Source organism: Streptomyces sp. ISL-36 (assembly GCF_018614205.1).
In the GTDB taxonomy this organism is placed as follows: domain Bacteria; phylum Actinomycetota; class Actinomycetes; order Streptomycetales; family Streptomycetaceae; genus Streptomyces.
Window position 1 is genome coordinate 1 of sequence record NZ_JAGGOS010000068.1, and the last position, 164,432, is coordinate 164,432.

Genomic DNA, 164,432 nt, shown 5'->3' on the forward strand with positions numbered 1-164,432 from the left:
GCGCGGAGCCGGCCGGGGGAGCGGCCGGTCATGACGCCACCTCCGCGGCGCGCGACGCGTCGGCCGTGGCGGGGCGCACGTCCGGCGGACGGGCCGGGCCGAGGGGGCGGACGCCACGGTGGACGACATGGCCGCGCAGCCGGTGCCAGGCGGCGGCGGGAGGGATGACGGCGCTCGTCAGGAGCATGCGGGATATCTCCTCCCGGGTACGGGGTCCGGGGGCGACGCGTGCGACGGCGAACTCGGCGGTTCCCGTGAGCCACAGCGCGCCGCACACCGCAGCGGCCTTCCGTGACCCGAACGCGGCGCAGCCGAGGGCCGCGACGCCGGCCGCGGCCACGGCCAGATGGCGCGGGAAGCGGCCGCGGGGGGCGCCGGCCCGGTACCGCCAGTCCGGTCCGTGCAGCCGTGTCATCAGGACGTCGTCGGCGTTCCCGGCCTGCTGGCGTACGGAGATCCAGCGGTCGGCGGGCCGTACGGGATGGGTGGTCCGGCGGGTCCCCGCCGCGAGCGTCCAGCCCCCGCCCAGCAGCCGCAGGGCCAGGTCGGCGTCCTCCCGGTACGCGCGCCGGAAGCGTTCGTCGAACCCGCCGGAGGCGTCCAGCGCCGCTCGGCGGAAGGCCATGTCGGCGGTGATCCAGCGGGCGGTGGCCAGGCCCGCGGTGTTGCGCTCCCAGTCGGTGGGGCGGCGGTCCTCGGGAAGCGGTACGTCGATCCGGGCGGTGACGGCCGCCGTGGTGTCCGACGCCGAGGCGAGGTCTCGGGCGAGATCCTCGGCCCATGTGTCCGACGGCACCACGTCGTCGTCCAGGAAGACGATCCAGGGCACCGGGCCGGCCAGCGCCGTCCCGGTGTTCCGGGCCGCCGCCGGACCGCACGCCCGGCCCGGAACCACGGTGGTGAGGGGCCGGAGCGCCTCGGGGACGGCGAGGTCCGGCACCGACCCGTTGTCGCCGGGGCGGTCGTGCACGATCACCACGCGAGCCGGTTTCGGCCCTGCGGACGCGGCGAGAGCGGCGAGGCAGCGGTGGAGGCTGGGCCGGCCGAGGGTCGGCACCACCACCGCGTACGGGGGCGCCGCCCGGCCGGTGGCCGTCACCGGGACCACCCGTTGGCGCCGGAGCGGAAGGCCTCGCCGCGCCGGATCGCGTACGGGCCGATGGCCAGCAGGTCGACCGGCGAGGATCCGAAGCACTCCAGCGCGTCACGCGGGTCGTCCACCATCGGCCGTCCCGCCGTGTTCAGGCTGGTGTTGACGACGACCGGAAGACCGGTGCGGCGCTCGAACTCGTCGAGCATGCGCGCCACCAGCGGCTCCTGGGCCCGGTCCACGGTCTGGATCCGTGCCGTGCCGTCCACGTGCACGACGGCGGGGATGCGCTCCCGCCAGTCGGCCGCGACATCGTGCACGAAGAGCATGTACGGGCTGGGCAGCGGGCCGTCGAACATCTCGGCCGCGCGGTCGGCCAGCACCATCGGTGCGACCGGTCGGAACTGCTCGCGTCCCTTGACGTCGTTCAGCCGCTCCAGGTTGCCCGCGTGGCCCGGGTGGGCGAGCAGCGAGCGGTGCCCGAGCGCGCGCGGTCCGAACTCCGAACGCCCCTGGAACCAGGCCACGATGGCGTTGTCGGCCAGCGCCTCGGCGACGGTGGCGGCGATGTCGGGGGGCCGCTCGAAGGGGACGGCGGCGGTCTTGAGCCAGCCGCCGAGCTCCGCGTCCGACCACTCCCGGCCGAGGTCGGCCCCCCGCATCGGCTCCGGGGCGTCGCCCGCACCCGCCGACAGCAGCAGGGCCGCGCCCAGCGCCGTACCCGCGTCACCGGCCGCCGGCTGGACCCACACCCGCGCGAAGGGGCCCTCGCGCGCGATCCGCGAGTTGGCCACGCAGTTGAGCGCCACACCGCCGGCGAGCGTCAGTACCCGGTCGTGGGTGCGTCCGTGCAGCCAGCGCACCAGGTCCAGCATCGTCTCCTCCAGAACCGCCTGCGCGCTCGCCGCGACATCGGCGTGGTCCTGGGTCCACTGCTCGTCGGGGGCGCGGGGCGGGCACAGCTCGCCCCAGGGCACTCCGCTCGCGCGGAACCCGCCCTCGCCGGTCGGATGCACGTACCGGCGCAGCTCGGCCAGCATGCGGGGGGTGCCGTGCGAGGCGAGCGCCATCACCTTGAACTCGTCGGAGGAGCGCAGGAAGCCGAGATGCTCGGTGAGTTCCTCGTAGACCAGACCGAGCGACTCGGGCAGGTCCTGGGCGTACAGCGGCTCGATGCGGTCGCCGGTCCGCCGGGCGGCCAGGTGCGAGCTGCGCTCACCGCGGCCGTCGAGGACGAGCACCGAGGAGGTCTCGGCGTCGTGCGCGGCGAAGGCGCTCGACGCGGCGTGCGCCATGTGATGGCCCACGAAGCGGACGATTCCGGGGTCGAGCCCGGGGAGCGCGGTCCTCAGGAATCCGGGGGCCTCACGCGCGTACGTCTGGCGCAGATGGTCCCACGGATCGTACAGACCCATGGCGTCGGCCGGCAGCGCCTGGGCCGGGTCGTAGGAGTACGCGACCGCGTCGAGGTCCTGCGGCTCCAGTCCTGCCTGCTTCAGGCACCAGCGGGCCGCCTGCTCGGGCAGTTCCCAGGCCGAGAACGGCACGGGACGCTTGCCGTGCTTGCGTCGGGAGAAACGTTCCTCCTCCGTGGCGGCGACCGTCCGTCCGTCGACGACGAGGGCGGCGGCGGGGTCGTGGAAGAGTGCGTTGATTCCGAGAACTCGCATGGTGGTGAGGGCCTTTCCGCTGTCGGGCTACGGCTGCTGCCTCAACGGGGGAGGCGCGTGGCGGGGGACTCGGTGGCGCCCTGGCCGCGGAACCACGCGATGGTGCGGCGCAGCCCCTCCTCGGCCTGGACCGTCGGTTCCCACTGGAGCTTGTCGCGGGCCAGCGTGATGTCCGGGCAGCGGACGGCGGGATCGTCGGTGGGCCGCTCGATGAACCGGATCTCCGAACGGGAATCCGTGAGTTCGACGATCCAGCGAGCGAGGTCCAACATGGTGATCTCGGCCGGGTTGCCGAGGTTGACCGGGCCGCGCATCGTGTGGGCGGCCGTCGCGAGGATGCCCCGGACCGTGTCGTCCACGTAGCACAGCGACCGGGTCTGCCGCCCGTCACCGGTGACCGTCAGGGGCTCGCCGGCCAACGCCTGCCGGATGAAGGTCGGCACCGCGCGTCCGTCGTACCCCCTCATCCGGGGTCCGTACGTGTTGAAGAGCCGGACGATCGCCGTGTCGGTCCCGTGCGCCGACGCCTCGGCCGTGGTGAGCGCCTCGCCGAAACGTTTCGCCTCGTCGTAGACGCTGCGCGGCCCGACGGGGTTGACGTTGCCCCAGTACCGCTCGTTCTGCGGATGCTCCTGAGGGTCGCCGTACACCTCCGACGTGGAGGCGAGGACGAACCGCGCTCCCGAACGGTGCGCGACCGCCAAGGCGTTCCGCGTCCCCAGACTGCCGACCTCCAGGGTGTGCAGGGGAAGGCGCAGATAGTCGGCGGGGGACGCGGGCGACGCGAAGTGGAGGACGAGATCGGCCGGCCGGTCGATGTGGAAGGGCTCGGAGACGTTGGCCTCCAGCAGGGTGAACTCCGGGCGGTCGAGCAACGCGGATATGTTCTCCCGCCGCCCCGTGCTGAAGTCGTCGACACAGGTCACCGCCACGCCCTCGTCGAGCAGCGTGGCGCACAGATGCGAACCGACGAAGCCGGCACCGCCCGTGACGACGGCGTGCTCCCAACGGGGACTGGATGAAGTTGCCATGGTGAATTCCTCCATCGCAGAGGGAGGGGAGGCGAACCGCGGCCTGGAAAACGGCTGCAAGGCGGACAACGCCCCCGCGCGCCGAGGGAAGGCGCCGGCCGGGGGTGCTCGAGCGTCGTGCTCCATACTCCGTCGGGAGGACGGTGGTCGCCACGCGAACTGGTCCGACCAGGTGAACAGCGCCGAGCTGCCCGGCCGGAACCGCTGCCGCGTTTGCGTACGGGACCGCAGGGCACCGCCCAGGCAGCAGGGGCCGCCGCAACGGCGACGCCCTGGGGCCGCCGGAAGGAGTCGTCGTGAGTGGTCCGCAGAGTCGTGAGCAGCGGCGCAGCGACAAGGGCGCCGCCACACCGCAGGACAGCGCCGAGCTGAAGGCGCGGCAGCCGGGTCATCCTGGAAAGACCGAGCGGGGCAAGGCGCACGGTACGGACAAGGGCGGAAAGGGCGGCGGCCGAGGCGGCGGAACCCCACCGGCCCAGCGGCCCGACGAGCCCTGAGAAGTCCGGCCCCAGGTCAGGGGACGGCACCTGCGCGGGCTGTCCCCGCAGGTGCCGTCGACCTGCCGGGTACCGCCGGCCCGGCGGCCCGACGAGCCCTGAGAAGTCCGGCCCCCGGTCAGGTGACGGTACCTGCGCGGGCGTGTCCTCGCAGGTGCCGTCGACCTGCCGGGGGCAGTACCCGGCAGGTGCCGTCGCGACCGCCGCACGGGCGACCGGGCCGCCGGGCCGCCGTGAGCCCGCCGGGCCTGCGTCCGGGGCGCCACCGCCGGACGGGCGATCCCGACCGCGGGGCCGCGCGCCATGGCCCGGCGGTCATCGGACGGGGCCGCACGCACGCCCGACCGCTGAGCACGTCGCCGCGCCCTATCCGATGACCGCCGGACGCACGTAGAGCACGTCCCCGCGCCCTATCCGACGACCGCCGCGCGCACGCAGAGCACGTCCGGCAGGTGTTCGGCGAGGAGCTGCCAGCTGTCGCCGTCGTCCGCGCTCGCGTACACCTCGCCGTTGCGGTTTCCGAAGTAGACGCCCGCCGGGTCGGCGTCGTCCGTGCACAGGGCGTCCCGGAGCACCGTGCCGTAGTGGTCGTCGTCCGGCAGCCCGGCCGTGAGCGGCTCCCAGCTCTCCCCGGCATCGTTCGTACGGTAGACACGACAGCGCCGGCCCGCGGGAACCCGGTCGCTGTCGGCGTTGATGGGGAACACATAGGCCACATCCGCACGATGCGGATGCGCGGCGACGGCGAAGCCGAAGTCGGACGGCAGGCCGGACCCGATATCGGTCCACTTGGCCCCCGCGTCGTCGCTGCGGAACACCCCCCAGTGGTTCTGCAGGTACAGCCGGTCCAGGTCCCCCGCGTCCTGAGCGATCTTGTGCACGCACTGGCCGAACTCCGGGTTCGGGTCGGGCAGGAAGACCGCGGAGACGCCCCGGTTGGAGGGGGCCCAGCTCTTTCCGCCGTCCGTCGTGCGGAACACCCCGGCCGCCGACACCGCGACCGTCACCGCGTCCGGATCGCGCCGGTCGGTCACGATCGTGTGCACGGCCTCGCCGCCGCCTCCGGGCTGCCACCGGGACCGCGTGGGGTGCTCCCAGAGCGGGCGCACCAGCTCGAAGGACATGCCGCCGTCCTCGGACCTGAAGAGCGCGGCGGGCTCCGTCCCCGCGTAGACCACGTCGGGGGAGTGGGCGGGCGCCGGATGCAGCTGCCAGACCCGCTCCAGCGAAGCACCGGTGTCCTGCGGGAATCTGACGGCCGGCTTCGGCGGCTCGGTCCAGCTCGCGCCGAAGTCGTCGGAGTGGAACACCGAAGGACCCCAGTGGTCGCTGACCCCGCCGACGAGGAGGCGCGGTGTGGCGCGGCGCGTGTCGATGCCGATCGAGTACACGGCCTGCGCGTTGAAATGGGGGTCGTCGAACTCCCATCGGCCGCCGCGCCTGCGGCCGATGAACAGACCCTTGCGGGTGCCTACGGTCAGTACTACGTCGGGCATGGCCGACACCTCCAGGACGTCGTTGTCGCGGATAGCGGCCAGTCTGCACCCGACCACTGACAGTGGCCTCTGGAACGCGCTTCTCCCCAGGTCGGAGGCGTGTTCGGCGTCCGGCCCGGGGAGGCGGCGGGGGAGCGGGCGGGTCTCAGATCGCCCAGGCGTACTGGTCCGGGGCGTGGGTCTCGGCGCCCAGCTCCCGCGCGGCCCGGCGGGCCCAGGAGGCGTCGCGGAGCAGCTCGCGCCCCAGCAGGACGGCATCGGCCTCCCCGTTGGCGATGATCTTCTCGGCCTGCTCGCTCTCCGTGATCAGCCCGACCGCGGCGACGGGCAGCCCGGTCTCGGCCTTCACCCGGGCCGCGAAAGGCACCTGGTAGCCGGGGCCGACCGGGATACGGGCCGGACCGCCGTTGCCGCCGCTGGACACGTCGAGGAGGTCGACGCCGTGCTCCCGCAGCAGGCCCGCGAAGCGGACGGTCTCGTCGACGGTCCAGCCCTGCTCCTCCAGCCAGTCGGTGGCGGAGATCCGGAAGAAGACCGGCAGCTCCTCCGGCCACACCGCGCGCACCGCGTCGACCACTTCGAGGGCCAGACGGGTGCGGTTCTCGAACGAGCCGCCGTACGCGTCGGTGCGGCGGTTGCTGTGCGGCGAGAGGAACTCGCCGATGAGGTAGCCGTGGGCGCCGTGCACCTCGATGACCTCGAAGCCGGCCGAGAGGGCGCGGCGGGCGGCGTCGGCGAACTGCCCGACGATCGTCTCGATCGCCTCGGTCGTCAGCTCGGTCGGTACGGGGTGACCCTCGGCGAACGCGACGGGGCTCGGCCCGACGGGCTGCCAGCCGTGACCGCCGGGGGCGACCGGGCCGCGGCCTTCCCAGGGACGGTCGGTGGACGCCTTGCGGCCGGCGTGCCCGATCTGGATCCCGGGCACGGTGCCGTGCTCCTTGAGGAAGCCGGCGATACGCCGCAGCGCCTCGACCTGGGTGTCGTTCCAGAGACCGAGGTCGGCCGGGCTGATCCGGCCCTCGGGGGCGACGGCGGTCGCCTCGACGAGGATCAGGCCGGTTCCGCCGGTCGCGCGGGAGGCGTAGTGGGCGAAGTGCCAGTCGTTCGCGACGCCCGCGTTCGGGCCGAACACCTCTGCGGAGTACTGGCACATGGGGGCCATCCAGGCACGGTTCGGGATGGTCAGCGACCGCAGGGTGTAGGGCTCGAACAGGGCGACGCTCATGACGGACTCCGTTTCGGGGTGCCTCGAAGGGATGCTCGTACGATACCCATCGTAGTACGCCATCTGTCAAACTACGAGGATTCTCGTACAATGGGCGGGTACCCCTCGGACGAAGTGGAGCCACCACCGTGACGACCGCGACCAACCCTCGGGTCCTCGACCACCCCGCGCGGGAGGAGATCCACCTGGAGGGCGTGCTGCACGCCCTGTCGGACCCGGTGCGGCTGCGGATCGTCAGCGACATGGCGCGCGAGGGGACCGAGCTGAGCTGCTCCCACTTCGACCTGCCGGTGACCAAGTCGACGACCACGCACCACTTCCGGGTGCTCCGCGAGAGCGGGGTCATCCAGCAGATCTACCGGGGCACGGCCAAGCTCAACGCACTGCGCCGGGAGGACCTGGACGCCCTCTTCCCGGGCCTCCTCGACAGCGTCCTCGACGCGGCCGACGCCCAGGCTCGCCGCCAGGGCGCCCCGGACGCACCCTGAGCCCGGACACACCCTGAGCCCGGACACACCCTGAGCGGGCGTACCTGCTGGGCCTGCGTACGCCCTGAGCCGGGACACGTGCTGAGTCGGCGTACACCCTGAGGCCGGACCCGTACGCCGATCCCGCCCCCGTACCGCCCGCCAACCCTCGTCCTACGCCCCGCCCTCCCGTGCCGCCGCCCGCAGGCCCGCCCAGTCCGGGATCTTGACCTGGCCGCGCCCCAGGGAGTGCCCGAGTGCGGACTCCGCGCGCTCGATGGAGAGCCAGCCGGGCCAGGGGACCGGCTCCTGGCCGAGTTCGCGCAGGGCGTCGAGCGGGTCGGCCGCGACCGTCCGCACGGCCAGCTCCGCCGCGTCGGAGAGCAGGGAGGTCACCGTCTCCTTGGCGCAGGGGCGGTTGGTCCCGATGACGCCCGTCGGCCCGCGCTTGATCCAGCCGGCGACGTACTCGCCCACGGACGGCGCGCCGTCCCGCAGGACGCGGCCCGCCACGTTCGGGACCGTGCCGCTCGCCTCGTCGAAGGGCAGCCCTGGTAGCGCGACCCCCTTGTAGCCGACGGCCCGCAGGACGAGTTGGGCCTCGATCTCCTCGTACCGCCCCGTCCCCCGTACACCCCCCGCGCCGTCCGGCTCGGTCCGCTCGAAGCGGACCGCCGCCACCCGGCCGTCCTCGCCGAGGATCTCCACGGGACGCAGGAAGAACCTCAGCCGGATGACGCGCGCCGCGTCGGACCCGCTCGCGCCGCCCGCTTCGTCTCCGCCGCCCGTTCCGTTCCCGCCGCCCACGCCGTACGTCTCGTCCACGCCGTGCGTCTCGTCCGCGCCGTCCGCCGCCCAGCCCCGCACGACCTCCACATTGCGCCGGTTCACGGCCGGCAGCCCCGACGGGTCGGCGAACGACGGATCGAGGGCCAGATCGGCCGGCTCCACCCGCACGCGGGCGCCGGGGAGCCCGCCCAGTTCCCGCAGCTCCTTCGTCGTGAACTTGGCCTGCCCGGGGCCGCGCCGTCCCACCATGTGCACCGTGCGCACCCGGCTGGCCTCCAGCGCCGTGAGCGCGCCATGCGGCACGTCCGTCGGCCGCAGCTCGTCCGCGCCCCTGGCCAGGATGCGGGTGACGTCCACCGCCACGTTGCCGACCCCGATCACCACCGCGGAGCGGCCATCGAGGCCGAAGCCGTTGCCCGCGGCGTCGGGGTGCGCGCTGTACCAGGAGACGAAGTCCGTCGCCGAGAAGCTGCCGGCCAGGTCCTCGCCCGGCACCCCGAGCCGCCGGTCCCGGGCCGCACCCACGCAGTACACGACGGCGTGGTAGAGCTCCAGGAGCCGGGCCGGGGTCACTCCCCGCGCTCCGACCTCCACATTGCCGATGAACCCGATCCGCTCGTCCTCGAGGACCGCACGCAGATTCTGCTGCAGCGACTTGATCTTCTCGTGGTCCGGGGCGACGCCGTAGCGGACCAGGCCGTACGGGCAGGGCAGCCGGTCCAGGACGTCGACCCGCACTCCGGGCACGAGCGACTGCTGGACCAGCGACTGGGCGGTGTAGACCCCGCTGGGCCCGGAACCGACGACAGCGACACGAAGCACGGTCGTACTCCTTCCCGCCGCGGGGTGTTCCCGCCGGGCTTCCAGCATGGCACCGGAAGCCCTCCCGCGGGAGGCGCGCGACGCCCTACATCGACCGCATCCGGTTGATCTCCGCCGTCTGCTGGGCGATCACGTCGTTCGCCATCTCCTCCACCAGCACGTTGTTCCCCTGCCCCAGAACCTCGGCCGCCATGGTCACCGCTCCCTCGTGGTGCGTGATCATCAGCTTCAGGAACAGCGCGTCGAACGCCGCGCCCTTCGCCTTCGTCAGCTCGGCCAGCTGCTCCTCGGTCGCCATCCCCGGCATCGTGTGATGGTCGTGACCGCTCTGCTCGCGCGGGCCGCCGTTGCTTTTCAGCCAACCCTCCATCGCGCCGATCTCCGGCTGCTGCGCCGCGGCGATCCGCTCCGCCAGCTTCTTGACCTGCGTGGAGGCGGCCCGCTGCGGGGCGAGCGCGGTCATGGTGAGGGCCTGCCGGTGGTGCACGATCATCATCTGCGCATAGGTGAAGTCCGCCGCGTTGGGCTTGTCGTCGGGGAGCAGCCGGGACGCCTCCGCGGGCGATATCCTCCGCGCCGGTTCGCCCGGCTTGCCCGGCGCCACCACCGCGGGGCCCGTGGAGCCCTGGCTCCGCGGCGTGCCCCTGTCCGGTCCGGAGTCGCAGGCGGCCAGCGCCCACACGGCGGTGACGGCCAGCGCCGCGGCGACAGCTCCACGGATACGGCGGTTCAACAAAGCGACCTCCAGGGGTACTTCCGGGGCCCCGGACAGGGATCCGGGACATGGGCCGGGGACCGTTCCTAGCACGCTTCCACGGGGCGTTGATCAAAAACCTTCATTACGTCTGTGTTGCCATCTGTTGAGATGTGCACGCTAAGGACGATACTGCCGGGGTCCAATGACCGTTCAACTACGGACGGACACAAGGGAGGACGGAGTGACTTCGTTGCGAACCACGCGTACCCCGCGCGCACGGATCAGAGGTCTGGGTGTGGCTACCGCCGCCACCGGACTGCTGGTCGGTCTGCTCGCGGCCGGCCCCGCGGCCGCCACACCCGACCCGGGCGACGCCCCCGCGCAGGGCACGGTCTCCTCGGAACAGGCGGCCGACACCCGGTCCGCCATCCGGAGCGGCGAGATACCCGGCGTGGACGAGATCGTCCACAGCGACAACATCGAGCACCTGGTGAACATCCCCAAGGATGCGCTCCCGGGCACCAACTCCGACCTGGCCTTCCAGGGCAAGTACGCCTTCGCGGGCAACTACGACGGTTTCCGGATCTTCGACATCAGCGACCCGAAGGCCCCGAAGACGGTCGCCCAAGTGCTCTGCCCCGGATCCCAGAACGACATCTCCGTCTCCGGCAACCTGGTCTTCCTCTCCACCGACTCCTCCCGCAGCGACAACTCCTGTGCCAGCGTCAGCCAGCCGGCCACGGAGAAGTCCTCCTGGGAGGGCATGAAGATCTTCGACATCAGCGACATCACCAACCCGAAGTACGTCGCCGCCGTCGAGACCGCCTGCGGCTCCCACACCCACACGCTGGTGCCCGAGCGCAAGGACGTGTACATCTACGTCTCCTCGTACTCGCCCAACGCCGCGTTCCCGGACTGCCAGCCCCCGCACGACGGCATCTCGGTCATCAAGGTGCCCCGCAAGGCGCCCGAGAAGGCCGCGATCGTCAGCTTCCCCGTCCTCTTCCCGGGCGAGGGCCCGGACGGCGGCGGCAACCCCGGCGGTCCCACCAACCCGGGTGTCTCCAAGACCACCGGCTGCCACGACATCACCGTGCTGCCCTCCAAGGACCTCGCCGCCGGCGCCTGCATGGGTGACGGCATCATCTTCGACATCGAGGACCCGGCGAACCCGAAGGTCATCGACCGCGTCCAGGACAACGTCAACTTCGCGTTCTGGCACTCGGCGACCTTCAACCAGAAGGCCGACAAGGTCGTCTTCACCGACGAGCTCGGCGGCGGCTCCGGCGCGACCTGCAACGAGGCCGTCGGCCCCAACCGCGGCGCCGACGGCATCTACGACATCGTCGGCAAGGGCAAGAACCGCAAGCTGGTCTTCCGCAGCTACTTCAAGATCCCCCGCCACCAGGCGAACACCGAGAACTGCGTCGCCCACAACGGCTCGCTGATCCCGGTCAAGGGCAAGGACCTGATGGTCCAGGCCTGGTACCAGGGCGGCGTGTCGGTCTGGGACTTCACCGACTCCGCCAAGCCGAAGGAGATCGCGTACTTCGAGCGCGGTCCGCTCGGCACCGACCGCATCACCACGGGCGGTTCGTGGTCCGCGTACTACTACAACGGCTACATCTACTCCAACGACATCGCCAAGGGCTTCGACGTGCTGAAGCTCGACGACCGCCGCACCGACCCCGCGAAGCGGATCCGGATGGACGCGCTCAACGTCCAGACCCAGCCGGACTACTTCGAGGACTGACGCGGCTCACGCGGCTGACGCGGCTGACGCGGTAACGCCGACACCGTGAACGGCATGCCGTCGGGCGGACCTCCGCCCGGCGGCATGCCCTGCTCCCAGTCGAGTCCGTACCGGTGGAACAGCTCCGCCCGCAGCCGCGCCATGGGCATCGGCGCGCCCGGCAGCAGCACCGCCACCACCGCACCCATCAACAGCGCCCGCAGCAGCGGATAGTCCGCGTCCACATCGTCCGAGCCGTACCGCGTCACGGTGTCCCGCAGCAGGAAGGCGAGCCGCTGCTGCTCCGGACACTGCACGAACCCCTCGGCCTGCAGGATCCCGGCCATATGGGTCCGCATCAGCATGGGGCGGTCCACCGCCAGGCCCAGAATCGCGTCGATCGCCCGCGCCATCCGCTCCCGCCCGTCGCCCGTCCGCGGCTCGCGCTCCAGCGCCTCCTCCAGCGTGAGGTGCATCAGCCGGTGCACGGCCGACTGCAGAAGCTGCCGCTTCCCCGGGAAGTAGTACGAGATCAGACCACGTGCCGAGCCCGCCCGCTCGGCGATGTCGCCCAGCGTCGTCGCCTCGTAACCGCGCTCCGAGACCAGCTCGACCGTCGCCTCCAGCAACCGCTCGCGAGAACGTCGTCGAAGCTCTTCATTGACCGATGCGCTACGCGGGGACATGCTTGACTCCTGCGTTGACTGGCTCGCAGCCAATATACTCAGCGCATCCTGCTGGCGCGCCTTCGTGGCTGGTCAGCGGATTTGCCGTCTGTTCTGGGCGACGCGGGGGATCGTCCAGAACAGACGGCTTCAGTGCGTTTCCCCCATTTTCCTCCGATCGCCCCCCGAGGCGTCCCTCCGGTCGGCGCCCCGCCCGTAGGTCCGGTACGTGATGATCGCCACAGCCGCCCCGCACCAGCCCAGCAGCCAGCCGGCGACGACGTCCGAGGGCCAGTGCACCCCCAGATAGACCCGGGTCCACCCCACGCCCAGCACCGACACCACGGCCGCCACCGCGAGGACGCTCCAGCCCCGCCAGGTCTCCCGCCAGTGCAGGGCGAGCACCCAGAGCAGCAGCCCGCAGCTCAACGCCGCCGTCAGGGCGTGACCGGAGGGGAAGGCCGCGTACTGCGCCGAGTCGACCGGATCGGGCCAGACGGGCCGCCTGCGGCCGACGACAGCCTTCATCCCCTGCTGCACGGCCGCCGCCAGCAGGCTCGCTCCGACGAGCCACAGGGCGAGCCACCTCTCCCGGCGCCACCACAGCGCCACCACCGCGACGGTGATCAATGCCCGCATGGTCCATGGATCCCACACCCAATCGGTCAGGACCCGGTTGAGCCGGGTGAAGCCCGGCTCGGCGACGGCGCTGCGGTGCAGCGCGTCGGCGACCGTTCGGTCCAGGGAGAGCAGCGGATGCCAGCCGACGGCCACGAGGACGAGCAGCAGTACGGCCAGAGCACCGGAGACCACGGCGGAGGAGCGCATGCGTCGATCTTCCCCGACCCTCTCCCCGTCCCGCAGTCGCCCGCCGTTATCCGAGCGCCCGCAGCGCGGGGACGAACGCCACCAGGACCGGAGCCGCCGGCACCAGCGCCGCCGCCGCCGTCAACCGCAGCCGGCGCCCCGCCGTGAGCCGCGGAGCCGCCGCGAGCAGCCGGTCGACCCGCTGCGGAAGATCGGCGTCCGGCGCCTGACCGGGGCCGAACACCCCACGCTCCTCGTTGAGTTCGACCAGGGCGAGCGCGATCGTCAGCCGCCCGAAGCGGCGCGAGGCGACATCGTCGGCGGCGAGCTCCACGAGCCGGTGCATCTCCCCGCGGAAGGCCGCGAAGACCGGAACCCCCGGGAACCCGCCCGCGAGCGCCCCGGAGCAGTGCAGCAGCCAGTCGTGGCGGGCCCGGGCGTGTCCCTGCTCGTGGGCCAGTACGGCATCGAGCTGACGCCCTTTCAACCGGCGCAGGGCCGCCGTCGTGACCACCAGCCGCGGCGCGGCGCCCGGCAGCCACCAGGCGTCAGGCCGTTCGGCCTCCAGGACGACGAGGCGCTCGCTGTCGGGCAGCTCGCCCGGCAACAGCGGGGCGCGCACGAGGAGTTCGCCGCGGTGCTGCCGCCGGCGCGCTCGCGCCCGGCTGATCTCCCGGGTGAGCATGGCCGCGGTCCACAGCCCGCCGCAGGCGAGCACGACCGCCAGCGCCGCCGACCAGGGCCGGTGGGTCCCCAGTTCGTACGCCTCGATCACCCCGCGCGGCGCAGGCGCGAAGATCTGGCCCCGTACCACCTGCCAGGCCGCCGCCGCGCTGAACGTCATCGACAGCGCGAAGCTCAGCAGCACCGCCGCCACCACGCACTGCCACACCCAGAGCGCCACCACCGGCTCGCGCTCCGCCCAGTCGGACCGCGACAGCAGCCGCGGGGCCACGACGGCGGTCAGGACGCCGAGCGCGAGCAACGCGAGGGAGACCAACATGTGGCCAGCCTATGAGCGCGGGCTACTCGGGGGTATGGCCTCGCACGGCAAGTGACGTACGCCACGGTTTCGAGATCACTCCGTGCCGTGGGCGCCCCCGCCCCCCGCCCCCCGCCCCCGCGGCACGGCGTCACAGCGTCACGAGCATCGCCAGCATCGCGAGCGCCATGGACAGCCGGCAGACGAGGGCGAACTCGGGCCGCGAGGTCCACGCCGCCGGCAGCCCGCCCGCCGGGGCCGCGAGCGGGACGAGCCGTGCCCCCGACCTCAGTACGAACACGGCGTAGTACACGAGCAGCGCGCCCGTCACCAGCGGCGCGCCCCCCGCGACCCCGGCGCCGTGCCCCCCATACGCTCCGTGAACTCCGTGCCCTCCCTGCGCCGGGAACGCCATGACCACCGCCATGTAGACCATGGCCAAGGAGCCGACCAGATGGTGCAGATGGTGCCCGCCGCGCCCGGCCGCCGGCAGCACACGCAGCGCCGCCACGCCGAACACCGCCGCGTACACCGCCCAGCTCCAGTCCGGCGGGGTGAGCACGGCGGCGGGCAGCGCCATCGCCGCCATGCCGAAGCCCATCACGGCCTCGCTCCCCGCCGCCCTGCGCTCCTCGCCGGCGCAGCGACGTGTCCGCAGCAGGCAGTACGCCCCGCTCGCCCCGCACAGCGCCACCATCAACCACGCCGACAACGCCGGTCCGTGCACGGCACACCTCCCGTCGTCCCCTCCTCCGTCGATGCCCGGACAGGGCCGTGCGTACGGGAGCGCACAGGCGTACGCGGGGAGCACGCGACGGGGCGTTACGCTCGGGGTGATCGCCTCCACCGATCGTCAGCGTCCCGAGGGGAGAACCGAACACCATGGACACCGCCACGTCCCAGGACTCCGGCCGGATCAGCTACCGCGAGGCGGTCGAGGACGACGTCCCGGCGCTCGTCCCCCTCATCGAGTCGGCCTACCGGGGCGACTCCAGCAGGGCCGGCTGGACGACCGAGGCGGACATCCTCCAGGGGCAGCGCACCGACGCCGAGGGCGTGCGCGCGGTCATCACCACCCCGGGCAGCCGCATGATGGTCGTCGAGCGCGACGGCGAGATCGTCGCCTGCTGCCAGCTCGAACACCGGGGCGCCGCCGCCTACTTCGGCATGTTCGCGGTCCGTCCGGAGCACCAGGGCGGCGGCCTCGGCCGTCGCATCATCGCCGAGGCGGAGCGCCGTGTGCGGGAGATCTGGGACGCCCGGGAGATGCACATGACGGTGATCTCCGTGCGCGAGGAACTCATCGCCTGGTACGAGCGGCGCGGCTACCGCCGTACGGGGGAGATGAGCCCGTTCCCGTACGGCGACGAGCGCTTCGGCGTCCCGCAGCGGGACGATCTGCAGTTCGAGCTCCTGGTCAAGGAGCTGGTCTGACGCTCAGGCGGTGAAGCGGCCGGTGCGGCGGATCTCCGGATAGTCGGTCGTCGCGCCGTCCAGCTCCAGGGCCCGGGCGAGCCGCAGGTGGTCCTGGGTGTTCACCACCCAGCCGATCACCCGCAGTCCCTCCCGGTGGGCGTGCTCGACCGTCTCCAGCGTGAGGTGCTGGATGTTCAGGACGAGGGCGCCCGCTCCGACCGCCTTGGCCCGGTCCACGACGTCCGCGTCCCAGTCGTCGGCCACGAGCGCGGTGCGGACGCCGGGGACCAGCCGGGCGATCTCGGCGAGGGCCTCGTCGTGGAAGGACAGCACCTCGACGCGACCGGTCAGGTCGCGCCGGTTCATCACCTCGGCGAGCGCCTGGGCGGCCGCCACGTCCTTGATCTCGGCCTGGACCGGAGACCCGACCGCGTCCAGGACCTCCTCGAAGACCGGGACGCGCTCCCCTTCGCCGGCGTCCAGCTCACGCAGCTCGGCGAGGGTCAGCTCGGCGATCGCCCCGCTGCCGTCGGTCGTCCGGTCGACGTCGGGGTCGTGCATGACGACGAGGGCGCCGTCCTTGCTCAGGTGGAGATCCAGTTCGATGGCGCCCATGCCGGCCTGCTCGGCGCGGACGAAGGAGCGCAGGGTGTTCTCGGGCTCGACGCCCATGACTCCGCGATGACCGATGGTGAGGAAACTCAAGATCTTCTCGCTTCCGTCGATGTCCGGGCCCGGGTCCCTGAGGGCGCAGCCTAATGGCTTCGGCGCAAGAGGGAAGCGCACGCGCGCGCCTCGTCGGAACGTGCCGTTCCCCGGACGGCGGATCGCCCCCCGGCGCCTGGCGACCCTCAGGGCCGTGCGCCGGGCCCGGGCTCGCCGCCCTCCCCGGGCCGCCGGACCGGCTCGCCGTCCTTACCGTCCGTCCCGGGCCGATGGGCGGCCTCCCCGCCCCCGTCCGTCCCGGGCCGACGGGCCGGCTCCCCACCGTCCCCGGGCCCACGGCAGGGCCGCCCGTCCAGCAATGACCGGCGAGCGCGGGGCCACGGCGGTCCCGGGCCATGGCTTCCTCGCCCTGGCCGAGTACCTCGACGACGCCCGGCGCGCCCTCACCGGTGCTGCGGATGCGATCGCCTCAACCCTGCCCGACAGGAAAAACAGCGGTGACCATGGGGGTAGCGCAGGATAATTTTCTTCCGTCCCACTTGTGGGGAGGAACCGCGGATGGATACGGTGTCGTGACGCGAGGTTCTCCTGTGGAGGAAGAGGAATGACGGAAATTCTTGTGCAGGACGTGACCGGTGGGGGGATATCCACCGCTGCTCCGGTGACTCAGCACCCTGCCTGGCCCGAGCTCAAGAATGCCGTGGAGGAGATCCGTCCCTGGCAGAGCAAGGACGGGTCCATCGACTTCGAGGCCGAGGGCGCCCCCTCCCGCGCCCTGGTCGAGCTCACGGTCGACCGGATCGTGGCCGCGGTGGAGCAGCTCTCCCCGCTGCTCCCGCACGACGCCGCGTACCACCGCGCGCTCGTCGCCGACCTGCGCAAGTGGGTCGAGAGCGGGTTCGAGGTGCCGGACTTCCTGGACTCCCTGCTGGCCTTCCAGCCGGCCGCCGACCGCGTGGACGGGCTCCAGCACCTGGCGCTCTTCCCGATGTACACGCAGAACGGCAACCCGGACCGCAACCTCGAAGCCGTCGTGCTGCGCATGGTCTGGCCGGAGTGGCTCTCCGAGCTGGAGCGCACCCGCTACGACAACCCGCTGTTCTGCGGCATCACCTTCGAGGACTTCACCGCCGGGTACGACACCAACTCGGCCGTCCTCTTCCCCGAGACGATCGCCGTGCGCGAGGCCCCCGAGCGCTTCACCTGGGGCGGCATCTTCTGCGACCGCGAGGCCGCCCGCTTCCGCAAGGTCACCGAGGCCGCCATCGACATCCTCGGCATCGAGCTGCCCGACGACATCGCCGCCATGGTCGAGGACCAGAAGCGCTGCGAGTCCGCCTTCGTGCTCTGGGACATGGTCCACGACCGCACCCACAGCCACGGCGACCTGCCGTTCGACCCCTTCATGATCAAGCAGCGCCAGCCGTTCTGGATGTACGGCCTGGAGGAGCTGCGCTGTGACCTCACCGCCTTCAAGGAGGCCGTGAAGCTGGAGGCCGAGGGCAACGCCCACGGCCGTGACGTGCAGTACGCCGTCCTCTTCGACCGGATGTTCCGCTTCCCGGTCACCGGCGACCGCAACCGCAACTACGACGGTCTGGGCGGCCAGCTGCTCTTCGCGTACCTCCACCAGCACGACGTGGTGCGCTGGACGGACAACACGCTCAAGATCGACTGGCAGCGCGCCCCCGAGGTCACCAACCAGCTCTGCGGCGAGATCGAGAAGCTGTACCGCGAGGGCATCGACCGCCCCAAGCTGGTCCACTGGTTCAAGGCGTACGAACTCGTCTCCACCTACCTCGCCCCGCACCCCGGCTCGCGCTGGGCCAAGGGCCCCGACGCCCTGGACCTGACGCAGCCGCCCCGCAAGCTCGTCGACGACGTGCTTCCGGACGAATTTCCGCTCAGCATGTTCTATGAGGCCCTGTCCAAGAAGCTCAAGGGCGTGATCGCCGCGACCAAGGGCATCACCGCCGCGAACGCTTCCCGGACCGAGCAGGCTGCCGCGTGAACCCAGTTTCGGAGGAGGCGACGACCATGAACGGCAACGGGAACGGCGGTCAGCTGGAGGGTGCCGTCATCGCGGTCGCGGGAGCGGCCGGCCCGGCGGGCCGGGCGGCGCTCATGCGCCTGGCCGAGGCCGGCGCCGTCGTCGTCGCCTCGGACGCCGACCCCGCGCGCCTGGCCGAGGCGGTCGACGCCGCCCGGTACGCGCACGGCGGGGCCACGGTCGTCGGTGACACGGTCGACCTCTTCGACGTCGGGGCCGCACGCGAGTGGGCGGACAAGACGGAGAAGGAGTTCGGCCGGATCGACGGGCTCGTCCATCTCGTCGGCGGCTGGCGCGGCAGCGCCTCCTTCGCCGAGACGGACCTCGCCGACTGGGCCTTCCTCGAGAAGCTGCTGATCCGTACGGTCCAGTCGACCTCGCTCGCCTTCCACGAGCCGCTGATGCGCAGCGACCGCGGCCGATACATCCTCATCAGCGCGGCGGGCGCCTCCAAGCCGACCGCCGGCAACGCGGCCTACGCCGCGGCCAAGGCGGCGGCCGAGGCGTGGACCCTCGCGCTCGGTGACGACTTCCGCAAGCTGGGGGGCGAGGACGGTCCCAAGGCGGCGGCTGCCATCCTGGTGATCAAGGCACTGGTGCACGACGCCATGCGCGCCGAGCGCCCGAATGCGAAGTTCGCGGGCTTCACCGACGTCAAGGACCTGGCAGATGCCATCGCCGGCGTCTGGGACCGGCCCGCACAGGAAGTGAATGGACAGCGTCTGTGGCTGACCCCCAAGCCGTGACCCCGGCACTGCCCTCCAGGACCGACGCGCGTCGTCACCACGACCCGTCGGTCCGGGGCTTCGCCAGCGACAACTACGCCGGCGCCCACCCGGAGGTGCTCGCGGCGATCGCGCTCGCCAACGGCGGTCATCAGATCGCCTACGGCGAGGACGACTACACCGAGCACCTCCAGCGCATCATCCACAGCCACTTCGGCCCCGGCGCCGAGGCCTTCCCGGTCTTCAACGGCACGGGGGCGAACGTCACCGCCCTGCAGGCGCTGACCGACCGCTGGGGTGCGGTGATCTGCGCCGAGTCCGCGCACATCAACGTGGACGAGGGCGGTGCGCCCGAGCGTATGGGCGGCCTGAAGCTGCTCACCGTACCGACGCCGGACGGCAAGCTCACCCCGGAGCTCATCGACCGCCAGGCGTGGGGCTGGGAGGACGAGCACCGGGCCATGCCGCAGGTCGTCTCGATCACCCAGAACACCGAGCTGGGCACGGTCTACACCGTGGACGAGATCCGGGCCATCGTCGAGCACGCCCACTCCAAGGGCATGAAGGTCCACCTCGACGGAGCCCGGATAGCCAACGCCGCCGCCTCGCTGGACGTCCCGATGCGGGCGTTCACCAACGCGGTGGGCGTGGACGTCATCTCCTACGGCGGCACCAAGAACGGCATGCTGTTCGGCGAGGCCGTGGTCGTCCTCGACCCGGACGCGGTCAGCCACATGAAGCACCTGCGCAAGCTGTCCATGCAGCTCGCGTCCAAGATGCGTTTCGTGTCGGTGCAGCTGGAGGCGCTGCTCGCCAAGGACCTGTGGCTCCGCAACGCCCGGCACGCCAACGCGATGGCGCAGCGCCTCGCGGCGGGCGTGCGCGCGGTGGACGGGGTGGAGATCCTCTACCCCGTACAGGCCAACGCGGTCTTCGCGCGGCTGCCGCACGAGGTCAGCACACGCCTGCAGAAGCGCTTCCGCTTCTACTTCTGGGACGAGGCCGCCGGCGACGTGCGCTGGATGTGCTCCTTCGACACCACGGAGGACGACGTCGACGCGTTCCTCCAGGCGCTCAAGGAAGAGATGGCACGCTGACCAGTGCTTGCATAGCTATGCGGCCGACCGGAAATCGATTGACTCCGGTCGGCCGCATTTCTACGCTCATGGCCCATGGAACTGATCCAGAAGGAACCAGAACTCTCCGCCTACCTCGCAGCGGACGGTGTCATCGATCATGAGCACCCGCTCGTGCGAGAGACCGCGGCGCGGCTGCGCGCCGACCATCCTGACGCATACTCATACGCGAAGGCGGCCTTCGAGTTCGTACGGGACACCATTCCGCACTCCTTCGACACCGGCGACACCCGAGTCACCTGGCGGGCCTCCGACGTCCTCGCCCAGCGCACCGGCATCTGCTACGCGAAGTCGCACGCGCTGGCCGCGCTGCTGCGCGCCCGGTCCATCCCGGCCGCGCTCTGCTATCAGCGGCTCACCGACGACGACGGATCGAACCCGGCCGTCCACGGGTTGATCGCCCTCAGGCTGCCCGGGGCGTCGGAATGGGCGCGGCAGGACGCCCGCGGGAACCTGCCCGGCGTGGTCGACGCCCAGTTCTCGCTCGACGAGGAGCGGTTGGCCTGGCCCGTTCGACCGGAGTTCACTGAAGTGGATTATCCGGTGCTCTATAGTGAACCGCATCCGGCCGTCCTGAATGCCCTGCAGTCGGCGCAGAACCGGTCGGAACTCTCGCGGGCCCTCCCGACCGAACTCTGACGCAAGGACGACGATGCCCCTCACCCTGACGGTGTCCGACGAGGTGCGTGCCCTCGTGCCCGGCTTCACCCACCTGGCCATCGAGGCCCACGGCCTGGTCAACGGGCCCAGCGACGAGGCCAGTTCGGCCCTGCTCGACGACGCGACCCGACGCCTCGCCGAGCGGCTCGACGGACAGGCGCCGGACAAGGACCCGCACGTCGCCGCCTGGCGCGCGGCCTACTCCGCGTTCGGGGCCAAGCCCTCCCGCACCCGCAACTCGGCGGAGGCGCTGGCCAAGCGCGCCCTGGCGGACGGCGGACTGCCGCGGATCAACCGGCTCGTCGACGCCTACAACGCGATCAGCGTCGCCCATCTCATCCCGGTCGGCGGCGAGGACCTGGACAAGATCCAGGGCTCGATGAGGCTCGTCCGGGCCACCGGCGAGGAGTCGTTCGTGACCATGGTCGGTGGCGAGGAGACCGTCGAGCACCCCGAGCCGGGCGAGGTCATCTGGTGCGACGAGGCGGGCGTGACCTGCCGACGGTGGAACTGGCGCCAGGGTCCGCGCACCCGCATCGACGACGACACCGTCAACGCGATCTTCCTGCTGGAGTCGCTGACCCCCATGACCCGCGAGGAGCTCCTGGCGGCGGGCACGGAGCTCGCCGAGTCGCTGGAGAAGCTGAACCCCGGCGCCCGCGTCACCGTCGGCACCCCGGAGTGAGGTCGTGGGGCGCGGCGCGGCCGTGCCCCAGCCGGCCTCTATGGTCTCAGCCGGCCTCTGTGGTCTCAGTCAGCCACTGCGACGTCAGCCGGCTTCTGCGGTCTCAGCCGGCCTCTTTGACCTCGGCCGGAGTCGGCGCCGTACCTCCGAGGTGCGCGGGCACCCACCAGGTGTCGCTCGCGTCCTTGGGGCGTACGGGATAGGCGCGCTGGGCGGCCTCAAGCAGCTCCTGGACGCGCTCGCGCAGACGCCGGGTGATGGCGCCCGCGTACTGGTCGGCCGGGGCCTCCATCGGCTCGCCGACCCGGATCGTCACCGGGATGTGGCTGCGCTTGAAGTTCCGCGGCCGGCCCTTGGTCCACACGCGCTGTGTGCCCCAGAGCGCCATCGGGATGAGCGGCACACCGGCCTCCTGGGCGAGGCGCGCCGCACCCGACTTGAAGCTCTTCAGCGTGAACGACTGCGAGATGGTCGCCTCGGGGAAGACGCCGATGATCTCCCCGGCCTTCAGCGACTCCAGCGCGTGCTGGTAGGCGTGCTCGCCCTGGGAGCGGTCCACCGGGATGTGCTTCATGCCGCGCATCAGCGGGCCCGAGATCTTGTGCCGGAACACCGAGTCCTTGGCCATGAAGCGCACCAGACGCTTCTGCGGAAGCGCGGCCAGGCCTGTGAAGATGAAGTCCAGATAGCTGATGTGGTTGCTGACGAGCACCGCGCCGCCCGTCCGCGGGATGTGCTCCGAACCCTGGGTGTCGATCTTCAGGTCGAGCGCCTTGAACATGGTGCGTGCGGCGCCGATGACCGGCCGATAGACGAGTTCTGCCATCTGAGAGGGACCCCTTCTTCTGTGCCTGGGGAGGGTTCTCCCGGCGGAAGTTACGCAGCCGTAGGTTTTCGGCTTTGGGCAGATCGTGCCCCATGTGGGCCGTCGTGACCAGTCCTGACGGCTTCGTACGGGGAGATTCTCGTCACGCCCGGTGGTCGTGGCGGGAATCGAACGGTGCCGTGGGACGCTGCACGGGGCGGTAGGAGAGGACAGGGGCAGGACAGGGACAGCGGACATGGGTGGGCGGGCGGACATGGTGGGTGCCGGGGAGCTGGGCGCCCCGCTGGGGGAGCGGGCCACCCTGGTCCAGTTCTCGACCGCCTTCTGCCAGCCCTGCCGCGCCACGCGCCGGACGCTCGCCGAGGTCGCCGCCATGATCGAGGGCGTGGGACACGTCGAGATCGACGCGGAGGAGCGCCTGGATCTCGTGCGGAGGCTGGGCATCGCCCGTACCCCCACCGTCCTGGTCCTCGACCGCGCCGGGCGGATCGTCGTCCGGGCCGCGGGGCAGCCCCGCCGGGCGGATGTCATCGCGGCTCTCGGCCGGGCCGTCTGACGCGGTGACACATCTCCCACATCCCGGGACGCGCTTGACTGCACCGGCCAACGATCGTCAGGCTGGCCGGGTGCCCCAAGAACTCCTTCTCCACGGGCGGGCCCACGTCGACCTGGCCCGCAACGCGAGCGCGCGCTGTCCGGGTGTCTGAGAAGCCCCGCACCGCCCTCACGACGCCCCAGAAGGACAATTCCATGACGGTTTCGCCCGAGCTCCGTACCATCGACGCCCCGCGGCAGGCCTCTCCCGACCTCCTCCGCTCCGTCTTCCGGCAGCACGCCGCCGGGGTCGCGGTCATCACCGCCCACGGGGAGCGCCCCGTCGGTTTCACCGCCACCTCCCTCAACTCCGTCGCCGCCGAGCCTCCCCTGGTCTCCTTCGGTGTGGGCACCACCTCCTCCAGCTGGCCCGTGGTGGCCGAGGCCGAGCACATAGGCGTCCACATACTCGGCGAGCACCAGCGGGAGCTCGCCGCCACGTTCGCCCGCAGCGGGGCCGACCGGTTCGGTGCCCCGACGCGCTGGAGCGTGGGCCCCGAGGGGGTGCCGGTGCTCGACGGCGTCCTCGCCTGGCTGGTCTGCCGTGTGGTGGCCCGGGTCCCGGCCGGGGACCATCGGATCGTGATCGCCGAGGTCGTCGCCGGGGACCCCGCCGGCGCGGGCCGGCCGCTCCTCTACCACCAGGGTCGTTTCACCGCTCTGCGCGACTGAGGACCCGGCCCGACCGCCTCGGCAGGGCGTTGGCAAGGTCACACGCCTGAGCGCTTGCTTACTGGTAACGGATTGGGTGTACTGGCGAGTAATATCTCGGTCGGGGCGTTGGTGCCCCGACCGGAAACCCGCCCTTCAGGCGCCTATGCTGCGAGCAACAAGGCAGCCCAGTAATGACGATGCAGTAGGAGAGCCGGCGTGAGCTTGAGGATCGTTGTCTGTGTGAAGTACGTGCCCGACGCCACCGGCGACCGGCACTTCGCCGATGACCTGACCGTCGACCGCGACGACGTCGACGGCCTGCTGTCGGAGCTCGACGAGTACGCGGTCGAGCAGGCGCTGCAGATCGCCGAAGAGGCGGACGACGCCGAGGTCACCGTGCTCACGGTCGGCCCCGAGGACGCCAAGGACGCGCTGCGCAAGGCGCTGTCCATGGGTGCCGACAAGGCTGTCCACGTCGAGGACGACGACCTGCACGGCTCCGACGTCATGGGCACCTCGCTGGTGCTCGCCAAGGCGATCGAGAAGACCGGCTACGACGTCGTCATCGCGGGTATGGCCTCCACCGACGGCACCATGGGCGTGCTGCCGGCGATCCTGGCCGAGCGTCTGGGCGTCCCGCAGGTCACGCTGCTGTCCGAGGTGAAGATCGAGGACGGCGTCGTGAAGGGCCGCCGTGACGGCGACACCGCCTCGGAGCAGCTGGAGGCGTCGCTCCCGGCCGTCGTGTCGGTGACCGACCAGTCGGGCGAGGCGCGCTACCCGTCCTTCAAGGGCATCATGGCCGCCAAGAAGAAGCCGGTGGAGTCCCTGGACCTCTCCGACCTCGAGATCGAGGCCGACGAAGTGGGCCTGGAGGGTGCCTGGACCGCGGTCGACTCGGCGGCGGAGCGTCCGGCCCGCACGGCCGGCACGATCGTCAAGGACGAGGGCGAGGGCGGCAAGCAGCTCGCCGAGTTCCTCGCGAGCCAGAAGTTCATCTAGCTGCTGGGGGTCCGGGGGTCGCCCCCCGGGCCAACACAGTATCTAAGGGCTCGCGCGAGCCGCTGAAGTCCGCCCCCTCTTTCGTTCGCAGGAGATTGAAGTCCCATGGCTGAGATTCTCGTCTACGTCGACCACGTCGACGGAGCCGTCCGTAAGCCCACCCTGGAGCTGCTGACGCTGGCCCGCCGCCTCGGCGAGCCCGTCGCCGTCGCGCTCGGCAGCGGTGCGGCCGAGACCGCCCCGGCCCTGGCCGAGCACGGCGCCACCCGCGTGCTGACCGCCGACGCCCCCGAGTTCGCCGACTACCTCGTCGTACCGAAGGTCGACGCGCTCCAGGCCGCGTACGAGGCGGTGTCCGCCGGGGGCTCCCTGGCCGCCGTGCTCGTCCCGTCCTCCGCCGAGGGCAAGGAGATCGCGGCCCGCCTCGCGGTCCGCATCGGCTCCGGCATCATCACCGACGCCGTCGACCTGGAGGCCGGTGACGAGGGCCCGGTCGCGACGCAGTCCGCGTTCGCCGCCTCCTTCACCACCAAGTCCCGTGTCTCCAAGGGCACCCCGGTCATCACGGTCAAGCCGAACTCGGCCCCCGTCGAGGCCGCCCCGGCCGCCGGCGCCGTCGAGGCCCTCACGGTCTCCTTCGGCGAGCTGGCCACCGGCACCAAGGTCACCGCGCGCACCCCGCGCGAATCGACCGGCCGCCCGGAGCTGACCGAGGCCGCGATCGTCGTCTCCGGCGGCCGTGGCGTCAACGGCGCCGAGAACTTCGCGATCATCGAGGCGCTCGCCGACTCCCTCGGCGCGGCCGTCGGCGCCTCCCGCGCCGCCGTCGACGCCGGCTGGTACCCGCACTCCAACCAGGTCGGCCAGACCGGCAAGTCGGTCTCGCCGCAGCTGTACATCGCCTCCGGCATCTCCGGCGCGATCCAGCACCGCGCGGGCATGCAGACCTCGAAGACCATCGTCGCCATCAACAAGGACGCCGAGGCCCCGATCTTCGACCTCGTCGACTACGGCGTGGTCGGCGACCTCTTCGACGTCGTCCCGCAGCTGACCGAAGAGGTCAAGACCCGCAAGGGCTGACCTGCGCTTCTGTCGCGCCCGGGGCCGCACGGTGATCCTTCACCGCGCGGCCCCGGGCCGTTTCGGACAACCATTGACTCAGGTCCCGGCGGACTACTAACTTCGCTATACGGATTGTTGATTCCGTGAAGCGGAAAACAGGAGGATGTGGGATGGGTCAGCAGGAGAAGGTGTCGACGAGCCTCGCCGGAGCGGTCAGCGAGGGCATCAGCGCCTCCCTCGCAGCGGTGGACGCCGAGCTCGACCGGCGCTACCCGGGAGACCCGGGAACCCGTCAGCCCGTCCACACCGTCTACGTCCCCGGCAACGCCTTCGACGCCGGAACCATCCGCTCCTGGGGCGACCAGGCCCTCGCCGCCCTCGACGAGCACGCACCCGACGCCGCCTCCTTCGCCGCCGTCCTCGGCCTCCCCGACAGCCTCGCCGAGGACGTCCACGGCCGCGTCCGCGCCAAGCTGGAGCGCGAGCCCATCGAAGACCTGCGGGTCGACTTCGAGGACGGCTACGCGGGCGCCGACGAGGACCACGACGCCGCCCGCGCCGCCCGGCTGATCGCCGAGGCGTACAAGAACTCCACCGCCGCCCCCTACATGGGCATCCGGATGAAGTGCATGGAGTCCGCCGTACGCGACCGGGGCATCCGCACCACCGACATCTTCCTCACCGGCCTCATGGAGAACGGCGGCCTCCCCGACGGCCTCGTCCTCACCCTCCCCAAGGTCACCTACCCCGAGCAGGTCTCCGCCTTCGTCCGCCTGCTGGAGGCCTTCGAGAAGGCCCACGGCCTGGACGCCGGCCGCCTCGGCTTCGAGATCCAGATCGAGACCAGCCAGTCCATCCTCGCCGCCGACGGCACCGCCGCCGTCGCCCGCATGATCGACGCCGCCGAGGGCCGCGCCACCGGACTGCACTACGGCACCTTCGACTACAGCGCCTGCCTCGGCGTCTCCGCCGCCTACCAGGCCAGCGACCACCCGGCCGCCGACCACGCCAAGGCGATCATGCAGGTCGCCGCCGCCGGCACCGGCGTACGGGTCTCCGACGGCTCCACCAACGTCCTGCCCGTCGGCTCCACCGAGCACGTCCACGAGGCCTGGCGCCTCCACTACGGCCTCACCCGCCGCGCCCTCGCCCGCGCCTACTACCAGGGCTGGGACATGCACCCGGCCCACATCCCCACCCGTTACGCCGCCGTCTTCGCCTTCTACCGCGAGGGATTCGAGACCGCCGCGAAGCGCCTCTCCGCCTACGCCAACCACGCCGGCGGCGATGTCATGGACGAGCCCGCCACGGCCAAGGCGCTCAGCTCCTACCTGCTGCGCGGCATCGACTGCGGCGCCCTCGACACCGCCGAGGTCGACGCGCTCACCGGCATGACCCGCGCCGACCTGGCCCGCTTCGCGGCCCCGCGCCGCGGAGATCTGACGGCGACGGCGCAGTAACCGCACCGGAACCACCCGCGCGGAGGCCGTGACCGGGGCCCCGTACTCTGTACGCGTTCCACACAGCTCACAGAGAACGGGGCATCGGTGTCTTCGGGGGAGAACGAGCGGCTGGCCGGCCGCTACCGGGTCGTGCGCCGACTGGGCCGCGGCGGTATGGGCGTGGTCTGGCGGGCCGTCGACGAGGTCCTCGGTCGCGAGGTCGCCGTCAAGGAACTGCGGACCTACAACGACTCGTCGGGGCCGGAACTGGCCGATCTGCACCTGCGGATGCAGCGGGAGGCCAGAGCGGCGGCCCGCGTACGGCATCCCGGGGTCATCGCCGTCCACGACGTGACCGAGCATCAGGGCCGGCCCGTCATCGTCATGGAGCTCGTCGACGGGCCCTCGCTCGACGACGTGCTGAGCGAGCGCGGGGTCCTGGACCCGCGAGAGGCGGCGGCGATCGGAGCCGCGGTCCTGGAGGCGCTGGCCGCCGCACACGACGTCGGTGTGCTCCACCGGGACGTGAAGCCGGGCAACGTCCTGCTCGACAGGAGCGGGCGGGTCGTCCTCACCGACTTCGGCATCGCCGCCATGGACGACCCCGGCGACGGTTCCACCACCCGTCTGACCCGCAGCGGCGAGATCGTCGGCTCCCTGGACTACCTGGCGCCGGAGCGCGCCCAGGGCCAACAGCCCGGACCCGCCTCCGACGTCTGGGCGCTCGGCGCCACGCTGTACGCGGCCGTCGAGGGCTCCTCCCCCTTCCGGCGGACCTCGACGTGGTCGACGCTCAACGCCATCGTCGTGGAACCGCTGCCCGAGCCGCGCAGAGCCGGTGCGCTCGCCCCCGTACTCCAGCAACTGATGGACAAGGACCCGGCACGGCGCCCCGACGCCCGGTCGGCGGCCCGGCTGCTGACCGCCGTGGCCCAGGGCCAGGACGCCACGGCGACTGCGGCGACTCCGGCAACTGGGGTGATGGGCGCGACGCCGTACGCGGGCCCGGGACCCGTACCCGTACCAGTGCCGACCGAGCGCAACGCGATGCCGCACCAGCCGGAGGGGTTCGGCCCGGCGGGGTTCGGCCCGGCCTCCCTCCACCAGGGCGACGGATTCGGGCACGGGTCGCCGCAGGCTCCGCACCCCGTCGCCCCGCCCGCCGCCGCGATACCGGAGGCCGGCCGTTCGGGGGCGGGGAAGGCCTCCGAACGGAAGCGTTCCACGGCGCTGGTCGCCGCGGCGGTCGCCTCCGTGCTGCTCGTCGGCGGCGGAGTGACGTACGCCCTGGTGGAGCGGGACGGCGGCTCCGAGGAGAAGCAACTGGCAGGCGGCCAGGCGTCGCCGACCGCCGCCGAAAGCCCCGGCCGGGCGATCGACCCCGGCTCCGTCGGCTCGACGGCGTCCGCGAGCGCGTCCGCTTCGGCCACGCCGTCGAAGGACGGCACGACGAAGCCCGCCTCCCCGTCGCCCTCGGCGGCGACGAAGGCGCCGGTGCCGGGCTCGGGCAGCGGCGGGACGACGGCGGGTGGGGGCACCACCGGCGGTGGCACCACCGGCTCCACGACGAGCGGCGGCAGTGGCACGAGCGGGTCCTCGACCACGACGGGCGGCGCCGGATCGCCCACGCAGCCGGCGCCCGTCTGCCACCCCACGGGCGGTGGCACGTACGACTGCCAGGTGTGGCGCACGGAGAAGACGTACAGCCGTTCGGGCGCCCAGATGGGGATCCTCAACGCCGGCACCAACTACTTCTACTGCCAGGCCGATCTGGGCCGGCGGGAGACGTCCGGCGAGTGGACGAACGTCTGGTGGGCCAGGACGGACGACGACAGCGGCAACACCGACGTCTACTTCAGCGTCGTGTACATCAAGGGCGGCGACAACGACCAGCCGGTGCCGGGCCTGCCGGTCTGCTGAGCCGTTCGCCGGGGCGCGCACGCGGTCCCACTCGCTATGATGCGGCTCGGTTTTCCGGCCTGAGGGGGATACGTGTCGACTCGCATGGTGACCGCGCTTGCTGTGGGCTCACTGGTACTGGTGGCGGGATGTTCGGGCGGGGACGGTGACTCCAAGAGCGAACCGCCGCCCACCAGCGCGGAGTCGACACCGACCGCCTCACAGCCCAGGTACACCACGTTCGCCGACTTCCCGGGCAAGGACTTCGTGACGACCGAACCGGGGATGCGGCTCGGCGTGCGGGTGAAACCCGTGGACACCAGTTGGACACCCGAACTGGCAGGCAAGTCGGCTGACGCCGGGAAGCACTATGTCGCCGTCTATGTCGCGGTGACCGGGGAGCTCGCCGACCGCGGGGTCGAGGACGTCAAGCTCCAGTATCTTCGGCTGAAGTTCAAGTCGACGGAACGGCCGTGTGAGTTCGGGGAGAGCGGCTACTGCTACGGCGAGGCGTACCCCAGCAGCGAGATCGTCGAGCTCGACGACGTCCAGGAGGACGCGGGCGGCGATTGGCGCAGCTACAGCTGGCGCGAGTCCTTCCTCGGGCGCGACATCGAGCGAGGCGTGACCAAGATCGGCGTGGTCGGGTTCAGCCTGCCGGACACGGAGAAGGCGACGTCGTTCGAGCTGTGCGGCCCCACGAAGGAAGCCATGGTGGACACCGACGAATTCGCCTGCGTCCCGATCAAGGCTCCCGACCGGACCTAGTGTCACCCGCCAGTTCGAGATCTTCGCCAGCGGCGGTGATCAGGACCATGACGTGAGGTCGCGTCGTTGACGGACAAGACCTAGGCCGGCGGCGGGATCTCGCCGGAGCCGCGTGCGATCAGCCTCGTGCCCAGAACCACCCGGGACGGTGCCTCCTCGATGCCGTCAAGGCGGCGGAAGAGGCGTTCGGCCGCTGTGCGGCCGAGGGCCGCCGCGTCCTGGGCGATGACGGTGATGCCGAGGAGGTCGGCGAGCTCGATGTCGTCGAACCCGACCAGTGCCACCGGGTGTTCGCGGCCGGCCAGTGCCCGTACCGCCGTGACCGTCACCCGGTTGTTGCCCGCGAAGAGCGCCGTGACCGGCTCCGGCCCCGACACCATCGCCGTGACCGCGTCCCGTACCCGCTCCGGGTCCGTGGGGCCGAGCGAGAGCCAGGCGTCCTCGACCTCCAGGTCCGCGTCCTCCATCGCCGCCCGGTAGCCGCGCAGTCGCTCGGTCGCCGTGTGGATGCGGGGCTGGTCACCGATGAACCCGATCCGGCGGTGGCCGTGCGCGATCAGATGGGCCACCCCTGCGCGGGAGCCGCCGAAGCTGTCCGAGAGAACGGCATCGGCGTCGATCCGGCCCGCCGGGCGGTCCACGAAGACGGTGGCGACACCGGCCTTCATCTCCGGCTCCAGATAGCGGTGGTCGGTGCCCGCGGGGATCACGATGAGCCCGTCGACCCGGCGCGCGCACAGAGCGAGCGCCAACTCCTGCTCCCGGTCCGGGTCCTCCGCGCTGGATCCGTTGATGAGCAGCGCGCCGTGGGCCCGGGCGACCTCCTCGACCGCGCGGCTGAGCGGACCGTAGAACGGGTCGGCGAGGTCCTCCAGGACCAGACCGACCGAGGCGGTACGGCCCTTGCGCAGAACCCGGGCGCTGTCGTTGCGCCGGAAGCCGAGGGAGTCGATGGCCTCCTGCACCCGGCGCTCGGTGTCCGGCGTGACCCCCGCTTCGCCGTTGACGACGCGGGAGACCGTCTTCAGCCCGACGCCCGCCCGGGCGGCGACGTCCTTCATCGTGGGCCGATTGCCGTAGCGGTGCTCGGGGCGGCGGGCGGTCTCGGCCACAGTGCGCAGATCCTCTGTCTCGTCGGGACGGGCTCGTCGGATGCCGTCGTGATGTTGTCGAGCATAGGCCCTGGACAACGTTGTCAGAGGGGGAGAGACTGTAGGTCACACCGATCAACCGCCCTCGGCTGCCCTTCTGGAGATACCGCGCCCATGCATACGGACCTCGCCGCCGGCCCCGTCGTCGCCCTCGACATCGGCGGGACCAAGATCGCCGGCGCGCTGGTGGACGGGGCCGGTCGCCTTCTCGTACGGGCCCAACGGCCCACTCCCGCCCGGGAGGACGGGGAGACGGTGATGCGCGCGGTCGAGGAGGTGCTCGCGGAGCTGGCGGCCACCCCGCTGTGGGACGCGGCGCAGGCGGTGGGCATCGGCAGCGCGGGTCCCGTGGACGCCGCCGCGGGCACGGTCAGCCCCGTCAACGTCCCCGGCTGGCGCGGATTTCCGCTGGTCGAGCGGGTCGGCCGGGCCGTGGACGGCCGACCGGTCACCCTGGTCGGCGACGGCGTCGCCATGACGGCGGCCGAGCACTGGCAGGGCGCGGCCCGTGGCCACGACAACGCACTCTGCCTCGTCGTCTCGACGGGCGTGGGCGGTGGTCTGGTGCTCGGAGGGAAGGTGCACTCCGGCCCCACGGGGAACGCCGGTCACATCGGCCACATCAGCGTGGACCTGGACGGCGACCCATGCGCCTGCGGCGGGCGTGGCTGTGTCGAGCGGATCGCGAGTGGCCCCCACATCGCCCGCCGCGCCCTGGAGAACGGCTGGCGGCCCGGCCCCGAGGGCGACACCTCGGCCGCCGCGGTGGCCGCCGCGGCGGCGGCGGGGGACCCGATCGCGGTCGCCTCCTTCGAACGTGCCGCGCAGGCGCTGGCGGCCGGCATCGCGGCCACCGCGACCCTGGTCGAGATCGACATCGCGGTCGTGGGCGGGGGAGTGGCGGGCGCCGGAGAAGTCCTCTTCGCCCCGCTCCGCCGCAGCCTGCGCGCCTACGCCACGCTGTCGTTCGTCCGCGGCCTGGAGGTCGTCCCCGCCCTCACGGGCACGGACGCCGGACTCCTCGGCGCCGCGGCGGCCGCGTTCCCGAGCAGCCGCCCCGAAGCGACCCGCCTCGCGGGCTGAGATTCGGAGAGTGCCGTTCCGGTGCCTGCGGCCTGAGGCCTGCGCGGCCGGCTTCCGGCGAGGCGCGAGCATGCGGCCTGAGGCCTGCGCGGCCGGCTTCCGGCGTGCGGCGAGCATGCGGGCGGCCGCTCGGCACCGGCGGTCAGGCGCCGACGCTCTGGGGCGTCCTCTGCGAGACGATCACCAGGAACGTGTCGGACTCCAGGTCCATCACCACCTCCGCCTCGAGCCCCTCGTCCCGGCGCGCACTGGCGAACTCCTCGGCGGGCCAGCTGCCCCGCGGGCCTCCTGCGGGAAACCTCTCCAATACCGTGCGGATCATCCTCGTACCCCCTTGCCTCGCCGGTCCAACGACGGTCCGAAGCGCAGTGTTACGCACCGGGCCGCACGCGCGTTCGTTCCGTGAGGCGTCTCACATACCCCGTTTGTTCTGTCCGACGCGCGATGGGACCCCTCCGGTTCCCCCCGGGGGTTTCCGTGGCAGGGTGTTCCGGGCAAGCCACTGAGGGCTACCGAAGAGGGGGAATCGTGATCGTCTGGATCAACGGTGCGTTCGGCGCGGGGAAGTCCAGCACCGCGCGCGAGCTGGTCGATCTGATCCCGAACAGCACACTGTACGACCCCGAGCTCATCGGCGGCGCGATGAGTTGGCTGTTGCCGCAGAAGCGGCTCGCCGAGGTCAACGACTTCCAGGACCTGCCGATCTGGCGCCGCATGGTCGTGGACACCGCCGCCGCCCTGCTCGCCGAGGTCGGCGGGGTCCTCGTCGTCCCGATGACCCTGCTCCGCCAGGAGTACCGCGACGAGATCTTCGGCGGACTCGCCGCCCGGCGCATTCAGGTGCGGCACGTCCTGCTCGCCCCGGACGAAACGATCCTGCGCGAGCGGATACGAGGCCGGACACCCGACCACTCCGACCCCGAGGAACTCACCCGCGTCCGCCAGTGGTCCTACGACCACATCGAGCCCTACCTCACCGCCGTGCACGACTGGCTGGGCGCCGACGCCTACATGGTCGACACCTCCGCACTCACCACCGCCGAGACCGCCCGCACCGTCGCCGAGGCGGTCGCCTCCGGCACGGTCGCCCCCTGCGGCATCGTGCAGACCCCCGAACCCACCGGAGAGACCCTCGCGGCCGGAGTGCTGCTCTTCGACGAGCACGACCGCTTCCTGCTCGTCGATCCCACGTACAAGCCGGGCTGGGAGTTCCCCGGCGGCGTCGTCGAGCCCGGCGAACCGCCCGCCCGCGCCGGCATGCGCGAGGTCGCCGAGGAGATAGGGCTCCAACTCGACTCCGTACCCGGCCTGTTGCTCGTCGACTGGGAACGGCCCGAACCGCCCGGCTACGGCGGCCTCCGGCTCCTCTTCGACGGCGGCCGGCTGCCCGCCGCGGAGGCCGAGCGGCTCCTCCTGCCCGGCGCGGAACTGCGCGGCTGGCGCTTCGTCACCGAGGAGGAGGCCGCCGACCTGCTGCCGCCCGTTCGCTACCGCCGTCTCCGCTGGGCCCTGCGCGCCCGCGAACGCGGCACCGTACTGAACCTGGAGGCCGGGGTGCCGGTCGGCTGAGCCCAGGCCGCCCTACGGCGAGGTGCCCGTCGGCTGAGCCGGGGCCGGCCGGGCTACGAGGAGGTGCCGGTCGGCGGAGCCAGGGCCGGCCGGCCTACGACGATGCCGCAGCGAGTGCCTCCGCGGCGTGCTGTGTCACCGGCGCGCCGTGGCCGCAGCAGATCACCGAGGGCTTCAGCCCGGCCATGCGCCGCATCGAGGCCGTCGCGCGCTCGCGGTCCACATGGAAGACGCCGAGGGTCACGCCCTGCACGGAGGCGACCGTGTCGCCCGTGAACAGCACGCCGTGGCGCGGGAGATGGACCGTGATCGACCCAGCCGTGTGCCCGGGGGTGTGCACCACCATGGCCCCGTCGCCGAAGTCCAGCACGTCACCGTCCTCCAGCTCCCGGTCGACCCGGGTGGGCGGTGCCTCGGGGACGGTCAGGCCGTGCTCGTACAGCGGGATCTCCCAGTCCAGCAACACGGGCTCGGGGACCGGCGCTTCGCCCCGGATCACCGGCGCGTCGAGGCGGTGGGCCAGGATCTCCGCACCATGGCGGTCCGCCAACTCCTGGGCGGATCCCACATGGTCGCGGTGGCAGTGGGTGAGGACGATCCGGCGCAGGCGCGCGGGGTCCGAGCCCGCGGCCCGTAGCGCCGCCTCGATCTCCGGGGTCGAACCCACCCAGCCGGCGTCGACCAGGGTCGACTCGCCCTCGTCCTGCCAGAGATAGGCCTGGCCGATGGAGAAATCGAGCAGGTGCAGCCGCGGAGTGATCGGAATGAGGTCCATGCGGCGAACGTACGCGGGCACGCACGTCCGCCGCATCGGTCTACGCTCTGGGCGAGCTTCGCCGAACGCTTAACCCCCGCTGCCCCTGCCGACTTCGCTGACCCGGCGGACTCGGCTGACTCCGCTGCCCCTGTTGAGCCCGCGGACCGTGTTAACCCTGCTGACCCTGCTTCGAGCGGGCGTAGTTCACCAGGAAGTGCGCCTCGGCCACCGACAGCCGCTCCAGCTCCTCGGGCGAGACGGACTCGTTCACGGCGTGGATCTGCGCCTCCGGCTCGCTCAGCCCGATCAGCAGGATCTCCGCCTTCGGGTAGAGCGCGGCGAGCGTGTTGCACAGCGGGATCGAGCCGCCCATGCCTGAGGCCTGCATCTCCTCACCCGGGTAAGCGATCCGCATCGCCTCGGCCATCGAGGTGTACGCCGGGCTCGTCACGTCCGCGCTGAACGCCTGGCCCTGGCCGACCTGCTCGAAGCTCACCCGCGCGTGCCACGGCACCCGCTTCTGGATGTGCGCGTACAGCAGCTGGGTCGCCTCGGCGGCGTCCTGGCCCGGCGGCACCCGCAGGCTGATCTGCGCGCGGGCGGTCGACGGGATCGACGGGGTCGCGCCCGCGACCGGGTGGCAGTCGATGCCGATGACCGTGACGGCCGGACGGGCCCAGATGCGGTCCGCCACCGTGCCGTTGCCCGCCAGGCCCACTCCGTCGAGGACCTTGGCGTCCCTGCGGAAGTCCTCCTCCGGGTACTGCAGGCCGTCCCACACCGCGTCCGCCGGCAGGCCGTCGATGACGGTCGAGCCGTCCTCGGCCCGCAGCGTGTCCAGGACGCGGATCAGCGCGGCCAGCGCGTCCGGCGCGGCGCCGCCGAACTGGCCCGAGTGCAGGTTGCCTTCGAGGGTGTCGATGCGGACCCGGATCATCGTCATCCCGCGCAGGGTCGCGGTCACCGTCGGCAGGCCGACCCGGAAGTTGCCCGTGTCGCCGATCACGATCGCGTCGGCGGTCAGCAGCTCGGGGTGCGCCTCGGCGTACCGCTCCAGACCGCCCGTGCCCTGCTCCTCCGAGCCCTCCACGATCACCTTGACCGTGACGGGCACCCCGCCGTTCGCCTTGAGGGCGCGCAGCGCCAGCAGGTGCATGATGAAGCCGCCCTTGCAGTCGGCCGCACCCCGCCCGTACCAGCGGCCGTCGCGCTCGGTCAGCTCGAACGGCGGAGTGATCCACGCCGACTCGTCCAGCTTCGGCTGCACGTCGTAGTGGGCGTAGAGCAGAACGGTCGGGGCGCCGACGGGGCCGGGCAGCACGCCGTACACGGACTGCGAACCGTCCGGGGTGTCGAGCAGTGCCACGTCCTGGAAGTCCTCGGCGCGCAGCGCGTCCGCCACCCAGTTCGCGGCCCCCTCGCACTCGCTCCGGGGGGCCACCGCCTCGTCCGCCACCGACTCGAAGGCCACGAGTTCCGTGAGCTCCGCCTTGGCGCGGGGCATCAGCGCGGCGACGGTCTCGGCGATCGGATGGGCGGTCATGGGCACGCTCCTGGTGGGTGCGACGTTGTGACGTTGTCAGGACGACGCCGTATGTCGGTGGTACGGCGAACGCATTGTCGATCCTAAGGCTCCGGTCCTCGCGGGCCGCGCCGTAGGATGCCGCAAGGGCATGGACCATCGGTCGGATCAGGAGCAGAAGCACATCGTGAGCAGCGAGAACGCAGACGCCGAAGAGGTACGCGCGGGACTGTCGGAGGATGCCGCGACCGTCTGGGACGTGGTCGTGGTCGGGGCCGGCCCGGCGGGTGCGTCGGCGGCGTACGCGGCGGCTGTCGCCGGCCGTCGGGTGCTGCTCCTGGAGAAGGCCGAGCTCCCTCGGTACAAGACCTGCGGCGGCGGCATCATCGGGCCCTCGCGTGACGCGCTGCCGCCCGGTTTCGAACTGCCGCTGCAGGACCGGGTGCACGCCGTCACCTTCTCCATGAACGGCCGATTCGCCCGTACGCGCCGCTCGCGGCGGATGCTCTTCGGGCTCATCAACCGGCCCGAGTTCGACGCCGGCCTGGTCGAGCAGGCGCAGAAGGCGGGTGCCGTGCTCCGGACGGGCGTGACCGTCTCCCGGGTCGAGCAGCACGGACCGGCCGTGCCTGACCGGCGTACCGTCGCCGTGGTGCTCGCCGACGGCGAGACGGTGCTGGCGCGGGCGGTCGTCGGCGCCGACGGCAGCGCGGGCCGGATAGGAGCACATGTCGGGGTCAAGCTCGACCAGGTGGACCTCGGCCTGGAGGCGGAGATCCCGGTGCCGCGGTCGGTGGCCGAGGACTGGAAGGGGCGCGTCCTCATCGACTGGGGGCCGCTGCCGGGCAGCTACGGCTGGGTCTTTCCCAAGGGCGACACGCTCACCGTCGGCGTGATCTCGGCGCGCGGTGAGGGAGCGGCGACCAAGCGCTATCTGGAGGACTTCATCGCCCGCCTGGGGCTCGCGGGCTTCGAGCCCGCGATCTCGTCCGGTCATCTGACGCGCTGCCGGAGCGACGACTCGCCGCTGTCGCGGGGGCGGGTGCTGGTGTGCGGTGACGCGGCCGGTCTGCTGGAGCCGTGGACCCGCGAGGGCATCTCCTTCGCACTGCGTTCGGGTCGGCTCGCGGGGGAGTGGGCGGTACGGATCGCCGAGGCGAACGACGCCGTCGACGCGCGCCGCCAGGCGCTGAACTACGCCTTCGCCATCAAGGCGGGGCTCGGTGTGGAAATGGCGGTCGGGCGTCGCATGCTGGCGCTGTTCGAGCGTCGGCCGGGGCTGCTGCACGCGACGATCACCGGCCTGCGTCCGGCCTGGAACGCCTTCACGGACATCACCCGGGGCTCGACCTCGCTGGCCGGGCTCGTCCGCTCGAACGGGGTGGCGCGCCGGGCGCTGGACCTCCTCGACCGCCGAATGGAGTCGACCGGTGGGGCGGGGGTGCGGGGCGTGGCTGCGCGGCCGGAGGGCGGCGCGGACTCCCCCGTCTCCGGTTCTGAGCCCGGTTCTGAGCCCGGTTCCGAGTCTGGCCGCGAGGCCGGCTCCGTGACCGGTTCCGAGACGGGCTCGGAGGCGGGGTCCGAGACGGGCTCTGGGGCGGGGTCCGATACGGGCTCCGGGGCTCGTTCGGAGCGGGCTGGGGACTGAGCAGGGCGCCAGGGGCCGGGGGAGAGCCGCCCGGCCTGCCCCCGGCTCACGAGGTCGTCGTGATCCGGAAGACGGGGTGATCGGGAGCGGCCGCCAGGATCTCCGCGTCGGAGGACTTGGCGGTCACGCCCTGGAAGTACTGGTTGACCTCCCAGCCCCAGCGCTCCAGGTAGGTCCGCAGCACCCGCAGCTTCTCCTCGTCCGGGAGCTCCTGCGCGGTGAACGTGCGGACCTTCCGGCCGACGCGCAGCTCTCCGCCGCCGGCGGCGCGCATGTTGCGGACCCACTGGGAATGGCCGCGGGCGGAGACCAGGTACCGCACCCCGTCCAGCTCGTGCGGGTTCACCGGGATGCGCTGCATCCGGCCGCTCTTGCGGCCCCGGACGGAGAGCTCGGCCGAGCCGAGCAGGCTGATGCCGTGGCGGGCGAGCCAGCCGACGACGCCGTTGAAGCGGATCGCGAGGGGGCTGCCCTGGAGGTAGTACGGGGTGGACGCCATCGAAGCTCCTCCGAAGATTCGTGAGCGGCGCTCTCTTCTGTGAGCACTGCTCTCGCTTGAGACCAGTGTGCACGGATCGCCGCACCGAAGCAAGAGCGGTGCTCTCGATTTAGTGCGGTGCTCTGAAGGTGGCACACTGCTCTCCATGACCAGCGTTCGAGGAGCCCGCGCCCGCGCCCGTATCGAGATCACCAGCGCCATCAAGGACGAGGCGCGCGCCCAACTCGCGGCCGAGGGCGCCGCCAAGCTCTCGCTGCGCGCCGTCGCCCGCGAGCTCGGCATGGTGTCGTCCGCGCTCTACCGGTACTTCCCCAGCCGCGACGACCTCCTCACCGCCCTCATCGTCGACGCCTACGACGCCATCGGCGCCGCCGCCGAGCAGGCCGACGCCGAGGTGGTCCTGAGGGCCGGCGCCCAGGCCGGCGTTCGGTCCGGCGCCCAGGCCGGCGTTCGGTCCGCCGCTCAGGCCGGTGCCGCCCCGCACGACCACCTCGACCGCTGGACCGCAGTCTGCCGCGCCGTCCGCTCCTGGGCCGTCGCCCACCCCCACGAGTACGCCCTGATCTACGGCTCCCCGGTCCCCGGCTACTCCGCCCCGCAGGACACCGTCGGCCCCGCCTCCCGCGTCGGCCTCGTCCTGATCGCCATCGCCCGCGACGCCCTCGCCACCGACGGGATCGCGCTGCCCCCGCTCCCGCCGGAGCTGCGTCCCGAGGCGGAGCGCCTCGCCGCCGACGCGGCCCCCGACCTGCCGCCCGCCCTCGTCGTCGCCCTCGTCGCGGCCTGGTCGCAGCTCTTCGGCCTCGTCTCCTTCGAGGTGTTCGGGCAGTTCAACCGCATCGTCGAGGATCGCGAGACGTTCTTCACCGCCTCGGCCGCCCGCCTCGCTCGCGAGGTGGGCCTGCTGCCGCGAGCCCGGCAGAATAGGCGAGCCACTCCTTAGGGCTCGGTGGACGAGCCGGCTAGCGTGCCACGCGGTAGCGGAGGTAGACGACTTTCGAGGTGAAGGTGCGGGTCTCGACGAGTTCGAGATCCACCCGGCGCTCGCGTCGGGGAAAGAACGGGATGCCGCCGCCGACCAGTACCGGGTAGACCATGGCCCGGTACTCGTCGATCAGACCCAAGGAGGCCGCCTCGGCGGCGAGGGTCGCGCCGCCGATCGCGATGTCGCCCTCGCCCGGCTCGGCCCGCAACCGCTCGATCTCCTCGGCCAGGCCGCCGGAGGCCAGGCGGGCATGGCCCTGCACCGCCGACAGCGTGGTGGAGAACACCACCTTCGGGAGCGGGTTCCAGAGCGCGGCCCACTCGAGCATCGAGTCGTCGAGCGAGGGGTCCTGGTCGGCGGTCTCCCAGTACAGCATCGTCTCGTACAGCCGTCGTCCCAACAGGTGAACGCCGACCTCTCGTATCTCGTCGATCCAGAAGCGAAAGACCTCCTCGTCGGGGGCCGTCCAGTCGAAGTCGCCGTCCGGCCCGACGATGTAGCCGTCAAGTGAGACGTTCATCGAATAGGTCACCCTGCGCATCGGAAGCCCTCCTCGGTAACGGGTTCGACAGTAGGACCGCCGCACGCCGCAGAACTCATCGCGGCTCGCGGTATTCCCTGGGCCGAGTCGCCGCACGAGACCATTTCGTCGAGAAAACCTCACACCCCAGGTCGTCGCAAACCGTCACCGCGTTTCCCGCCCTGTCACCAGGCTGCGGCGGTGGCCTCAACAACCTCGTCTCCTGACTCCACGGCCGGCCCGGAGACCGGGCACGGCTGGAGTCCGGAACGCTGCTGCTGGAGTCGATTGGCGTGCGCCGCCGGATACCCGTGGAGGCGATCGAGCGGGTGGAAGCGCGGGGCCCGAAGGGCCGCACGCTCGCCGTCGTGCTGACCGCCGGCGAAGCGGGCGAGCCGACCGCGTACGCCCTGGCCTGTCGCAGCGGACATGCGGTGGACGCGTTCGCCAAGGCGCTGCGCGCGGCGCTGCCGGTTCGGGACGCCGCGCAGCCGCGTACGAACGGAGCGGGCGGAGATCGCGTACGACCGGCTGGCACCCGAGTCCGCCCAGGCGGGCCACCGGACGACGCGGCGAACACCCCGAACACGCGGGACACCCCGGGCACCGAACATGCCGGACACCCCGCACACCGCTCAGGCCGCCGGGGCCCGTCCCACCATCTCCGTGACCCCGCCCAGGAGTGCCGGATCCTGGCGCAGGATCCGTTCGTGGAGCGTGCGCAGAGCGGGTCCGGGGTCGGCGCCCATCGCCTCCGCGATCCTGCCCCGCGCCTCCTCGTACGCGAGCAGCGCATCGGAGGAACGCCCATCCCGGTACAGGGCCGGCATCAACAGCGCCACCGGCCGCTCCCGCAGCGGATGCGCCGCCACCAGCCGTACCAGTTCGTGCCACACTCCTCGTACCAGCCGAGCGCGACGCCCCCTTGCAGGCGCGCTTCCAGGGCCAGCATTCGCTTCTCCGCCCAGCGCCGTCGCTCGGCCTCCAGGTACGGCCCGGGCAGCCCCTCCGCGTACTCGCCGCGCCACAACGACTCGGCCCCGACGGCCAGTTCACCGGCGCGACGCAGATCCCCCGCCTCGCGCGCCGCGACCGCGCCCCGCACCCACTCCGCCCGCTCGCGCAGATCGTCGATCCGGGCCCCGTCCAGCCGGTAACCGCTCCCCGTCCACACGGGCTCGGGACCCGCCTCGCCCAGCGCGCGGCGCAGCCCGGAGACGTACTTCTGGACGAGATTGCGTACGTGTACGGGGGGTTCGGCGCCCCACACGGCGTCGACGAGGCTTCCGTACGCCATCGACCGCCCGTCGAGGTGCAGCAGGACGGCGAGTACGGCCCGCTGCTTCGGCGGTCCGAGCGGGAGCTCCTCGCCGGCGCGCAAGGCCCGCAGCGGTCCGAGGAGTTCGAAGCGGATCGTGTCGGCCATCCGTCGAGCCTATCCCGGGCCTTCGTCCCCGCCGGGTGTCCGGCGGATCTTCCAGCGGGTCTTCCAGCGGGTCTTCCAGCGGGTCTTCCAGCGGCCGGTCAGCGGGCCGTCCGAGCGTGGCCCCATGCAGCAAGAACCCCGACCGAAGCCGACCCCCCTTGCGCGCCTCGGCCGCCTCGCCGTCCGCCGCAGCCGTGCCGTGCTCCTCACCGCCCTGCTCCTCTTCCTCGGCCTCGGCGTCTACGGCGCCGGCGCCCAGGCCGGCCTCGACCTCGCCCGCTGGGACGCGCCGGGCACCGAGTCCGTCGAGGCCGCCCGCGTCCTGCGCGAGGACTTCTCCACCGGCAATCCCAACCTGGCCCTTCTCGTCACCGCCCGCGGCGGCGACATCGACGACCCGGCCACCGCCCGCGCCGCGCGCGCCCTCGCCGCCGAGGTCGCCGCACTGCCGCACGTCACCCACGCCCAGGCCTACTGGGACGGCGGGAGCCCCGCACTGCGCTCGAACGCCGGCAGCCGCGGCCTGATCCTCGCCCGTCTCGAAGGCAGCGCCACGGACACCCGCGCCCTACTCGCCGTCTTGTCGCCCCTTCTGAGCCGCACCACACCCGAACTCACCGTCCAGGTCGGCGGCCAGGAGGAGATCTCCCGCCAGGTCGGCGAACAGGCCCGCACCGACTTCCTCACCGCCGAGGCGCTCGTCCTGCCCGCCGTCCTCCTTCTCCTCATCCTTGTCCACCGCCGTACCGCCGCCGCTCTGATCACCGTGGGCACGGGGCTGCTCTCGGTCGTCGGCACACTTGCCGGGCTGCGCCTCCTCGCCCAGGTCACGCCGGTCTCCACCTTCTCCGCGAACATCGCGCTCGTCCTGGGGCTCGGCCTCGGCATCGACTACAGCCTCTTCCTCATCACCCGCTACCGCGAGGAACGCGCCGCCGAACTCGCCCGCCTCCCCGGCGTGTTCCGCGTCGAGCCGCCCACGTACGGGAGGAGCGGCGCGGCCCTGCTCGCCGTCGTCCCCACCCAGCAGGCGATGTACGGGGACGTGCCCGCGTTCGTCGAGCGGATCCGTACCACCGACGGCCCGCCCGGTGTCCTGGTCGGCGGCTACCCGGCCGAGACCGCCGACTTCCGCACCACCCTCCTCGACCGGCTGCCGCTCGTCATCGGCCTCGTCCTGGCCGCGACCTTCGTCATCCTCTTCCTCCTCACCGGCAGCCTCCTCCTGCCAGCCAAGGCCACGGTCCTCAATCTGCTCAGCCTGTCGGTGATGTTCGGCTGTCTCGTGTACGTCTTCCAGGACGGCCACTTCGCCTCGCTGCTCGGCTTCACGCCCACCGGCTCGATCGAGCCGAGCATCCCCGTCCTGATGTTCTGCGTCGTCTACGGCCTCTCCATGGACTACGAGGTGTTCATGCTGGCCCGCATCAAGGAGGAGTACGAGCGGACCGGCGACACCGAACGGGCCGTCGTCGCCGGCATCCGCCGCAGTGCCCCGCTGATCACCGCCGCCGCCGGCATCCTGGCCCTGAGCTTCGCCGCGTACGCGACCGGCGGTGTCGTGTTCCTCAAGGAGCTGGGCGTCGGCACCGCCCTGGCGGTCCTGGTCGACGCCACCCTCATCCGGGTCGTGCTCCTGCCCGTCGCCATGCGTCTCGCCGGCCGCGCCAACTGGTGGGCTCCGGGACCGCTGCGCCGCCTGCACCGCCTCTTCGGCCTGAGCGAGGAGCCGAGGAGTCCGAGGAGCTCGCGGACACCGGAGGGCGTACTCCAGCGGGAGTACGTGTGATCACCACGCCCGGCTGACGCCCGCGCGGCCCGTCCGCGTCTAGCGTGGCGTGCATGGACGAACAGCGGACACACGGCCACGGCGGTCCGCCCTGGGCGCGCGGCGCGCGGGGCGGACCGCCGTGGCTGCGGGAGTGGGCGGACCGCGATCCCGGCACCGGACTGCCCTGGCGCTCCACCCTTCTGGTCGCGGTCGTCCTGCTGGTGGGCTCCGGGTTCGCGGCGAGGAACCAGCCGGACCGGGAGTCGCTGGACGCCCTCGGCCGCGCGCTGCTGCTCGTCGGGGCGGCCCTGCTCCTGCTGCGGCACCGCCATCCGGTCCCGGTGGTCTTCGCGACCACGGCCGTCACCCTGGGCTACTACGGCGCCGGATACCCCTACGGTCCGGTCTTCCTCGTCGTCGCCGTCGCCTGTTACGCGGTGATCGTGCACGGCCACCGACGGGCGGCCTGGTGGGCCGTCGGCCTGCTCTGGACGGGCCATCTGCTGATCGCCCACTGGCTCTACCGCTACCTGCCGCCCGGCGACGACGGGCCCGGCCCGTGGGGGCAGGAGATCCCCGTCGCCGCCTTCGTCGTCGCGGTCCTGGCCGCCTCCGAACTGGTCCGGGTCCGCCGCGAGCAGTGGGCGCAGCAGCGTGCCGAGCGCGCCGCGGCCGAACGGCGCCGGGCCGACGAGGAGCGGTTGCGGATCGCCCGCGAGCTGCACGACGTCCTCGCCCACTCCATCTCCGTGATCAACGTCCAGGCGGGGGTGGGCCTCGCGCTCCTCGACACCGACCCCGAGCAGGCCCGCACCGCGCTCACCACCATCAAGGCGGCCAGCAAGGAAGCCCTGGGGGAGGTACGGCAGGTGCTGGACACGCTGCGCGCGCCGGGAGACGCGCCGCGCACCCCGGCCCCCGGCCTCGACCGGCTCCCCGAGCTGGTCGAGCAGGCGGCGTCCGCCGGACTGACCGTGCGCACGGCGACCGAGGGAGAACGGGTGGCGCTGCCGCCCGGCACCGACCTCGCCGCCTTCCGGATCGTCCAGGAGGCGCTGACCAACGTGGTCCGCCACTCCGGCTCCCGTACCGCCCGTGTCGTGGTCGGCTACGGCCCCGGCCGACTGGACCTCCGTATCGACGACGAAGGGCCCGCCACCGGCGGCGACGCGGGCGGCAGCGGCAACGGACTCGCCGGAATGCGGGAGCGGGCCGCCGCGCTCGGTGGCACGATCGAGGCGGGCACCCGCGCGGACGGCGGTTTCCGGGTGCACGCCGTCCTCCCCGTCCGCCCGAAGGAGACGCCGTGAGCCCTCGTCCGAGGAGACCGTGTGAGCCACCGTCCCGAGGCCCCGTGAACCCCCGTCCCCAGGAGACCCCGTGATCCGCGTTCTGCTCGCCGACGACCAGTCGCTGGTGCGGGCCGGGTTCCGCGCGCTCCTGGACGCCCAGCCGGACATCGAGGTGGCCGGGGAGGCCGCCGACGGCGAGGAGGCCGCGACCAGGGCGCGCGAACTGCGCCCGGACGTCGTCCTGATGGACATCCGGATGCCCCGGGTCGACGGCCTCGCCGCCACCCGCCGGATCACCGGCGACCCGGAGCTCGGCGCGGTGAAGGTGGTCATGCTGACCACCTTCGAACTCGACGAGTACGTCTTCGAGGCCATCCGCTCCGGCGCCTCCGGCTTCCTCGTCAAGGACACCGAGCCCGAGGAGCTGCTGCGGGCCGTGCGTGCGGTCGTGGACGGCGACGCGCTGCTCTCGCCCGGGGTGACGCGGCGGCTCATCGAGGAGTTCGCCGCCCGCTCCAAGGCCCCCGTCGGCGCGACCGGTCTCGACGAACTCACCGAACGCGAGCGGGAGGTGATGGCTCTGGTCGGCATCGGCCTCTCGAACGAGGAGATCGCCCGGCGGCTGGTCGTCAGCCCGCTGACCGCCAAGACCCATGTGAGCCGCACGATGGTGAAGCTGGGTGCGCGTGACCGAGCCCAACTCGTCGTCCTGGCCTATGAGTCGGGCCTGGTGCGCCCGGGCTGGCTGGGCTGACGAACGTACGGGACACGGCTACGGGTGCGGGTCCTGGTACGGGTGCGGGTGCGGGTGCGGGTGCGGGTGCGGGTCCTGGTACGGGTGTGGGCGCGGCCTCCATGGCCGCGCCCACACCCGCAGCAGGACCCGTGTCCTTCCGTGCCGTCGTCAGTCGCGGGCCGCGACCGGCTCCGGCGCCGTCTTCTCGGTGGCGGAGCCGGCCACCACCAGGGACTCCCGCTTGCGGCGCGTGCGGAGCCCCGGCAGCGTGACCAGCAGACCGGCCAGGGCGATGACCGTGACCACGGTCAGACCCGGGCGGAAGCTGTCCAGGACCGCCTGCGGGGAACCGCCGTCCTCGGCGCCGCCCGCCGTGATGACGGCGGTGATCACGGCCAGGAAGATGGCCCCGCCCACCTGGATGGAGGTGTTGAGCAGGCCGGAGACCATGCCCTGCTCGTGGTCGTCCACGCCGGTGGTGGCCTGGATGTTGAGCGAGGGGAAGACCAGGGCGCAGGCCGCGCCCAGCAGCAGCATCGAGGGCAGGATGACGGCCGCGTACTGCGGGGTGAGCGAGATCCGCAGGAAGAGCGCGTACGAGACCACGAGGAGGGTGAACCCGGTCGCGATCACCCGGGGTGTGCCGAAGCGGTCCACCACCGTACCGATCTTGGTGGAGGAGAGCGCCACGAGCACGCCGGCGGGAAGGAACGCCAGTGCCGTCTGCAGCGCCGACCAGCCGAGCAGCGACTGCATGTACTGGGTCACGATGAACTGGAAGGCGACGTACGAGCCGAAGAACGCCGCCGCACCGAGCTGGGCCCGCACCTGCGATCCGGAGCGCAGTACCCCGAGCCGTACCAGCGGACTGGGGCTGCGCCGCTCGATCACCACGAAGGCGGCCAGGAGGACGGCGGAGGCCAGGAAGGAGAGCAGCGTACGGGCGGAGGCCCAGCCGACCTCGGGTGCCTGGACGACGGTGAAGACGAGCAGCAGCATCGCGGCCGTGCCGGTGACGGCGCCGGGCAGGTCGTAGCCGCCGCGCGCGTCCCCGCGGTCGCTGTGCGGGATCAGCCGGAGCGCGAAGACGAGGGCGATGAGGGCGACCGGCGCGGGCAGCAGCATGGTCCAGCGCCAGCTCAGCTCGGTGAGCAGGCCGGAGAGGACCAGGCCCATGGAGAATCCGGTCGCGGCGCAGGTCGTGTAGATGGACAGGGCCCGGTTGCGCTGCGGGCCCTCCTTGAAGGTCGTAGTGATGATCGACAGGCCAGCCGGTGCGGTGAACGCGGCGCTGAGGCCCTTGATGAAGCGGCTGGCGATGAGCAGCGGCCCGGAGTCGACGAGCCCGCCGAGGAGGGACGCGAGGGCGAAGACGGCGAGGGCGATCAGGAAGACCCGGCGGCGGCCGAGGAGGTCGGCGGCGCGGCCCCCGAGGAGCAGGAGGCCGCCGTACCCGAGGATGTAGCCGCTGACGATCCACTGCAGGGTGGCGGTGGACAGGCCCAGGTCGGTGGCGATGGAGGGCAGGGCGACGCCGACCATGGAGACGTCGAGGGCGTCGAGGAACATCGCGGCGCAGAGCACCAGCAGGGTGCCCCACAGGCGGGGACTCCAACGTTCCTGCGACGGGGGAGCGGTGAGCGGAGAGGTCATGCGCAGCACAGTACATGCGCATGCATTGAGTGCAAGCGCATTTAATTCCGATGCAACAAAGTGGGGCTTCTCTGCTAACGTGCGGTCATGGCAGCGTCTGCGAACAAACCCGAACGCGCGCTCGTACAGGAGTGGCGGGACGTTCTCGCGCTGCACGCCCGGACGATGTGCGAACTCGACCGCGCGCTGCATCCCTACGGACTCGGTGCCAGCGACTTCGAGGTTCTCGACGTCCTGGCCGAGGGAGCGCCGGCGGACGGTGGGAAGGCCTATCGGGTCCAGGAGCTGGCGGGCCGCGTGCACCTCAGCCAGAGCGCGCTGTCCCGGCTCATCGCCCGTCTGGAGAAGGACGGGCTCGTCGTGCGCGGGATGTGCGCGGAGGACCGGCGGGGCGTGCGCGTCGAACTGACGGACGCCGGCCGGGAGCGGCACGGGGAAGTGCTGCCGATCCAGCGCGCCGTGCTGACCCGGATGCTTCAGGCGGACTCCTCCGGCTCTGCTACGACCAGGTGATGGCGGAGTTCGCCCGCCACAGCCGGGCGAGCGACGCGTCGCCCGTCACATGGACCGCGGAGTCCGGCAGCCGGTTCCAGAGCGTCAGACAGAGGCGGTCGGCGGGGCCGCTCAGCTCGCAGTCGGCCGGGCCCACGTCGTCGAGCGTGGTGTGCGGTGCCTCCGGCGACAGCCGTACGGTCCACACGTCCTCGGTGTCCGTCGCCCGTACGCGCAAGGTCCGCGGCTCCGGTGTCCGCACCCGGCTGCGGTCGCGACCGTGGAAGGCGCGCAGGAGTTCGTCGATCCCGTCCGCCGCGACCCTGGGATCGATCGGGCCCGGGACGCCGGCCGGCAGGGCCGATTCGGCGTCCGCGCGGTGCACCGTCGTCTCGTGCGCCTGACGGCGCGCCCAGAAGGCGAGCGGGGAGGGGGCGGGCAGGAACGTCCAGCACTCCAGGGTCTCGGGCGCCGCGCGGAGGGCGGCGAGGAGCCGGGTGTGGCCCTCGCGGTAGTGCGCGAGCAGCTCCTCGCCGTCGAGATCCGGCTCGCCGCCGTCGGGGTGGTAGGAGGTGTGGCCCTCCGTGACGAAGGCGGTCGCCCAGCGGTGCACCATCGTCGTGTGGCGCAGGAGGTCCCGGATCCGCCAGCCCGGGCAGGTCGTCACCGGGGCGTCCGCACCCGCCTCGGCGGCGGCGTCGGCCAGAGAGCGGCCGGCGGCCTCGAGAGCCTCGATGTGCTCGCCGGTCTTCATCGTCTCCGCGCTGTCCATGGTGCGGATTCTGTCAGTTCGGGCCGCTCGGCGGCGGCTCGTCCGCACGGCGGACACCCCTGCGCCGGAGCGGCCGGAGCGCGGCCCCGGTGGGCGAGGCTCAGGGGGTGTCTCGCCGATATTGAACGAACGCCTGGACCAGCGCGGACACGGTCAGGTCGGGTGCCGGCCTGGCCGTGGTGTGCGGACGTGGATGGTTCGTCGTCCCCTCCTCGTGGAGGGCGCGGCCCCGCCGCCCGAGGCTTCGCCCGTGCGCCGGGCTCGCGGTGCGGGATGAGTCCGGCTGGTCAACCCGCCTCGGGGACGCGGGCGTTGCGGGCCGCGTAGCCGATCACGGCTGCGCCGGCCGCCAGGACGGCCACGGTGGTCAGGGCGACGGGGAGCGAGAACCAGTCGGCGAGGAAGCCGATCGAGGGCGGGCCGAGCAGCATGCCGCCGTAGCCGAGGGTGGACGCGGCGGCGACCCCGCTCGGACCGGCGAGCGCTCCCGCGCGCGCCACGGCCACCGGGAAGATGTTGGCGAGCCCCAGGCCGGTCACCGCGAAGCCCAGCAGTGCGGCCCAGACGCTCGGCGCGAGGGCGCCGAGCAGCATGCCCGCGGCGGCGGTCGCCCCGCCCGCGACGAGCGTGCGGGTCTGGCCGAGCCGTTCGAGCAGCGCGGTGCCGGAGAGCCGGCCGACGGTCATCGTCAGCGCGAAGAGCGAGTAGCCGGCGGCGGCGACGCCGGGATGCGCGTGCAGGTCCTGCTCCAGGTGGAGCGCGCCCCAGTCGGCCAGGGCGCCTTCGCCGTACGCCGTGCACAGCGCGATCACCCCGAAGACGACGACGAGGCCGCGTGAACCGGCCGCGCCCCGGGGTCGGTCGGCGGAGGTCGGGGTCTGCTCCGGCGGGGCGGGGGAGGGGCGTCGGAGCAGTACGGGACCGGCGGCGGCGGTCAGGAGCAGACCCGCGACGGTGAGGCAGAGGAGGTGCGTCGTGGGGGAGAGGCTGCCGGCGACGAGTCCGCCGAGTCCCGCGCCGAGCATGCCCCCGAGGCTGAACGCGGCGTGGAAGCTGGGCATCACGGGCCGGCGCAGCGCGGCGACGAGGTCGACGGCCGCGCTGTTCATGGCGACATTGATGCCGCCGTACGCGGCGCCGAACAGAAGCAGGACGAGGCCGAGCGCGAAGGGGGTGTGGGTGAGCGCGGGCAGGGCGATGGAGAGGGAGAGCAGGACGCCGGTGACCACCGTGACGGCGTGGCTGCCGTAGCGCCGGCAGAGGCGGCCGGTCAGCGTCATGGTCACCACGGCGCCGGCCGACACGCCGAGGAGCGCGAGCCCGAGGTCGCTGGCCGAGGCCCCGGTCTGCTGCTTGATGGCGGGGATCCGGACCACCCAGCCGGCGAAGAGGAAGCCGTCGAGGGCGAAGAAGAGGGTCAGGGCGGAGCGGAGGCGGGACAGGGAGCGGGCGGTGTCTCCGCCAGGGCCCCCAGGAACGGCCGTCCGTACTTTGTTTAGTAGCGGCACAAACTCAGGATAGGGGTCTGGAGGGGAGGTTTTCAACCACCCGTACCGGCAGCGGCCTGCGCGCGGCGAGCCCGACCCCCGGGGAGGACCTATGCCGCGGCCCCGGCCTTCTCGCCCCGGTCGCCGGATCTCGCGGGCTTCCGCTCCAGGGACGCCCGCACCAGGGCCGCCGCCAGGGACGGGAGCTCCTTGCGGGGCACCAGGTCCGCCAGCGCGTCGGCGTCCGTGGGCAGATGGGCACGGCGCGCGCCCTCGAGGGCGCGCCGGTCCAGATAGGGAGCCACTTCCGGCCAGATTCCCTGCACCTCGCGCAGGAAGATGTCCGCTCCCGCCGGGCCGATGCCCGGCATCTCCCGCAGCGCCGACCGCAGGGCGTCCACGTCGCCGTCCGCCGCCTTCCGCATACGGCGCAGATCGCCGCCGTACTTCGCGAGCACCAGCTCGGCCTCCTCGCCCAGCTGCGTCGCCGTCCGCTCGTCGTATCGCCGGTAGCCGCCTTCGCCGAGCGCGTCGACCCGCTGCTGCCAGCTCGCGTCCCGCATGCCCTGCGGGCGGCGCATGCCGGCGGCGAACAGCGCGGCGGCCGCGTCGATCGCCGTCGAAGCGCGGATCCGGGCGCTCAGCAGATGGGCCAGGACGAGCAGCTGGTACAGCGGCTGCGGGGTGTCCTTGAGCCGGATGCCGGCCTGCTCGGCGTAGGTCGCCCGCCCCTGCTCCGCCAAGAGGTCCCGTACGTGTGCTGCCGCGTCGGAGCGTGCCATGACGCCTCCCGTGACGCCTCCGGTGAGGCCTCCCGTTTCCCAGGCCTGCCGTTTCCGCCCGCGCCGCTACCCACCCGCACGCCCGGCAAACCGTGTCACCCCCCGATCATGGGAGACTCGCACCCATGAACGGCAAGGCGACGACGATCAGGACACGGCTGGACAGGGGGCGCGGCGCGCTCGGGCCCGCACTGGAACTGGTGCACACGGGCCGTGCGCCGACCCGCGCCGTGCTCACCGCCGAACTCGGTGTCACCCGTGCCACCGCCGGCGCCGTCGCCGCCGAGCTGGAGGCCCTCGGCCTCATCCGGGTCGACTCCAACCCCGGCGCCGCCGCCGGGTCCCAGGGGCGCCCCTCGCACCGCCTCACCGTCGACGACAAGGGCCCGGTCGCCCTCGCCGCACAGGTCCACGCCGACGGCTTCCGTGCCGCGCTCGTCGGCCTCGGCGGCACCATCGTGGCGACCGCGCCCGGCTGTGTCACCGTCTCCGCCGATCCCGCGCAGGTCCTGGGCGCCGTCGTCGACGCCGGCGCCACCCTCCTCCGCGAGAGCGGGCGCCGCTGCGTCGGCGCGGGGCTCGCCGCGCCGTCGGCCGTCGCCGAGCCCGAGGGAACCGCCCTCAACCCGCTCCACCTCGCCTGGCCGGCGGGTGCACCGGTACGGGAGATCTTCGCCGAACGGGTCCGCGCCGCGGGCATCGAGGGCCCCGCCTTCACCGGCAACGACGTCAACCTCGCCGCGCTCGCCGAGCACCGCCACGGCGCCGGCCGCGGCGCGCGGGACCTCCTGTGCGTGGCCACCGGCCACCGCGGCGTCGGTGGCGCCCTGGTCCTCGACGGCCGCCTGCATACCGGCAGTTCGGGCCTCGCGCTCGAGGTCGGGCACCTCACCGTCAACCCCGAGGGCCGCCCGTGCCACTGCGGCAGCCGCGGATGCCTCGACGTCGAGACGGACCCGCTGGCCTTCCTCACCGTCGCCGGACGCGACCCGGGGCCCGAGGTCTCACTGCTCCAGCAGGCGCGCGACCTGCTCCGCACCAGCCCGCACGACCCGGGCGTACGGGCCGCCACGGAGGAGCTGATCGACCGTCTGGGCCTCGGCCTCGCGGGGCTCGTGAACATCCTCAACCCGGACCGGATCATCCTCGGCGGTCTGCACCGCGAGCTGCTCGACGCCGATCCGGACCGGCTGCGCGCGGTTGTGGCGGACCGGAGCCTGTGGGGCCGCAGCGGCGGTGTGCCGATCCTCGCCTGCACTCTCGACCACAACAGCCTCGTCGGCGCGGCGGAGTTGGCCTGGCAGCCGGTGCTCGACGACCCCCTGGCGGCGCTCGGTCGGCCGGAGGCCTGACACCGGCGGCGGGGCTCCGAATTGAGTGGCCCGGTGCCCCCGGACGAACTAGCGTTCCCGCCATGACCGACACTGACCTGGATCTTCCCCCGCGCCTCGGCAGCCTCACCTTCCACGGGCCGCTCTCCGAGGCCCGCGCCACCCGCATGATCGAGCGGCTCGCCGCGAACTCGCCCGCCACCGTGCTCGACATCGGCTGCGGCTGGGGCGAGTTGCTGCTGCGCGTCCTGGAGAGCGCGCCCGGGTCGACCGGTGTGGGCATCGACATCAACGCCGAGGACCTTGCCAGGGGACGGGTCCTCGCCAAGGAGCGCGGGCTCGCCGAGCGCGTGCGGTTCGTGGAGGAGTCGGCGTTCGGCACCACCCGCGGGCCGGTCGACGCGATCCTCTGCCTCGGCGCGAGCCAGGCCCTGTGCGACCCCGAACAGCCGCACGACCCGGCCGCCGCGCTGCGGGAGCTGCGGCGTCTGGTCAAGCCCGGCGGCCGGGTCGTCCTCGGCGAGGGCTTCTGGCAGCGGACTCCCACACGGGACGAGCTCGCCGCGATGTGGCCCGACGCCCAGCCGGGCGACCACCTCCTCCTGGGGCCGCTCGTGGACCTGGCGATCGAGGCCGGCTTCCGGCCCGCGTGGATCGAGACGGCGAGCGTCGAGGAGTGGGAGGAGTTCGAGTCCGGCTACCGTCACGAGACCGAGGTCTGGCTGGCCGGCCACCCCGACCACCCGCTCGCGGCCGAGACCCGCGAACGCGTCGACCGTCAGCGGTCCACCTGGCTGAACGGCTACCGGAACCTCCTCGGCATCGCCTACCTGACCCTCGTCCCCGTCGGCTGACCATCCCGCCCGCCGCACCCGCCCGCCGCACCCGTACGTCGCACTCGTGCGCCGTGGGGGTACGGCGCGGTTCAGCCCTGGCCCGCGCGCCCCAGGGCGGCCCGATCCGGCGACGAGGCGACGTACAGGACCTGGAACCGCTCGCCCGCCCCCGCCGCCGTGTCCGCTCGCGCCCCGGCGTCCCCTCCCGCCGCCGTGTCCGCAGGCACCTCATCTCCCGTTCCCGCCCAGAGGGTGAAGTGCAGAACTTCCCAGTGGCGCGGGTCGACGGCCACCGCGCTCGCCACCACGCCCTCCGTCGCCGCCTGCCGCTCGTGGCGCGCGAGTGCCTGAGCCACCGCCTCGGCGGGCGCGACACCTTCCGGCACGGGGACCTTGCGGCGCGTCGCGGTCCGTGGCGTCGCCGAGGACGCGGGCCCCTCCGCGTACGACAGTCCCACCCAGTGCTGCACCACCGGTCGGCCGAAGTCGTTCACGATGCCTTGGAAACCGGGGCCCCACAGGAAGGAGTTCATCCCTTCCGGCGTGGCCCAGAGGTAGAAGGGGGCGTACTGGTTCACCGGAGAGCCGTCCTCGCGCTCCCGGAGCAGATACGCCTTGAGACCGAGCCCGGGGAAGTCGTCGAGCAGATGCCCCTTGCTCGCGACCCGCTTGCGGATGATCTCCATGTCGTAGCCGGCGGGGAGGGTGATCTCGTACTGCATGGCGTGCATCGGGCGTCTCCGCTTCTCTCGGGTGGGCTCAGGCGGGGCGGGGCGACAGGAGGGCGAGCAGGCCACGGACGGCCGTGTCGAAGGCGGCGGGGGAACCGGCGGCGCGGGACAGCACATAGCCGCCCTGGACGGTCGCGACGATCGTCGCCGCCACCTCGACCGGGTCGAGCGGACCCACCAACTCACCGCTGTCCAACCCCTCTTGTATGATCCCGGCGAGCCGCCCGCGCAGCCAGTCGATGGTCTCGTCGACCGGGGCGCGCAGTTCCTCGCTCGCCATGACCTCCGGGTCCATCGTCAGCCGCCCGAGCGGACAGCCGCGCAACACCTCGCGCTCGCGGAGCAGATACGCCTCGATGCGGGCGCGGGCCGGACCCCCGCTCCCGAGCGAGGCCTCCGCCGCCGCCCGCAACTGCTCCGCCGTGCGACGGATCGCGGCCAGCGCCAGATCCGGCTTGCCGGCGAAGTGGTGGTACATGCTGCCCTGCCCTGCTCCGGCGGCCTGCTGGATCGCCTTCGGGCTGGTTCCGACGTACCCGCGCTCCCAGAGCAGCTCCTGGGTGGCCTCGATCAGTCGTTCGGGCGTGGTCATGAAAGCAGTGTACATACTAGTAGGTACAGAGGGTGCGGAAGCCGGGAAGCGGTGGCAAGGACAGGGCGGGAGGAGCTCTGCGCACCCGCCGTACTCCCCACGGCGTACGGACGAAGCCGCCGGCTGCAGGACGACCCGACCCCCCTCGTCGCGCGAGTCTCGAAGCATCGACACGCGAAGTCGAGACACATCGACACGCGAAGTCGAGATGCGAAGCATCGACACAGCACGAGGAGCTGACCGACCATGAACACTCTCGCCCACGCGGGCCCCGGCCCGTGGGTCCTCTTCTTCCCCCTCGTCTGGGCGGCCGTGATCCTCACCGCGGTCACCGTCCTGCGCCGCACCGGATGGCGCGGCCGCCGGGGCTCCGGCCCCGGCCCCGGCCCGGCGTACGACGAGCAGTCCCCGATCGCGCTGCTCGGTCACCGCTTCGCGGCAGGAGAGATCGACGAGGACGAGTACTGGCGCCGGCTGACCGTCCTGGAGGAGCAGTTCGGCCGCACCGCCGGCCCCAAGGGACGTACGGCATGACCATCCAGGCCGCCGCCGCGTCATCGCCGCCCCGCCACGCGTGAAGGCCCTCGTCGCGGGCGGGCCGGGCACCCCGGCCGGCCGTCAGCCTGCGAGGGCCGATCGGGCGGCGGCGGCGGTGGCAGGGGTGCGGACCGGTGCTGCGGGGGTGCCGAACGGGACGCCCTCCAGGCCGGTGCCGTGTGCGCCCCCGAACCGGGTGTGGCCGGCGAAGGGGCCGTCGGTGGTCGCGCCGTACACGGCGTGCGAACGGGACGGGACCGCCACCGCGGGCGTCGGCGCCGGGAGGGTGAACCAGATGACCTTCCCGTTCTCGCCGTGCGGACGGATGCCCCAGCTCTCGCTGACCGCCTCGATGATGGCCAGACCGCGTCCCGAGGTGGCCAACTCGTCGACGTCGCCGTGCCCGGACCGTCGGCTGCCGTTGATGTCCGGTATCCGCGGGTCGTGGTCATGGACCGATACCGTGAGGCGGTCGAGCAGCAGCTCGATCTCCACGGTGCACATCTTGTCCGGCTGTGCGTGCCGGTGAACATTGGTCAGCAGCTCGGTGACACCGAGCGCCGCATGGTCGATCAACGCATCGAGATGCCAGTAGCGCAGATGCGCCGATACGATTCTGCGGACCTGACCGATCCGCGACGGCAGGGCCTGGAGCTCCACCGTGCAGTGCCTGCGTGGCTCGCTGATCACGGCTGCGACTCCCCGAAGTAGGTCCGGAAGAAGACGAAGGATCGGATCTGGACATGCGCTGCGCGGCGGCGGGCTGGGTCACAGCGTCACCGCCGGTAAACCCTCGGTGAGGTGGTTCCAGCCTGAACCAATGGTGACCGAGTCGCAACTCGCCGCGACCGGCCCGCTCCGAATCGACCCGGTCAGCCGCTCACCGGTCCTTCGTCGCCCTCTTCAGGGCGTCGAGGAACCGCCCGGGGCCCGACGCGCGGTCCTGCGGCCTGTCCATCGTGAGGCGGTAGCGCGTCCCGTTCACCGTCGCCACCGTCTCGTCCGGCTTCGCGAACCAGGGCCGTCCGGCCCGCACCGAGGCCACCGGGGCGCTGTCGATCTCGCTGCCGTAGCTCGTCAACAGGGACAGCCGACCGTCCTCGATCCGGACCTCGCCCGCCCGCGTCAGAGAGCGGGGCCAGCGCTCGATCCGTACTCCCGTGGCAGTGAACTCCGGCTCAGCCATGTCACTCCCCCCTTCGCACCGTTTGTTCCGACCAGTGTGCCGGGCGCGCGGCGGGTACACCAGAGGCCCTCCTGCAAGGGACTCCTATGGACCCCCAAAGCGAACGTTTGCCCAGGTGAGGGAGTTATCGTCACCAGTGGGAGAACGGCGCGGAACGGCCGACGACAGGAACGAGCGACGCATGAGCACCACGGAGAACGCCACCGAGAACGCCACCGAGAGAGCTGGGGGGAGCGCCGCGGAGAGCAGCGCGCCGACGGCGACCGTCGACGTCGACCGTAGCGACCCGGCCTACCGCGCCTGGCTGAAGGAAGCCGTCCGTAAGGTCCAGGCCGACGCCAACCGATCGGCCGACACCCATCTCCTGCGCTTCCCGCTGCCGGAGAAGTGGGGCATCGACCTCTATCTCAAGGACGAGTCGACCCATCCCACCGGCAGCCTCAAGCACCGCCTCGCCCGCTCCCTCTTCCTCTACGGCCTGTGCAACGGCTGGATCCGGCCCGGCAAGCCCGTCATCGAGGCCTCCAGCGGCTCCACCGCCGTCTCCGAGGCGTACTTCGCCAAGCTGATCGGCGTGCCCTTCATCGCGGTGATGCCCCGCACCACCAGCCCGGAGAAGTGCCGGCTGATCGAATTCCACGGCGGTCAGTGCCACTTCGTCGACGACTCGCGCAAGATGTACGAGGAGTCCGCCGCCCTCGCCGAACGGACCGGCGGCCACTACATGGACCAGTTCACCTACGCCGAGCGGGCCACCGACTGGCGGGGCAACAACAACATCGCCGAATCGATGTACCAGCAGCTGAAGCTGGAGCGCTATCCCGAGCCCGCGTGGATCGTCGCCACGGCCGGCACCGGCGGCACCTCCGCCACCATCGCCCGGTACGTGCACTACATGCAGCACGACACCCGTATCTGCGTCGCGGACCCGGAGAACTCCTGTTTCTTCGACGGCTGGACCCACAACGATCCCCAGGCGACCGCCGACTGCGGCTCCCGCATCGAGGGCATCGGCCGCCCCCGCATGGAGCCCAGCTTCGTGCCCGGCGCGATCGACCGGATGATGAAGGTCCCGGACGCGGCCAGCGTCGCCGCCGTCCGCGCTCTGGAGGCCGCGATCGGCCGCAAGGCGGGCGGCTCCACCGGTACCGGACTGTGGAGCGCCCTGAAGATCGTCGCCGAGATGGTCGAGCACGGCCGCACCGGCAGCATCGTGACCCTGATCTGCGACCCGGGCGACCGCTACCTCGACAAGTACTACTCCGACGCCTGGCTGGCCGGACAGGGCCTGGACATCGCCCCCTACACCGCCGCTATCGACCAGTTCCTGGAGACGGGAGTCTGGCCGGAGTGAGACGCCGGTCGAGCCGGCGCATCGCGTCGCGGAACGACATGCCGACGCCCGGGCGCGCCAGGCGCATCGCCAGCACAAGCGCGGGCGGTCCGTCGGCCGCCATCGTCCAGCGGACCCGTGTACCGCTGCCCACGGGGGAGAGGACCCACTCCTCCAGCATGGCGCGGACGCCCGGCGCGTTGGTCTCGTCCACCCGGTAGACGTACCGCCTGTCCGGCTCCCGGGACATGATCGTCTCCTGGAAGAGGACACCGCCCCGCAACCGGACCGTCCGCCCCGCGCCACCACTGGTCGGCGTCGCCGAGACGACGGCCCGGAACCAGGAGGGCCAGCTGCCCACCTCCTCGGCCAGCGAGCGGTGGACGGCGGCGGGCGGCGCCGCCAACTCGGTGGTGAACACCAGGCGTACGGGCGCGGAGTCGGCGAAGCCAAGCTCCACGGGCTCGAGCCGGCGTGCGGGACGGCGTGCGGGACCGCGTGCACGTCGGCGCGCGGGTAGGTGGGGCGGTCGACGTGCCATGGTCCGTACCTCCGGGGGTGAACGGCTGGTGCGGGGCCACCACACCCTAGCTGTCGTACCGTCAGATGTCCGCCCGCCCGCTCTTCTTCACCGACCGGATCGCAGCAGCCCGTCCATGGCCCGTCCGAACACCAGCCTTTCCGCGAGCGCCAGTACGGGGTCGATGAACCGGGGAATCCCGCGTACGCCGAGCTCTTCCGTCCACACCGCGCGCGAACCGTCCGGCGTTCCGTAGACCTCGATACCGGCCCGGCCGAGGACGACGCGCCCGCGCTTCTCCAGCCGGCACACCCCCGGCCGTCCGGGCCCCGGAGGCTCCCACCGCACGACCTCCATGAGGTCGTCGATGGCCAGCCGTCCGACCCCGGTGCGGGCCACGAACCGGGTCCCCGCCCGCGTGGGCCCCTCGGTCAGCACCCGGGTGCGGGTCAGCGGAACCTGGGCGCCGTGCGCGGGCCAGTCGGTGAGCCGTCGCCACGCCTCCTCGACCGGCAGGGCCGTCGTGCGCTCGATCCGGACGGGTCGCACGGCGCCGTCACTCCTGGTCCTCGCCCGCCACCACCAGGCCGGGCAGATGCTCCGCCATCTCCTCCCGCGCCCGCGGCGAGACCCCCCGATCCGTCACCAGCGTGTCCACCTCCTCGAGCCGGGCGAACGAACTCAGCCCCACGGTGCCCCACTTGGTGTGATCCGCGACCACCACCACCCGGCGGGCCGAACGCACCAGGCGCCGGTTCGTCTCCGCCTCCGCCAGATTCGGGGTCGAGAGCCCGGCCTCCACCGACACCCCGTGCACCCCGAGGAACAGCACGTCGAAGTGGAGGGAGCGGATCGCCTGGTCGGCCACCGGCCCCACCAGAGCGTCCGACGGCGTCCGCACCCCTCCCGTGAGCACGACGGTCGCGGCGCCGGGCCTGGCCTCGCCCGTGGAGCCCTGGTGCTGCGCCGTGTGGAAGACATCGGCGACCCGTACCGAGTTGGTCACCACCGTCAGGTCCGGCACGTCCAGCAGATGCCCGGCCAGGGCGAACGTCGTCGTACCGCCCGAGAGCGCGATCGCCGAGCCGGGCGCGACCATCCGCGCCGCCGTCCGGGCGATCTCTTCCTTGGCGCTCAGTTCGAGCGCCGACTTGGCCTCGAACCCCGGTTCGTGCGAGCTCGTCTCCACCACCGGGACCGCGCCGCCGTGCACCTTCTCCACGACGCCCTGACGGGCCAGCGCGTCCAGGTCCCGGCGGACCGTCATGTCCGAGACGTTCAGCCGCCGTGTCAGCTCATTGACCCGCACACCGCCGTGCCGCCGCACCTCGTCCAGAATGAGGGCGCGCCGCTGCTCCGCGAGGAGATTCTGATGGTCGCTCACCACCGAGGCCGGTCCTTCCGAAGGGGACTAGGGAATGGGCGTCGGATTCCGTGAGAGGCCGTGCGTACGTGCACGTCCTTCCGGGATCCTGTTGCCTGCCGTCGAATCCTCCCACCCAGAGAGCGAGACACCGAAGTGTCCCCTGCCACACCTGCCCCGAAGAGCGGGGGCGCGGCGCTCGAGCTCCTCGTCCACGGCGTCGGAGGAGCAACGCCGCAGGACATGCTGGACGACCCGTGTACGGTGCGGGTCACCGGCGACGCGACCGCGGCCATGCACCGCCGCGCCGACGACCTCGACGCGGAGGAGCACCCCGAGCGCTACGCCGAACGCCCCGTCCCGGAGGCGTACTGCTGGTCCAACCTCACCTCGGGCAACGGCACTCGCGCCCTCTGGCTGCTGCTGCTTCCCTTCATGGTCGTCAACCTCGCCCACTGGATGCGCCCGCCGACGCAGGACCGTCCCGGCCTCGTCCGGCTGTACGGCGTGCTGGTCCGCCTGGTCGCCCTCACTCTGACCGTGCTCCTCACCGCCGCCGCCTGCGAGGTCGCGCTCGATCTGACGGCCTGGCAGTGCGCGGGGCTGTCCGCCTGCGCGGAGGACCGCTCGTGGCTCGGGTTCCTCTCGGCCGAGCGGGGCGGCTGGTGGTCCCAGCCGGGCCGCCGGCTGGCGCTCGCCGCCGTGGTTCCGGCCGCGCTGGTGGGGTTGCTCTGGTACCTGTCGAACCGCACGTGGAGCGCCTACGAGGCCCAGCGCCCGCCCACGGGGTACGACGACGCACCCGCCGACCCCGCTTCCGACCCTGCCGCTTCCGCGCCGGACGGTCCGGCGTCGGACGGTCGGGAGTCGGACGGTCGGGGGTCGGACGGTCCGGAGTCGGACGAGGCCGTCGACACCCCCGACACCCTCGACGCGTCGTCCCCGGCCGCGCTCCGGCCCGCCCTCGGGCGTCCCGGGTTCTGGTACGGCCGCCGTCTGGTCGCGCGGCTGCGCGCCGCCCACACGGCGGCGGGCTTCCTGACCGTCGCCGCGGCCGTCACCGGAGCCGCCGCCCGCCACGACCGCGGAGCGCCGGACTCCCTGCGGGAGATCTTCGGCTGGGCGCTGCAGTCGGCCTTCGTCGTCCTCGGGGCCGTCGTCCTCTGGGTCGTCTGCCGCCGGGGCCGCAGCGAGAAGCGTCTCGATCTGCGGCTCGAACGGGCCCTGGTGTCCGCGCTGCCCGGCGCCTCCCTCGCACTGCTCGCCCTCGCCGTCCTCCACGCCGGCTGGTCCCGCCCCGACTGGCGCTCCGGCGGCACGCTCCCCGGCGATTTCACCTTCGGTGTCCTGACACTGGCCCAAGGCGGCCTCGTCGTCGCCCTGGCCGTGGTCGCCCTCCTTCTGCACCGCCCCCACCGCGACCCCCGCACCGCCCTGTACGGGCTCGGCGGCCCCGCCGTCGCCATGCTCGCCTGCGCGCTGGGCGGAGTGATGTCGGGCGGCGTGGCCCAGCGCGTGGCCGACTGGCTGGACGGCTCCCAGACGCCCGGCATGGGGCAGGGCCCGTTCCTCGGCCCGCCCGTGCTGCTGAGCTGGCAGGCGTCCGTCATCCCCGTCCTGCTCCTGCTGCTGCTCGCTCCCGGCGCGTTCCTCGTCGTACGGACCGCCCGCGCCGTCCGCCGCCTCGGGCCCGTCGTCGAGGCCGAGTACGGAACCGACGACCCCGACCCGGTCCGTACCGGACGGATCGCGTCGGGCCGCGCCCGCGCCGGGCTCACCGACTCCGCGCCCTCCCTCGTCGGCATCGTCTCCGGTGCCACGCTGCTGCTCGGCGCCGGAGCCGTCGCCGGCGCATGGGTCAGCGGAAAGGTCCCGGGCCGTGCCTTCGAGGGCGCGCACCCCGCCGTCGCCGCCGCCGCGGACACCGCCCAGTCCCTCGGCTCCTGGATGATCGGCTTCGGCTTCCTGCTCTTCGTCACCTGCGGCCGCCGGGCGTACAAGGACGCCTCCGCCCGCCGCACCATCGGCATCCTCTGGGACGTCGGCACCTTCTGGCCGCGCGCCGCGCACCCCTTCGCCCCACCCTGCTACGCCGAACGGGCCGTGCCCGACCTCACCTGGCGCATGAGCTCCTGGACCCGGCACACGGGCGGCCGGCTCGTGATCTCCGGGCACTCCCAGGGCAGCGTGCTCGCCGCGGCCGCCGTCTGGCAACTGCCGCCGGCGACACGCCGGAGAGTCGCCCTGCTGACCTACGGCTCCCCGCTGGAGCGCCTCTACGGGCGCTGGTTCCCCGCCTATTTCGGCCCGGGACCGCTGCGCGCCCTGCACCGCACCGTCCACTGCTGGAGGAACCTCTACCGGGCCACCGACCCGATAGGCGGCCCCGTCCGGGTGCCCGCGGAGGGGGAGAAGCCGGCCGTCGACCGTACCGTCCTGCTCGACCCGGTCGTCTACGGCCGCACGCACGCCCACCCGCTGCCCGAACCGATCCTGGGCCACTCCGACTACCAGGCCGACCCGGCCTTCGCGGAGGAACGGTCCGGCCTCCTGGACCGGCTGCCACCCGCACTGCCCCACCAGCGGACCAGCCTGCCGACGGATCAGCGGACGGATCAGCGGACCAACCAGGGGACCGATCAGGGAAGTTCGGGAAGGTCCTCCGGATAGAGCAGGGTCAGGTCGTCCGTGCTCACCTCGGTGAGCACGGCGACCCGTCCCGCGTGGCGCTCCACCATCGACTCGAACGTCTGCCGCGCCGTACGGCCGTTGCCGAACGCCGGGCCCTTGGGCAGCTCGGCGAAGTACTTCCGCAGCGCCTCGTCGGTGCCCGCGGCGAGCCGGTACTCGTGCTCGTCCGCCTGCTGCTCCACGATCCGCACCAGCTCGTCGGGCTCGTAGTCGCTGAAGGTGATGGTCCGTGAGAAGCGCGACGCCACACCGGGGTTGACGGTCAGGAAGCGCTCCATCTCCGCCGTGTAACCCGCGACGATCACCACGACCGCGTCCCGGTGGTCCTCCATCAGCTTCACCAGGGTGTCGATCGCCTCACGCCCGAAGTCCCGGCCCGAGTCCTCCGGCGACAGCGCGTACGCCTCGTCGACGAAGAGCACTCCGCCGCGCGCCCGGTCGAACGCCTCCTGGGTCCGGATCGCGGTCGACCCGATGTGCTCACCGACCAGGTCCACGCGGGAGACCTCGACGAGATGACCCCGCTCCAGCACGTCCAGCGAGGCGAGGATCTCCCCGTAGAGCCGGGCCACCGTGGTCTTGCCCGTGCCGGGGTTCCCGGTGAACACCAGATGGCGGCGCACCGAGGCGGCCTTGAGGCCCGCCTCCTGGCGTCTGCGCCCCACCTCGATCATGTTGGTGAGCGTGCGCACCTCGTGCTTGACGCTCTCCAGGCCCACCAGCGCGTCCAGTTCGCCGAGCACGTCCTGGGACGACCGCGCCGTGGACGCCGGGTCGGACACCGGGACGGCGGGGACGGCGGCAAGGGCGACGGGCGCGCGCGGGGCCGGAACCGTGCCGAGCAGGCCCGCCTGCTGCGTCACCGTCCGAACGGTGCCGGTGTCGACCGGAGACGTACGCACCCCGCTCTCGTCGCTCGTGCACTCCTCCGCCACCGGTCCGCCTCCGAGCCCTTCGGCGAGGGAGGCGCCCCCCTCGGCGAACTCGTACCCTCCCCGCGCACACCGCTCCGTACGGCACTTGCGCAGCGTCGTCCGGCAGCCGTCCATCACATGGAAGCCGTAGCCGCCGCTCCCGGTCACCCGGCAGCCGTTGAAGGTGCCCCGCCCCTCCGCCGAGACGTAGAAACCGGCCTCCGCGGGCGAGGTGACGGTGCATCGCTCGATCGTCGGGTCGGCGCCCTTGGTGACGATCACCCCGGTCTGCACGGCGTCGATGGTGCAGCCGGCGAGCGTGCCGCCGCTGCCGTGGTCGCGGAACCATGCGCCCGTGGACGCCTCCCGGATCCGGCAGTCGTCCAGCTGCGCGGTCGCGCCGTCGCTCACCGACACCGCCGTGTTCCGCACCTGCGACAGATCGCTGTCGACGACGTCGGCACGGGAGCCCCGGTCGAGGACGAACAGCGCGTCCGGCACGTCGTGCACCCGGCACGCGTCGAGGACCGCGGTCGCCCCGTCGCTGACCCAGACGGCCGGATAGTCGCCCGTACTGTCGTGGATCTCGCACTGGTTGGCGTCCACGCGGGTGCCCGGATCCCACACGGAGAGCCCGTTGCGCCCGAAGCGCCGCACTGTGGAGCGGGTCAGCGTCAGCACCGAACGCGAGCGCAGATCGACCGCGTTCTCGGGAATGTCGTGGATGTCGCAGTCGGAGAGGGTGAGCACCGCGTCCGTGTCCAGGGTGATGCCGTCGGCCGAGGTGCGGTGCACGGAGGAGTCGGTGAGATGAGCGGTCGCGCGGGCGGCGATCTGCAGACCCGTGCCCTTGATCTCGTACACCTCGCAGCCGATGCCCTCCAGGCCGCTGCCCTCACCGTTGACGGTGATCCCGGCTCCCGAGGCGTGGTGCACCCGGCAGCGTTCCAGGCGTGGGTGGGCGCCGCCGCGCACGGTGATCCCGGACTGCCCGGCCGACACGATCTCGCACTCCTCGAACACCCCGCCGGCGCCGTCGAGTACGGCGATACCGACGCCTGCCGGGTTGTCGACGGTGCAGCGACGGACGGTCGGGCGGGCCGCGCCGCGGACCTCGATCCCGGCGGCGGAACGGGTCACGATCCGCAGATCGAGCAGCTCGGGAGTGCCGTCCTCGACGAGCAGCGCGGGCGCGGCGGCGTCCTGACCCTCGATGTGCAGATCCTGGACGGTGGCCGTGGCCCGCACGGTCAGCGGTACGCCGTCCACCGGCGCGATCCGTACCGAGCCGATACCGCCCTCCGGGCCGCGCAGGGTGACGGCGCGTCGGATGACGAGGTTCTCCCGGTAGGTCCCGGGCGCGACGGTGAGGACGTCGCCGTCGCCTGCGGCCTCCAGAGCCGCGGCGAGGGAGGCGTACTCACCCGTGCGGCGCCGCCACCGCGATGTGCCGGTGTGCGTCACCTGGACCGTGCCCTGTGCCATGGGTGTGTTCTGCCCCCGCCTCATGCGTCGCTGCTCGTCCGATGCCCCACCGTAGCGCGCGCGGAGCCGCCGGGTTGACGGGTCGGGTGCAGGCATCGAGCTCGCCGCGCCCGCGCTCGTCGGTGCTGTCCCTCGGGGGTGTCTCGTGGATGCGGCCCGATACGAAAACACGCTCTAGCTGCCCGCGCCCGTACGCCCCCAGTCGGGGCCGGCCCTGGCCCATGCGCGGTCCAGGCGTTCGTACCGCCGGTGGACCAGCCGTCGTACGACCACCCGTCTGGCGGCCTCGACGAAGACCCCGGCCAGGGCCGCCGAGAGGAGCCCGACGATCACCGCGTGGGCGTGCGCGGTCTCCGGCCGCATCGGCGCCGTGACCGGGCGCCCCTTCCGGTCCGTCCAGAGCCGGAAGGTGTCGCCCGGATCGGCGAACTCCCGGCGGGCGGCCACCGTCCCCGTCCTGGACGTGCCGTCCGGTGCCGTCCAGCGGGCCACCACGGGCCGACGGACCGGCTGCTCACCGGCGGACTCGGGGCTCTGCAACCCGGGCGCGGGGGTGCCGGCGAGCCGGACCACCCGGGCCGTCGTCTCCCGCCGCTGGTCGTACTGGGCCCGTACCGCACGTTGGAGGGAGGCATCGGTCCGCGCTCCGGAGATCCACCCGACCGTGGGCGCCGCGAACACGAGCAGCACGACGGCCGTCAGCGCGACCCACGCCTCGATCAGGTCCGTGGTCCGGCACAGGGGATTGCGCCGCCAGCGCCAGACTCCGGTGACTGCCTGCACGCCCCGCACCCCCTCGTCGTTCGTCGCTCTCCCAACGAGTCTGCCCCGGAGGCGTGTTCCCTGCCCGTCGGGACGCGAAGTGTGACGCGCCTCGCGCGGCCCTCGAACAGCCGCGGCGCTCAGTCGAGGATCTTGACCTCGTCGCCGACCCGGATCGTGCCGGTGTGCTCGGGAACGAGGTTCTGGCCGAAGATCAGCCGGCTGCCGTCCTTGCGGTGGCGGGCGAGGGTGCGCAGCGGCTCCTTGCCGCGCTCGCCGGTCTCCTGGTCGGTGGTGGTCACGACACAGCGACCGCAGGACCTGGCGACCCGGAAGGTGACCTCGCCGATGGAGAGCCGGGTCCAGCCGTCCTCGGCCCAGGGCGCGGTGTCGTCGACCACGACGTTCGGCCGGAAACGGTTCATCGGCAGGGGGCCCTCGTCGGCGTGGTCGCCCTGGGCGATCAGCGAGTTGAGGGCGTCGAGGGAGGAGGTGGTGGTGACCAGGAGCGGGAATCCGTCCGCGAAACTCACCGTCTCGCCCGGCAGCGCGTACTCCGGGTTGATCGGACGCCGGTGCGCCGGCTCGTCCATGTGGACGAGCCGGGCCTCCGTCTCCAGATAGGCGCTGAACCACGCGTCGGCCGCGTCATCGGCCGGGACCGCCTCCACCGGAGTCTCGAAGACCTCCACCCGGATCGTGGACGACGGCCGCGGCACCTCGATCGAGAGAGCGGGCCGGCCGGGCGCGGACACCCGGACGCCGCCGCCGGACAGCGGCTCGGCGGCGGCCAACGCCATCCGCGGATGACGGCGTTGGGTCACGACCTTTCCCGACGCGTCCACCACGGTCCAACGGCGGTCACCAGCCAGTCCCCATGGCTGGACCTCCGCCTCGGCGGGCGCGAAGCCGCGCATCGCCTTGACCGGGTGGACGTGGACGGAGCGCACAACAGGAATCGGCATGCCGTCATCCTGCCAGCCGCTCCCGAGAGGGCGTCGTCAGTACCCCCCGCCCTGGTAGGGGCGGTTGTACGGGTCGTCGTAGGGGGCGGGCGCCGGAGCGGGCCGTGCGGCCGCCGGGCGCATCGCCTCGTACCCCGTGGCCACCGGACGCTGCGGCTGCTGGGGCTGGCCCGGGTAGCCGCGCGGACCGGCCGGCTGCTGCGGGATGTACGGCGCCGGAGCGTGCTGCAGCGGCACGGGAGCCATCTGCTGCATCGGCTGCGGGTAGCCGTAGGACCCGCCGCCGGTGTAGGCCGGGGCGGGGCTGGGTGCCGCCGGGAGGGCGGGCATGGCCGCGGGCAACGCCGGCAGATAGCTGTTGCCGGTGTCGTACGCGGAAGGCACTCGGATCGGGGCGATCTGAGGCGTGCCCCGCTCCGCGACCAGGGAGTCGTAGATCGGGGTGTCGGGGAACGACGGCGCGGTGTAGTAACCGCCTCCGTAGGTGGAGCGGGGGGAGGTCATGGCACATAAGTTAAGCCCACGATGTGCTGGTTGGGGAGCCCGATAAGAGGGTTGTTTGACGGGTTCTGAGTGACCGTCGATCCACAATGCGAGCGAACGTGACAAAAACGGTCGTCCGAAGAGCCGGCGATCTTGAAAAGCCGAGCTGGGGAGGGGTTACCCACGGGTCGCACCCGACCTCAGCGGGTGAGTCCGCCATGCCCGGCATTAGGTTGACGTAAGAAATCTTGATGCACCAGGAGCCGCGATGGGGGCGAGCATGTCCATGCTTAAAGGAGCCAATGTTCCGGTGCCGGCGCGCAGTGTGCGTGTCGAATTGGGCTGGCGTTCAGGGACGGGAGTGCCGGACGTCGACACCTCGGCGCTACTCCTTGTGTCGGGGAAAGTGCGCTCCGACGCGGACTTCGTTTTCTACAACCAGCCGGAGCACGCTTCCGGGGCGGTACGGCACGAGGGGAAGCGCACGTCCGGGGGCGCGGCGACGGACACGCTCCACGTGGATCTGGGGCGGGTCGAGCCGGCCGTCGAGCGGATCGTTCTCGCGGCCTCGGCCGACGGCGGCGACTTCGGCCGGGTGCCGGGGCTCTACGTACGCGTGACGGACGCGGACGGCGGCGCGGAGATCGCACGGTACGACAGTGCCGACGCGACCGTCGAGACGGCCTTCGTCCTGGGCGAGCTGTACCGACGTCAGGGTGCCTGGAAGTTCCGGGCGGTGGGGCAGGGCTACAGCTCCGGCCTGGAGGGTCTGGCGAGAGACTTCGGCATCACGGTGGACGAACCGCAGCGGCCGACGGCGCCCGTCGTGACTCCCGCGCCCGCCGCTGCTCCCGCGCCCGCCCCTGCTCCCGCGGCGACCGCTCCCGCACACGCCCCGGCCCCTGTCGTACCGCCCGCCGCGCCGCAGCCCGTACGGCTCACGAAGGTCACCCTGACGAAGGAATCCCCGACGGTCTCCCTCGCCAAGCAGGGCGGCACCTCCGGTGCCATGCGGGTGAACCTCAACTGGCAGACGCGCAAGCAGTTCACCGGTTGGGCCGCCAAACTCGGCAGCGCCCTCGCCCAGCACGCCGATCTCGACCTCGACCTGTGCGCCCTGTACGAGCTGACCGACGGCCGCAAGGGCGTGGTCCAGGCGCTCGGCAACGCCTTCGGGGCGCTCCACCAGGCCCCGTACATCCATCTCGACGGGGACGACCGCACCGGAGCCCTCGCCTCCGGAGAGAACCTCACCATCAACCTCGACCACAAGGACAAGCTCCGTCGCGTCCTCGTCTTCGTCACCATCTACGAAGGAGCCCGCAGCTTCGCCGATCTGCACGCCACCGTCACCCTCCAGCCGCAGCACGGCGCGGCCGTCGACTTCTCCCTCGACGACTGCACCATCCCCTCCACCGTCTGCGCGCTCGCCCTCCTCACCCGTGAGAACGGCGACCTGATCGTCCGGCGCGAGGCCCGCTATCTCGTACCGCAGCGCGGAGTCAGCCCGCAGCGGACCGTCGACCAGGCGTACGGCTGGGGCATGAACTGGACCCCGGGCCGCAAGTAGCCGCAGAGCGGCCCCACCCGCCACCGGGAGCGGCTCACCGGTCGGGTGCCGCCGCGGGACGGGCGTACGTACGGCCCTTCCAGGCCGCGCCCCGCCCCCGGTAGTGCTGCACGGCCGAGTCCACCGTCATGAGGAGATAGAGGAGCGCGGTGCAGGGGAGGGTGGGAGCGAGCCACAGAGGCTGCCGGTAGTAGCGGAGCATCGGGAGGTACGTACCCGTCATCACCGCCCACGCGAGCCCGCCCGCCCAGGCCGCCACCGCGTCGCCGCCGGACACCCCCGCCACCAGCGCCACCGGGGGAGCCAGATAGACGACCGCGAGCCCGGCGACCGTGGCCGCGAGCACGAGGGGGTTGTGACGGAGCTGGGCGTAGGCGCTGCGCGAGACCATCCGCCAGAGATCGTAGAGACGGGGGTAGGGGCGGACGCTGTCCACCCGCTCGGCGAGCCCCAGCCAGATCCGCCCGCCCGCCCGGCGCACGGCCCGGGCCAGCGACACGTCGTCGATCACGGCCTGCCGGATCACCGCGGGCACACCGGCCCGCTCGGCCGTCTCCGACCGCAGCAGGACACAGCCCCCGGCCGCCGCCGTCGCCAGGGGGCGGCGGCGATTGATCCAGCGGAACGGGTAGAGCTGCGCGAAGAAGTAGACGAACGCGGGGACGACCAGACGCTCCCAGAAGCTCGCCACCCGCAGCCGGGCCATCTGGGAGACCAGATCCAGATCGTTCGCGACCGCCGCCGTCACCAGGAGGCGCAGACTGTCCGGTTCGTGGGCGATGTCCGCGTCCGTCAGCAGCAGGAACTCCGGTCCACGCGCGCGTGCCAGGGCCATGCCGTGGCGCAGCGCCCACAGCTTCCCGGTCCAGCCCGGCTCCGGCTCGCCCGGAGAGACGACGGTCAGCGGCAGCCCTCCGTACCGCACGGCCAACTCGCCCGCGAGCTTCCCGGTGCCGTCCGTACTGCCGTCGTCGACGAGCACCACCTCGGCGTCGCCGGGATAGTCCTGGGCGAGCAGCGACGGCAAACTCAGCGGCAGCACCTCCGCCTCGTCCCGCGCCGGTACGACGATCGCGACCCGGGGCCAGACCACCGGCTCCGCACGCCCAGGGGCAGGGGGCGCCCCGTGGACGGGCGGTGGCAGGCGCTGATCGGTACGCCAGAAGAACCCCTGGCCCAGCAGCAGCCACCCCCAGGCGGCCAACGAACCCACAGCGATCCAGGCAATGGCGCTCATTCGCCGCAGTCTGCCCCAGATCGACGGGGACGCAAGGGTGGTCGGCTAGGGTGACCGGGTGAAGATCGCGCTCATGGACTCCGGAATCGGCCTGCTCCCGGCAGCGGCCGCGGTTCGCCGACTGCGGCCCGACGCGGATCTGGTGCTCTCCTCCGACCCCGACGGCATGCCCTGGGGCCCGCGAACCCCCGAGGATCTCACCGAGCGCGCGCTGGCCGTCGCCCGGGCCGCCGCCGCCCACCGGCCGGACGCCCTGATCGTGGGCTGCAACACCGCCTCCGTCCACGCCCTGCCCGCCCTGCGGGCCGAGCTGGAGCCCCACATCCCGGTGATCGGCACCGTCCCCGCGATCAAGCCCGCCGCCTCGGGCGGCGGAAAAGTCGCCATCTGGGCGACCCCGGCCACCACCGGCAGCCCGTACCAGCGCGGACTGATCCGCGCCTTCGCCGAAGGCGCCGAGGTCACCGAGGTGCCCTGCCCCGGGCTCGCCGACGCGGTGGAGCACGGCGACGCCGAGGCCGTGGAGAGCGCCGTCGCGGCCGCCGCCGCGCTCACCCCTCACGACGTACGCGCGCTGGTCCTCGGCTGCACGCACTACGAACTGGTCGCCGAGCGGATCCGCGCGGCGGTGCAGTCCGCCGACCGGCCCCCGGTGGTTTTTCACGGCTCGGCCGGGGCAGTCGCCGCACAGGCGCTGCGCCGGATCGGCGCCGAGCCCGCACCCGCCGCGTCCCCTACCGGAGGACTGACCGTCCTGCTCAGCGGACGGACAGCGCAGCTTCCGGCGACGGCCCTGAGCTATGCGGAAGGCCGCCTGCTCGGGGCCGCGGCTCCGGCACGCTGACGGAATCGCCGACGGGCCGTTGACGGTCCGTTGACGGACCGCGGCGCCGCGTCGAGCGGGCGCCGCACGCGCGGAACGTGAGTAGGCTGCGAGCCATGAGGGACCATTCCCGCCACCCCCACCACCCCCGGCCCCTGGACACCGACGTACCGGTACCCGAGGTCTGGACCGGTCGCGCCACCAACCGGGTCCAGTGGGTGCTGGCGATCGCCGGCGCGGCCTTCGTCGCGCTGGGCATCGAGCTCGCCGTCGCCTCGCCGTGGACGTCCGGCATCGTTCCGCTGCTGATGTCGGTGATCGGCTGCGTGGCGGCCGGCCTCCTGATGCTGTTCGGCACGCTCGCCTTCGTCCACGTCGCGGTGAAGGTCGACGACCGGGCCATGGAGGTCCGCTGCGGACACATCGGCCTGCCACGCCGCCGGATCCCGCTGTCGCAGGTGGCCGACGTCGCCATCGCGCCGAAGGTCACCCCGCGCCACTGGGGCGGTTGGGGGTACCGCTGGCTCCCCGAGAAGGGAACGGGCGTCATCGTCCGGCGCGGCGAGGCCCTGGTTCTGACGCTGGTCGACGGCCGTACCTTCACCGTCACGGTCGACGACGCCGACTCCGCCGTCCGGGTCATCCGCGACCGTCTGAGCCGTACGACGCCGGACACACCCCCCGCGCCTCCCGCACCGCCCACCACCCCACCGGTCCCGCCGGTCACACCGACCGGGCCGACGAGCGCCTGAGGCCGCCGGACGGTCGTCGCAGATGTCGGGCGGGTCCACTCGTCTGTCGTCACTCAGGTGTCCTGGTCGGTCGCTGCCACGCGGGCCGATGCCAGGCCCGCGAGGAGCCCGGCGCCGGCCGTGACCGGTGTGAAGCTCAGCGCGCTGCCGACCGTGGCGAGAGCGGCGAGTGCCGTCAGCGCCGCCCCGGCGGTGAGGACGACCGCCGTCGAGCGGGGCGAGAACCACAGACCGCAGAGCAGCCACCCGTAGACGGCACCGAGGAGCACGACCCCCGGCACACCCTGTTCGGCCGCCTGCTGGAGCGGTGCCGAATGCGGCTTGTCGTCCCTGTGCGGCGCCTCCCGGGCCGTCGGGCTCAGCGCGCCGAACCGGTCGGGGCCGGTCCCGCGCAGCGGATTCTCCCTGGCAAGCGCGACGGCGTCCTGCCACAGCAGCACCCGGTGAGAGGTCAGCGGACCCTCCAAGGAGACCGTGAGCCCGACGGGAAGAGCCTTCTCCCCGACCGCCCAGGAGGCCCCGACGACCAGGCCCGCCGCCAGTGCCAGCCCCGCGAGCCCGAGGAACCGGCGCCGCATGCGTACCGCAGCCAGCGAGCAGAGCAGCACGCCGAACGCCGCCAGGAAGCCCACCACGGAGCCCCGGGTCAGCGCCACACCCGCCACCGTCAGGGCGAGCCCCCGCAGAAGCAGCCGGCTCGGCAGCGAACCGGCCGCCGCGGCCGCGCAACAGGCCGCCCCGGCGGCGAGCACGAGCAGCGCCGCGGTCGCGCCCGTATGACCGGGCGGTACGGAAGCGACGGGTGAGGCGCCCGGCACGCCCGGTCCGGAGGCCCAGGCGAGGGCGAGCGCGGCGAGGGACGCGGTCGCCGCGGCGGCCACGGGGAGCAGCGTGCCGGAGATCCGTCCGCACGCGTAACCGGCCGCGAGGGCCAGCACGGCGAGGAGGATCCCCTCGGGGCGCGCGTCGCGCCCGGCGGCGCTCACGAGCGACCACAGCGCGCAGGCGCCGAGAACCAGTGCCCCGGCGACATCGAGCACCCGCCCACGCTCGCGCACGACGGCCCGCTCAGCCGCAGGTGCAGCCATCCCCGTCGACCCCCCGATCAGTCTGGCGCACACCGTAACGGGGCGGCCCGGCTTTGTGGAGAGAAAGTGCGGGAATGTGATGGTGGAGCGGGCGAATCGTGGGCATCGGCAGGGTGCCGCACCGCACGCGTCCGTATGCGGAGCGGCGCGTGGCATACCAGCCCCGGCGCGTGCCGCACTGGGCGGTCCGTATCCGGGGCACGTGGCATACCGGCCCTGGCGCCGAGGCGGCAGCGGTGATCGCGGCGGCCCCGGCGGTCGCGCACGCCGCCGGGGTGTGTGGTGGTCGCGGCGGCCGCACGACCGCGCAGGCCGTGGTGGTCGCGGCCGCCGTTCCGGCTCGTCGGGCCGGGCTCCTCCGGGGCCCGGGGCGCGCCGTAGACTCCGCGAGGTGAGCACCACGATCGTCCCCCCCGTCGACGCCTCCGGTCCCGCCGCCGCCCCCGAGCCCGGCCGCTTTGGCCCGTGGCGCCTCGCACGACCCGGAGCGGCCGTGCTCGCCGGGGCCATGCTCTTCCTGAGCTTCCCGCCCCGCCCGCTGTGGTGGCTCGCGGTGCCCGCCTTCGCTCTGCTCGGCTGGTCGCTGCGCGGGCGCCGACTCCGCGCCGGATTCGGCCTCGGGTACCTCGCGGGACTCGGCTTCCTGCTCCCGCTGCTGATCTGGACCGGCGCCGAGGTCGGCCGGTTCCCCTGGATCGCGCTCTCGGCCGTCGAGGCGCTGTTCATCGCCGCCGCCGGGCTCGGGATCGCGGCCGTCTCCCGGCTGCCCGTCTGGCCGGTGTTCGCCGCCGGGGTGTGGATCCTCGCCGAGGCGGCACGCGCGCGTGTCCCGTTCGGAGGCTTCCCCTGGGGCAAGATCGCCTTCGGGCAGGCCGACGGCGTCTTCCTGCCACTGGCCGCGGTCGGCGGCACTCCGGTGCTCGGCTTCGCCGTGGCCCTGTGCGGCTTCGGCCTGTACGAGGTGATCCGCCAGGTGCGCGCCTGGCGGGCGAGCGGCGACGTACCGCGCGGCCCTCTCGCCGCGGCCGCCCTCGCCCTCCTCGCCCCGGTCACCGGCGCCCTGGCCGCGCTGCCGTTGGTCGACGACTCCGCGGAGGACGGCACCGCCACCGTCGCCGCCGTCCAGGGCAACGTGCCCCGCCTCGGCCTCGACTTCAACGCGCAGCGGCGCGCCGTCCTCGACAACCACGCCGCCCGCACCACCGAACTGGCGGACGACGTCGAGAAGGGCCGCAAGCCCCGGCCCGACTTCGTCCTGTGGCCGGAGAACTCCTCCGACATCGACCCCTACGCCAACCCCGACGCCCGCGACGTCATCGACAGGGCCGTGAAGAGGATCGGCGTGCCGACCGTGATCGGCGCCGTCATCGCCCCCGAGACCGGCAAGCTGCGCAACACCCTCATCGAGTGGGACCCGAAAAAGGGGCCGGTCGCCACCTACGACAAGCGGCACGTCCAGCCCTTCGGCGAGTACATCCCGATGCGGCCCTTCGTACGGATCTTCAACAGCAACGTCGACCGGGTCAGCCGCGACTTCGGGGCGGGGCACGAGATCGGCGTCTTCGACCTCGCCGGCACCAAGGTCGGCCTCGCCACCTGCTACGAGGCCGCCTTCGACTGGGTCGTACGGGACACCGTCACCCATGGCGCCCAGCTGATCTCCGTACCGAGCAACAACGCCACCTTCGGCCGCAGCGAGATGACCTACCAGCAGCTCGCCATGTCCCGGGTGCGGGCGGTCGAGCACAGCCGCTCCGTGGTCGTGCCGGTGACCAGCGGGGTGAGCGCGATCATCCGGCCGGACGGCGAGATCGTGCGGGAGTCGGAGATGTTCACCCCGGACGTCCTGGTCGAGAAGGTGCCGCTGCGGTCCTCGCTCACGCCGGCGACGCGGATGGGCACGCTGCCCGAGGCGCTCCTGGTGGCCGTCGCGGTGGCCGGCCTCGGCTGGTCGGGACTGCGCGCCTTCCGCGCCCGTCGCAGCCGGTAGAACTGAGGGCCCGCGGGGACCGGGGGTCGGGGCCGACGGCCGGCCGGCCGGGCGGCCGGGGCTTCGGAGTCCGGGTCTCGGGCAGAGGTGTGGGGTCGAGGCCTCGGGATTCCTTGATCCGGCGGGCCGTAGGGTCGAGGCATGGGTACTCCTGACTTCATCCGCGAACTCCGGGCCAGCGCCGGGCACCAACTGCTCTTCCTACCGGGGGTGAGCGCCGTCGTCTTCGACGACCGGGGTCGGGTGCTGCTCGGCAGGCGGGCCGACAACGGCCTCTGGGCGGTCATCGGCGGCATCGTCGAGCCCGGCGAGCAGCCCGCCGCCTGCGCCGAGCGTGAGGTGTACGAGGAGACCGCCGTCCGCGTCGAGGTCGAGCGCGTCGTGCTCGTCCAGACCTTGCGCAAGCCGGTCGTCTACCCCAACGGCGACCAGTGCCAGTTCCTCGACATCTCCTTCCGCTGCCGCGCCGTGGGCGGTGAGGCCCGGGTCAACGACGAGGAGTCGACGGAGGTCGGCTGGTTCGACGTGGACGACCTGCCGGAGATGAAGCGGTTCTCGTACTTCCGGATCGAGCAGGCGCTTGCCGACGAACCCACATGGTTCGACACCACGCCTGCGGGTCGAAGTATGGGTGGGGAACACATCGGTTGACGGTGGGGCGCTTCATAAGGTGCGGAGCATGAGCGCCCCCACCACACCAGGTCCCGCATCGGCCCCCGCGCCGGCCCGACCCCTTCCGGCCCCGCCCGCTCCGGCCACCGCGCCCGGATCCGTCCAGCTCGACCTCGCCGGCCGCACCGCGCTCGTCACCGGAGCGGCCGGCGGCATCGGCCGCGCCTGCGCGCTCCGGCTCGCCGCGGCAGGGGCCCGGGTCAGAGCCGTCGACCGGGCGGCCGACGGCCTGGAGGCGCTCCTGGAACAGGCCGACGGCCTCGCCGGTGCCGTGGAACCGCAGGTCCTGGACCTCACCGATCTGGACGGCGCCGAAGCCGTCGCCGCCGGCGCCGACATTCTCGTGAACAACGCCGGAATCCAGCTGGTCCGCCCCATCGAGGAGTTTCCGCCCGATGTCTTCCACACCGTTCTGACCGTGATGCTGGAGGCGCCCTTCCGGCTGATCAGAGGGGCCCTGCCGCACATGTACGGCCAGGGCTGGGGCCGGATCGTCAACCTCTCCTCCGTACACGGGCTGCGGGCCTCCGCCTTCAAGTCAGCCTATGTGGCCGCCAAACACGGCTTGGAGGGACTCTCCAAGACCGCCGCCCTCGAAGGCGCCCCCCACGGGGTCACCTCCAACTGCGTCAACCCCGGCTATGTGCGTACGCCACTGGTCGAGCGGCAGATCGCCGACCAGGCCGCCGCCCACTCCATCCCCCCGGAGCGGGTCCTGACCGACGTACTCCTCAAGGACTCGGCACTCAAGCGGCTCATCGAACCAGAGGAGGTCGCGGAGGCCGTCCTCTACCTCTGCACCCCCCAGGCCTCCTTCATCACCGGCACCTCCCTGACCCTCGACGGCGGCTGGACCGCCCACTGACGGTTTTCCACAGGGCTGGTGCGACCACCCGTACGGCAGGTATCCCTGTGTCCATGTCCCAAGAACAGGTCTCCTACCTGGAGCTCCTCGCACGAGGAGCCGCGACGGAGGCATACGACCGGCCCGTGCTGCTCGCCCGTGCGAGCGGCGCGGGCCCCGAGGCGCTGGCCGAGCTCGAGAAGGCCAAGCAGCTCGCCCTGCGCGTGCGGGCCGAGCTGGAGGGGAGGCGGCGCCGCGAGGCGGAGCTCTCCGCCCTCTTCGAGACCGCCCACGACCTCGCGGGACTGCGCGACCTCGACGCGGTGCTCCGCGCCATCGTCCAGCGCGCCCGCTCCCTCCTCGGCACCGAGGTGGCCTACCTCAGCCTCAACGACCCGGCCGCCGGCGACACGTACATGCGGGTCACCGAGGGCTCGGTCTCCGCGCGCTTCCAGCAGCTCCGCCTCGGCATGGGCGAGGGCCTCGGCGGCCTCGTCGCGCAGACCGCCCGCCCCTACGTCACCGACAACTACTTCGACGACGCCCGCTTCCAGCACACCCGCACCATCGACTCCGCCGTGGGGGACGAGGGGCTCGTCGCCATCCTCGGTGTGCCGCTGACCCTGGGCAGCCAGGTCATCGGCGTGCTCTTCGCCGCCGACCGGCGCGCCCGCGTCTTCGAACGGGAGCAGGTCGCCCTGCTCGGCTCCTTCGCCGCGCACGCCGCCGTCGCCATCGACACGGCCAATCTCCTCGCCGAGACCCGCTCCGCCCTGGCCGAACTGGAGCGGGCCAACGACATCATCCGCGAACACAGCGGGGTCATCGAGCGCGCCTCGGAGGTCCACGACCGGCTCACCGAACTCGTCCTGCACGGCGGCGGCGTCCACGACGTGGCGGCCGCGGTATCCGAGGTCCTCGGCGGCAGGGTGGAGTTCATCGAGGACGGGCTCGACTCCGCCCGGCTCGCGGACGGCCACGCGCTGCGCGACGGCGACCGCTGGGTGGCCGCCGTCTCCGCCGGCGGCGAGAGCTTCGGCGCCCTCGTCCTGCACGGGCAGCCCGACCTCGACCCCGTCGACCAGCGCACGCTGGAGCGCGCCGGTCTGGTGACCTCCCTGCTGCTGCTCGCCCGCCGCTCGGCGGGCGAGGCGGAACAGCGGGTACGGGGCGAACTGCTCGACGACCTCCTCGACGCACCCGACCGCGACCGCCGGCTGCTGCGCGAGCGGGCGGCCCGGCTCCGTACGGACGTGGACGCGCCCCATGTGGTGCTCGCCGCCCGGATCGACCGGGCCGGGGCCGGAGGAGAGGCGGACAGCGGCGTACGGGAGAGCGCCGACCGGCAGCGGCTGTGGTCGGCCGCCTCGCATCTGGCCGCCACCCGAAGGGGACTGGCCTCCGCGCGCGACGGCGGGACGGTGCTGCTCCTGCCGCTCGGCCCCGGCGAGAACGCGGCCGGGCTGGCCCGGCAGACCGCCAAGCACCTCGGCGGCGCGCTGCGCGAACCGGTCACGGTGGGCGCCTCGGCACCCGTCGGCTCCCCCCTCGCCCACCCCGACCAGGTCGCCACCGCGTACGAGGAGGCCCGCCGCTGTCTGGACGCGCTGCGCCTGCTGCACCGCGCGGGCGACGGCGCGGCGGCCGAGGACCTGGGCTTCCTCGGCCTATTGCTCGCCGACACCCGGGACATCGAGGGCTTCGTCGACCGCACGATCGGCCAGGTCCTCGCGTACGACCGGCGGCGCGGCACGGACCTGGTGCGGACGATGGACGCGTACTTCGCGAGCGGGATGAGCCCCGCCCGGACGAAGGACGACCTGCACGTGCACGTGAACACGGTCGCCCAGCGCGTCGAGCGGATCGGCCGTCTGCTGGGCCCCGACTGGCAGTCACCGGCCCGGGCCCTGGAGATCCAACTGGCCCTGCGTCTGCACGCGATGTCGGCCGCGGTCGCCCGCTGAACGGCGTGGCGGATGCGCCATGCCGATGAGATCAAGCCAATGAGGTGGCCGCCCAACGCTCTTACCCGGCAGGTTAGTTGACGAAGAGTTAGCCTGAGCCGCGAAACCGACACCCGTGTTCGGAGGTCTCATTGGCTGCCTCGCTCGCAGCGTGGCCCCGGCCGGCCGGCTTATGCCGGACGCGCTGACCGGTCCACATCCCGGAGTACGTCTCACCTGGGTGAGGTGTGCCCCGATCCCGAGCGAAGTACGAGTCAATGGAGGCACCCCGTGTCGGCTCATGCCACTCAGTCGAACGTCTGCAGGCATCCCGGGCGTGACGTGGCCATGGTCGCCCTGTCCGCGGTCGTCGTCGCCCTCGTCGCCGTTGTCGTCGTGATGGCGGCGAACGGCGGCCCACTCGCCATCCTCGGCGCGGGCGGCACCAGCCTCGCCGCGAGCTTCACCGTCGGCATGGGCGTCCTACAACACCTCAAGTCGGGCAGTTAGCCACCGCAGCGGCGAGCGGCCCCCTCCGCCGTCTCGGCCGAGGGGGCCCGCCCGGGTCCCGGTGAACGGCGCCGTCAGGCGTCGGCGCGGACCGTCGCCGCGCTCTGCGGAGCGTCCTCGGCGATCTCGGAGAGATCGCGGTTGCGGGTCTCACGGGCGCAGGCGATCGCGACGACCGTGAGGAGGGCGGCGGCGATCACGTAGAGGGTGATCGGCGTCGAGGAGCCGTAGTCGGCGAGCAGCGCCGTCGCGATCAGCGGCGCGGGCGCACCGGCGGCGACCGAGGAGAACTGCGCGCCGATCGAGGCGCCGGAGTAGCGCATGCGGGTCGCGAACATCTCGGAGAAGAACGCTGCCTGCGGCGCGTACATCGCCCCGTGCAGGATCAGTCCGACGGTGACCGCGAGCAGGAGGCTGCCGAAGCTCTTGGTGTCGATGAGGGCGAAGAACGGGAACATCCAGGCGCCGACACCGATCGCGCCGATCAGGTAGACCGGCCGGCGGCCGATCCGGTCGGAGAGCGCGCCCCAGGCGGGGATGACGGCGAAGTGGACGGCGGAGGCGATCAGGACGGCGTTCAGGGCGGTCTGCTTGGAGAGGCCGACCTGGGTCGTCGCGTAGACGAGGATGAACGCGGTGATCACGTAGTAGGAGATGTTCTCCGCCATGCGCGCACCCATCGCGATCAGGACATCGCGCCAGTGGTGCTTCAGGACGGCGACCAGCGGCATCTTCTCGACCTGCTCGGTGGCGGCCTTGCGCTCCTCGGCGGCGGCGAGCGCGGCCTTGAAGACAGGAGACTCGTCGACCGACAGCCGGATCCACAGGCCGACGATCACCAGCACACCGGAGAGCAGGAACGGTATGCGCCAGCCCCATGCGAGGAACGCGGAGTCCGAGAGGAGCGCGGTGAGCGCGGACAGCACACCCGTCGCGAGCAGCTGACCCGCCGGCGCCCCGGTCTGCGGCCACGAGGCCCAGAAACCACGTCGCTCGGCGTCACCGTGCTCGGAGACGAGCAGCACGGCGCCGCCCCACTCACCGCCGAGCGCGAACCCCTGCACCAGCCGCAACACGGTGAGCAGCACGGGAGCGGCGGACCCGACGGTGGCGTGCGTGGGCAGCAGCCCGATCGCGAAGGTCGCCCCACCCATCAGCAGCAGGCTCAGGACCAGCAGCTTCTTGCGCCCCAGCCGGTCGCCGTAGTGCCCGAACACCAGCGCGCCCAGGGGGCGGGCGGCGAACCCGACCGCGTAGGTCAGGAAGGAGAGCAGTGTCCCGACCAGCGGATCGGACTCGGGGAAGAACAGCTTGTTGAAGACCAGCGCGGCGGCCGACCCGTAGAGGAAGAAGTCGTACCACTCGATGGTGGTGCCGATGAGACTCGCGGCGACGATGCGCTTGAGACTGGCGGGGGCTGGTGGAGCGGTCGCGGGGGAGGACATCGGCACCACTTCCTGGCAGTTGACGGGGACGTTTGCGTGTCGCCACACCGTAGAAACATGCAGGTCACCGTCGTATGTGGTGGGACACCATAGTTCTATCTTCCGGAGTGCGCGTGCCCACCATGGAGGCGCTCCCGAAGCTTCTGCGAGCCCCTCGACGAGGCCCCGAAGGGCGCTGCCCGAGTTGCGTTGTTCGGGCATGATTTGGAGATGCCGTGCTGACTCCCGTGCTGGTTTGGTGCTGACCAAAAGCCCACGTCATCATCCGTTCTCACCTCTCCCGTGCTGACTTGGTGCTGACTACGCAGCGTAGAAATCCGATATGAGCGGCAGATCCGGGCGAATGGTCGGCAACCACGTCGCCGACCTGGTGAGCCGGTACGGCGAGCACTCGGACCTGGTGCCGGAGCCACTCACCTCGTACATCAAGCAGCGTGAGGGCTACGACTACAGCCACCACGGCCGCGCCGGAAACCCGTCCACCGACTTCGTCCCCGGCGAGAGCGTAGACCGCTTCTGCCTGCTGGGCTCGCCTGCCGCCCACATCGCGGAACTGAAGGCTCTTCAGGTGCTGGGCGTCGACCAGTTCGCCGTGTACCCAGTGCACGACGCGAAGGAGGCGACGATCGACGCGACGTGCCAGGCGCTGCTCCAAACGGGCAAGAAGCCGAGGAAGCGTAGGCCGGATGCGCGCACGAAAGACTCAAGATCGGATGAACCGCCTGGGATGGGGTGGAATCAAAGTGGCCCCTGCTTCAGCAGGGGCCGGAGCACTTCCGATCCGGGTGCTCCGTGTATGAGCTGAAGGACGAATGCGGTATGGCCAGCGGCACCGTGAAGGTTGGTCTGAGGAGCGGATCGCTGCTAGGCGGCGGCGCGTTCCGGGTGCCGCTTGCGCAGCGTAGTTGAGTCAGGGGCTGCAGCCGGTGGCCCCTGCTCGATCCGACGAGACTATTCGCGGTCGCCGTGTGGCGCTTCCTCGAAGAGGTCGATCAAGGAGAGGGGCATGTCTGCCACCGTGAGTTCGAGGGAGCCGGTGATCACTGTGTCGTGGTTGCTGCAGGTGGCTGACCAGGTTGCCGTGATCGTGGATGGCGCGGGCGCGCAGACGATGACGACGATGTCCTCCGAGTCGGCGTGCTGGCGCGGGCGGATGTGGCCGAGCGGGAAAGCGATGGACGTCGAGCCGCCGTTGGTGATGTCTGGGCGGAAGGGGTCGTAAGCCGGTGCCGGGCCGATCAGGCCGTTGGGGAGAAGGCCGTGGGGAATCGATGGCTGGAACGAGAACAGCGCCGGGGCAGGGGTGCCGAAGGCTTGGGCGGTGAAGGGAACCCGGTCAGTGATTCGTTGATGGTCTGGGTACGAGGGTGCACGGCCTCGACAGCGCCGGGGATGTAAAGCTGGATCTCGACATCGGCCAGATTGAGGTCGGTCAGGTTCGTCACGCGAAGTGAGAGGGGGACATGCGCCGGCCAGAACCGTTGCGGAAAGGCGAACTTGTTGGGGTGCGCGGCGGGCTCGCTCGTTGAGGCATGTTCCGCGCGTTCGTCCGGCAGCCACAGCGCCCCGGACGTACCAGTGGACGGACGCGGTCGCGACGGTCGCCCAGGTGCTCGCGACGCCGAGCCGGATGTCGACGCCTTGGAGCAGAGCCCGGACGCGGACGCCCTGGGTCGTGAATTTGGGCGAAGGCGTGCTCGGCTTCGTCGGTGGTGGGCCCGGTGAAGGCCAGGTCACTGGTGTCGTGCGGCTGCCATCGCAGGACGGGGTGAGGGCCGCGGCGCACTGGCGCAGGAACCAGCCCATCGGGGTGCGGGAGGCTGGGTGGCGTCCGCGAGAGCGGCGAGGACTTCCCGCAGGTGGCCCAGTCGGCCGTCGAACAGCGCGGCGGTAACATCCGCGGCCGGTCCGGGTCGGCCAGGGCAGACCGGTCAGCGGTCCGGTGGCCATGGCCGTATCGGCATCGGTGACGCTCCAGACGTCGGTCCCGCGCCATTGCTGGGCTTGAGCGATGGCTGCTTCGGTCGCCACCTGCATGTTCATATGTAGAGATTACGTAGGTGCTGGCCCGTGCTGGCCGCGTCCTCACGCAGTGGGGGCTACTCCGCTGGGCGGACCTGTCTGCGTTACTCGCGAACGGGTGATTCCCGCACGAGGCGTTCGTCACCCTCCGACCCCGGGGGAAAACTCATCATGCGAGGCAGTTCTGAGTCCGTGCAGGGCATCAGTCTCTCGCAGTGATCCACCCCCACCGGATCAAGGTCCGGCGGGGGTGGCGCGAAGCAAGACGGACGGTTCCCGGTGGGGCGGGAACAGCCGTCACCGCTTGGCGATGGCCATACCGAGGAAGATGCCGACCAACAACGCAGCGCTGCCAGCACCCATGACCGCCCACGTCCCGGTCTGGGTCGCGGCGAAGGTAGAGGTCATTCCGGCCTGAGCCGCGGCCTGTGTAGCCTGCGCACCGGCCATAGAGGCTTCCTGCGCGGCCATGGCCGTCTCCAGTGCGTGGACCTTGCCCTCAAGTTCGGATGTCTCCATAGCGGTTCCCTTCCGTTGTCGTGCCGGGTGGTTCCGGCCTCAACGTCGATGCGTTCCCCACAGCGCGGCCCTGTCGCGCTGGAGCGGGGCGGAACACCCATTTGCGGCCAAGCCCGCTGCGGGTGCCGCAACAGCCGCAGCGGAAGATGCGGCCGCCGTCCGAGTAAGGGACTGCGTCTTGCACCACGACTCCGCCGGGCCGCACCCCGACGGGCTGACGGACCTCCGGAGCCCTGTTCGTGACCGCCAGCGACATTCCCGCACCCGAGCGGCAACCGGACCGCCTCCAGCGGTCGCCGCTGGTGCAGACCCCCGGCCCTACGCCCCGTTGTCCAGGGCGCGGCGGATGGCGTCCCGCGCCCGGTCGGCGACCGCGGCCATCGGGCCGAGCGTGAGGTTCCCGGTGACACTCTCGACCCCGGGGTGGGGTGGGTCGGCGGGGTCGCCTCCGCCGCCTTGGCGGCCTTGGCCATCAGGGCGAGCCGGGCGGGCGAGGTGGTCCGGCGCAGGTAAGTGAACTCGTAGCGCTCCTCGGACCGCGCGTGGACCCGGACGGCGTCGCTCAGGGAGAGCAACGCGGGCATGAACCGCGGGTCGGACGTCTCCATCTCCTCCAGCGTGGAGAGCTTCTCCTTGGCCGTCTTCTCCTCAGCAAGCCGGCCCTCGACCACCTCCGTACCGCCGTCGAAGGCGGTATGGGCACTGGGGTGGACGACCTCCTCCTCGGCGGTCTCGTGCACCGCCAGCAGGTGCAACAGGCGCCGGAACGCGTCTGCGCGCTCCTCCCCCTATGCGGTGCGGACCTCTTCGAAGAGGGTGTGGATCTGGCCGTGCTGGCGCACGAGGAGCGCCACGACATCCTCTCCGACCGCGGGGTCGCCGACCTGGGCTTGCTCCGTCCACGTTTCTGCCTCCTGCCCCGGCCATCAGGCGCGCTTGGATTCGACGGGGTGGGCGGCCTTCGGTCTCCAGCCGGTGGTCGCCGTCGAACATCTCGCGGTGCTGATCGATGACGCGGTCGCTGGGAGGCTTCTCGCCGCGTCGTGGAGACTCCGCTGCATCTTCTCGAACCGCTCGTGGGCCTCTCGGACGTAGCCGGCGCCGAGGGTGGTGAGGTCGATCTGGGTGGCGAGCAGTTCGCGCACGTAGTCCTTGTTCGGCTCGAACGTCAGGACGTTCGGCAGCTGCGGCGCGAGGATCTCCTCCGGGTCACGGCAGTCGTGGCGGCGCATGAGGTCGCAGGCGATCCGCAGGTGCTCCAGCTCCATGTTCAGGTGCAGCTCCCACAGGGCCTTCACTTGGGGGTGGCTCTCCTGCGAGCTGCCTCTTCACCTCGGGATCCACCCGTGTTGCGGGCGAGATTGTGGCTGAACAGGATCGCCTCGACCTCAACGGGTGTAAGGGTCGGGGGCGATCGGCGAGGCGTTCAGCTCCCGCCAGCTGCGGACCTGCCGGTCCAGGGGGATGCCTCGATGTTCCAGAGGGTTGAACGTCATGTGGCACCTGGCCTTCGAGAGGGGAGGACGCTCGCCATCCTTGCCCTTCCGCCTGCGCCAGCGGCTGCTGCCACGCCCCCTCTGACGAGTGTCACCTCATCGCTCCCTGTTTCCACTCGTCTTCCCCAGCCGTCGGGGCACCCGGCAGGGAGATTGCGAGTGGACCAGGCACGACGGGTAGTCGCGCGTGAGCCGCACCGCACGTGGAGGAGATGAGATCCATGGTGATCCACATCGATCGAGGACTGACCGAGCGCGTCTCGAATCCGGCTCATGCGCTGCGTCAGGGGGCACATGATCAGGTCCTGGGTCTTCTGATGCTGGCGGTCGCGATGGTGCTGTTGCTGATGCCGATGGCCACGCAGGCCGGTCCCAAGGACGCTCAGGTGAACGAGATGGTCGTCGGGCTCGTCGTCGCGTTCACCGCGGGCCTGCGTATATACCGCGGCGGGGGTCCTCGGTCCGATGCCCTCGTGGGCGCGGCGGGTGTGTGGCTGGTGATCTCGCCCTTCGTTCTGGACATGCAGAACACCGCCGTCCACACGGCGGATCGCTTGCTTGCCCTCGTGGCCGGCAGCGTTCTGGTGGTCCTGAGCCTGGTGTCCTTGCTGATCTGGCGGCTGGACCGCAAGCGCCTAGCTAGGCCTCGCACGGTGCTGGATGAGCAGGTCGCCGACCTGATCGCCCGGACCTTGGAGATGAGGCCGGAGAACGCCACTCACTGGTCGACCCGGTCGATGGCCAAGAAGACGGGCCTTTCGCACGCGGGTGTGGCGGGGTGCGGACTGCAGCCGCACCGGACCGAGACGTCGAAGCTGTCCACGAACCCGTTCTTCATCGACAAGGTCCACGACGTCATGGGCCCGTATCTCGATCCGCCGGAGCGTGCGCTGGTGACGCGACTCTTCATCCTTCTCAGCTAGTAGTTCCGCTGTCATCGCCGCGCGCCGACCGCTTCGGATCCGGGATACGCTTTGCGGTCGGCCGGAACCGCCACCGACAGGACGGCTACCCCGGGCTGATTCACCCGGCGTGGCCTGCAGACCCCGTTGGTGGAGCAGCCCTTGGCTACCGGCCATATGCCTGCGTGCGGGGGAGTGGGCCGATGTCGGCATGGCGGCCTGGGCGGAGGGTGGCGTGGCGTTGTCCGGGTCCGGGACCAACGCGTGCGGCGAGGGCGTCGGCGACGACGCCCGTGGTGAAGGCGTAGACGGTTTTGTGGAGAACGTCGATGACGAGTTCCTTGTGGGGCCAGGTGGAAGGCGGGGCGCCGACGCCGGTGGCGTTCTCGAGGATCTGGTCGTTGGTGAGGCGTACGACGGTGAACTGCGCCGAAGCGAGCGGGCCGCGTAGTCCGGCGTGGGACATGACCGAGCGCAGAACGCCGAGGAGGGCTGCCTGACCGAAGTGCATGGCCCAGTTCACCGGCGTCGGCTGTTCGCCCTCGCGTTCGGCCATGCCGGTCAGGCGTTGAAGGACCCGTGCGGGCACGTGTGAGTCGGGCCGTTTGGTGAGAGCCTGTTCCATCTTCTCCCCGAGCGTCATCACGACGCCGCCTGCGGTGCCGGCGATCATTCCCTGCCACAGCGCACGTTTCATCATGCCCCGCGGCTACCCAATTCCAGGGCCCTGATTTCAACACGGTGCGGGGGATATGGCGCGTCTCGCTCGAATGCGGTCCTCTGCGCGCGCGAACGGTGGTTGTGGGTAGGCGTAGCGGGCAGCGGAACGAACCTCCGGCACGGCGGAAGGCAATCCATGAGCGCATCGCTCGACCCGCACGCGGTCTCTCACGTCCCTCCTGAGCGGCGCAGGTCGATGGTGGTGTGCGGCCTGATCGGAGTCGGGGTCATGGCCGCGGTCGACGAGATCGTCTTCCACCAGATCCTGGGCTGGCACCACTTCTACGACCGTTCGACCCCCAGCGTGGGCCTGCTGTCCGACGGCCTGCTGCACACTGCCGAGCTGCTGGCCCTGGTCGCAGGCTTCTTTCTCTACGCCGATCTGCGCCGGCGGCGCGCCCTGGGCGCAGTCCACGCCTGGGCGGGATTCTTCCTGGGGCTGGGGATCTTCCAGCTGTTCGACGGGATCGTCGACCACAAGCTGCTGCGCCTGCACCAGGTCCGCTACGGCGTGGACGTCACCCCGTACGACTGGGCGTGGAACGTCACCGCCCTGGCCTTGCTCCTGATCGGCACGGCGCTGGCCATGCGCGCAGAGGGTGGAACCAAGACGGGACGGGCGGCGTGATCGTCGGGCACGTCCATCCCGGCACGGGCGCGGGTCCCGGGCCCATTGAGCTGGTCACGGCGGTGGCCGCCCTGCTTGTGGCGTCCGTCTACCTGCTGGCCGCACACCGTCTGCGACACCGGGGGGACACCTGGCCCCGGCGGTGGGACGCGTCGTTCGCCGCCGGGAGCGCCGGTGTGGCGTCAGCAGCGGTGGGGCCGCTGCCGGGCGGCCCGCTCACCGTCCACATGATCCAGCACCTGACCGTCGGGATGGCGGCTCCGCTCCTGTTCGTCCTCGCCCGCCCCCTCACGCTCGCTCTGCGCAGCCTGGCCCCGGGTACGACACGCCGGAGCCTGCTGGCCTTGGCCCGCTCTCGCCCGGTCGGCTGGCTGGTTTTCCCTCCACTGGCGGCCCTCCTCGACATCGGCGGACTCTGGCTGCTCTACCGCACAGGGCTGTTCGCCGCCGTGCAACGCGATCCGTGGCTGCACGCCCTCGTGTACACGCACGTCCTCGCGGCCGGTCTGCTGTTCACCTTCGCCGTCTGCCGGCTCGACCCAGTGCGCCACCGCTGGGGCCTCGGCGTTCGCGGGGCGACCTTGCTGGCCGCCGGCGCCGTGCACGCCGTGCTGGCCAAGGCCCTGTACGCGGCTCCACCGCCCGGCACCGCCTTCGCCTCTGCCGACCTGCACGCCGGAGCCCAGGTCATGTACTACGGCGGCGATCTGGTCGAAGCAGCCGTCGCCACCGTCGTGGCTGCTTCCTGGTACCAGGCCACCGGCCGGGCCCGGCAACGGCGGCGCCGTCGGCCGGACACGGGCCCGAAGTCGTGCACCGTCGGAGCCCTGACCGGGCCATGAGGCCCGTGCGAGCGCCGCAAAGGTGGCCCAGTAGGCGGTGGCCGCGCCCACCCCGGCACCGCGGCCAAGACCGTTCTGACGAAGCGGCCCATCCGCCGTAGCACCGACGTGCAGCCGGAGTGAGTCCCCATCACGGACCGTGACACTGCGGATGGCTGACGTGCACGGGGTTTCTCCTACTGGCCGTCGTCAAGCAGCCCGAGGCACTGGACGCAGCTGTCTCCGGCCTGGCCGCGCCAAATTTAGAGTCGGCACTCGCTGCCCCATGGCTGAAAGCGCTCCATCCGGATCGCCGCCATCGTCGGCTCCGTCATCCTCCTCGCCGTCTATCGCCTGGTCCGGCAGCAAGCGCCACCACGGCCAGGCGTGAGCGACCCGGCCGCCCAGACGCGAACGGCCTCCGCTGCTTCTGAGGGCGGAGCCGTTCCGCCGTCGGCGCCCGCAGGCTGGCTCCGGAGGCGCGCCCGGAGTGCCGTGCATGGAGCCCCCGCCATAATCGCGGTCCGATTTGTCTATGCATGCCCACTCATTGGGTAGGGGCGGGTCACCACTCCTTCTCTGGAGGCCACCATGGCGTCAACTCACCGCGCACCCATCGAAGAGCACCCCGACCTGATGGAACTGCGTGCCCGGCACGACCGCGCGGCCGCTACGCCCCGCGCCCAGATGATCGAGGCCCTGGCGCTGCTTACGGGCCTCTATCTTGCCGCGTCACCCTGGATCGTCGGCTTCAACGGCTTCACCACCCTGGCCGTCACCAACCTCATCGCCGGTATCGCCTACATGCTCCTCCTCGGCGGACTCGGCAACTCCTACGAGCGGACCCACTCCATGGCATGGGCCGCTGCCGCCATCGGTATCTGGACCTGCGTCGCGCCTTGGGTCGTCGCAGGCGACGTCGCCCACACCCGCTCCATCACCAGCAACCTCATCACCGGCGCCCTCGCCACCCTTCTCGCCCTCGCCGCGGCCTCCGCTGCCCGCGACAACACCAAGGGCCACGGCCCCGGCACGCGCCGCGCTATGCCCGGAAATCACTGACGACGTGAATGCGGGGCCTGCGGTCTGCTCGGACAGCGACGCCCAAACCGCCCGGAACCACCTCCCCGTGTTCCGGGCGGCTTCGGCTCGCAGCTATACGTCGGCCGCGGCGACCGCGTCGCCTGCGAGCCGCGCGACGCGGAGCTTATGTGGTTGGCGAGCTTCGACGCTTCGGCGAGGCGGGGTAACCGCCACATGTGGAGCGCAGCTACCGCTGTAGTCGGGTGCCTCGGCCGACCTCGTTCTGCTCGCTCCATCACCGCCGCGACGGCCCCGTACGGCCTTCGCTGCCTCATAGGCGGTTCGGCGCGTTCATAGCGGTTAGTCGGGTCCCAGAGGGCACCCGGTGGGAGATGCCCCTTGAGCTGGAGCCAGTTCCCTTCGAAAGGCACGTAGTGAACAGTGATAGCGCGCTCCCTGCCGTCCTCTCCGGGACGTCTGTCGATGTGACCGGCGCCCCCGGGGAAACCCCTGAGCCGTCCCGATTCCATAAGTCCCTTACCGGTCTGCTGCAAGGTTATGGCGGCGAGGAGGAGGGCAGGCTGCCCGGCTACGCGGGTTCGATGGCTGCCTTCGGCCTATACGCCACCGCTTGGACGGCTGTGCTGCGCCGAGACGGTCACAGCAGGCCGGGCGGGCTCCGTGCCGGGGATGTCGCCCTGACGGCGGTGGCGACCTTTCGTCTCAGCAGGCTCCTCAGCAAAGGCGTGGTGACGAGCCCGCTGCGTGCGCCGTTCACCCGGTTCAAGGAGGCGGCCGGGCCGTCGGAGGTCACGGAGGAGCCGCGGACGGAGTCTGGGGTGCGTGGCACCGTGGGCGCCCTCGTCACGTGCCCGTTCTGCGTCGGGGTCTGGGTGGCGACCACCCTCACCGGCGCCCAGCTGCTGTGGCCACGCGAGGTGAGGGTCGTCACCGGCGCGCTCACCGTGCTTGCCGGGGCGGACGCCCTCCAGCTGGCCTACAGCGCCCTTGGACAGAAGGCGCAGGAATAGGACGTCGGCGCCCCGTTTCGGCGGAGAGAGGTCAGGCCGTGCGGTGCTGCGCCGTCGTCCGCGAGCACCGAATGCCGCGACGCTCGGGAAGGACCGGAAATGGTCAGCCCCGCTATGCGGGGCTGCATCGAGCTTCTGCCCCTCTTTACCCTTCCGACACATCTGTCCGCTCGGCCCGGCATGAGCCCACCCCGTTGCGCCGTCATTCCGACTGAGTGGGCCGTCTGGGCGAACCACGCACCCTCGCTCCGCGTGAGCAAGCGCATGCCAGAGGCCCGACGGCACACTCATCACGGCACCCTGTGTTCACTGAGTGTGTCGGGGCAACCGCACTGGGTGGCCTTCGTCTATCTGGGGAGTATCGAATGACGTTCAATCCGCTGGAGCAGCGGGGGATCCCGCTGGACCGTCAGCTGCGCAACTGGCGCGAGCTGAACGTCAAGCCGATCGATCCCGATCGCTGCGATCCGTACACCCGGTGCCGGATCATCACGATGAACGGGATCGAGGTCGAGGCGATCCTGTTCAGCCACCAGCTCGCCCGCAATACGGTGGATCCCGAGGTGAAGAGGCAGCTCGCCCGGACCCGGTACATCGAGGCGCAGCAGCAGAAGGTGGTGAACTGGCTGCTGCCGGGGGTGTCGTCGGTACTGGAGACGACGATCGCCTACGAGCAGGTGGCGGTGGACCTGACCTCGTGGGTGGCGCGTATGGAGCCGGACCCGTACCTGCGCCAGGCGTACGAGTTCGGTGTACTGGAGGACTTCGACCACCTGTACCGGTACGCGAACCTGTACGAGATGATCGAGCACCGCAAGGCGGAGGCGATCGTCGACGGGCTGACCGAGGTCATGCCGGGCCGGCCCACCAAGTTTCACCACCGCGACCCGGTCGACAACGTCCGCGACCCCTACGACAAGGCGGCGACGAACCCGCTGTCGAAGCTGCACGCGCTGACCATCCTGTCCGCGGAGCAGCAGACGATGAACTTCTACATGAACACCGGACCCACGTACATGGAGCCGATCGCCCGCCAGCTCTACCAGGAGATCGGGTTGATCGAGGAGGAGCACGTCACGCACTACGAGTCCCTCGTGGACCCTGGGGAGACGTGGTGGGAGCAGCTGGTCACCCACGAGTACAACGAGTGCTACCTCTACCACTCCTTCATGGAGCAGGAGAGCGACCCCAAGGTGAAGGCGGTGTGGGAGCTCCATCTGAACATGGAGCTGGAACACCTCCACACCGCCTGCGACTTGATGCGCCGTATCGACGGCAAGGATCCCGCAGAAATCCTGGCGCCGGAGCTGCCGAACGTGCTCACCTTCGAGCCGAACAAGGCGTACCTGCGCGACCTGCTGAACACCCAGATGGATCTGACCACGCTCGGAGCGGGCTACGTACGCGAGGCGCACGAGCGGTTCGAGAAGATGCAGGAGCAGATCCACGGCGGCGAGGAACCGCCCAGCGAGCGCGTCATGGCCGAGCACGACGCGATGTTCGGCCGCGAGTACCGCGTCCAGACCGAGGGTGAGCACCCGGACCCCGCCATGCGCGAGAAGAAGTGAGGCGTACGGACGTGTCAGACCTCGAAACCCCCCAGGCCGGGGACGACAACGCTCCCGACACCGACGTCGTCGCCCTCCTGATGCGCCAGCACGGAGACATCCGCAACCTCTTCGACGAGGTCGAGGCAGCGACCGGGGACGAGCGCCGCGACGCCTTCCACCGCCTCGTGCGCCTGCTCGCAGTCCACGAGACGGCGGAAGAAGAGGTCGTCCACCCCTTCGCCCGTCGTGCACTGCCGGGTGGTGCGGAGGTCGTCGAGGACCGCCTCGCCGAGGAGAAGGCCGCCAAGGAGACCTTGCTGACGCTCGAGGACCTGGACACCGGCGACCCGACGTTCATGCCGCGGTTCATGAAGCTGCGGACGGACGTTCAGGAGCATGCCCGCGCCGAGGAACGTTACGAGTTCACCCATATCCGCCGTAGCGCCGACGTCACCACCCTGGCCGCCATGGCCAAGGCGGTCAAGGCCGCCGAGGCCATGGCTCCCACCCGGCCGCACCCCGGCACCGAGTCCGGGGCGGCCAACGTGGCGCTGGGACCGGTCGTGGCCCTGATGGACCGCACCAAGGACGCCGTACGCAAAGCCATGGGAAACCCCTGATGAAGGGCAGAACCAGGGCTGTACGGACGCCTCAACCCGACCTGTGGTCGTGACCCTCATCATGGCCTGACGTCGATCGGCCGCCGCCGCAGTGAAGGTCGGACCGCTTTGCCATCGTGTTCGGTGAACCGGCTCTCGCCCGCCGTGCCCGGCCTGTGGTGGGGTCCCGAGCGCCTGTCGCGGGTGGATCCGCCGCCCGCGTGAGTGACCTCGGCCAGCGGCACGGCGTCAGGGATGAGCCGGAGCGATACGCCTCACCCGGGCCGTTCCGCTCCGGCTCATCCCGGCTGGTCGTCGGGCCGGGCGGCAGGGATGCCCGATTTTGCGGTGAGGGCGGTGGCGTTGGCGGGCCTGCCGGCGCCCCGCTTCGCAGTCCCGTCCGAGGTAGTAGCCCTGACCTCCGCCCGCGCAGATGGGTGGTCGGGAACCGTAGACCGTCTATCCGGCATAGCCAGACACTCTGGGTGACGGACAAGGTGAAAGATGTCGATTTTCTTGACATTCGTTCCCGAGCGAGGGGCACAGTGGGTTCATGGAGGAAGTGGCCGCGCGGATCGACTCGCCAAAGGCGGACGTGGAGCAGGTGTGCGCCGGACTGCACCGGCTGCCGCCCGAGGGACGGCTTCGAGCGGTTTCCGAGCTGCGCAGCGCCCTGGAAGCTGTGACCGGTCAGCCCTGGACGGCTCGATGGCTGCGGCCCGTGCCGAGGGCTGGGGCCTGCGGCGCATCGGGGATGCGGCCGGCCTGTCGCACGAGACGGTCCGCGGCCGGCTGGCTGGGGTGGACGGATGCCGGCGGTCGCGGTGAGACCTGACGAGGAGTTCCGGGCGGTCACCCGCAGCGTGGGCGAGCGGGCGGTCGTAACTGTCTGCGGAGAGATCGACATCGATACCGGACCCCTGCTCCAGGACGCTCTGGACGAGGCACTGGCGGTTTGCGTAGCCGGGATCGACGTCAACTTCAGTCACGTGACCTTCTGCGACTGCGTCGGCCTGACGGTGCTACTGCGCGCCCGCGCCGACGCCCGTCAGCGCGGAATCGGCTTCGGCGTGTGCGAGGTGCGTATCCCCTCGGTGAGGAACCTGTTCACCACGACCGGCACGGACACCCTCCTCGCTGACAGGCGGGCCGCCGCGTGAGAGAACACCCGGCCCGCGCGGCGGAAGTCAGCGGCACTGCCCGCGCCCATCGCCGATTAGCTGCCTCTCGTCCAACCCCGCAGAAAGGTCCGGCACGTCCGACGCAACCGACTGAAGGTGATCTCGTGAAGGCACTGACCTGGCACGGCAAGCGCGACGTACGGGTCGACACCGTCCCGGATCCGAGCATCCAGGACCCGACCGACGTGATCGTCAGAGTGACGACGACCGGACTGTGCGGCTCGGACCTGCACCTGTACGAAGTCTTCGGCCCCTTCCTCGAACCCGGTGACATCCTGGGGCACGAGCCGATGGGCGTCGTCGAGGAGATCGGCCCCGAGGTGACGGCCCTGCGGCCGGGAGACCGCGTCGTCATCCCCTTCAACGTTTCCTGCGGCACGTGCTGGATGTGCGACCAGGGGCTGCACTCGCAATGCGAGACGACCCAGGTCCGCGAGCACGGCAACGGCGCGTCCCTCTTCGGCTACACCAAACTCTACGGTCAAGTCCCTGGCGGTCAGGCAGAGTTCATGCGCGTACCGTTCGGCAATACCCTGCCCATCGCCGTCCCACCGGGACCGCCGGACGACCGGTTCGTCTACCTCTCCGACGTGCTGCCCACCGCGTGGCAGGCCGTGGACTACGCGGCCGTACCACCCGGAGGCAGCGTCGCCGTACTCGGACTCGGCCCGATCGGTGACATGTCAGCCCGCATCGCAGCCCACCGGGGAGCGGACACGGTCATCGGCATCGACCTCGTACCGGAACGCCTACAGCGCGCACAGGCCCGCGGGGTCCACACCTTCGACCTCAACGAATACGGCGCCGACATCACGAAGGCCGTCCAGGAGATCACCGGCGGGCGCGGCCCCGACTCCGTCATCGACGCCGTCGGTATGGAAGCCCACGGCGCTGCCCTGGCCAAGGGCATGCAGCAGGCAACGACCATGCTCCCGGACGCACTGGCTGCGAAGCTGATGCAGCGCGCCGGAGTGGACCGCCTCTCCGCCCTCTACCTCGCCATCGACCTCGTCCGGCGCGGTGGCACCATCTCCCTGTCGGGCGTCTACGGAGGCATGACCGATCCCCTCCCACTGCTGACCCTGTTCGACAAGCAGGTGCAGCTCCGCATGGGCCAGGCCAACGTCTGGCGCTGGGTGGACGACCTCCTCCCGCTCCTCACGGATGCCGATCCCCTCGGCGTCGAGGAGTTCGCCACACACCGCGTTCCCCTGGCCGATGCCCCGGCGGCGTACGACATGTTCCAGAAGAAGCGGGACGGCGCTGTCAAAGTCCTCTTCACGCCCTGACCCGTCCCCGTCTATAGCTCCAGACGCTCACGCGCGCGAATGCCAGTCCCATCGGCTCCGCGTGGAGCAGCCCGTCGGACACCAGGGGCAATGGCGTGGGTCGAACGGAGACTTCGCATCGGTATCGGTGGCTCCCAGGTGTTCGGGGGACGGGCCGCTGGCCACCGCCCGGCTCGGGTGGAGCGGCGACTCCTGGCCCTGGTTACGGGACGTCTCTTGTGCGGCGCCGGTGCGCCGTGGTCGCACGGGTTGTCCTGGGCAGCCCGCCGGCCGGCCCACTCCCGATGCAGTCGCTCGTGCAGGCCCCATCGGGCGGAGGGTCCGCTCCTTCTTTCTGGCGGGTGTGGCGTCGATCGACTCGCCGACGTCCCTGTCCACGCGGTGACGAGCAGCGTCGCTTTGCACCCTGAGAAATGGACAAACCGGCTTCCGTAGTCTCATCGAAGATCGCCGAATGCCGCATGGCGGGACTTCCTCGGGGTAGTCGCAGCGCGACCGGCTGCACTCGTACGCCGCGTTCGATCCCAGGAGGTACGCGATGTCGAGTACGGCTCTGACCTCGGGCACGCTGCGTGGGGATCTGATTGCCCTCCCCAGTGTCTACCGGCCGCAGGGGGATACTCATCTGCTCGCGGCGGCGCTCGCCCACGAGGATCTGGGGCCCCTTACGAACGTCCTGGAGATCGGTACCGGTACCGGCGCGCTGGCGCTGCACGCGGCCCGCAGCGGAGCCGCCGTCATGGCGGTCGACGTGTCCTGGCCCGCAGTGGTCACCGCCCGCATCAACGCGCTGCGCCACCGCCTCCCCCTGCGCGTGCTCCACGGCGACTTCGCGGAACGCACCGAGGGCCGGCGCTTCGACCTGGTGATGACGAACCCGCCCTACGTCCCCGCTCCGGCCACGCGCCTGCCGTCGCACGGACCGCAGCGGGCCTGGGACGCCGGCCCCGACGGGCGCATGGTGATCGACAGGATCTGCGACACCGCTCCCGCCCTGCTTCGCCAGGGCGGTGTCCTCCTCATGGTGCACTCGGGCATGTGCGGGCCGGAGTCGACCGTGGAGCGGCTGACGGCGGTCGGCCTGTGCGCAGAGATCACGGCTCGGGCGTCCGTGCCCTGGGGCCCGGTCCTGCGCTCCCGACGGGCCTGGCTGGAGGGGCGCGGCCTGGCCCGCGCCGCCGACGAATGGGAAGAGCTGGTGGTCATCCGTGCCCGGTACCTCTGACGACGGCATCCCGACCGCGGGCCCGCCGAGCGCGTCCACCTCGGCCCCGACCTGCCGCGTGGCTCTGGAACCCAAGGGCCCGGCACTTGTCGAGGGGCCGGTGGAGATAGTGCTCGACGACGGCACCGTCGCCCGGTCGGATCGCTTCATGGTCGCCGTCTGCACCTGCCGCCGCAGCCGCACGTACCCCTGGTGCGACACCAGCCACCGCCCCCGCGAGGGGAACGTCCCACCGTCCGAGAACAGGAACCCCTGATGCTCCTTCCCGGCTCCCACCCGACGACCACCGCTGCCGGACCCCGCCTGGTCGAGGGCCGCGGCGCCGTGTCGTGCGCCCTGGTGGAGGCGCTGCGCTCCGGCGGAGCACCCCGCTACACCACAGCGTCCGTGCTGAAGGCCGACCCGTGGGGCGAGGACCTCCAGCTCGCCCTGTACCTGCTGTACGAACTGCACTACCGCGGCTTCGACGGAGTCTGCGACGAACGGGAATGGGACCCGGACCTGCTGCGGCTGCGCCAGGCCCTGGAAGCGCGCTTCCTGCACGCCCTACGCAGCGAGTTGACCGACGCACCCAGCACTGCCGCGGACGCCTTCGCGCCGCTGCTCGTGGAGCCCGTGGACCTCTCCGGCAGCCTCAGCCGCCACCTCGAAACCGACGGGGAACTCTGGCAGCTGCGGGAGTATGCCGCCCTGCGCTCCCTGTACCACCTCAAGGAAGCCGACCCGCACGTGTGGGTCGTTCCCCGGCTCACCGGCCGGGCCAAGGCCGCGATGGTCGCCATCGAGTACGACGAGTTCGGCGCCGGCCGTGCCGACCGGATCCACGCTCGGCTGTTCGCGGACCTCATGGCCGACCTCGGTCTCGACACCGGCTACGGCCGCTACCTGGACCATGCGTCGGCGCCCTTGCTCGCGACCGTGAACCTGATGTCTCTTTTCGGGCTGCACCGGGCGCTGCGGGGCGCTCTCGTGGGCCATTTCGCCTGTGTGGAGGTCACTTCATCGCCCGGCTCCAGGCGCCTGGCCAAGGCCATGCGGCGCTGCGGCGCGGGAGCCGCGGCCGAACACTTCTACGCCGAGCACGTCGAAGCCGACGCCGTCCACGAACAGGTCGTGCGCCGGGACGTCATCGGCGGCCTACTCGACGACGAGCCGGACCTCGAAGCCGACATTGCCTTCGGCTGTGCCGCGACGATCCTGCTCGAGGACCGCCTTGCCGACCACATCCGCGAAGCCTGGGAGCTGGGCCGTAGCGCGATGCGCAGGCCCCTGCCGGACGACCGCCAACCGGCCCGGCAGGGAACAGTCGCAGCTGCCCTCGCGTGACGCGTGCGCCGCGCACCGCCGCACGCTGGGCCGTGTAGGAGCCGGCCGGGCGGACAGTCGCCCCGCATGTCGAGCCACGGCCGGCATGACCACCCGGGCGGCCCAGGGCCCCTGAAGGGGCGTGTCGCGGTCGTCACGGGCGCCGCGCGCGGCCTCGGCCAGGGGCTGGGCGTACGCACTGTCCCGTCACGGCGCCCAGGTGGCGCTGGCGGGCCTGGAAGGAGAACGCCTCGCCCGACGCGCGTCGGACCTGCCCGGCGCGGCCGCCCACTGGACCGTCGACGTGACCGATGCCGCCGAGCTCACCGCCACCGCCGAATCCGAACGCCGGACCCTCGGCAGGCCGTCCGTGGTCGTCGCCAACGCGGGCGTGGCCCTCGGCGGGCCCCTGCTGGACTGCGACACTCACGCCTGGCGGCGGGTGATCGACGTCAACGTCGTCGGCAGCGCCTTGACTGCCCGCTGCACACTCGCGGCTACTTCCTCCAGGTCGCCTGATGGCGGCGTTCGCGCCCGCGCCCCTGCTCACGGCGTACTGCGCGTCGATGGCCGGCGCCGAGGCGTTCGCACACGCCCTGCGCGCCGAGGGCGCCCACCGCGGCGTCGGGGCGGGCATCGCCTACCTGAATTGGGCTACGCGATCGTGATGGGAGCCGCTCCCAACGGTCTGGTCGCCGCAGACCTGATCGCGGACGCCGACTGGAGTGTGGAGGTGTTCGAGGCGCAGTCCGAACCCTGGGAGAGCACCGTGCGCAGGCGGCGGCCGAAGCCAGCAAGGACGGGCGCGCGGGTGTGGGGACACTCCCCTTCGACCTGACCGACTGGAAGGCCGAGCCGGCACGTTTGACGTCCCCCGGCGAGGCGGGGTCCTCAGTGCCCGACCGCCTGTCGACCGGTGCCTCCGCCGAGGGCGCGCGCTTGACGGCCGGCGGTACCGACGCACCCGCGCTGGGCCTCATTCCGGCGGAGGCCAGTGCCGACCATCTGCTCCGACTCGTATCCGAGCAGCGGGCCGATCTCCCCAGGAGACATGGCAAGAACCACTGACAGTATCTGTCCGCCTGGAAGTGGCGTCCGTGTCTGCGGCTTTGCTGCAGACGCCCGCCCAGGCACGGAACAGTCGGCCTGCCGGCCACTTCGTCATCAGGTGAGGTCTCGGGCTTCCCAGCCGGGCGGCAGCTTGGGAAGTCCGATCAGCGCGTCAATGCCGAGGTGTTCGAGGAGCAGGGCCTTGAGGCCGCGGCCGTCGATGACTTCCACGCGGCCGGTTCGGTAGGCGAAGTCCCGGCTCGTCTTTCCGAACCAGCCGGTGGTGACGAGGATGCCCTTGGCCGCCGCCTTGTCGTGCATGGCGCCGGCCAGCGCGCGTACCGCTTCGGCGGGAACGGCATTCTTGGTGCGCTTCGCCTGGATGATGTCCCGCCTTGCGGGCACGGTCCGCGCCGTACAACGCTGCCCATCGGCAGAGACCTGCAACCCTTGTCGGACCTTCGGTCGGCCTTCGTCCGGGCGCGCCGCATTCGTCGGTGCGGATCCGCTGTGACGGCTACGGTGAGTGAGCGGGACGCGGTTGAGGAACATGCGCTCCAGTACACGTTCGACACGTGTCTGGACGGGCGGCTCAGCACCTAACGATCCCGGTGCTGGTTCGGTGCTGACTCCGGAGGGTCAATGGGGAGAAGGCCGCAGGTCGTAGCTCTGATCGGATGAGTTGTCGTACCACTCGATGGTGGTGCCGATGAGACTCGCGGCGACGATGCGCTTGAGACTGGCGGGGGCTGGTGGAGCGGTCGCGGGGGAGGACATCGGCACCACTTCCTGGCAGTTGACGGGGACGTTTGCGTGTCGCCACACCGTAGAAACACGCAGGTCACCGTCGTATGTGGTGGGACACCATAGTTCTATCTTCCGGAGTGCGCGTGCCCACCATGGAGGGGCAGGTCAGGTGCGGGTCCAGCGCTGGTTGCTGCCGCCCGAGCAGGAGTAGAGCTGGATCAGGGTGCCGTTGGCGGTGCCGTTGGCGGCGGCGTCGAGGCAGAGACCGGACTGGACGCCGACGATGGATCCGTCGGAGTTGAGGCGCCACTTCTGGTTGTCGCCACCCCAGCAGCTGTAGATCTGGACCTTGGTGCCGTTGCCGGTGCCGGCGGCGTCCAGGCACTTGTCGCCGTAGACCCTGAGCTCGCCTGCGGCGGTGTAGGTCCACTGCTGGTTGGTGCGGTTGGTGCAGTCCCACAGGTTGAGCTGGGTGCCGTCGGTGGTGCCGGCGCCGGGCACGTCGAGGCAACGGCCGGAACCGACGCCCTTGATCTGCCCAGAACCGGGCGAGGGGGTCGGAGTGGGCGTGGGGGAGGCGGCGTTGAGTGCGTTGAGGACGGCGGTGTACGCGGGCTTCTTGCTGCCGTCGCCGTTGAACAGCAGCGGCGAGTGCTCCGGTCGCCACGAGTCGGTGTCGCGCACACCCCAGACGGTGATGCCGAGGCAGCGCGGCACGGCCAGGCAGTCGTTGGTCACGTTGGCGAAGGTCGTGGCCGAGGCGCCCTGGATGTCGAGTTCGGTGACGGCCACATCGACGCCGAGAGCGGCGAAGCTCTGCAGAGTGGTGCGGAAGTTGCTGTTGTACGGGCTGTCGCTGTTGAAGTGGGACTGGAAGCCGACGCAGTCGATCGGCACGCCGCGCTGCTTGAAGTCGCGGACCATGGCGTACATGGCCTGGGTCTTGGCCCAGGTCCAGTTCTCCACGTTGTAGTCGTTGTAGCAGAGCTTGGCGGCCGGGTCGGCGGCGCGCGCGGTGCGGAAGGCGACCTCGATCCAGTCGTTGCCGGAGCGCTGCAGGTTGGAGTCGCGCCGGGCTCCCGAAGTGCCGTCGGCGAAGGCCTCGTTCACGACGTCCCACTGGGGGATCTTGCCCTTGTAGTGGGCCATCACGCCGTTGATGTGGTTGGTCATCGCCTGGCGCAGCGCGCTGCCGCCGAGGTTCTGCATCCAGCCCGGCTGCTGAGAGTGCCAGGCCAGGGTGTGGCCGCGGACCTGCTTGCCGTTCTGCACCGCCCAGTTGTAGACGCGGTCACCGGCGGTGAAGTTGAACTGGCCCTGCTGGGGTTCGGTGGCGTCGATCTTCATCTCGTTCTCGGCCGTCACCGAGTTGAACTCGCGGCTCGCGATCGCCGTGTACGTCGAGTCGTTGAGCCGGCCCGAGGCGATGGCGGTGCCGAAGTAACGGCCGCTCTGCGCCGCCGCGCCGCCGAGCGTGCTCTCGGCGGCGTGCGAGGTCAGCGGCGCCACCAGCACGGCGGCCGAACTGAGGACGCCGACGACCAGGGCCGAACACAAGGCACCGATCTTGCGGCGGACGGTCGTTGGGGGAATGGCATGTAAGCCCATGACTGAGTCTCCAGGAAGGAATTCGCGGAAGGGCTGAGCGCGGCAGAATGAATCCGCGTAAGCGGCGCCCGCGTCCATCGAAAAAGGACGCTCACCACCACGGCGTAACGATCCAAGGGCCGGCACCCGGCACCGGGACAGACGGGCGACCCCGCCTCGGGACTCAGTGTGGAAACTCGACCGAAACATGTCAAGAGTTTCGAAAGCATTTCGAGAATGTTGCCCTGGAGGGCGCCCAAGTGGCCGCTTGTCGTGGCACAAGAGTCGTCGAAAAACTTTCGATGAGGATCGCCCGAAGTGAGTTGTCTTTCACGGCTCTTGGACATCCGTCGCCCAGAGCGGCCACGCGCCGCCACCTTCCTCCTGCACCCGCCGGGCCGTCGGCTACGTGCTTGGGTACGTGATGTCGAACCACGCGAAGTGGGCCTGGTTGGTGGTGGGGCTGCCGTTGGAGGTGGCGTAGAGGCCGAGCTGGACGCTGGTGAACAGCGGGGTGAGGAAGGTGGCTTCGACGGTGGCCAGGTCCTGCCACGCGCCGCCGGGTGCCGCGTGGGCGAAGGTGTGGCTGAAGCCGCGGATGCGGACCCCCAGGCGAACGGGGCCCGCAGGGACGGGAATGCCGGCCAGAACCTCGGGCCCGTGGCGGAGGCTGAGCCCTTCCATGGTGCGAAGGAAGAGGAGGTGGGTGTCGTCGTCGAGGACTATGGCGAGGCCTGCCACTTCGCCCGGTGCCGCGGGGGTGAAGTGCAGTTCGGTGGAGACGTCGCAGTCGGGCTGTTCCTGGGGGCGGGCCAGGAGGGACGGGGCGGTGCGTTCGCCGAGGCGTTCGGGGCGGAGCTGGAGGCGGAGCCCGTCGCCGGTGGTCCAGAACCGCGCGGGTGGGGTGTGCAGGGTGCTCCAGTCGGCGGAGAGGGTGGCGAAGTCGTCGTGGAGGGGGCGGCGAAGGCCGGTGTGGACGACGGGGGTGAAGACCGGCCAGCCGTCGTCCCAGGTGATCCGGCTGAGGAAGGTCTCGCGTCCGAGGGCGGAGCCCGGGCGGACGCCCAGGAGGACGGCCCGCCAGTCGCCGTGCGGGGTTTGGACGAGGTCGGCGTGCCCGGTGCACGTGACCGGGCCCTTGGCGGGTGGTAGCACCGGGTTGCCGGGGGCGCCCTTGTAGGGGCCGGTCACGCGGTCAGCGCTGGCGGCCACCACGCTGTGGTCCGCACCGGTGCCGCCCTCGGCGGTGAGCAGAAGGTACGTGCCGTCGATCTTGTAGAGGTGCGGAGCCTCCGGCCATCGGGCGCCCGGACGGCTTCCCGACCACAGGACGTGCTCGGGTCCTGTGAGCCGTCGTTCGCGGGGAAGGTACTCGCGCATCCAGATCTCGGTGCGACCGGCGGCCTCGTCCAGCACGCGGGCGGCGAGGAACCAGGCCCGGCCGTCGCCGTCGTCCGGCCCGTCGTCGAAGAACAGCGACGGGTCGAAGCCCTCGCCGTCCAGCCAGTGCGGTTCCGACCACGGCCCCGCCGGGTCGGTCGCCGTGACGACGAAATGGCCGGGGCCGTCCATCAGCGTGCAGACGAGATGGAAGACCCCGTCATGGTGCCGGATCGTCGGTGCGAACAGGCCCCGCGAGGGCCCGCACCCGTCGAGGTCGAGCTGAGACGCCCGGTCGAGCGCGGAGCCGAGGCGCCGCCAGTTCACCAGATCGCGGCTGTGGAACACGGGAAGGCCCGGGAACCATTCGAAGCTGGAGGTCACCAGGTAGTAGTCCGCTCCCACTCGGCAGACGGACGGGTCGGGCCGGAACCCCGGCAGCACGGGATCGCCGAACGACGCGGTCATGGAACATCGCCGAACGACGTGGTCATGGAACGGGGACGATCTCGACCGGCACGGACAGCACCCGGTCGGCCCCCGGGTGACGTACGGGGCCGTGCAGAGTGAAGGAGCCCTGGAGCGGAAGATCGCCGCTGGACCGTCCGACGGCCACGCCGATCTCCCCGGGCTCCACTCTCCTGCGCAGGTCGATCCCGGTGAAAGAGGTCCGGTCGGCATGGACGGAGAAGGTGATCCGGGCGGCCGCGCCCGGTTGCAGCTCGACCCTGGCGAATCCGGCGAGCCACCGCTGTGGCCGGACGACGGAGGCCTCGGGGTCCGAGAGGTACAGCTGCACCACCTCCGTCCCGGCCACCTCGCCGACGTTGCGTACGGTGACCGAGACGGAGACGGCTCCGTCCGTCGCGGCGACGGGATCCACCGAGAGCTCCGAGCAGGTGAAGCTGGTCCAGCTCAGCCCGTGTCCGAAGGGGAACAGCGGGGTCGGGTCCACCGAGCTCCAGTCGGTGTGCCCGCCGAGCCTGGAGTGCAGGTAGGTGCCGGGCTGGCCGCCGACCTGGCGGGGAATGGAGACCGGCAGCCGCCCGGACGGTTCCGCGGCCCCGCTGATGATCCGGGCGAGCGCTGTCCCGCCCTCCTCGCCGGGGAAGAAGGCCTGCACCACAGCCGATGCGCGCTCGGCCAGCGTGCCGAGCGCGTAGGGCCGTCCGGAGACGAGGACCAGGACGGTCGGCACCCCGGAGTCCAGAACGGCGGAGGCCAGTGCGGCCTGGTCGCCGGGCAGGTCGAGGGTCTCGGCGTCGCAGCCCTCTCCGGAGGTGCCCCGGCCGAACATGCCGGCCCGGTCCCCGAGGACCAGCACGTTCACGTCCGGATCGTCCGCGGTGACCGTGAACCCGGCAGCGGTGAGCGCCTCGCCGAGCGTCGGGATCTCCAGCCCGAGGTCGCCGGGCAGCGCGACGTGGTTGGGGAAGGAGTAGCAGCCGAGGAAGGACTGGGGGGCGTCGGCGTACGGCCCGCTGATCGCGACCCGGCACGGCCGTAGCGGCAGGGTGCCGTCGTTGGCGAGCAGCACGGTGGACCGTTCGGCCAGGAGCTTGGCCAGTGCCCGGTTTTCCGGCGGGTCGAGTTCGACCGGCTCGGGCTTGACGGGTTCCCAGTCGGGGTCGAGCAGGCCGAGCTCGGCCTTCTGAAGGAGGACCCGTTCCGCGGCCCGGTCGATGAGTTCCTCGGGTACGGCTCCTGACCGTACGAGTTCGGTCAGCGGCTCGCCGTAGCAGCGGGCCGTGGGCAGCTCGACGTCGATTCCGGCGGTCAGCGCCAGCGCGCCGGCCGCGCCGCGCGATCCGGTGACGCCGTGCCGGGTCTCCAGGAAGGAGACGGCGTAGTAGTCGGCGACGACCACACCGCTGAAACCGAGCTCATCTCTGAGCAGTTCGGTCAGCAGCCGTTCGTCGGCGGCCACCGGGACACCGTCCACGTCGGTGTAGCTGTTCATCACCGCCCGGGCGCCCCCCTCGCGCAGTGCCCGTACGAAAGGCTCGACCAGCACGTCGGCGAACTCGCGCGGCCCCGAGGCGACGGGGGCCATGTTCCGGCCGCCGCGCGAGGCCGAGTACCCGGCGAAGTGCTTGAGCGTCGCCACGATCCCGGCGCCTTCCAAGCCCTGCACATAGGCGGTGCCGATCGCTCCGACGAGATAGGGATCCTCGCCGATGCACTCCTCGGTCCTGCCCCACCGGTAGTCGCGGACCACGTCGAGCACCGGAGCCAGCCCTTGGTGGACGCCGACCCGCCGCATCCCCGCGCCGATGGCGGCGGCCATCTGGCGCACGAGCCCGGGATCGAAGGACGCACCCCAGGCGAGCGGCCCGGGGAAGACCGTCGCCCCGAACGTCATGAACCCCGTGAGGCACTCCTCGTGAGCGACCGCCGGGATCCCGAACCGGCCGGATCCGGTCACCTGCTGTTGGAGCGAGGCGAGCCGCTCCATCCCGGCTTCCGCGGTGATCGGCGCGGTGCCGTACACCCGGGTGAGCTGGCCGAGCCCGTGGGCGACGATGTCGCCGAAGCTGGGCGCCGACTCGCCGGAATCGTCCTCCATCGGCGCGACAGGTGCTCCCGGATTCGAGGGCAACGCCCAGAAGCCGACGAGTTGCCCCGCCTTCTCCTCCATCGTCATCCGTTTCAGCAGATCGGCGACTCGCACGGACGCGGGCCGGAGGGGGTCACGCCAGGGCTCGGTCAAGGGGTTCTCCTCGTGGGTGTCTTGTCGGTCAGGCCGGATCAGGGAGCGGCGTCTGGTGCCTGGGGCCTCCCCAGGCCCGCCAGGGCCGAGGGGACGCATCGCAAGGCGGAGGAGGGAGTCATGGCGGTGGGGGCACCTCCCGTGCCCGAAGGGCTACGGGGGAGAGGCGCGGTGCGTATGGGGGCACCTCCCGGGCGAAGCCTGTGGGAGTCGCGAGCCCGGCCTGACCGGCAAGACACCCACTAGTGACGGGGCGGGGCGGTGGAGAGCCGGACCTTGAGCTCGGTCGAGAGCTCCATCCGGGGGCTGACCAGGGGCTGGTCCTCCAGAAGCTGGAACAGTGTGCGGGCGGCGAGCCGGCCCATCTCCTCCAGCGGCTGACGGACCGTCGTCAGCGGTGGCGACAGCCAATCGCACATCGGCAGGTCGTCGAAGCCGACCACGCTGAGGTCCTCCGGGACGCTCAACCCGGCCTGCCGGGCGGCTTCGTAGACGCCCATCGCCTGCTGGTCGCTACCGGCGAAGATGGCGGTCGGCGGGTCGGGGAGGGCGAGCAGTTCCTGGGCGCGCCGGAACCCGCCCTCGTGCTGGAAGTCGCCGAACCGGATCAGGTCGCGGTCGACCTCGACCCCGGCCCTCTCCAGCGCGGCCCGGTACCCGTCGATGCGGGCCTGGCTGCAGAGCATCTCCCTGCGCCCGCCGATCGCGGCGATCCGGCGGTGCCCCATCTCCAGCAGGTGCTCGGTGGCGGCGAGGCCGCCGGCCCAGTTGGTCGCGCCGATGCTCGGCACACCGTTGCCCGGCAGGTCGATCGGGTCGATGACGACCAGCGCCACCCCGGCCCGTTCGACCTGGGCGCGCTGGGCCTGGGTGACCGAGGCGGTGACGAGGATGACGCCGTCGCTGTGGTGCAGGACCGGCAGTGCGGCCCAGCTCGACGGCGTGGCCTCGCCCGGCGGGACGAGCGACACGACGGTGCCGACGCTCCGCTGGGCGCACTCGGCCTCGACGCCGCGCAGTATCTCCACCGCCCACGCGCTGTCCAGACCGCCGATGATCAAGTCGACCAGGCCCGACCTGCGGGCCCTGCCCTGCTGGCCGGGGTGGAGGTAGTTGTGGGATCGCAGCAGGGTCTCGATCCGTTCGCGTGTCGCGGGTGCGACATCGGAGCGGCCGTTGATCACCTTGGACACGGTGGCCTGGGAGACCCCTGCCTCCGCGGCGATGACGGCCAGGGTCGGGCGCTGCTCGCTCAACTTCTCTCCTCTGCGCGGACGCCTTCGTTCGGCGACAAGTACCGCAAACTTTTCGAAGAGTTTCGGGTCGGCGTGACCTGCTTGTCAACCCCAGAAGAAGCTGCTGTTGACGGAAAATTGGGTGAGAGGTCTTGACCGAGAAGTCGCACGTTCCTAGTTTGTGGCAGCACAGAATTCGAGAGTATTACGAAACATTTTCGGGCTCGAATCGGCATTCCCCCACCCCGGAGGTCCCATGGCCAGCATCCCCCCGAGCCGACGAAGCTTCCTTGCGCTCTCGGGCCTGACCGCACTGTCCGTCTCGCTGACCGCGGCCTGCGGCGGTGACGACTCCGGCGGCAAGCCGGCGGCCGACGGCAAGGTGACCTTCGCGTGGTGGAACATCGCCACGACGGAACCGGGCAAGTCCCTCTTCCCACAGATCGCCTCGGCGTTCACGGCCGCGCACCCGAACATCAGGATCGAGACGACCTCGTTGGAGAACGAGGCGTTCAAGTCCAAGCTGACCGCCACCACCTCGTCCGGCAAGCTCCCCGACGTCTTCCAGACCTGGGGCGGCGGCGTGCTGCAGCAGCAGGTCGACGCGGGGCTGGTCGAGGACCTCACCGACGCGTTCGGCTGGTCGTCCGACCTCACCCCGGTGTCGCTGCAGGCCTATCAGATCGAGGGCCGGACCTACGGGGTGCCCTACGACATCGGCATGGTCGGCTTCTGGTACAACAAGAGGCTCTTCGCCAAGGCCGGGATCACCGCGCCGCCGGCCACCTGGGCCGAGTTCCTCGACGTCGTCAGGAAGCTCAAGGCGGTGGGCGTCACTCCGATCGCCCTCGCGGGCAAGGAGAAATGGCCGGGCCACTACTACTGGGCCTACCTCGCGATGCGCGTCGCGGGCCTCCCCGCACTGCAACAGGCCGCGACCACCAAGGACTTCACCGGCGCCGGATTCGTCCAGGCCGGTGCCCACCTCAAGGAGCTGGTCGACCTCCAGCCGTTCCAGGCGGCCTTCCTCGGCGCCGGCTACGCCACCCCGGGCGGCCAGGCCGCGACCATGGGCAACGGCAAGGCCGCCATGGAGCTGATGGGGCAGTGGGCGCCGTCGGTGCAGCAGGACGCGGGCGCCGACCTCGGAGCGGACCTCGGCTTCTTCCCCTTTCCGACGGTCGACGGCGGAGTCGGCAAGGCCACCGAGGTGTTCGGCGGCGGCGGCGGCTTCGCGCTGCGCAAGGGCGCTCCGAAGGAGGCGCTGGACTTCCTGAAGTTCCTCGTTCTGGAGAACGAGTCCAAGCTGCTGGCCTCCAACGGCTACCTGCCGGTGGTCAAGGGCGCGGAGCGCCAGCTCACTGACGCCAACAAGAAGGTGGTGGCCGACAGCCTGGTCAAGGCGACGGGCTTCCAGCTCTTCCTCGACCAGGCCTATCCGCCGGCGGTCGGCCAGGAGCTCAACGACAGCGTCGCCGACCTCATCGCGGGCAAGAAGACGCCCGAGCAGGTCACCCAGTCGATCACCGAGGCTGCGAAGGGTGCCTAGCTCCGTGGCTACCCCGACCAAGGACCCGGGCAAGGGCTCGGCCACGGGCTCGGCCAAGGGCCCGACCGAGGACCCGGCCGATGAGCGGACGGAGGACGCCGTACCGGTGCGCCCGCCCGCCCCGGCCCGGTCGCTCCTGCGCGGGCTGGGCAGCTGGGCGTCGATCGCCTGGTTCCTCGTCCCGGCTCTGGTCCTCTTCCTCGTCTTCGTCCTCGCCCCGATCGTCGTCGCCGTCCACACCAGCTTCTTCAAGTGGGGTGGGATCGGCCCCATGGACGACTTCGTCGGCTTCGAGAACTACACCAGGCTCTTCGCCGATCAGGTCTTCCTCGGCGACATGGGGCGCGGGCTGTACCTGATCATCCTGTCGATCACGGTGCAGTTGCCCTTCGCGCTGTTCACCGCGGTCCTGCTCAACCAGAAGCTGCGCGGCCGGGCCGTCTACCGGATGCTGTTCTTCGCGCCGTACATCCTCTCCGAGGTGGTCACGGCGGTCCTCTTCACCATGATCTTCCTTCCCGGCGACGGCATGGCCGATCATCTCGCCGGCGCCCTCGGCCTTGAGGGGCTGCAGGGCAAGTGGCTCGCCGAACCCTCGACGGTCATGCCGACCCTGTTCGTGGTCATGACCTGGAAGTACTTCGGCTTCCACATGATGCTCTTCCTCGCCGGGCTGCAGGGCATCCCGCGCGAGATCCTCGATGCCGCCGCCATCGACGGCGCCGGCGCCTGGCAGCGCTTCCGGTACGTGACGCTGCCGCTGCTTGGCCCGACGATCCGGATCAGCGTCTTCCTTTCGGTCATCGGGGCCATCCAGCTCTTTGACCTCGTCTGGGTCATGACCGCGGGCGGTCCCAACCACTCCTCCGAGACGATGGCGATCTCGATGTTCCAGTTCGGGTTCAAGCGCTACCAGGTCGGCTACGCCAGTGCGATCAGCGTGGTGTTGTTCATGATCAGTCTGGTCTTCTCCCTCTTCTACCAGCGTTACGTGCTCCGCCGTGACCTGAGCGGGGCCGTCACCACGGGAGGTGGCCGATGAACGCCCGCAGGGCGGCACGCGGCCTGTCGCTGCACGCCGTGGTCTGGCTGATCGGCGCGTTCGTCGTCGTGCCGCTGATCTACGCGGTGATCTCCGGGTTCAAGAGCACCGGCGAGCTGACGACCAATCCGTTCGGGCTGCCGGAGCACTGGAAGACCGGCAACTACACCGGCATTCTCGGCGACGGAATGTTCTGGCGGCAGATCGCCAACAGCGCCGGCATCGCGATCGGCACGACATGCTGCACGGTGGCGGCCTCCGCCATGGCGGCGTTCGTGCTGGCCCGCTACGCCTTCCGGGGCAGGGAGCTGTTCTACATGCTCTTCACGATCGGGCTGATGTTCCCGTTCGCGGTGGCGGTCCTGCCGCTGTTCCTGCTGCTGCGCAACTTCGACCTGCTCGACAACCCGCTCGGAGTGATCCTCCCGCAGGCCGCCTTCGGGCTCCCCATGACGATCATCATTCTGCGCGGCTTCTTCCGGACCATCCCCGCGGAGGTCGAGGAGGCGGCCATCATGGACGGCTGCGGCAAGTTCCGCTTCTTCTGGAAGATCCTGCTGCCGATGGCGCGTCCGGCGCTCGGCACGGTCTCGGTGCTCGCGATCGTCGCGAGCTGGAACAACTTCTTCCTGCCGCTGCTGGTGTTCAACGACCCGAAATGGCAGACGATCCCGGTCGGCGTCCAGCAGTTCCAGGGCCAGTACTCCACCGACTACGCGCTCGTCCTCGCCTACATCGTGCTCGCCATGGTCCCCGCCCTGGCCTTCTACGCCGTCGCCGAGCGCCAGCTGATCGGCGGCCTCACCGCGGGCGCCACCAAGGGCTGACCCGCCCCGCGTTACCTCCACCCCGAGGAGACCTTGTGAAACGCCTGACCGCACTGACAGCTGTCCTGATGTTAGCGCTCACATCGCAGGCCGCTGCCACCCCCGCGCGACCTGCGGCCACCCCCGCGCGACCCGCGGCCGACCCCGCCCAACCCGCGGCCGACCCCGCCCGACCCGCCATCGACTTCCGCGCCGAACTCCAGCCCATAGACGGATTCGGCTTCTCGATGGCCTTCCAGCGCGCCGACCTGCTGCACGGCGCGCGCGGCCTCAGCCCGGCCAAGCAGCGCGAGGTCCTCGACCTGCTGCTCAGTAAGGACAAGGGCGCGGGCCTTTCGATCCTGCGCCTGGGCATCGGGTCGTCGACCGACAGGGTCTACGACCACATGCCGACGATCCTGCCGGCCGATCCCGGCGGGCCGGACGCCACGCCGAAGTACGTCTGGGACGGCTGGGACGGCGGCCAGGTCTGGCTCGCCAAGGAGGCCAAGGCCTACGGCGTCGAACGGTTCTTCGCCGACGCGTGGAGCGCCCCGGCCTTCATGAAGACCAACGGCAGCGAGAACGACGGCGGCGAACTCCGGCCCGAATGGCGTCAGGCCTACGCGAACTACCTCGTCCAGTACGCGAAGTTCTACCGGCAGGAAGGCATCGGGATCACCGACCTGGGGTTCACCAACGAACCCGACTGGACGGCGACCTACGCCTCGATGCGGTTCACCCCGCAGCAGGCCGTCGACTTCCTCAAGGTGCTCGGACCGACCGTTCGAGCATCCGGACTGAAGACGGGGGTGGTCTGCTGCGACGCCGCCGGCTGGGACCGCCAGGTCGCCTACACCCAGGCCATCGAGGCGGACTGGGCGGCCGACAAGGCCGTGCGGACCATCACCGGCCACCGCTACAGCGGTCCGACCGACGTCCCGCAACCGACCGACAAGCGCGTGTGGATGTCGGAATGGTCGCCGGACGGCTCCACCTGGAACGAGAACTGGGACGACGGCAGCGGCTACGACGGTCTCACCGTCGCGGCCGACATCCAGAACACCCTGACCGTCGGCAACGCCAACGCCTATGTCTACTGGACCGGCGCGTCCCTCGGCGCGACCCGAGGGCTCATCCAGCTCGCCAACCCCGGTGACGACTACCGGGTGTCCAAGCGGTACTGGGCGCTGGCCGCCTTCAGCCGGTTCATCCGCCCCGGCGCCGTCCGCGTGCCGGCCACGAACCCCGACCCGGCACTGCGGATCACGGCTTTCCGCAACACCGACGGCAGCCGCGTGATCGAGATCCTCAACACCGCGACCACCGAGAACTCCGCCGAGTTCTCTCTTCGCGGCGGGCATGACCGGCACCCCGACGGCTACGTCACCGACGAGACCCGCTCGATCACCCCGGCCGACATCGTCTCCACGCACGGCACCACCCTCACGGCGAAGCTCCCCCCGCGCGCGCTCACCACGATCGTCCTGGACTGAACCGCCCACCCCACGAGGAGTCCGTCATGCCCAAGACCCGGATTCTCACCGCCTCCCGGATTCTCACCGCCCTGTCCGCCGCCGCCTGCCTCGCGGCCGGCCTCGCTGCCGCGCCCGCAGCCGCCGATCCCCGTCCCAGGACGCTCGGCGAACTGGCCAAGAAGCACCACAAGTACTTCGGCTCCGCCACCGACAACCCCGAGTTCACCGACGCCGCCTATCTGAAGCTCCTCGGCAGCGAGTTCGGGCAGACCACCCCCGGCAACGCCATGAAGTGGTACGCCACCGAGCCCGAGCGCGGCGTCTTCGACTTCACCGCCGCCGACGAGGTCGTCGCCTTCGCCAAGGCCCACCACCAGAAGGTCCGCGGCCACACGCTCCTCTGGCACAACCAGCTCCCCGCCTGGCTCACCGAGGGCACCTGGACCGCCGACGAGCTGCGCGCCATCCTCAAGAACCACATCCAGACGGTGGTCCGGCACTTCAAGGGCCAGGTGATCCACTGGGACGTCGTCAACGAGGCCTTCAACGAGGACGGTACCTACCGCGAGTCGCTCTTCTACAAGACGCTCGGCCCCGGCTACATCGCCGACGCCCTTCGCTGGGCCCACGAGGCCGACCGCCACGCCAAGCTGTACCTCAACGACTACAACGTCGACTGGATCGGTCCCAAGAGCGACGCCTATCACACCCTGATCAAGCAGTTGAAGGCCGACGGCGTCCCGGTGGAGGGCTTCGGTATCCAGGGCCATCTGGCGCTCCAGTACGGCTTCCCCGCCGACGTCCAGCAGAACATGCAGCGCTTCGCCGACCTCGGGGTCGAGGTCGCGGTCACCGAGCTCGACATCCGGATGACCCTCCCCGCGACCCCGGAGCAGCTCGCCACCCAGGCCACCTGGTACGCGGACTACGTCAAGGCCTGCCTGGCGGTCGAGAAGTGCGTCGGCGTCACCATCTGGGACTACACGGACAAGTACTCGTGGATCCCCTCCGTCTTCCCCGGTGAGGGCGCGGCGCTGCCCTACGACGAGAACCTGCTGCCCAAGCCCGCCTATCACTCGATCAAGGAGGTGCTGGGCGGATGATCAGAACGGCGATCGTCGGAACCGGCGGGATCGCGGGCATCTGCCACGTTCCCGCCCTCCGGGCCCAGGCGCACCGGGCCGTGATCGTGGCGGCCGTCGACGTGGATGCCGCGCGCGCCGAGGCGTTCGCGGCCGAACACGGCATTCCCGCGGTCTACACCGACCTGCACACGATGATCGAGGAGCAGAGGCCGGACCTCGTGCACCTGTGCACGCCTCCGTTCCTCCACGCCGACCAGGCGGTGGCCTGCCTGGAGGCGGAGGCGTGGGTGTGGTGCGAGAAGCCGGTGGCGCTGTCGCTGGCCGAGCTCGACCGGATCCGTGCCGCCGAGGGGCCCGCCGTCGCGGGCGCGGTGTTCCAGCACCGGTACGGCACGGGGGCCCGGTACCTGCGGGACCGGATCGCGGCCGGGACGCTGGGCCGCCCGCTCGTCGCGCAGTGCGTCACGGCGTGGTATCGCGACGACGCCTACTACGACGTGCCCTGGCGCGGCACATGGGAGAGCGAGGGCGGTGGCCCGACGCTGGGCCACGGCATCCATCAGATGGACCTGATGCTCGCGGTGCTCGGCGAATGGGCCGAGGTACGCGCGATGGCCGGCCGTCTGGAGCGCGACGTCCAGACCGAGGACGTGTCCACGGCCCTGGTCCGGTTCGAGAACGGAGCCATCGCGACGGTCGTCAACAGCGTCCTCTCCCCACGCGAGGAGAGCTACCTGCGGTTCGATCTCACCGAGGCCACGGTCGAGCTGCGTCATCTGTACGGCTACTCCAACGCGGACTGGACGTTCACCACCAGGTCGCCCGGCGTGAAGTGGGACCCGCCGGGCGACCTGCCCAGCTCGCACACCGCCCAGCTCGCGGACTTCCTGGACGGCTACGAGGCGGGGATCCGGCCCGACCTCGGCAGGTCCACCATGGAACTGGTGACCGCCTTGTACAAGGCCGCGATCACCGGACTGCCGGTCCGGCGCGGGGAGATCGACGCGGCCGACCCGTTCTACGGCTCGCTCAACGGTGGGCTGCCGGGGGTGTTCCGATGACGTTCGAACTCCTCGAGAACGAGGACTCGCTGATCGTCCGAGCTCGCGGCGTGGACCTCTTCCGGTATGTGCACCGGCCGGTCATGGACCCCTTCGAGGCGCCGAAGCCCTATCTGCATCCGGTGCGCACGCTCGCCGGTGACGTGGTCACCGGGTACCGGCCGCACGACCACCGCTGGCACAAGGGGCTCCAGATCACGGCGTCGTGGGTGTCGGGGCAGAACTTCTGGGGCGGCGGCACCTACCTGCGCGGCCAGGGCTACGTGGACCTGCCGAACCTCGGCACGATGCGCAGCCTCACCGTATCCGCCGAAACGGGTCACGGCCGCGCCGCGATCACAGAGGACCTGGCCTGGCACACGATGGCGGGGGAGCACTGGATCGACGAGCGCCGCACCCTGACCGCCCACGACGTCGAGGCCGACTCCTGGACCCTGGACGTCACGACAGCGCTGACCAACGTCCACGACACCGATCTGATGTTCGGCAGCCCCGGCACTCAGGGCAGGGAGCTCGCCGGATACTCCGGTCTGTTCTGGCGCGGTCCGCGCGACTTCACCGGCGGCGACGTGATCGGCCCCGCGATGGGCGAGCAGGGCGACTGGTTGGCCTTCATCGGTACGCACGACGAGGTCGACCGCTCCTCCACGCTCCTGTTCCTGGACGATCCAAACGCTCCCTGCCACTGGTTCGTCCGCAGTGAGCCCATTCCCGCCGTCAACCCGTCTCTGGCGTTCGACAAGGAACTGCAACTGGCCACCGGCGACACCCTGTCGCGGCGCTACCGGATCGTCGTGGCCGACGGCGCATGGACCCCCACGCGCCTGACCCGGCATGTCGCGGAAAACCCGTGGTGACCCAACTCCCGGGCGGCGTGGGGATCTCCGGGTTGACCGTGTACGACTGGGAGGCCGCCGACGGGCTGTGCGGCGGCACACCCCACATGCACCTCGTCTGCTCCGAGGCCTACGTCGTCATCGACGGCGCGGGCAGCGTCCAGACTCTCGCCGCCTCCGGCTTCGCCGAAACCCCGCTGCACCCCGGCGACGTCGTCTGGTTCACCCCCGGCACGATCCACCGCCTCGTCAACGACGGCGGCCTGCGCCTCGTGGTACTCATGCAGAACAGCGGACTCCCCGAGGCCGGCGACGCCGTCTTCACCTTCCCCGCTCCTGTGCTGGCCGATCCCCCCGCCTACCGGGCGGCGGCCGCCCTGACCGGCGACCAGACCGTGGCAGCGCGCCGCCGCCGCGACCTGGCACTCGAGGGATTCCTGGCCTTGCGCGAAGGCGGGCTCGAGGAATTCCACAGCGCGGCCCACCGCCTGAAGAGCGAGCTCCTGGACGCCTGGCAGATCCGCTGGCGTGACGGCCCCCTGGCCGCGGCCGAAGAGACCGGCCGCCAGCTGGAGCGGCTGAAGGCCGGGGACCTCTCCCACCTCGGCCACGGCGAAGTGTCCCGCCTGGAGCGCCCGGAGCACCAGCTCTTCGGCATGTGCGGCCGCCTTCACCCCTATCCCGTCCCCGACCGCCAGACGCGGCCGTTCCGCGGTTCGTCGGGCTCACCTCACCTCCGTCCCCCAAAGGAGCTCATCTGATGCGGTTTCGCCATCCACCCCTGGTCCTGAGTCTCGTACTCGCGGTCCTGTCGTCCTTGCTGCTCGGGGCCAGTCTTTTCAGTGCCCCACCCGCCGCCGCGGCGACCGTCGACCCCAGCGCCTCGTATGCACTGGTCAACCGCAACAGCGGTAAGGCCCTGGACGTCTACAACCTGGCGACCAACGACGGCGCGCGCATCACCCAGTGGACCAGGAACGACCAGACCCAGCAGCTGTGGCAGTTCGTGGACGCCGGCGGCGGTTACTACCGCATCAAGTCCCGCCACTCCGGCAAGGTGCTGGACGTCCAGAACCGGTCCACCGCCAACGGCGGCCCGATCGTCCAGTGGACCGACCTGAACGCCGGCAACCAGCAGTGGCGGCTGGCGGACAGCTCGGATGGCTACGTGAGGCTGATCGCGCGCCACAGCGACAAGGCCCTCGAAGTACAGGGCGGCTCCACCGCCGACAACGCGAACATAGTCCAGTACGACGACTGGGGCGGCAGCAACCAGCAGTGGCAGCTCGTCCAGGTCGGCGCCGGCAACCCCGGCACGTGCAATCTTCCGTCGACCTACCGCTGGACATCGACGGGCGCGCTGGCCCAGCCCAGGTCGGGGTGGGTCTCGCTCAAGGACTTCACCGTCGTCCCCTACAACGGCAGGCAGCTCGTCTACGCGACGACGCACGACACGGGGAAGAGCTGGGGTTCGATGAACTTCGGCCTGTTCACCAACTGGTCACAGATGGCCTCGGCCGGCCAGAACACGATGTCGAGCTCCACCGTCGCGCCCACGCTCTTCTACTTCGCGCCGAAGAACATCTGGTTGCTCGCCTACCAGTGGGGTGGGAGCGCCTTCTCCTACCGGACGTCGAGCGACCCCACCAACCCGAATGGCTGGTCATCACCGAAGGAGCTCTTCTCCGGAACCATCGCCGACTCCGGAACAGGGCCCATCGACCAGACGCTCATCGCTGACGGGACGAACATGTACCTGTTCTTCGCCGGTGACAACGGCAAGATCTACCGGGCCGGCATGCCGATCGGGAACTTCCCGGGCAGTTTCGGCTCGACCTCGACAGTGATCATGAGCGATACGACGAACAACCTGTTCGAAGCCCCGCAGGTCTACAAGCTCCAGGGCCAGAACCGCTACCTCATGATCGTCGAGGCGATCGGCTCGCAGGGCCGCTACTTCCGCTCGTTCACGGCCACCAGTCTGAACGGCTCGTGGACACCCCAGGCGGCGACCGAGAGCAACTCCTTCGCCGGCAAGGCCAACAGTGGCGCCACCTGGACCAACGACATCAGCCACGGCGAACTGATCCGCACCAGCCCCGACCAGACCATGACCGTCGATCCGTGCAACCTGCAGTTGCTCTACCAGGGACGCAGCCCCAGCTCCGACGGCGTCGACTACGGTCTCCTGCCCTACCGGCCGGGCCTGTTGACACTCCAGCGCTGACGACGTGACACCGGTCCGGCTCCGGTGCGGAGTCGGCGGGGCGGGCTCGGCGAAAGGCCGAGCCCGCCCCGGTCGTGAGAACGACAGCGCTCATACGGCGACGGAGCGCGGGGTCGGGCAAGGCGCGGGGAGTCGCCGTCAGACTTCCGTCGCGTTACTCAAACGTGACGTCCTCACTTCGGTAGGACCCCTTGACCACTATGAATTGTTAGCGCTCACAATGGCCTTCGCGTTCCCACGTCGATGTCTGAGGAGGTGCAGCCATGGTCCACGTGCAGATGCACTCCCCGCTTCGGCCACCCACCATGGCTGATGTCGCTCGGCGGGCGGGCGTGTCCCATCAGACCGTTTCGCGGGTGCTGGGGGGCCATCCCAACGTGCGGGACGAGACACGGGTCAAGGTGCTGCGGGCTGTCGAGGAGATGGGCTACCGCCGCAACTCCTCCGCACGGGCGCTGGCTACCCGGCGCACCCGCACCCTGGGTGTGATCGCCTCCAACACGACGCTCTACGGCCCGGCGAGCACGTTGTTCGCGCTGGAGGAGGCGGCGCGGGCCGAGGGCTACCTCGTCTCGACCGTGAGTCTGCGCGAGATGACCGTCGGCACGTTCTCCGAGGCCCTCGACCACCTCAGGGACGGCGGGGTGGAGGGCGTGGTCGCCATCGCGCCGGGACAGCGCGCGGTCGCCGCTCTCGCCGAACTCCGCCATCCCTTCCCGGTGGTGACCGTCGGGAGCGAACACGGAACGGGGATTCCCGGAGTCCATGTGGACCAGCGCCTCGGTGCGCGGCTGGCCACGGGGCATCTGCTGGCCGCCGGTCACCGCAGCGTCTGGCACCTCGCCGGGCCGGAGGACTGGCAGGAGGCGGTGGACCGGGTCGCCGGGTGGCAGTCGACCCTGGAGGAGGCGGGGGTCGAGGCGCCGCCCCCGCTGAGCGGGGACTGGAGCCCGCTGTCGGGCTACCGGGCCGGGCAGGAACTGGCGGGCTGGGTGGGCAGGGGGCTGACCGCCGTCTTCGTGGCCAACGACCAGATGGCGCTGGGGGTGTTGCGTGCGCTGCGCGAAGCGGGGGTGCGGACTCCGCAGGACGTCGCGGTCGTCGGCTTCGACGACATCCCCGAGTCGGAGTTCTTCGCCCCGCCGCTCACCACGGTCCGGCAGGACTTCTCGGCGGTGGGCACGCGCAGCATCACCCTGCTCCTGGACCTGATCGAGGGCAGGGCTCCCTCGGGAGTGCCCCGGATCGTCATCGACCCCCGACTCGTGGTCCGCGCCAGCAGTTCCCCGTAGCCCCCCTGGTCGAGGGCCCGTCCCAGCGGAGGTCCGCCTCCTCGAGGCGGCGCCCGCGCTGTTTTCACCCACTCTGCATGTCCGAGATTTCGAACAACGGTCGACAGGTCGCACGCAAGGCGCCTGTCCGCTCTACCACAAGGAGAAGAACATGCTCAGCAGACGTAACTTCCTCACCGCGGCGGTCGGTGTGGCGGCAGCGGGCGCCCTGGCGGCCTGCGCCAAGGACGATGCGGGCTCGTCCGCCTCCCCCGGTGGCAGTGGCGGCAAGGCGATCAGCCTCGGCTTCTCCCAGGTCGGTTCGGAGAGCGGCTGGCGCACTGCCAACAGCGACTCGGTCAAGGAGGCGGCCAAGGAGGCGGGATACACCCTCAAGTTCTCCGACGCACAGCAGAAGCAGGAGAACCAGATCTCCGCGATCCGCAGCTACATCGCCCAGAAGGTCGACGTCATCGCCTTCTCGCCGGTCGTCGTCACCGGCTGGGACGCCGTACTGAAGGAAGCCAAGGCCGCGAAGATCCCGGTCGTCCTCACCGACCGCTCGGTGGAGACCTCCGACGAGTCCCTGTACGTCACGCTGGTCGGCTCGGACTTCACCGCCGAGGGCGAGCGTGCGGCCGTGATCCTGGAGAAGGTCCTCGCCACGGCCGGCCACAAGGGCGAGGTCAAGATCGCCCAGCTGGAGGGAACCACCGGCGCCGCGCCGGCCATCGAGCGTGCCAAGGGCTTCAAGACGGTCATGGACCGGCAGCACAAGAACGACTGGAAGATCGTCGTCAGCCAGACCGGTGACTTCACCCGCGCCGGCGGCAAGCAGGTCATGGCCGCCTTCCTCCAGTCCAACCCCGACATCAACGTGCTCTTCGCGCACAACGACGACATGGCCATCGGGGCCATCCAGGCGATCGAGGCGGCCGGCATGAAGCCCGGCAAGGACATCCTCATCGTCTCGATCGACGGCGTGAAGGACGGCTTCGTCGCGATGTCCGAGGGCAAGATCAACGCCATCGTCGAGTGCAACCCGCTCCTCGGCCCCCAGCTCATGGAGGTCGTGAAGAAGGTCCACGCCGGCGAGAAGGTCGACCGCTGGATCAAGACCGAAGAGAGCGACTACACGCAGGACCAGGCCAAGTCCGCGCTCCCGAACCGCAAGTACTGACCGACCGCACCCACCGGCAGGGAGCCCCGACCGGCCGACACCCTCGGCCGGGGCCAGGGGCTCCCCGCGGGACTGAACGAGATCCATGAGGAGTGCTGCCATGGCAGAGCCGCTGCCCGTCCTGGAAATGGCGGGCATAGTCAAAGAGTTTCCGGGGGTACGGGCTCTGTCGGGTGTCGACTTCCGCCTCTTCCCCGGCGAGATCCACGCCCTGCTCGGCGAGAACGGTGCCGGGAAGTCCACGCTCATCAAGGTGCTGACCGGGGTCCACCCCCTCGACGGCGGCACGATCACCCTCGACGGCACCTCCGTACGGTTCGCCAGCCCGCTCCAGGCGCAGCAGGCCGGCATCAGCACGGTCTACCAGGAGGTCAACCTCTGCCCCAACCTCTCGGTGGCGGAGAACATCTTCATCGGCCGCGAACCGACGCGGGCCGGCCGCATCCAGTGGAAGCGGCTGCGCCGGGAGGCGGCGGAGCTCGTCGACCGGCTCGGCCTCGACATCGACGTGAACGCGCCCCTGTCCTCGTACCCGCTGGCCGTGCAGCAACTGGTCGCGATCGTACGGTCGGTGGGCACGGGCGACAGCGACGGCGAGGGATCCGGCACCAAGGTGCTGATCCTGGACGAGCCGACCTCAAGCCTCGACCGCGACGAGGTCCTCGAACTCTTCGGCCTGATGCGGCGGTTGAAGGACCGAGGCGTCGCGATCCTCTTCGTCTCGCATTTCCTCGACCAGATCTACGAGGTCTGCGACCGGATGACCGTGCTGCGCAACGGCACCCTGGTCGGCGAGCACCTGGTCCGGGACCTCGATCAGGTCGGGCTCGTCCAGCTGATGATCGGCAAGGACGTGGAACAGCTGGAGCAGCTCCACGACCACCAACTCCACTCCGGGGTCGGCGAGTCGTTGCTCCGGGCCGAGGGCCTCGGCAGGACCGGCGGCATCGCCCCCTTCGACCTGGAGATCAAGAAGGGCGAGGTCGTCGGACTCGCCGGACTGCTCGGCTCCGGCCGTACGGAACTCGCCCGGCTGCTCTTCGGCGCCGACCAGCCCGACAGCGGCAAGGTCACCATCGGCGGAAAGCCGGTCTCGATGAGCGCGCCGAACGACGCGATCGGCGCCGGCGTCGCGTTCTGCTCGGAGAACCGCAAGACCGAGGGACTCGTACCGGAGCTGACGGTACGGGAGAACATCATCCTCGCTCTGCAGGCTTCGCGCGGCTGGGTCCGGCCCGTCCCGGCCGCCCAGCGCGACGAACTCGTCGCCCGGTACATCAAGGCGCTGGACATCCGCCCCGCCGACCCGGAGGCACGCGTCGGCCGGCTCAGCGGCGGAAACCAGCAGAAGGTGCTGCTCGCGCGCTGGCTCATCACACAGCCGAAACTGCTGATCCTCGACGAGCCGACCCGCGGCATCGACATCGGCGCGAAGGCGGAGATCCAGAAGCTCGTGGTCTCGCTCTCCGAGGAAGGCATGTCCGTGCTGTACATCGCGGCCGAACTGGAGGAGGTGCTCCGGATCAGCCACACCATCGGAGTGCTGCGCGACCGCAAGCTCGTGGCCCGGTTCGCCAACGGGCCCGAGATCACCCCCAGCCGCATCCTGGAGACCATCGCGAGCGGAGAACACCGGTGACCACTCCTGCCCGACGGCGGACGCTGACGCACCATCACCTCTTCTGGCCGGTCACGGTCCTGGTCGTCCTGCTGCTCGTCAACGTGCCCTTCACCCCGGACTTCTTCTCGATCAGGCTGGCGGACGGCCACCTCTACGGCAGCCTCGTCTCGATCGTGCTCTTCGGCTCGCCCCTCATCCTGGTCGCGGTCGGCATGACCCTGGTCATCGCCACCGGCGGCATCGACCTCTCCGTCGGGGCCGTCGTCGCGATCAGCGGCGCGCTGGCCTGTTCGTACATCAGCGGCCAGGCCGACCAGAGCGCCCTCTCCGGCGTCCTGCTCGCCCTGGCCCTGGCCCTGGTGGCGGCGGTCGTCTGCGGGCTCTGGAACGGCTTCCTGGTCGCCCGTATGGGTATCCAGCCGATCATCGCCACACTGATCATCATGGTCGCCGGGCGCGGTGTCGCCCAACTGATCGCCGACGGCCAGATCATCACCGTCAACAGCGAGCCGTACAAGCTGATCGGCGGCGGCTACTGGCTGACGCTCCCCTTCTCCCTCTTCGTGGTGGCCGCCGTCGTGGCCGTCACCGTCGCGCTGACCCGCCGCACGGCGCTCGGCCTGCTCGTCGAGTCCGTCGGCGGCAACGCCGAGGCCAGCCGTCTCGTGGGCATCAGGTCCCGACGCATCAAGATCATGGTCTATGTGTTCTGCGCGGTCTGCGCCGGCCTCGCGGGGCTGATGATCAGCTCCAACACCTCGGCCGCGGACGGCAACAACGCCGGTCTGTGGATCGAGCTGGACGCGATCCTCGCCGTCGTGATCGGCGGCACCTCGCTCCTCGGCGGCCGGTTCTCCATCGGCGGCACGGTGGTCGGCGCGCTCGTCATCCAGACCCTGACCACCACGATCTACACCATCGGCGTACCCACCCAGACCAACCTGGTCTTCAAGGCCGCCGTCGTCATCGTCGTCTGCCTGCTCCAGTCCCCGAAGTTCCGCGCCAAGGTGTTCGGCGCGAAGGGCCGCGCACCGGCGGAGCCCGCCGCGGCGACCGAGGCCGCTCCCACGATGGAGGTGTCGCGATGAGCGCGACCACCCAAGCCCGTACGGCCCCGGACGGCCGCTCGGTGTCCAGGACCGCGCGCCTGCTCGGCGACCGGCGGCTGCCCGTCCTGGTCACGGCCGCGCTCTTCCTCTCGATGTACGTCGCCGGTCTGAGCCGATACCAGAACTACGGCTTCGCGGAACCCCAGGTCTTCCTGAACCTGTTCATCGACAACGGCTACCTGCTGGTCGCCGCCGCCGGAGCCACCTTCGTCATCCTCTCCGGCGGCATCGACCTCTCCGTCGGATCCGTGATCGGCTTCACGACCATGTTCACGGCATGGATGGTGGAGCGGCAGGGCCTGCCGATCCTCGTCGTGATCCCCCTGGCCCTGGCCGTGGGCGCCTTCGGCGGCTTCCTGATGGGCTACGTGATCCACCACTTCGAGATCCAGCCCTTCATCGTGACCCTCGCCGGCCTCTTCCTCTTCCGGGGCCTCTGCCTGGTCATCAGCAAGGAGTCGATCTCCATAGGGGACGCGTCGGTCAGCAGCATGGCGCAGGCCCAGGTGTCGCTGGGCGGCGCCTTCCTCTCGATCGGAGCGGTTGTCGCGCTGGTCGTCCTGGCCGTGGCCTTCTACGTCCTGCACTACACCCGCTTCGGGCGCCGGGTGTACGCCATCGGCGGCAACGAGCAGTCGGCGATGCTGATGGGCCTTCCCCAGGGCGGCACGAAGATCGCCGTCTACACGGTGAGCGGCTTCTGCTCGGCGCTGGCCGGGCTCCTCTTCACCCTGTACATCCAGTCCGGCGACCCCCTGCACGCCACCGGCATGGAGCTCGACGCGATCGCCGCGGTCGTCATCGGCGGGACGCTGCTCACGGGCGGCAGCGGCTATGTGGTGGGCACCCTCTTCGGTGTGCTCGTCCTTGGCCTGATCAAGAGCCTCATCCAGTTCGAGGGCACGCTCAGCTCCTGGTGGACGAAGATCGCCACAGGCGTGCTGCTCTGCGCGTTCATCCTGATCCAGCGGGCCATGACAGCGCGCCGGAGAACCTGACGGCCCGAGAGGGCCTCTGCGGCCGCCTTCTCGTGGGCCGCCCGGTGTCGCCCTACCGGGTGTTGTCCCGCAGCCAGGCCAGTTTCTCCTCGGCTGCCCGCTGGCGGGGGTGCCCGGGGCCGTAGATGCGCCGGTAGTCGCGGACGCAGCGGTCGAGGAGTGCGGCCGCCTCGGCGTGCCGTCCCACGTCGATCAGTACGTTGGCGAGGTTGTCCCGGGTCGACACGGTGGTCGGGTGGTCCTCGCCGTTCAGGGCGACCCGGCCGGCCAGGACGTCACGCAGGACGGGGACGGCGTCTTCGTAGCGCTCCATGCCGTGCAGGACGGCCGCCAGGTTGTTGCGCGCGGTGAGGGTGGTTTCGTGGTGGGGTCCCACGGTCGACTCGAAGGACCGGATGACGGCGCGGAGCTGCGTCTCCGCCTCGGCGTGGCGGTTCAGCCGGACGAGTACGGCACCGAGATTGGCCCGGGCTGCCGCGGTGGACTCGTGGTCGGGCCCGTAACGCTGCTCAAGCCGGGGCACGAGGCCGCGCAGGGCCCGCTCGGACTCCTTGTGGCGACCGCACTTGAGCAGCGAGGCGGCGTGGGAGTTGGCGGCGGTCAGCACGTCCGGATGGTCGGGCCCGAGCAGTTTGGTGCGCCGCTCCAGCACGTCCCGCTGCAGCGGTTCGGCCTCGGGCGCGCGCCTGAGGTCCTCCAGGACGGCGGCCAGCCCGGCCGCGCTGCGCAGGGTGTCGGGGTGATCGCGCCCCAGGGTGTCCGACTGGCTGCGGAAGGTGTCGCGCCAGGCTGATTCGGCGAGTTGCAGCTGTCCGGTCTGATGGAGCACGTCGGCGAGTTCGGCGGAGGTACGCAGCGTCTCCTCGTGGCGGGGGCCGAGGACGGACCACTGGCCTCGGGCCACCTCCTGGTATAACGTCACCGCCTCCTCGCCGCGCCCGGGGGTCGCTGCCAGTACCCGGGCCAGCTCGCGCACCGCTTCGAGCGCGTCCGGGTGCTCGGGGCCCCGTCGTGCGACGGCGGACCGGGCGCGCATGACGTGGAACTCCTCGGGGGAGATCTCGATCCGCGCGATCTCCTCCTGCGGACTGCCCTCCGTCACCTCCGTGATGGTGATGTGCCCCCCGACCGGCCGCCAGGCCCGATCCTGTTCCTGTCCCTGTCCCTGTCCCTGTTCCTGCTCCTGGCTCTCGCTCGGGCTGTGTCCGGACGGTCCCGCCGCGTCGGCCGTACCGTCCGCGCCGTTCCCCGCGTCCCCCTGTGCGGCCTTGCGCCGCCACCACCGGCTCATCGCGACTGTCTCCTCTTGTCCGTCTGGGTAACCTCAGGCACCTGCGTGTACGTGGGCGGCCCACAGGCTCGGGCTGGCGGCGAACGCGGCGCGGCACTCCCGGACCGCCTGGTGCAGCGCGGCCGCCGTCCGCCTGTCGTCCAGTGCCGGCCCGTCGTCGCAGTCGTCGGTGAGCAGCCCCCGGTAGAGGAGGCGGGTGACACGGACCGCCACGGCGTCGTGCACCGGCCAGAGCGTGCCGACGGCGTGGGGATATCCCGCGAGCTGGAACGCGGAGGTGATGTGGATGGACTCGTCGGCCAGGTCCCCGTCGGCGCGAGCCGTTTCGCAGGCCGAGAGCACCGCGAGCCGCGCGGCCGGTAGGTCGAGCCGGGCGATCTGCCGGACCGTCAGCGGCCGTGTCGAATGGTCGTGTACAAGCAGCCGGCCCGCCGAGGGGTCGGCGGGTTCACTGACTCCGTGGCAGGCGAAGTGGACGCAAGGGTGATCCGGCAGGGCGGCCATGACCTGGTCGAAGGTGGCCCCTTCTCCGTACAGCACATCGGTCGGCAGCAGGGCGCGCAGCGCCTCCACCTCGCGTCGTGCCCCGCCGAGCGGCCGGGCTCCCGGGGTGTCGGGGAGCGCCACGGCGAGGAGCCGGCCGGACGGCCGCGGGGCTGCGGCCCGGTCTCGGGCGTACCGGAGAGCCCTGACGGTTGGCGTGTAGGAGGAGACCACCCGGTCCATGACGGTCCGTGGTCCTGCCCCGGGCCCACCCTCCCGCTGCGGTACGGTATCGGCGCTCTCGCCGTGGTGACCTGCCGCGTGCAGGGGCAGGGCAGCCAGCGTCCCGCCCGGCGACCACCACAGCCGGGGCAGCTCGCCCCCCGTCCTCGGAGCACCGGACAGCCCGAGCCGGTCGAGCACAGGGCCGGTGACGTGGTCCCACGTCCATGCCAGTACCTCGGCGACGCTCCGCTGGGCGGCTTCGTCGCGGGCGGGGTCCATCGCGTCGGCGAGGGCATGCCGGAGCCGGTCCGCCTGTTCACCGACCGCGTCCGGCGTGGCCCGCGGCAGCGGTACGAGGAGGACGCCCCCCGGACGCAGGACCAGGGCGTCGCTGCGGTAGCCGCTGCAGTAGGCGAGCACCACCGGGCCGTCTTCCGCGCAGGCGAGCAGGGCGCTCTCGTCCGGCGCGGCGAGGAAGTCGGAGAAGCCCGGTGCTTCGCGGATCTCCGCCACCAGCTCTTCCAGGTGGCTCGCCAGCGTGTGCCGCTGGTCCGCGGTGGTGGTCGGCAGCCGGCCCAGGGCCGTTTCCGCCACGTCGACGGCCTCCAGCGCGTCGAGCCGGTCGCGGATCGAGACGAACCGCTCGGCGAGACCCGGATGGGCGCCGCGCAGCCGGCCGAGCCCGTCCCGGGTGGCCATGGCCCGGCTCAGCAGGACACCCCGGCCCTGCTCCAGGAGCGCTACCGCGCGTTCCGGACGCCCCGCGTTGACCGCGCACGCGGCCGCCTCGGCGGCGAGACCCCGCACCCGGGACAGGCCGCGCTCCTGGTCGCGACGGGCCAGCCGGCCCGAAGCGGCGAACGGCAGTAGTTCCAGGGCCACTTCATGACCGCGTAGGGCCTCCTCCCAGCGGAGGCCGGCCGCCGCGGCGGCTCCCCAGTCCCAGGCCGCGAGAACCCGCTCGTAGGCGGGCATGGCCTTCGTGCCGGCGGCCTGCCGGTAGGCGTCCTCGGCGGCCAGCAGCACCCCCGGGTCGCCGTCCTGGTGGTGCAGGGCACGTAACGCGTCGCCGTACGCCTTCAGATAGGTGCCGTGGGCCGAGCCGCCCTCCGTGGCCGACCAAACGGCGCGGCCCAGGTCGCTGACCGCCTGCTCCAGCAGCCCGTCACCGGGCCGGTGGTGATGCCGTGTCAGACGGGCGGATCCGAGGTTGGAGAGCACGAGCGCCAGCGCCGGATCGCCGTACGGAGCGTGCTCGGCGGCCTCCTCCAGCAGGGCGATCGCCTCGTCGAGGTCCGCCACGTCGGCGCTCCCCCCGAACCGCGCGCGCAGGGCGTTGGCCAGGTGGTTCAGCCGGTCCGCGCGGACCAGTCCGGTCTGCGGGGCCAGCGCCAGGGCCCGGCGGGCCGCACGGATCGCCTCGTCGGCGGCGGCCGGGTCGCCGGTCGCGCCGTGCCAGCTCTGCAGGACCACGCCGAGGTTGGCGAGGCGTACGACCTGCGCGGCGGGGTTCGCCGCAGCCGCGTCGACCGCGTTCCGGGCCAGCCGGGCGGCTTCCCGCAGAGAGTCCAGGTCGTCCGTCTGCACGGAGCGTTCCCAGAGGGTGACGGCGAGATTCGCCAGGGTGTCGGCGTACGGGCCGGTGCCTGGCAGCTTCTGGGCAAGGGCGGACCGCAGGACGGCGATCGCCTCGTCGAGCACAGCTTCGTCCCCGGTCGACTGGGCCAGCCGGTGCAGGGTGTTGCCGAGGCTGTTCATCCGCATGGTCTGCTCGGGGGCGCCCGCGGCGTACAGCGGCAGGGCCTCGCGCAGCAGTTGCGCCGATTGCCGCAGCAGCTCGGGGTCGCCGTTGTTCTCGGCGGCCAGACGCAGGGCGACTCCCAGGCCAGCGAGCCGCTCTGGGCGGTCCGGGTGGCCGGCGGGGGTCTCGGCCAGGGCGATGCGGTGCACGTCCAGCATCTCCGCCCGGCCCGCCTCGTCGGCGTCATGTTCGTGCCACTGGCGAAGGCCCTGGGAGAGGTTCCCCAGCGCGAGCCGGCGCACCTCGCTGCCCGGCGGGCTCTCGCGCAGTACGGCCCGCCACAGGTCCAGGGCCTCGCGCAGAGCGGCGGTGTCACCGCTGCGCCGATAGGCGCTGTACAGCGCCGTGGCGAGATTGTTGCGGTAGCCGGGCCGGTCGGGCGAACCGGGCGGCAGGATCTCCAATGCGTCCCGTAAGGCGCTCGTCGCCCGCGCGAGATCCGTCCCCTCGGCCGTCTCCGGTCCGTCAAAGCCGCCGCGTTCGGCGATCTCGTGCCGCTCCTGCAGGGCCTCGCCCAGTGAGGCCAGCGTCTGCGCGCCGGTCGCGGCGAGCTGCGGCAGATCGGCCGCCCGCTCGAACAGATCGATCGCCTGGTCGAGATCGCTTGCCTGCCCGTGGACGTCGAAGCGCCGGCGGTACGCCAGGGCGAGCAGGATCACGTCCTGGGGGCGCACGCGATCGACGGACACCCGTTCACGGCCGAGGGCGATCAAGGCGGCCAAATCGCTTGGATCACCCGCCAGTTGCCACCGCCGGTACAGGGCGATCAGGAGATTGCCGGCGCGGCCCGGCACGGAAGCGTCACCGGGCTCCGTGACCGCGAGCTCCTGGCGGTACGACCGGATGGCCTCGTCGAGCGCCCTGCGGTCGCCCGTGGCCTCATGGTGCAGCAGCAGTTGATCGGCACCGGGGCGTGCCCCGGACCCTCCGGCTGCCGTCGCATCCGTCGCGCTCACCACGCCCACCCCCCGTCGACGCCGCCCCGGACCGCGCACGTTCCGCACATCTTCCACGTTGCGGCCCGTGTTCACGATAGCCAAGGAGCCGCCGTATCACCCAGGTCCGGCCGTACAATCACCACGAAGTGACAACCGGCGTCCGAGGGGGAGCGGGAGCGTGGCGAACACGGCCGACGGGGCGGACACAGGCGACGCGCGGCTCGGGGAGCTCTGCCGCCGGCTCACGGACCCCTCGTCCTCGCCGCAGCTCGGCGCTCTGGGCGAGCAGGGGGCGCGGCTCGTCGAGACCATCGTCTCCGCCCTGCGCGACGGCCGTTCTCCCGAGCAACTCGACGAGTTTCTGGACGAGTTGGAAGAGCTGCTGCTGGCCGCGGGACACAGCGCCGGGCTCGGCTCGTACCGCACGACGCCCCCGCCCCCCACCACCGGCTTCCAGAGTCTGCCGGTGGCCGGGCCGGGGCATCCCGCGCTGTACGTGCTGGCCTGTCCCGCGGGTCGGTGCGGGCGCGTGGAGGCACCGGACGCCGACGCCTCGGATCAGCCCGCCTGCGGCATCCTCGGCCGTCCGCTGAACGTGGTGCCTCTCCGGTGACCAGCGCCTTCCTCAGCGCGCTGGGGGGCCGGGTCGCCGAGCGGTGGCTGACGCTGCTGGCGCTGCCCGGACTGCTCTTCATCGCTGCCATCACCACGGCGACGGTGCTCGGGCACGAACACTGGTCCGATGCGGGCAAGTTGCGGACCTGGCTCGACACACTGGCCACTTCCCCCGCGTCCCGGAGCACCGGAACCATCGCCCTCGTGGCGCTGGGGGTGCTGCTCGGCGCGGCCGCGATCGGTACGGCCGCCCAGACCCTCGGCGCCGGAGTGGAACTCCTCTGGTGCGCCGAGCCCCGGGGGCCCCTGCTGCGGCACCTCGCCGACCGCCGGCTGCGCCGCTGGCGCGCCGCCGACGCCGCCTTCCGCGCCGCGCTGGTCAGGGCCGGCCGGGCCCGTATCGCCGGGGCGGACGACGCCGACCGGCTCGCCGGCCTCGCGGAGAGCCACTTCGCCGACCGCGACAGTATCGCGGCGGCCGCACCACGCCACCCCTTCGGCATGGGCGACCGGCTTGCCGCTCCCGGGCAACGGCTCTGGCGCATGTACCGCCTCGACCTGGCGGCGGCCTGGCCCCACCTGTGGCTCCTCGCCGCCGACGGCACCCGCGCCGAACTGCAAGCCGCCCGCGTACGGTTCGCCGCGGCGGCGCGTCTGTGCGCCTGGGGCGCGGGGTATCTGGTGCTGGGCGTGTGGTGGTGGCCGGCCGCCCTGGTCGGGATCACCGCCGTCGCCGCGGGCCTCCGCCGCGGCCGGGCCGCCGCGGACGCGTTCGCCGAACTCACCGAGGCCCTCGCCGACCTGCACGTCCGTGACCTTGCGGCCGCCCTGGGCATCGACTCCGCGTCGGGCATGGACCGCACGCTCGGCGAACGCCTCTCCCGGGCTCTGCGGAAGCCCGGCTGACGGCCCCCACGCCGATCCACCGTCCTTGGGCCCTGCGGCAGCCGTGCTGCGTCCGGTGCGACGGCGTCGTCGATGAGGCCCTGGCGTTCGCGAATCGCCGCGAGCAGGCCGACGGCATGGAAAGGTTCGACGCCGAGGAGGCTGCGTGACGAGTCAATGAGCTGCTGCCGGTGATCGAGATCTGAGTGCATGATGCGTGCATGACGCAGATCATCAAGGGAGGAAACCTCCCGCTCAGCGGCGAGCCCATGCGGGTCGCCGTCGTCCGCCGCTCCGGCGGTCCGGAAGAGCCGCAGATCGACGCGGCGGCGCTGCTCGTCGCCGCGGACGGCAAGGTCAGGGGCCGGGAGGACCTGGTCTTCTACAACCAGCCCGAGCACGCCGGGAGCGGCGTTCGGCTGACCGGCAGCGCCCACGGCGAGGACGGGGTCGTCGCGGACTGGCTGGAGATCGACCCCGGCCGTGTGGAGCCGGACGTGGAGCGGATCGTGGTCGCGGCCTCCTGCGACGGCGCCACGTTCGGGGAGGTCACCGGCCTCTATCTGCGGGTGGTGAGCGCGGCCACGGGCGAGCAGCTGGCGCTGTACGCGGTCGAGGACGCGACGACGGAGACGGCGCTCCTGCTGGGCGAGGTCTACCGCCGGGGCGGAGGCTGGAAGTTCCGCGCGCTGGGGCAGGGGTACGCCTCCGGGCTCCCGCGTCTGGCCGCGGACTTCGGCTTCTCGGTGCCGGGCGACGACACGACGGACGACGGGATACCGGTGGGCCACCTGCCGGAGCCGGTGGTCGCCCCCGAGCCGGTGCCGGTGCCGGTGCCGGTGCCTGTGGCCGAGCCTGTGGCGGTGGCCTCGCCCGAGACGGCTCCCGCTCCCGTACCGGCTCCCGCCCCCCTCGTGGTGGCGAAGACCGATGGGCTCGGACACCTCGTCATGCCGCCGTTCGGCGTGCCCCTGGCGCGGTGCAACGACCTTCCGTCCGAGGTGGGGCCCGAGTTCACGCCCCTGGAGTTCTCCGGGCGCGGGAAGGAGGACATCGACCCCGGTCTCAGCCTTCCGAAGGGCTTCGTGGTCGTGGACGTGCTGAAGGAGGACGACCGGCTCATCGAGGTCGTCACGCTGACCGTGCGCCGGCGCCCCTGGCGGCAGGCCCTGATCAGTGCGATTCCGCAACTGCGCGGAGTGGGCGTCTTCCACCACGACGGGCACACGCCGCTGCGGCTGCGAGTCGACGGGTGGGGCCAGGGCTCGTGGACGATCCGGCTGCGGCCGGTGTCGACGCTACGGTCGTTCGACGGCCCGGTGGAGGGGGTCGGACCGGACGTCCTGGCGTACACGGGCGGCGAGACGGGGGTCAGGTACCGATGCCTTGGCGACGAGAAGAAGGAGGGCTTCTTCGGTGTGAACGTCCTGCGGCGCGGCGGACAACAGCAGAGCGCGTTCTGCCGGCTGGACCGGGGGCGCGGCAGCGGTGCGCTGCCCGCGGGGCCGCGGCTGCTGGTGGTCGACACCAAGGGAGGCTGGTCCATGGAGCCCCGCCAAGGAGGCATCGGCGGCTTCTGGACCCGCCGCCGCTAGCGACCGCCGGATCACACAACGCTCCGGCAGGAATGAGCGCGTGCGGTCCATGACAGTACTTGCGCGGAGTGCGCGGTCGGCGGTGCCTCAGGGAGTGGTCAGGACGGGGATGTCGAACGGGTCGTAGTGGATGCGGTCCGGCGACGTGCCGCCGGTCATGAGCGTCTGCCTGGCTGACGTGACCATCGGGGCCGGACCGCTGAGGAAGGCGTCGTGCTGGTACCACGGTCCGTACTCGGCCAGGACCTGCGGCAGAGACCCCCTGATTCCGGGGATGTACTCGTCGGAGACCGCGCCCCTGACCGTCAGCCAGTGATGCCGCTGTGCCATGCGCAGCATGTCGTCCACCCCGTACAGCTCGGCCCCGGTGCGGGCGCCGAGGAAGAGATTCACCTGGTGCCGGCCTCCGCGTCGAGCGACCTCTTCGATGAGCGCGCGGATGGGGGCGAGGCCGGTGCCGCCGGCCACACAGAGCAAGTCGCTGTGGACGGCGGCGTCCAGCACCATGCCGCCCATCGGGGCGCCCAGATGGACCACGTCGCCGACCGCGGCCCGGTGCACCAGCGCATTGCTGACCGAGCCACCGGGCACGGCCCGTACGTGGAACGTGAGTGTGCCGTCCTCGCGGGGCGCGTTGGCGGGGGAGTAGGAGCGCCACTGCTTGGGATACCAGGGGGTCTCGACACTGACGTACTGACCGGCGGCATGCTCGTAGGGCATGTGGGGATGGAGCGTGATCTCGGCGATGCCGTTCCCGCAGGGGACGAGGTGCACGATCGTGGCGGGCCAGACGGCGGGCCGTGTCTTCGCGTCCTGCTCGGCAGCGCTGATCATGACGTCGGCGACTGCTCCGTACGCCTTGGTCCAGGCGGCGGCGATGTCTTGGGTCCAGGCGGGACCGGCGTAGCGGGCCAGGGAGTCGAGGAGGCATTCGCCCACGGCGGGGAAGTGTTCCCGCAGCGCGCCGAATTTGCGATGGTCACGCCCGAGGTGTCCGCAGAAGCGGACCATGTTCTCGGGATCGTCGACCAGGTCGACGATGCGCAGCAGCGCGCGCAACAGGCGGCCGCGCTGGGCGTCCATCCCCGGCGGGAACATCGCCCGCACCTCGGGATGGCGGGCGAAGAGGATCGCGTAGAAGTAGACCGCCATGTCTGCGGCAAGTGGTTCGACCACCGACACAGAGGCACGTATGAGCTCTATCTCGTGGGCCGACAAAGGCGCCTCGGCGACCTCTGGCTCCCGGGTGGGCTCGTCCAGGGCGGGTGCCGGATCCCCCGGGTACGGGACCACGGGCGTGCCGGCTTGGCGTCTGATCCGGAATCTCAAGGGATCAGACCTCCGCCGCTCGGTATCCGAGACGGCCGGACCCGGGCGGACCGCAGGGTGGCGGCGTCGACGGAGCGGCGCCCCCGATGGGCACTGCGGGCGGGGACTTCACTGGCAGGCATGGGTCCTCAAGACGGGGCGGGAGCATTGAAGCGGACTAAGCAGGTCCGGACGCTACCCGATCACGTAGGTGACTCAGAAGTAGCCAAGGGGCGCATGAAACGGTCGACTCGTCCGGTCCTGAACGAGTAGGTGCCGCGGTGTTGCCCGCGATGGCGAAGGCAGAAGGCGGCAGCCGTCCCCCGCTCGGCCCCCACACCTGTCTCCCGCTCGCCCCCACGCCCGGTCCCTCGTCCGGCAGCGAGTCAGCCTCGGGATCGACCATGACGGGAAACTGCCCGTCGCTGAAGGAACGTTGATCCGCGCGGCCGGCGACCGACTCCACGCCCCGGCCCAGGGCCTGCCTGGTCCTTCGCCTCGGGGTGGGCGGCGATGTACAACTTGACCATGAAGGAAAAGGGCCTTTTCCGTCCAGGACACCGGTCGCCGCGCCGCACCGCAAGCCCCACCCCTCAAGGTGAGTCGGCAGGTCCGCGTCGCGGCCGGAGGCGGGGGCCGTTCTCCCTACTGAGCCTGCGCAGCGCAGCCGGACAGGTGTTCGCTCTGCAGGTCGTGATCGTCGTGCTCCTGGTCGCGGCCTCGGTGGTGGCCCAGGTGCTCCAGGCCGATCGTGACAGCAGGCATGAGGCCGAGCGCCGGTCGGTGACCGCGGCGGAGGCGTTTGCGAACGCCCCGGGCACCGCACAGGCTCTGCAGAGCGAGGATCCGACGGCCGTGCTGCAGCCGCGGGCCGAGGCCGCCTGGAAGAAGGCGGGCGTGGACTTCGTCCTGGTCATGAACACCGAGGGGATCCGGCTCACGTACCCCGATCCGAAGGAGATCGGGAAGAAGTTCGTCGGCACCATCGAACCGGCCCTGGAAGGCCGCACCGTCGTCGAGGTGGCAGGCGGGCCACCCCTGCCCGAGGCGGAGGGTACGGCCGTGCAGGCGGTGGTCCCGGTGACCGGTGCCGACGGCTCGGTCGTCGGCCTGGTGTCCGCCGGAATCGCGGTCGAGAACGTGACCGACCGGGTCGAGCAGCAGCTGCCGATCATCCTCGGCACGGGCGTGGGCGCGCTCGTACTGTCGACCACCGGGACCGTTCTGGTGACCCGGCGGCTGGGGCGACAGACGCACGGTCTGGGCCCGGAAGAGATGACGAAGATGTACGAGCACCACGACGCGGTGCTGCACGCCGTGCGGGAAGGCGTGCTGATCACCGACGCGGACGGGCGGGTGCTGCTGGCCAACGACGAGGCGCGACGATTGCTGGACCTGTCCGCGGACCCGGAGCGGCGGCGTGTGACGGAACTGGGGCTGGACGAGGAGACGGCGCGGCTGCTGGCAGCGAGCGAGTCGGTCACGGATGCCGTACACCTGGCCGGGGACCGGCTGCTGGCAGTGAACAAACGGCCTACCGCGCCCTTCGGGGGCCAGGCGGGCAGCGTGTTGACGCTGCGGGACAGCACGGAGCTGGTGGCGGTCACCGGCCGGGCGGAAGTCGCGCGGCAGCGGCTGAAGCTGCTGTACGACGCGGGGATGCGGATCGGGACCACACTGGATGTGACGCGCACCGCCGAGGAGCTGGCCCAGGTGTCCGTCCCCCGGTTCGCCGATGTCGTCACCGTCGAGCTGCTGGACCCGGTCCTGCGCGGCGAGGAGCCGGGAGAGGCGAGCACCGAGATGCGTCGTACGGCCGTCGTCGGTCTGGAGGGCGACCACTCGCTCTACCCGGTCGGCGAGCTGATCCGGTTCGCGCCCACGAATCCGATCGCCGTCGGGATGATCAGCGGGCGCACCGTACTCGAAGCGGACCTGAGTACCTCCGACGGCTGGCGGGCCCAGGACCCGGAACGCAGCCGGCAGGTCCTCGACCACGGCATCCACTCCCTGGCCGTGGTTCCGATGCGGGCCCGGGGCATGCCGCTGGGAGCGGTGAACTTCTGGCGGGCGGGTCCCTCGGCACCGTTCGAGGAGGAGGACAAGGCCGTCGCGGAGGAGTTGGCCGCCCGGGCGGCGGTCGCCATCGACAACGCCCGCCGCTACACCCGTGAGCACACCATGGCTGTCGCCCTCCAGCGCAGCCTCCTGCCCCGGAGAGTGCCCGAGCAGAACGCCCTGGAGGTGGCCTACCGCTACCTGCCGGCCCGGGCCGGGGTGGGGGGCGACTGGTTCGACGTCATCCCGCTGTCCGGCGGGCGGGTGGCGCTCGTGGTCGGCGACGTCGTCGGCCACGGTCTGCGCGCCGCGGCCACCATGGGCCGGCTGCGGACAGCCGTGCACAACTTCTCGACTCTGGATCTGCCTCCCGATGAGCTGCTGAGCCACCTCGATGAGCTGGTGGCCCACATCGATGCCCACGAGGCCACCGACGACCAGCCCGACGGGGACGGGATCACCGGGACCACCTGCCTGTACGCCGTCTACGACCCCGTCTCCGGCCGGGTCGCCGCCGCCACCGCGGGCCACCTGGGACCGGCGGTGGTCCATCCCGACGGGACCGTGACCTTCCCCCCGATGCCGGTCTCCCCGCCCCTGGGCCTCAATGCCGGCCTGCCGTTCGAGAGCGCTGAGCTGACCCTGCCCGAGGGCTCCCGGCTGGTGCTCTACACCGACGGCCTGGTCGAGGACCGCGACCGCCACCGCGACCTGGACGCCGGGCTGGAGGCCCTGCGCGAGGCCCTGGCCGGGCCCGGCCGTACAGCGGAGGACACCTGCGCCGCGGTGATCGAGGCCGTACTGCCGGCCAGACCGAGCGACGACATCGCGCTGCTGGTGGCCCGCACACGCCGGCTCGACCCCGCGAACGTCGCGCAGTGGGACGTGCCCCGCGACCCCGCCGCGGTGGCCCGGGTACGCGCCGCCTGCGCCCGCCGCCTGGCCGAATGGGGTCTGGGGGACGTCGGCTTCGCCACCGAGCTCATCCTCAGCGAGCTGATCACCAACGCGATCCGTTACGGCGCCGGGCCCATCGGTGTCCGGCTGCTGCACGACCGGGCCCTGATCTGCGAAGTGTCCGACGCCAGCAGCACTTCACCCCATCTGCGACGGGCCAAGGCCACGGACGAAGGCGGCCGCGGCCTGTTCCTCGTCTCGCGGTACGCCGAACGCTGGGGCACCCGCTACACCCCGGCGGGCAAGGTGATCTGGACCGAGCAGTCCCTCAGCGAGCCCGCCGGGCCGGGCGGGCTCACCGAGGACGCCCTGCTCGACCGATGGAGCGACGAGACCCTCTGACCGGCGCAGCTGCCTCAGCCGGCCAGGCCTGATCAAGGGCGGTGCCGGCGTCCCCGTGACGGCCTCGACGAGGCCGTCACGGGGACGCTGCACGTGCCCCCTCATCCGCGTGGAGGAGGGCCTGCGAGCGGACCGTCGCCCCGCGAGATGCGGTCCAGCAGGGGCGCCGCCCAGGCCGGGAGGGCGGATGCCGGCGGGCGGGGCGGGCGGGGGTCCGCGGTGATGCCGATGCCGCCCGCCTTGTCGCCGTAGACGTACCGCTGCGACCACCCCAGCCAGGAACGGACGAACAGGTTCGCGCTCCACGCCAGGGCGAGAGCGCCGCGCTGCTCCGGCAGTTCGTACCAGTAGCTGGTGAGCACCACGGCGCGGGAGACCGCCTCGTCCGGGTCGGTCGGACGGGAGTCGGCGGTGAGTCCGGCGGCCAGCACCGACGCCGCGAACCGGTTGTCCGCGAGCAGCCCGCCGCTGTCGCAGACGACCGCGTCCAGCAGGTCCGCCGGGAGGTCCACGGCGGCCCGCTCCAGCCGCTCAAGCAGCTCGGGCAGGCCGGGATCGGCGGCCGACTCCAGTCCGGGGATCACCCGCAGGTCGGCCGGCAGCCGCTCGTCCGCCGTCCGGGCGGCCAGCAGGTGGAGGTACGCCAGCGCGCGCAGCGCCTGCCACCGGCAGAGGGTGTCGAGGAGCGCGACCCGGGAGCTGCGGAAGGCGAGACGCACCGGCCAGTCGGCCGCCCGCACCTCGTTCCCGAGCGCCAGCAGCTCCGCCGGCACCGGGGCGGGGAAGACCCGGCTCTGGCCGGGGTCGTAGGACGGTTCGGCGCGGTAGCCCGGCCAGCCGGGTGCGGGGTTCTGGGGTGTGGGGCCGGGGCTACTCATTCACCTCGTCCGCCTTCGGGGTCCGCCATTTCGCCGCATCCTTGCCGTCCCGCGGAGTGATGTAGTTGGAGAGGTCCTCCGGGTCGATGTGGTACGCGTGGATCATATGGTCCTGGCGGATGATCGCCACCGGCCTGCTCGGGTCGAGGCTGCGGTCGATGATGATGCGCGCCCCCGACTCCGCGTCGACGTAGTTGGCCGGTGATTGCAGATGGCCCCGCAGGTACTTCTCCAGTTTCACCTCGTCGCCCCCGATGCCCTCCAGATAATGGTTCGACTTGCCGCTCTCCGCCTCGTTGAGCTGGTGGTCGACGCCCTGCGCCGCCCGGGTGCTGTCCGAGTAGGGGGCCAGCCCGAAGGGGTCGCACCACTGGAGCGGGTCGGCGACGTACGCCACGGGGTTGGGGGCCGCCGCCAGGCCCAGCGGATCCGGGCTCAGGTAGCGGGCGGTCTCGGGGTCGTAGGTGCGGAAGTAGTTGTGGTGCAGGCCCGATTCGGCGTCGAAGTACTGGCCGGGGAAGCGCAGCGGGGTGTACGCCGTGGCGTCCCGGTTCCAGGCCGTGGAGCCCCACAGCGTGGACCGGCTGCGCCAGGCCAGTTCCCCGCGTTCGTCGACGAGTTCGGTGGGCGCGCCCACCAGGTCGGTGACGATGGCGTAGAACCGTTCGTCCACCACTTCCTGGTCGGCCGTCAGGATCCGTTCCGTCTGCGCGAGCGGATGCAGGCCACGGTGGTCCCAGGTCATGGCGATCCCGTGGGGCCCCTCCGCCGACGTACTCGTCTGCTCGCACAGCACGGTGCCGTCCCAGGTGAAGACGGTGCGCTCGGCCACCTCCAGGCCGTCGGGCGTCATCCGCTCCTTGGCCGTGCGCCGCCCCAGCGGGTCGTACGTGTACCGCCAACGCGTCCCGTCCGGGGTGGTGACGGCCGTGATGCGGTCCTCGGCGTCCCACTCGTAGCGCCAGGTGTCGGGCTTGCGCGAGAGCCGGGCCTTCTGGCGGAGCACGACCCTTCCGAGCTCGTCGTACTCGTGGCGGACCCTGCCCGCGCCGATCAGCCGGGTTCCCTCGTAGGTGCGCGGGCCGGTGGCGTCCTGGCCTCCGGGATGGGAGCCGGGCCACGACGCGGAGCTCTGGTTGCCCGCCGCGTCGTACGCGTACCGCTCCGTCCAGTTCTCCGCGTGTACGGCCGTCACCCGGCCCCGCGGGTCGAGGTCGAAGCTGCGCGGGCCGGCCAGCAGGTCGTCGACGCCGGTCAGGCGTCCGTCGGACCGGTAGGTGTACCCGCGGCGCTGTACCACCGCCTGGCCGGTGCCGGTCAGCTGCTGCTCCACGAGCCGGCCGGCCTCGTCCCACGTGTGGGCGAGGGTCAGGGTGTCGCCGTAGGCACGGCTGAGCTCCTGGCCCGCCGCGTCGTGCGTGAAGCCGATCCGGCGGCCGGCGGTGGTCAGGGCGTTGTGCCGGCCGGCGGCGTCGTACGACCAGGCGGCGGTGGCGCCCGTCGGGGTCGTTCGTCCGGTGCGGCGGCCCGCGGCGTCGTAGGTGTGGGTGAGCGTCCGGCCGTCGACCGTCTCCTGAAGCAGGCGGCCCGCCCGGTCACGCAGCCGGGTCAGCACACTGTCTCCGCGCACCGCGACCGCGATCCGGTCGAAGACGTCGTACTCGTACGTCGTCACCGTGCCGCCCGCGTCCTTGCGGACGGCATGGCCCAGGGCATCGCGCTCGTACGTGATCCGCTGCCCGAGGGCGTCGGTGCGGCTGACGAGCCGGCCCGCCGGGTCGTAGGCGTAGTCGAGCGTCCGGCCGTCAAAGTCGGTCTCCCGGACGAGCCGGCCCGCCGGGTCGTAGGCGTACTCCCAGGTCATGCCCTGCGGGTTGCGGACCTCCGTCAGTCGCAGCTCGGCGTCGTACGTGTACTCATGGCGGGTGCCGTCGGCGTCGGTCCGGGCGGCGAGCAGGTCGAAGTGGGTGTACTCGAAGCGGACCGTCGCGCCCTCAGGGTCCGTGCGGGTCAGGCAGTTGCCCTCACCGTCATACGTCCACGAGCGCCGCCCGCCCTCCGGGGTGCTCCGGTGCAGCGGCTTGCCCTCGACCGTCCACGCCATGCGCGTGACCGCGCCCAGCGGGTCGGTGACCGTCGTGGCCCGCCCGAAGCCGTCCCGCTCGTACGTCGTGGTGCCGCCGAGCCGGTCGGTGACCACGAGCGGCAGTCCGGCCTGGTCGGTGCGGACCTGCGTCACCTCGCCCAGAGGGTCGGTGACGGTGGTGAGACGGCCCCGCTCGTCGTGGCCGAATCGGGTGACCGTCCCGTCGGGGCGGCTGACCGAGGTGCGGTTTCCGCGCTCGTCGTAGGTCTGGTGGACGACCGAGCCGTCCACCGAGACGATTTTCACGGGCAGGCCGAGGTCGTTGTACTCGGCCCGCGCCTCGCGGCCGTCGGGCCGGACGTAGGAGACCAGACGCCCCATGTCGTCGTAGGTCGTGCGGGTGGTGTGGCCCAGAGGGTCGGTACACGCGATCTGCCGGCCCCGGCTGTCGTACTCGTATCGGGTGACCGCGCCGAGGGGGTCGGTCTCGGCGACGACTCGGTACCGGTCGTCGATCAGGTAGCTGCGCGTGTGCCCGGCGGCCGTGGTCGTCCGCGTCACCCGGTGGCCGGTCCGCGGGTCCGCCTCTTCGTAGCGGAAGGTGAGAGCGATGTGGCCCGCCTCGCCGGCCTCGGCGACGCACCGGTCGAGGCCGTCGTAGGCGTACTCGTAGCGGCGGCCGTTCGTGTCCGTCCAGGAGGTGATGCGGGCGCGGTCGTCGTAGGTGAACCGCAGCGGCAGCCCCGAGGAGTTGGTGACCTCGACCAGGTTCCCGTCGGTGTAGCCGTACGCCATGATGCGCGGGCCCCCGGACAGGTGCAGGGCGGTGATCCGCCCGTCGGCGGTCTCGAAACGGAGGTGGTAGCCGCCGGAGTGGGCGATGCCCAACGGCGTGCCGTGCTCGTCGTACTCGAAGGTGACGAGGTTGCCGTTGCGGTCCTCCAGCTGGGCGATCGGCGCTGTACCGTCCTCGTCGCCGTCCGCCGGCGGGGTGAAGCGCAGGATGTGCCCGCCGGCGGGGTCGGTCAGCGTCCAGTCGCCGTCCGGGGTGCGCTCCAGCGGGCGCCGCGGGGCCGATGCGGACACCGGCAGCACCGGGATGCCGGGCGCCGGATGCGGATAGGCGACGAGGAGACCGTCCTCGGAGACCAGGACGACGCCCTCGGCGTCGATCTCCAGGTGCTGGTCGATCGTGGAGGCCCAGGTCGGACCGAACCAGCGGCCGGCCGTGTAGCCGGACTCCGCGCGGCGCTCGAACGCGAACGGGAGGGTGCCGGGCAGGACGACGTCGGTCTGTGGCAGGTACATCCGGCCGGTGGCCAGGTCGACGGGGTCCGTGCCCTCACTGGACTTGTCCCCGTCGGGCCGCTCACCGTGGTGCGGGCCCTTCCCGTCCACTTCGCTGCGGCCCGGTCCCTTGCCGTCGTCGAGATGCCGGGCGGCCGAACCGGCCTTCTTCGCCGCGCCCAGGCCCTTGGAGCCGATGAGTTCGGGGAGGAGCTTGCCGACGCCCTCGGAGGGGTCCTTCATGAACTCGTCGAGCATCTGCTTGCCCGCGCCCATGGGGTCGTTGGCCATGGTGACCAGGCCCGCCGCCGTCGAGTTGAGGTTCATCACGTACTCGGCCGGATGGGTCAGGTTGTACGGGTCCGTCGGGTTGAGCGCCCGGGCGAAGTTCACCAGGCCCGCCGTGCCCTTGAGGACACCGCCCGTCAGGTGCGTCTTGGCGAGCTCGAGGTAGTCCAGGCCGTCCTCGAGCTGCTCGGCGTACGAGGGCTTGGGCGGGGCCGCGTCACGGGCCGCGCGGACCGCCGCACGGGTGGCCTCGGCGACGTCGTTGCGCTGCTTGCGGGCCGTGTCCAGCTTGTCCTGTGCGGCGGCTGCCATCGGCTTACCCGGGTCGGTGAAGTTCTCGGACGGGCGCGGCGGAAGGACGTCCTTCTTCGCCGTCACCGCGTCGTTGTAGGCGTCGACCTGCTTGTTGTACGCGTCGCGGGCGTCGTTGGAGGCCTTCTTCGCCCGGTTGTAGTCCTCCAGGGCCTCCTTCGCCTGCGTCTGCGCCCACTCCACGGTGTCCGCGAACCGGTTCATCGCGTCGGCGGCCTTGCCGAACGCCTCGGCCGCCTTGAACCAGAGCGGCGGCTCCTTCGCGATGGCGTCCCGGAAGGCGTCCGCCCCCTCGCCCTTCAGGCCGTCGCTCTGCAGGGCTTTGATGCCGTTGCCGACCAGGGTGAAGGAGAGCTCGAAATCGCTCAGGTGCGAGACCTGCGCACGGATCTTCGAAACGCTGCCGTAGACGAGCTTCTTCGGGTCCTCGGTCTGGCCGAGTTCCAGCTCGGCGACGTCCGCGCCGAGCTGGTTGGCGGCCGAGCGGCTCTTGTCGCGGATCCAGTCGCCCGCGTCGTCGAGGCCGACCTTCTCCGCCGCGCCGGCGACCTTGTCACCGGTCCACTCGATCGCGTCGCCGACGTCCTCGACCCGGTCCTCGGCCCAGTCCTCGACCGAATCCGGTACGAAGTCCCGCCACCCCATCAGCTACCGCCCCCGTCGCCCTTGGCCTGCTCCACCAAGTCCTTCAGCGAGCCGATCTTGCCGGTGGAGGTCACCGTGTCCTTGGTGTCCGACCACGTCTGCTCGATGCCCTGCCGGCTCTTCTCGAACGACTCCAGGCTGTAGTCCGGCTTGTAGACATCGGCCCGGAAGATGTCGCCCCAGTCCTTGTTCTCGATCTCGTCCTCACTGGCGTGCGGATTGCCGTATGCGGCGTTGGCCACCACCTTGAAGGATCCCTCGATGTACTGCTCCTCCTCCCACATCGTTCCGGCAGCGATGCCGAGCGAGCGGGCGAGGGTGCTGGCGTTCTGGACGAGGCTGCGCACGCCCCACTCCCAGCGTTCGCAGAAGTCCTCGAAATCGGTGGCCAGACCCATGTGTCCGGCTTCCATGCCTGTCATCGACAGATCACTGAAACCCGCGCCCTGCGAGGCCCCCGCCGCATCGCTGGACTCGCGCAGCTCCGCGATCGCGCCCCGCAGGCCCTTCTGGATGCCCGCGACGGCAGCCGGCGAGATCTCCAGGTCCGAGTTGCCCGCCATCAGACAGCCGCCTCGTGATCGACGTCCACCGCGTACGCGTCCGCGACGATCCCCGCGACCGGCGGGAACAGCATCGAACCGTCCTCGTCCGCGACGTTGACGGCCACACCCGCCGGTTCCTCGGCCATCGGGACCACCGCATCGACCAGCCTGGCGCCCAGAATGGACAGGTACTCCCACTCCTGCCCAGCGGCGCCGCGCGCCTGCGCGAACCGGGCCAGCGCCTCCTCGTCCGTGAACGCGTACAGCCAGCGGATCCCGCCCGACACGGCGGACATCAGACCGCCGTCGGCACCCTCCGCGAGCGGGGCGAGCAGCACGGCCCGGCGGAACTCGCCCACCAGACGCGCCGGGTCCCCCCGTCCATCCCGATATGCGGCGATCTCGGCTGCCAGTTCCATGGCGTCCCCCAGCTTGGTCGGCGTCCCAGAAAAGAAACGCTGTTGAGGCCCCGGACGGTTCCTTTCGGCCCTCATTCCTGTGACATCTGCGCTACGAGCGACGCAAGCGCTGCGTCCGGCTGATCGTCACGACAACCTGAACACTGCTTGTTCCGGGGCGAATCCCGTGCGAGCATCCCGCACCGCGGCTCCGGCCGCCACGGTACCCGCCGGGGGACGTGCTGTGCGCGGACGGGTGGCGGGTGGAGCGCACTCCCTTCACGGGGGTGCGGCCGGCGGACATCCTCGACGCCGTCGGCGTGCGCTCGCCGGCGCGGCGGTCCGCTTCACCTGCTTCGACGGCGCCTACAGCGAGAGCCTCACCCTGGAGCAGGCGCGCCGTTCCGACGTCCTGCTGGCGCTGAGCATGCAGGACAAGCCCCTCACCCACGAGCACGGCGGACCGGTCCGCCTCTATGTGGCCCCGATGTACTGGCACGGCCAGGCCGACGAGTACATCCCCACCCAGGGCACCGTGGAGTACCGCAAGCAGGTCGAGCGGACGATGGGCGGCGCCAAGAAGGTCGACGACTTCTACCGCCTCTTCCTCGCCCCGGGCACGCCGCACTGCGGCCTCAACAACGGCAGCGGCGCCACCGTCGACGACCTCGGTGCCCTGCGGACCTGGGTCGAACACGGCAAGGCCCCCCGGACCCTGCCCGCCACCCTGCGCAACGCCTCCGGCGAACAGATCACCCGCGACCTGTGCGGCTACCCGCAGGTGTCCCGCTACGACGGCCACGGCGACCGGACCGCCGCCTCCAGCTTCCGCTGCGTGTCCCCGGCCCGCCCCTGACCGAACCCCCGGCAGCCCGCTGCCCCGTACCGGCCCGCGCCTTCTCGGTGCGGGCCGGTACGGATGAGGGACACGGCGCCCTGCTACCCGGCGCCCTGCTACCCGGCCCCCGTGCGCGTCACGGTGCCGCGGGCGGTGATGACCTCATCGCGCCTCCCGCGCGTACGGCGCGACCGTGATGCGGTCGATCAGGGGTGCGTAGCGGGAGCGGAGCAGTACGCCGGGGAAGGTGTCCGACGCGTAGCTGGTGCCGTCGAAGTTCGGCAACTCCTCGGAGCCGAACGCGATCGTGTTCTGCCCCTTCTTCAGGTGCACCGGGACGGTCAGCTCCCAGAAGTTGTTGCGGTGGAAGCTGTGCGGGAAGCCGACGCGCCGTATCTCGCCGCCGTTGACGGTGATGTCGGCGTGGCGGGCGAGCGGGTCCGGGTTGTAGTGGGTGGCCTCGGACTGTTCGGGGTTGGAGTAGCGGACGCGCAGCGCGTACAGGCCGGCCCGGTCGGCGTCGACGGTGAACGTCGCGGTGTTGCCGTTGCCCGGTTCACCGCCGATACCGGTGATGGCCGTGGCGTCGGTGGCCAGGGAGAGCGGGGTGAGCGCGGCCGAGCCGGCGAGCCTGGCGTCCTGCGCCTCGTACGTACGCACGGGGAGGGCGCCCTCGGTGGGGGTGACCGTGAGCCGGTCCACGAGGGTGGCGGACGAACCTCCGGTCACCGTCACCTTGTTGACGCCTCCCGAGAGGGAGACCGCCACACTGTTCCTGCCCGGGGACACGTGCAGGACATCGTGCCCGTTGACGGCGAGCCGGGCGTTCGCGCCGCCGAGGGTGTCGACCTTGAGGGTGGCCTCGCGGTCGGCGGGTGAGGAGACCCAGAACGTGGCGGCCTGGCCCTTCGTGAGCCGGACCGCGCCCGAGCCGGTGGCGGGGGCGCCGGCCTGCTTCGGCAGCGCGTACGTGGGCTGCGCCCCGCCGTCCAGCCAGGCCAGCTCGCCCTCGTACACCTGGGTGGCGGCCGAAGCCTCGGGAAGGGAGAGGACGAGGCGGTCGACGATGGCGTCGCCCCGGGTGGCGCGCTTGCCGTCGGCGCTCTTCGCGGCGAGCGTCAGGGTGTGCTTGCCCTTGGTGAGGTGGACCTTGGTGTCGGCGTGGTCCCACACCACCCACTTGTAGCCGAGCGGCAGGTGCACCTCCTGCTCGCCGTCGGCCTTGCCGTCGACGCGCAGGAAGACGTTGGTGGGGCCCTGTTCCCTCACCTTGTCGAAGGTGTTGAGGGAGTTGGCGAAGACACTCAGGTCATACGTGCCGTCCTCGGGAACGTCCACGGTGAAGTCGAGCGTGAGGTCCGAGCCGGTGCGCAGGCCGCCCACGTCGTAGCCGCCGGAGGTGTAGAACTTCGACACGTCCCGGGGCGAGCCCTCCGGGCCGTTCTTCGAGTAACCGGACCCGGTGTGGGCGGCGTTCTCCGCCTCGTACGACGCCTTCCAGCGCGAGGACGGTGACTGTGTGCCCGTCGCCTCTCCGGCCGGGCTGAGGACGATCTCGTACGCCGAGGACTCCTTCAGCCTCGGCAGTCCGCCGTCGCCGAAGTCGACGACGACCGTGCCGTCGTCACCGACCCGCACGTCCTGCTCCGCGAGCAGCTGCGGCCCGGGGGAGTCTCCCAGCTGGCCACTCCACTCGATCTCGCGGACCCAGGCGTGCACCCGGTCGCCGAAGAGCTCCTTCGGGACGTCGCCGAAGGTGATGTGGCCCTTGCCGGTGGACCCGCCGAAGAGCAGCCGGGCCTGCTTCTTCTTCTCGTCGAGCGTGGCGATGCCCTGCATGGTGTAGTTCTCGCCGGGGAACGGCGGGGCCACCTTCACCGTGTGCCCGCTCATCGAGGCGTACGAGTTGAGCAGCCACCACTGGCCGTTGCCGCGGTTGGACTGCACCGCGGAGTCGGAGAGGTTGCCGTCGATGTTCCAGTACGCGATGTCGGCGTCGACCTTGGACTCCTCGATCGCGGACACCCACTGGATCATCTGGCCGGGGACCGAGGTGTGGTAGTTGAAGGCGTACTCGTTGATGTTGATGGGGAGTTGGGTGCCCGCGCGGTCGGTGCCCTTGAAGAGGTCCTTCTCCCACGCCCGGTACGTGGCGACGCTCTCGCGTACCGCCTCCGGGTGGCTCAGCTCATGCCAGGTGATGACGTCCGGGAGGGTGCCGGCGGCCAGGGTGTGCGTGAGGAAGCCCTTCACCTGGTCGAAGAGGATGCTGGTGTTGGGGCCCGCGATGCGGGCGTCCGGCATCCTGCTCCTGATGAGGCGTTGGAAGTCGTCCCACGCGGCGAAGTAGTCGTCCGGGTCGTTGAGCCAGCTGACCCTGTTGTAGCTCCACTCGCCGGTGCCGAACATGTTGCCCTCGGGCTCGTTGAACGGCACGAAGACGACGTTGTCCTGGTACTCCTTCGGCAGCCGCAGGACCTGGTCGACCTGCTTGACGATCTTCTCCCGGTAGAGCCTGAGCTTCTCCTCGGGGGTGTCACCCGGCCACTGGTACGGGAAGCCGCGGTGGATGTCGGTCATGTAGATGTACACGTCACCGTCGGTGGAATCGGCCAGCGGCACGACCACCTCCAGCGCGTCGGCACCGGGGTGCTGCGGGCCGTCCTGCGCTTTCGTGGAGACCGTGCGCAGGCCCATGCCTTCCATGAGGTTGTTGGTGGGGACGTCCGGTCCGTACACGCCGTAGAGGGTGCCGGAGGCGCCGCCGTGGAACGCGCCGGTGTCCGAGCCGAGATCGACGGTGAGCTGCCCCTCGCGGACGACGGTGACGGTCGCCTTCACCGCACGCCCGGCTGCCGTGCCCGCCACGGTGAACGTCCCGGGCCGGGCGTACCTGTCGGCCGGCACGGCGTCCCAGGCGACCGGTGTGTCGCGGTCGTAGCCGTCGGAGAACGAGGAGCGGACGGCGGCGGGCAGGGAGGGAGCGGTCCCGGTCGTCGTACGGACCTCGAAGGACGTCTGCGAGAGCTCCTTGACGACCGGCAGGGTCCCTACCGTGCCGGCCACCTGCTCGGGGCTGAGCGCCGCGTGCCACACGGTGAAGTCGTCGATGGCGCCCTTGAACAGGGGGTCCGGGTAGAAGGACTTGCCGATGTAGCCGGCGGCCGTGGCCGAACTGTCCAGCAGCTCCTTGGCCTTGATGCCGGTCGCGGCTGAGGAGACCGCCACGCCGTCGAGATAGGTGGTGACCCGGCCGGCGGTGGTGTCGAGGGTGACGGTGACCGTCCGCCACTGGTCCGCGGGAAGCATCGCGTACCCGCGGGTCTGCGCCTCCGCGCCTCCTCCGCCGGTGGTCACCGAGGTCTGCAGCACGCCGCCGCCGTTGGACGGGGTGGCGAAGAGGTACTTCGTGTTGTTGCTGCCCAGATCGAAGATCCGCTGCCAGGACGACGTGTCGCCGCCCCACTTGACGCGTGCGGACACGGTCAGGTCGCTCGCGTTGCCCACCACTTCGCGTGGCAGGCGGATGTGCGCACCCTGGGAGGTGGGTGCCCCGCCCGGCAGGGCGAGCGCCCTGCCTCCGTCGGTGCCGGTGACGGCCCGGGCGGTGGATCCGTTGAGCAGGCTCGCGGTCAGACCGTTGCCCGAGCTGTCGGTGATCTTGCCGGAGGCGAGGTCGTCCTGGTCGAAGGTGTAGTGGGCGGCGGGCCGGGGTGCGTCGGCCGCCTGCGCCGGCGCGGCGGGTGCGGCCAGCAGTCCCGCGCCGAGAGTCAGGGCCACGGCGGCCGAGCCTCGGCGCCGGGCGGATCCGTCAGCGGATGGCATGGATCGCGTCCTCAATCCTGAGTCAGGGGTTCCGGTCGGCCCTCCTCGGCCGGCCGCTCGTCCATGTGCCGTTCCGCGCGGAGAGTCGGCGGAGAGTCCGGGGAGGTGTACGTCGAACCGGTTCGGTCAGATGCGCTCCAGGGAGGCGGGAGGGCGTTCCCCGCTCGGGGAAGGGTGCGGATCGGGCCCGGGCCCGGGGGCACTTACCCTGTCGGCTCGCCGGAAGGATCGCTTCATCGAACCGGTTCGGCGAAGCTAGCACCGGGGAACGCGGCCAGCAATCCCTCGGTCATGAGGAAATGACGCTGTCCTGAGGGGTTTTGACGAGGTGCGTCCAGGGTGTTGACATGCGTTCGGGTAGTTCCTACCTTCGCTTCACGCGAACCGGTTCGATGACCGGCCTTCGTCTCTCGCCCCATCCAGTGCATGACCGCCCCATCCAGAGCGTGACGACCGGCAGGTGCCCCCTCCTCCGAGGCGACGCGCCCGAGGTGTCGAACCGGTTCGAGTAAGGAGTCGCCGTGAACATCGGTGAGATCGCCCGGCGGGCCGGTGTCTCGCGGAGCACCGTGTCCTACGCGCTGAGCGGCAAGCGTCCGGTCTCCGAGGACACCCGCAGGAAGATCCAGCAGGTCGTCGACGAGCTGGGCTACCGGCCCAGTGCCAGCGCCCGCGCCCTCGCCAACGGCCGGACCAGCACGCTCGGTCTGGTCTTCCCGCCCGCCGGGAACCACTACACGGGCATGCAACTGGACTTCATCGGCAGCGTGGTGGAGGCCGCCGCGGCCTACGACTACGACGTGCTGCTGTCCCCCAGCGGCATGGACAGCGATCGTTCCTTCCAGCGACTCCTCGGAGAGCGGCGGGTCGACGGCGCGATCATGATGGAGATCCGGCTGGAGGACGACCGGGTGGACCATCTGGCCGCGGTGGGCTTCCCCTTCGTCGCCATCGGTCGTACCGCCCGTCCCGAGGACGGCTGGTGGGTGGGGCTCGACCACACCGCGCTGGTGGAGGCGTGCGTGCACCATCTGGCAGACCTCGGCCACCGCCGTGTGGCCTTCGTCAACCGACCCGAGCAACTGCTGCGGAGCGGGTACGAGTCCGCGCACCGGGGTCTGGACGGCTTCACGAAAGCCGCGGCCGAGCGTGGGCTGACGGTCCGGACGTACTGCTGTGGGGACGACCCCGCCTCGGGCCAGAAGTGTCTGGAACGGATCCTGCACGACGAGCCGGCCACCACGGCCCTGGTCACGCTGAACGAGGCCGCGCTGGGCGGTCTCTACCGGGGCCTGGCCGAGGCCGGCCGCCATGTGCCACGCGACTTCTCCGTCACCGGCGTCGTGGCCGCCCGCTGGGCGGAGACGGTGACCCCGCAGCTCACCGCGGCGGACGTACCGGCGGCGGAGTTGGGCCGTCTCGCCGTCGACCTCCTGGTGGAGCGGCTCGACGACCCCGGCGCGCCGCCCCGGCACCACCTCCTCGTGCCACCCGTCTCCCTGCGGGCCAGTACCGGGCCCGTCGGCGCCACACCGGCTGGGGACGCCGGGCTCCGCACCACGCCCTGACCACACCCCACGCGAGCTTCTTCACACCACCGGACGCCCGAACCGCCCACCCGCGCCGTTCGGCATGCCCGCACTCTCCCCCTGCTCACCGCCCTCGGCACCCGCATGCCCCAGACATAAGGAACCCGCGATGAACAGCTCCTCCAGAAAGCGCCCCCTGAAGGCCGCGGCCGTGACCGCCCTGGCTGTCGTCCTCGGTGTCACCGGCTGTGGCTCCGGTTCGGGCGGCGCGGGGGCGAAGGCGGCGGACGACGGCACGTACACCGTCTGGGACCCCTACCCGCAGTTCGCCAAGGGCTCGGCATGGGGCAAGCTGCTCGACTCCTGCGGTGCCAAGGCGGGCGTGAAGATCAAGCGGACCGGCTTCGACACCAGCGACCTGGCGAACAAGGCGCTGCTCGCCGCGCAGCAGGACAACTCGCCGGACGTCCTCATCGTCGACAACCCGGTGGTGTCCACCCTGGCCGAGGCGGGTGTCCTCACGACCACCGACGACAACAAGCTCGACACCTCGGGCGTGGACCCCAACCTGCTCGAGGCCGGCCGGTCGGGAGGCAAGACCTACGGCACTCCGATCGGCGCCAACACCCTCGCCCTCTACTACAACAAGAACGTCCTGAAGGAAGCCGGGGTGGACATCACCTCGGTCAAGGACTGGCCGTCCCTGACGGCGGCGCTGGCGAAGGTCAAGAAGGCGGGCAAGAAGGGCATCACGTTCTCCGCGATCGGCACGGAGGAGGGCAGCTTCCAATTCCTGCCGTGGTTCTGGGGATCGGGCGCGAAGCTGACCGATCTCGACTCTCCCGCGGCCGTCTCCGCCCTGACCCTGTGGAAGGACTGGCTGGCCGAGGGGTACGCCCCCAACTCCGTGCTCAACAACACCCAGACCACCAGCTGGCAGGAGTTCGCGACCGGCGACTACGCGTTCGCCGAGAACGGCACCTGGCAGCTCGCGAACGCGAAGAAGGCGGGCTTCGACTTCGGTGTCCTGCCCATCCCCGGCGCCGACGGTGGCGCCGCCGCGGCCCCGACCGGCGGCGAGTTCGTCACGCTCCCGGTACAGAGCGAAACCGGCCGCTACGCCACCACGCAGAAGCTGGCTGCCTGTCTGACCAGCACCCAGAGCCTGTACGACACCGACACCACCCTCTCCTACGTCGCCCCCACCACCGAGGTACAGAACAAGCAGGTGGCGGCCGACCCCGAGCTCGGGCCGTGGGTGGCGGCGGTCAAGGCGGCCAAGGGCCGTACCAGCGACGACCTGGGCACCAAGTACCCGAAGATCTCGGAGCAGTTGTGGTCGTCCGTCCAGTCAGCGCTCAGTGGCTCGAAGTCTCCCAAGGACGCACTTTCCGCCGGCCAGTCCGCCGTCGAATAGCCGAAGTCCAGGTCCTGTTGATGAGCCACACGACAGAAGCGACGCGCCGTCGGGCCGAGCCCGACCGCGGCGGAGCGACACCCGTCGCACCTCCCCCGACGCGTCGCCGGCCCCACTCCCCACAGTGGGCCGCCTGGGCCTTCCTCGCCCCGGTGACCCTCTACCTCGCCCTCTTCTACGCCTATCCGCTCTACCGCAACATCGACCTGAGCCTGCGCGACTACACCGTCCGTTCCTTCGTACGGGGCGACGCCCCCTTCGCGGGGCTGGAGAACTACAGGACCGTTCTCGACGACCCGACCTTCCTGCCCGCCCTGCTCCACACCGCGCTGTTCACCGTCGCGTCCCTCGCCTTCCAGTACGCCATCGGCCTGGCCCTCGCGGTCTTCTTCCACCAGCACTTCCGGCTCTCCGCCACCCTGCGGGCCCTGTTCCTCGTGCCCTGGCTGCTGCCACTGATCGTCTCGGCGTCCACCTGGTCGTGGATGCTCAACAGCGACTCCGGCATCGTCAACGCCGCACTGCACGCCGTGGGCATCGACCCGGTGAACTGGCTGACCTCCCCGACCTGGTCGCTGACCTCGGTGATCATCGCGAACATCTGGATCGGCGTCCCGTTCAACCTCGTCGTGCTGTACAGCGGCCTGCAGTCCATCCCGGCCGGTCTGTACGAGGCCGCGGCCCTGGACGGAGCAGGCGCCTGGCGGCGGTTTTGGAGCATCACCTTCCCGCTGCTGCGTCCGGTGTCCGCGATCACCCTGCTCCTGGGTCTTGTCTACACGCTCAAGGTCTTCGACATCATCTGGATCATGACCAAGGGCGGCCCGGCGGAATCCTCCACGACCTTCGCCACCTGGTCCTACCAACTCGGATTCGGCAACATGCTGCCCGCCTTCGGCCCGGGCGCGGCCGTCGGCAACCTGCTGGTGGTCGCCGCCCTGGTCTTCGGCCTGGTGTACATACGGGTGCAGAGAAAGCAGGCTCTGTCATGATCCGAAGCAACACGCGTACGTGGGGAAAGACAGCCGTCGGTCTCCTCCTCACCGGGATCATGCTCTTCCCGGTCTACTGGATGCTGAACGTGTCGTTCACCCGCGACCAGAACATGCGCAAGAGCCCACCGGACCTCTTCCCCGTCCACGGCACCCTGGACGGCTACCGCACCGTCCTCGCCGAACAACTGCCCTACCTGGGCACCAGCTTCGTCATCGGCCTGGGCACCGTCGCCCTGACCGTGGCCCTGTCCGCCCCCGCCGGCTACGCCCTGGCCAAGCTGCGCCCGCGCGGCGGCGGCGTCCTCGGCTTCGTCCTCCTGGTCGCCCAGATGATCCCCGGCATCATCATGGCGATGGGCTTCTACGCCATCTACCTCAGCCTCGGCCTGCTCCAGTCCGTCCCCGGCCTGATCGTCGCGGACTCCACCCTGGCCGTTCCCTTCGCGGTGCTCATCTTCACCGCGTTCATGTCCGGCATCCCCGGCGAACTGCTGCAGGCGGCGAAAACGGACGGCGCCGGGCCCCTGCGCACCTTCTGGTCGATCGTCCTGCCGATGAGCCGCAACGCCGTCGTCACGGTGTCCCTGTTCGCGTTCCTGTGGTCCTGGTCCGACTTCGTCTTCGCCGGCACGCTGGTCAACGGCGGTCCGCACGAGCCGATCACCCTCGGCATCTACCACTACATCGGCAACAACAACCAGGAGTGGAACGCCATCATGGCCACCGCGGTCGTGGCCTCCCTGCCGGCCGCGGTCATCCTCGTCCTCGCCCAGCGCTATGTCGCCGCCGGCGTGACCGCAGGTGCGGTCAAGGACTGACCCCTCCACCGCTCCATCCCCTCGCCCCGGCCGTGCCGTCCGTCCGACGGAGGGCCACCCCTGCCCGAGAAACGAGTGACATTTTCATGACCGCCGACCGATCCGGCCCGGCCTTCTCCGTCCACGACATTCCGTTCAGCACCTACGGATCATGGTTCGACATCTCCCCGGTGGTGGCGGAGAAGATCCGGGCCGAGGACCTCCACCTCGTCTCGCACCAGAACGGCATGCACGCGGTGCTGAGCCTCGTACCCCTGGACGCCGCGACGGGCGGGCGAGCCGAGACCCGCGTGGCGGCGACCCCGGGCCTGCTGAGCTGGATCGGCGCCGCCGGCCGTGTCGATCTCGCCTACGAGTCGCCGGACACGGTACGCCTGCGTGGTGCGGGAGTGCCGCTGTGCGTTTCCGCGGCGGCCCCGACGCTGACCCCGTTCAGCGGCACCTACTTCTTCCACGACGCGGCCACCGACGCTCACGTGTTCACCTCGTACGAGACCGGTCGCCGCTACCGCGTCACCGTGCTCTCCGGCACGGTGACCGACACGTTCGGCAGCCAGGCCCTGGGCAGCGGTGACCGCGGCCTCACCGTCGCCGCCGACGGGGACGACCCGTGGGAGATCGCGATCGAGGAACTCGACACCGCCCGCCCCGCGTACGCCCGGGCGGCAGTCTTCGACAAGATCGTCGAAGCCACGCGGAACTCCTTCACGGACTTCGTCGACACGGTGGCCCCCTGGCGCTCGTCAGCCACCCCGGCCGCCGAACTCGCCGCCTACGTCGTGTGGTCCGCCACCGTCCACCCGGCGGGGCTCGTCACCCGGCCGGGCGTCCTCATGTCCAAGCACTGGATGGACAAGGTCTGGAGCTGGGACCACTGCTTCAACGCCCTGGCCCTGGCACCGGGACAACCCGAACTCGCCTGGGACCAGTACCACTTGCCCTTCGACCACCAGGACGGGACCGGGGCGCTGCCCGACTCGGTCACCCACTCCGAGGTTCTCCGCAACTTCGTCAAACCGCCCATCCACGGCTGGGCGTTCGGCCATCTGCGGCGTCGGCTGGGCACGCCCCCAGGCCCGGCGGAACTCGCCGAGACGTACGACAGGCTGACCCGCTGGACGGACTTCTGGCTCACCGCACGACGCGCCCCCGGCGCCGCCCTGCCCCACTACCAGCACGGCAACGACAGCGGCTGGGACAACGCCACCACCTTCGACCCCGAACGCGTGGTCGTCACCGCTGACCTGGCCGCCTTCCTCGTCCTCCAGCTCCGCGAACTCGCCGAGCTGGCAACATATTTGGACAAGCCGGATGAGGCCCGCCGGTGGACACGGACCGCCGAGGCGACGCAGGCGGCGATGCTCGACCAGCTCTGGAGCAGCGACCGGTTCGTCGCCCGGGGAGTCGACAGCGGCACCACCTGGCACAGTTCCAGCCTCCTCGACCTGATGCCCATCGTGCTGGGCGAGCATCTGCCGGACGATGTCAGCGGCGTGCTGGCCGCCCGCATCGAGGCCCACCTGACCCCGCACGGACTGGCCACCGAACTGCCGACCTCACCGCACTACCTCCCCGACGGCTACTGGCGCGGCCCGATCTGGGCCCCCGCCACGATCCTCATCGAGGACGGGCTGCGCCGCGCCGGTCGGCACCGGCTGGCGGACGAGATCAGCGCCTGCTTCCGCGCCCTGTGCGAGAACCACGGCTTCGCCGAGAACTTCGACGCCCTGACCGGAAGGGGCCTGCGGGACCGCGCCTACACCTGGACCGCAAGCAGCTACCTGCTCCTCGCCGAAGCACACATACGCCGCAGCGGCGACTGATGTCGCCCCTCCCGCGCCCGCGCCCGCACCCGCGCGTGCCAGGCAGCAGGCAGAAACCGACTGTGACACCAGCTGATGGAACTGCTGACCCGGGTGCAACAGGCGTAGCGCCGCTCCACGCGTCTTTCTGCCGCGCGCGCCGTCGAGGTGACACCACTCAGCCCCTGGGACTCTCGTCCTTCGGTGGGAAGTCGCCGTGACGGTGGACGAGCCGCCACTGGCCCTGTTCGGCGCGGTAGAGGTGCGTCACCCGGATGGCCACCGCTCGTCTGGGCCCACCGTCGACAGAGACTTCGCCGCGTTCGTAGCCGACGGTGTAGGCCAGCTCGGTGCCGGCGTGGACAACCTCGAATTCTGTGCGCATGTCGCCGTCGGAGAAGCGGCCGCCCACCCAGCGGAAGGTGTCGCGGAGAGCGGGCCAACCGGTCCGGGAGGGTCCGAAGGCGCCGAACAAGCTGACGTCGTCCGACTGGGACCACATGGCGAGGAACGGTTCGGGGTCTCCCTGGTACATCGCATCGTTCGCGGCCCGCTGCCGCTGGAGGGTCTGCTCGGTGAAGTCCTCGACACTGCTCATTCGTCCAGAATGACCGGCGCCGCCACGGCATCGCCACTTTTGCCACGAGCACGCTCGAAGTGGCCGGCTGTGGTGCTCGGCCATACGGGCGAATCTCCGGAAAACACCCGGCAGGCGTGGCGGCCACCAGCCCCGGGCGGCCCGGCCGCCCGGCGGCCGGGGCTTCGCGGCGGCCGGGGCCGGAAGGCCGCCGCCGGCTCAGCGGTGGAAGACGGTCACCCCCTCGACGATCGTCTCGTCGACCGACGCCTCCTTGATCTCCTCCACCGGAACGGCGAACAGGTCCCGGTCGATCACCACCAGGTCCGCGTACTTGCCGACGGTCACCGCACCCCGGTCGCCTTCCGCGAAGTTGGCGTAGGCGCTGCCCCACGTGTACGCCTCGATCGCGGCGGCCAGGTCGATCGTCTGCCCGGGCACCCACGAGTCGCCGCCGTCCGGCGCGCGGCGGGTGACGGCGGTGTAGAGGTGGGCGAGCGGGTTCATCTCGGCGACGTTCCAGTCGCTGGAGAAGGCGAGCTTCGCACCCGCGTCTCGCAGACTGCGGAACGCCCAGGCGTGCGACCAGCGGTGCTCGCCGACGCCTTCGGCCCAGTCCTTGCCGGGACCGGCGACGTCCGGCGCGCAGTGCCGCGGCTGCATGCAGGCGACGACGTCGAGCGCGGCGAACCGGCCGACGTCCTGCGGGTGCAGACACTCGACGTGCACGAGCTGGTGGCGGGCGTCGCGGGGCCCGTTGGCGGCGCGCGCGGCCTCGTGGGCGTCGAGGGCGGTACGGATGCCCCGGTCGCCCGTGGCGTGCGTGAACGTCTGGAACCCTCGCCGGTCCAGCTCGGTCAGCACGTCCGCGAACTCCGTGGGCTCGTAGAACGTACGCCCCCGGTTCCCGGGCTCGTTGGCGTACGGCTCGAACAGCGCGGCCGTGTGGGGCTCGATCACGTCGTCGATGTAGAGCTTGAGCGGACCGACACGGAACCGGTCGTCGTCGAACCGCTTGGCGCACCGCTCGAACTCGTCGAGCTCCTCGGCGGTCGTCCCGCGCGGATGGAACAGGGCGGCGATGATCCGCGAACGCAGTCGGCCCTCGTCTCGGGCCCGTTCGAAGAGGAAGAGGTCGTCGGGGGAGTTCTGCGGCTCGACGACGGTGGTGAGGCCGTTCTCCGCGGCCATGTCGAGCGAGGCGCACAGGCGCTTGTACCGGCGCTCCTCGCTCGCCCAGGGCAGGAACTCGGCCAGCGCGCGCTGGCCGCGGCGGGCGAGGCCGAGCACGGCGAACCCGGTGACGAACCCGGTCGGTTCGCCGGTGACGGGATCCTTCTGGACGACTCCCCACGGCAGCCGCTCGGTCTCCCGGGTGATGCCGAGGCGTCGGAGGGCTGCCGTGTTGAGCCAGACGCTGTGGACGTCGTAGGTGAACACGAGAGCGGGCCGGTCGCCGGTGACCGGGTCGAGGTCGGCGGCGGTGGGCATACGGCCCCCGGGGATCGCCCCGTAGTCGAACGCCTCCGCCTCGATCCACTCGGCGTCCGGGTGCGCGTCCGCCCATGCCCGGATGCGGGCGTGCACCTCCTCCAGGGTGTGGGCCCCGGCGAGCTGCACGCTGTCGGAGTCGGAGCCGAGGCGGACGTGGTTGTGCGCGTCGACGAAGCCCGGGAGCAGCATGCGGCCGCCGAGGTCGCGTACGTCGGTCTTCGGTCCGGCGAGCGCGGAGATCTCGGCATGCGTGCCGACGGCGCTGATCCGGCCGGCGGTCACGGCCACGGCTTCGGCGCGCGGGAGGTCCGGGTCGACGGTATGGACGCGGGCCCGGGTCAGGATGAGGTCGGGTGCGGGGCGCACGGGAGCTCCTTCGGATCATCAGAGGGGGACAGGGGACGGGGACGGGGGTGACGGGGGAGGGGCGCCGTGCGGGGGTCAGCCGGTCGAGGCGACACCCGCGGCACCGCCCGACCCGCCGGGGAGCGCGTTCCCCTCGGTCGCCGTGGCCGCCGTGTCGAACCCGTCGAGGACCCGTCGGGCCTCGGAGGCGTCGGGGGAGGGGTCGGTCTCCGATGCGTCGAGGGACGGCCCGGCGTCCGGCGCGGGACGGCAGGCCATCAGGCACACGGCGCTGACGGCCGCCATGCCGGCGAAGGCGAGTGCGACGGGAACCCAGGAGTTCCCGAAGGAGGAGTACAGCCAGGTCGTCGCCGCGGGGGCCAGGGTGCCGAGCAGGCCGGCGGTCTGGAAACTCATGGACAGGCCCGTGTAGCGGACGCGGGGCGCGAACCATCCCGAGGCGAGGGTGCCGAGAGAGGCGTACGCGATCGTGCTGGCGAGCATGGGCAGGCACATGGCGAGCCACAGGCCGGTGACCGAGCGGGTGTCGGCGAGCCAGAACATCGGGAAGGCCGCGACCAGGTGCAGCAGGACACCGATGAGCGTGACCCGGCGCAGGCCGTAGCGGTCGGCGAACAGCGCGCTGAGCGGGGTGCACACGATCACGACGACCGAGGCGGCGGTGCCGGCCCCCGCGGCCTGGGCGTCGCTGAAGCCCAGCTCCGTGACGGCGTAGCTCGACATGAAGGTGACGACGATGTAGTAGCCGCCGACGGTGATGAGGAACGCTCCCGTCGCCAGCAGCCAGGTCTTCCAGGCGTGCCGCAGCACGCTGATCACGGGGGCGGTCTCCTTGCCCCGGCCTGCCGGGCCCGCGGACTCCTCGGCTCGCCGGGCGGCCTCGAACTCGGGCGACTCGTCCATCGAGCGGCGGATGACCAGACCGACGACGACGAGCACCGCGGACAGCAGGAACGGGACGCGCCAGGCCCAGGTCGCCAGCGCGTCGTGCCCGAGCAGCGCGATCAGGGCGAAGACGCCGGTCGACATGAAGTAGCCGACGCCGTCGCCGACCTGCGGGAAAGAGCCGAAGAACGCCTTGCGGCGCGGCGGCGCGTGCTCGACCGCGAACAGGACGGCCCCGCCCCACTCGCCTCCCACGGCCAGTGACTGGATCATCCGGATCAGCACGAGGAGCAGAGGCGCGAGGACGCCGACCTGGCTGTACGTGGGGAGCAGACCGATGCACACGGTGGCGGCGCCCATCAGCGTCATCGACCAGATGAGCGCCTTCTTGCGGCCGTGCCGGTCGCCGATGTGGCCGAAGAGGATGGCGCCCAGCGGGCGGCCGAGGGCCCCGACGAACAGGGTCGCGAAGGACATCACGGTGCCGAGGGCCCGGTTCATCTCGGGGAAGAAGAGCTCGGGAAACACGAGTGCGGCGGCGGTGGCGTAGATGCCGAAGTCGTACCACTCGACGCTCGTGCCGATCATCGAGGCGGTGGCGATCTTCCAGGGCCCTGAGCGGCGTGGCGCCCCGGCGGCGGGGGCTGCGGTGCCCGTGGACTGGCTCATGCGTGGCTCCTTGGGGGAACATCGATTGGGTTCCGTGTGGACCCAAAAACGATGGGGCGACGCTAGGGCTGCCTCGATGGGCTGTCAATAGGGTTCGACTCGATCCCAATAGGCTGGGCCGGACGGAGCGGAACGGAATCCGAGGCGAGGGGCAGGCCATGGGCGGGACGAGCGCGAACCGGAACGACGACGCGGGCAAGCGGAGCGCCGAGACGGCGAACGGCGCCGCGGCCAGGCAGGCGCCGTCGCACGCCGTCGTGGCCGAGGCTCTGCGCCAGCGGATCGCCCTCGGCGGATTCGGCCCAGGGGACAGGCTGCCGACCGAGCGGGAACTCGCGACGGTCTTCGGAGTCGGCCGCAACACGGTGCGCCAAGCCGTACGGGAACTCGCCGACGAGGGCCTCGTCGTCACGACCCTGGGCCGCTCCGGCGGCACCCGGGTCGCCCCGGCGCCCGCGGGCGGCCGCGGCGGCCGGGCGGCGATCGCCGCCGGTATCCGCGCCTCGCTGCGCGACTACATGGAGTACCGCCAGGCCATCGAGCCGTTCGCGGCCCGCCTCGCCGCCGAGCGGGGCGGAGCGGCGGCCCGGCGCAGGCTCGTCGAGATGCTGGACGCGAAGGTCGCCGATCTCGGGGAGTACCACCGCGTGGACACCCGCTTCCATCTCGGCGTCGCCGAGGCCGGCGGCAACGAGGTGCTCGCGGGGGCCGTCACGCGGGCGCGCACCGAGATGTTCGTGGCCGGCAACGCGCTCTGGCTGGGTTCCGACTGGACGCCGGTCTATCCGACCGACCGGGACTTCGGGGGCGCGTTCCGCGAAGAGCACGAGGCGATCGCCCTGGCGGTCCTGTCGGGTGACGGCGACACCGCCGAGCGCCGGATGCGTGAGCACCTCCAGGAGTCGCACCGCCAGTTCCTGGTCCTCCTGGATCAGTTCGCCTCGACGTCCGGCTGACTCCTCTCGCCGCGCCCTGCGGCGGCGCGACCCGGTTGACGAGCGCTCGGGCGGACGCCTAAGGTCCGAATTGGGTCCGCTTCAGATCCATTAATCGCTCGTTCCGACAGGAGCCTCCGTGCACGCTTACGACGAGGACCTCACCCAGCAGGTCATGGGCCATCTCCTTGACCGGCTCCGCCTCGACCCTCCGCCGCTGGGCCGGCTCGGCGAGCACGAAGAGCTCGCCCTGGCGCTGAAGGACGCCATCGGCACGCGGCCGCGCCGCCCGGCGGACGTGCTGCGGACCTACACGGACGCCATGGAGCCGACCGTCGTGTCCTGCGATCACCCCGCCTTCCTCGCGTTCATTCCCGGCGCGCCGACCAAAGCCGCCGCGCTCTTCGACATGGTCGTCTCGGCCTCCTCGCTCCACGGCGTGTCCTGGCTGGAGGCCTCGGGCGCCGTCGCCGCCGAGAACCAGGTGCTGCGCCTCTTCGCCCACCTGGCCGGCATGCCGCAGAGCGCGGGAGGATGCTTCGTCAGCGGCGGTTCGGCCGGCAACCTCTCCGCACTGGTCGTGGCCCGGGACACCGGCAGGCGCCGGCTCGGCCTGGCGGCGACGGCCCCGGTGAGGATCGCGGTCAGCGACCAGGTCCATTCCTCCGTCGGCAACACCCTCCGGATCATCGGCGTCGAGCCGCTCGTCGTCCCGACCGCGGACCACCGGCTCACCGGCGCGGCCCTCGCCGCGGCGCTCGACACGGCGTCGTCCGACGGCGGCGCGCCCGTCGTGGCCGTCGTCGCCACCGCCGGCACCACCAACGCCGGCATCATCGACGACCTCTCCGGCGTCGCGGAGCAGACCCGGGCCCGCGATCTGTGGCTGCACATCGACGCCGCCTACGGCGGCGCGGCCCTGTTCGTACCGGAACTCCGCGAGCGCCTGCGCGGCATCGAGCACGCGGACTCGCTCGTCGTCGACCCGCACAAGTGGATGTTCGCGCCGTTCGACTGCGGGGCGCTCCTCTACCGGGAACCGCGCCTCGCCCGTGCCGTACACACCCAGGACGCGTCCTATCTCGACGCGATCCACGGCGCGGACGGCGCGGACCACGACGCGGACTGGAACCCCAGCGACTACGCCTACCACCTGACCCGGCGGCCGCGCGGCCTGCCCCTGTGGTTCTCGCTCGCCGTCCACGGCACCGACGCCTACCGGGACGCCGTGGCCCGCGGCGCCGAGATCGCCCAGCACACCGCCCGGCTCGTCGAGGCGACCGAGGGCCTCGAACTGCTCCGCGAGCCCGAGCTGACGGTCGTCCTGATCCGGCGCGCCGGCTGGCGACCGGAGGACTACTACGCCTGGTCCAAGCGCCTCCTCGCCTCCGGGCTCGCGTTCGTCACGCCCAGCGTCTGGGAGGGTGAGACCGTCGCGCGTCTGGCCTTCCTCCACCCGGGCATCACCGAGGAGACGGTCGAATCGATCGTCGACTCGCTCGTCCGCGAGGTCTGACGGACCTGTGTCCGCGCTCACGGCGAAGGTGTGCGCACGCGTGATGCCCTCGGCCAAGGCACCTCGACCGAGGACGTCACGCGTGCGGCCCGGGCGGTCCGCCAGGTCCGGCCGTCCGCCAGGTCCGCCGTCCGGCCGTCCGGAGGCCTCCGGCGGAGCCCGCCGGGTTCAGCTCGCGGGCGGGGTGAGCACCACGAAGTCCGCGTTCCACGGGTCGATGCAGACGGCCAGTCGGCCGACGCCCTCCGCGTCCTCCGGTCCCATCTGCACGCTGCCGCCGTTCTCGGTGACCTTGGCGACTGCGGCGTCGCAGTCGGTGACGTTGAACACCGGGTGCCAGTACGGGCGTCCGCTCGTCAGGGCGAGGTCCTCCTTGGAGAGCTCCATGAGGCCGCCGTGCATGCGGTCCTCGGGAAGCCCGGAGGGGGTGATGAGGGAGTACGTGCCCCCGCCGCCTGGCAGCTCCATGTCACTGAACTGCCAGCCGAAGACGCCGCCGTAGAACTCTTTCGCGCCCGCGGCGTCGGTCGTGAACAGCTCGGTCCAGGACAGCGAGCCCGGCTGGTCCACCAGCTCGACGCCGTTGTTCGTGCCCGGCTGCCAGACGGCGAACTGACCTCCCAGCGGGTCGCTGTACTGCGCCATGCGGCCCCACTCGTCGAGGTCCCTCGGGGCCACCCGCACCGTGCCGCCGGCGCGCTCGACGGCCTGGGTCGTGGCGTCCGCGTCGTTGACGCAGTAATAGATCATCCAGGCCGAACGGGCGCCCTGCTCGGTGAGCTTGCCGAGGCCGGCGACGATCTTGCCGTCCTTGCGGAACATGCCGCCTTCCATGTCCCCACCCCCGCCCATGGACTCGTAGTCCCATCCGAGCACCGTGCCGTAGAAGGTCGCGGCGGCAGGGACATCGGGGGCGCCGAGGTCGAGCCAACAGGGTGAACCGGGGGCGAAGTCCGTGGTGATCACGGTGATGATTCCCTTCCGTGGATCCTATGTGGACCCAGCGTGACACCAGGCACTGACATTCGCCCGTCGACCGCTGATCGACGGCCTCGGTGGTCGGGGTGCCCCCGGAGTGGGACGCTGAAAGCGGGACCTGTGCCGACGAGCTCGGGAGGACCGAATGGGTCGCGACGTCCCGGCGCTGGTCTTCACGCGTGACGACCGTCGCCAGTTCCGGAACAGGTTGCACACGTGTCTCGAAGTGTTCGCCCGGATGCTGCGGGAGTCGCGGTTCGACTTCGAGCGCCCGCAGGTCGGACTGGAGATCGAACTGAACCTCGTGGACGGCGCCGCCGAACCTGCCATGCGCAGCACGGACGTCCTGGAGGCGATCGCGGACCCCTCCTGGGCGAGCGAGCTGGGCCGGTTCAATCTGGAGATCAACATCGCGCCGCGGCAGCTCACCTCCGGCGGCCCCGACTCCTGGGAGCAGGAGATCCGGGACGCCCTCAACCACGCCGAGGAGAAGGCCGCCGCGATCGGCGCCCATCTGGTCATAATCGGGATTCTGCCGACGCTGGAGCTGAAGGACGTGGGTCTGGCATCGCTGTCCGACAATCCGCGCTACCACCTGCTGAACGAGCAGATCTTCTCCGCACGGGGCGAGGACCTGTTGATCTCGGTCGAGGGGGTGGAGAGGCTGCGCACCTACGCGGACACGATCACGCCGGAGGCGGCGTGCACCAGCACCCAGTTCCACCTGCAGGTCTCACCGGACGAGTTCGCCGACCACTGGAACGCAGCGCAGGCCATAGCCGGGGTGCAGGTGGCGTTGGCCGCCAACTCCCCGTTCCTGTTCGGCAAGGAGTTGTGGCGCGAGACGCGTATTCCGCTCTTCGAGCAGGCCACCGACACCCGGCCGCACGAGATCAAGGTGCAAGGAGTGCGGCCCCGGGTGTGGTTCGGCGAGCGGTGGATCACCACCGTCTTCGACCTCTTCGAGGAGAACGCGCGGTACTTCCCGGCCCTGCTGCCGCTGTGCGACGACGAAGACCCGCAGGAGACGCTCGAACGCGGCGGGACCCCTGGACTGGCCGAGCTCACCCTGCACAATGGGACGATCTACCGCTGGAACCGCCCCGTCTATGCCGTTGTCGACGGCGTACCGCACCTGCGGGTGGAGAACCGGGTGCTGCCCGCGGGTCCCACGGTGGCGGACGTACTGTCGAACGGCGCCTTCTACTACGGCCTGGTCCGCGCCTTGGTCGAGGAGGACCGGCCCGTCTGGTCACGGATGTCGTTCTCGGCCGCGGAGGACAATCTGCACGCCGCGGCCCGGCACGGAATCGACGCGCAGCTGTACTGGCCCGGAATGGGTGAGGTTCCGGCGACCGAGCTGGTGCTGCGGCGCCTGCTGCCGCTTGCGCACCGCGGGCTGGAGCGGATGGGCATGGACGCGGCCTGGCGGGAGCCGCTGCTGGGCATCATCGAGCAGCGGTGCGTCAACGGCCGTAACGGCGCGGTGTGGCAGTCGGAGATGTTCCACCACCTCCACGACATCGCCCACATGGACCGGCACCAGGCGCTGAGGAGGATGACCCACCAGTACATCGACTTCATGCACTTGAACGCTCCGGCGCACACCTGGCCGGTCGACTGACCCCACCCGCATGTCAGGGGGCACCATGACGGATCCCGTCCATGTCGCGCGGTTCCACGGCTGGTTCCACCTGGTGACCGGCGCCTGGCCGCTCGTCCACCGGCGCAGCTTCGAACAGATCACCGGCCCCAAGGTGGACGTGTGGCTGCTACAGACGGTCTCCGGGCTGCTCGTCACCATCGGCTGGACGCAGATCCGAGCCGCCGAGGCCGGAGTCGCACCCGCCCGTGGCCTTGCCCGACAGCTCGGCACACTGACCGCTTCCACTCTGCTCGCGATCGACGTCGTCTATGCGACGCGTCGCAGAATCCGGCCGGTGTACTTCCTCGACGCGGCGTTCCAGGTCCTGTGGCTGACCGCCTGGTACCGGAGCGGGAAACCCGAGAACCCGGACAAGGCCTGAGGGCTGTCCCGGCCGGCCGGTGAGCGGCCGACCGGGACGCGGGCTCAGGCGAGGTCGAACCGATCGAGGTTCATCACCTTGTCCCACGCCGCCACGAAGTCGCGCACGAACTTCTCTCCCGCGTCCTGGGACGCGTAGACCTCCGCGACGGCCCGGAGCTGGGAGTGCGAACCGAAGATGAGGTCGACGGCGGTGGCGGTCCACTTGACCTGGCCCGTGGCGTGATCGCGGCCTTCGAACACGTTCTCGGCCGAGGCCGACGCCTTCCACTCCGTGCCCATGTCGAGCAGGTTGACGAAGAAGTCGTTCGTCAACGTCTCCGGCCGGTGGGTGAAGACGCCGTGCGGGGACCGCTGGAAGCCGGTGTTCAGGGCCCGCATGCCGCCGATCAGAACCGTCATCTCGGGAGCGGTCAGCGTCAGCAGGTTGGCGCGGTCGAGCAGGAGGGTCTCCGGCGACAACTTCTCGCCCGCCCGGAGGTAATTGCGGAACCCGTCGGCGGACGGCTCGAGCGCCCCGAACGACTCCACGTCGGTCTGTTCCTGCGAGGCGTCCGTGCGCCCCGGTGCGAACGGGACCGTGATGTCGTGCCCGGCGTTCTTCGCGGCCTGCTCGACGGCCGCGCACCCGCCCAGGACGATCACGTCGGCGAGCGAAACCTTCGTTCCGCCGGCCTGAGAGCGGTTGAAGTCCTGCTGGAGCTGCTCGAGGGTCCGCACCACCTCGGCCACCTCGGGCAGGTCATTGACCTCCCAGTCCTTCTGCGGCGCGAGTCGGATCCGTGCCCCGTTGGCCCCACCACGCTTGTCGGTGCCGCGGAAGCTCGCCGCCGACGCCCACGCGGTGGTGACCAGTTGGGAGATGGACAGACCCGAGGCGAGGATCCTGCCCTTGAGGGCGGCGACGTCCTCGTCGGTGACCAGCTCGTGGTCGACCTCGGGGACGGGGTCCTGCCACAGCTGCGGCTCGGGAACCCACGGGCCGAGGTAGCGCGAGAGGGGCCCCATGTCGCGGTGCAACAGCTTGTACCACGCCTTGGCGAACGCCACCGCGAGCTCGTCCGGGTTCTCGTGGAACCTCTTCGTGATCGGCCCGTAGATCGGGTCGACCTTCAGCGCGAGGTCCGTCGTCAGCATCATGGGAGCGTGCCTCTTCGACGGATCATGGGCATCCGGCACCGTGTCCCTGGCCGAAGGGTCCGTGGGAGTCCACTGCTTCGCGCCGGCGGGGCTGGTGGTCAGCTCCCACTCGTACCCGTACAGGTTGTCCAGGTAGCCGTTGTCCCACTTCGTCGGCTCGGTGGTCCATGCGCCCTCCAGCCCGCTGGTGAGCGCGTCGGCGCCCTTGCCGCTGCCGTACGTGTTCCGCCAGCCGAGGCCCTGCTGCTCGAGGGGGGCGGCCTCGGGTTCCGGGCCGATGTACGCGGGATCGACCGCACCATGGCACTTGCCGAAGGTGTGGCCGCCGACGATGAGCGCGACCGTCTCCTCGTCGTTCATCGCCATACGCCCGAACGTCTCGCGAACGTCCCTCGCGGCAGCCATCGGATCCGGATTGCCGTTGGGCCCCTCCGGATTGACGTAGATGAGTCCCATCTGCACGGCGCCGAAAGGACCGGTGAGTTCCCGGTCGCCGCTGTAGCGCTCATCTCCGAGCCAGGTGTCCTCGGGCCCCCAGAAGATCTCCTCGGGTTCCCAGATGTCCTCTCGCCCGAAGCCGAACCCGAATGTCTTGAACCCCATCGATTCCATGGCGCAATTGCCGGCGAAGACCAGAAGGTCGGCCCAGGAGATCTTCCGGCCGTACTTCTGCTTGACCGGCCAGAGCAAACGGCGCGCCTTGTCGAGGCTCGCGTTGTCCGGCCAACTGTTGAGGGGGGCGAAGCGCTGCGCGCCGGAGCCGCCCCCGCCCCGGCCGTCGGCGATGCGGTACGTTCCCGCGGCATGCCAGCTCATCCGGATGAACAGCGGCCCGTAGTGCCCGTAGTCGGCGGGCCACCAGTCCTGCGACGCCGTCATCACCTCGAAGACGTCCCGCTTCAGGGCGTCGAGGTCGAGAGTCGCGAACTCTTCCGCGTAGACGAAGTCCTCACCCATCGGACTGGACTGAGGCGAATGCTGGTGGAGAACCTGAAGGTCCAGCTGATTCGGCCACCAGTCCCGGTTCGTCCTGGGGCGCGTCGCCGTGGGGGTCGGGGAGGGGATTACCGGGTTCTCGCTTTCGCTGCCGGACAATGCCGTCCTTCTTCCTGTCTCGGTGTTTCCTTCTTGCTGGCTGCCTGCACCGCGACCCGCACTCGTAGCGCGCCGTGCGCCCGCCGGCCGGCGAGAACCTGCCCTCAAGCACGACGCCGATGGTCGAGCGTGTGTCGGCGTCCGTATGGTCGCGCACCGCAGACCGCACTGCTACGAGAACACGCAGAGCACCCCCGCATAACCGGCGCGCAAAGCCGAAGTCGTCCGGGTCCGGTCAATAGGCGACCGATCAACCCCTCATCGGAGCGGGAATTGTTCGACGTCCCGTTGTGCGTCTCACGCCTTTCCCGCCGTACGGCCGACGAGGTGCACGCCCGCCCGGCGCGGCCGTCTTCCCGAGATCTCCCGGGCGACCCGGCGCCCTGCCGCTCAGAGCCCGGCGACTCTGGCGCTCGCCGACAGCTCGTAGACCAGCGTGACCGTACGACGGCCGCCGGGCGGAAGGGCGACGTCCCAGCGGGCGATGCCTTCGGCGTCGAGCACGGCGGGCGCCGGCGAGCAGGCTTCCTTGCGCAGGCGTACCTCCACCGCTGAGACCTCCGAGACCGGAATCCGCTCCCGCAGGACGACCACCCGTTCACCCCGCTCCCCGGGAGCGGAGAAGCGGGACAGGTGGAGCCGGACCGTGCGGGTGACCACGGTCCGCTGGGTGATCCCGGCGGACTCGCGGGACTCCTCGGCCTGCCGGACCACCCGATAGTCGTCGCAGCTGCCGAAGGCGAGCTCGACGGGCGCGCCGGGGGAGGAGAAGTCCAGCGTGCCGCGGCCGCTGAAGCCACTACCGCGCACCAGGTCCACGGGCCCGGCGAGCAGCGCGTGGCCGGACAGGTTGTCGAACCGCACCACCTGGGTGACCAGCGGGGACAGCTCGGCCGAGCAGGCGTTCTCGCTGCTCGCGGCCGTGGTGAAGGCGGAGAGCGGCACCCGGTGGGCGCGCCCGTCTCCGGGCACGGAGACCGGCGCGGGGGAGTGCAGCACCCGTGCCTCGCCGCCGTCGTCCACCCCCGGCAGGCCGAGCACCGGGGCGGGACCGAGGTCCCCGATCTCCTCCTCGCGCAGCTCGACGTCGACCGTGCGGCGCTCCGCGGCGGAGCGGTCCTTGAGCGTCAGCCTGTCCTCGCCGAGGCGCGGTGGATCGGTGGCCTGCGCCGACCGGGCCGTCGACAACGTCAGCCGTACGTCCGACCAGTCCTCGCCCGTACGCTGCCAGACCATCGCGTCGGTCTCCAGCGTCAGCGCGTCACCGTCGAGCACGGCCCGGTACGCGGGCCGCCACAGCGCACACGGGGTGAGGTGGCTCAGGCGCAGCCCGACCGGCCCGGCGACCTCGGCCTCCACGGTCAGCTCGATGTGGCCGAGCAGCTCGGGGGGCTCCTCCTCGGTGAGGTCCATGGCCCGGTGGGTCTCCCCGAGCTCGACGGCGAGGGCGGTCAGCCGGGCCTCGACGGTGCGGAGCTGTTCGCCGTACGTGTCGCGCTCGTCGTCCACCCGCTCCAGTTCGCGGGCCCAGCGGGGCCCCTCGGTCTCCCCGGAGCCCGCGCCCTCGCCTATCTCCCGCAGCAGATCGGCGGTGAGGCGGCCGAGCAGGTCGAGACGGGCCAGCAGCCGTTCGCGTCGCTGCTCCAGGGCGAACCGTTCCTCGTCGAGGGTGTGCACACGATGGCGCAGGGCGGAGTCGTCGTCGGCGGACGGCGACGGCCCGCGCGGCGTCCAGGTGCGGACGATTCGCACGTCGAGCACGGTCGCCGGGTGATCGGAGGTCAGCTCGGCATGGAGGGTACGGTCCACGGCCAGCGCACTGACCGGCCCGAGACGCAGCCTCTGGACCCCTGCCTCCAGGTCGAGCACGACGGCGCGCTCGATGTGGGCACGGTCCTCCAGGCAGGTGACGGCGGTGACGGGGAGAGCGATCGGCTTCGGTGCCGTGGACATGGCGTGTGTCAGCTCCTGCGGTTGCCGCCGACCAGGGCCTTGCCGGCCGGGATACGGATCTCGTAACCGCCGTCGAGTGCGGCGGTGCCACCGGCGGGCAGGTCCACCCGCCAGACGCGCGTGCCCGGGGCAAGGTGTTCGGGCCCCGCGCCGTCATCGAGCGCCGTCCAGTCGGCCCGTTCCTCGATCCGGACGTCCGGTTCGGAGGTGACCGGCACCCGCTCACGGACCTCGACGGTGGCGGGCCTCGCGAGCCGGTTGGCCAGCTCCACGTGGATGCGGTGGTCGAGCACGGTGGTGTTGTTGCGCAGACCGGCAGTCGACTCCTGCAGATTCGTACGGCGGGTGACACGGATGCCCTCGGCCGGCCCGAGCCCCACCCTGCGGACACCGCCGGGGGCGAGCGTGGGCAGTGCGGCGGTCAGAAGGAAGTCATCGTCGACGGTGACCTCGACCGGACCGGCCAGCAGCGCCTGGTCGGTGGCGTTGGAGATCACCAACGTCGCGTACACGGTCTGCTCCACGGAGGGCACACAGAGGTACTCGGTGCGCAGACCGACCGGGATCTCGGCGACGGTGACGGTGTGCCAGGTGCCGTCGGACGGAACGTCGGCGCGGGCGGTGGCATCGAAGCGGTGGTCGAAGGAGCCCGCCGACTCGCGCGGACGCACGGCGTGGCCGGGCAGCGGCAGCGTGGCCACCGCTTCGGCTCGGCGGCGGTGCTCGGCCGCCACCGCGTCGAAGGGAGAGCCGGGAAACAGCCGGCCTCTGCGACCGCCCTGCTCGTCGGGGCCGCACAGGACGAGGGCGGCGTAGTCGAGTTCGGCGCCGCTCGGCCGGGGCGGCCCGGCCGCCGGTTCCGGTACCGCGGCCGCGGCCGAAGAAGGTGGCGGCGCGGCCTGGCCGGGAGCGGCAGGTGCCAGGGGAGCGGGGGCCCCGGCGAAGGACCTGTCGGCGGTACGCGCCCTGCCGCCCGGTCGCGACGGGGCCTGCTGCGCTGGGGCGGGCATCCCGCCGTAGCCCTGCGGTGCGGGCGGCGGCGGTGGCG

Annotated in this window: 139 protein-coding genes and 5 pseudogenes; 81 read left to right on the forward strand and 63 right to left on the reverse strand. The window is 71.4% G+C overall.

The features are described from left to right. Nucleotides 1-28: 28 nt before the first annotated feature. From J7E93_RS18265 to J7E93_RS18275, 3 genes are read right to left on the reverse strand one after another with little or no spacing between them, the layout of a single operon-like run. Entirely contained in the window at nucleotides 29-1,099 is a 1,071-nt protein-coding gene (locus J7E93_RS18265) for a glycosyltransferase family 2 protein (RefSeq protein WP_215070717.1), read from the reverse strand. After that, nucleotides 1,096-2,760, reverse strand: a complete 1,665-nt coding sequence (locus J7E93_RS18270) for a carbamoyltransferase C-terminal domain-containing protein (RefSeq protein ID WP_215070719.1) — start codon at nucleotides 2,758-2,760, stop codon at nucleotides 1,096-1,098. The genes J7E93_RS18265 and J7E93_RS18270 overlap by 4 nt, the downstream gene beginning before the upstream one ends. Nucleotides 2,761-2,801: 41 nt before the next feature. Beyond that, nucleotides 2,802-3,791: an NAD-dependent epimerase/dehydratase family protein gene (locus J7E93_RS18275; protein ID WP_215070721.1), complete on the reverse strand. Its 990-nt coding sequence runs from the start codon at nucleotides 3,789-3,791 to the stop codon at nucleotides 2,802-2,804. 296 nt (nucleotides 3,792-4,087) lie between these two features. Here J7E93_RS18275 and J7E93_RS18280 point away from each other — a divergent pair, with 296 nt between their 5' ends. Beyond that, nucleotides 4,088-4,288 (forward strand): hypothetical protein, encoded by a 201-nt coding sequence (locus J7E93_RS18280; protein WP_215070723.1) that lies wholly within the window; start codon nucleotides 4,088-4,090, stop codon nucleotides 4,286-4,288. Nucleotides 4,289-4,698: 410 nt separating this feature from the next. On the opposite strand, the gene J7E93_RS18285 is transcribed toward J7E93_RS18280, so the two are convergent. Both J7E93_RS18285 and J7E93_RS18290 read right to left on the reverse strand, forming a co-directional pair. Beyond that, a complete protein-coding gene (locus J7E93_RS18285) occupies nucleotides 4,699-5,784 on the reverse strand; it encodes an exo-alpha-sialidase (RefSeq protein WP_215070725.1) in 1,086 nt (361 codons plus the stop codon). A gap of 145 nt (nucleotides 5,785-5,929) precedes the next feature. After that, a complete protein-coding gene (locus J7E93_RS18290) occupies nucleotides 5,930-7,012 on the reverse strand; it encodes an NADH:flavin oxidoreductase/NADH oxidase (RefSeq protein ID WP_215070727.1) in 1,083 nt (360 codons plus the stop codon). Nucleotides 7,013-7,140: 128 nt separating this feature from the next. On the opposite strand from J7E93_RS18290, the gene J7E93_RS18295 reads away from it, so the two are divergent. Then, nucleotides 7,141-7,500 carry a helix-turn-helix transcriptional regulator gene (locus tag J7E93_RS18295; RefSeq protein ID WP_215070729.1) on the forward strand — a complete coding sequence of 120 codons (360 nt, stop codon included), beginning with the start codon at nucleotides 7,141-7,143 and terminating at the stop codon, nucleotides 7,498-7,500. Nucleotides 7,501-7,653: 153 nt separating this feature from the next. On the opposite strand, the gene J7E93_RS18300 is transcribed toward J7E93_RS18295, so the two are convergent. Together J7E93_RS18300 and J7E93_RS18305 are read right to left on the reverse strand one after the other, a co-directional pair. Further along, a complete protein-coding gene (locus J7E93_RS18300; RefSeq protein ID WP_215070731.1) occupies nucleotides 7,654-9,090 on the reverse strand; it encodes an FAD-dependent oxidoreductase in 1,437 nt (478 codons plus the stop codon). A gap of 85 nt (nucleotides 9,091-9,175) precedes the next feature. Then, nucleotides 9,176-9,826: a DUF305 domain-containing protein gene (locus J7E93_RS18305; RefSeq protein WP_215070733.1), complete on the reverse strand. Its 651-nt coding sequence runs from the start codon at nucleotides 9,824-9,826 to the stop codon at nucleotides 9,176-9,178. Nucleotides 9,827-10,028: 202 nt separating this feature from the next. Between J7E93_RS18305 and J7E93_RS18310 the strand changes: the two genes are divergently transcribed. Beyond that, complete coding sequence (locus J7E93_RS18310) at nucleotides 10,029-11,540, forward strand: LVIVD repeat-containing protein (RefSeq protein ID WP_374105399.1); 1,512 nt, start codon at nucleotides 10,029-10,031, stop codon at nucleotides 11,538-11,540. On the opposite strand, the gene J7E93_RS18315 is transcribed toward J7E93_RS18310, so the two are convergent. The 4 genes from J7E93_RS18315 to J7E93_RS18330 all read right to left on the reverse strand — a co-directional run bounded on the left by J7E93_RS18315 (nucleotide 11,525) and on the right by J7E93_RS18330 (nucleotide 14,700). Next, on the reverse strand, nucleotides 11,525-12,205 hold the full coding sequence (locus tag J7E93_RS18315) for a TetR/AcrR family transcriptional regulator (RefSeq protein WP_215070737.1): 681 nt from the start codon (nucleotides 12,203-12,205) through the stop codon (nucleotides 11,525-11,527). The two genes, J7E93_RS18310 and J7E93_RS18315, sit on opposite strands and share 16 nt — an antisense overlap. A 129-nt stretch (nucleotides 12,206-12,334) precedes the next feature. Further along, the gene (locus J7E93_RS18320) at nucleotides 12,335-13,012 is read right to left on the reverse strand and encodes a phosphatase PAP2 family protein (RefSeq protein WP_215070739.1); all 678 of its coding nucleotides are present in this window, start codon (nucleotides 13,010-13,012) and stop codon (nucleotides 12,335-12,337) included. 46 nt (nucleotides 13,013-13,058) lie between these two features. Then, on the reverse strand, nucleotides 13,059-13,994 hold the full coding sequence (locus J7E93_RS18325; RefSeq protein WP_215070741.1) for a M56 family metallopeptidase: 936 nt from the start codon (nucleotides 13,992-13,994) through the stop codon (nucleotides 13,059-13,061). Between the two features lie 130 nt (nucleotides 13,995-14,124). Beyond that, nucleotides 14,125-14,700, reverse strand: coding sequence for a DUF5134 domain-containing protein (locus J7E93_RS18330; RefSeq protein ID WP_215070743.1), 576 nt, complete (start codon nucleotides 14,698-14,700; stop codon nucleotides 14,125-14,127). Between the two features lie 155 nt (nucleotides 14,701-14,855). On the opposite strand from J7E93_RS18330, the gene J7E93_RS18335 reads away from it, so the two are divergent. Beyond that, the gene (locus J7E93_RS18335; RefSeq protein WP_215070745.1) at nucleotides 14,856-15,407 is read left to right on the forward strand and encodes a GNAT family N-acetyltransferase; all 552 of its coding nucleotides are present in this window, start codon (nucleotides 14,856-14,858) and stop codon (nucleotides 15,405-15,407) included. 3 nt (nucleotides 15,408-15,410) lie between these two features. Here the strand turns inward: J7E93_RS18335 and J7E93_RS18340 are convergent, their stop codons facing one another. After that, a complete protein-coding gene (locus J7E93_RS18340; protein WP_215070747.1) occupies nucleotides 15,411-16,094 on the reverse strand; it encodes a glycerophosphodiester phosphodiesterase family protein in 684 nt (227 codons plus the stop codon). Between the two features lie 565 nt (nucleotides 16,095-16,659). On the opposite strand from J7E93_RS18340, the gene J7E93_RS18345 reads away from it, so the two are divergent. The 5 genes from J7E93_RS18345 to J7E93_RS18365 all read left to right on the forward strand — a co-directional run bounded on the left by J7E93_RS18345 (nucleotide 16,660) and on the right by J7E93_RS18365 (nucleotide 21,311). After that, nucleotides 16,660-18,066 carry a DUF6421 family protein gene (locus J7E93_RS18345; protein ID WP_215070749.1) on the forward strand — a complete coding sequence of 469 codons (1,407 nt, stop codon included), beginning with the start codon at nucleotides 16,660-16,662 and terminating at the stop codon, nucleotides 18,064-18,066. 26 nt (nucleotides 18,067-18,092) lie between these two features. Then, nucleotides 18,093-18,851, forward strand: coding sequence for an SDR family oxidoreductase (locus tag J7E93_RS18350; RefSeq protein ID WP_215070752.1), 759 nt, complete (start codon nucleotides 18,093-18,095; stop codon nucleotides 18,849-18,851). Continuing rightward, nucleotides 18,848-19,927 carry a low specificity L-threonine aldolase gene (locus J7E93_RS18355; RefSeq protein ID WP_215071015.1) on the forward strand — a complete coding sequence of 360 codons (1,080 nt, stop codon included), beginning with the start codon at nucleotides 18,848-18,850 and terminating at the stop codon, nucleotides 19,925-19,927. The genes J7E93_RS18350 and J7E93_RS18355 overlap by 4 nt, the downstream gene beginning before the upstream one ends. A gap of 75 nt (nucleotides 19,928-20,002) precedes the next feature. Beyond that, nucleotides 20,003-20,605, forward strand: a complete 603-nt coding sequence (locus tag J7E93_RS18360) for a transglutaminase family protein (protein ID WP_215070754.1) — start codon at nucleotides 20,003-20,005, stop codon at nucleotides 20,603-20,605. A 13-nt stretch (nucleotides 20,606-20,618) separates the two neighbouring features. Continuing rightward, on the forward strand, nucleotides 20,619-21,311 hold the full coding sequence (locus tag J7E93_RS18365; protein WP_215070757.1) for a B3/4 domain-containing protein: 693 nt from the start codon (nucleotides 20,619-20,621) through the stop codon (nucleotides 21,309-21,311). A gap of 103 nt (nucleotides 21,312-21,414) precedes the next feature. Here the strand turns inward: J7E93_RS18365 and J7E93_RS18370 are convergent, their stop codons facing one another. Then, nucleotides 21,415-22,137, reverse strand: a complete 723-nt coding sequence (locus J7E93_RS18370; protein ID WP_215070760.1) for a 1-acyl-sn-glycerol-3-phosphate acyltransferase — start codon at nucleotides 22,135-22,137, stop codon at nucleotides 21,415-21,417. 235 nt (nucleotides 22,138-22,372) lie between these two features. Between J7E93_RS18370 and J7E93_RS18375 the strand changes: the two genes are divergently transcribed. The 7 genes from J7E93_RS18375 (at nucleotide 22,373) to J7E93_RS18405 (ending at nucleotide 29,558) form a co-directional block, all read left to right on the forward strand. Further along, a complete protein-coding gene (locus J7E93_RS18375; protein WP_215070763.1) occupies nucleotides 22,373-22,693 on the forward strand; it encodes a thioredoxin family protein in 321 nt (106 codons plus the stop codon). Between the two features lie 194 nt (nucleotides 22,694-22,887). Then, entirely contained in the window at nucleotides 22,888-23,403 is a 516-nt protein-coding gene (locus tag J7E93_RS18380; protein WP_215070775.1) for a flavin reductase family protein, read from the forward strand. A 198-nt stretch (nucleotides 23,404-23,601) separates the two neighbouring features. Then, on the forward strand, nucleotides 23,602-24,387 hold the full coding sequence (locus J7E93_RS18385; RefSeq protein ID WP_215070778.1) for an electron transfer flavoprotein subunit beta/FixA family protein: 786 nt from the start codon (nucleotides 23,602-23,604) through the stop codon (nucleotides 24,385-24,387). A 105-nt stretch (nucleotides 24,388-24,492) separates the two neighbouring features. Then, nucleotides 24,493-25,467, forward strand: a complete 975-nt coding sequence (locus tag J7E93_RS18390; RefSeq protein ID WP_215070782.1) for an electron transfer flavoprotein subunit alpha/FixB family protein — start codon at nucleotides 24,493-24,495, stop codon at nucleotides 25,465-25,467. Between the two features lie 152 nt (nucleotides 25,468-25,619). Then, the gene (locus J7E93_RS18395; protein WP_215070784.1) at nucleotides 25,620-26,909 is read left to right on the forward strand and encodes an aldolase/citrate lyase family protein; all 1,290 of its coding nucleotides are present in this window, start codon (nucleotides 25,620-25,622) and stop codon (nucleotides 26,907-26,909) included. An 87-nt stretch (nucleotides 26,910-26,996) separates the two neighbouring features. Next, nucleotides 26,997-28,811, forward strand: coding sequence for a serine/threonine-protein kinase (locus J7E93_RS18400; RefSeq protein ID WP_215070787.1), 1,815 nt, complete (start codon nucleotides 26,997-26,999; stop codon nucleotides 28,809-28,811). 72 nt (nucleotides 28,812-28,883) lie between these two features. Continuing rightward, nucleotides 28,884-29,558 (forward strand): hypothetical protein, encoded by a 675-nt coding sequence (locus J7E93_RS18405; RefSeq protein ID WP_215070789.1) that lies wholly within the window; start codon nucleotides 28,884-28,886, stop codon nucleotides 29,556-29,558. A gap of 80 nt (nucleotides 29,559-29,638) precedes the next feature. Here J7E93_RS18405 and J7E93_RS18410 read toward each other — a convergent pair whose 3' ends face one another. Then, nucleotides 29,639-30,670 carry a LacI family DNA-binding transcriptional regulator gene (locus J7E93_RS18410; protein WP_215070792.1) on the reverse strand — a complete coding sequence of 344 codons (1,032 nt, stop codon included), beginning with the start codon at nucleotides 30,668-30,670 and terminating at the stop codon, nucleotides 29,639-29,641. Between the two features lie 153 nt (nucleotides 30,671-30,823). Between J7E93_RS18410 and J7E93_RS18415 the strand changes: the two genes are divergently transcribed. After that, nucleotides 30,824-31,792, forward strand: coding sequence for an ROK family protein (locus J7E93_RS18415; RefSeq protein WP_215070795.1), 969 nt, complete (start codon nucleotides 30,824-30,826; stop codon nucleotides 31,790-31,792). A gap of 142 nt (nucleotides 31,793-31,934) precedes the next feature. On the opposite strand, the gene J7E93_RS18420 is transcribed toward J7E93_RS18415, so the two are convergent. Next, nucleotides 31,935-32,114 (reverse strand): hypothetical protein, encoded by a 180-nt coding sequence (locus J7E93_RS18420; RefSeq protein WP_215070798.1) that lies wholly within the window; start codon nucleotides 32,112-32,114, stop codon nucleotides 31,935-31,937. Nucleotides 32,115-32,317: 203 nt separating this feature from the next. Between J7E93_RS18420 and J7E93_RS18425 the strand changes: the two genes are divergently transcribed. Then, the gene (locus tag J7E93_RS18425; protein WP_215071017.1) at nucleotides 32,318-33,361 is read left to right on the forward strand and encodes an NUDIX hydrolase; all 1,044 of its coding nucleotides are present in this window, start codon (nucleotides 32,318-32,320) and stop codon (nucleotides 33,359-33,361) included. Nucleotides 33,362-33,455: 94 nt separating this feature from the next. On the opposite strand, the gene J7E93_RS18430 is transcribed toward J7E93_RS18425, so the two are convergent. Further along, the gene (locus tag J7E93_RS18430) at nucleotides 33,456-34,136 is read right to left on the reverse strand and encodes an MBL fold metallo-hydrolase (protein ID WP_215070801.1); all 681 of its coding nucleotides are present in this window, start codon (nucleotides 34,134-34,136) and stop codon (nucleotides 33,456-33,458) included. Between the two features lie 151 nt (nucleotides 34,137-34,287). Beyond that, complete coding sequence (locus tag J7E93_RS18435) at nucleotides 34,288-35,661, reverse strand: dipeptidase (protein WP_215070803.1); 1,374 nt, start codon at nucleotides 35,659-35,661, stop codon at nucleotides 34,288-34,290. 166 nt (nucleotides 35,662-35,827) lie between these two features. Here J7E93_RS18435 and J7E93_RS18440 point away from each other — a divergent pair, with 166 nt between their 5' ends. Beyond that, nucleotides 35,828-37,288: a geranylgeranyl reductase family protein gene (locus tag J7E93_RS18440; RefSeq protein ID WP_374105401.1), complete on the forward strand. Its 1,461-nt coding sequence runs from the start codon at nucleotides 35,828-35,830 to the stop codon at nucleotides 37,286-37,288. A gap of 46 nt (nucleotides 37,289-37,334) precedes the next feature. Here J7E93_RS18440 and J7E93_RS18445 read toward each other — a convergent pair whose 3' ends face one another. Next, on the reverse strand, nucleotides 37,335-37,787 hold the full coding sequence (locus J7E93_RS18445) for a nitroreductase family deazaflavin-dependent oxidoreductase (protein ID WP_215070808.1): 453 nt from the start codon (nucleotides 37,785-37,787) through the stop codon (nucleotides 37,335-37,337). Between the two features lie 145 nt (nucleotides 37,788-37,932). Here J7E93_RS18445 and J7E93_RS18450 point away from each other — a divergent pair, with 145 nt between their 5' ends. Further along, nucleotides 37,933-38,730 carry a TetR/AcrR family transcriptional regulator gene (locus J7E93_RS18450; RefSeq protein ID WP_215070811.1) on the forward strand — a complete coding sequence of 266 codons (798 nt, stop codon included), beginning with the start codon at nucleotides 37,933-37,935 and terminating at the stop codon, nucleotides 38,728-38,730. Between the two features lie 19 nt (nucleotides 38,731-38,749). Here J7E93_RS18450 and J7E93_RS18455 read toward each other — a convergent pair whose 3' ends face one another. The 3 genes and pseudogenes from J7E93_RS18455 to J7E93_RS18470 all read right to left on the reverse strand — a co-directional run bounded on the left by J7E93_RS18455 (nucleotide 38,750) and on the right by J7E93_RS18470 (nucleotide 40,718). Continuing rightward, nucleotides 38,750-39,313, reverse strand: coding sequence for a dihydrofolate reductase family protein (locus J7E93_RS18455; RefSeq protein WP_215070813.1), 564 nt, complete (start codon nucleotides 39,311-39,313; stop codon nucleotides 38,750-38,752). A gap of 164 nt (nucleotides 39,314-39,477) precedes the next feature. Beyond that, complete coding sequence (locus J7E93_RS18460) at nucleotides 39,478-39,723, reverse strand: hypothetical protein (RefSeq protein WP_215070816.1); 246 nt, start codon at nucleotides 39,721-39,723, stop codon at nucleotides 39,478-39,480. Nucleotides 39,724-39,927: 204 nt separating this feature from the next. Next, nucleotides 39,928-40,718: pseudogene (locus tag J7E93_RS18470) on the reverse strand (BTAD domain-containing putative transcriptional regulator). A gap of 124 nt (nucleotides 40,719-40,842) precedes the next feature. On the opposite strand from J7E93_RS18470, the gene J7E93_RS18475 reads away from it, so the two are divergent. From J7E93_RS18475 to J7E93_RS18485, 3 genes are all read left to right on the forward strand, one after another. Next, nucleotides 40,843-42,507 (forward strand): MMPL family transporter, encoded by a 1,665-nt coding sequence (locus J7E93_RS18475; protein WP_251066721.1) that lies wholly within the window; start codon nucleotides 40,843-40,845, stop codon nucleotides 42,505-42,507. A gap of 53 nt (nucleotides 42,508-42,560) precedes the next feature. Continuing rightward, nucleotides 42,561-43,799, forward strand: a complete 1,239-nt coding sequence (locus tag J7E93_RS18480; RefSeq protein WP_215070824.1) for a sensor histidine kinase — start codon at nucleotides 42,561-42,563, stop codon at nucleotides 43,797-43,799. Nucleotides 43,800-43,869: 70 nt separating this feature from the next. Continuing rightward, on the forward strand, nucleotides 43,870-44,535 hold the full coding sequence (locus J7E93_RS18485) for a response regulator transcription factor (RefSeq protein WP_215070827.1): 666 nt from the start codon (nucleotides 43,870-43,872) through the stop codon (nucleotides 44,533-44,535). A 150-nt stretch (nucleotides 44,536-44,685) separates the two neighbouring features. Here the strand turns inward: J7E93_RS18485 and J7E93_RS18490 are convergent, their stop codons facing one another. Further along, on the reverse strand, nucleotides 44,686-46,170 hold the full coding sequence (locus J7E93_RS18490; RefSeq protein ID WP_215070830.1) for an MFS transporter: 1,485 nt from the start codon (nucleotides 46,168-46,170) through the stop codon (nucleotides 44,686-44,688). Between the two features lie 87 nt (nucleotides 46,171-46,257). Between J7E93_RS18490 and J7E93_RS18495 the strand changes: the two genes are divergently transcribed. After that, complete coding sequence (locus J7E93_RS18495; RefSeq protein ID WP_215070833.1) at nucleotides 46,258-46,683, forward strand: MarR family winged helix-turn-helix transcriptional regulator; 426 nt, start codon at nucleotides 46,258-46,260, stop codon at nucleotides 46,681-46,683. Here J7E93_RS18495 and J7E93_RS18500 read toward each other — a convergent pair. The 3 genes from J7E93_RS18500 to J7E93_RS18510 form a co-directional block, all read right to left on the reverse strand. Next, nucleotides 46,670-47,416, reverse strand: coding sequence for a maleylpyruvate isomerase family mycothiol-dependent enzyme (locus tag J7E93_RS18500; protein ID WP_215071018.1), 747 nt, complete (start codon nucleotides 47,414-47,416; stop codon nucleotides 46,670-46,672). The genes J7E93_RS18495 and J7E93_RS18500 overlap by 14 nt on opposite strands. Nucleotides 47,417-47,721: 305 nt before the next feature. Then, a complete protein-coding gene (locus J7E93_RS18505) occupies nucleotides 47,722-48,942 on the reverse strand; it encodes an MFS transporter (RefSeq protein WP_215070836.1) in 1,221 nt (406 codons plus the stop codon). Nucleotides 48,943-49,031: 89 nt separating this feature from the next. Next, nucleotides 49,032-49,703, reverse strand: coding sequence for an endonuclease (locus tag J7E93_RS18510; protein WP_215070839.1), 672 nt, complete (start codon nucleotides 49,701-49,703; stop codon nucleotides 49,032-49,034). Between the two features lie 125 nt (nucleotides 49,704-49,828). Between J7E93_RS18510 and J7E93_RS18515 the strand changes: the two genes are divergently transcribed. Together J7E93_RS18515 and J7E93_RS18520 are read left to right on the forward strand one after the other, a co-directional pair. Next, a complete protein-coding gene (locus J7E93_RS18515; RefSeq protein WP_215070841.1) occupies nucleotides 49,829-51,055 on the forward strand; it encodes an ROK family protein in 1,227 nt (408 codons plus the stop codon). A 62-nt stretch (nucleotides 51,056-51,117) separates the two neighbouring features. Beyond that, the gene (locus J7E93_RS18520) at nucleotides 51,118-51,888 is read left to right on the forward strand and encodes a cyclopropane-fatty-acyl-phospholipid synthase family protein (protein WP_215070844.1); all 771 of its coding nucleotides are present in this window, start codon (nucleotides 51,118-51,120) and stop codon (nucleotides 51,886-51,888) included. A 71-nt stretch (nucleotides 51,889-51,959) separates the two neighbouring features. Here J7E93_RS18520 and J7E93_RS18525 read toward each other — a convergent pair whose 3' ends face one another. Together J7E93_RS18525 and J7E93_RS18530 are read right to left on the reverse strand one after the other, a co-directional pair. Then, nucleotides 51,960-52,601, reverse strand: a complete 642-nt coding sequence (locus J7E93_RS18525; RefSeq protein ID WP_215070847.1) for a DUF4865 family protein — start codon at nucleotides 52,599-52,601, stop codon at nucleotides 51,960-51,962. A 28-nt stretch (nucleotides 52,602-52,629) separates the two neighbouring features. Further along, nucleotides 52,630-53,208 carry a TetR/AcrR family transcriptional regulator gene (locus J7E93_RS18530; protein WP_215070850.1) on the reverse strand — a complete coding sequence of 193 codons (579 nt, stop codon included), beginning with the start codon at nucleotides 53,206-53,208 and terminating at the stop codon, nucleotides 52,630-52,632. A 231-nt stretch (nucleotides 53,209-53,439) separates the two neighbouring features. Between J7E93_RS18530 and J7E93_RS18535 the strand changes: the two genes are divergently transcribed. Next, a complete protein-coding gene (locus J7E93_RS18535) occupies nucleotides 53,440-53,727 on the forward strand; it encodes an SHOCT domain-containing protein (protein ID WP_215070853.1) in 288 nt (95 codons plus the stop codon). An 84-nt stretch (nucleotides 53,728-53,811) separates the two neighbouring features. On the opposite strand, the gene J7E93_RS18540 is transcribed toward J7E93_RS18535, so the two are convergent. Next, nucleotides 53,812-54,420 (reverse strand): ATP-binding protein, encoded by a 609-nt coding sequence (locus J7E93_RS18540; RefSeq protein WP_215070855.1) that lies wholly within the window; start codon nucleotides 54,418-54,420, stop codon nucleotides 53,812-53,814. A 190-nt stretch (nucleotides 54,421-54,610) separates the two neighbouring features. Then, nucleotides 54,611-54,916 (reverse strand): hypothetical protein, encoded by a 306-nt coding sequence (locus J7E93_RS18545; RefSeq protein WP_215070858.1) that lies wholly within the window; start codon nucleotides 54,914-54,916, stop codon nucleotides 54,611-54,613. 181 nt (nucleotides 54,917-55,097) lie between these two features. On the opposite strand from J7E93_RS18545, the gene J7E93_RS18550 reads away from it, so the two are divergent. Further along, the gene (locus J7E93_RS18550; protein WP_215070861.1) at nucleotides 55,098-56,270 is read left to right on the forward strand and encodes a PLP-dependent cysteine synthase family protein; all 1,173 of its coding nucleotides are present in this window, start codon (nucleotides 55,098-55,100) and stop codon (nucleotides 56,268-56,270) included. Here J7E93_RS18550 and J7E93_RS18555 read toward each other — a convergent pair. The 3 genes from J7E93_RS18555 to J7E93_RS18565 all read right to left on the reverse strand — a co-directional run bounded on the left by J7E93_RS18555 (nucleotide 56,230) and on the right by J7E93_RS18565 (nucleotide 58,153). Next, nucleotides 56,230-56,709 carry an SRPBCC family protein gene (locus tag J7E93_RS18555; RefSeq protein WP_308368711.1) on the reverse strand — a complete coding sequence of 160 codons (480 nt, stop codon included), beginning with the start codon at nucleotides 56,707-56,709 and terminating at the stop codon, nucleotides 56,230-56,232. The two genes, J7E93_RS18550 and J7E93_RS18555, sit on opposite strands and share 41 nt — an antisense overlap. 168 nt (nucleotides 56,710-56,877) lie before the next feature. After that, entirely contained in the window at nucleotides 56,878-57,318 is a 441-nt protein-coding gene (locus J7E93_RS18560; protein WP_215070866.1) for an SRPBCC family protein, read from the reverse strand. 7 nt (nucleotides 57,319-57,325) lie between these two features. Beyond that, nucleotides 57,326-58,153: a DeoR/GlpR family DNA-binding transcription regulator gene (locus J7E93_RS18565; RefSeq protein WP_215070869.1), complete on the reverse strand. Its 828-nt coding sequence runs from the start codon at nucleotides 58,151-58,153 to the stop codon at nucleotides 57,326-57,328. 135 nt (nucleotides 58,154-58,288) lie between these two features. On the opposite strand from J7E93_RS18565, the gene J7E93_RS18570 reads away from it, so the two are divergent. Further along, nucleotides 58,289-60,802: a hypothetical protein gene (locus J7E93_RS18570; protein WP_215070872.1), complete on the forward strand. Its 2,514-nt coding sequence runs from the start codon at nucleotides 58,289-58,291 to the stop codon at nucleotides 60,800-60,802. Here the strand turns inward: J7E93_RS18570 and J7E93_RS18575 are convergent. The 4 genes from J7E93_RS18575 to J7E93_RS18590 form a co-directional block, all read right to left on the reverse strand. After that, nucleotides 60,772-63,222, reverse strand: coding sequence for a right-handed parallel beta-helix repeat-containing protein (locus J7E93_RS18575; RefSeq protein WP_215070875.1), 2,451 nt, complete (start codon nucleotides 63,220-63,222; stop codon nucleotides 60,772-60,774). The genes J7E93_RS18570 and J7E93_RS18575 overlap by 31 nt on opposite strands. A gap of 174 nt (nucleotides 63,223-63,396) precedes the next feature. Continuing rightward, complete coding sequence (locus tag J7E93_RS18580) at nucleotides 63,397-64,005, reverse strand: hypothetical protein (protein WP_215070877.1); 609 nt, start codon at nucleotides 64,003-64,005, stop codon at nucleotides 63,397-63,399. Between the two features lie 119 nt (nucleotides 64,006-64,124). Further along, nucleotides 64,125-64,949 (reverse strand): MOSC domain-containing protein, encoded by an 825-nt coding sequence (locus J7E93_RS18585; protein WP_215070880.1) that lies wholly within the window; start codon nucleotides 64,947-64,949, stop codon nucleotides 64,125-64,127. 36 nt (nucleotides 64,950-64,985) lie between these two features. Continuing rightward, nucleotides 64,986-65,453 carry a DUF6643 family protein gene (locus J7E93_RS18590; protein ID WP_215070883.1) on the reverse strand — a complete coding sequence of 156 codons (468 nt, stop codon included), beginning with the start codon at nucleotides 65,451-65,453 and terminating at the stop codon, nucleotides 64,986-64,988. A 247-nt stretch (nucleotides 65,454-65,700) separates the two neighbouring features. Here J7E93_RS18590 and J7E93_RS18595 point away from each other — a divergent pair, with 247 nt between their 5' ends. Beyond that, complete coding sequence (locus tag J7E93_RS18595) at nucleotides 65,701-67,002, forward strand: TerD family protein (protein WP_215070886.1); 1,302 nt, start codon at nucleotides 65,701-65,703, stop codon at nucleotides 67,000-67,002. Between the two features lie 34 nt (nucleotides 67,003-67,036). Here J7E93_RS18595 and J7E93_RS18600 read toward each other — a convergent pair whose 3' ends face one another. Further along, on the reverse strand, nucleotides 67,037-68,239 hold the full coding sequence (locus tag J7E93_RS18600; protein WP_215070888.1) for a glycosyltransferase: 1,203 nt from the start codon (nucleotides 68,237-68,239) through the stop codon (nucleotides 67,037-67,039). 58 nt (nucleotides 68,240-68,297) lie between these two features. Here J7E93_RS18600 and J7E93_RS18605 point away from each other — a divergent pair, with 58 nt between their 5' ends. After that, a complete protein-coding gene (locus J7E93_RS18605; protein ID WP_215070890.1) occupies nucleotides 68,298-69,083 on the forward strand; it encodes a glutamate racemase in 786 nt (261 codons plus the stop codon). Between the two features lie 95 nt (nucleotides 69,084-69,178). Further along, complete coding sequence (locus J7E93_RS18610) at nucleotides 69,179-69,814, forward strand: hypothetical protein (RefSeq protein WP_251066724.1); 636 nt, start codon at nucleotides 69,179-69,181, stop codon at nucleotides 69,812-69,814. Nucleotides 69,815-69,867: 53 nt separating this feature from the next. Here the strand turns inward: J7E93_RS18610 and J7E93_RS18615 are convergent, their stop codons facing one another. Next, nucleotides 69,868-70,902 carry an O-antigen ligase gene (locus tag J7E93_RS18615; protein WP_215070892.1) on the reverse strand — a complete coding sequence of 345 codons (1,035 nt, stop codon included), beginning with the start codon at nucleotides 70,900-70,902 and terminating at the stop codon, nucleotides 69,868-69,870. A gap of 391 nt (nucleotides 70,903-71,293) precedes the next feature. Between J7E93_RS18615 and lnt the strand changes: the two genes are divergently transcribed. From lnt to J7E93_RS18640, 5 genes are all read left to right on the forward strand, one after another. Continuing rightward, nucleotides 71,294-72,892 carry an apolipoprotein N-acyltransferase gene (lnt, locus tag J7E93_RS18620; RefSeq protein ID WP_215070894.1) on the forward strand — a complete coding sequence of 533 codons (1,599 nt, stop codon included), beginning with the start codon at nucleotides 71,294-71,296 and terminating at the stop codon, nucleotides 72,890-72,892. Nucleotides 72,893-73,033: 141 nt separating this feature from the next. Further along, nucleotides 73,034-73,543 carry an NUDIX domain-containing protein gene (locus J7E93_RS18625; RefSeq protein WP_215070896.1) on the forward strand — a complete coding sequence of 170 codons (510 nt, stop codon included), beginning with the start codon at nucleotides 73,034-73,036 and terminating at the stop codon, nucleotides 73,541-73,543. Between the two features lie 28 nt (nucleotides 73,544-73,571). Then, nucleotides 73,572-74,429 (forward strand): 3-hydroxybutyrate dehydrogenase, encoded by an 858-nt coding sequence (locus J7E93_RS18630; RefSeq protein WP_215070898.1) that lies wholly within the window; start codon nucleotides 73,572-73,574, stop codon nucleotides 74,427-74,429. Nucleotides 74,430-74,482: 53 nt separating this feature from the next. Then, nucleotides 74,483-76,372 (forward strand): GAF domain-containing protein, encoded by a 1,890-nt coding sequence (locus J7E93_RS18635; RefSeq protein ID WP_215070900.1) that lies wholly within the window; start codon nucleotides 74,483-74,485, stop codon nucleotides 76,370-76,372. 270 nt (nucleotides 76,373-76,642) lie between these two features. After that, a complete protein-coding gene (locus J7E93_RS18640) occupies nucleotides 76,643-76,861 on the forward strand; it encodes a hypothetical protein (protein ID WP_215070901.1) in 219 nt (72 codons plus the stop codon). A 74-nt stretch (nucleotides 76,862-76,935) separates the two neighbouring features. On the opposite strand, the gene J7E93_RS18645 is transcribed toward J7E93_RS18640, so the two are convergent. Continuing rightward, the gene (locus tag J7E93_RS18645; RefSeq protein ID WP_215070903.1) at nucleotides 76,936-78,306 is read right to left on the reverse strand and encodes an MFS transporter; all 1,371 of its coding nucleotides are present in this window, start codon (nucleotides 78,304-78,306) and stop codon (nucleotides 76,936-76,938) included. A gap of 337 nt (nucleotides 78,307-78,643) precedes the next feature. Here J7E93_RS18645 and J7E93_RS18650 point away from each other — a divergent pair. Then, nucleotides 78,644-78,940: pseudogene (locus tag J7E93_RS18650) on the forward strand (TIGR03842 family LLM class F420-dependent oxidoreductase); the annotation flags it as partial. Nucleotides 78,941-79,312: 372 nt separating this feature from the next. Beyond that, the gene (locus tag J7E93_RS18655; RefSeq protein ID WP_215070905.1) at nucleotides 79,313-79,528 is read left to right on the forward strand and encodes a hypothetical protein; all 216 of its coding nucleotides are present in this window, start codon (nucleotides 79,313-79,315) and stop codon (nucleotides 79,526-79,528) included. A gap of 1,097 nt (nucleotides 79,529-80,625) precedes the next feature. Here the strand turns inward: J7E93_RS18655 and J7E93_RS18660 are convergent. The 3 genes and pseudogenes from J7E93_RS18660 to J7E93_RS37195 form a co-directional block, all read right to left on the reverse strand. Beyond that, nucleotides 80,626-80,847, reverse strand: coding sequence for a hypothetical protein (locus J7E93_RS18660; RefSeq protein WP_215070907.1), 222 nt, complete (start codon nucleotides 80,845-80,847; stop codon nucleotides 80,626-80,628). Between the two features lie 572 nt (nucleotides 80,848-81,419). After that, nucleotides 81,420-81,587: pseudogene (locus tag J7E93_RS38380) on the reverse strand (hemerythrin domain-containing protein); the annotation flags it as partial. Between the two features lie 186 nt (nucleotides 81,588-81,773). Beyond that, nucleotides 81,774-82,145, reverse strand: a complete 372-nt coding sequence (locus tag J7E93_RS37195; protein WP_251066725.1) for a hypothetical protein — start codon at nucleotides 82,143-82,145, stop codon at nucleotides 81,774-81,776. Between the two features lie 419 nt (nucleotides 82,146-82,564). Here J7E93_RS37195 and J7E93_RS18670 point away from each other — a divergent pair, with 419 nt between their 5' ends. Beyond that, nucleotides 82,565-83,266 carry a hypothetical protein gene (locus tag J7E93_RS18670; RefSeq protein ID WP_215070909.1) on the forward strand — a complete coding sequence of 234 codons (702 nt, stop codon included), beginning with the start codon at nucleotides 82,565-82,567 and terminating at the stop codon, nucleotides 83,264-83,266. Nucleotides 83,267-83,411: 145 nt separating this feature from the next. On the opposite strand, the gene J7E93_RS18675 is transcribed toward J7E93_RS18670, so the two are convergent. Then, complete coding sequence (locus J7E93_RS18675) at nucleotides 83,412-83,945, reverse strand: hypothetical protein (protein WP_215070911.1); 534 nt, start codon at nucleotides 83,943-83,945, stop codon at nucleotides 83,412-83,414. A 156-nt stretch (nucleotides 83,946-84,101) separates the two neighbouring features. Between J7E93_RS18675 and J7E93_RS18680 the strand changes: the two genes are divergently transcribed. From J7E93_RS18680 to J7E93_RS38085, 13 genes and pseudogenes are all read left to right on the forward strand, one after another. Next, nucleotides 84,102-84,593 (forward strand): DUF2243 domain-containing protein, encoded by a 492-nt coding sequence (locus tag J7E93_RS18680; protein ID WP_251066726.1) that lies wholly within the window; start codon nucleotides 84,102-84,104, stop codon nucleotides 84,591-84,593. Next, a complete protein-coding gene (locus J7E93_RS18685) occupies nucleotides 84,590-85,435 on the forward strand; it encodes a cytochrome c oxidase assembly protein (protein ID WP_215070913.1) in 846 nt (281 codons plus the stop codon). Before J7E93_RS18680 ends, J7E93_RS18685 begins: the two co-directional genes overlap by 4 nt. A 570-nt stretch (nucleotides 85,436-86,005) precedes the next feature. Beyond that, nucleotides 86,006-86,476 (forward strand): SPW repeat protein, encoded by a 471-nt coding sequence (locus tag J7E93_RS18690; RefSeq protein ID WP_215070915.1) that lies wholly within the window; start codon nucleotides 86,006-86,008, stop codon nucleotides 86,474-86,476. A 668-nt stretch (nucleotides 86,477-87,144) separates the two neighbouring features. Further along, on the forward strand, nucleotides 87,145-87,468 hold the full coding sequence (locus J7E93_RS18695) for a DUF1360 domain-containing protein (RefSeq protein WP_308368712.1): 324 nt from the start codon (nucleotides 87,145-87,147) through the stop codon (nucleotides 87,466-87,468). A gap of 365 nt (nucleotides 87,469-87,833) precedes the next feature. After that, nucleotides 87,834-89,036 carry a hypothetical protein gene (locus tag J7E93_RS18700; protein ID WP_215070918.1) on the forward strand — a complete coding sequence of 401 codons (1,203 nt, stop codon included), beginning with the start codon at nucleotides 87,834-87,836 and terminating at the stop codon, nucleotides 89,034-89,036. Nucleotides 89,037-89,047: 11 nt separating this feature from the next. Beyond that, a complete protein-coding gene (locus tag J7E93_RS18705; protein ID WP_215070920.1) occupies nucleotides 89,048-89,638 on the forward strand; it encodes a hemerythrin domain-containing protein in 591 nt (196 codons plus the stop codon). Nucleotides 89,639-90,441: 803 nt separating this feature from the next. Then, nucleotides 90,442-90,777 carry an STAS domain-containing protein gene (locus J7E93_RS18710; RefSeq protein WP_215070922.1) on the forward strand — a complete coding sequence of 112 codons (336 nt, stop codon included), beginning with the start codon at nucleotides 90,442-90,444 and terminating at the stop codon, nucleotides 90,775-90,777. A gap of 125 nt (nucleotides 90,778-90,902) precedes the next feature. Continuing rightward, nucleotides 90,903-92,087 (forward strand): zinc-dependent alcohol dehydrogenase, encoded by a 1,185-nt coding sequence (locus J7E93_RS18715; protein WP_215070924.1) that lies wholly within the window; start codon nucleotides 90,903-90,905, stop codon nucleotides 92,085-92,087. 538 nt (nucleotides 92,088-92,625) lie between these two features. After that, nucleotides 92,626-93,312, forward strand: a complete 687-nt coding sequence (locus J7E93_RS18720) for a HemK2/MTQ2 family protein methyltransferase (protein ID WP_215070926.1) — start codon at nucleotides 92,626-92,628, stop codon at nucleotides 93,310-93,312. Beyond that, a complete protein-coding gene (locus J7E93_RS18725; RefSeq protein WP_374105402.1) occupies nucleotides 93,296-93,568 on the forward strand; it encodes a CDGSH iron-sulfur domain-containing protein in 273 nt (90 codons plus the stop codon). Before J7E93_RS18720 ends, J7E93_RS18725 begins: the two co-directional genes overlap by 17 nt. Next, nucleotides 93,568-94,638, forward strand: a complete 1,071-nt coding sequence (locus J7E93_RS18730) for an iron-containing redox enzyme family protein (protein WP_215070927.1) — start codon at nucleotides 93,568-93,570, stop codon at nucleotides 94,636-94,638. The genes J7E93_RS18725 and J7E93_RS18730 overlap by 1 nt, the downstream gene beginning before the upstream one ends. A gap of 199 nt (nucleotides 94,639-94,837) precedes the next feature. Beyond that, a pseudogene (locus J7E93_RS38080) lies at nucleotides 94,838-95,053 on the forward strand (short-chain dehydrogenase); the annotation flags it as partial. 82 nt (nucleotides 95,054-95,135) lie between these two features. Further along, a complete protein-coding gene (locus J7E93_RS38085) occupies nucleotides 95,136-95,285 on the forward strand; it encodes a hypothetical protein (RefSeq protein WP_308368717.1) in 150 nt (49 codons plus the stop codon). A gap of 496 nt (nucleotides 95,286-95,781) precedes the next feature. On the opposite strand, the gene J7E93_RS37200 is transcribed toward J7E93_RS38085, so the two are convergent. The 5 genes from J7E93_RS37200 to J7E93_RS18760 form a co-directional block, all read right to left on the reverse strand. Further along, nucleotides 95,782-96,219 carry a restriction endonuclease gene (locus J7E93_RS37200; RefSeq protein ID WP_251066728.1) on the reverse strand — a complete coding sequence of 146 codons (438 nt, stop codon included), beginning with the start codon at nucleotides 96,217-96,219 and terminating at the stop codon, nucleotides 95,782-95,784. 360 nt (nucleotides 96,220-96,579) lie between these two features. After that, nucleotides 96,580-98,022 carry an endo-1,4-beta-xylanase gene (locus J7E93_RS18745; RefSeq protein ID WP_215070929.1) on the reverse strand — a complete coding sequence of 481 codons (1,443 nt, stop codon included), beginning with the start codon at nucleotides 98,020-98,022 and terminating at the stop codon, nucleotides 96,580-96,582. A gap of 384 nt (nucleotides 98,023-98,406) precedes the next feature. Further along, entirely contained in the window at nucleotides 98,407-99,849 is a 1,443-nt protein-coding gene (locus J7E93_RS18750; RefSeq protein WP_215070931.1) for a glycoside hydrolase family 43 protein, read from the reverse strand. 22 nt (nucleotides 99,850-99,871) lie between these two features. After that, nucleotides 99,872-102,091 carry a glycoside hydrolase family 3 N-terminal domain-containing protein gene (locus tag J7E93_RS18755; protein WP_215070932.1) on the reverse strand — a complete coding sequence of 740 codons (2,220 nt, stop codon included), beginning with the start codon at nucleotides 102,089-102,091 and terminating at the stop codon, nucleotides 99,872-99,874. A gap of 242 nt (nucleotides 102,092-102,333) precedes the next feature. Beyond that, entirely contained in the window at nucleotides 102,334-103,347 is a 1,014-nt protein-coding gene (locus J7E93_RS18760) for a LacI family DNA-binding transcriptional regulator (protein ID WP_215070934.1), read from the reverse strand. 235 nt (nucleotides 103,348-103,582) lie between these two features. Between J7E93_RS18760 and J7E93_RS18765 the strand changes: the two genes are divergently transcribed. The 14 genes from J7E93_RS18765 (at nucleotide 103,583) to yjfF (ending at nucleotide 119,589) form a co-directional block, all read left to right on the forward strand. Further along, nucleotides 103,583-104,875, forward strand: a complete 1,293-nt coding sequence (locus tag J7E93_RS18765; RefSeq protein ID WP_215070937.1) for an extracellular solute-binding protein — start codon at nucleotides 103,583-103,585, stop codon at nucleotides 104,873-104,875. A gap of 136 nt (nucleotides 104,876-105,011) precedes the next feature. After that, nucleotides 105,012-105,917, forward strand: coding sequence for a carbohydrate ABC transporter permease (locus J7E93_RS18770; RefSeq protein WP_251066749.1), 906 nt, complete (start codon nucleotides 105,012-105,014; stop codon nucleotides 105,915-105,917). Beyond that, on the forward strand, nucleotides 105,914-106,744 hold the full coding sequence (locus J7E93_RS18775; protein ID WP_215070939.1) for a carbohydrate ABC transporter permease: 831 nt from the start codon (nucleotides 105,914-105,916) through the stop codon (nucleotides 106,742-106,744). Before J7E93_RS18770 ends, J7E93_RS18775 begins: the two co-directional genes overlap by 4 nt. Before the next feature lie 68 nt (nucleotides 106,745-106,812). Then, complete coding sequence (locus tag J7E93_RS18780; RefSeq protein ID WP_251066729.1) at nucleotides 106,813-108,219, forward strand: glycoside hydrolase; 1,407 nt, start codon at nucleotides 106,813-106,815, stop codon at nucleotides 108,217-108,219. 26 nt (nucleotides 108,220-108,245) lie between these two features. Beyond that, nucleotides 108,246-109,304 carry an endo-1,4-beta-xylanase gene (locus tag J7E93_RS18785; protein ID WP_215070943.1) on the forward strand — a complete coding sequence of 353 codons (1,059 nt, stop codon included), beginning with the start codon at nucleotides 108,246-108,248 and terminating at the stop codon, nucleotides 109,302-109,304. Further along, nucleotides 109,301-110,347 (forward strand): Gfo/Idh/MocA family protein, encoded by a 1,047-nt coding sequence (locus tag J7E93_RS18790; protein ID WP_215070945.1) that lies wholly within the window; start codon nucleotides 109,301-109,303, stop codon nucleotides 110,345-110,347. Before J7E93_RS18785 ends, J7E93_RS18790 begins: the two co-directional genes overlap by 4 nt. Then, entirely contained in the window at nucleotides 110,344-111,204 is an 861-nt protein-coding gene (locus J7E93_RS18795; RefSeq protein WP_215070947.1) for a PmoA family protein, read from the forward strand. The genes J7E93_RS18790 and J7E93_RS18795 overlap by 4 nt, the downstream gene beginning before the upstream one ends. Beyond that, nucleotides 111,156-111,944 (forward strand): cupin domain-containing protein, encoded by a 789-nt coding sequence (locus J7E93_RS18800; RefSeq protein ID WP_215070949.1) that lies wholly within the window; start codon nucleotides 111,156-111,158, stop codon nucleotides 111,942-111,944. Before J7E93_RS18795 ends, J7E93_RS18800 begins: the two co-directional genes overlap by 49 nt. Continuing rightward, nucleotides 111,944-113,410, forward strand: a complete 1,467-nt coding sequence (locus J7E93_RS18805; protein WP_215070951.1) for a non-reducing end alpha-L-arabinofuranosidase family hydrolase — start codon at nucleotides 111,944-111,946, stop codon at nucleotides 113,408-113,410. The genes J7E93_RS18800 and J7E93_RS18805 overlap by 1 nt, the downstream gene beginning before the upstream one ends. Before the next feature lie 305 nt (nucleotides 113,411-113,715). Continuing rightward, nucleotides 113,716-114,702, forward strand: coding sequence for a LacI family DNA-binding transcriptional regulator (locus J7E93_RS18810; protein ID WP_215070953.1), 987 nt, complete (start codon nucleotides 113,716-113,718; stop codon nucleotides 114,700-114,702). A 151-nt stretch (nucleotides 114,703-114,853) separates the two neighbouring features. After that, nucleotides 114,854-115,861, forward strand: coding sequence for an ABC transporter substrate-binding protein (locus J7E93_RS18815; protein ID WP_215070955.1), 1,008 nt, complete (start codon nucleotides 114,854-114,856; stop codon nucleotides 115,859-115,861). 100 nt (nucleotides 115,862-115,961) lie between these two features. Then, nucleotides 115,962-117,500, forward strand: coding sequence for a sugar ABC transporter ATP-binding protein (locus tag J7E93_RS18820; RefSeq protein WP_215070957.1), 1,539 nt, complete (start codon nucleotides 115,962-115,964; stop codon nucleotides 117,498-117,500). Beyond that, nucleotides 117,497-118,570, forward strand: a complete 1,074-nt coding sequence (locus tag J7E93_RS18825; protein WP_215070959.1) for an ABC transporter permease — start codon at nucleotides 117,497-117,499, stop codon at nucleotides 118,568-118,570. The genes J7E93_RS18820 and J7E93_RS18825 overlap by 4 nt, the downstream gene beginning before the upstream one ends. Beyond that, complete coding sequence (gene yjfF / locus J7E93_RS18830) at nucleotides 118,567-119,589, forward strand: galactofuranose ABC transporter, permease protein YjfF (RefSeq protein ID WP_215070961.1); 1,023 nt, start codon at nucleotides 118,567-118,569, stop codon at nucleotides 119,587-119,589. Before J7E93_RS18825 ends, yjfF begins: the two co-directional genes overlap by 4 nt. A 52-nt stretch (nucleotides 119,590-119,641) precedes the next feature. Here yjfF and J7E93_RS18835 read toward each other — a convergent pair whose 3' ends face one another. Next, nucleotides 119,642-120,880: a tetratricopeptide repeat protein gene (locus J7E93_RS18835; RefSeq protein WP_215070963.1), complete on the reverse strand. Its 1,239-nt coding sequence runs from the start codon at nucleotides 120,878-120,880 to the stop codon at nucleotides 119,642-119,644. Nucleotides 120,881-120,913: 33 nt separating this feature from the next. Next, nucleotides 120,914-124,345 (reverse strand): CHAT domain-containing protein, encoded by a 3,432-nt coding sequence (locus tag J7E93_RS18840; RefSeq protein ID WP_308368713.1) that lies wholly within the window; start codon nucleotides 124,343-124,345, stop codon nucleotides 120,914-120,916. 160 nt (nucleotides 124,346-124,505) lie between these two features. Here J7E93_RS18840 and J7E93_RS18845 point away from each other — a divergent pair, with 160 nt between their 5' ends. The 3 genes from J7E93_RS18845 (at nucleotide 124,506) to J7E93_RS18855 (ending at nucleotide 127,422) form a co-directional block, all read left to right on the forward strand. Next, nucleotides 124,506-124,940, forward strand: coding sequence for a hypothetical protein (locus J7E93_RS18845; protein WP_215070965.1), 435 nt, complete (start codon nucleotides 124,506-124,508; stop codon nucleotides 124,938-124,940). Continuing rightward, nucleotides 124,937-125,848: a hypothetical protein gene (locus tag J7E93_RS18850; protein WP_215070967.1), complete on the forward strand. Its 912-nt coding sequence runs from the start codon at nucleotides 124,937-124,939 to the stop codon at nucleotides 125,846-125,848. Before J7E93_RS18845 ends, J7E93_RS18850 begins: the two co-directional genes overlap by 4 nt. A gap of 200 nt (nucleotides 125,849-126,048) precedes the next feature. Then, nucleotides 126,049-127,422: a TerD family protein gene (locus J7E93_RS18855; protein ID WP_215070969.1), complete on the forward strand. Its 1,374-nt coding sequence runs from the start codon at nucleotides 126,049-126,051 to the stop codon at nucleotides 127,420-127,422. Between the two features lie 87 nt (nucleotides 127,423-127,509). On the opposite strand, the gene J7E93_RS18860 is transcribed toward J7E93_RS18855, so the two are convergent. Further along, nucleotides 127,510-128,598, reverse strand: coding sequence for a globin domain-containing protein (locus J7E93_RS18860; RefSeq protein WP_308368714.1), 1,089 nt, complete (start codon nucleotides 128,596-128,598; stop codon nucleotides 127,510-127,512). 660 nt (nucleotides 128,599-129,258) lie between these two features. Between J7E93_RS18860 and J7E93_RS18865 the strand changes: the two genes are divergently transcribed. Continuing rightward, the gene (locus tag J7E93_RS18865; RefSeq protein WP_215070973.1) at nucleotides 129,259-132,087 is read left to right on the forward strand and encodes a SpoIIE family protein phosphatase; all 2,829 of its coding nucleotides are present in this window, start codon (nucleotides 129,259-129,261) and stop codon (nucleotides 132,085-132,087) included. Between the two features lie 101 nt (nucleotides 132,088-132,188). Here the strand turns inward: J7E93_RS18865 and J7E93_RS18870 are convergent, their stop codons facing one another. Genes J7E93_RS18870 through J7E93_RS18885 form a run of 4 tightly spaced genes read right to left on the reverse strand, consistent with a single transcriptional unit; the run spans nucleotide 132,189 to nucleotide 138,547 of the window. Next, nucleotides 132,189-132,965: a hypothetical protein gene (locus J7E93_RS18870; RefSeq protein ID WP_215070974.1), complete on the reverse strand. Its 777-nt coding sequence runs from the start codon at nucleotides 132,963-132,965 to the stop codon at nucleotides 132,189-132,191. Then, the gene (locus tag J7E93_RS18875; protein WP_215070976.1) at nucleotides 132,958-137,583 is read right to left on the reverse strand and encodes a putative T7SS-secreted protein; all 4,626 of its coding nucleotides are present in this window, start codon (nucleotides 137,581-137,583) and stop codon (nucleotides 132,958-132,960) included. Before J7E93_RS18875 ends, J7E93_RS18870 begins: the two co-directional genes overlap by 8 nt. After that, entirely contained in the window at nucleotides 137,583-138,146 is a 564-nt protein-coding gene (locus J7E93_RS18880; RefSeq protein ID WP_215070978.1) for a hypothetical protein, read from the reverse strand. Before J7E93_RS18880 ends, J7E93_RS18875 begins: the two co-directional genes overlap by 1 nt. Further along, nucleotides 138,146-138,547: an SseB family protein gene (locus J7E93_RS18885; RefSeq protein WP_215070980.1), complete on the reverse strand. Its 402-nt coding sequence runs from the start codon at nucleotides 138,545-138,547 to the stop codon at nucleotides 138,146-138,148. The genes J7E93_RS18880 and J7E93_RS18885 overlap by 1 nt, the downstream gene beginning before the upstream one ends. A 215-nt stretch (nucleotides 138,548-138,762) precedes the next feature. On the opposite strand from J7E93_RS18885, the pseudogene J7E93_RS38385 reads away from it, so the two are divergent. Next, a pseudogene (locus J7E93_RS38385) lies at nucleotides 138,763-139,382 on the forward strand (tannase/feruloyl esterase family alpha/beta hydrolase); the annotation flags it as partial. 144 nt (nucleotides 139,383-139,526) lie between these two features. Here the strand turns inward: J7E93_RS38385 and J7E93_RS18900 are convergent. Further along, nucleotides 139,527-143,189, reverse strand: coding sequence for a LamG-like jellyroll fold domain-containing protein (locus J7E93_RS18900; protein WP_215070982.1), 3,663 nt, complete (start codon nucleotides 143,187-143,189; stop codon nucleotides 139,527-139,529). 521 nt (nucleotides 143,190-143,710) lie between these two features. Between J7E93_RS18900 and J7E93_RS18905 the strand changes: the two genes are divergently transcribed. The 5 genes from J7E93_RS18905 (at nucleotide 143,711) to J7E93_RS18925 (ending at nucleotide 149,771) form a co-directional block, all read left to right on the forward strand. Continuing rightward, nucleotides 143,711-144,757 (forward strand): LacI family DNA-binding transcriptional regulator, encoded by a 1,047-nt coding sequence (locus J7E93_RS18905; RefSeq protein ID WP_215070984.1) that lies wholly within the window; start codon nucleotides 143,711-143,713, stop codon nucleotides 144,755-144,757. Nucleotides 144,758-144,887: 130 nt separating this feature from the next. Then, nucleotides 144,888-146,135 (forward strand): extracellular solute-binding protein, encoded by a 1,248-nt coding sequence (locus J7E93_RS18910; RefSeq protein WP_215070986.1) that lies wholly within the window; start codon nucleotides 144,888-144,890, stop codon nucleotides 146,133-146,135. A gap of 20 nt (nucleotides 146,136-146,155) precedes the next feature. Continuing rightward, the gene (locus tag J7E93_RS18915; RefSeq protein WP_215070988.1) at nucleotides 146,156-147,127 is read left to right on the forward strand and encodes a carbohydrate ABC transporter permease; all 972 of its coding nucleotides are present in this window, start codon (nucleotides 146,156-146,158) and stop codon (nucleotides 147,125-147,127) included. Beyond that, nucleotides 147,124-147,948, forward strand: coding sequence for a carbohydrate ABC transporter permease (locus tag J7E93_RS18920; RefSeq protein WP_215070990.1), 825 nt, complete (start codon nucleotides 147,124-147,126; stop codon nucleotides 147,946-147,948). The genes J7E93_RS18915 and J7E93_RS18920 overlap by 4 nt, the downstream gene beginning before the upstream one ends. An 86-nt stretch (nucleotides 147,949-148,034) precedes the next feature. Further along, nucleotides 148,035-149,771, forward strand: a complete 1,737-nt coding sequence (locus J7E93_RS18925) for an amylo-alpha-1,6-glucosidase (protein ID WP_215070992.1) — start codon at nucleotides 148,035-148,037, stop codon at nucleotides 149,769-149,771. Between the two features lie 157 nt (nucleotides 149,772-149,928). Here the strand turns inward: J7E93_RS18925 and J7E93_RS18930 are convergent, their stop codons facing one another. The 3 genes from J7E93_RS18930 to J7E93_RS18940 form a co-directional block, all read right to left on the reverse strand. Next, a complete protein-coding gene (locus J7E93_RS18930; RefSeq protein WP_215070993.1) occupies nucleotides 149,929-150,348 on the reverse strand; it encodes a DUF4440 domain-containing protein in 420 nt (139 codons plus the stop codon). A gap of 198 nt (nucleotides 150,349-150,546) precedes the next feature. Beyond that, entirely contained in the window at nucleotides 150,547-152,187 is a 1,641-nt protein-coding gene (locus tag J7E93_RS18935) for an amidohydrolase (RefSeq protein ID WP_215070995.1), read from the reverse strand. A 75-nt stretch (nucleotides 152,188-152,262) separates the two neighbouring features. Continuing rightward, entirely contained in the window at nucleotides 152,263-153,741 is a 1,479-nt protein-coding gene (locus J7E93_RS18940; RefSeq protein ID WP_215070997.1) for an MFS transporter, read from the reverse strand. 158 nt (nucleotides 153,742-153,899) lie between these two features. Here J7E93_RS18940 and J7E93_RS18945 point away from each other — a divergent pair, with 158 nt between their 5' ends. Then, nucleotides 153,900-154,697, forward strand: coding sequence for a FadR/GntR family transcriptional regulator (locus tag J7E93_RS18945; protein ID WP_215070999.1), 798 nt, complete (start codon nucleotides 153,900-153,902; stop codon nucleotides 154,695-154,697). A gap of 118 nt (nucleotides 154,698-154,815) precedes the next feature. Continuing rightward, nucleotides 154,816-156,192, forward strand: a complete 1,377-nt coding sequence (locus J7E93_RS18950; RefSeq protein WP_215071001.1) for an aspartate aminotransferase family protein — start codon at nucleotides 154,816-154,818, stop codon at nucleotides 156,190-156,192. 168 nt (nucleotides 156,193-156,360) lie between these two features. Here the strand turns inward: J7E93_RS18950 and J7E93_RS18955 are convergent, their stop codons facing one another. Next, nucleotides 156,361-157,158 carry a VOC family protein gene (locus J7E93_RS18955; protein WP_215071003.1) on the reverse strand — a complete coding sequence of 266 codons (798 nt, stop codon included), beginning with the start codon at nucleotides 157,156-157,158 and terminating at the stop codon, nucleotides 156,361-156,363. 157 nt (nucleotides 157,159-157,315) lie between these two features. Here J7E93_RS18955 and J7E93_RS18960 point away from each other — a divergent pair, with 157 nt between their 5' ends. Further along, nucleotides 157,316-158,794, forward strand: a complete 1,479-nt coding sequence (locus J7E93_RS18960; RefSeq protein WP_215071005.1) for a glutamate-cysteine ligase family protein — start codon at nucleotides 157,316-157,318, stop codon at nucleotides 158,792-158,794. A 25-nt stretch (nucleotides 158,795-158,819) separates the two neighbouring features. After that, entirely contained in the window at nucleotides 158,820-159,197 is a 378-nt protein-coding gene (locus J7E93_RS18965) for a hypothetical protein (protein ID WP_215071007.1), read from the forward strand. 44 nt (nucleotides 159,198-159,241) lie between these two features. On the opposite strand, the gene katG is transcribed toward J7E93_RS18965, so the two are convergent. The 3 genes from katG to J7E93_RS18980 all read right to left on the reverse strand — a co-directional run. Beyond that, entirely contained in the window at nucleotides 159,242-161,431 is a 2,190-nt protein-coding gene (katG, locus tag J7E93_RS18970; protein WP_215071009.1) for a catalase/peroxidase HPI, read from the reverse strand. Nucleotides 161,432-161,821: 390 nt separating this feature from the next. Next, complete coding sequence (locus tag J7E93_RS18975) at nucleotides 161,822-163,384, reverse strand: DUF4139 domain-containing protein (protein ID WP_215071011.1); 1,563 nt, start codon at nucleotides 163,382-163,384, stop codon at nucleotides 161,822-161,824. A gap of 8 nt (nucleotides 163,385-163,392) precedes the next feature. Next, nucleotides 163,393-164,432 (reverse strand): DUF4139 domain-containing protein (locus tag J7E93_RS18980; RefSeq protein WP_215071013.1); only part of this gene is annotated, 1,040 nt, incomplete at its 5' end.

Excerpts from the sequence above, each read along its gene's own strand:
- J7E93_RS18370 (WP_215070760.1), bottom strand. The coding sequence starts at position 22,137 with ATGGCAGAACTCGTCTATCGGCCGGTCATCGGCGCCGCACGCACCATG.
- J7E93_RS18820 (WP_215070957.1), top strand. The coding sequence starts at position 115,962 with ATGGCAGAGCCGCTGCCCGTCCTGGAAATGGCGGGCATAGTCAAAGAG.
- J7E93_RS18490 (WP_215070830.1), bottom strand. The coding sequence starts at position 46,170 with ATGACCTCTCCGCTCACCGCTCCCCCGTCGCAGGAACGTTGGAGTCCC.
- J7E93_RS18815 (WP_215070955.1), top strand. The coding sequence starts at position 114,854 with ATGCTCAGCAGACGTAACTTCCTCACCGCGGCGGTCGGTGTGGCGGCA.
- J7E93_RS18975 (WP_215071011.1), bottom strand. The coding sequence starts at position 163,384 with ATGTCCACGGCACCGAAGCCGATCGCTCTCCCCGTCACCGCCGTCACC.
- J7E93_RS18520 (WP_215070844.1), top strand. The coding sequence starts at position 51,118 with ATGACCGACACTGACCTGGATCTTCCCCCGCGCCTCGGCAGCCTCACC.
- J7E93_RS18795 (WP_215070947.1), top strand. The coding sequence starts at position 110,344 with ATGACGTTCGAACTCCTCGAGAACGAGGACTCGCTGATCGTCCGAGCT.
- J7E93_RS18535 (WP_215070853.1), top strand. The coding sequence starts at position 53,440 with ATGAACACTCTCGCCCACGCGGGCCCCGGCCCGTGGGTCCTCTTCTTC.
- J7E93_RS18790 (WP_215070945.1), top strand. The coding sequence starts at position 109,301 with ATGATCAGAACGGCGATCGTCGGAACCGGCGGGATCGCGGGCATCTGC.
- J7E93_RS18350 (WP_215070752.1), top strand. The coding sequence starts at position 18,093 with ATGAACGGCAACGGGAACGGCGGTCAGCTGGAGGGTGCCGTCATCGCG.
- J7E93_RS18960 (WP_215071005.1), top strand. The coding sequence starts at position 157,316 with ATGGGTCGCGACGTCCCGGCGCTGGTCTTCACGCGTGACGACCGTCGC.
- J7E93_RS18495 (WP_215070833.1), top strand. The coding sequence starts at position 46,258 with ATGGCAGCGTCTGCGAACAAACCCGAACGCGCGCTCGTACAGGAGTGG.
- J7E93_RS18880 (WP_215070978.1), bottom strand. The coding sequence starts at position 138,146 with ATGGCGGGCAACTCGGACCTGGAGATCTCGCCGGCTGCCGTCGCGGGC.
- J7E93_RS38085 (WP_308368717.1), top strand. The coding sequence starts at position 95,136 with ATGGCGGCGTTCGCGCCCGCGCCCCTGCTCACGGCGTACTGCGCGTCG.
- J7E93_RS18920 (WP_215070990.1), top strand. The coding sequence starts at position 147,124 with ATGATCCGAAGCAACACGCGTACGTGGGGAAAGACAGCCGTCGGTCTC.
- J7E93_RS18590 (WP_215070883.1), bottom strand. The coding sequence starts at position 65,453 with ATGACCTCCCCCCGCTCCACCTACGGAGGCGGTTACTACACCGCGCCG.
- J7E93_RS18365 (WP_215070757.1), top strand. The coding sequence starts at position 20,619 with ATGCCCCTCACCCTGACGGTGTCCGACGAGGTGCGTGCCCTCGTGCCC.
- J7E93_RS18290 (WP_215070727.1), bottom strand. The coding sequence starts at position 7,012 with ATGAGCGTCGCCCTGTTCGAGCCCTACACCCTGCGGTCGCTGACCATC.
- J7E93_RS18545 (WP_215070858.1), bottom strand. The coding sequence starts at position 54,916 with ATGGCTGAGCCGGAGTTCACTGCCACGGGAGTACGGATCGAGCGCTGG.
- J7E93_RS18460 (WP_215070816.1), bottom strand. The coding sequence starts at position 39,723 with ATGTCCGCTGCGACAGGCCAGGGCGTACGCGGTCGGCTCGCCCGCTTC.
- J7E93_RS18450 (WP_215070811.1), top strand. The coding sequence starts at position 37,933 with ATGACCAGCGTTCGAGGAGCCCGCGCCCGCGCCCGTATCGAGATCACC.
- J7E93_RS18655 (WP_215070905.1), top strand. The coding sequence starts at position 79,313 with ATGTCTGCCACCGTGAGTTCGAGGGAGCCGGTGATCACTGTGTCGTGG.
- J7E93_RS18660 (WP_215070907.1), bottom strand. The coding sequence starts at position 80,847 with ATGGAGACATCCGAACTTGAGGGCAAGGTCCACGCACTGGAGACGGCC.
- J7E93_RS18675 (WP_215070911.1), bottom strand. The coding sequence starts at position 83,945 with ATGATGAAACGTGCGCTGTGGCAGGGAATGATCGCCGGCACCGCAGGC.
- J7E93_RS18380 (WP_215070775.1), top strand. The coding sequence starts at position 22,888 with ATGACGGTTTCGCCCGAGCTCCGTACCATCGACGCCCCGCGGCAGGCC.
- J7E93_RS18550 (WP_215070861.1), top strand. The coding sequence starts at position 55,098 with ATGAGCACCACGGAGAACGCCACCGAGAACGCCACCGAGAGAGCTGGG.
- J7E93_RS18390 (WP_215070782.1), top strand. The coding sequence starts at position 24,493 with ATGGCTGAGATTCTCGTCTACGTCGACCACGTCGACGGAGCCGTCCGT.
- J7E93_RS18810 (WP_215070953.1), top strand. The coding sequence starts at position 113,716 with ATGGCTGATGTCGCTCGGCGGGCGGGCGTGTCCCATCAGACCGTTTCG.
- J7E93_RS18940 (WP_215070997.1), bottom strand. The coding sequence starts at position 153,741 with ATGAGCCAGTCCACGGGCACCGCAGCCCCCGCCGCCGGGGCGCCACGC.
- J7E93_RS18700 (WP_215070918.1), top strand. The coding sequence starts at position 87,834 with ATGACGTTCAATCCGCTGGAGCAGCGGGGGATCCCGCTGGACCGTCAG.
- J7E93_RS18285 (WP_215070725.1), bottom strand. The coding sequence starts at position 5,784 with ATGCCCGACGTAGTACTGACCGTAGGCACCCGCAAGGGTCTGTTCATC.
- J7E93_RS18315 (WP_215070737.1), bottom strand. The coding sequence starts at position 12,205 with ATGTCCCCGCGTAGCGCATCGGTCAATGAAGAGCTTCGACGACGTTCT.
- J7E93_RS18785 (WP_215070943.1), top strand. The coding sequence starts at position 108,246 with ATGCCCAAGACCCGGATTCTCACCGCCTCCCGGATTCTCACCGCCCTG.
- J7E93_RS18515 (WP_215070841.1), top strand. The coding sequence starts at position 49,829 with ATGAACGGCAAGGCGACGACGATCAGGACACGGCTGGACAGGGGGCGC.
- J7E93_RS18865 (WP_215070973.1), top strand. The coding sequence starts at position 129,259 with ATGAAGGAAAAGGGCCTTTTCCGTCCAGGACACCGGTCGCCGCGCCGC.
- J7E93_RS18720 (WP_215070926.1), top strand. The coding sequence starts at position 92,626 with ATGTCGAGTACGGCTCTGACCTCGGGCACGCTGCGTGGGGATCTGATT.
- J7E93_RS18930 (WP_215070993.1), bottom strand. The coding sequence starts at position 150,348 with ATGAGCAGTGTCGAGGACTTCACCGAGCAGACCCTCCAGCGGCAGCGG.
- J7E93_RS18345 (WP_215070749.1), top strand. The coding sequence starts at position 16,660 with ATGACGGAAATTCTTGTGCAGGACGTGACCGGTGGGGGGATATCCACC.
- J7E93_RS18445 (WP_215070808.1), bottom strand. The coding sequence starts at position 37,787 with ATGGCGTCCACCCCGTACTACCTCCAGGGCAGCCCCCTCGCGATCCGC.
- J7E93_RS18600 (WP_215070888.1), bottom strand. The coding sequence starts at position 68,239 with ATGAGCGCCATTGCCTGGATCGCTGTGGGTTCGTTGGCCGCCTGGGGG.
- J7E93_RS18835 (WP_215070963.1), bottom strand. The coding sequence starts at position 120,880 with ATGAGCCGGTGGTGGCGGCGCAAGGCCGCACAGGGGGACGCGGGGAAC.
- J7E93_RS18510 (WP_215070839.1), bottom strand. The coding sequence starts at position 49,703 with ATGGCACGCTCCGACGCGGCAGCACACGTACGGGACCTCTTGGCGGAG.
- J7E93_RS18395 (WP_215070784.1), top strand. The coding sequence starts at position 25,620 with ATGGGTCAGCAGGAGAAGGTGTCGACGAGCCTCGCCGGAGCGGTCAGC.
- J7E93_RS18730 (WP_215070927.1), top strand. The coding sequence starts at position 93,568 with ATGCTCCTTCCCGGCTCCCACCCGACGACCACCGCTGCCGGACCCCGC.
- J7E93_RS18925 (WP_215070992.1), top strand. The coding sequence starts at position 148,035 with ATGACCGCCGACCGATCCGGCCCGGCCTTCTCCGTCCACGACATTCCG.
- J7E93_RS18630 (WP_215070898.1), top strand. The coding sequence starts at position 73,572 with ATGAGCGCCCCCACCACACCAGGTCCCGCATCGGCCCCCGCGCCGGCC.
- J7E93_RS18275 (WP_215070721.1), bottom strand. The coding sequence starts at position 3,791 with ATGGCAACTTCATCCAGTCCCCGTTGGGAGCACGCCGTCGTCACGGGC.
- J7E93_RS18690 (WP_215070915.1), top strand. The coding sequence starts at position 86,006 with ATGGCGTCAACTCACCGCGCACCCATCGAAGAGCACCCCGACCTGATG.
- J7E93_RS18680 (WP_251066726.1), top strand. The coding sequence starts at position 84,102 with ATGAGCGCATCGCTCGACCCGCACGCGGTCTCTCACGTCCCTCCTGAG.
- J7E93_RS18945 (WP_215070999.1), top strand. The coding sequence starts at position 153,900 with ATGGGCGGGACGAGCGCGAACCGGAACGACGACGCGGGCAAGCGGAGC.
- J7E93_RS18965 (WP_215071007.1), top strand. The coding sequence starts at position 158,820 with ATGACGGATCCCGTCCATGTCGCGCGGTTCCACGGCTGGTTCCACCTG.
- J7E93_RS18805 (WP_215070951.1), top strand. The coding sequence starts at position 111,944 with ATGCGGTTTCGCCATCCACCCCTGGTCCTGAGTCTCGTACTCGCGGTC.
- yjfF (WP_215070961.1), top strand. The coding sequence starts at position 118,567 with ATGAGCGCGACCACCCAAGCCCGTACGGCCCCGGACGGCCGCTCGGTG.
- J7E93_RS18475 (WP_251066721.1), top strand. The coding sequence starts at position 40,843 with ATGCAGCAAGAACCCCGACCGAAGCCGACCCCCCTTGCGCGCCTCGGC.
- J7E93_RS18320 (WP_215070739.1), bottom strand. The coding sequence starts at position 13,012 with ATGCGCTCCTCCGCCGTGGTCTCCGGTGCTCTGGCCGTACTGCTGCTC.
- J7E93_RS18645 (WP_215070903.1), bottom strand. The coding sequence starts at position 78,306 with ATGTCCTCCCCCGCGACCGCTCCACCAGCCCCCGCCAGTCTCAAGCGC.
- J7E93_RS18435 (WP_215070803.1), bottom strand. The coding sequence starts at position 35,661 with ATGACCGCCCATCCGATCGCCGAGACCGTCGCCGCGCTGATGCCCCGC.
- J7E93_RS18615 (WP_215070892.1), bottom strand. The coding sequence starts at position 70,902 with ATGGCTGCACCTGCGGCTGAGCGGGCCGTCGTGCGCGAGCGTGGGCGG.
- J7E93_RS18480 (WP_215070824.1), top strand. The coding sequence starts at position 42,561 with ATGGACGAACAGCGGACACACGGCCACGGCGGTCCGCCCTGGGCGCGC.
- J7E93_RS18635 (WP_215070900.1), top strand. The coding sequence starts at position 74,483 with ATGTCCCAAGAACAGGTCTCCTACCTGGAGCTCCTCGCACGAGGAGCC.
- J7E93_RS18855 (WP_215070969.1), top strand. The coding sequence starts at position 126,049 with ATGACGCAGATCATCAAGGGAGGAAACCTCCCGCTCAGCGGCGAGCCC.
- J7E93_RS37200 (WP_251066728.1), bottom strand. The coding sequence starts at position 96,219 with ATGTTCCTCAACCGCGTCCCGCTCACTCACCGTAGCCGTCACAGCGGA.
- J7E93_RS18530 (WP_215070850.1), bottom strand. The coding sequence starts at position 53,208 with ATGTACACTGCTTTCATGACCACGCCCGAACGACTGATCGAGGCCACC.
- J7E93_RS18765 (WP_215070937.1), top strand. The coding sequence starts at position 103,583 with ATGGCCAGCATCCCCCCGAGCCGACGAAGCTTCCTTGCGCTCTCGGGC.
- J7E93_RS18870 (WP_215070974.1), bottom strand. The coding sequence starts at position 132,965 with ATGAGTAGCCCCGGCCCCACACCCCAGAACCCCGCACCCGGCTGGCCG.
- J7E93_RS18575 (WP_215070875.1), bottom strand. The coding sequence starts at position 63,222 with ATGGCACAGGGCACGGTCCAGGTGACGCACACCGGCACATCGCGGTGG.
- J7E93_RS18500 (WP_215071018.1), bottom strand. The coding sequence starts at position 47,416 with ATGAAGACCGGCGAGCACATCGAGGCTCTCGAGGCCGCCGGCCGCTCT.
- J7E93_RS18595 (WP_215070886.1), top strand. The coding sequence starts at position 65,701 with ATGGGGGCGAGCATGTCCATGCTTAAAGGAGCCAATGTTCCGGTGCCG.
- J7E93_RS18910 (WP_215070986.1), top strand. The coding sequence starts at position 144,888 with ATGAACAGCTCCTCCAGAAAGCGCCCCCTGAAGGCCGCGGCCGTGACC.
- J7E93_RS18415 (WP_215070795.1), top strand. The coding sequence starts at position 30,824 with ATGCATACGGACCTCGCCGCCGGCCCCGTCGTCGCCCTCGACATCGGC.
- J7E93_RS18525 (WP_215070847.1), bottom strand. The coding sequence starts at position 52,601 with ATGCACGCCATGCAGTACGAGATCACCCTCCCCGCCGGCTACGACATG.
- J7E93_RS18900 (WP_215070982.1), bottom strand. The coding sequence starts at position 143,189 with ATGCCATCCGCTGACGGATCCGCCCGGCGCCGAGGCTCGGCCGCCGTG.
- J7E93_RS18420 (WP_215070798.1), bottom strand. The coding sequence starts at position 32,114 with ATGATCCGCACGGTATTGGAGAGGTTTCCCGCAGGAGGCCCGCGGGGC.
- J7E93_RS18780 (WP_251066729.1), top strand. The coding sequence starts at position 106,813 with ATGTTAGCGCTCACATCGCAGGCCGCTGCCACCCCCGCGCGACCTGCG.
- J7E93_RS18625 (WP_215070896.1), top strand. The coding sequence starts at position 73,034 with ATGGGTACTCCTGACTTCATCCGCGAACTCCGGGCCAGCGCCGGGCAC.
- J7E93_RS18750 (WP_215070931.1), bottom strand. The coding sequence starts at position 99,849 with ATGACCGCGTCGTTCGGCGATCCCGTGCTGCCGGGGTTCCGGCCCGAC.
- J7E93_RS18875 (WP_215070976.1), bottom strand. The coding sequence starts at position 137,583 with ATGGGGTGGCGGGACTTCGTACCGGATTCGGTCGAGGACTGGGCCGAG.
- J7E93_RS18745 (WP_215070929.1), bottom strand. The coding sequence starts at position 98,022 with ATGGGCTTACATGCCATTCCCCCAACGACCGTCCGCCGCAAGATCGGT.
- J7E93_RS18775 (WP_215070939.1), top strand. The coding sequence starts at position 105,914 with ATGAACGCCCGCAGGGCGGCACGCGGCCTGTCGCTGCACGCCGTGGTC.
- J7E93_RS18915 (WP_215070988.1), top strand. The coding sequence starts at position 146,156 with ATGAGCCACACGACAGAAGCGACGCGCCGTCGGGCCGAGCCCGACCGC.
- J7E93_RS18325 (WP_215070741.1), bottom strand. The coding sequence starts at position 13,994 with ATGTTGGTCTCCCTCGCGTTGCTCGCGCTCGGCGTCCTGACCGCCGTC.
- J7E93_RS18610 (WP_251066724.1), top strand. The coding sequence starts at position 69,179 with ATGAGGGACCATTCCCGCCACCCCCACCACCCCCGGCCCCTGGACACC.
- J7E93_RS18375 (WP_215070763.1), top strand. The coding sequence starts at position 22,373 with ATGGGTGGGCGGGCGGACATGGTGGGTGCCGGGGAGCTGGGCGCCCCG.
- J7E93_RS18455 (WP_215070813.1), bottom strand. The coding sequence starts at position 39,313 with ATGCGCAGGGTGACCTATTCGATGAACGTCTCACTTGACGGCTACATC.
- J7E93_RS18430 (WP_215070801.1), bottom strand. The coding sequence starts at position 34,136 with ATGGACCTCATTCCGATCACTCCGCGGCTGCACCTGCTCGATTTCTCC.
- J7E93_RS18360 (WP_215070754.1), top strand. The coding sequence starts at position 20,003 with ATGGAACTGATCCAGAAGGAACCAGAACTCTCCGCCTACCTCGCAGCG.
- J7E93_RS18670 (WP_215070909.1), top strand. The coding sequence starts at position 82,565 with ATGGTGATCCACATCGATCGAGGACTGACCGAGCGCGTCTCGAATCCG.
- J7E93_RS18885 (WP_215070980.1), bottom strand. The coding sequence starts at position 138,547 with ATGGAACTGGCAGCCGAGATCGCCGCATATCGGGATGGACGGGGGGAC.
- J7E93_RS18800 (WP_215070949.1), top strand. The coding sequence starts at position 111,156 with ATGGACCCCCACGCGCCTGACCCGGCATGTCGCGGAAAACCCGTGGTG.
- J7E93_RS18335 (WP_215070745.1), top strand. The coding sequence starts at position 14,856 with ATGGACACCGCCACGTCCCAGGACTCCGGCCGGATCAGCTACCGCGAG.
- J7E93_RS18270 (WP_215070719.1), bottom strand. The coding sequence starts at position 2,760 with ATGCGAGTTCTCGGAATCAACGCACTCTTCCACGACCCCGCCGCCGCC.
- J7E93_RS18585 (WP_215070880.1), bottom strand. The coding sequence starts at position 64,949 with ATGCCGATTCCTGTTGTGCGCTCCGTCCACGTCCACCCGGTCAAGGCG.